At 72.6% G+C, this 222,698-nt stretch carries 172 protein-coding genes and 4 pseudogenes; 102 read left to right on the forward strand and 74 right to left on the reverse strand.

Going from position 1 to position 222,698, the window contains the following annotated elements; genetic code table 11:
* From PUR26_RS05850 to PUR26_RS05870, 5 genes and pseudogenes are all read left to right on the forward strand, one after another.
* A pseudogene (locus PUR26_RS05850) lies at window positions 1-405 on the forward strand (5,10-methylene tetrahydromethanopterin reductase); the annotation flags it as partial.
* Window positions 402-1,058 (forward strand): FMN reductase, encoded by a 657-nt coding sequence (locus PUR26_RS05855; RefSeq protein WP_329869854.1) that lies wholly within the window; start codon window positions 402-404, stop codon window positions 1,056-1,058. The pseudogene PUR26_RS05850 and the gene PUR26_RS05855, both read left to right, overlap by 4 nt.
* Window positions 1,059-1,173: 115 nt before the next feature.
* Window positions 1,174-1,488, forward strand: coding sequence for a GNAT family N-acetyltransferase (locus PUR26_RS05860; RefSeq protein WP_329869855.1), 315 nt, complete (start codon window positions 1,174-1,176; stop codon window positions 1,486-1,488).
* Window positions 1,489-1,655: 167 nt separating this feature from the next.
* Window positions 1,656-2,393 carry an alpha/beta fold hydrolase gene (locus tag PUR26_RS05865; protein WP_329869857.1) on the forward strand — a complete coding sequence of 246 codons (738 nt, stop codon included), beginning with the start codon at window positions 1,656-1,658 and terminating at the stop codon, window positions 2,391-2,393.
* Between the two features lie 183 nt (window positions 2,394-2,576).
* On the forward strand, window positions 2,577-3,593 hold the full coding sequence (locus PUR26_RS05870; protein WP_329869859.1) for an alpha/beta hydrolase: 1,017 nt from the start codon (window positions 2,577-2,579) through the stop codon (window positions 3,591-3,593).
* Window positions 3,594-3,654: 61 nt separating this feature from the next.
* On the opposite strand, the gene PUR26_RS05875 is transcribed toward PUR26_RS05870, so the two are convergent.
* From PUR26_RS05875 to PUR26_RS05955, 17 genes and pseudogenes are all read right to left on the reverse strand, one after another.
* Window positions 3,655-4,626, reverse strand: coding sequence for a helix-turn-helix domain-containing protein (locus tag PUR26_RS05875; protein WP_443076982.1), 972 nt, complete (start codon window positions 4,624-4,626; stop codon window positions 3,655-3,657).
* A gap of 856 nt (window positions 4,627-5,482) precedes the next feature.
* A complete protein-coding gene (locus tag PUR26_RS05880; RefSeq protein WP_329869863.1) occupies window positions 5,483-8,188 on the reverse strand; it encodes a helix-turn-helix transcriptional regulator in 2,706 nt (901 codons plus the stop codon).
* Window positions 8,189-8,530: 342 nt separating this feature from the next.
* Window positions 8,531-9,778: an NAD(P)/FAD-dependent oxidoreductase gene (locus PUR26_RS05885; RefSeq protein ID WP_329869864.1), complete on the reverse strand. Its 1,248-nt coding sequence runs from the start codon at window positions 9,776-9,778 to the stop codon at window positions 8,531-8,533.
* A 137-nt stretch (window positions 9,779-9,915) separates the two neighbouring features.
* Window positions 9,916-10,494 (reverse strand): Dps family protein, encoded by a 579-nt coding sequence (locus PUR26_RS05890; RefSeq protein WP_329869865.1) that lies wholly within the window; start codon window positions 10,492-10,494, stop codon window positions 9,916-9,918.
* Between the two features lie 192 nt (window positions 10,495-10,686).
* Complete coding sequence (locus PUR26_RS05895) at window positions 10,687-11,577, reverse strand: ABC transporter permease (RefSeq protein WP_329869866.1); 891 nt, start codon at window positions 11,575-11,577, stop codon at window positions 10,687-10,689.
* Window positions 11,574-12,365 carry an ABC transporter ATP-binding protein gene (locus PUR26_RS05900; RefSeq protein ID WP_329869868.1) on the reverse strand — a complete coding sequence of 264 codons (792 nt, stop codon included), beginning with the start codon at window positions 12,363-12,365 and terminating at the stop codon, window positions 11,574-11,576. Before PUR26_RS05900 ends, PUR26_RS05895 begins: the two co-directional genes overlap by 4 nt.
* The gene (locus PUR26_RS05905; protein WP_329869870.1) at window positions 12,359-13,141 is read right to left on the reverse strand and encodes a PIG-L deacetylase family protein; all 783 of its coding nucleotides are present in this window, start codon (window positions 13,139-13,141) and stop codon (window positions 12,359-12,361) included. The genes PUR26_RS05900 and PUR26_RS05905 overlap by 7 nt, the downstream gene beginning before the upstream one ends.
* A 52-nt stretch (window positions 13,142-13,193) precedes the next feature.
* Window positions 13,194-13,856 (reverse strand): papain-like cysteine peptidase, encoded by a 663-nt coding sequence (locus tag PUR26_RS05910; protein ID WP_329869872.1) that lies wholly within the window; start codon window positions 13,854-13,856, stop codon window positions 13,194-13,196.
* Between the two features lie 248 nt (window positions 13,857-14,104).
* Window positions 14,105-15,616 carry a glycoside hydrolase family 3 protein gene (locus tag PUR26_RS05915; RefSeq protein ID WP_329869873.1) on the reverse strand — a complete coding sequence of 504 codons (1,512 nt, stop codon included), beginning with the start codon at window positions 15,614-15,616 and terminating at the stop codon, window positions 14,105-14,107.
* 14 nt (window positions 15,617-15,630) lie between these two features.
* A complete protein-coding gene (locus PUR26_RS05920) occupies window positions 15,631-16,839 on the reverse strand; it encodes a hypothetical protein (protein ID WP_329869874.1) in 1,209 nt (402 codons plus the stop codon).
* A gap of 502 nt (window positions 16,840-17,341) precedes the next feature.
* Window positions 17,342-17,725 (reverse strand): annotated as a pseudogene (locus PUR26_RS05925) (glycoside hydrolase family 2); the annotation flags it as partial.
* A 287-nt stretch (window positions 17,726-18,012) separates the two neighbouring features.
* Window positions 18,013-18,768 (reverse strand): annotated as a pseudogene (locus PUR26_RS05930) (LacI family DNA-binding transcriptional regulator); the annotation flags it as partial.
* 140 nt (window positions 18,769-18,908) lie between these two features.
* A complete protein-coding gene (locus PUR26_RS05935) occupies window positions 18,909-20,363 on the reverse strand; it encodes a glyceraldehyde-3-phosphate dehydrogenase (RefSeq protein ID WP_329869875.1) in 1,455 nt (484 codons plus the stop codon).
* 295 nt (window positions 20,364-20,658) lie between these two features.
* Complete coding sequence (locus PUR26_RS05940) at window positions 20,659-21,108, reverse strand: hypothetical protein (protein WP_329869877.1); 450 nt, start codon at window positions 21,106-21,108, stop codon at window positions 20,659-20,661.
* 487 nt (window positions 21,109-21,595) lie between these two features.
* Window positions 21,596-22,831 carry a tetratricopeptide repeat protein gene (locus PUR26_RS05945; protein ID WP_329869878.1) on the reverse strand — a complete coding sequence of 412 codons (1,236 nt, stop codon included), beginning with the start codon at window positions 22,829-22,831 and terminating at the stop codon, window positions 21,596-21,598.
* 599 nt (window positions 22,832-23,430) lie between these two features.
* Complete coding sequence (gene glpK / locus PUR26_RS05950; RefSeq protein WP_329869880.1) at window positions 23,431-24,948, reverse strand: glycerol kinase GlpK; 1,518 nt, start codon at window positions 24,946-24,948, stop codon at window positions 23,431-23,433.
* An 84-nt stretch (window positions 24,949-25,032) separates the two neighbouring features.
* Window positions 25,033-25,878, reverse strand: a complete 846-nt coding sequence (locus PUR26_RS05955; RefSeq protein ID WP_329869883.1) for an MIP/aquaporin family protein — start codon at window positions 25,876-25,878, stop codon at window positions 25,033-25,035.
* Between the two features lie 395 nt (window positions 25,879-26,273).
* Here PUR26_RS05955 and PUR26_RS05960 point away from each other — a divergent pair, with 395 nt between their 5' ends.
* The 5 genes from PUR26_RS05960 (at window position 26,274) to PUR26_RS05980 (ending at window position 33,694) form a co-directional block, all read left to right on the forward strand.
* Window positions 26,274-26,624 (forward strand): hypothetical protein, encoded by a 351-nt coding sequence (locus tag PUR26_RS05960; RefSeq protein WP_329869885.1) that lies wholly within the window; start codon window positions 26,274-26,276, stop codon window positions 26,622-26,624.
* A gap of 323 nt (window positions 26,625-26,947) precedes the next feature.
* Entirely contained in the window at window positions 26,948-29,623 is a 2,676-nt protein-coding gene (gene lanKC / locus PUR26_RS05965) for a class III lanthionine synthetase LanKC (RefSeq protein ID WP_329869887.1), read from the forward strand.
* 16 nt (window positions 29,624-29,639) lie between these two features.
* A complete protein-coding gene (gene ramS / locus PUR26_RS05970) occupies window positions 29,640-29,768 on the forward strand; it encodes a mycelium formation morphogenetic lantipeptide SapB (RefSeq protein ID WP_058940762.1) in 129 nt (42 codons plus the stop codon).
* A 120-nt stretch (window positions 29,769-29,888) separates the two neighbouring features.
* Window positions 29,889-31,763 carry an ABC transporter ATP-binding protein gene (locus tag PUR26_RS05975; protein ID WP_329869895.1) on the forward strand — a complete coding sequence of 625 codons (1,875 nt, stop codon included), beginning with the start codon at window positions 29,889-29,891 and terminating at the stop codon, window positions 31,761-31,763.
* Window positions 31,760-33,694, forward strand: coding sequence for an ABC transporter ATP-binding protein (locus PUR26_RS05980; protein ID WP_329869897.1), 1,935 nt, complete (start codon window positions 31,760-31,762; stop codon window positions 33,692-33,694). The genes PUR26_RS05975 and PUR26_RS05980 overlap by 4 nt, the downstream gene beginning before the upstream one ends.
* 12 nt (window positions 33,695-33,706) lie before the next feature.
* Here the strand turns inward: PUR26_RS05980 and PUR26_RS05985 are convergent, their stop codons facing one another.
* Window positions 33,707-34,315 (reverse strand): response regulator transcription factor, encoded by a 609-nt coding sequence (locus PUR26_RS05985; RefSeq protein WP_329869899.1) that lies wholly within the window; start codon window positions 34,313-34,315, stop codon window positions 33,707-33,709.
* 399 nt (window positions 34,316-34,714) lie between these two features.
* Between PUR26_RS05985 and PUR26_RS05990 the strand changes: the two genes are divergently transcribed.
* Together PUR26_RS05990 and PUR26_RS05995 are read left to right on the forward strand one after the other, a co-directional pair.
* Window positions 34,715-36,907 (forward strand): FUSC family protein, encoded by a 2,193-nt coding sequence (locus PUR26_RS05990; RefSeq protein WP_329869900.1) that lies wholly within the window; start codon window positions 34,715-34,717, stop codon window positions 36,905-36,907.
* Window positions 36,908-37,048: 141 nt separating this feature from the next.
* A complete protein-coding gene (locus tag PUR26_RS05995) occupies window positions 37,049-38,041 on the forward strand; it encodes an arsenic resistance protein (protein WP_443076983.1) in 993 nt (330 codons plus the stop codon).
* A gap of 68 nt (window positions 38,042-38,109) precedes the next feature.
* On the opposite strand, the gene PUR26_RS06000 is transcribed toward PUR26_RS05995, so the two are convergent.
* Both PUR26_RS06000 and PUR26_RS06005 read right to left on the reverse strand, forming a co-directional pair.
* Window positions 38,110-38,670 (reverse strand): GNAT family N-acetyltransferase, encoded by a 561-nt coding sequence (locus PUR26_RS06000; protein WP_329869902.1) that lies wholly within the window; start codon window positions 38,668-38,670, stop codon window positions 38,110-38,112.
* An 80-nt stretch (window positions 38,671-38,750) separates the two neighbouring features.
* On the reverse strand, window positions 38,751-39,515 hold the full coding sequence (locus PUR26_RS06005; RefSeq protein WP_329869904.1) for a class I SAM-dependent methyltransferase: 765 nt from the start codon (window positions 39,513-39,515) through the stop codon (window positions 38,751-38,753).
* A 317-nt stretch (window positions 39,516-39,832) separates the two neighbouring features.
* Between PUR26_RS06005 and PUR26_RS06010 the strand changes: the two genes are divergently transcribed.
* Window positions 39,833-40,555, forward strand: coding sequence for a DJ-1/PfpI family protein (locus PUR26_RS06010; RefSeq protein ID WP_329869906.1), 723 nt, complete (start codon window positions 39,833-39,835; stop codon window positions 40,553-40,555).
* Here the strand turns inward: PUR26_RS06010 and PUR26_RS06015 are convergent.
* From PUR26_RS06015 to PUR26_RS06065, 11 genes are all read right to left on the reverse strand, one after another.
* Window positions 40,517-41,539, reverse strand: a complete 1,023-nt coding sequence (locus tag PUR26_RS06015) for a LacI family DNA-binding transcriptional regulator (RefSeq protein ID WP_329869908.1) — start codon at window positions 41,537-41,539, stop codon at window positions 40,517-40,519. The two genes, PUR26_RS06010 and PUR26_RS06015, sit on opposite strands and share 39 nt — an antisense overlap.
* 301 nt (window positions 41,540-41,840) lie before the next feature.
* Entirely contained in the window at window positions 41,841-42,683 is an 843-nt protein-coding gene (locus PUR26_RS06020; RefSeq protein ID WP_329869910.1) for a maleate cis-trans isomerase family protein, read from the reverse strand.
* A complete protein-coding gene (locus PUR26_RS06025; protein WP_329869912.1) occupies window positions 42,683-44,155 on the reverse strand; it encodes an MFS transporter in 1,473 nt (490 codons plus the stop codon). The genes PUR26_RS06020 and PUR26_RS06025 overlap by 1 nt, the downstream gene beginning before the upstream one ends.
* A 64-nt stretch (window positions 44,156-44,219) precedes the next feature.
* Window positions 44,220-44,960 carry an HAD family hydrolase gene (locus tag PUR26_RS06030; protein ID WP_329869914.1) on the reverse strand — a complete coding sequence of 247 codons (741 nt, stop codon included), beginning with the start codon at window positions 44,958-44,960 and terminating at the stop codon, window positions 44,220-44,222.
* On the reverse strand, window positions 44,957-45,913 hold the full coding sequence (locus PUR26_RS06035) for a pseudouridine-5'-phosphate glycosidase (RefSeq protein ID WP_329869916.1): 957 nt from the start codon (window positions 45,911-45,913) through the stop codon (window positions 44,957-44,959). The genes PUR26_RS06030 and PUR26_RS06035 overlap by 4 nt, the downstream gene beginning before the upstream one ends.
* A gap of 11 nt (window positions 45,914-45,924) precedes the next feature.
* On the reverse strand, window positions 45,925-46,632 hold the full coding sequence (locus PUR26_RS06040) for a transglutaminase-like domain-containing protein (protein WP_329869918.1): 708 nt from the start codon (window positions 46,630-46,632) through the stop codon (window positions 45,925-45,927).
* 34 nt (window positions 46,633-46,666) lie between these two features.
* Window positions 46,667-47,806 (reverse strand): acyl-CoA dehydrogenase family protein, encoded by a 1,140-nt coding sequence (locus PUR26_RS06045; RefSeq protein ID WP_329869920.1) that lies wholly within the window; start codon window positions 47,804-47,806, stop codon window positions 46,667-46,669.
* Between the two features lie 85 nt (window positions 47,807-47,891).
* Window positions 47,892-48,263, reverse strand: coding sequence for an ectoine synthase (locus PUR26_RS06050; protein WP_329869921.1), 372 nt, complete (start codon window positions 48,261-48,263; stop codon window positions 47,892-47,894).
* Window positions 48,264-48,314: 51 nt separating this feature from the next.
* Window positions 48,315-48,578, reverse strand: a complete 264-nt coding sequence (locus tag PUR26_RS06055; protein ID WP_329869923.1) for a phosphopantetheine-binding protein — start codon at window positions 48,576-48,578, stop codon at window positions 48,315-48,317.
* Window positions 48,579-48,582: 4 nt separating this feature from the next.
* A complete protein-coding gene (locus tag PUR26_RS06060) occupies window positions 48,583-50,103 on the reverse strand; it encodes an AMP-binding protein (protein ID WP_329869925.1) in 1,521 nt (506 codons plus the stop codon).
* A 1,031-nt stretch (window positions 50,104-51,134) separates the two neighbouring features.
* On the reverse strand, window positions 51,135-52,493 hold the full coding sequence (locus PUR26_RS06065) for a radical SAM protein (protein ID WP_329869927.1): 1,359 nt from the start codon (window positions 52,491-52,493) through the stop codon (window positions 51,135-51,137).
* A gap of 266 nt (window positions 52,494-52,759) precedes the next feature.
* On the opposite strand from PUR26_RS06065, the gene PUR26_RS06070 reads away from it, so the two are divergent.
* Entirely contained in the window at window positions 52,760-53,215 is a 456-nt protein-coding gene (locus PUR26_RS06070; protein WP_329869929.1) for a VOC family protein, read from the forward strand.
* A 111-nt stretch (window positions 53,216-53,326) separates the two neighbouring features.
* Here the strand turns inward: PUR26_RS06070 and PUR26_RS06075 are convergent, their stop codons facing one another.
* Window positions 53,327-54,385 carry a threonine aldolase family protein gene (locus PUR26_RS06075; protein ID WP_329869930.1) on the reverse strand — a complete coding sequence of 353 codons (1,059 nt, stop codon included), beginning with the start codon at window positions 54,383-54,385 and terminating at the stop codon, window positions 53,327-53,329.
* A gap of 802 nt (window positions 54,386-55,187) precedes the next feature.
* Between PUR26_RS06075 and PUR26_RS06080 the strand changes: the two genes are divergently transcribed.
* Window positions 55,188-56,204: an NAD(P)/FAD-dependent oxidoreductase gene (locus PUR26_RS06080; RefSeq protein WP_329869932.1), complete on the forward strand. Its 1,017-nt coding sequence runs from the start codon at window positions 55,188-55,190 to the stop codon at window positions 56,202-56,204.
* 117 nt (window positions 56,205-56,321) lie between these two features.
* Here PUR26_RS06080 and PUR26_RS06085 read toward each other — a convergent pair whose 3' ends face one another.
* From PUR26_RS06085 to PUR26_RS06100, 4 genes are read right to left on the reverse strand one after another with little or no spacing between them, the layout of a single operon-like run.
* Entirely contained in the window at window positions 56,322-57,695 is a 1,374-nt protein-coding gene (locus tag PUR26_RS06085) for a GH1 family beta-glucosidase (protein WP_329869934.1), read from the reverse strand.
* Window positions 57,696-57,739: 44 nt separating this feature from the next.
* Complete coding sequence (locus PUR26_RS06090) at window positions 57,740-58,579, reverse strand: carbohydrate ABC transporter permease (RefSeq protein ID WP_329870155.1); 840 nt, start codon at window positions 58,577-58,579, stop codon at window positions 57,740-57,742.
* Window positions 58,580-58,619: 40 nt separating this feature from the next.
* Window positions 58,620-59,615, reverse strand: coding sequence for a carbohydrate ABC transporter permease (locus PUR26_RS06095; protein WP_329869936.1), 996 nt, complete (start codon window positions 59,613-59,615; stop codon window positions 58,620-58,622).
* Window positions 59,616-59,626: 11 nt separating this feature from the next.
* Window positions 59,627-60,946 carry an ABC transporter substrate-binding protein gene (locus PUR26_RS06100; protein WP_329869939.1) on the reverse strand — a complete coding sequence of 440 codons (1,320 nt, stop codon included), beginning with the start codon at window positions 60,944-60,946 and terminating at the stop codon, window positions 59,627-59,629.
* Window positions 60,947-61,132: 186 nt separating this feature from the next.
* Here PUR26_RS06100 and PUR26_RS06105 point away from each other — a divergent pair, with 186 nt between their 5' ends.
* Window positions 61,133-62,422 carry an ROK family transcriptional regulator gene (locus PUR26_RS06105; protein WP_329869941.1) on the forward strand — a complete coding sequence of 430 codons (1,290 nt, stop codon included), beginning with the start codon at window positions 61,133-61,135 and terminating at the stop codon, window positions 62,420-62,422.
* 138 nt (window positions 62,423-62,560) lie between these two features.
* Window positions 62,561-65,041, forward strand: a complete 2,481-nt coding sequence (locus PUR26_RS06110; protein WP_443076984.1) for a glycoside hydrolase family 3 C-terminal domain-containing protein — start codon at window positions 62,561-62,563, stop codon at window positions 65,039-65,041.
* Window positions 65,042-65,494: 453 nt separating this feature from the next.
* Here the strand turns inward: PUR26_RS06110 and PUR26_RS06115 are convergent, their stop codons facing one another.
* Together PUR26_RS06115 and PUR26_RS06120 are read right to left on the reverse strand one after the other, a co-directional pair.
* Window positions 65,495-67,666, reverse strand: coding sequence for a discoidin domain-containing protein (locus tag PUR26_RS06115; protein WP_443076985.1), 2,172 nt, complete (start codon window positions 67,664-67,666; stop codon window positions 65,495-65,497).
* A 396-nt stretch (window positions 67,667-68,062) separates the two neighbouring features.
* The gene (locus tag PUR26_RS06120; protein ID WP_329869943.1) at window positions 68,063-70,264 is read right to left on the reverse strand and encodes a discoidin domain-containing protein; all 2,202 of its coding nucleotides are present in this window, start codon (window positions 70,262-70,264) and stop codon (window positions 68,063-68,065) included.
* Between the two features lie 990 nt (window positions 70,265-71,254).
* Between PUR26_RS06120 and PUR26_RS06125 the strand changes: the two genes are divergently transcribed.
* The 6 genes from PUR26_RS06125 (at window position 71,255) to PUR26_RS06150 (ending at window position 79,051) form a co-directional block, all read left to right on the forward strand.
* Entirely contained in the window at window positions 71,255-73,159 is a 1,905-nt protein-coding gene (locus PUR26_RS06125) for a methylmalonyl-CoA mutase family protein (protein WP_329869945.1), read from the forward strand.
* A gap of 149 nt (window positions 73,160-73,308) precedes the next feature.
* Window positions 73,309-75,459, forward strand: coding sequence for a methylmalonyl-CoA mutase (gene scpA / locus PUR26_RS06130; protein ID WP_329870161.1), 2,151 nt, complete (start codon window positions 73,309-73,311; stop codon window positions 75,457-75,459).
* 6 nt (window positions 75,460-75,465) lie between these two features.
* Window positions 75,466-76,461: a methylmalonyl Co-A mutase-associated GTPase MeaB gene (gene meaB, locus PUR26_RS06135; protein WP_329869947.1), complete on the forward strand. Its 996-nt coding sequence runs from the start codon at window positions 75,466-75,468 to the stop codon at window positions 76,459-76,461.
* 294 nt (window positions 76,462-76,755) lie between these two features.
* Entirely contained in the window at window positions 76,756-77,436 is a 681-nt protein-coding gene (locus PUR26_RS06140) for an ABC transporter permease (protein WP_329869949.1), read from the forward strand.
* Window positions 77,433-78,110 (forward strand): ABC transporter permease, encoded by a 678-nt coding sequence (locus PUR26_RS06145; protein WP_329869951.1) that lies wholly within the window; start codon window positions 77,433-77,435, stop codon window positions 78,108-78,110. Before PUR26_RS06140 ends, PUR26_RS06145 begins: the two co-directional genes overlap by 4 nt.
* Window positions 78,107-79,051 (forward strand): ABC transporter substrate-binding protein, encoded by a 945-nt coding sequence (locus tag PUR26_RS06150; RefSeq protein ID WP_329869953.1) that lies wholly within the window; start codon window positions 78,107-78,109, stop codon window positions 79,049-79,051. Before PUR26_RS06145 ends, PUR26_RS06150 begins: the two co-directional genes overlap by 4 nt.
* A gap of 236 nt (window positions 79,052-79,287) precedes the next feature.
* On the opposite strand, the gene PUR26_RS06155 is transcribed toward PUR26_RS06150, so the two are convergent.
* From PUR26_RS06155 to PUR26_RS06165, 3 genes are all read right to left on the reverse strand, one after another.
* Window positions 79,288-80,259, reverse strand: a complete 972-nt coding sequence (locus PUR26_RS06155; RefSeq protein ID WP_329869955.1) for an acetylxylan esterase — start codon at window positions 80,257-80,259, stop codon at window positions 79,288-79,290.
* Between the two features lie 159 nt (window positions 80,260-80,418).
* On the reverse strand, window positions 80,419-80,877 hold the full coding sequence (locus tag PUR26_RS06160; protein ID WP_329869957.1) for a protein-tyrosine phosphatase family protein: 459 nt from the start codon (window positions 80,875-80,877) through the stop codon (window positions 80,419-80,421).
* A gap of 142 nt (window positions 80,878-81,019) precedes the next feature.
* Window positions 81,020-82,183 (reverse strand): ABC transporter ATP-binding protein, encoded by a 1,164-nt coding sequence (locus PUR26_RS06165; protein ID WP_329869958.1) that lies wholly within the window; start codon window positions 82,181-82,183, stop codon window positions 81,020-81,022.
* Between the two features lie 304 nt (window positions 82,184-82,487).
* On the opposite strand from PUR26_RS06165, the gene PUR26_RS06170 reads away from it, so the two are divergent.
* The 3 genes from PUR26_RS06170 (at window position 82,488) to PUR26_RS06180 (ending at window position 86,290) form a co-directional block, all read left to right on the forward strand.
* Window positions 82,488-83,951 (forward strand): cellulase family glycosylhydrolase, encoded by a 1,464-nt coding sequence (locus PUR26_RS06170; RefSeq protein ID WP_329869959.1) that lies wholly within the window; start codon window positions 82,488-82,490, stop codon window positions 83,949-83,951.
* A gap of 268 nt (window positions 83,952-84,219) precedes the next feature.
* The gene (locus tag PUR26_RS06175; RefSeq protein ID WP_329869961.1) at window positions 84,220-85,515 is read left to right on the forward strand and encodes an alpha/beta fold hydrolase; all 1,296 of its coding nucleotides are present in this window, start codon (window positions 84,220-84,222) and stop codon (window positions 85,513-85,515) included.
* 31 nt (window positions 85,516-85,546) lie between these two features.
* Complete coding sequence (locus tag PUR26_RS06180; protein ID WP_329869963.1) at window positions 85,547-86,290, forward strand: PIG-L deacetylase family protein; 744 nt, start codon at window positions 85,547-85,549, stop codon at window positions 86,288-86,290.
* A 162-nt stretch (window positions 86,291-86,452) separates the two neighbouring features.
* Here the strand turns inward: PUR26_RS06180 and PUR26_RS06185 are convergent, their stop codons facing one another.
* Window positions 86,453-87,958, reverse strand: a complete 1,506-nt coding sequence (locus PUR26_RS06185) for an aminotransferase class I/II-fold pyridoxal phosphate-dependent enzyme (RefSeq protein ID WP_329869965.1) — start codon at window positions 87,956-87,958, stop codon at window positions 86,453-86,455.
* Between the two features lie 441 nt (window positions 87,959-88,399).
* Between PUR26_RS06185 and PUR26_RS06190 the strand changes: the two genes are divergently transcribed.
* From PUR26_RS06190 to PUR26_RS06240, 11 genes are all read left to right on the forward strand, one after another.
* Window positions 88,400-89,617 carry a S8 family peptidase gene (locus PUR26_RS06190; RefSeq protein ID WP_329869967.1) on the forward strand — a complete coding sequence of 406 codons (1,218 nt, stop codon included), beginning with the start codon at window positions 88,400-88,402 and terminating at the stop codon, window positions 89,615-89,617.
* Between the two features lie 221 nt (window positions 89,618-89,838).
* Entirely contained in the window at window positions 89,839-90,807 is a 969-nt protein-coding gene (locus PUR26_RS06195; protein ID WP_329869969.1) for an NADPH:quinone oxidoreductase family protein, read from the forward strand.
* A complete protein-coding gene (locus PUR26_RS06200; protein WP_329869971.1) occupies window positions 90,804-91,991 on the forward strand; it encodes an acyl-CoA dehydrogenase family protein in 1,188 nt (395 codons plus the stop codon). The genes PUR26_RS06195 and PUR26_RS06200 overlap by 4 nt, the downstream gene beginning before the upstream one ends.
* Complete coding sequence (locus tag PUR26_RS06205) at window positions 91,970-93,076, forward strand: acyl-CoA dehydrogenase family protein (RefSeq protein ID WP_329869973.1); 1,107 nt, start codon at window positions 91,970-91,972, stop codon at window positions 93,074-93,076. Before PUR26_RS06200 ends, PUR26_RS06205 begins: the two co-directional genes overlap by 22 nt.
* Window positions 93,077-93,165: 89 nt before the next feature.
* Window positions 93,166-94,764 carry an ABC transporter substrate-binding protein gene (locus PUR26_RS06210; RefSeq protein ID WP_329869975.1) on the forward strand — a complete coding sequence of 533 codons (1,599 nt, stop codon included), beginning with the start codon at window positions 93,166-93,168 and terminating at the stop codon, window positions 94,762-94,764.
* Window positions 94,765-94,787: 23 nt separating this feature from the next.
* On the forward strand, window positions 94,788-95,753 hold the full coding sequence (locus PUR26_RS06215) for an ABC transporter permease (RefSeq protein WP_329870163.1): 966 nt from the start codon (window positions 94,788-94,790) through the stop codon (window positions 95,751-95,753).
* Window positions 95,754-95,832: 79 nt separating this feature from the next.
* Window positions 95,833-96,729 (forward strand): ABC transporter permease, encoded by an 897-nt coding sequence (locus tag PUR26_RS06220; RefSeq protein ID WP_329869977.1) that lies wholly within the window; start codon window positions 95,833-95,835, stop codon window positions 96,727-96,729.
* A 44-nt stretch (window positions 96,730-96,773) separates the two neighbouring features.
* Window positions 96,774-97,772, forward strand: coding sequence for an ABC transporter ATP-binding protein (locus tag PUR26_RS06225; RefSeq protein ID WP_329870165.1), 999 nt, complete (start codon window positions 96,774-96,776; stop codon window positions 97,770-97,772).
* Complete coding sequence (locus PUR26_RS06230; protein WP_329869979.1) at window positions 97,765-98,469, forward strand: ABC transporter ATP-binding protein; 705 nt, start codon at window positions 97,765-97,767, stop codon at window positions 98,467-98,469. The genes PUR26_RS06225 and PUR26_RS06230 overlap by 8 nt, the downstream gene beginning before the upstream one ends.
* 195 nt (window positions 98,470-98,664) lie before the next feature.
* Window positions 98,665-99,531, forward strand: coding sequence for a phosphatidylinositol-specific phospholipase C/glycerophosphodiester phosphodiesterase family protein (locus PUR26_RS06235; protein WP_329869980.1), 867 nt, complete (start codon window positions 98,665-98,667; stop codon window positions 99,529-99,531).
* A 121-nt stretch (window positions 99,532-99,652) separates the two neighbouring features.
* The gene (locus PUR26_RS06240) at window positions 99,653-99,847 is read left to right on the forward strand and encodes a hypothetical protein (protein ID WP_329869982.1); all 195 of its coding nucleotides are present in this window, start codon (window positions 99,653-99,655) and stop codon (window positions 99,845-99,847) included.
* Here the strand turns inward: PUR26_RS06240 and PUR26_RS06245 are convergent.
* The 3 genes from PUR26_RS06245 to PUR26_RS06255 all read right to left on the reverse strand — a co-directional run bounded on the left by PUR26_RS06245 (window position 99,837) and on the right by PUR26_RS06255 (window position 102,463).
* Complete coding sequence (locus PUR26_RS06245) at window positions 99,837-101,081, reverse strand: phosphodiester glycosidase family protein (RefSeq protein WP_329869983.1); 1,245 nt, start codon at window positions 101,079-101,081, stop codon at window positions 99,837-99,839. The two genes, PUR26_RS06240 and PUR26_RS06245, sit on opposite strands and share 11 nt — an antisense overlap.
* Before the next feature lie 71 nt (window positions 101,082-101,152).
* Window positions 101,153-101,509 carry a DUF779 domain-containing protein gene (locus PUR26_RS06250; RefSeq protein ID WP_329869985.1) on the reverse strand — a complete coding sequence of 119 codons (357 nt, stop codon included), beginning with the start codon at window positions 101,507-101,509 and terminating at the stop codon, window positions 101,153-101,155.
* Window positions 101,510-101,647: 138 nt separating this feature from the next.
* Window positions 101,648-102,463: an aminoglycoside N(3)-acetyltransferase gene (locus tag PUR26_RS06255; RefSeq protein ID WP_329869987.1), complete on the reverse strand. Its 816-nt coding sequence runs from the start codon at window positions 102,461-102,463 to the stop codon at window positions 101,648-101,650.
* A 309-nt stretch (window positions 102,464-102,772) separates the two neighbouring features.
* On the opposite strand from PUR26_RS06255, the gene PUR26_RS06260 reads away from it, so the two are divergent.
* Entirely contained in the window at window positions 102,773-103,597 is an 825-nt protein-coding gene (locus PUR26_RS06260) for a restriction endonuclease (protein ID WP_329869988.1), read from the forward strand.
* A gap of 7 nt (window positions 103,598-103,604) precedes the next feature.
* On the opposite strand, the gene PUR26_RS06265 is transcribed toward PUR26_RS06260, so the two are convergent.
* Window positions 103,605-103,820 (reverse strand): hypothetical protein, encoded by a 216-nt coding sequence (locus PUR26_RS06265; protein ID WP_329869990.1) that lies wholly within the window; start codon window positions 103,818-103,820, stop codon window positions 103,605-103,607.
* Window positions 103,821-104,166: 346 nt separating this feature from the next.
* Between PUR26_RS06265 and PUR26_RS06270 the strand changes: the two genes are divergently transcribed.
* Complete coding sequence (locus tag PUR26_RS06270; protein WP_329869992.1) at window positions 104,167-105,021, forward strand: RNA polymerase sigma factor SigF; 855 nt, start codon at window positions 104,167-104,169, stop codon at window positions 105,019-105,021.
* 62 nt (window positions 105,022-105,083) lie between these two features.
* Here the strand turns inward: PUR26_RS06270 and PUR26_RS06275 are convergent, their stop codons facing one another.
* From PUR26_RS06275 to PUR26_RS06285, 3 genes are all read right to left on the reverse strand, one after another.
* Complete coding sequence (locus tag PUR26_RS06275; protein ID WP_329869993.1) at window positions 105,084-107,714, reverse strand: SpoIIE family protein phosphatase; 2,631 nt, start codon at window positions 107,712-107,714, stop codon at window positions 105,084-105,086.
* A gap of 59 nt (window positions 107,715-107,773) precedes the next feature.
* The gene (locus tag PUR26_RS06280) at window positions 107,774-112,096 is read right to left on the reverse strand and encodes a HAMP domain-containing protein (RefSeq protein ID WP_329869995.1); all 4,323 of its coding nucleotides are present in this window, start codon (window positions 112,094-112,096) and stop codon (window positions 107,774-107,776) included.
* Between the two features lie 938 nt (window positions 112,097-113,034).
* A complete protein-coding gene (locus tag PUR26_RS06285) occupies window positions 113,035-113,289 on the reverse strand; it encodes a WhiB family transcriptional regulator (protein WP_329869997.1) in 255 nt (84 codons plus the stop codon).
* 459 nt (window positions 113,290-113,748) lie between these two features.
* On the opposite strand from PUR26_RS06285, the gene PUR26_RS06290 reads away from it, so the two are divergent.
* The 16 genes from PUR26_RS06290 to PUR26_RS06360 all read left to right on the forward strand — a co-directional run bounded on the left by PUR26_RS06290 (window position 113,749) and on the right by PUR26_RS06360 (window position 130,326).
* Window positions 113,749-115,548 (forward strand): enoyl-CoA hydratase-related protein, encoded by a 1,800-nt coding sequence (locus PUR26_RS06290; protein ID WP_329870167.1) that lies wholly within the window; start codon window positions 113,749-113,751, stop codon window positions 115,546-115,548.
* Window positions 115,549-115,597: 49 nt separating this feature from the next.
* A complete protein-coding gene (locus PUR26_RS06295) occupies window positions 115,598-116,686 on the forward strand; it encodes a hydrogenase expression protein HypE (protein ID WP_329869999.1) in 1,089 nt (362 codons plus the stop codon).
* Window positions 116,687-116,950: 264 nt separating this feature from the next.
* Window positions 116,951-118,735, forward strand: coding sequence for a nickel-dependent hydrogenase large subunit (locus PUR26_RS06300; RefSeq protein ID WP_329870001.1), 1,785 nt, complete (start codon window positions 116,951-116,953; stop codon window positions 118,733-118,735).
* Window positions 118,732-119,319: a hypothetical protein gene (locus PUR26_RS06305; protein ID WP_329870003.1), complete on the forward strand. Its 588-nt coding sequence runs from the start codon at window positions 118,732-118,734 to the stop codon at window positions 119,317-119,319. The genes PUR26_RS06300 and PUR26_RS06305 overlap by 4 nt, the downstream gene beginning before the upstream one ends.
* The gene (locus PUR26_RS06310) at window positions 119,316-119,984 is read left to right on the forward strand and encodes a DUF5947 family protein (protein WP_329870005.1); all 669 of its coding nucleotides are present in this window, start codon (window positions 119,316-119,318) and stop codon (window positions 119,982-119,984) included. The genes PUR26_RS06305 and PUR26_RS06310 overlap by 4 nt, the downstream gene beginning before the upstream one ends.
* Window positions 119,981-120,682 carry a DUF6084 family protein gene (locus tag PUR26_RS06315; RefSeq protein WP_329870007.1) on the forward strand — a complete coding sequence of 234 codons (702 nt, stop codon included), beginning with the start codon at window positions 119,981-119,983 and terminating at the stop codon, window positions 120,680-120,682. Before PUR26_RS06310 ends, PUR26_RS06315 begins: the two co-directional genes overlap by 4 nt.
* On the forward strand, window positions 120,679-122,118 hold the full coding sequence (locus PUR26_RS06320) for a hypothetical protein (RefSeq protein ID WP_329870009.1): 1,440 nt from the start codon (window positions 120,679-120,681) through the stop codon (window positions 122,116-122,118). Before PUR26_RS06315 ends, PUR26_RS06320 begins: the two co-directional genes overlap by 4 nt.
* Window positions 122,115-122,663 (forward strand): hydrogenase maturation protease, encoded by a 549-nt coding sequence (locus PUR26_RS06325; protein ID WP_329870010.1) that lies wholly within the window; start codon window positions 122,115-122,117, stop codon window positions 122,661-122,663. Before PUR26_RS06320 ends, PUR26_RS06325 begins: the two co-directional genes overlap by 4 nt.
* 10 nt (window positions 122,664-122,673) lie before the next feature.
* Window positions 122,674-122,778 carry a DUF6893 family small protein gene (locus tag PUR26_RS34610; RefSeq protein WP_443076988.1) on the forward strand — a complete coding sequence of 35 codons (105 nt, stop codon included), beginning with the start codon at window positions 122,674-122,676 and terminating at the stop codon, window positions 122,776-122,778.
* 256 nt (window positions 122,779-123,034) lie between these two features.
* Window positions 123,035-123,433, forward strand: a complete 399-nt coding sequence (locus tag PUR26_RS06330; RefSeq protein ID WP_329870012.1) for a hydrogenase maturation nickel metallochaperone HypA/HybF — start codon at window positions 123,035-123,037, stop codon at window positions 123,431-123,433.
* A gap of 2 nt (window positions 123,434-123,435) precedes the next feature.
* The gene (gene hypB, locus PUR26_RS06335) at window positions 123,436-124,305 is read left to right on the forward strand and encodes a hydrogenase nickel incorporation protein HypB (protein WP_329870015.1); all 870 of its coding nucleotides are present in this window, start codon (window positions 123,436-123,438) and stop codon (window positions 124,303-124,305) included.
* Window positions 124,302-126,716, forward strand: coding sequence for a carbamoyltransferase HypF (gene hypF, locus PUR26_RS06340; protein WP_329870016.1), 2,415 nt, complete (start codon window positions 124,302-124,304; stop codon window positions 126,714-126,716). Before hypB ends, hypF begins: the two co-directional genes overlap by 4 nt.
* A 56-nt stretch (window positions 126,717-126,772) precedes the next feature.
* Window positions 126,773-127,129, forward strand: a complete 357-nt coding sequence (locus PUR26_RS06345; protein WP_329870018.1) for a HypC/HybG/HupF family hydrogenase formation chaperone — start codon at window positions 126,773-126,775, stop codon at window positions 127,127-127,129.
* Window positions 127,126-128,250 (forward strand): hydrogenase formation protein HypD, encoded by a 1,125-nt coding sequence (gene hypD / locus PUR26_RS06350; protein ID WP_329870020.1) that lies wholly within the window; start codon window positions 127,126-127,128, stop codon window positions 128,248-128,250. Before PUR26_RS06345 ends, hypD begins: the two co-directional genes overlap by 4 nt.
* Window positions 128,243-129,322: a hydrogenase expression/formation protein HypE gene (gene hypE / locus PUR26_RS06355; RefSeq protein ID WP_329870022.1), complete on the forward strand. Its 1,080-nt coding sequence runs from the start codon at window positions 128,243-128,245 to the stop codon at window positions 129,320-129,322. Before hypD ends, hypE begins: the two co-directional genes overlap by 8 nt.
* 221 nt (window positions 129,323-129,543) lie before the next feature.
* Window positions 129,544-130,326, forward strand: a complete 783-nt coding sequence (locus PUR26_RS06360) for a polysaccharide deacetylase family protein (RefSeq protein WP_329870024.1) — start codon at window positions 129,544-129,546, stop codon at window positions 130,324-130,326.
* 42 nt (window positions 130,327-130,368) lie between these two features.
* Here PUR26_RS06360 and PUR26_RS06365 read toward each other — a convergent pair whose 3' ends face one another.
* Window positions 130,369-130,968: a helix-turn-helix domain-containing protein gene (locus PUR26_RS06365; RefSeq protein ID WP_329870026.1), complete on the reverse strand. Its 600-nt coding sequence runs from the start codon at window positions 130,966-130,968 to the stop codon at window positions 130,369-130,371.
* Between the two features lie 127 nt (window positions 130,969-131,095).
* Entirely contained in the window at window positions 131,096-131,482 is a 387-nt protein-coding gene (locus tag PUR26_RS06370) for a hypothetical protein (RefSeq protein ID WP_329870027.1), read from the reverse strand.
* Between the two features lie 301 nt (window positions 131,483-131,783).
* On the opposite strand from PUR26_RS06370, the gene PUR26_RS06375 reads away from it, so the two are divergent.
* From PUR26_RS06375 to helR, 3 genes are all read left to right on the forward strand, one after another.
* Window positions 131,784-132,179, forward strand: coding sequence for a DUF2267 domain-containing protein (locus tag PUR26_RS06375; RefSeq protein WP_329870029.1), 396 nt, complete (start codon window positions 131,784-131,786; stop codon window positions 132,177-132,179).
* Between the two features lie 77 nt (window positions 132,180-132,256).
* Entirely contained in the window at window positions 132,257-132,817 is a 561-nt protein-coding gene (locus PUR26_RS06380) for a VanZ family protein (RefSeq protein ID WP_329870031.1), read from the forward strand.
* A gap of 412 nt (window positions 132,818-133,229) precedes the next feature.
* A complete protein-coding gene (gene helR / locus PUR26_RS06385; protein ID WP_329870033.1) occupies window positions 133,230-135,377 on the forward strand; it encodes an RNA polymerase recycling motor ATPase HelR in 2,148 nt (715 codons plus the stop codon).
* A gap of 76 nt (window positions 135,378-135,453) precedes the next feature.
* Here helR and PUR26_RS06390 read toward each other — a convergent pair whose 3' ends face one another.
* On the reverse strand, window positions 135,454-136,308 hold the full coding sequence (locus PUR26_RS06390; RefSeq protein ID WP_329870035.1) for an RNA polymerase sigma factor SigF: 855 nt from the start codon (window positions 136,306-136,308) through the stop codon (window positions 135,454-135,456).
* 351 nt (window positions 136,309-136,659) lie between these two features.
* Between PUR26_RS06390 and PUR26_RS06395 the strand changes: the two genes are divergently transcribed.
* Window positions 136,660-137,073 carry an ATP-binding protein gene (locus tag PUR26_RS06395; protein ID WP_329870037.1) on the forward strand — a complete coding sequence of 138 codons (414 nt, stop codon included), beginning with the start codon at window positions 136,660-136,662 and terminating at the stop codon, window positions 137,071-137,073.
* Between the two features lie 42 nt (window positions 137,074-137,115).
* Here PUR26_RS06395 and PUR26_RS06400 read toward each other — a convergent pair whose 3' ends face one another.
* Window positions 137,116-137,442, reverse strand: coding sequence for a hypothetical protein (locus tag PUR26_RS06400; protein ID WP_329870039.1), 327 nt, complete (start codon window positions 137,440-137,442; stop codon window positions 137,116-137,118).
* Window positions 137,443-137,659: 217 nt separating this feature from the next.
* Between PUR26_RS06400 and PUR26_RS06405 the strand changes: the two genes are divergently transcribed.
* Window positions 137,660-138,952, forward strand: coding sequence for a wax ester/triacylglycerol synthase domain-containing protein (locus PUR26_RS06405; protein ID WP_329870040.1), 1,293 nt, complete (start codon window positions 137,660-137,662; stop codon window positions 138,950-138,952).
* A 47-nt stretch (window positions 138,953-138,999) separates the two neighbouring features.
* A complete protein-coding gene (locus tag PUR26_RS06410; protein ID WP_329870042.1) occupies window positions 139,000-139,929 on the forward strand; it encodes an SDR family NAD(P)-dependent oxidoreductase in 930 nt (309 codons plus the stop codon).
* On the opposite strand, the gene PUR26_RS06415 is transcribed toward PUR26_RS06410, so the two are convergent.
* Entirely contained in the window at window positions 139,858-141,075 is a 1,218-nt protein-coding gene (locus PUR26_RS06415; protein WP_329870043.1) for a beta-ketoacyl-[acyl-carrier-protein] synthase family protein, read from the reverse strand. The two genes, PUR26_RS06410 and PUR26_RS06415, sit on opposite strands and share 72 nt — an antisense overlap.
* 8 nt (window positions 141,076-141,083) lie before the next feature.
* Window positions 141,084-141,275, reverse strand: a complete 192-nt coding sequence (locus tag PUR26_RS06420; RefSeq protein ID WP_329870045.1) for an acyl carrier protein — start codon at window positions 141,273-141,275, stop codon at window positions 141,084-141,086.
* 200 nt (window positions 141,276-141,475) lie between these two features.
* Between PUR26_RS06420 and PUR26_RS06425 the strand changes: the two genes are divergently transcribed.
* Window positions 141,476-142,735: an aminotransferase class I/II-fold pyridoxal phosphate-dependent enzyme gene (locus PUR26_RS06425; RefSeq protein WP_329870047.1), complete on the forward strand. Its 1,260-nt coding sequence runs from the start codon at window positions 141,476-141,478 to the stop codon at window positions 142,733-142,735.
* A gap of 148 nt (window positions 142,736-142,883) precedes the next feature.
* On the opposite strand, the gene PUR26_RS06430 is transcribed toward PUR26_RS06425, so the two are convergent.
* Together PUR26_RS06430 and PUR26_RS06435 are read right to left on the reverse strand one after the other, a co-directional pair.
* Entirely contained in the window at window positions 142,884-146,084 is a 3,201-nt protein-coding gene (locus PUR26_RS06430; RefSeq protein ID WP_329870048.1) for a hypothetical protein, read from the reverse strand.
* A 177-nt stretch (window positions 146,085-146,261) separates the two neighbouring features.
* Window positions 146,262-146,411: a hypothetical protein gene (locus tag PUR26_RS06435; protein WP_329870050.1), complete on the reverse strand. Its 150-nt coding sequence runs from the start codon at window positions 146,409-146,411 to the stop codon at window positions 146,262-146,264.
* A 532-nt stretch (window positions 146,412-146,943) separates the two neighbouring features.
* On the opposite strand from PUR26_RS06435, the gene PUR26_RS06440 reads away from it, so the two are divergent.
* From PUR26_RS06440 to PUR26_RS06450, 3 genes are all read left to right on the forward strand, one after another.
* Entirely contained in the window at window positions 146,944-147,429 is a 486-nt protein-coding gene (locus PUR26_RS06440; protein WP_329870052.1) for a cation:proton antiporter regulatory subunit, read from the forward strand.
* Window positions 147,430-147,435: 6 nt separating this feature from the next.
* Window positions 147,436-148,653: a cation:proton antiporter gene (locus PUR26_RS06445; RefSeq protein WP_329870054.1), complete on the forward strand. Its 1,218-nt coding sequence runs from the start codon at window positions 147,436-147,438 to the stop codon at window positions 148,651-148,653.
* A 188-nt stretch (window positions 148,654-148,841) separates the two neighbouring features.
* Window positions 148,842-149,195 carry a hypothetical protein gene (locus PUR26_RS06450; protein WP_329870056.1) on the forward strand — a complete coding sequence of 118 codons (354 nt, stop codon included), beginning with the start codon at window positions 148,842-148,844 and terminating at the stop codon, window positions 149,193-149,195.
* Between the two features lie 248 nt (window positions 149,196-149,443).
* Here PUR26_RS06450 and PUR26_RS06455 read toward each other — a convergent pair whose 3' ends face one another.
* The 3 genes from PUR26_RS06455 to PUR26_RS06465 all read right to left on the reverse strand — a co-directional run bounded on the left by PUR26_RS06455 (window position 149,444) and on the right by PUR26_RS06465 (window position 152,202).
* Window positions 149,444-150,685: a DUF2993 domain-containing protein gene (locus PUR26_RS06455; RefSeq protein ID WP_329870058.1), complete on the reverse strand. Its 1,242-nt coding sequence runs from the start codon at window positions 150,683-150,685 to the stop codon at window positions 149,444-149,446.
* Between the two features lie 256 nt (window positions 150,686-150,941).
* The gene (locus PUR26_RS06460) at window positions 150,942-151,118 is read right to left on the reverse strand and encodes a hypothetical protein (protein ID WP_329870059.1); all 177 of its coding nucleotides are present in this window, start codon (window positions 151,116-151,118) and stop codon (window positions 150,942-150,944) included.
* 193 nt (window positions 151,119-151,311) lie between these two features.
* Window positions 151,312-152,202, reverse strand: a complete 891-nt coding sequence (locus PUR26_RS06465) for a hypothetical protein (RefSeq protein WP_329870062.1) — start codon at window positions 152,200-152,202, stop codon at window positions 151,312-151,314.
* Window positions 152,203-152,596: 394 nt separating this feature from the next.
* Between PUR26_RS06465 and PUR26_RS06470 the strand changes: the two genes are divergently transcribed.
* A complete protein-coding gene (locus tag PUR26_RS06470) occupies window positions 152,597-152,785 on the forward strand; it encodes a LapA family protein (protein WP_329870064.1) in 189 nt (62 codons plus the stop codon).
* A gap of 88 nt (window positions 152,786-152,873) precedes the next feature.
* Here the strand turns inward: PUR26_RS06470 and PUR26_RS06475 are convergent, their stop codons facing one another.
* Window positions 152,874-153,305, reverse strand: coding sequence for a DUF7144 family membrane protein (locus PUR26_RS06475; RefSeq protein WP_329870066.1), 432 nt, complete (start codon window positions 153,303-153,305; stop codon window positions 152,874-152,876).
* 538 nt (window positions 153,306-153,843) lie between these two features.
* On the opposite strand from PUR26_RS06475, the gene PUR26_RS06480 reads away from it, so the two are divergent.
* Window positions 153,844-154,407, forward strand: a complete 564-nt coding sequence (locus PUR26_RS06480) for a potassium channel family protein (protein ID WP_329870068.1) — start codon at window positions 153,844-153,846, stop codon at window positions 154,405-154,407.
* Window positions 154,408-154,432: 25 nt separating this feature from the next.
* Window positions 154,433-155,857, forward strand: a complete 1,425-nt coding sequence (locus PUR26_RS06485; protein WP_329870070.1) for a chloride channel protein — start codon at window positions 154,433-154,435, stop codon at window positions 155,855-155,857.
* Between the two features lie 34 nt (window positions 155,858-155,891).
* Here the strand turns inward: PUR26_RS06485 and PUR26_RS06490 are convergent, their stop codons facing one another.
* A complete protein-coding gene (locus tag PUR26_RS06490; RefSeq protein ID WP_329870072.1) occupies window positions 155,892-157,712 on the reverse strand; it encodes a glycoside hydrolase family 15 protein in 1,821 nt (606 codons plus the stop codon).
* Between the two features lie 586 nt (window positions 157,713-158,298).
* Here PUR26_RS06490 and PUR26_RS06495 point away from each other — a divergent pair.
* The gene (locus PUR26_RS06495; protein ID WP_329870074.1) at window positions 158,299-159,132 is read left to right on the forward strand and encodes a class II glutamine amidotransferase; all 834 of its coding nucleotides are present in this window, start codon (window positions 158,299-158,301) and stop codon (window positions 159,130-159,132) included.
* A 93-nt stretch (window positions 159,133-159,225) separates the two neighbouring features.
* On the opposite strand, the gene PUR26_RS06500 is transcribed toward PUR26_RS06495, so the two are convergent.
* The 4 genes from PUR26_RS06500 to PUR26_RS06515 all read right to left on the reverse strand — a co-directional run bounded on the left by PUR26_RS06500 (window position 159,226) and on the right by PUR26_RS06515 (window position 166,792).
* Window positions 159,226-161,511, reverse strand: a complete 2,286-nt coding sequence (locus PUR26_RS06500; RefSeq protein ID WP_329870168.1) for a discoidin domain-containing protein — start codon at window positions 161,509-161,511, stop codon at window positions 159,226-159,228.
* Window positions 161,512-161,756: 245 nt separating this feature from the next.
* A complete protein-coding gene (locus PUR26_RS06505; RefSeq protein WP_329870169.1) occupies window positions 161,757-163,550 on the reverse strand; it encodes a nickel transporter in 1,794 nt (597 codons plus the stop codon).
* 35 nt (window positions 163,551-163,585) lie between these two features.
* Complete coding sequence (locus PUR26_RS06510; protein WP_329870076.1) at window positions 163,586-164,908, reverse strand: tetratricopeptide repeat protein; 1,323 nt, start codon at window positions 164,906-164,908, stop codon at window positions 163,586-163,588.
* A gap of 336 nt (window positions 164,909-165,244) precedes the next feature.
* Window positions 165,245-166,792 carry a DUF4331 domain-containing protein gene (locus tag PUR26_RS06515; RefSeq protein WP_329870078.1) on the reverse strand — a complete coding sequence of 516 codons (1,548 nt, stop codon included), beginning with the start codon at window positions 166,790-166,792 and terminating at the stop codon, window positions 165,245-165,247.
* A 337-nt stretch (window positions 166,793-167,129) separates the two neighbouring features.
* Here PUR26_RS06515 and PUR26_RS06520 point away from each other — a divergent pair, with 337 nt between their 5' ends.
* The 20 genes from PUR26_RS06520 to PUR26_RS06615 all read left to right on the forward strand — a co-directional run bounded on the left by PUR26_RS06520 (window position 167,130) and on the right by PUR26_RS06615 (window position 191,139).
* Window positions 167,130-167,696, forward strand: coding sequence for an SMI1/KNR4 family protein (locus tag PUR26_RS06520; RefSeq protein WP_329870080.1), 567 nt, complete (start codon window positions 167,130-167,132; stop codon window positions 167,694-167,696).
* 676 nt (window positions 167,697-168,372) lie between these two features.
* The gene (locus tag PUR26_RS06525) at window positions 168,373-169,599 is read left to right on the forward strand and encodes a sedoheptulose 7-phosphate cyclase (RefSeq protein ID WP_329870083.1); all 1,227 of its coding nucleotides are present in this window, start codon (window positions 168,373-168,375) and stop codon (window positions 169,597-169,599) included.
* Window positions 169,600-169,669: 70 nt separating this feature from the next.
* Window positions 169,670-170,077: a cupin domain-containing protein gene (locus PUR26_RS06530; RefSeq protein ID WP_329870085.1), complete on the forward strand. Its 408-nt coding sequence runs from the start codon at window positions 169,670-169,672 to the stop codon at window positions 170,075-170,077.
* Window positions 170,074-171,375 (forward strand): aspartate aminotransferase family protein, encoded by a 1,302-nt coding sequence (locus PUR26_RS06535; RefSeq protein WP_329870087.1) that lies wholly within the window; start codon window positions 170,074-170,076, stop codon window positions 171,373-171,375. The genes PUR26_RS06530 and PUR26_RS06535 overlap by 4 nt, the downstream gene beginning before the upstream one ends.
* Window positions 171,372-172,388, forward strand: a complete 1,017-nt coding sequence (locus PUR26_RS06540; RefSeq protein ID WP_329870089.1) for an ABC transporter ATP-binding protein — start codon at window positions 171,372-171,374, stop codon at window positions 172,386-172,388. The genes PUR26_RS06535 and PUR26_RS06540 overlap by 4 nt, the downstream gene beginning before the upstream one ends.
* Entirely contained in the window at window positions 172,385-173,200 is an 816-nt protein-coding gene (locus tag PUR26_RS06545; protein WP_329870091.1) for an ABC transporter permease, read from the forward strand. Before PUR26_RS06540 ends, PUR26_RS06545 begins: the two co-directional genes overlap by 4 nt.
* Window positions 173,197-174,003: an ABC transporter permease gene (locus PUR26_RS06550; protein ID WP_329870093.1), complete on the forward strand. Its 807-nt coding sequence runs from the start codon at window positions 173,197-173,199 to the stop codon at window positions 174,001-174,003. The genes PUR26_RS06545 and PUR26_RS06550 overlap by 4 nt, the downstream gene beginning before the upstream one ends.
* Before the next feature lie 3 nt (window positions 174,004-174,006).
* Complete coding sequence (locus tag PUR26_RS06555; protein ID WP_329870096.1) at window positions 174,007-175,470, forward strand: phosphotransferase; 1,464 nt, start codon at window positions 174,007-174,009, stop codon at window positions 175,468-175,470.
* A gap of 5 nt (window positions 175,471-175,475) precedes the next feature.
* Window positions 175,476-177,581 (forward strand): glycogen/starch synthase, encoded by a 2,106-nt coding sequence (locus PUR26_RS06560; RefSeq protein WP_329870098.1) that lies wholly within the window; start codon window positions 175,476-175,478, stop codon window positions 177,579-177,581.
* Window positions 177,574-178,680 carry a sugar phosphate nucleotidyltransferase gene (locus PUR26_RS06565; RefSeq protein WP_329870099.1) on the forward strand — a complete coding sequence of 369 codons (1,107 nt, stop codon included), beginning with the start codon at window positions 177,574-177,576 and terminating at the stop codon, window positions 178,678-178,680. The genes PUR26_RS06560 and PUR26_RS06565 overlap by 8 nt, the downstream gene beginning before the upstream one ends.
* Window positions 178,673-179,701, forward strand: a complete 1,029-nt coding sequence (locus tag PUR26_RS06570) for an ROK family protein (protein WP_329870101.1) — start codon at window positions 178,673-178,675, stop codon at window positions 179,699-179,701. Before PUR26_RS06565 ends, PUR26_RS06570 begins: the two co-directional genes overlap by 8 nt.
* Window positions 179,698-180,585 (forward strand): sugar nucleotide-binding protein, encoded by an 888-nt coding sequence (locus PUR26_RS06575; protein WP_329870103.1) that lies wholly within the window; start codon window positions 179,698-179,700, stop codon window positions 180,583-180,585. The genes PUR26_RS06570 and PUR26_RS06575 overlap by 4 nt, the downstream gene beginning before the upstream one ends.
* Window positions 180,582-181,133 carry an NUDIX hydrolase gene (locus PUR26_RS06580; protein WP_329870105.1) on the forward strand — a complete coding sequence of 184 codons (552 nt, stop codon included), beginning with the start codon at window positions 180,582-180,584 and terminating at the stop codon, window positions 181,131-181,133. Before PUR26_RS06575 ends, PUR26_RS06580 begins: the two co-directional genes overlap by 4 nt.
* Entirely contained in the window at window positions 181,130-181,960 is an 831-nt protein-coding gene (locus PUR26_RS06585) for an HAD family hydrolase (RefSeq protein WP_329870107.1), read from the forward strand. The genes PUR26_RS06580 and PUR26_RS06585 overlap by 4 nt, the downstream gene beginning before the upstream one ends.
* 15 nt (window positions 181,961-181,975) lie before the next feature.
* Window positions 181,976-184,114, forward strand: coding sequence for a 4-alpha-glucanotransferase (gene malQ, locus PUR26_RS06590; protein ID WP_329870109.1), 2,139 nt, complete (start codon window positions 181,976-181,978; stop codon window positions 184,112-184,114).
* 500 nt (window positions 184,115-184,614) lie between these two features.
* Complete coding sequence (locus PUR26_RS06595) at window positions 184,615-185,583, forward strand: adenosine kinase (protein WP_329870111.1); 969 nt, start codon at window positions 184,615-184,617, stop codon at window positions 185,581-185,583.
* Window positions 185,580-187,076: a GMC family oxidoreductase gene (locus PUR26_RS06600; protein WP_329870113.1), complete on the forward strand. Its 1,497-nt coding sequence runs from the start codon at window positions 185,580-185,582 to the stop codon at window positions 187,074-187,076. Before PUR26_RS06595 ends, PUR26_RS06600 begins: the two co-directional genes overlap by 4 nt.
* A 238-nt stretch (window positions 187,077-187,314) precedes the next feature.
* Window positions 187,315-188,259 (forward strand): aldo/keto reductase, encoded by a 945-nt coding sequence (locus PUR26_RS06605; RefSeq protein ID WP_329870114.1) that lies wholly within the window; start codon window positions 187,315-187,317, stop codon window positions 188,257-188,259.
* A 288-nt stretch (window positions 188,260-188,547) separates the two neighbouring features.
* A complete protein-coding gene (locus PUR26_RS06610; protein ID WP_329870116.1) occupies window positions 188,548-190,626 on the forward strand; it encodes a radical SAM protein in 2,079 nt (692 codons plus the stop codon).
* Between the two features lie 63 nt (window positions 190,627-190,689).
* Window positions 190,690-191,139, forward strand: coding sequence for a MarR family winged helix-turn-helix transcriptional regulator (locus tag PUR26_RS06615; RefSeq protein ID WP_443076989.1), 450 nt, complete (start codon window positions 190,690-190,692; stop codon window positions 191,137-191,139).
* Between the two features lie 73 nt (window positions 191,140-191,212).
* Here the strand turns inward: PUR26_RS06615 and PUR26_RS06620 are convergent, their stop codons facing one another.
* Window positions 191,213-192,586 (reverse strand): endo-1,4-beta-xylanase, encoded by a 1,374-nt coding sequence (locus tag PUR26_RS06620; RefSeq protein ID WP_443076990.1) that lies wholly within the window; start codon window positions 192,584-192,586, stop codon window positions 191,213-191,215.
* Between the two features lie 621 nt (window positions 192,587-193,207).
* On the reverse strand, window positions 193,208-194,233 hold the full coding sequence (locus PUR26_RS06625; protein WP_329870118.1) for a LacI family DNA-binding transcriptional regulator: 1,026 nt from the start codon (window positions 194,231-194,233) through the stop codon (window positions 193,208-193,210).
* Between the two features lie 141 nt (window positions 194,234-194,374).
* On the opposite strand from PUR26_RS06625, the gene PUR26_RS06630 reads away from it, so the two are divergent.
* From PUR26_RS06630 to PUR26_RS06670, 9 genes are all read left to right on the forward strand, one after another.
* A complete protein-coding gene (locus PUR26_RS06630; protein WP_329870120.1) occupies window positions 194,375-195,679 on the forward strand; it encodes an ABC transporter substrate-binding protein in 1,305 nt (434 codons plus the stop codon).
* 6 nt (window positions 195,680-195,685) lie between these two features.
* A complete protein-coding gene (locus PUR26_RS06635) occupies window positions 195,686-196,645 on the forward strand; it encodes a carbohydrate ABC transporter permease (RefSeq protein WP_329870122.1) in 960 nt (319 codons plus the stop codon).
* A 19-nt stretch (window positions 196,646-196,664) separates the two neighbouring features.
* Window positions 196,665-197,486, forward strand: a complete 822-nt coding sequence (locus PUR26_RS06640; protein ID WP_329870124.1) for a carbohydrate ABC transporter permease — start codon at window positions 196,665-196,667, stop codon at window positions 197,484-197,486.
* On the forward strand, window positions 197,483-199,888 hold the full coding sequence (locus tag PUR26_RS06645) for a glycoside hydrolase family 3 N-terminal domain-containing protein (RefSeq protein ID WP_329870127.1): 2,406 nt from the start codon (window positions 197,483-197,485) through the stop codon (window positions 199,886-199,888). The genes PUR26_RS06640 and PUR26_RS06645 overlap by 4 nt, the downstream gene beginning before the upstream one ends.
* A 377-nt stretch (window positions 199,889-200,265) precedes the next feature.
* Window positions 200,266-202,668: a sensor histidine kinase gene (locus tag PUR26_RS06650; protein WP_329870129.1), complete on the forward strand. Its 2,403-nt coding sequence runs from the start codon at window positions 200,266-200,268 to the stop codon at window positions 202,666-202,668.
* Window positions 202,665-203,069, forward strand: a complete 405-nt coding sequence (locus PUR26_RS06655; protein WP_329870131.1) for a roadblock/LC7 domain-containing protein — start codon at window positions 202,665-202,667, stop codon at window positions 203,067-203,069. Before PUR26_RS06650 ends, PUR26_RS06655 begins: the two co-directional genes overlap by 4 nt.
* On the forward strand, window positions 203,069-203,434 hold the full coding sequence (locus PUR26_RS06660) for a DUF742 domain-containing protein (RefSeq protein WP_329870133.1): 366 nt from the start codon (window positions 203,069-203,071) through the stop codon (window positions 203,432-203,434). Before PUR26_RS06655 ends, PUR26_RS06660 begins: the two co-directional genes overlap by 1 nt.
* Window positions 203,421-204,011 (forward strand): GTP-binding protein, encoded by a 591-nt coding sequence (locus tag PUR26_RS06665; protein ID WP_329870135.1) that lies wholly within the window; start codon window positions 203,421-203,423, stop codon window positions 204,009-204,011. Before PUR26_RS06660 ends, PUR26_RS06665 begins: the two co-directional genes overlap by 14 nt.
* Window positions 204,012-204,222: 211 nt before the next feature.
* On the forward strand, window positions 204,223-204,990 hold the full coding sequence (locus tag PUR26_RS06670; RefSeq protein ID WP_329870137.1) for an NPP1 family protein: 768 nt from the start codon (window positions 204,223-204,225) through the stop codon (window positions 204,988-204,990).
* A gap of 57 nt (window positions 204,991-205,047) precedes the next feature.
* Here PUR26_RS06670 and PUR26_RS06675 read toward each other — a convergent pair whose 3' ends face one another.
* Both PUR26_RS06675 and PUR26_RS06680 read right to left on the reverse strand, forming a co-directional pair.
* The gene (locus tag PUR26_RS06675; protein WP_329870139.1) at window positions 205,048-206,040 is read right to left on the reverse strand and encodes an ArsR/SmtB family transcription factor; all 993 of its coding nucleotides are present in this window, start codon (window positions 206,038-206,040) and stop codon (window positions 205,048-205,050) included.
* A 163-nt stretch (window positions 206,041-206,203) separates the two neighbouring features.
* Window positions 206,204-207,025 carry a M23 family metallopeptidase gene (locus PUR26_RS06680; protein WP_329870141.1) on the reverse strand — a complete coding sequence of 274 codons (822 nt, stop codon included), beginning with the start codon at window positions 207,023-207,025 and terminating at the stop codon, window positions 206,204-206,206.
* A 239-nt stretch (window positions 207,026-207,264) separates the two neighbouring features.
* On the opposite strand from PUR26_RS06680, the gene PUR26_RS06685 reads away from it, so the two are divergent.
* Window positions 207,265-208,674 carry a hypothetical protein gene (locus PUR26_RS06685; RefSeq protein WP_329870143.1) on the forward strand — a complete coding sequence of 470 codons (1,410 nt, stop codon included), beginning with the start codon at window positions 207,265-207,267 and terminating at the stop codon, window positions 208,672-208,674.
* A gap of 168 nt (window positions 208,675-208,842) precedes the next feature.
* On the opposite strand, the gene PUR26_RS06690 is transcribed toward PUR26_RS06685, so the two are convergent.
* On the reverse strand, window positions 208,843-209,439 hold the full coding sequence (locus tag PUR26_RS06690; protein WP_329870145.1) for a DUF4232 domain-containing protein: 597 nt from the start codon (window positions 209,437-209,439) through the stop codon (window positions 208,843-208,845).
* A 140-nt stretch (window positions 209,440-209,579) separates the two neighbouring features.
* Entirely contained in the window at window positions 209,580-212,339 is a 2,760-nt protein-coding gene (locus PUR26_RS06695; RefSeq protein WP_329870147.1) for an AfsR/SARP family transcriptional regulator, read from the reverse strand.
* Window positions 212,340-212,784: 445 nt separating this feature from the next.
* On the opposite strand from PUR26_RS06695, the gene PUR26_RS06700 reads away from it, so the two are divergent.
* Window positions 212,785-218,193, forward strand: coding sequence for a sacsin N-terminal ATP-binding-like domain-containing protein (locus tag PUR26_RS06700; protein WP_329870149.1), 5,409 nt, complete (start codon window positions 212,785-212,787; stop codon window positions 218,191-218,193).
* Between the two features lie 287 nt (window positions 218,194-218,480).
* Here the strand turns inward: PUR26_RS06700 and PUR26_RS06705 are convergent, their stop codons facing one another.
* On the reverse strand, window positions 218,481-219,080 hold the full coding sequence (locus PUR26_RS06705) for a hypothetical protein (protein ID WP_329870172.1): 600 nt from the start codon (window positions 219,078-219,080) through the stop codon (window positions 218,481-218,483).
* Window positions 219,081-219,488: 408 nt separating this feature from the next.
* Window positions 219,489-219,731 (reverse strand): annotated as a pseudogene (locus PUR26_RS06710) (helix-turn-helix domain-containing protein); the annotation flags it as partial.
* 761 nt (window positions 219,732-220,492) lie between these two features.
* Between PUR26_RS06710 and PUR26_RS06715 the strand changes: the two are divergent.
* Both PUR26_RS06715 and PUR26_RS06720 read left to right on the forward strand, forming a co-directional pair.
* The gene (locus PUR26_RS06715) at window positions 220,493-221,701 is read left to right on the forward strand and encodes a DUF4185 domain-containing protein (RefSeq protein ID WP_329870151.1); all 1,209 of its coding nucleotides are present in this window, start codon (window positions 220,493-220,495) and stop codon (window positions 221,699-221,701) included.
* A gap of 391 nt (window positions 221,702-222,092) precedes the next feature.
* Window positions 222,093-222,698, forward strand: a 606-nt coding sequence (locus tag PUR26_RS06720) for an LGFP repeat-containing protein (RefSeq protein WP_443076991.1), incomplete at its 3' end; no start/stop codon positions are given.

Below are 222,698 nucleotides of genomic sequence, written 5' to 3' on the forward strand. Positions count from 1 at the left end.
ATGCGCCGCAACTCGCAGGACGCCGTACGGGAGTTCCGTCCGTACTTCGACAACGCGCCGGTCTACGGACACGGCCCGTCCCTGGAGGAGTTCACCGAGCAGACCCCGCTCACCGTCGGCTCCCCGCAGCAGGTCATCGAGAAGACGCTGACCTTCCGCGAGAGCTTCGGCGACTACCAGCGGCAGCTGTTCCTGATGGACCACGCGGGCCTGCCGCTCAGGACCGTCCTGGAGCAGCTCGACATCCTCGGCGAGGAGGTCGTGCCCGTCCTGCGCAAGGAGTTCGCCGCCCTGCGGCCGGCCGGTGTCCCGGCGGGACCGACCCACCAGGCCCTGGTCGCCCGGCAGGCCCCGGCAACGCCGCCGACCCCGGCCGTCCGCCACGGCGAGGAGCGGCAGCGGTGAGCCCGCTCAAGCTGGTGGTCGTCTCGGCCGGCCTGAGCGTCCCGTCCTCCACCCGGCTGCTCGCCGACCGGCTCGCCGAGGCGACCGGCAGGCGGCAGGCGGCCGGCGAGGCCGGTGAGCCGCTGGAGGACGCCTCGGCGCCCGTCGACGTCCAGGTGGTCGAACTGCGCGAACTGGCCGTCGACATCGCCCACAACCTGATCACCGGATTCCCCGCCCCCGCGCTGCGCGGCGCGGTGGAGGCCGTGTCGCGGGCGGACGGACTGATCGCCGTCACCCCGATCTTCGGCGCCTCCTACAGCGGTCTGTTCAAGTCCTTCATCGACGTGCTCGACCGCGATGCGCTCGTCGCCAAGCCGGTGCTGGTCGCCGCCACCGGCGGCACCGCACGCCACTCCCTCGCCCTGGAGTACGCGCTGCGGCCGCTCTTCGCCCACTTGAGGGCCACCGTGGTCCCGACCGCCGTCTTCGCGGCGCCGGAGGACTGGGGCTCGGCGGGTGACGCCCGGACGACGGGCCTGGCAGCGCGCATCGGGCGGGCGGCCGCCGAACTCGCCGGACTGATGGCCGGCCGCCCGTCCGCAACGGCCGCCGACGACGAGGTGGTGCCCTTCGCCCAGCAGCTGGCGGCGCTGAGGACCGTTCCGCGGTGAGCGCGCCCAGCGGCCCGGAGCACAGCGGCCCGGAGCCGGGGAACACCGGACCGTCCCGGCGCCGACGGCGGGCCGTCCACCCGCACGGCGTCACGACCACCGCACAGGAGGAAACATGGAAGCACAGGTGACGGACCGCCCGGAGAAGTCCCGGTACGAGATCCTCGCCGGCGAGGGCGGCACCGAGACGGCGGGCTTCGCCGAGTACTTCCTCTCGGACGGGGAGGTCGCCTTCATCCACACCGAGATCGATCCCCGGTTCACCGGCCAGGGCCTGGGCGGCCTCCTCGCCCGTGGCGCCCTCGACGACGCCCGGACACGCCGGCTGGACGTCCTGCCGTACTGCCCCTTCATCCGGGCGTGGATCCACAAGCACCCGGAGTACACCGGCCTGGTGCCCGAGGCGCGTCGCGCGCGGTTCGGTCTCTGAGCCTTCCCCGCCACGCGCGACCGCCGCGCCCGACCGCCACTGCGCCCCGTCCCACCGCCGCAACCGCCGGCCGTGCCCACCCGGTACGGGCGGCGGCGGTGGCGAGCGGCCGACCGTACATGCCGGTCCGCCGTTTCGACCCGTCCCACCGATCGAGGAGTTCTGCCATGTCCCTTCCCGCCAGCCCCACCGTCGTCCTGGTCCACGGTGCCTTCGCCGACGCCTCCGGTTACGCGCCGGTCATCCGTGAGCTGAAGGCCGCCGGGATCAGGGCGATCGCCCCGGCCGTGCCCAACCGCAGCCTGCTCGGCGACTCCGCGTACATCGCCTCGGTCGTCCGCGCGATCCCCGGCCCGGTGGTCCTCGTGGGTCACTCCTACGGAGGCGCCGTGATCACCGTCGCCGGTACGGAGGACAACGTCCAGGCGCTGGTCTACCTGGCGGGCTACGCCCTGGAGGAGGGCGAGAGCCTCGGCGAGCTCCAGGGACGCTTCCCCGACTCCGACCTCGCCGGCGCGCTCGTCTACACGCCGTTCCCCATCGAGGGTTCCACCGAGACCGGGACCGATGTGTCGGTGGAGGCCGAGAGGTTCGCGGAGGTCTTCGCCGCGGACGTCGATCCCGAGCTCGCCGCCGTCCTCGCCGTCTCCCAGCGCCCGCTGGCCGCGGCGGCCTTCGGCGAAGCGGCCCCGGCCGCGGCGTGGAGGACCAAGCCGTCCTGGGGCGTGGTCGCCACCTCCGACCGGACCATCAACCCCGAAGTGGAGCGCTACGGCTACGAACGGGCCGGCATGACCATCGTCGAGGTCGACTCCTCGCACCTGGTCATGCTCTCCCAGCCCCAGCGCGTCGCCGAGCTGATCCAGGAAGCGGTCCGGACCACCGCCGACGCCACCGCCCACTGATCCGACCCCGGGCCAGGGGACCCGCCGGTCACGCCGGTCACGCCGATCGCGCCGGATCGCGAGGGGCGCCCGCCGTCCCTCGGATCCGGTGCGGTCGGCCGGGTTGCCCGGCTTCGCAGGACTTCATCCGTACCGGCGCGGCACGGGCCGCGCCGGTCCAACCGCCCCACCGAGGAGCTGCCGATGTCCGATGTGACGCCATCCGCCGAGCCTGTGCTCGAACCCGAGGCTCGCACGCTCGCCGAGGCGACGGCACGTCCACCCTTCCTGTTCGATCTCGCCCTGGTGGACGGACGCAAGGCGGTCGAGGACTTCCAGAGGGGCGAAGCCGACCGACCCGTCATCGACGAGGAGTGGCTGACCGTCACCGGCGGTCCCACCGGCGGTGTCTACGTCCGACTCGTGCGGCCCGCGGGGATCCGGGGCCCGCTGCCCGTGATCCTCTTCATCCACGGCGGAGGATGGGTGTTCGGCAGTGCCGCGACCCATGACCGGCTGGTGCGCGAACTGGCCGTGGGGGCACGGGCCGCCGTGGTCTTCCCCGAGTACGACCTGTCGCCCGAGGTCTGCTACCCGGTCGCCATCGAGCAGAACTACGCCGTCGCGCAGTGGATCGTCACCGCGGGGGCGGACAGGGACCTGGACGGTACGCGCCTGGCCGTGGTCGGGGATTCGGTCGGCGGGAACATGAGCGCCGCGCTGACCCTGATGGCCAAGGCACGGGGTGACGTCCCGCTGCTCCAGCAGGTCCTGTTCTACCCCGTCACCGACGCGGGCTTCGACACCGACTCCTACCGTCGGTTCGCCACCGGATACGTCCAGCGTCGCGACGGCATGCAGTGGTTCTGGGACCAGTACACGACCAGCAGGGCCGAGCGCGCGCAGAGCACCGCTTCACCGCTGCGAGCCACCGCCGAAGAGCTCACCGGACTGCCCGCGGCCTTGGTCATCACCGGGGAGGCCGATGTCGTGCGCGACGAGGGCGAGGCGTACGCGGCAAGGCTGCGGGCCGCAGGGGTCCCCGTCTCGGCCGTCCGCGTCCAGGGCGCCGTCCACGACTTCGTGGTGCTCGACAGCCTCCGCTCGACGTGCGCGGCGCGGGCCGCCATCGCGCTGGCCACCCGGACGCTGCGCGACGCGCTGCACGCCCGGCGGCCGGACCCCGCCCCGCCCGCGCCGGGGAGGAGCGCCCCCTCGTGAGGCCGGCGGGGGCGATCGCGGACACCCGCACCCCACGGCACGGCGCGGCGGGAGCCGCTGTTCACCCGTCTGCGTTCATCGCTCCGACGCTCGACCGCCACTCCCGGGGCGACATTCCGTAGGCGGCGCGAAAGGCCCGACTGAAGTGGGAGGGGCTCACGAAACCCCAGCGCTGGGCGACGGCCGACACGGCCGGCGCCGACCGCCGGGACAGATCGCGCCGGCATCTCTCCAGGCGCTCGCGCTGGATCCAGCGGCCGACCGTGATCTGTTCCGGCTGGAAGAGCTTGTGCAGATACCGTACGGACACGTGGTGCGCGGTCGCGATCGTCTCCGGTGAGAGATCGGGGTCGACCAGCTCCCGGAGGATGTACTCCTTGACGCGCGCCAGCATGCCACGGGCGGCCTCCGAGGTGTGGGGGTTCAGCCGGCCCTGCCGCTCGCGCACCAGCACGGTCAGCAGATCCCCGGTGATCATGGCGAGTTGCTGTCCCGTGTACGGGTCGAACACGGAGGCCTGCTCGGCCAGCCGCTCCAGATATCCGGCGACCAGTCCGGACGTGCCGCGGTGGCTGCTGAAGACGGTGCCGGTGATCGCCCGCAGATCGGTGTCCGACATCCCCAGGATCTCCTTCGGCACACGGAACGCCGTGAAGCGGAAGTCGTCCGGCTGCTCTCTCCGGTAGGGCCGCCCCGCGTCCGAGCAGGTGAAGGTCCCGGGCCCGACGAGGGCCTCCCGTCCGTCCTGGGTGAGTCTCGCGGTGCCCCGGTGCTGCATGGTGACGGTGAGGTACTCCTCCCCGCCCCGGGAGATCAGTCGTCTGTCGCGTGAGACCGTCTGGGGACCGGCCTCGACCTCGGAGATCTGCAAGGGGCCGAGCTGCTGACTGCTGATCGTCCCCACCGACGACTCACGGGCGTGCAGCATGACGTCCAGCGGTATGAACGTGTGGGACACCAGACTGTGCCAGTACTCCGCTCGCGCGGAGGCCGACAACGGCGAGGGCGAGGTGGAAAGCGCGACGGACATCATGACTCCTTACAACGGTCATGCGGTCACTCCTCCCGTGGCAGCGCCGGAGGGGAGAAGAAGACAAAACGGCAGGCGGGGGCCCTGCGGCGGCAGACGGCAGAGCGCAGACGGCGAGTGGCAGGCGGCGGACGGCGCACTGCGGGCCGGCTGCGGCGGGCTGCGGGCGAAGGCCCGAGGAGCTCCGGCGGGTGCCGGACGGTGGTCGTGGGGCACGGGGGGCCGACTGCGGATCAGTGGCCGGGGGCGTGGGACCCCTCGGCCGCGGGGATCCGCGGGGGCGCCCAGGGCTCTGGCGGGCGCCGACGAGCGGTGCGAGGCGTGGCCGGGTGGCGGCTGCGCGCGGCCGGGCGGGTGCACGGCGGTGCGGGTTCACGGCCCGTGGGGCCGGCCGGGCCGGCTCAGAGCAGGCGGGGAGCCGTCGCGACCACGCGTGTGACGGGGACGCCGTCGGAGGACGGCGATACGACGGCGGTGCACCGTCCGCGAGCCGTGACCGCCCGCGGGGCTCCACCGCGACCGGCGTATGCGGGTCGCCGAAGGCAGGCGCGCACGAGTCCCTGCCGCCCAGGGTCCGCCCCGGCCTGGCGCGTGCGGTACAGCCGGGAACGGCCGGCGGTGCTGGGGAACAGGCTCATGCGGCCCTCCGGTGGGAAGTGATGTGCTCCTTCGTCCAGTCTCGGATCACCTGCCGACGGTGCCATCCGTCATGTGACTTACGTTGTGCCCGATGCTTCGGGGACCGGCCCGCGGCGGCCGGTCCCGCCGGGCGTGAGGAAGTGCCGGCCGGTCAGCCGGCGGCGCCGGTCGCCTCACGCGGGGCGCCCCCCGTACCGCGCCGCCGTCCCCGGCCGCCGCCTCAGTCCGCCGTGTCCTGTCCGACCACGTCGCGCAGCTGCCCGCGCGAGGTCACTCCCAGAACCGGGAAGGCCTGGTACAGATGCGTCCCCACGGTGCGGGGCGACAGGAAGAGGCGTTCGCCGATCTCCCGGTTGGTCAGACCCTGCGCGGCCAGCCGGACGATCCGCCGGCGCTGGGGGGTCAGATCCCCCAGCCCGCTGCGCGGGGCGCTCTCGACGGAGACCCCGGCGGCACGCAGCTCCGCCTGGGCGCGCTCGCTCCAGTGCACCGCTCCCAGGCCGTCGAAGATGTCGCGGGCCGTGGTCAGGGCACCCCGGGCCTCGGCGATCCGGCGCTGCCTGCGCAGCCATTCGCCGTACTCCAGCCAGCTCTGGGCCCGTTCGAAGGGCCACCGTTGCCCGGCCGGGTCCGCCAGCGCCGTGTGGAACAGCGAACCGGTCTCGGCCGGATCGGCGAGCAACGCGCGGGCCCGGCCCAGGATCTGCCGCATGCGCGGTGACGCGCCGTCGGCGACCTCGGCGGTGACGCGCCTCAGGGCCGCGGCGGCGTCCTCCGCATGGCCGGTGAGCACGGCGGCGGCGGCGTAGTCGGCGATGGCGTAGCACGACAGGTGGTAATGGACCGGGGCTCCCGACCGGTCGAACAGGCCCTGGAGGTGACGGAAGGCCGAGGCGTGGTCACCGAGCGCCATGGCGGCCAGGCCCGCGGCCCGGCGGGCGCGGACGACGGTGCCGAGCACACCGGCGGGCTCCGTCACCGCCAGCACGGCTGTCGCGTGACGGGCGGCCGTGTCGGGCTCTCCGGTGAGGGCGCCGAGAGTGGCCAGGACGGTGAGCGCCCGGGCGGCCCCGTGGGTGTGCTCACCGTCCAGGAAGCGCGCGGCGAGCCGCTCGACACCGAGCCGGGCATCGGCCCAGCGGCCGCTGTCGAGGTTCGCCCAGGCCAGATCGGCGGCGGTCATCCCGGCGTGGAAGGCGTCCGCGTCCTCCCACTGCGGGTTCGCCACCTCCGAGAGCAGGCTCACCGCCGTCTCCGTCTCGTCGAGCACCATGCAGAGCACCCCGAGCGTGTGGGTCTCGGTGGGAGCCCGGCCCGGCGCCGAGGTGGCGGCGGACAGATGGCCGCGAACGGTGTTCCCCTTGCCGAAGGGGTCCATGACGCCCGCGTCCCACAGGAGGAACGGGTGGGGCGTCGCGGTGTCCGGTTCGCGGAGACCCAGCAACCCCATGATCCGCTCACGCTGGGAGGGGATGCCCGAGTGGTAGGCGATCCCGGTCGCGATCGTGGACATGCCCCCGTCGACCGGCGGCGGGAAGGTCTGCGCATCGGGGATCACCAGGGAGAACGCGCGCTCCATGCGCATCATCAGCATCTCCACCAGCCCCGACAGGGCCGATATCCACAGCATCGCCGACGGGTCCTCGTTGAGCTCGGTGGCTCTCGCCGCCAGTACCTCCGCCTGGCCGATGTCCCCGACCAGGATGGCGGCGTAGGCCGCTGTCGACAGCAGGCGCGTCTGCTCCGCGGGGGACGAGTTCAGCTGCGCGGCCCGCTCCAGACCGGCCACGGCCTCCGCCATGGCGCCGCGCGCGACCGCGCGCATGGCGGTGGCCTCCAGCGCGGCGGAGACCGAGGCGTCCGGGGCGACCGTCGCCGCCGACAACTGCCACGCCCGGCGGTCGGGGTCGGCGTCGAGCACGGCTGCCAGCGCCAGGTGGGCCCGGCGCCGGCGGGCGAACGGGGCGGCACTGTAGATCGCCGAACGGATCAGGGGATGCCGGAAGCTGATGTGGTCCGCCTGGAGCCGGATCAGCCCCGCTCTCTCCGCGGGCAGCCAGACCTCCATGTCGCTGCCCGGCGGCAGCGCGGCCAGCACATCGGCCAGCCCGGCGCCTTCGGCCGCCGCCGCGACCAGCAGCGCCTCCTGGGTCGTGGCGGGCAGCTCGTCGACCTGGGCGGCGAAGGTCCGCTCCAGCAGATCGGTGACCGGCACGTGGCCGGCCGCGGGGAGCTCGCCGTCCCGCGCCGCCGAACGCGACAGCTCCACCAGGGCCAGCGGGTTGCCCGCGGCCGTGTCGAGCACGCGGCGACGGGTGGGACCGGTCGGCGGGTCGGGCTGGGTGCTGAGCAGCTCCTCCGCCTCGGGCGGCGACAGCGCCGGCACCATCAGCTCGGGGACCGACCGGTCCAGCCACTCGGGCCGGCGCGAGCCGCGCGACGCGACGAGCAGACCGATCGGCTCGCCCTCCAGGCGCCGGGCGAGGAACCCCAGGACCTGGCAGCTGCCGTGGTCGATCCACTGGGCGTCGTCGACGGCGAGCAGCAGTCGCTGGGTCGAGGCGACCTGCGAGGTGAGGGTCAGCACGGCCAGGCTCATCATCATGAGGTCGGGCGGTGTGGGGTCCTCCCCCAGTCCGAAGGCGCTGAGCAGGGCGCCGCGCTGACGGACCGGAAGGCCGTCCACCCGGTCCAGGACCGGAAGCAGGAGCTGGTGCAGGCCGGCGAAGGCCAGCTCGGTCTCGGCGGCGTTGCCCCGTACGCGGAGCACCCTCGCCCCGCCCTGGAGGGCCTCGTCCACCGCCATGTCCAGGAGCATGGTCTTGCCGACCCCGGGTTCGCCGAGCAGCAGCAGCGACGCCGTCGTGGCCTGCGGTGACAGCGCGGTGGCTATGGCCGCCCGTTCGTCCTGACGCCCGATCAACACGGTATTCCCGAACCTTCTCACCCGGTAGAGACGTCCACCGCTCGTACAAATCCGGCGGACAGCAGATTCCGGAGCATAGTCGCAGCGGGCTCGGCGGCGAATCCGGAGTATCGGCAGGTGGGAGCGGTGCCGCTCGGCACCGGACCGGAACGTCGGCACGGTCGGGACACCCGCGAGCCGCTGCGGGCGCCGCGTCGCGCGCCTGCGCATCCCGTCGATGCCGAGGCGGGCCCGGTGTACCGCGGCACCGGCCGGCCGCGCCGGACCCTTACGGAGCCGGCGGGTCCGCCGGGGCGACGGCGCCGACGAAGCGGGCCGCGGTGCCGGCGCGCCGCCGTACGGTCAACCGCGCACCAGGCCGGCCAGCACCTCGCGGGCGGCCCGGGCGCCCGACGCCAGCGCGCCCTGCACCGACCCGGTCGCCCGGTGGTCCCCGCACACGTACCGGCCCGGCGCGAAGCGAGTGGTCCGACTCAGCGGCCAGGGCGGCGGCATCGCCGGAAGCGCCCCTTCCACGGTGTACGTCCCGATGGGCCACCAGGCGCTCGTGTCGGTCCCGTACAGCTCGGCGAGGCGCCCGAGGACGGCGTGCCCGGTCCCGGGCGCCTCGCCGCCCAGCACGGAGGTGGAGACCAGGGAGGTGCCGGGCGGTGCGTAGGTGGCGGAGACCTCGGTGAGGACACAGGTGTTCAGGACCGCCCTGGTGCTGTCCACCACCAGGGTCGGCTCGGACAGCGGCGGCGTCGCGGTGGCGTGGTAGTACGTCGTGACCGTGCGGGTGTCGGGCACCGTCAGGCCCGGCAGCAGGCGGGCGGCGGTGGCGGCGTCCGTGGCCACCACGACCGCGGCGGCCGGCAGCTCACCTCCGTCCGCCGTCAGCACGCCGCCGCCGCTCACCTCCGTGACAGGCGTCTCCAACCGCAGAACGCCGTCGGGAAGCCGGTCCGCCAGCTGGGCCGGGACCGCGCCGATGCCCTCGGCGGGAAGGCACAGGGTGCCGCGCGCCATGCTGCGCCAGACCAGGTGGAAGAAGCGGGCCGATGTCTCCAGGCCGTCCTCCAGGAACACCCCTGAGAGGAAGGGCCGCAACAGTTCCTCGACAGCGCGCGGGGACAGTCCGGCGCGGGCGAGCGCCTGTGCGGTGGTGCGGTCCCGGCCGCGTTTGAGGGCGCTCGGCGGCAGCAGTGCGTCGCGTGCGGTCAGCGCGGCCAGGGCGGCGAGGTCGCGGGCCGAAAGGACGCGGCCGGGCAGCAGACTCCCGGCGGCACGCGGCCGCCGGGTGGGATCGGCGATCCGCAGGGGCCCGCGCGCGGTGTGGGCGACGACACCCGGGGTGAACGGCCGCAGCCGCAGCTCCCGAAAGCTGATGCGCCTCTTCACCTGCGGGTAGGCGACGTTGAACACCTGGAAGCCGCGGTCCAGCAGGAACCCGTCCCGCCGGTCCGTACGCATCCGGCCGCCCACGCCGTCTGACGCCTCCAGCAGAACCACGCGCCGGCCCGCCCGGCTCAGGTCCGAGGCACAGGCGAGGCCGGCCAGCCCGGCGCCGACGACGACGACATCGGCCGCCGCACGGCGCTGATCACTCATCATCCGTCTCCTTCACGGGCCGGCCGGCCACCGGGTCGGCAGCGGCACGGCGGACCACCTTCGACGGGGCCTCGACGGGCCGGCGGCGGGCCGGCCTTGCCCGCGGCCGGCCGGCGCGACGGACCACCGCGGTGCGTTCAGGGCTGGTTCTGCGCCTGCGTCGCCGCGGCGGAGGCCGCGTCCTTCTCGGTCTTCGCGCCGGCCGTGCTGAGCTTGCCCCCGCTCGACTCCAGGTGCGCCCGGACGAACCACTGGAACAGCTCCAGGCCGCGCAGCTGCTCGATCAGCATGTCCTGGGTGACCGGGTCGGACTCCTCGGTCGCCTGCATCGCCTCGCGGTGGGACGCGATGATGGAGGTGTACACGAGGTCCAGGGCGCCCAGGTGCTCGATGGCCTCGCTCCGGCCGATGGAGTAGTCGTTCCAGCCCCGGTCGGCGACGAGCGCCCCCGGAGTGCCCTTCGGCTCGCCGCCCAGCGTGGAGATGCGCTCGGCGAGGTCGTCGATCATGGAGCGCACCTGCTCGACCTGGGGGTCGAGCATCTCGTGCACCGCGATGAAGTGCGGGCCGACGACGTTCCAGTGGATGTGCTTGAGCGTCAGTGCCAGATCGTTGAGGGCGTGCAGGCGCATCTGCAGCATGGGGATGATCTCTGCACCGGTCTCCCGGCTCAGCCCCGGCACGGTGTACGAGAGGCCCGGTTGCTGTGATGACACGGAGTTCTCCTCGGTCAAGGTGTCTGCGGAGTTCAAGCAAGCACTCCGCGGGGCGTCCGCGCCCGTGGCACCGCGGTGTGGCGTCGAGTTTCACCGGTCCGGTCCTGGTGACCGGAGTCGAGGCCGTGCGGTCCCGTCCGCTCGGCGGCGCCCGCGCCCGTCCCCCGGCGGGCGCGCCGAGCCGGTGCCCGGTCAGGAGTAGCGGGTGACCAGACCCCTGCGGCGAAAGGTGCGCAGCATGCGGGAGAGCGCGAAGAGGCTCAGGGCGACGAGCACCGCTGTGCCGACGGCGGCGAGGCCGAGGCCGCGCCAGGGGACGCCGTTCCCGGCGGCCAGCTCCCTTCCGGCCGCGAAGACATGGGTGGTGGGCAGGACCTCGGCGACGGGCCTGAGCGCGACGGGCAGGGTGGAGACGGGGTAGAAGACGCCGGACAGCGGCATGACGACGGACAGCGCCCCCCAGACGAGTGCCTCGGCACCGCTGCCGTAGCGCAGGACCAGCCCGACGACCAGCAACGCCACCGACCAGCCGCAGATGAGCAGCAGAGCGGCCACGGGGATCAGCCCCAGGCCGAGGGTGGTGATGTCGAAGGCGTACGCGGCGAAGGCGAGCGCGGCGACGGCCAGGGCGCTGGCGGCGGTGCGCGCGAGGGCGAACAGTCCGACGCCCGCCAGGTACTCCCAGTCCCGCATCGGGGTGGCGAGCAGCCCCAGGATGTTGCGGGACCAGGTCTCCTCCAGGAACCCGGTGGCGAGGGAGATCTGCGTCTGGTGGACCAGGTGCCACAGGACCGTGCCGCTGAGCAGGTAGACGGTGACGGTGGCGGTCGTGCCCGGGGCGCCGCCCGCCGCTTCGGCCGCCTGGGCGGCGAACAGCCCGATGGAACCGTAGAGCAGGGTGTCGACCAGCGGCCAGACCAGGACGTCGAAGAAGCGGTGCGGGCTGCGCTTGAGGACCAGCCAGTGCCGGCGTGCCACGGCGAGGACGCGGTGGAGGGACGCCTGGACGGGAGGGCGCAGAGCAGGGCCCCCGGCCGGGAGGGGCGGCGGCGCGGGAGGGCCGGAGACGGTACGGGAGGTCATGAGGCGGCGCCCCATTCACGGTCGCGCTTCTCACGGTCCCGCTTCTCGGCGAGGTGCAGGAAGACGCCCTCCAGGTCCTGCCGGCCGAAGCGTTCGGCGACATCGGCCGGAGTGCCGTCGGCGGCGACGCGCCCGCCGTGCAGGAAGACCACCCGCTCGCACAGTCGTTCCACCTCGACCATGTCGTGGCTGGTGACGAGGAGGGCGGTGCCCTGTTCGGCGGAGAGGGCGAGCAGGGCGGTGCGCACCCGCAGGGCGATGTCCGGGTCGAGGGATGCGGTGGGCTCGTCCAGGATCATCAGCCGGGGCCGGTGCAGGGCGGCCTTGGCGATGCCGACCAGCGTCCTCTGCCCACTGGACAGCTCGGTGCCGATCGCCACGGCCAGATGCTCGATGCCGAACCGCGCGAGGGCCGCGTCGACGGCGCCCGAGGGGTCGCGCAGCCCGTACAGATCGGCGTACAGGCGAAGGTACTCGCGGACCCGCACCCGGTCGGGCAGGGGCAGATAGCCGGCGACGAAGCCGAGCCCCCGCATGGCCTCGGCACGGCGCTGGGGCAGCCTGCTGCCGAGGATCTCGACACTGCCCGCGTCGGGTTCCACGGCGCCCAGGCACATGAGCAGCGTCGTCGTCTTGCCGGCGCCGTTCGGGCCGAGGAGCCCCAGGCGTTCACCGGCGTGCACGGTGAGGTCCACGCCGTCCACGGCACGACCCCTCCGGTACTCCTTGACCAGCCCCCGGGCCGACAGGACGACGGGCGACGGGCGCGTGGCGCCGACGCTCAGCACGACGCACTCTCCAGAGGGACGGAGGACGCGGACACCGCGTCCCGTGGTTCGAGGGACCAGACGAGTTCGGCGCTCAACGGGCCCGTACGGGCGAGGAAGCCGCCGTGGTCGGCCGCCAGCGGGGCCAGCTGGGATCCGTGGCAGAGCACGGCGGCGCGTTTGACGGCCCACTGGGCGTCGTCGAGGGTCAGGGCGTACCGGACGTGGGTGCGGTGGGTGGTCAGCAGGTCCTGGTAGGCGAGTCCGCACATACGGCTGAGGGCGAGGGCGTCGCTCGCCCCGGGCCGGCCCCACTCGGGGAGATGGCCGGTGTAGGGCAGGTCGGCGTACACCCACGGCAAGGGCGCGCCCCGGTCGGCGAGCACACGCACGGCGAGCCGGCGCACCGCCTCGTGGTCGGGCTGGTTGCTCCCGAGGGGGACGAGCACCCGGGTGTCCGGCGGCAGGTCGCGCAGGAACGCTTCGAGCCCGTCGAGCGTCGCTCCCTCCGGGCGGTAGGGCCCGTCCGGGTGGTCGAGCACGATCTGAGCGGCGCCCAGAAGCGCGCAGGCCGCCGCGTCCTCGGCCCGGCGAGCACGGTGGGCCTCGGCGGCGGAGGAGAAGCCGCACTGGGTGTCCCACCATGAGACCGGGCTGCCGGGGGCGGGGGCGCCACCGTGGACGGTCACCACGTCGACGGGGCCGGGCAGGCCGGGCAGCAGCCCGGCCAGGGAGAGGGCGGCGTCGTCGAAGTGCGGGGAGATCACGACGGTACGGGAGGGTGCGGGGGAGTCCATGGCCGTGTGGTCCTTCCTCTGGGCCATAGGGGCGGGTGGGAGACCCGGTGGGTCAGCCGGTGTGCGTGGCGGGGAGCTCCGGTGGTGCGCCGGTCCGCCGCCGGGCGAGGGGCAGGCGGGTGAGGACCCGGTCCCAGGCGCCGTCGTCGCCCTGCCAGCGGTCCGGGACCAGTGGCGTGGTGGCCCAGGTGACGCCGTCCGGGAGGGAGCCTGCCTCCCGGGGTGAGGGCGGGGTGCGGCGCACCCACAGGATGCCGAAGCGGTGCCCCGGACGTTGGGCGGCGAGACTCGCGCGCAGTCGGCGCAGGTCGGCGGCGTCGGCCTCGTCGAAGGCGTCATGGTGGATGTAGAGCACATGGGCGTCGGAGGCGACCATGGCGCGCCACCGTGTCGCCAGATGGGCGAACTTCGCTTGTACGGAGGAGAGTTGACGTTCGACGTCGCTCCGGGTCAGGCGTCCGCCGTCGGCATGGGCGTGGAACTCGTGGAAGAAGCGGATGTCGGAGCCCCGGTCGAGCACACATGTGCCGTCGTCGAACGGCTCGCTCAGCCCCGGGCGCAGGACGTTGCGGAAGTCGGCGTCGACGGCCTCGATGACGGAGGCGAGTTCGAGGTCGAGCCAGTCGAAGAAGTGTGCTCGGTGGTCGCCGGTGAACCGGCGGATCTGATGGGTGGACTCGCAGTGGTATCCGAGTCCGACACAGAGGTCGTACACGTCACTCCAGGGGCCTGTGCGGTCGTACGGGACGACGGAATCCGAGCCCCCGACGGCGGGGCGAGGGCGCGGGGTTCCGCAACGGTTCGGGAAGCGGCCCGGGCGCCAGCCGTCCCCGGAGCGCCGGAGAGGCGGGGGCCGGGGTCCGGAGAGGCGGGGGCCGGAGGGGGGAGCGCCGGGGCCCGGAGGGGCGGGGTCCGGAGCGCCGGACTCCGGAGGGGTGGGGCGGGGAGCGCCGGAGTCCGGCCTCACCTCTCGCTCAGCGGGGCCGACCAGCCGCGGCCGGTGAGGAACTCGGCGGCGGCGATGGCGTTGGCCAGGCCGGCGCCGCGGGTGAGGAGCAGCGGCGACGTCAGCCGGCCGGGGGCGGGCGCCAGGCCCATGTCGACGGTGACGAGATCGGGGCGGCGGGCGCGCAGCGCCTCGACGGCCGCGTGCTGCCAGGGGTCGCCGGCGGCATCGCGGACGACGACGGCCAGGGGGCCCACCGCGGGCAGCGGGATCTCCGCCGGGTCGGTGCCGGGATCCACATCGACGGAGGAGGCGAGCCGGTCGAGCCCTTCGAGTGCCCGGGCGAGCCCCCAAGGGGCCACGCCCACGGCCATGTTGGCCGCACTCATCAGCCGTACGGTGTGCACGGGCGCGGCAGGTCCGAAGGGGTGCACACCGACGGAGGAGACGGCACGGCGTGCGGCGACGAGGCCGATGCCGGGGTGGCGGGAGACGCCCGGGGCGACGGGCAGGGCCCATGTGCGCAGCGCGTCGACCCGGGCGGCGGCCTCCTCCAGCCGGTCGATCGTCAACTCGCCCTTGCGCAGCGCTGCTTCCACCGCCTTGTACACCTCGGGCAACGTGTGTTCCACCCCGCTGGCGCCCAGCAGGACCAGGTCGACACCGGCGGACCAGGCGAGGACCGCGGCGCCGCCGAAGCCGTACCGGCCGAGGATCGGGGCCATCTCCAGGGCGTCGCTGATGATGACGCCTTCGTAGCCGAGCTCCCCGCGCAGCAGCCCGGTGACGATGCGGGGGCTCAGCGTGGCGGGCGGTTCGGCGAGGCGCGGCAGCCGGATGTGGCCGGTCATGACCGCCTTGGCGCCGGCGGCGATGCCCGCGACGAACGGCGGCAGGTCCAGTGCGCGCAGCGCGGGCAGGTCGCGGTCGACGTCCGGCAGGGCGGTGTGCGAGTCGATGCCGGTGTCGCCGTGCCCGGGGAAGTGCTTCAGCGTGGCGGCGGCGCCGCTGTCCTGGAGCCCTCGGACGAACGCCTCCGTGTGCCGGGCGACGAGCTCAGGATCGGCACCGAAGGACCGGACACCGATGATGGGGTTGTCCGGCTGGGAGTTGACGTCGGCGCACGGGCCGAGGCACAGGTTGATGCCCGCGTCCACCAGATCGGCACCGATGGCCGAGGCGACCCGGCGGGTGAGACCGGGGTCGTCGACGGCGCCGAGGGCGTGGTTCCCGGGATAGGGGCTGCCGCGGTGGTAGTCCAGGCGGGTCACGTCCCCGCCCTCCTCGTCGAGGGCGATCAGCACATCGGGGCGTACGGCGCGCAGCGGGGCGACGATGTCGTCGTGGAGAGTGCCGTACGGAACCGGGGCCGGAGTCCTCGCACCGGGTGCGGGCGCGGCGAGATTGGTGCCGAACACACCGACACCGGCGAGACCGTCCTCCACGGCGCGGCGGATCCAGGGAGGTGGGACCCGCCCTTCGTAGGAGGCCAGCAGGCAGGAGTTGACCAGGGAAACGACAGTGCTCACGGGGGATCGGGCTTTCAGTCGAGTGCGGAGCGGCGCCGCAGCAGGACGCCGGTGCTGCCGCGCTTGCGGAGATGGGCCCGGCCGCCGCAGACGGTCTCCAGGGCGGGGCGGACGAGGACGGTCTCGTCGATCTGCTCCCACTGCGGGGCGGTGGCGAGCCAGGGGCGCAACCGGGTGTCCAGGGCCTCCGGTTCCAGGGAGATCAGGAGCAGGTCGGTGGGGAGCGCGTCGAGCAGGTCCAGGTCCTGGCCGTAGTACAGCATCTCGATCAGCAGGTATGCCCCGCCGGCCAGGTGCCGGGTGCCGGCGAGCTCCGCGAGCCCGTCGGGGTGTACGCGGACCGCGCCGCCCGTGCCGGCCGCTTCCACGAGGCGGGACCGGAAGACCGGGTTGGGTTCGGTGGCCTCGACGCGGTGGCCCTTGTCGACGAGCCGTGCGGTCAGGGCGCCTTCGCAGGCACCGACCTCGATCAGGGCGCCGGCGTCCGGGGCGCAGTGCCGGGTGATCCAGGCCGTGGTGGCGTCCAGCCGTTCGGCCTCGTACGGGGAGGTCGCGAACTCCCACGGGTCGGGAACGGACGCCGCCTCCTCGTCCAGGCTGGCGAGCAGGGCGAACAGCCGGCGGCGCTCGTCGGGGCCGGCCGTGAAGTACCGCTCGACGGCCGGCACTCGGCCGGTGTAGAGGACGTGCTGCGGGGAGTCGGTGTCCAGAAGGTGCCGGGCGTGACGATTGACGAAGTCGAGCTTGTGGGCGACCAGTTCGCGGTCGAGCGGCCGGTCGAGGTCACTGACGAACTGGAGGAACGGCGAATAGCCGACGGCGTGCCGGACGGCGGTGCTCCCGGCGGTGGCCGGGGCGTCGAGGGCCTCGGCGACATCGTGCCCCAGCCGGCCGCGGCTGCGGCGGTTGTCGGCGGGGGAGTGGGTCCACACCCGTACGGAGCGGCCCTGCGCGATCCGGGCGAGCGCGGTGCCGAGTGCGGCGGGCCCGGGTGAGGCGGCGCTCTCGTCGGCCTCCCGCACCCGGCCGGCGAGCGCGTCGAGCCGTCCGGCCAGGGGAGTGGCGGGCGGCAGCACGAGGTGTTCACCGGAGTCGGCGAGCAGTACGTGCACTTCGGCGCCGTCGTCCGGCGCGTCGCCGGCTCCGGAGGCGGGCGGGGTGAGGACGGACAGGAAGTCGAGGACGGCGTCCTCGGCCCTGAGCACCACCACTATGTCGATCACAAGCAGGTCCCATCGGCAGGCAGGCAGGCAGGCAGGCAGGCAGGCAGGCGGGCGGGCGGGCATGGCACGGGGAGGTGGGAGGAGGTGACGTTCGGAAGGCTGGACGGAAGGGGCGCGGCCGTGCGGCGCGCGATCACCGGTCCGACGATAGGTGCTCGGTGGAGAATTGGTCTAGACCGCACGACCGGCCAGGTTCCCGGCCCGATTGCGCCAATCTCCACGGCTCGCGCAACCCCGGGCGGAAGGTTCGCATCGCCGGACGGGCGCGCCTTCCCGCGTCACACCCGACGGCTCGGCGCGCCCTCCCTGGTCGCCGTGGGCCGAGGCGGACCCTCCGCCCCGGACCTGTCCGGGCCCGGTCCCGCGCCAGTCCCGGAGTGTCAGGTTCGCCGTCCCGCGCTGCCCGGACCCTCGGCGCCCCGGCGCCCCCGGTCTCAGGGTGTCGCCGCACCCCGGAGGTGCGGGAACCGGAACTCGGTGCGGCCGCGCCCCGTCCTCCCGGCTTGTCGTTCTGGGTGACCGTGCGGTGGATGCCGGAGAGCGCGGCCTCGACGGGGAACGGCACGCGGATCTGCTCGGGGAACGCGGCCGGCTGACCGGCGTCGGCGGTGGTCACGGCGAAGTCCCAGACACCGTTGCGGTTCGGCCAGTCGGAGAGGGTGAGCTGGGGACGGGCATACTCCGGCAGCGGCTTGTCGACGGGGACGCGATCGGTCCACGGCGTGGTCATGGCCGACGGCTTCGGAGTCCAGGCCGCGGCCCGGGGTCCGGCGTGGGCGGTGCCGCCGATCGTCAGCAGACCGGCGCACACCAGGGCGTATGTGGTCAGCAGGGCCGCGAGGGCCTGCCACGGTCGTCTGAGCCGACGGGACGACGGAGGGCGCATGAATAGCTCCTCGGCGGGTGTGCGGGACGCGGCCGGGCGGGAGGCGCGGCGGTCGTGTGCACCAACCGGGGCGGCCGCACCCGGGACGACGACGTCGGCCGGACCGGTCGGCGGGTGCCCGGCCCGGACCCGGACGACCGGGCCCGCGCTGTGCCGACGCCTCCGCCAAGTGCCCTGCGCGCAGCGGTGGTTCAGGTCGGACGCGCGGGTGCGGGAGCGTGCCCCGGTGGTGGTCCGCCCGGGGCGCGGGGGCGGCGTGGGGGAGGGGCGGCGTTCGGCAGGGGACGTCAGCCGCGGCCGAGCGTGCTCTCCCGCCGTACGAGGGTGAACCCCGCTTCCACCCGTTCGGGCGCGTGCTCCCCGTCCTGGAGGCGGGAGAGGACCGCCTCCACCGAGAGCCGTGCGATGGCCGCTTTGTCGGGGGAGACGGAGGTCAGCGTCACGGCGCCGTACCGCCCCTCGACGATATCGTCGAACCCGACCACCGCGATGTCCTCGGGGATGCGCAGACCACGCTCGAACAGCACCCGCATGGCTCCGATGGCGATGAGGTCGTTATAGGCGAACACCGCGTCCGGGCGTCGGCCCGAGTCCAGCAGGCGGGCCATGGCGCGGGCCCCGTCCTCGTGCCCCCAGCCGTCGGCGGCGGCGACAAGTCCCTCGTCGGCGGAGAGTCCCGCGGCGGTCAGCTCCTCGCGCCATCCGCGCAACCGCAGCAGGGCGGGCCGGCTGGGCTCCCGGCGGGCACCCAGGAAGGCCACCTCCCCGCGCCCCAGATCGATCAGGTGGCGCACGGCGATGCGGGCGGCGGCCACGTTGTCGATCGCGATGTGGTCGTACGGCAGGTCGTAGGCGCGCTCGCCGAGCAGGACGAGCGGTACCGGTTCCGTGCGGTGGCGCAGGTCCTCCGTCTCCAGCTCTATCGGGCTCAGGATGAGGCCGTCGATCACCCGGACGCGGAAGCCCTGACTCACCAGGATCTCCTGCTCGCGCCGGCCACCCGTGTGATCCAGCAGCACCGTGTACCCCCGCTCGGCCGCCGCGACGGCCCGGTGAGCGGTGCGGTGCGGGGGCTGGGCGGAGCGGTGCGGGTGCTGGCGGTGAAAGGCCCCGTCACCGCATGCACGTCCGTCCGGCGGCCGGTCGACGACGCTGTCGACGGGCCGCCGGACGGACGGCGGGATCAGACCAGCGGGGCCGGGTAGGTCGGGTACTCCACCCCGGAGACGTGCTGGACGACCCGGATGACCTGGCAGGAGTAGCCGAACTCGTTGTCGTACCAGAGGTAGAGGATCGCGTTGTCGCCGTCGACCTTGGTGGCGCCGGCGTCGACGATCGAGGCGTGGCGCGAACCGACGAAGTCCATGGAGACGGCGTCGGGAGCGGTCGTGAAGTCGATCTGGCGCTTCAGCGGCGAGTGCAGCGAGACGTCGCGGAGGTACTCGAGGACCTCGTCGCGGTTGGTCTCGCGGCCGAGGCGCAGGCTCAGGATCGCTATCGAGACGTCCGGCACGGGGACGCGGATCGAACTGCCGGTGATCGGCGCCTTGAGCTCGGGGAGCGCCTTGGCGACGGCGGAGGCGGCGCCCGTCTCGGTGATCACCATGTTGAGCGGGGCCGAGCGGCCGCGGCGGTCGGAGCTGTGGTAATTGTCCAGCAGGTTCTGGTCGTTGGTGAACGAGTGGACGGTCTCCACGTGGCCGCGCAGGACGCCGTACTCGTCCGCCATCGCCTTCAGCGGCGGGACGATCGCGTTGGTGGTGCAGGAGGCGCAGGACAGGATCTGCTCGTCCGGCTTGATCGTGTCGTGGTTGACACCGTGCACGATGTTCGGGACGTCACCCTTGCCCGGCGCGGTCAGGACGACCTTGTCGATGCCGGGGCGCAGGTGCTGGGACAGGCCCTCGCGGTCGCGCCACTTGCCGGTGTTGTCGATGAGGATGGCGTCCTTGATGCCGTACGCCGTGTAGTCGACCTCGGACGGGTCACCCGCGTAGATCACCTTGATCGCGTTGCCGTTGGCGATGATCGTGCTGTTCGCCTCGTCGACCGTGATCGTGCCCTGGAACTGGCCGTGGATGGAGTCCCGGCGCAGCAGCGAGGCGCGCTTGACGAGATCCTCGGCGGCCCGGCCGCCCCCACCGCGGACGACGATGGCGCGCAGGCGCAGACCGTTGCCGGAGCCGGCCTTCTCGATGAGGAGGCGGGCGACGAGGCGGCCGATGCGGCCGAAGCCGTAGAGGACGACGTCGCGCGGCTCGCACCGGTCGATCTTGTTGGCGCCCGTCGCCCCGGAGACCGCCTCGGCGGTGAAGTCCGCGACCGAGAGGCCGCGGTCGTCGGCCTTGTACGTCGCGGCGAGCATGCCGATGTCGATCTGCGAAGGGCCGAGGTCGAGCGTGGTCAGAGCCTGCAGGAAGGGCAGCGTCTCGGTGACCGACAGCTCCTCGCCGGCGATCTGCCGGGCGAACCGGTGGGTCTTCAGGATGCTGACCACCGACTTGTTCACCAGGGAGCGGCTGTGGAGCAGGACCGTGACGTCCTGTTCCCGGTGCAGCTTCCCGATGATCGGGATCATCGACTCCGCGATCTCCTCGCGGTTCTTCCAGTTGGTGAACGAGTCGTCATTGACAGTCACAGGAATTTATCTTTCGAGCTAGGCGGCGCTCATATGCTAACCCCACGCTCCAATGGTTCCTCAGGCGGGCCGGTAGGCCGGGCGTCGCCCTCTGTCCGCCTTGCGGGTCTCTGCGGCGATCCGTCCCGGCGGGATGTCCGTTCGGGCGCGGTTCGGACGCGCTGCTCGTGCACCGGTGCCTCCCGGGCCGTCCGGGGGGACGTTCTTCTGGGGGGAGGCAGCGCCGACGGGGTGCGGCACCGGGGTGCGCGGACCGGCGGGCGGCACGAGGTGCCAGCCCGCCGGCCGGTACGCGTCAGTCCCAGAGCTCGTACGTCACTTCCCGCGGCACGCGCGGCGGCCTGTCGTCGGTGTACGTGAGCCGCAACTGCGTGAAGCGCTCCAGCTCGGGCTGCGCCTCCCAGGCTTCCGGGCGGTCGAGCCGTACGGTGACGGCGTAGGAGCGGAACGTTCCCGCGGCGCAGTAGGGCTCGCAGTCGTTCACGACGTCCAGCCCCTTCGCCACTGCGGCCGTGGGGCCCCAGCTGGACCATTCGAGCTGGGTGAGGCGGTTGTTGCCGTCTCCGCAGGCGAGCAGGAAATCGGTGGGGCGGGTCTGTGCTTCCGAGAAGCAGTCGACGGCCACCACCTGGGCCGGCGCGGGTGCGCCCGTGGAAGCGGAGGCCGGCACCACCACCGCGAAGGCGGCGGCAGCGCACAACACGACGGCTGTCCTGACCTTGTCCCTGAACTCTTCTCTGCGCATGTCGGCTCCCAGCGGCGTCTGCGACCACGTGTCCGTCCGTCGATGCCAGCGTTGTTCCTGCATCGACGCTACGACCGTGCCGGGAGATCCACCACCCGTACGGGTGAAGGCCGTGCGGCACGGGAGTCGTGGCCCGGCCGCTCCCCCCGGGCGGCGAGCGTCCTCTCCGCCCGGTGCGGGGCGGGCACGCGGACCGGTCGCCACCGTTTCCGTCGGCACGCGGACCGTCCGGAACGCGCGGCCCGGACGGGGCCTGCATGCGGGTAGGCCGGGACGGCGGCTCTCGCCGCCCTCTCCGGCCTACCGTGTGCTCCGCGCGATGCGGATCCGGCTCCCGGGCAGGAGGAGCGGTCGCCCAAAGGCGCCGCGCCTCCTGCCAGTCGACTCCGCAGTCGGTGGACACCGATGCGGGGATCATGAGGCTCTCGTGGCCGACGGGCCCTGGTCGGGACGCCCGCCGGATCGACCGGCGGCCGGAGAGCCGCCCTTACGTCGCCGGGTCGGGCGTCGGGAGCGGTGACGCGGCTTCTGCGACAGCGCTCTCCGGCTTCGAGGGCTTCTGCTGAGGCTTCTGCTGGGGCTGGGGCTGGGGCTGTGACGCCGACTGCGCCTGGGCCTGTGCCTGGGCGACCTGCGCAAGCGCCGGGGCCTGCGCCTGCGGCGTGGGCTGCTGCTGAGGCTTCTGAGGCTGCGCCTTCTGCGCCTTCTGCGGCTGCTGCTTCTGCTGCGAAGCCTGCTGTTGCTGCTGGGCCTTGCGGCTGCGCCACAGACCCCGCGGCCGCTCGGCTTCCCGTACCCGCTCGTTGCCCGGGCTGTTGTTGAGGGGACGGGCCTCGCTGTCCCCGAGTTCGGTGAAGAGGGCGGCGGCCCGCTGGTGCGCCTCCAACGCGTCGTCGAAGCGCCACACCTGCTGGAGGGCGGTGCCGAGGCTGTTGAGCGCCTGGCCCTGGCGGTGGGGGTCCTTGAGTTCGGTGAAGAGGGTCGCGGCCCGCTCGTGGGCGTCGATGGCTTCGTCGAAGCGGCGTACCTGCTGGAGGGCGGTGCCCAGGTTGTGCAGCGCCTGGCCCTCCCGGTGGCAGTCCCCGACCTCGGTGAAGAGGGCGGCGGCCCGCTCGTGGGCGTCGATGGCGTCGTCGAAGCGGCGAGCCTCCTGAAGGGCGGTGCCGAGGCTGTTGAGCGCCTGGCCCTCCCGGTGGCGGTCCTCGAGCTCGGTGAAGAGGGCGGCGGCCCGCTGGTGCGCCTCTATGGCGTCGTCGAAGCGGCGTACCTGCTGCAGTGCCGAGCCGAGGCTGTTGAGTGCCTGGCCTTCGCGGTGGGGGTCCTTGAGTTCGGTGAAGAGGGCGGCGGCCCGCTCGTGGGCGTCGATGGCTTCGTCGAACCGGCGTACCTGCTGGAGGGCGGTGCCCAGGTTGTGCAGGGCTTGGCCTTCGCGGTGGGGGTCCTTGAGTTCGGTGAAGAGCGCGGCAGCTCGTTCGTGGGCGTCGATGGCTTCGTCGAACCGGCGTACCTGCTGGAGGGCGGTACCGAGGTAACCGACGGCCTGGCCCTCGCCATGACGGTCGCCGAGCTCCCGGCAGACGGTGAGATCCTGCTGATGGGCGTCGATGGCCTCGTCGAACCGCCCCACCTGCTGCAAGGCAATGCCGAGGCCGCTCAGTGCCCGGCCTTCACCGGGCCCGTCGCCGAGCTCTAGGCAAATAGCGAGGTCCTGCTGGTGGCTCATGGTTTCTCCGGGGATGTCGCGGCCTTCCGCCCCACCCGGCCGTTCCTCGTAAGTGCGGGGTGACGACGGGGCCTGGGCGGTACAGCCGTTCTCGCTGACACCCCCAGTAACCGGGGAGATGCCGAGCGCGGCAACCGGCCCGGCATTCGAGTCCGCCATTCGGGTGGGGGATGCGGCTGTCCGGAGGACACGCGGTACACAGGGTGACCGGAACGAACCGGCCTTGCGGCAGAGGGACTTGGCGCTCGGCGGGGCGGGTCCCCCCGGTAGCCGCCCGGTCCGGCGCGGGGGTGACGCCCTCACCCTGACGCGCCGAGCGCTCAGCGATGGCCGGAGAGGGCGTGACGGAGGCCTGACGTGCCGGTGCCGGATCGCCGCACGTCCCACCCCTGTTCGTCCTGTGCGCCTCGGATGCCCCGGGGCACCCGTCCGACCGGGTCCCGCACACGTCCGTCCCGCGCCGGCCCTTCATCCGCCTCACCGCCGGCGCCGGGGACAGCCGTTCCGTCGCAGCGCGCGCCCCGCCCACCCGGCGGCCGGCCGGTGGACGCGGCAGCGCGTCACCGGCCGGCCCTCGCGGACACCGGACACCCCGGGGCCTACTCCACCTTGGTCCAGTCGAGCGTGCGCTCCACTGCCTTCTTCCAGCCCGCGTACCCTTCCTCGCGCTGCTCCTCGGACCACTGCGGCTCCCAGCGCCTGGACTCCTGCCAGTGGGTGCGCAGCTCGTCCGGGCTGCTCCAGAAACCGGTGGCCAGTCCCGCCGCGTAGGCGGCGCCCAGCGCGGTCGTCTCGGCGACGACGGGCCGGCTGACCGGAACGCCGAGGATGTCGGCCTGGATCTGCATGCACAGGTCGTTGGCCGTCACACCGCCGTCGACCTTCAGCACGTCCAGGTGCACCCCGGAGTCCTGCTCCATGGCGACCACCACGTCGCGGCTCTGGTAGCAGATGGCCTCCAGAGCGGCCCGCGCCAGATGGCCGCCGTCGTTGTACCGGGCGAGGCCGACGATCGCTCCCCTGGCGTCGGAGCGCCAGTAGGGGGCGAACAGGCCGGAGAACGCGGGGACGAAGTAGATGCCGCCGTTGTCCTCCACCGTGCGGGCCAGCGTCTCGCTCTCCTCGGCGGACTTGATGATCTTCAGCTGGTCGCGCAGCCACTGCACCGCGGAACCGGTGACCGCGATGGAGCCCTCCAGTGCGTAGATCGCCGGGCTGTCACCGAACTGATAGGCCACCGTGGTGAGCAGCCCGTGTTCCGAGCGGACCAGTTCGGTGCCTGTGTTCAGCACCAGGAAGTTGCCCGTGCCGTACGTGTTCTTGGCCTCGCCGGGCGCGTAGCAGACCTGCCCCACGGTGGCCGCCTGCTGGTCGCCGAGCACGCCGGTGATGGGGATGGCGGCCCGCAGCGGCCGGGAGGTACGGGTGTCGCCGTACGCGTCCGGGTGGGAGGACGGGTTGATGGTGGGCAGCATCTCCCGGGGGATGTCGAAGAACCCCAGCAGTTCGTCGTCCCAGTCGAGGGTCTCCAGGTTCATCAGCATGGTGCGGCTGGCGTTGGTCACGTCGGTGGCGTGGATCCCGCCCTCGGGGCCGCCCGTCAGGTTCCACAGGACCCAGCAGTCCGTGTTGCCGAAGAGGGCATGGCCCTGCCGGGCGGCCTCGCGGACGCCCTCGACGTTCTCCAGGATCCACTGGATCTTGCCGCCGGAGAAGTACGTCGCCGGTGGCAGCCCCGCCTTGCGGCGGATGACGTCGCCCTGCCCGGAGCGTTCCAGGGCGGCCGCGATGGAGTCCGTGCGGGTGTCCTGCCAGACGATCGCGTTGTAGTACGGGCGCCCGTTGCGCGGGTCCCACACCACGGTCGTCTCCCTCTGGTTGGTGATGCCGATCGCCGCCAGGTCGGTGGGTGACAGGTTCCGGTGCCGGAGGGCGTTCTGGATCACCGAGTTGGTGCGCTCCCAGATTTCCACCGGGTCGTGCTCGACCCACCCCGAGCGCGGGAGGATCTGCGCGTGTTCGAGCTGGTGCTTCGCCACCTCGTTGCCGGCGTGGTCGAAGATCATGAAACGGGTGCTGGTGGTTCCCTGGTCCACCGCGCCGACGAAGTCCGCCATGGCTTTCCGCCTCTCCTGTCGGGTGGGCTGGGGGCTGCCGGTGCGCGGGGCGGCCGGCAGCCCCTCAGTGGCCTGGACGCGTGGTCATCCCTCGGGGGCCGGTACGCGTCCGGGAGGCTCCGGCTCCGCGGTCGGCAGGAACCGGCCGATGAAGAACTTGTAGAGGAACGCGCCCACCAGTCCGCCGATCAGCGGGCCGATGATCGGCACCCAGAAGTAGAAGTTCCCGTACTGATCCCGCCACGCTCCGCCGTAGCCGGTGAGGAAGCTGGCCAGCCGGGGGCCGAAGTCGCGGGCCGGGTTGATCGCGTAGCCCGCGTTGGTGCCCCAGGCCATGCCGATCGCCACGACGATCAGGCCGATGACGAAGGGGGCCAGATTGGCGCCGGGGGGAGTGTTCAGCAGGTCGGTGATGGCCAGGATCAGCAGCAGCAGGATCGCCGTGCCGATGATCTGGTCGCGCAGTGCGCCCCATTCGCCGACCGGCAGGTTGGTATTGCCGTTGGCCGGAAGCGTGGAGAAGACGCCCTGCGTCTTGATGGTGTGGCCGGGGTCGGCCTTCGCCAGTGCCTCGGTGTAGTTCCAGCGCACCAGCAGGGCCGCCACGAAGGCGCCCGCCGTCTGGGCCAACGCGTACGGCGCCACCTTGCGCCAGGGGAACCCCTTGAACGCCGCCAGTGCGAGGGTCACCGCGGGATTGAGGTGAGCGCCGCTCAGCCTTGCCGCGACGTAGACGCCCAGGGTGACGCCCAGGCCCCACGCCCAGGCGATGCTGTCGTGATTGCCGAGGCCCCCTGGGGGATCGGTGAGCGCCCCGCCGGCGACCACCTGGGCCACCACGCCGCAACCGAAGAGGATGAGGATCATGGTGCCGGCGAATTCGGCCGACAGCTCGCCCACCAGCCCTGATCTCTTGAATCGCTCAGCCATGCGAGCCCGCTTCCCGCCGGCCCAGGACCGGCCGTCGACTGCCCGAGTCCCCCGGACATCATGGTAAGGCGCCCCCCGGCCATCCGCCCGCGAGGCGTGAGGCCCGCCTCCCGGCCGGGCGGATGGCCGGGGCGCGGGGCGGGGGAGGGGCGGGCGGAGCCCCCGCCGGCGCGGAGGGCCTGATCCCGTTGACCTCGTCGGCACCGTCCCCGTAGCGTGAGCGACGCAAAAGGCACAATCTACTCACCAGGTGCACTATGCGTCCTATTCTGCGTGTCCATCGCCGAGCCGCCCTCCTCGCCGGCTCGGCGCTCCTTCTCACGGGTGCCGCGTTCACCGTGCCTGCCTGGAGTCCCGGTGGGACCCCGTCGGCGCTGCCGCCCCGGGTGGCCTCCGTGGCGGATGCGGAGACCTCGTCCGCCGGCGGTCCCGCCGCACGGGCCGCGCGCACCGAGCCGGTGAAGGCGGCCGAACCGGTGGCCGCGCGGAAGGCGGCCCGGGCCACCGGGCCCTCCGCCGCCCCCGGTACGGAGAGGCCGTGCACGACCGACCCGGCCGACCGGGCCGCCTGCCGGAACCCGAGCGGGCGCATCGACCCCGACGGCGGGGACCTCGACGGCGACGGCGTGTTCGAGCGGCACGAGCCCGTCGGCCCCGGCTACAAGGACCCGCGCGCCTACGACGGGGGCAGGACCTCCGGCGAAGCGCAGTGCGCGTGGCTCCGCTCCCAAGGCGTCGCCTGCTGAACCTCGGGACGCCTCGACGCCGGTGCGCGTCGGTCCGTGTCCGCCGGCCGCCGGATCTTCGGGACGGTCCGGCGGCCCGCGGGCGGTGCGGCCCTCGCGGCTCCGGTTCCCCCGCGCAGGAGCCGCGACGGCCGGACCTTCCTGGACACAGGCGGGTCGAGGCCGGCGGAAGGGGCCTCCCGTACCCCTCGCCCCGTACTCCGGAAGGCCGACGGCCCTCTTCCTACTCATGAGTTCCGCATGCCTGAATGCTGACAGCTGTGACTGTCCGCGCCCCGGCCGCGATGACATCGTCATCTCCGTCGCCGACCGAGGGAGCAGGTGTGATCAAGGGGTACGCCACCTTCTGCGACGCGGACCGTCACTTCTACGACGCGCCGCACCGGCTGTCCGCGGACACCGGCAGTTCCAGGGGGGCCCTGTACGAGGCGGCGCTCGCGCCCGTACCGGAGGGATGGCAGCGGCACCGCAGCGGTGACTGGCTGGCTCTGCGCCCCATCGACCACACGCTGCCCGCCCAGGGCTGGAAGATCCATGTCTCGGCCTGCCTGGACAACGCCGAATCCGTTCTGTCCCGGGTGATGGACTACTGCCTGGCACGGCGGATCGCCTTCAAGTTCGTGCCGAGCCGGTATCTGCTCCACACCCGCAACGCGAAGTACGCGGACCGCGCCGCCAGCGGCAAGTTCCTCACCGTCTACCCCGCCGACGACGCGCAGTGCCACCGCATCGCGGAGGACCTCGACGCGCTGCTGGCCGGGGAGCGGGGGCCGTACATCCTCAGCGACCTGCGCTGGGGCGAGGGGCCCGTGTACGTCCGGTACGGCAGCTTCACCCAGCGCCACTGCTACGACGAGAAGGGCGAACTCTGCCCCGCCGTCGAGGACGCCGACGGCCGCCTCGTCCCCGACCTGCGGGGGCCGGCCTTCCACGTGCCGCCATGGGTGACGCCGCCCGCCTTCCTGCGGCCCCACCTCGACGCCCGGTCCGCCGTGACCGTCACCGACATCCCGTACACCATCGAGCGCGCCCTGCACTTCTCCAACGGCGGCGGCGTGTACGTCGGCCGGGACAGCCGTACGGGGGAGAAGGTCGTCCTCAAGGAGGCCAGGCCGCACGCGGGGCTGGCGGCGGACGGCGCCGACGCGGTCACCCGCCTGCGCCGGGAACAGGAAGCCCTGGAGCGGTTGTCGGGACTGCCGTACACCCCGGAGGTGCGGGGCACCTTCGTCCTCGGCGGGCACCACTTCCTCGCGATGGAGTACGTCGAGGGCAAGCCGCTCAACACCTTCTTCGCCCGCAGGCACCCCCTGATCGAAGCCGACCCCACCCCCGAGAGCCTCGCCGCCTACACCGAGTGGGCCCTGCGGATATACGGGCTCGTCGAGGAGGCCGTCGACGCGGTGCACGCCCGTGGCGTCGTCTTCAACGACCTGCACCTGTTCAACATCATGGTGTCCGAGGACGAGTCGTCCGTGGTGCTGCTCGACTTCGAGGCCGCCGCCCACATCGACGAGAACCGTCGGCAGACCGTCGCCAACCCGGCGTTCGTCGCCCCGGCCGACCGGCGCGGATTCGCCGTCGACCGCTATGCGCTGGCCTGTCTGCGGATCGCCCTCTTCATGCCGCTGACCAGCCTCCTCGCCCTGGACCCGGAGAAGGCGAGGCACCTGGCCGACATCGCCGCGGCGCATTTCCCCGTCCCCCGCTCCTTCTTCGACGAGGCGGTCGCGGAGATCCTCCCCGCCGGGCACCCGGCCTCGCCCGCGCCCCGCTCCGAGGGCTCCCCTCTCTCCCCGGCCTCCCCGCTCGCGGAGGGGGCCGAGGACACCGGCGCCGCTCGCCACGGGCGCTATCTGCCCGTGGAGCCCGGCGACTGGCCGCGCAGCCGTGAATCGATGGCCCGCGCCGTGCTCGCGTCGGCCACCCCCGAACGCGAGGACCGCTTCTTCCCCGGTGACATCGCCCAGTTCGCCAGCGCCGACGGCGGCCTGACGTTCGGGTACGGCGCCGCCGGCGTCCTGTACGCCCTCGCCGAGACGGGCGCCGAGCCCGCCCCCGCCGCCGAGGAATGGCTGCTGAGGCGGACCAAGGAGCCCTCGTCCGGCACTCCGATCGGCTTCTACGACGGCCTCGCCGGAGTCGCCTGGACCCTCGAACGGCTCGGCCACCCCGAACGCGCCCTGGAACTCGCCGAACAGACCCTGCGCCGGCCCTGGGAGGACATCGCTCCCGATCTGCACAGCGGACTGGCCGGTGTCGGCCTGGCACTCGACTCACTCGCCGCGTCCACCGGCGAGAGCGCACTGGGCGACGCGGCCCTGCGCTGCGCCGGACTCGTCGCCCGCGCCGCGCCCGGCATCACCCGCGCCGGACTGCTCCACGGATCGTCCGGCGCCGCCCTCCTCTTCCTGCGGCTCCACGAACGCACCGGCGACAGCGGCCTGCTGGACCTGGCCGCCGAAGCGCTCGGCCGTGACCTGGACCGCTGCGTCCAGAGCGCCGGGGGCACCCTCCAGGTCGACGAGGGCTGGCGGACCATGCCCTACCTCGGCGCCGGCAGCGTCGGCATCGGCATGGTGCTCGACGACTACCTCGCGCACCGCGGCGACGAACGGTTCGAGCAGGCGGCCCGCGAGATCGTACGCGCCGCCCAGGCGACCTTCTACGCCCAGCCCGGCCTCTTCCGGGGCGCGGCCGGCATGGTGCTCCACCTCAGCCGCACGACCGTACCCGGCCCGGGCACCCAAGAGGCCGACGTCCGTCGCCAGATCGACGCCCTCGCCCGGCACGGCGTCCCGTACCAGGGGCATCTCGCCTTCCCCGGTGAGCAGATGATGAGGCTCTCCATGGACCTCGCCACCGGCACCGCCGGCTGCCTGCTCGCCCTGGGCAGCGCCGCCACCGGCGGTCAGGCGCACCTGCCCTTCCTCCCGCCGCCCCGGCGGCCCCAGAGCCGGTCCCTGCCAGGGACCGTAACCAGCACATCGTCCCCATGAAGGAAAGGAATCGATCATGACACTTCTCGACCTGCAGTCGATGGAGACCCCGAAGGAAGAGGCCACGGGCGACGTCGCCACGGGCAGCCGCGCCAGCCTGCTCCTCTGCGGTGACAGCAGCCTGAGCGTCACCACCTGTAACTGACCCGGCCGGTCGCGCGGTGCCGACTACCGCGCGCCTGACGGATCAACCGGTCCCGGGCGGCTCTGCCGCCCGGGACCGTCCGCGACCCACGACCGCCGTACGAGGAGGACACCGGCCGAGATGACCTCCCCGACGCCGTCCGACCGCGAAGACGGACCGCCCGCACCGCCCGCAGGCCCGCCCGGCACCGCCGACCGTGTCCTGCTGAGGGCCGCCCGGCACAGCCGCGGGCGCGCGGCGGCGATCCTCGTCTGCTCCGTGGCCTCGGCGGCCGCCACCCTCGCCGAACCCGCCGTCCTCGGCCACGCCCTCGACCTGCTGCTCTCCGAAGCCCCCGCCGCGCCGCGCTGGATCGCCCTGTGTGCCGCGCTGATCGTCGCGGACATACTGCTGGACGCCGCCGCGGCCCTGCTGACGGGCACCACCAACGCCCGCTCCACCGCATGGCTGCGCCGGCACTCACTGGCCCGGCTCCTCGCCGCCGCCCCGCACCACGCCGCCCGCTTCGCGCCCGGCGACCTCGCGACCCGGCTGACCGCCAACGCCACCGAGGCGGGCACCGTGCCCGCCACCGCCGCCGGAGCCATCGCCTCCCTGCTCCCCCCGCTCGGCGCGCTGGCCGCGCTGCTCCTCATCGACCCGTGGACCGCCGCCGCCTTCCTGGCCGGGGTACCTCTGCTCCTGCTGCTCCTGCGGACCTTCGCGCGCAGCTCCTCCGACAGCGTCTCGCGCTACCAGAGCGTGCAGTCCGCCATCGCCGACCGGCTCGTCGAGGCCCTGACCGGGGCCCGGAGCATCGCCGCGGCGGGCACGGCCGACCGCGAGCGCCGGCGTGTCCTCGCCCCCCTGCCCGAACTCGCCGTCGAGGGGCGGCGGATGTGGCAGGTGTACGGCCGCGCGGTCGCGAGCAGCGGTGTCCTGATGCCCCTGCTCGTCTGTGTCGTCCTCGCCGTGGGCGGCCTGCGACTGGCGTCCGGCGCACTCGGCGTCGGCGAGCTGCTGGCGGCGTCCCGCTACGCCGCGCTCGCCGCCGGCGCCGGCGCGGTGGCCGGGCTGCTCGGCTCCCTCGTGCGCGGCCGGACGGCCGCCCGCCGTACCGGCGAGCTGATGGCGCTGCCGCCCCTCACCCACGGACGGCTCACCCTGCCCGACGGGCCGGGCAGGCTCGAACTGCGCGGCGTCACCGTCGTACGGGACGGGACGACCGTGCTGAACGGCGTCGACCTGGTGGTGCCGGGCGGATCCACCGCCGCCGTGGTCGGCAGGTCCGGCGCGGGCAAGTCCGTGCTCGCCGCGGTCGCCGGACGGCTCAGCGACCCGGACGACGGCCAGGTCCTGCTCGACGGCGTGCCCCTGGACCGCGTGGAGCGGCGCCGGCTGCGCCAGGAGATCTCCTACGCCTTCGCCCGGCCCGCTCTCTTCGGCGAGACCCTCCGCGACGTCATCGCGTTCGGCGACCGCGCCCCGGACGACCCCGCGCTGCGTTCGGCAGCCCGGGCGGCCGGAGCCGACGGCTTCATCCAGCGGCTTCCCGGCGGATACCGGACCGCGCTCCCCGACGCCCCGCTCTCCGGCGGCGAGTACCAACGCCTGGGACTGGCCCGCGCGTTCGCCCACGCCGGCCGGCTGCTGATCCTCGACGACGCCACCTCCAGCCTGGACACGGTCACCGAGCGGCAGGTGGAACGCGCCCTGACCCGGGACGTGCGCTCGGGCACCCGGCTCGTCGTCGCCCACCGGCTCTCGTCCGCGGCCCGCGCCGACCTGGTGGTCTGGCTGGACGAAGGGCGCGTCCGGGGCGTGGGACCGCACCGGACGCTGTGGCGGGACCCCGCCTACCGGGCGGTGTTCGCGGCCGCTGCCGTGCCACCCGCCTCCTCCCCGTCCCCGGAGCCGTCCCCGGATCCTTCCCCGCCCCCCGCCGTGGCCGATGTCCCGCCCCGGGGCGACGGCCCGGCAGCCGTCGTGGACCCGGTACGGGAGACCATCCGATGACCGCGCCGGCGGACCGGCGGGAGGCCCCCGTGGAAGCCCCGGAGCCGCACCGCACCGGAGAGGCGCCCGCCACGGGGCCCGTACAGGCCGAGCGAGGGGCACTGCGCCGGGTGCTTCCCCAGGGGCGGGCCTTCCTGGCGGGCCGGAAACGGGTCCTGTGGGCTCTGGGCGGCTGGTCCCTGCTGGAGTCCGCCCAGACGTTCCTGGGGGGCTACGGCGTCGCCCGCGCGCTGGACGACGGATTCCTCGCCGGGCGCACCGGGGTGGGCCTGCTGTGGCTCGCGGTGGCGGGGGCCGCCACCGTTCTCGGCGGCCTCGCCGTACGCGGTGTGTTCTCGGGCCTCGCCGGGCTCGTCGAGCCACTGCGCGACGGGCTGGTGCGCCGGGCCGTGTCCCGGGCGCTGGCGACGGCCGTCGCCGACCCGGCGCGCGCCGACAGCACGGCGGTCTCCCGTCTCACCCACCAGACCGAGATGGCCAGGGACAGCTTCGCCGGCCTCGTCCTCACCGCCCGGTCCTTCGTCTTCACGGCGCTGGGGGCACTGGTCGGCATGGCCTCCCTGGCGCCCGCCCTGCTGCTGGTCGTCCTGCCGCCCCTGCTGCTGGGGCTGGGCCTGTTCCTCGCCACGCTCGCCCCGATGGCCGCGGCGCAGCGGGCGTTCCTGGACGCCGACGAGGCGCTGTCCGGCCGGGTCGCCGCCGTCGGCGCCGGGCTGCGCGACGTGGCGGCGGCCGGCGGCGACCGGCGGATCACGGCCGACGTGGGGCGGCTCATCACCACCGAGTCGCTGCTCGCCCACCGCCTGGCCCGGTGGGCGGCCGTCCGCACGCTCGCCCTCGGCGCCGCGGGCAGACTGCCGGTCGTCGCCCTTCTGCTGGCGACTCCATGGCTGCTCGGGCAGGGAGTCACCGCGGGCACGCTGCTCGGCGCGCTCACCTATCTGATGCAGGCGCTGCTGCCGGCCCTCCACACCCTCATGGCCGCACTCGGTGCGGCGGGAACGCGTCTGCTGGTGGTACTGGACCGCTTCTCCGCCGAGGTCCCCTGGCCGCCCGAACCGCACGGGGCACGACCCCCGGGGCCCGGGACGCGCGGCAAGGGAAAGGCGCCGGGTACGCCCCCGGGACCACCGGCGGCAGAACCGCCCCCGGGACCACCGGCCGCAGAACCGCCCCCGGGACCACCGGCGGCCGGCCCGCGCCCCGCCTCCCGCGCCGCCGCCGAGCTGCGTGGCGTCACCTTCGCGTGGGGCCCGGCGGCGCGTCCGGTGCTCGAAGGGCTCGACCTGGTCGTGGCGGAGGGCGAGCACCTGGCCGTGGTGGGTCCGAGCGGCATCGGCAAGTCCACCCTCACCGCCGTGATCGCCGGGCTCCTCACCCCCGACCGGGGCACGGTCCTGCTCGACGGCGCCCCCGTGCGGCAGGCCGGCGCGCGGGATCCGGACCTCCGCCGCGCCCTGCTTCCCCAGCAGGCCCACGTCTTCACCGGCACGGTCCGGGACAACCTCCGCTACCTGTCTCCCGAGGCGCGTCCCGCCCAGGTGGCACAGGCGTTGGAGGCGCTCGGTCTGGATCCTCTCGTAGGACGGCTCGGCGGGCTGGACGCCATGGTCGCCCCGGACCGGCTGTCCCAGGGGGAGAGCCAACGACTGGCGCTCGCCCGCGCCTACCTCTCGCCGGCGCCCCTCCTGCTGCTGGACGAGGCGACCTGTCACCTGGACCCCGACACCGAGGAGCGGGCGGAGCGGCAGCTCGCCGCGCGGCCCGGCACGCTGATCGTGGTCGCCCACCGGCTCTCGTCGGCCGCCCGGGCCGATCGCGTCCTGGTGCTCGACGGGACACGGGCCGTGTGCGGGACCCACCAGGAGCTGCTCGCCCGATCGGAGCTGTACCGCGACCTGGTGGGTGTAGGGCACCCCGACGCGTACTGAGCGGACGGACGCTCAGACCCACCCCGCGCCCTGCGATATCCGGATCGCGTCTATGCGGTTGCGCGCGCCCACCTTGCGTGTGACCGCCGCCATGTAATTGCGTACCGTGCCGTTCGACAGATGCAGCCCGCGGGCTATCTCGGCGATCGACTCCCCTGCCGCCGCCCGCGCCAGCACACTCAACTCCCGCGCCGTCAGAGGCATACGGGACGCCTCCAGAAAGCCGAAGGCGAGCGATTCGTCGACGAACCGCTCGCCTTTCGCGACCTTACGGATGCCGCGCACCAGACGCACCGGGGAACCGTCCTTGTCGACGAATCCCAGCGCCCGCGCCTCGAACGCCTTGCGCAGCGCCCCCGGCCTGCCCGCCGTGGCCAGGACCAGCAGGGAACTGCGGGCCCCCAGGGGGCCTCTGCCGCTTTCCGGCCCGCCCTCCAGCAAAGCGGCGGCGCCCGGACAGTCGAGATCCACGACGCACACGTCCGGCTGTAACGACTCCGTGTTCGTGGTCGCGGCGCTCCAGCCGGCCGAGAACACGTCGAACGATTCCTCCGATCTCAGCAGAGCCGTCAGCGCGGACCTCAGCAGACCCACGCTGTGCAGCACCAATACCCTCGTCATGCCGTTCCCCCTCCGAAGCAGCCGCCCGATGAAACGCGGACGGTCGTATGTTCACCCATGCGGCTGCCCCGGGCCGCCGTATAAGAACATTTCCCTGGGTGGTGAGGGGGCGCGTTTTGACGCGCACAGGCGCCCGTCACGGCGCTCAATGTTCATCTGTGCGCCGGTGTACGCCTCCGGATGACCCGGATCCGTACGAGCCGGCCATGGCCGACCGCCACCGTCGCCCCCCGTGTCCCGCACCATGCCGAGCGGCCCGGGAGCCGCCCGCCTCGTGGCCGTCCGCCTCACCTGGGGCGAACCCCGGCACCCCCGGTCCGACGATCAGATGAACGGACCACTCCAGGGCGCGGAGCGGCTGCCGGGTCACGGCGCCGCGTTCCCCCTAGGCTCGGCCTCGTGACATGGTTGCGGGCACTCGGCGGGACCGCGCGCGCCGGGGTGACCATCGAGCGGACGCGGCTCGAACCCCTGGTCGCGCTGCGCGCGGCGGCCGGTGTGGCGACCGTCGTGGGTCTTGCGCTGTGGCTCGTCTCCCCGGCGTACGCCGCGTCCGCCGCCTTCGGCGCCTTCTCGGCCGGCACCGCCACGTTCCAGCGCAGCTGGCGCCCGCGAAAGCTGATCGCGCTCGGAGCGGGCGGCAGCCTGGCGCTGAGCACGTTCCTGGGCTACCTGGCCGCCGGCCGCACGGTGACCTTCGTCCTGCTGCTCGCCCTGTGGGCCTTCGTCGCCGGCATGTCCTGGGCCGTCGGCTCCACCGCGGGGATCGTGGCGGCCGGGACCGTCGCCATCATGCTGGTCACCGTCACGCTTCCGACCAGTGTGGAACAGGCCCTGGAACACGCCGCGGTGATCGCCTTCGGCGGCGTCGTGCAGGCGGCCCTGATCGTGGTGTTCCCGATCCGCCGATGGGGGGCGCACCGGGACGCCCTCGCCGACGCCTTCGCCGCCGTGGCCGACTACGCCCGGCGGCTCAGACACGACCCGACGGCCCCGTTCGACCCGGAAGCGATGATGCAGGCCCGCAAGGCCGCCACGCTCACACCCTCCCAGGCACGTCGGCGCCCCGGCTTCCTGCACGGCCCGCGCGGCCTCGCCGAGCGCGTCCGGCCCGCCGTCGCCGCCCTCGCCGACCCCCGGGTCGGCGCTCCGGCGGAAGGACCGCAACGGGACCGGGCGCGCGCACTCCTGAAAGCGACCGCCGACATCCTGGACGCCGCCGCGCGTTCCATCCGTCGCGGAACCCGCGCGCAGGTGCCCCCCGACGTCCTGGAGGTCCTCGGGACCGCCCCGGACGACGAGGTGCTCCGGGGGCCGGCGCGCCAGGCCGCGGTCCAGCTGACCCGGCTGCTCCACGAGGTACTGGCGACCGCCCACAGCGGCGACACCCACGCCCGGCCCGGCGCGGCGGGCGAGAAATCGGACCCCGGGCTCCTCGTGCGCCCGGCCATGCACAGACTGGCACCGGTCGTCCTGCGCACGATGCGCCGCGAACTGCACCGGGACTCTCCCGTCTTCCGGCACGCCGTACGTCTCGCCGCGGTGGCCTCCCTGGGCTGGCTGCTCGGTACCGTGCTGCCGCTCGGCCACGGCTACTGGGCGCCGATCGCCTCCGTCATGGTGATGCGCCCCGACTTCCACCAGACCTACGCCCGGGCCGTCGGCCGCTTCGCCGGCACCCTGGTGGGTGTCGCCCTGGCCACGGGCGTGGTGCAGCTGGCCCACCCGGACGCCGGTCTGTCGGGGGCACTCGCCGTGCTGTCGGCGGGACTGACGTATCTGCTGATGCGCACCGGCTACATGGCCTCGCAGTGCTTCACGGCGGCGTACGTCGTCTTCCTGCTCGGCATGGGCGGCGAGACGTGGCACCAGACCGTACGGGACAGGGTCACCCTCACCCTCGTCGGCGGGGCACTGGCGATGCTGGCCTATCTGCTCTTCCCGGCCTGGGAGACGCCGAGGCTGCGGGACCGGCTCGCCGACCATCTCGCCGCGAACGGCATGTACGCGGCGGCGGTGATCGAAGGCTTCGCCGACCCCGGGGGCGGGCACCGCGCGAACGTACGCAGGCAACTGCTCGCCAGCCGGGAGGCGAACGCCGCCTGGGACGAGTCCTTCGGACGGGCGAAGAAGGAGCCCGTACGCCACCGCGGCCTGACGCGCGGGGAGGCGGAGGACGCCGAGGAGGCGCTCAGGTCGGTGGGGCGGGCGGCGATGCTGCTGGAGACCCACCTGCCGGAAAGCGGCGCGCCACCCGTTCCCGGGGCCGCGAGGTTCGCCGAGGCGCTGACGGCGGACACGGCGAAAGCGGCGCGGGACGTGCGCGAACGGCGCAACCCCGACTGGCGCCGGGTCGAGGAGGCGCTGGAGGAGTGGGAACGGGCCGACGGCGGGGAGGACCCGGTGGTGCGGCGCGGTGCGGAGCTCCTGGTGTCGGCGTTGGAGGACCTGGCGACCGCCGTGAGCAGGACGCCGCTGGAACAGGACGTCGAGTCCTCCCGCCGGGAGCGCGAGGAACAGGCGGAATCGGAGGAGGCGGAACGGCGGGAGGAGGCCCGGAGGACGAAGGACCGGCCCCGGGACGCGGGCTGACCGGTCGGCCGTGAGGCGCGGCGCCCCCGCCGGGCCGCGTCCGGCCGCCGGGCCGGTGCGGCCCCGTGCCGAGGAGGCTGTGAGGATGGGCGGCGGAAGGCCCGCTCCCGGCGGGCCCGGCAGGGTGAAGGAGCAGCCGCAGTGCCGCAGGAACCCCACGGCCCCCTGGCGCTGTTGGAGCGGCATCAGGTCACGGTCTACCTGGCCGCGATGGCCGCGGGGGCACTGGCCGGTCTGCTCGCCCCGGCCGCGGGGCCGGTGCTGGAGCACGCCGTCAGTCCGGTGCTGGGCGCGTTGCTCTTCGTCACCTTCCTCCAGGTGCCGGCCGCCGAGCTGGTGCGCTCGTCGCGCGACGGCCGCTTCCTGACGGCGGCCCTCGTGGTGAACTTCGCCGTCGTGCCGCTGGTGGTCGCGGCCCTGTTCGTGTTCCTCCCCGAGGACCGGGCGGTGCGCCTGGGTGTCCTGCTGGTGCTGCTCTGCCCGTGCGTGGACTACGTCATCGTCTTCAGCGGCCTGGCGGGAGGCAGCAGCCGGCGGCTGCTCGCGGCCACGCCGGTGCTGCTGTTCGCCCAGATGCTTCTGCTGCCGTTGCTCCTCCCTCTGTTCATGGGTCCGCAGCTGGCCGGCACCGTGGCGACCGGCCCGTTCGTGCGGGCGTTCCTGTTCCTGATCGTCGTCCCCCTCGCGCTCGCCTGGGCCGTCCAGGCGTGGGCGGCCCGCCGCCCGGCGGGACAGCGGGCCGCCGACGGGGCGACCGCCACGATGGTGCCGCTGATGGCCGCCACACTGCTGGTCGTCGTCGCCTCGCAGCTCCCGCAACTCGGCGACAGTCTCTCCGACGTCGGTGCGGTCATCCCCTTCTATGTCGTCTTCCTGGTCGTCATGGCGTTCGCCGGGCGGGCCGTGGCCCGGCTCTTCCGCCTGGACACCGCGGCGAGCCGCGCGATCGTGTTCACCGGCGCGACCCGCAACTCCCTCGTCGTCCTGCCGCTGGCCCTCGCGCTCCCCGGCGGCCTGGCTGTCGCGGCCGTCGTCGTGGTCACACAGACCCTGGTCGAGGTCGCCGGGATGGTCGCCCTCGTCCGTCTCGTACCGCGGCTCGTGCCCGGTACGCCCGCCGCCACCCCGGAGTGACCCGCGCCCGGTGCCCATGCCAGGCGCGGTCCGGCGCCGCACCCCCGGCGCCGGACCGCGCCAGGGGCTCACCCCGGCCGCTTGTCCGCCCGCCACCGAGGGGCGAGCACGGACCAGATCTCCTCGTCGTGCCGCTCGCCCCGGTACAGGTGGCTCTCCCGCAGCACACCGTCCTTCGACATCCCGAGCCGCCGGGCCACGGCGATGCTGGGGCCGTTCTCCGGTGACACCCACCACTCCACGCGATGGATGCCCCGCTCCTCCACGGCCCAGTCGATGAGGGCGCGCGCGGCCCGGGTCACCAGGCCCTTTCCCACGGCCGCGGGCTCCAGCCAGCAGCCCACCTCGGCCACGCCCTGTCCGACGTCGAACCGGCGCAGGACGACGGCACCGACGAGTGTGCCGTCCCTCCTGATGCCCTGGATCCGCCCGGTGTCGGCCGCGGCCCTCTCCGCGTACGTCCGCAGGAACGCCCGGCTCGACTCCAGGTCCTTGACGACGTCGGGCAGCCCGTTGTGCTGCCCGATGAACTCCCGCCCCCGGTCGATGTGGGCCAGGAACTCCTCGGCCTGCCACGGTTCGAGCGGACTCGTCTCCGCACCGTCCTCACCCAGCGATATCGCGTACAACGTCACCCTCCACGCTCGTGACCCGGCCACCCGGTCGGCGGGATCCTTTCACGGGCGCACCGGCGGCGTCGGGCGATCGGCTACGGCCGGGCGTCACGACGGAACAGGGCCGTCCAGAGGAAGGCCTCGCCGAAGTGCGGTGAGGCCGCCGGTTCGTCGCGCATGCGGCGCAGTTCCACCTCCGTCAGGTCGGAGAAGATCCAGCGCAGGGACTCGGGCGTGTAGGCGAGGCCCCCGTGGAGGCGGGACTGGTGGTAGAAGTCCTCGTCGCCGAGTTCCGACCCCATCGCGCCGGCCGCGAAGCAGGTGAGGGCCAGATGGCCGCCGGGAGCGAGGCACCGGTCGAGGAGGCCGAGGTAACTGACGCGGCGGTGCGGCGGCAGATGGTGGAAGCAACCGGAGTCGTAGATCAGGTCGTACGGGCCCGTGAGCCCGGCCTCGACGAGGGCGAAGGCGTCACCGCGGTGGAAGCGGACTTCCGGCGCGGACTCCCCGGCCCGCTCCCGGGCGCGCTCCCCGGCCCGCTCCTCGGCCCAGGCGATCGCGGCGGGGGAGAGGTCCACACCGTCCACGTCGAAACCCATCGAGGCGAGATGCAGCGCGTTGCGGCCGGGCCCGCAGCCCAGGTCGAGGACGCGTCGTCCCGGACCCAGCAGACCGCGATCGAGGTACGAGACCAGGTTCTCGTCCGGCTTGTCCACGAAGAACGGCACCGGCCTGGACCGGTCCGCGTAGAAACCGTCCCACCACGAGCCGGCATCGGCCGTCCAGCGGTCGGCCTCGGGCGCGAACAGGCCGTCCAGGAGTTTGAGTACATCGTCGACGGTGCGGATGTTCCGGTCCATCCGGATCCCCCTTCCTCGTCCCGTGATCGTAGGCAGGGAAGGCGTGAAAGCCCAGATCAAAGGGGTTTCACGGAGGCCGTCGACGCCGGTGTGCGCGGCTGCGGCGGGCACGGGCGGGCTCCTTCCTCGCCGCCGGGCCGCGGAGCCCGCGAAGCCTTCGACGAGGGCCGTCAAGGGGCCGTTTCCGGTTACGCCGAGCCCTGTTTCTCCGATTCCCCGGTTCCGCTCAAGGGGAGGACGGGCAACGACGGTACATGGCAGGAAAGGTGGGTTCTTCGACATTGCGGACCCGGAGGGACGGGCGAAGAATCGACACCATGCAGATCGCGATACTCCTCTACGACCGTTTCACCGCCCTCGACGCGGTGGGCCCCTTCCAGACGCTGAACCCCCTGCCCGGTGCCGAGGTGGTGTTCGTCGCCGAGAAGGCGGGGCCCGTTCTGGACGACACCGGAAGCCTCACCGTCGTGGCCCAGAAGTCCCTCGCCGAGGTGACCCGGCCGGACATCGTGGTCGTCCCCGGAGGCCCGGCCCCCGACGTGGAGAACGAGGCGGTGCTCGACTGGCTGCGCACCGTCGACGCCACCACGACCTGGACGACCTCGGTGTGCACCGGCTCCCTGCTGCTGGCGGCGGCGGGTCTGCTCAACGGCCGCCGGGCGACCTCCCATTGGCTGTTCCTCGACCATCTCAAGGAGTTCGGCGTCGACCCGACAGGGCAGCGGGTCGTCTTCGACGGGAAGTACGTCACCGCCGCCGGGGTGTCGTCCGGCATCGACATGGGGCTCACCCTCGCCGGCCGGATCGCGGGTGACGAACACGCCCAGGCCGTACAGCTGATGATCGAGTACGACCCCCGGCCGCCGTACGACGCCGGTTCGCCGGAGAAGGCCCCCGCAGCCCTGGTGGAGATGTTCCGGGCGAACGGAGTGCCCGACCAGGGCGGGAGCGCGGCCTCCCGTGCGGGGTCGGCGTACGGAGAAGGGGCCGGTGCCCGGGGCTCAGCGGCAGCCGCAGGAGGCGCGGACCACCAGGCGTGAGGGGAACACCCGCACGTGCTCGCCGGGGCGCCCGGCGGCGCGCGGAGACTCTTCGAGGGCCAGGTCGACGGCTGCCCGGGCCATCGTCCGGCGGTCGGACGCGACCGTGGTCAGCGGGGGGTCGGTGAAGGCGGCTTCCCTGACGTCGTCGAAGCCGACGACCGCCAGTCGGTCCGGCACCTCGATGCGCAGCTCGCGCGCCGCCCGCAGCAGACCGATCGCCTGGTCGTCGGTCGAGCAGAACACGGCGGTCGGCCGGTCCGGACCGGAGAGCAGGGACAGCCCCAGCTGGTAGGCGCCGTAGCGGTCGAACGGAGCCGCGACGAGCCGGCCATCGGTGGACCGTCCGGCCGCGCGCATGGCGCGGCGCCAGCCTTCCACGTGGTCCGTGACGGGATCGCCGACCACCGGAGTGGACTCGGTGCCCCCGAGGCAGCAGACGGAGGCGTGTCCGTGGTCCAGCAGGTGCTGTGTGGCGAGTCGCGCTCCGCCGATGTCATCGATCACCACAGCGCGTTCGTCGATCGCCGCGGGGCGCTCGTGCATCAGCACGACTCTCGTGTCCCGGTTCTCGATCTCGGCGGCGGCTCGTTCGCCCAGCCCGATGCTGACCAGGATCAGTCCCGACACCCGCATGCCGAGGAAGGCGTCGATGTAGTAGGCCTCGCGGTCGCTCCGGTAGTCGGAATTCCCGACCAGGACCATCTTTCCGCGCTCGGCCGCCGCCTGTTCGAGGGCGTGGGTCATCTCGCCGAAGAACGGCTGGCGGGCGTCCGGGACGATGAGGCCCAGAAGATCGGTGCGGCGACTGGCCATCGCCTGGGCGACACGGTTGGGCCGGTAGCCGAGTTGTTCGATCACCTTCACGACGCGTTCGCGGGTGGCCCGGGAGACGGGCCGGGGGCCGTTGTTGATGACGTAGGAGACCACCGCCGTGGAGGTCCCCGCCATCCTGGCTACATCGTCACGCGTCACCTTGGGCACGCGGTGAGTCTACGGGGGTGAACTCACCGCTCACGTACGGTCCTTGGGCCGTGCTTGTGACGTGCCGTCTCCGAGCCCGGGTCGCCCGCCGCCCTGGTGCGAGCGGCCTTCCGGGCCGGGGCGGGGGACATGCCCCGGTACACCCCGCGGACGCCGTGCACCGGCCCGGTCGAGGGCCGGTGCACGGCGTCGGGGCAGGCCGGTGCCGGTCACCGGCCGCCGGAACAGGCCGGCCCCGAACAGGCCCAACAGGTGCAACAGGCCCGACAGGCCGGTACGGGCCGTACGGTCCGGTTGCCGGTCAGGGCCGGCCGGAGCCGTCCCCGGCGGTGTCGCGCGGTGCCGGCAGCAGCTCGAAGAGCCGGCCGGAGCCCGTCGGCATCCCCTGGCCCACCGGTGACGTGCGCAGCCCGAACCACAGGGCCGCCTGGTTGGCGGTGATCACCGGCACGTCGAGCTCGCGCTCCAGCGCCGCGACCGCTCCCTGCGCCCGCATACCGCTGCCCGGGATCAGCACCCCGTCGACGTCCCCGCCGAACGCGGCCAGTACCTGGGTCCGTACGTCGTCCGGCCGCACCACCCAGCGCGCGCCCTCGTCGAAGGCGTTGTACCGCTCCACACCGCTCCACTCGGGGCCGAGCTCGAACTGCACGATCCGGACGCCCTCGACACCTCCCTCGGCCAGGTACTTCTCGGTGGCGGCGAAGGTGGGCGGCGTGAACCAGGGCGGCATCACCACGAGCGGACGGCGCACACCGGTCGCCCGCAGCGCTTCCGCGATGGCCACGGCCGCGGTGAAGACCGGCACACCGCCGGAGTGCTCCCGCGCCCGGGCGACGAACTCGGCGTCGAACGCCGTCCCGCCGAAGAAACTGCTCGACCCGAAGCACAGACAGATGTTGTCCGCGCCGAGCTGCCCGAGGTGGTCCAGCCCCCGGCGGACATCGGGCGAGTCCGCCAGCGCCCGGGCGGCGCTGCCGACGTACTCCCCGTCCTGGGGACGCGGGCACTCGAAGCGCGCCGCGTGGACGGACGCCCGCTCCGCCTCCGGCGCCCCCCGCACCGCCATGTCCCGGATCTCGGTCTCCGGTACGGGGTCGTTGTGCACGACCAGAATGCCGAGCCGGGCGGGTCGCTCTCCCATCACGCCTCCCTGGGAACGTCGGTGGTACGGGAACCGCTGTGCGGCGCCGCCGGGTCGGCCACCGCCGCGGAGTCCTGGGCGGCCTCCCGCGAGCCGGTGGACGCGAAACCCGTCCAGGCCAGCAGGGCGCCGCCGAACGCCACCGCGCCGGCGATCAGGAAGGCCACCAGGAAACGGCCGTCGTCGGGGTTGGTGCCGAGCACCAGTACCAGGAACGCCACGCCCAGCGCGCCTCCGGCGTACTGGGTCGTGGTCATCAGCGCGCCCGCCACCCCCTGGTTGTGGTCGGCGACGTCCCGGGTGCCGCCGACGAACATGCTGGTGTAGATCATGCCGTGGCCGATGCCACTGACCACCAGCCCGGGCAGGATGCTGGTGAGGTATCCGTCGCCGTGGATCTGCAGGCCCAGCATGGCCAGACCGGCCGCGCCGATCAGGAAGGCCAGGGTCAGGGAGCGGCGCACGCCGATCGAGTTGACCAGCCGCCCGGCGATCATGTTGCCCAGCGTGATGCAGACCGCCAGCGGGAGGAAGGCGATGCCCGCCTCCAGCGGCTCGTAGCCACGCCCCTCCTGGAGGAGGAGCGTCACCAGGTAGAACTCCGAACCGGCGACGCTCGCCATGTAGAGCGCCGACGAGCCGCAGCCCGCCAGGAGCGTCCGGGTCCTGCGCAACGCGGGTTCGACCAGCGGCTGGGCACTGCTGCGCTCACGCGTCAGGAAGAGGACCAGCAGCACCACGGCGGCGGCGAAGGAGATCAGCGAGACGGGGTCCGTCCAGCCCTTGTCCGCGGCCAGGGTGAGACCGAGCACGGTGACCAGCACGGTCGCCGTGCACAGCACCGCGCTGAGGATGTTGAGCGGCACGCCGGTCCGCGCGTCCTTGGTCCGGCCCGGCAGCAGACGCGGCGCCGCGAGGGCGCAGATCAGCACCAGCGGCAGGTTGACGAAGAACGTCCAGCGCCAGGACAGCGCGGTCAGCGAACCGCCGATGACGACGCCGGCCGCGAGTCCACTGGCACCCACCGTGCCCCACACCGCCAGCGCCCGGGTGCGTGCCCGGCCCGCCTCGAACGTGGTGTTGACCAGGGAGAGGATCGAGGGCTGCAGGGTCGCCGCCGCCACGCCCTGGGCGGCTCGCGCCACCAGCAGCATCGACGCCTGGCCGGCGAAGCCGCCGATCAGCGAGGCCACGCCGAAGACGAGGAGCGCGGCGATGAACAGGTTGCGCGGGCCCAGCCGGTCGGCCGCGCGCCCGCCGAGGACCAGGAAGCCCGCGAAGAACACCGAGTAGGCGCTGACCACCCACTGCACGGCGCTGTCCGAGAGCGCCAGGTCGGCCCCCATGCTCGGGAGGGCCACGAAGATGACCGAGAAGTCCAATGCGATGAGGAACTGTGCTGCGGACAGCGTGGCCAGGCCACCCATGGCCTTGCCGCTGCGCGCGGTGTCGTCGGTGGTTGGTGTCGCCATGTCGGGGGAACCGCCTTTGTCGCGTTTTCTGTTCGTGGGGCGTTCGGCCTGTCGCAGGGTGCGATCAGGGGACGTGGAGCCGCTCTCCGGGGCGGCGGTCGCGCGGGACCGGGGTGGCGCGCAGGACGGACAGTTCTTCCGGCCCGGCCAGGCCGGACAGGATGCGGGACAGCCCGTCGACGGACCCCGTCACCCGGTGCGCCCCGTCGGCCGTGAGCTGCTCCTCGGTCGCCACCCCGTAGGTCACACCGAGCGCGGCCATACCCGCCGCGCGGGCCATGCGCATGTCGTCGACGGCGTCTCCCACCACGACGCAGGACGCCGGTTCGGTGCCGAGGTGGCCGGCGGCGAGGAGCGCCAGGTCGGGGTGCGGCTTGCCACGCGGCGCCATGCCGTGGCAGACCACCGCGTCGAAGCGGTCCAGCAGGCCCGCGTGGAGGAGGAGTTCCTCGGCACTGGGCCGGATCTTGCTGGTGACGATCGCGATCCGGTGGCCCCGCTCGCGCAGCAGCTCCAGCAGGGCGGGCACCCCGGGGAAGATCATCGACCGGGCGCCGGGCACCACGCTCGTCCGGAACACCTCCCGGAAGCGCTCGGTGGCCTGACCCACCTCCGGATGGTCCTCGGGCAGCCGCAGCAGCGCGGAGAAGCAGGCGGCCAGCGGCCGGCCCACGGTGGCCCGCAGCTCCGCCTCGGGCGGCAGCGGCCGGCCGGACCCGGTGACGACCTCGGCCAGCACCCTGACGATCGCGTTGGGCGTGTCGAGGAGCGTGCCGTCCAGGTCGAACAGGACCGCGGTGCTCATCGCGCCTCCCCTTCCCGGCGCAACGTCCGCGCCAGTTCTGCGGCGAACCGGCCGGCCAGTCGTGTGGTGGAGAGGAGGACGGCACGGTTCGCGGCGGAGGTGCGCCCCTCGGTCGTCTCGGCGATCGCCTTCAGCAGGTACGGGGTGACGGCGGGGCCCGTGACGCCGTCACGCTCCGCGAGCCGCGTGGCCGAGGCGAGGGCCTCCTCGATCTCCGCCGACGGAATGCCGTCGGACTCGGCGATCGGGTGCGTGACCAGGACGGAGGTGGGGCTGCCGGTGCGCCAGTGGGCGGCGGCCACGGTGGCGATCTGTCCGAGGTCGTCGAGCCGGTGCGGGTTGCGCACACCACTGGACACACTGAAGTAGGCGGGGAAGTCGTCGCAGCGGTATCCGATCACGGGGACGCCCGCGGTCTCCAGCCACTCCAGCGTCAGTGCGGGGTGCAACATCGACTTGGCGCCCGCGCACACGACGGCCGTACGGGCACGGGTGAACTGCACCAGGTCCGCCGAGATGTCGAAGCTCTGCGGCGCGTCCCGGTGCACACCCCCGATGCCGGCCACGGCGAACACCCGGATCCCGGCGCGTTCCGCGGCCACGAGCGACGAGGAGACCGTGGTCGCGCCGGCCCCGCCGAGGCCCAGGACGACCCCCAGGTCCCGGGTGCTGACCTTGGGGATGTCCGAGGCGGTGGCGAACCGCTCCAGGTGCTCCTGGCCCATGCCGACCAGCAGCCGGCCGTCCAGGACGCCCACGCGGGCGGGGACCGACCCGGACTCGCGGATGGCCTTGTCCATCTCCTGGGCGATCTCGATGTTCGCGGGGTACTTGGGCCCGTGCGCGAGGACGGACGATTCCAGGGCGACGACGGGGCGGCCCTCGTTCAGCGCGTCGGCGACCTCCTCGTCGATGTCCAGCAGGTCGTTCTCGGTGCGGCTCGCAGCTGACATGTGAGTACTCCCTACTTCTGGACGGTGGTCGTGGCGGGCGTGCCGGCTTCCAGCGCGAGGGATCCGCCGGCCACGGTCCCGGAACCGGACCCGGCCAGGAAGTTCGGGTGGGCCCGCCGGATGCTCTCCATGACGAAGTCGTACGGAAGGTCGTCGAACTCGCCGTGCTCCTTGAGGAACTCCATCTGCACACCGCCGCCGTTCGCATCGTCCTGATACGGGTGATGCATGCTGTCGGCCGTTCCGTCGAACTCCAGCGGCTTCATCCCGTACAGCCTGCAGAGCAGCTTGTTGAACACCGGGGTCGCCCTCGTCCAGCGGCCGTCGAGCTGTACGGAGGTCAGGGCGTGGAAGAAGACGTCGCCACCGATCAACTGCTTGAGCCGGTCGGACGCCAGGTGGTTGCGCACATCGGCGAAGACGATGCGGCTGGGCACGCCCACCGCGCGGACCGCCGTGGCGAACAGGATGGACTTGTGGATGCAGAAGCCCTGACCCGCGACGGCGATGGAGCTGGCACGCAGCCCCTGACGGGACAGGTCGGCTCCGTAGACCTCGTAGAACAGTCCGTCGCGCACCGCGTAGTACAGGTCGACGACCTGGCCGACCGGGTCGGCCGACGGGTCCTTGACGGACTTCTCGACGAACGCCCGGATCGTCGGGGACTCGTGGTCGAAGAACTCGGTGGGCCGGAGTGTGGTGGCTGTATCAGCACTCATGGATGTCCTTCGTGCGTATCGTGTTTCGCGGCTGTCAGAGACCGAGCATGGCGGCGATACGAGTGCGCTGAATCTCGGAGGTACCGGAGTAGATGGTCCCCGCCAGCGCGTTGCGGACCTCCTTCTCCAGCCCGTATTCGGTCATGTAGCCGTAGCCGCCGAAGATCTGGAGGGCGGCCAGTGCGCTGGCGACGTTGCCTTCACTGGTGACGATTTTCGCGATCGCGATGTCGGTGGTCACGTCCTCGTTCGCGGCCATCTTCTCGGCGGTGTCGTAGAGCCATTTGGCCGAGCTCTCCACCGTGATCTTCATCTCGACGATCCGGTTCGCCACGGACTGGTTCTTGCCGATGCTCCGGCCGAACTGCGTGCGCTCGTTGGCGTACTGGACGCAGCGGGCCAGACGGTGGCGCATCTCCCCGAGGTTGATGGCGAAGGAGCAGAGGATCTCCCACTTCATGACGTGGTCCAGGATGAGGAATCCCGCTCCGGGCGAGCCGATCATGTGGTCGGCCGGCACCCGGCAGTCGTCGAGGAACACCTCGCTCAGCGGAGAGCTCTTCAGCCCCATCTTGTCGATGGGCTCGCCCACGGTGAGGCCGGGTGTGCCGCGCTCGACCAGGAAGGTGCTCAGCCCGAACGGACTGCCGGCCGTCCCGGTCCTGGCGTAGATGACGAACAGGTCGGCGACCGGAGCGTTGCTGATGAAGATCTTGCTCCCGTCGAGGACGTACTCGTCGCCCTCCCGCACCGCCGAGGTCCGCATGTTCATCGCGTCGGAGCCGTGGTCCGGCTCGGTGATCGCATGGGCTCCGATGGTCGTCCCGTCACAGATGCCGGGGAGGTACCGGGCCTTCAGGTCCTTGTTGCCGAAGCGCTGCAACGGCACGCCCGCGCTCACCATGTGGGTGGACACGGAGAAGTTCAGCCCCGCGTCGCGGCAGCCCTCGCCGAGCCCTTCCAGCAGGTACATGGTGGTGGGCAGCGACTGGCCCAGCCCGCCCCACTCCTCCGCGAAGGGCACTCTGAGCAGGTCCGTCCGCCGGACGGCATCCCACTTCTCCCGGGGGAACTCCGCCTTCTTGTCCCATGCGATGTGATCGTCGCTCAGGACGTCGTACCAGGCACTCAGCCCCTTGCGGAGCTGCTGTTGCTCGTCGGTCCAGGCAATCACGGCACGGCCTCGCCATCTGTCGTCGTCGAAGAGCCACCGGGTGCGGGTGGTCGCGGCCCGCACCCGGAACCGGTACGGGCGGGGATCAGTAACGGGAGAAGCCGTCGCTGTCGAGCTTGTGCCTCTCGTCACCGCTCAGGGCGGGCGTGAAGACGCATATCAGACGCATGTCCTCGTCGGTGGCCGCCAGTTCGTGGGCGTCGTGCTTGTCCAGGGCGTACATCGTGCCCGGAGTGATCTCGTACTTCGTGCCGTCCGTGGAGACCACGTAGCCGCTGCCCGAGATGCAGTAGCAGGCCTCCAGGTGCCGCTCGTACTGCAGATTGGACGAAGTCCCCGCCCGCACGATGGTGTCGGTGAGGCTGTACCCCATACCGTCCGATGCGGTGAGGAAGCGACGGCTCAGGCCGTTGCCCCACTCGACGGTCTTCACGTCGTCCAGACTGCGGATGATCATCTCTTTCTCCACTTCGGGTGTTGTGGGCGTTGCGCGGGCATGCACGCGAAGTCAGGTGGTGGCCGGGTTCTTCGCGCTTTCCACAAAGGCGCGGATCGCCGCGACGGTGCGGAAGTTCTCGGGGGCGATGGGCACGTCGTCCAGGGGGATCCCGTAGTGCTCGCTCACCCAGGAGATGAGCCGGAGCAACCGGAGACTGTCGACCACTCCGCTCTCGATGAGGTCCAGGTCGTCGTCGATCTGATCGGGGGTGACGTCCGGTATGAAGTTCGCGATCAGCCAGGTCTTGATGGCCGTGGCAGAGGTCGTGGTCATCGGTTCATCCCTTCACGAGCTGGCGGTTCCTGATGAGCTGGCGGTCGGGCTTCCCGGTGGAGGTGCGGGGCACCGCCTCGTCGCCGATGACGAACGAACTGGGGATCGCCGTGCGCGGAAGCCGGGAGGAGCAGTGCCTGAGCAGTGTGAGGCTGTTGAGCCGGCTGCCGGGTGCGCGCTGCACGAGGGCGTGCAGACGTGAACCCGCCTCCGGGTCGGGAACGGGGACCACCACGGCCTCCCGCACCTCGGGGTGACGGGCCAGCACGCTCTCGACCTCCTGGATGTTGGTGCGGACTCCGCGCACCTTCACCTGGAAGTCGTTACGGCCCTGGAGGAACAGGGTTCCGTCCTCGGAGCGGGTGACCAGGTCGCCCGTCCGGTAGAAGGTCCGGCCGGGCGCGCCCGGGCGGCGGACGAAGCGCGCCGGGTTGAGCGCGGGATCGAGATAGCCCGCCGTCTGGTACGGGGTGCACACCAGCAGTTCTCCGGTGCCCGCCCCCTCGATGTCGTTGCCGTCGTCGTCGACGAGCACGGCCCGCACCCCGGGCAGCGGGACACCCAGGGGGAGCCCGCGCCAGCTCTCGCCCGCGGCGGCGGCGAGGAGGTCCTCACCGGTGATGTCGTACAGGAAGCTGTCGTTGGTCTCGGTGCAGCCGTACAGGTTGTGCAGTGCGGCGTTGGGGCACAGCAGACCGGTGCTCCTCAGCAGGTCGGGCGGGGTGCTGTCACCGGTGAGCACCACCCGGCGCACGGTGGGCAGTGTCCGGCCCAGGCTCCGGGCCGCCTCCGTCAGCAGCTTGAACAGCATGGGCACCGACTGGACCAGGTGCACCTCGTCGCCGCTGAGCACGTCCAGCAGGTACGCGGCGTCCGTCGCCCGGTCCGCCGGCACCAGTGTGACGGTTCCGCCGGCCCGCAGTGTGGTCCACACGTCGAGAAGGGAGAGGTCGAAGTTGAGCGGGGCGTACGACAGGACGCCGCTCCCCGGGCCGATCCCGAACCGCTCCGTCGCCCATGCCATGAACCTGTCCACTCCGGCACCGGGCAGCGGGACGACCTTCGGTGTCCCCGTGGAGCCGGAGGTCGTCAGGCAGAGCCGCGAGTCCTCGGGGATCGCGGCGTCGGCACTCGCCTCCGTGGACGTGTCCGTGGCGCGCGTCCACAGCAGTGACGTTCCTTCATCGCCTCCGCCGGACCGGAGGGCCACGATGTGCGAGCAGCCTGCCCGCCTGGCCAGTTCCTGGAGGACGTCCTCGCCCAGGCCGGCGGAGGGCAACAGCACCCGACGCTCCGTCAGGAAGGTCGCCAGTACGAGGGCGATGGCCTCCGGCGACTTGCCGACGCTCAGGCAGACGGGTCGCTCCCGGTCGGGCAGCAGCCGGTCCAGCTCCCGGGCCAGATCCGTCGCCAGGGCGTGCAGCTGCCCGTAGGACGTGCTCTCGCCGTTGAACCGGAGCGCCGTCGCCTGCGGGGAGGTCCGTACGACGTCGGCGAGATCCTGGCTGAATCCAGGCGTGGGCATACCGCTCCTCTCAAGGTCTTGACCGTGATTCCGGGCAGCGCGGACGGCTGCGCGGAGTGGTGCAGTGTGCGGACGAACAGAACATGCCGCGACCACCTGGTGACGTCGCGTCACCTGGACATGGGGGGACGCCCCCGGGCGTGGTCGAGCACCGTGGTCGTACGGGCAGCGCACATCCCCCGGGCGGACGCACCGACAGTGGTCCGCGCCGGAGGAGTCAGATCATGCGAGGGGACGCTCTGTACAGGAGGAACAGTCGAACGTGTCCGCCGTACCGGCACGAGGGCCGAGGGCGAGGGTGCGGGGAAGCGGCTGCAGGCGAGCCCGGGGGAACGGCTCCCCACTGGGAGCCCCACCGCGCAACGCGCATAGACCCACAGTCATCGCTTCCCCCCGATAATGCGGTCAGCATGGAAAAAGGATTGCTCGCCCGGATTTTTCCGACTATGACTCCGGCAAGGCAACGATCAGAAAACTACGTTCTCTAATGCGCCAAGGTCAACGGCAGTCAGGCGCAATGACCGAAAGCTCGTCCTGCCTTACCACGGCCGGGGTGAGCGGTCCAGATGATGAAACACGCCATGCCGCACCGCGAGGGGCAGGCACTCGCACATGCCGCTGGGTGACCATAAGCAGAGGCGGCGACGCGGCGCGGGTCGCGATCTTCCGCTTCTTTCGTATACAGGACTGGCGCATTCCTGGCGGCTGCTATTCGGCCGCCGAGGAGCGTCCGTCCACGGTGAACGGCCGATCCCTGTTCATGCCTGATCGCTTTTTGTTACGCGGCAATTAAGCGAGGTGAACGGGGGTTGTCCCGGCGATTGCCGCGTCGCGGGGACCGGAGGACACCCGGCTCGGGCGGCGAAGCCGGGCCGGACTCATTCGGACACACCGGCGGGCAGGGTGCCGGTATGACGACGAGCCGGCGGACGGGCATGATCCGCTCCGTCGCGCGGCCGGCCGTCCGCTGCCGCGGCCCTGCCCGGGCCCGGGCAGGGACCAGAGGGCGACCGGCCCGCGCCGGCCCCGCGTCAGCCGTCCACGCCGCTCGGCGCCAACTCGTCGCTCTCGTCGGCTTCCTGGGCCTCCTCGGCAGGGAGGCTGTCCATGAAGGAGCTCACGGAGAACACCGCGTTGCCCGGTCCGGGCGGCCCGTAGCCGGGCGGGGAGCTCAGCCCGTACTCCTCCAGAGTGGCCCGGTACACCTCCAGCAGCCTGATGTGGTACTCCAGCGGGGCACCCTGCGGATTGGCCTTGCCGAGCGGTGTCGTCGGCTCCGGGCACCATGTGGTGAACCGGGGCGTGATGCCGTGGGACATGAAGAACCGCAGGCCCTCCGCGGTGGAATCGATCGCTTCCCCGACCGAGCCGAAGCCGAATGGCGCCGCCATTTCCACGCCCGCCACGAAGTTCGGGATCACATTGCGGGCACCGAAGATCTCCGCTGAGTCCAGAATGCGCCGGTGCCATTCGTCACGGCCGACGTAACGCTCCTTCCCCGGGCAGTACAGCTCGAACAGACGGCGGTCCCACACCTCGAAGTTGGGGTGGTAGATCTGGACGCCGTAGTCGTGGAAACGCTGTACGTCGGCCTTCGGCAGGGCCTGGGCGACGACCTTGCCGATCCACCGGCCGGGGAAGCGCTCCTCGATGGCCTGGGCGTACTGCCCGTAGAAGTCCGCCTCGTCGCGCCCGGCGACCTTCGAGGTGATCGCCCCTCCGGTCAGGGTGTACGCGGTGGAGGTGCGGGCCGTGTCGTACCGGTCGATGATCTCCAGCGCTTCCAGCACCTCCTCCACCGGCTTCACGCCGGTGTAGGGCCGGCCGGCCGCCTTGTGCTGGCGCCAGTTGTGGTTGATGTCGCAGTACTGGCACTCCTCCTTGGCCCCGAAGTACTGGCAGACGCGGAACACCGTCAGATAGATGAGGTAACCCCACTGAATGGTCGGCGCGACCTCCATCACGGACTTGCCGTTCGCCAGGGTGTGCCGGTAGTAATCCGGCATGGGCGGCAGTCCGACATCCGCGATCCGGGTTCCGTCGAGATACAGCCCCAGCGCTCCGGAATCCCCGGGGCGGACCCGGTAAGGCGATTCGGGATTGACGCGTACCGAGACCACGGTACGGCGAAGTCCGTAAGGCCCGCCGGTGAGCACGATCTCCTCCGGCGGCCGGCGCAACGCGGCCGCGCCCAGTTCGGGCAGGGTGCGGTGGTCGAACGAGAAGATGAAGTACGACTTGGGCTTCACGTCGCCTTCCTCATTCCCGCTGAGGGCGGACTCGTCGAAGGCGATTCCCCCGCGGAGCAGGTCCTCCTTGAAGACCGCCTCCTTCGGTACGTGCGGGAAGCGACTCATCAAGTCCTCGACCAATGCGGTACGACTCTTCATACACCACTCTCCCTGGTGAAGGGCCCGTGCACCGGCGGAACCGGGTGAAGGGCGGCTGCTCCCAACCTATTGCGGGGCGAAGTGCCGTCCGACGCGGGGGATCAAGAACCGGCCGACGCGGCGCGCGCGGGAACCGGTCACCCTCCGCCCGGTGAAGTCACCGGGCCCCTCCGGGTACCCTCCGCGAGGACCGTGCCGCCGTGCACCCCCGCACCCGCCGGTGCACGGTGAACGGTCCTCGTGTTCCTGACTCGCGAGGAGACCGAGTGACGTCCGTCGTACGCCATATCACCATCGACTGCGCCGAACCGCACGAGCCCTACGACCTGGCCCGGTTCTGGAGCCGGGTGCTCGGCCATCCGCTCGGACCGGACGACGAACCGGGGGACGAGGAGGCGACGCTGGACGTGCCCGACGGCCGTCCCACCCTGCTCTTCGTGCGGGTGGGGGAGAAGAAGACGCTGAAGAACCGGGTGCACCTCGACCTGCAGCCGGACATCCCGCGCGACGAGGAGGTGGCACGGGTCTCGGCGCTCGGCGCCACCGTCGTCGACGACCGGCGCAGGCCGGACGGGCGGGGATGGGTGGTCCTCGCGGACCCGGCGGGCAACGAGTTCTGCATCGAGCTCAGCGCGGCGGAACGCGCGGAGATCGAGCGCGGGGAGAAGGCGGAGGCCGAGCGCGGGGAGAAGACGGCCGAGGCCGCCACCGGGGCCGGATGAGCCGGCGGTCCGGACGGCTCCGCGCCGACCGCCGGCGGCGGGGCCGCTGCACAGCGAGGGGGCAGGTACGGACGGATCGCCGTACCTGCCCCTCCCGTGTGGTGGCCGGGGTCAGCCGGCGGCGAGCTCCTCCGCGATGGCCGCCGCGAAGGCGTCCACGTCCGCCTCGGTGGTGTCGAAGGAGGTCATCCAGCGGACCTCGCCGATCTGCTCGTTCCAGACGTAGAAGCGGAACCGCTTCTGAAGGCGCTCGGTCACCTGGCGGGGCAGGATCGCGAAGATCTGGTTCGCCTGGACCGGGCGCGGGATCTCCAGGCCCGGCAGGTCGCGGACCGCCTCGTACAGGCGCCGCGTCATCGCGTTCGAGTGGCCGGCCGAGCGCAGCCACAGGTCGCCGCCGAGCAGGGCCTCGAACTGGGCGGAGATGAAGCGCATCTTCGACGCCAGCTGCATACCGGCCTTGCGTATGTGGTGCATGCCGCGCACGGCGTCCTCGTTGAGCACGACCACGGCCTCACCGAGCAGGAGGCCGTTCTTGGTGCCCCCGAGCGAGAGGACGTCCACGCCCGCGTCGGTGGTCATCGCGCGCAGCGGCACACCCAGGGTGGCGGCCGCGTTCGCCAGCCGCGCGCCGTCCAGGTAGACCAGCATGCCCAGGTCGTGGGCGTGGTCGCAGACGGCACGGATCTCATCCGGTGTGTAGCACGTGCCGAACTCGGTGGACTGGGTGATCGAGACGACCTTGGGCTGGGCCCGGTGCTGGTCGTCGAAGCCCCAGGCCTGACGGTCGATCAGCTCGGGGGTCAGCTTGCCGTCCCCGGCGGGGACGGTCAGCAGCTTGATGCCGCCCACCTTCTCCGGCGCCCCGCACTCGTCGACGTTGATGTGGGCCGACTCGGCGCAGACGACCGCCTGCCAGCGGTCGAGCATCGCCTGGAGGGCGACGACGTTGGCACCGGTGCCGTTGAGGACCGGGAAGGTGCGGGCGCCGGGGCCGAAGTGGCCGCGGAACACCTCCTGCAGGTGCTCGGTGTAGACGTCCTCGCCGTAGCTGACCTGGTGGCCGCCGTTGGCGACCGCGATCGCCTCCAGGATCTCGGGGTGGACCCCCGCGTAGTTGTCGCTGGCGAAGCCGCGCACATCGGGGTCGTGTCGTCGCTGTACGGTCATCGTGCTCGCTCGTTTCGGTCGTACGGTGGATCCGGGCGCGGCCCGGTTTTCAGGAGGGGCTCCGGGCGGGCACGGGCCTTCTCCGGACCGCGCACCAGCGGAGGCCCGGCCGGTCCCGGCAGCACGGACAGCGCCGCCAGGACGACCCGGCCGGTCACACCGGTGCCGACGGTCGGGGAGGTCAGCAGCCACGGGCCGGTGGACCGCCGGAGCCCCGCCCGAGGAGAGGACCGCCTGGACCCCCTGCCGGTCCGGTGGGGCCGCCCGAAGGAGAGCCTCCGGCCGGCGTCCGCCCGGTACGGCCCGCAGAGCACGGAACCAGCGTGCCGCCCAGCGGGACGGCGCCGTCGAGCAGCCCGCCGTGACCTCCGCCGAGGGCGAGGATCAGGCAGGAACCCCCAGTGCCCAGCCCGCCCAGCGCAGCATACGCGCCGCCCCCGCGGCGCTCTGCGCGCCCCTGCCGACCATCACCGGAAGCGGACGGCGCCGACGGCCGGACCGTGCTCACCGCCCTGACCGGAACACCGGCCCCGGCCGCCGGCGGTCCGGGGCGTCGCGCCGGCTCCGGACGTGACAGGGTGCTGAGGGAGATGCCGGTGGTCCCGCTCGGCTGGGCCAGGGTGTCGCCGCGCTGTCCACGCGGCGCCCGCAGCCGTGGGCCCACCGTGCTCAGCACCTCGGGGACCTCGTCGTCAGCCGTCCGGCCGTTTGCCAGTCCGGCAAGAATCTTTGTCAAGTCCGCACGGCCGGACGACGCTCTGCGCAGAGACGGACCTTCACCGCACACACGGAGGTACACGAGATGACCACGCGGAACCCGGCCGGTACCGAGGCCGCTGTCCCGAGCGCGGAAGAGCACTTCGAGGTCGTGGTGGTGGGCGGGGGTGCCGCCGGACTCAGCGGGGCCCTCACCCTCGCACGGGCACGTCGATCGGTCCTGGTGATCGACTCCGGACAGCCGCGCAACGCGCCGGCCGATGGCGTCCACGCCTACCTCGGCCGAGAGGGCACCCCGCCCGGCAGGCTCGTCGCGGACGGCCGCGACGAGGTGCGCGCCCACGGCGGGCGGATCACGGAGGGCACCGTCGTCGGCGCCGAGCGCGGCGACGACGGCGGGTTCCGTGTGCTGCTGGCCGGCGGCGGCGCCGTACGCGCCGACCGTCTGCTGGTCACCACCGGCCTGATCGACCAGCTGCCGCAGGTGGACGGCGTGCGCGAGCTGTGGGGCAAGGACGTGCTGCACTGCCCGTACTGCCACGGATGGGAGGTCCGGGACCAGGCCATCGGCATCCTGGCGACCGGACCTCTCGCCGTTCACCAGGCGCTGATGTGGCGGCAGTGGAGCGGTGACATCACGCTCTTCCAGCACACCGCTGCCCGGCCCGGCCACGAGGAGGCGGAGCAGCTCGCCGCCCTCGGCGTCACCGTGGTGGAGGGCGAGGTGAGCGGCCTGGTGACGACGGACGGACGCCTCACCGCGATCCGGCTGGCCGACGGCCGCGAGGTCGCCCGGCAGGCGCTCGTGGTCGCCCCGCGCATGACGGCCCGCGCCGGCTTCCTCACCTCGCTGGGGCTGGAGACCGCCGATCTGGAACGGGGCGGACAGGTGGTCGGCCACCATGTCCCGGCCGACCCGACGGGCGCCACCGCGCTCGCCGGAGTATGGGTGGCAGGCAACGTCGCCGACCTGAACGAGCAGGTCATCGGTGCCGCCGCCGGGGGTGTGCGGGCCGCTGTGGCGATCAACGCCGATCTCATCGCGGAGGCGACCCGCCGGGCGGTGGCGGCCCGCCGCTCGCCCGTCCCGCCGGAGCTGTGAGCCGGATCCCGCACCGGGACGGGCGGCCACGGACGAGCGCCGCCGGCGTCGGGGAAGGACGTGCCGGCGGGCGCGGAACGATGGTGTTCCGCGCCCGCCGGCCCGGCCGGTGCGGGGTCAGGCCGCCCGGTCCGAGCCGCCGAGGCTGCCACCGTGCGCGCGGATGATGTCCGCGTAACGGTGACCACTGCCCTTGATCGTGCGCTGCTGCGTCTTGTAGTCGACGTGGACGAGCCCGAACCGCTTGTCGTAGCCGTACGCCCACTCGAAGTTGTCCAGCAGCGACCACGCGAAGTAACCCGCCAGCGGCGCGCCCTTGCGGGTGGCGCTCGCGCAGGCCGCGAGATGCTGCTCCAGGTACCGGGTGCGCTCGGTGTCGTCGATGGTGCCGTCGTCGAGCACCACGTCGGGGTAGGCGGAGCCGTTCTCGGTGACGTAGATGCTGCGGGCGCCGTACTCCTCGGTGAGGCGCAGCAGGAGCGTCTCGATGCCGGACGCGTCGATCTCCCAGTCCATGCCGGTGTGCGGGAACCCGGGGCGGGGCACCTGGCGGGCGAACGGCGCCGGGCCCGTCGGGTCGTCGGCCACCACGGCGGGGAAGTAGTAGTTGAGGCCGAGCCAGTCCAGCGGAGCGGCGATGGTGTCGAGGTCGCCGGGCCGCTCGGGCAGCTCGACGCCGTAGACCTCCAGCATGTCGGCCGGGAAGCCACGGCCGTGGACCGGGTCGAGCCACCAGCGGTTGGTGTGGCCGTCCATGCGCCGCGCCGCGGCGACGTCCTCCGGACGGTCGCCGGCCGGCGCCACGGTGGACAGGTTGTTGACGATGCCGATCCGGGCGTCCGGCACCGCCGCCCGGATCGCCTGGGTGGCCAGACCGTGGCCGAGCAGCAGGTGGTAGGAGGCCCGGACCGCGGCGGTCAGGTCGGTCAGGCCCGGAGCCATGCGGCCTTCGAGGTGGCCGATCCACGCCGAGCACAGGGGCTCGTTCAGGGTGGCCCAGTGGGTGACGCGGTCACCGAGCCGTTCGGCGACGGCCGACGCGTAGGCCGCGAGGTGCTCGGCGGTGTCCCGCTCGGGCCAGCCGCCGCGGTCCTGCAGGGCCTGCGGGAGGTCCCAGTGGTAGACGGTCACGGACGGGGTGATCCCCGCCTCCAGCAGGCCGTCGACCACCTGGTCGTAGAAGTCCAGGCCGCGGGCGTTGACCTCGCCGTCGCCGCCCGGCACGACACGGGGCCAGGCGACGGACAGCCGGTACGCGTTGGTGCCCAGCCGCTTCATCAGCGCGATGTCCTCGCGCCAGCGGTGGTAGTGGTCGCAGGCGACATCGCCGTGGTCGTCGTTGTCGATCCGGCCGGGGGTGTGCGCGAAGGTGTCCCAGATCGACGGGGCGCGGCCGTCCTCGGCGACGGCCCCCTCGATCTGGTACGCCGAGGTGGCGGTGCCCCAGGCGAAGTCCCGCGGGAGGGCGGCGAGGTCGATGAACTCGGTCACGAACGTCCTTTCTAGGTGGAGCGCGGTAAGGGGGCGCGGACCGGTCACTTGACGGCGCCGGCGGTGAGCCCGGTGACCAGATAGCGCTGCAGCAGCAGGAATCCGGCGACCACGGGCACGCTCACGACGAGCGAGGCCGCCATGACCTGGTTCCAGTACACGTCGTTCTGGGTGGAGTAGCCCTGGAGGCCGACGGCGAGCGTGCGCGTCGTCTCGTTCGTCATCACCGACGCGAAGAGGACTTCGCCCCAGGCCGTCATGAAGGCGTAGACGGCCACGGCGACGATGCCGGGCACCGAGGCCGGGACGACGACGCGGAAGAGCGCGCCGAGCGGTCCGCAGCCGTCGACCATCGCGGCCTCGTCGAGATCCCGGGGGACCGACTCGAAGTACCCGATGAGCATCCAGATGGAGAACGGGAGCGAGAACGTCAGATACGTGAGGATCAGACCGCCGCGCGAACCGAACAGGGCGACACCGGTGGCGTTGCCGATGTTGACGTACATCAGGAAGAGCGGCAGCAGGAAGAGGATGCCGGGGAACATCTGCGTGGACAGCACCGTGACGGTGAAGACGCGCTTGCCGCGGAACCGGTAGCGGCTGACGGCGTACGCGGCGAACACCGCGATGGTCACCGAGCAGACGGTCGCGGCGCCCGCCACGATCAGGGAGTTCACGAAGTAGTCCGCGAGCGGGACCGTGCCCCAGATGTCGATGTAGGGACGGATGGTCAGTCCGCTGGGAATCCACCTGAACTCGCCCGACACGTCCTCCAGCGGTTTCAGCGAGCTGGAGACCATGACGTACACGGGCAGCAGGACGAACGCCGCCAGCAGCGCCAGGAAGATCCGCCGGAACCACACGAAGGACAGGGGGGCCGCCATGGGGGACCTGCGGACGGGAGCGCCGGGCGCGGGAGAGGGACTAGACATCGGAGTGCTTCCTCCCACGGGAGGTGAACAGGAGGTAGAGGGCCGTCACCAGCAGCAGGAACAGCAGCAGCAGGACGGACATGGCGGATCCGGTGCCGAAGTTCCAGGTGGCGAACGACGACTGGTAGATGTGGACGGACACGAGGTTCGCCGCCTCCGGTGCCGCTTTGCCGAGCAGCACGAACGGCGTGTTGAAGTCGTTGAACGTCCACAGGAACAGCACGAGCAGCAGCACCTGGTTGACGGAGCTCAGGGACGGCAGGGTGATCCGGCGGATCTGCTGCCACACGCCGGCGCCGTCCAGGGCCGCGGCCTCGTAGAGCTCCTTCGGGATGTTCTGCAGACCCGCCATGATGATCAGGAAGGCGAACGGCCAGCCCTTCCAGACCGAGACGGTGAGCAGGGCGTAGAAGCTGTTGTCGCCGATCAGCCAGAACGACGGGCTGTCGGTGAGACCGAGCTGGTCGTGCAGGACGTGATTGATCAACCCGTTGTCCCGCTGGAACATGAAGGCCCAGGTGATGACGGCGGCGTAGACCGGCAGGGCGTAGGGAACCAGGAACAGTGCCCGCAGCACACCGCGGCCCCTGAACGTCTCCTGCATGGAGATGGCGGCGGCCGTCCCGATCAGCCAGCACAGTCCGACGGACAGGAAGGTGAACAGGCACGTGGTCACGAACGACTTCAGGAGGGCCTGGCCGATGGGCGCGTCGAAGTCGATCGAGACCCGGTAGTTCTCCAGCCCGAGCCAGGGAGCGGTGCTCCAGTCACGGAGATGGAACTGGGTGAGCTCCTTGAAGCTCATGAGGACGCCGAAGACGATCGGCAGCAGGTGGACGAGGAGCTCCAGGAGGAGCGCGGGCAGAAGCAGCAGGTAGGGCAGCGCGATGCGGCGGATCCGCCCGGGGCGGCGCGGGGGCCGCGCCGTCCCGGGGGAGCGCTTGCGCACGTCCCGCTCCCGGACGTCCTGGACAGCGGTCGTGGTCATGGTCGTGTCACTCACTGCTGGGGCATCTGCTGCTGGGCCTTGGTGAGCTCGGCCTTCACCGACTCGGTGGTCACGGGACGGCCCGCGGCGGCGGCCGCGAACAGGTTCTTGACGGCGGTGCCGACGACGGTCTCGAACTGGGACTCGTTGGGGACCTGCGGGAGCGCGGCGGCGCTCGTGGCGAGCGTGTCGCGCAGGACCTTCAGTTCGGGGCGGTCGAAGCCGGGGTCGCTCTGGGCGGCCTTGACCGGCGGGACCGATCCGTAGGTCTTGCACAGGAGCTTCTGCTCCTCGTCGCTGGTCATGAACTTCACGAACTCCAGCGCGCCGTCGATGTTCTTGGTGTTCTTGAACACCGCCAAGTTGATGCCCGCGACCATCGAGTTGGTCGCCTTGCCCTGCCCGGGCGCGCCGGACCGGACCGGAACGGGAGCGACGCCCCACTCGTCGTCGTTCATGCCCTGGGACTTGAAGGTGGAGGCGGCTGCCTGCCAGAGCACCATCGCCGTCTTGTCCTTGGCGAAGTCGCTCAGCGACTGGTTCTGCGCGTACTCGGCGTTGCCCGGGGCGATGATCTTCTCCTGCGCCATCAGGTCGACGTACTGCTTGACCGCGGCCACGGCCCCGTCGGACGTGAAGTCGGGCTTGCCCTCGGCGTCGAAGAAGTCGACGCCGTGCTGCTTGCCGAGGACGAACACCTGGTGGATGTTGTTGGACAGGTTGGAACCCTCGGCGCCCAGTGCCCACTTGCCGTCCTTGGACAGCTTCTTGCCGGTGGCGACCAGTTCGTCCCAGGTGGCCGGCGGCTTGGTGACGCCCGCCTCCTGGAACATCTTCTTGTTGTAGTAGAGGGCGTACGCCATCGAGTACAGCGGCACCGCCGCCGGGTCCGAGCCGGGCTTGCCGGTCGACCCCAGCGCCGACTCGACGAACCGGTCCTTGCCGCCGATCTTCGAGAAGTTCTTCTCGTCCCACGGCAGCAGGGCGCCCGTGGACTGCAGGGACGCCGTCCAGGTGTTGCCGATGTTCAGGACGTCCGGTCCCTGTCCGGACGTGGTGGCGGTCAGGATCCTGGTGAGCAGGTCGGACCAGGGGACGACTTCGAGCTTGACCTTGATCCCGGTCCGCTGCTCGAACTTCTTGAGCTCCGGCTCAAGGATCTTCTTGTCGGCCTCAAGGTTCGGGCCCTGGTTGGAAGCCCAGTAGGTGAGCGTCTTCGGCGATTCGTTGGAACCGCTGCCGCCGGTCGCCGATCCCCCGCCGCATGCGGTCGCGGTGGCGAGCAGGGAGACGGCGACGGCACTACTGGCTACTGCTCGGAATCTGCGCATGGCTCCAGGTGTCCCTTTCCGGAGGAGCGTCAAGGCCGGAGGGCGGCGGGGCCGGCGGAACGCGGCTTCAACTCCTGAATGCCCTCAAGGCTTAATTTAGGACGTGAGTTAAGCTCTTGGTGGCTGTAACGTCAAGGGGTCGCGCAAGGTCGTCTCGCGAGGTAACGCACACCGAAGGGGAGCCGCATGGCTGGATGGAACGGACGTACGGTGAGTGACCTGCGGCGCGGCAACCGCGCCGCCGTACTGCAACGGCTGTACTTCGACGGGCCGATGAGCCGCCACGCGCTCGGCCCCGCCACCGGGCTCAGCTCCGGCTCCATCAGCAACGTCGTCGGCGAACTGGCCGCCGACGGACTGGTCGAGGAGGCGGGCAGCATCGGCTCCGACGGCGGACGCCCGCGCATCCTGCTGCGCGTCGTCCCCACGAGCGGATACCTCATCGGCGTCGACGTGGGCGAGACCCGGGTCAGGGTCGAGCTCTTCGACCTCACGCTCACCGAACTCGCCCGGGTGGAGAGACCCCTGACCGGCGACGGCTACGACGTCGACGTGATCGTGGAGCACATCCGCCACGGCATCGCCAAGGTGCTCGCCGACGCGGACGTCGCACCCGAGCGGCTCATCGGTGTCGGAGTGGGCGTGCCCGGCATCGTGGCCCCCACACCCCACCGGGGGGCGGTCGTCCACGGCCAGACGATGGGCTGGGACGCCGTCCCGCTGGAGCAGCTGCTGCGCGCGTCCTGCCGGCTCCCCGACTCCGTTCCGTACTTCATCGACAACGGCGCCAGGACCCTCGGGCAGGCGGAGATGTGGTTCGGCGCCGGACGCGGCGCGCAGAGCGTGGCCGTGATCCTTTTCGGGTCCGGTGTCGGGGCCTGCCTGGTCACGGACGTGGTGGACCAGGGAAGGGCCCTCGAATGGGGCCACGTCACCGTGAGCGTGGGGGGCCGGCGCTGCCGGTGCGGCGCGCTGGGCTGCCTGGAGGCGTACACCGGGGCGGAGGCGCTGCTGGCGAGATGGCGGGAGGCGGGCGGACGCTCCCCGGAGGGTGCCGACGAGGAGACCGCCCTGACGGCGCTGCTCGCCGCCGCCTATCCGGCGGGCGACGAGGAGCCCGACGCCGTGGCCCAGGCCGTCCTCCAGGAGACGGCCGAGTACCTGGGGGCCGGCCTGTCCGGCCTGATCAACCTCTTCCAGCCCGAGCGCATCCTCATCGGCGGCTGGGCCGGACTCCAGCTCGGCTCCCGCTTCCTCGCCTCGGTGCGCACCCACGCCACCGCGTACTCCCTCAGCTATCCGGCCGGCCGGGTCGTCATCGACCTCGGCAGGCTGGGCCCGGACGCGGTCACGGTCGGCGCCGCCACGCTGCCGCTCGCCGGCTTCTTCGCCCGGGGCGGGCGGAGCGCCGAACCGGTACGGGAGTCCGAAGCCCCGGCCTGGCGAACCGCGTTGCGGGAGCGCGTACAGAAGTGACCGGCCCGGACCCTGATGCGCGGTGGGACGCCGGCGCGGCCCGCCGGGCCGCCGCGGCCGCCTCGTTGACACTCTCGGGGCCCCTTGGCCATGCTCCACGGAGAGCGCTCTCCCGTGGGGTGCCGAGGAGGCGGACAGGTGAACGAACAGGTGACCGAGGAAGAGCTGGACCGGCTGCTGGAGAAGCTGGATCTGAGACAGAAGGTGCGGCTGCTCACCGGAGCGACCACCTGGCGCACACACGGCGAACCGGCCGTCGCCCTCGGGTGGATGGCGACGTCCGACGGACCCGCCGGCGTACGGGGCGAGGCCTGGGACGAGCGCGACACCTCCGTCCTGCTGCCCTCCGCCTCCGCGTTGGGCGCGATGTGGGACGAGGGCCTGGTCGCCCGGCTGGGGGGACTGCTCGCGTCCGAGGCCCGGCGCAAGGGGGTGCACATCGTCCTGGCCCCCACCCTCAACCTGCACCGCTCGCCGCTGGGAGGCCGCCACTTCGAGTGCTTCTCCGAGGATCCCGAGCTCACGGGCCGTACCGGCGCCGCGCTCATCCGGGGCATCCAGGCCCACGGCACCGCGGCCACCGCCAAGCACTACGTGGCCAACGACTCCGAGACCGAACGGCTCACCGTCGACGTCCGCGTCGACGAGCGGGTCCTGCGCGAGGTCTACCTCGCCCCCTTCGAAGCCGCGGTCGAGGCCGGCGTCTGGCTCGTCATGGCCGGGTACAACGGGGTCAACGGCGCCACCATGACGGAGAGTCCACTGCTGCACGAGCCGCTCAAGAGCGAGTGGGGCTTCGACGGCGTCGTCGTCTCCGACTGGGGCGCCGTGCGGTCCACCGTGGCCTCCGCCCTCGCCGGTCAGGACCTCGTGATGCCGGGCCCCGGCAGTGCCTGGGACGAGGCCCTGGTGCGAGCGGTCCTCGACGGGGAGGTGCCCACGGGGGCCGTCGACGACAAGGTCCGCCGGCTGCTCCGCCTCGCCGGCCGGGTCGGGGTGCTCGGGAGCCCGGACGAGGTGGCCTCCTCCGTCCGTCCGGCGGCCCCCGCCGCGGCGCACTCCCGCGAGGTGCCGTCACTGCTGAGGCGCGCCGTCGCGGCGGGATCGGTCCTGCTGCACAACCGCGGCCTGCTGCCGCTCGACCCCGCCGCCCTGCGTACGGTCGCGGTGATCGGCGCACACGCCACCGACCCCAGGGTCCAGGGCGGCGGCAGCGCCGGCGTCTTCCCGGAGAACGTGATCACGCCGCTGGACGCCGTCCGCGCCGCCCTCGGCGGCGGGTCGCGTGTCCTCCACGTGCCCGGTCCGGCGCTGACCGTTCCCCCACCGCTCAGGGCGGCGCAGTGCCGCAATCCGCGCGACGGGCTCGCCGGCGTGCTGCTGCGTGTGCTGGACGCGGCCGGCGAGGAGCTCTACGCGGGTCACCGCCTGTCCGGCTGCCAGCTGGAGCCGCCGCGACCGCCGGGCGCGCACGTGGTGGAGGTCAGCGCCAGGCTTCTGCCCACGGTCGGGGGCGAGTGGACCTTCGGCATCGGCGGTTTCGGCCGCATGACCCTGACGGTGGACGGGCACGCCCTGATCGACGGTGAGTTCCCGTGCGAGACGGACGACCCGGCCGTGGTCCATGTGAGCCCGCCCGTCCAGTACGCGCGCCTCCCCCTCATGGCCGCGCACGCGGTGCGCGTCGTGGCACGGCGCGAACTCTCCGAGGGCACCGGTCGCGCCGTCGTGGTGACCGCCGGACCGCCGCCCGTGGAGAGCGGGCCGGCCATCGCCCGGGCGGCCGACGCCGCCCGGCACGCGGACGCCGCTGTCGTCTTCGTCGGCACCACACAGGACAGCGAGAGGGAAGGGCACGACCGGACCTCGCTCGCGCTCCCGGGCGACCAGGACGAGCTGGTACGGGCGGTGACGGCCGCCAACCCCCGCACCGTGGTCGTCCTCAACACCGGCGGCCCGGTGGAGACGCCGTGGCGCGCGGACGCCGGGGCGCTGCTCCTGACCTGGTTCCCGGGCCAGGAGGCGGGGCACGGCATCGCCGACGTCCTGTTCGGCCGCGCCGAGCCGGGCGGACGGCTGCCCACCACGTGGGGCGCCGCCCTCGCCGACGCACCCGTCACCGGAACCCGGCCGGAGGGCGGCGTCCTGCCCTACATCGAAGGGCTGCACATCGGTCACCGGGCCTGGCTCCGCGAGGGCCGCGAGCCCGCCTACTGGTTCGGCCACGGTCTGGGGTACACCACCTGGGCGTACGAGGAAGTGACCGCCCCCGCGGTACTGCCGGCGGACGCGGACTCCTTCACGGTCCGCGCCCGCGTCCTCAACACGGGGGAGCGGCGGGGCCGGGAGGTCGTCCAGGTCTATCTGGCGCGGCCGGATTCGGCGGTGGAGCGCCCGCCGCGGTGGCTCGCCGGGTACGCGGCGGTCGAAGCGGACCCCGGGGAGGCGGCCACCGCGGCGATCACCGTTCCGGCACGCGCGCTGCGGCACTGGTCGCGGACCGACGGCGGATGGCGCGTGGAGCCGGGTACCTACCAGGTGATCGTGGGGCCGTCGGCCGGAGCGTCGCCCCTGCGTGCCGCCGTGGTGGTGGGCGACGCCGGGCGGTCCGGGCGCTGACCGAACGGATCGAGGCGGGCGCCGCCGCGCCCGCCTCGGCGTTCGGCGCGCGGACATCATCGGCCCGCCCGTACGGGATCCGCCGGTTCGCCGGGCTCGGCGTTCGGCGCGCGGACCCCACCGGCTCCGCCGCCCCGGACCGGTGACGTCGTGAAGCCCGGTCCGTCCCGCCCCCGGCGAGGGGCGGGACGGGCCGGGCGGCCGGTACCGTCGCCGATCAGGGCGGCCGGTGGTCCGCGTCGCGGGCGGCACTCGCCACGGGGCGCGTCCGGTCCTGGGGGTGTCGCACTGCGGACCGCCCACGATGCGGGGCCGGCCATGGCCTTCGCCCTTCAGGGTCGGAGACCGGCCTTGTCGTGGATGAGCTGCGGGACCGACAGGAGATTCTTCCCGGGGTGAGGAGTGGGGACCCGGCAGGGGGCTGAGCGCCACCCCCTGCCGGGGCGTGGTGCGTCAGCTGTAGACGCCGAACTCGTGGAGCGAGTAGCCCCAGCCCGTCCCGCGGGCCGTCAGGTGGAGACGGACGTGACGGGCGGTCGCCGCGACATCGATGGTGTCGATGTCGCCGTTGCCGGTGGTGGTGGTGTGGACCGTGCGCCAGGTGGTGCCGTCGTCGGACACCTGGACCTCGTAGGACTTGGCGTAGGCCGGGTCCCACACGAGCTGGAGGGCGCGGACCGGTACGCGTGACCCCAGGTCGACCGAGATCCACTGCGGGTCGCTCCAGTCGCTGGCCCAGCGAGTGTCGGCCTTCCCGTCGGTGGCGTTCGAGGCGGGGCACGGGCAGTCGCCGTAGGACGCCTGCGCGCTGGACGCGGTGGTGGGTTTGTTCAGGGCCACGTTCACGCCGGTCATCGGCGGGGCGACGACCTTCACGGACTTCGTCTCGATGCCGGCGTTGCCGCGGCCGTCCTCGGACTGGATGTAGACCTTCCACACGCCGAGCTTCTCGGGTGCGGTGACCGCGAAGGTGCCGGCGCCGGTCGACCTGAACTGCGCCGGGACGAGCCGCTTGTCGCCGTTGGCGTAGTTGCCGCTGAGGAAGATCTTGTTCGTGACCGGGTCGCCCTCAGGGTCGCGGATGTCGGCGCGGACGGTGAACTCCTTGCCCGCGGGGGCGGACCCGGCGGGCGTGACGGTCATGCCGCTGACGACCGGCGGCAGGTTGTCACTCGCGTTGGTGCCGGTGAACGCCTTCTTGACCGAGTAGTACGACAGCCGCTTGAGGCCGTCGGGGATCAGGTTGAACCAGATCCCGCCGAAGTCGTGCTCCAGGCCGTAGTGGAAGAGGGTCGCACCCAACGCCACGCCGCGGTGGCCGGTCGTGCACTCCCACGCCTTGGTGTAGCCGTCGCGCTTCTGCATGTCGGTGGGCTCGTCCGGGACGCCGTTGGCGTCGTCGGGCACCTCCCACTCACCCGCCGGGCCGGTCTCGGTGATGATGTAGGGCTTGGTGTAGCCGCCCTCCACCCAGTCCTGCTGGACGCCGCAGATGTCGCCGTAGGCGTTCATCGAGTACAGGTCGAGGTCGGGCGCGTTGCGCTTGTAGTACGGCCAGGCGCCGGTCCACGCGTCGGTCGAGGTGACCGGGTGGTCGGCGTCGATGGTGTGGATCCTCTTGGCGACGTCGTTGACGAAGGTCGTGTAGGCGTTGCGCTGGGCCTCCAGCTCGGTGCCGCTGTAGCAGTTCTGGAGGCCGAGGACGGACTCGTTGCCGACGTTCCACATGAGGGTCGCCGGGTGGCTCTTGTAGGTCTCGACCCACTTGGCGATCTCGGTGAGCATGGTCGACTTGTACGCGGTGTCGGTCACGTAGTCGGCGCATCCCCCGCTGCCGGGACCGCCGCCGGGCTGGAGCCAGAAGCCGTTCAGCACGCGCAGGCCGTTCGCGGCGGCCGCGTCGAGCAGTGGCTTGGAGCTCGCGTCCGTGCCCCAGGTGCGGACGGTGTTGACGCCCATCGACTTCAGGTCGGGCAGGTACTTCGGGGCGTCCGCCATCGAGGGGCCCCAGGTCAGGCCCTTGACGGTGTAGGGCTGGCCGCCGACGGTGAGCTGCCACGCGCCCTGTGCGCCGGTGACCTTGACCGCGCCGCCGGGCGGGGGCTGGGTCGTGCCCTCGGAGCCGTAGACCTGGAACTCCCACAGGGAGTAGCCGTAGCCGCCGGGGCGGGCGGTACCGAGCATCCGGACGTAGCGGCCGGAGCCGGTGAGGGCGAGGTCGTCGGTGCCGCCGTCTCCGTCGGTCACCTTCTTCAGGGTGGTCCAGTCGGTGCCGTTGTCCGACGCCTGGATCTCGTACCCCTTGCCGTAGGCGCCCTCCCAGGTGAGCACGGCCCGGCTGAGGTTCGCCTTCTTCCCCAGGTCGACCTGGATCCACTGCGGGTCGGACCACTGGCTGGACCAGCGAGTGCCTGTGAGGTTGCCGTCGACGGCCGCCGACGCGGCGTACGCGGCTCCTTCCTGGGACGAGGCGGTAGCGGTCTTGCCCTGGGACAACAGGGTGTCGGCGGCCATGGCCCTCGGTGCTGCGGTGAGGGTGAGCGACGACGCCAGCAGAGCGCCGAGGGAGAGGATCAGCACGCCCGCTGCGGGGCGGGCGGGGACAAGTGCGGGGGGTCTGAACACATTGGCTCCCGGCGGAGGCGAGAAGGGGAGGGAGGGGAAAGGTGCAGGAGAAGCGGGGGAAGCGGCGGAAGGCGGGGAACGCGGCCCGACGAGGGCGGCGGGAGTGGTGAGCCGGCGCGTGGCGACAGCTGGAGAGCGCTCTCCGAGAGTGTCGCGAGGACGTACGACTGTCAACGTGTCGCGCACGCTTCCGCACTCGGCAGGCTCCCCGTCCCGCGGAGCCCGTACCCGGGGCCCGCTGGGCATGGCGGGGCGCGACGGCCGCGGCGGACCGCTCCTCGTCGGGGTGCCGCGCGGAGGCCCGGGCCTCCCGAAGGAGGGGCCCGGGCCCGGGCGGCGTGCTCTTCGCCTCACTCACGGCCCGTCAGGCCGGCCGGAGTGCCATGGCGTCACCGCTCAGGGGAAGGAGACCACCGTCGAGGGGACGGTCGAGGTTCCCGCCGGCACGGTGGAGGCGCCGGTGTTGTTGATGACGTGGTTGTAGTGGCCCATTCCGCCGAGGGACACCACCAGCAGGCTGTGGAACTTCACTCCGGGCTTGACGGGTGCCTTGAACCCGTGGTCCTGGCGGATGGTCGGGTCGACGTTGTAGTTGCAGTAGCTGCCCAGGCCCCACGCCTCGTGGGTGTTCACCGCATCGTCCACGCGATAGGCGGCGTACCCCTTGGTGTCGCCGTTCTGGATGGCGGCCTGGTTTGGGGCGTCGTACGCCTTCTCGTTCTGGTAGAAGATCGTCCGTCCGCGCTCGCCGTACCACTCGACGTCGTACTTGTTGAAGTGCTCGACGAACAGACCGGTGGCGAGCACGTCGTCGCCGTGGACGCGGACGCCGTAGTCGGCGCGGTTGGTCTCCCAGCCCCAGCCTTCGCCGTGGTCGGCGCGCCACACCCAGGTGTGGTCGACGATCGCGTCGTCGCTGTTCACGACCATGCTGGTGGTGGCCTTGCCCGCACCGGCGCCGCCGATGCGGATGTACACGTCCTGGACCGTGGTCGGGTTGGCCGCGTGGTCCGCGGATGCGCCCTGGGGCCCGATCTCCAGCAGGGTCGGGGAGTTGACCGGTCCGGCGTCGATCAGGAAGCCGGCGAGCTTGACGCCGTCCACGTCGGCCACCTTCATCGCCGTCACGCCGTTGTCGGGGATGATCGTGGCCAGGCCGAGGCCCAGCACGACCGTGTTGGCGCGGTTGACCTCGATGGTGCGGTCGACGTGGTAGACGCCCGGGGTGAACAGCAGGTGCAGGCCCTGCGCCAGCGCCTGGTTGATCGTGGCGGCGGTGGCTCCCGGCTTGACCACGTAGAAGCGGTTCAGCGGGATCGACTCGCCCTGCGGGGTGCCGTTCGCCCAGGTGGTGCCGCGCGCGTTGATCCGCTTGGCGGGGACGAACACCTTGTACTCGCTGCCGTCCAGGTAGAGGTACGGCTTCTCGCGCGAGACCGGCGTGGTGTCGAGCGTGGTGTAGCGGGGCTCGGGGAACGAGGTGGCCGGAGCGCCCTCGACGCCCGAGAAGGTCTGGTTCCACACGGAGTTGGACCAGCCGCCGATGGAGCTGTCACGGGTGTACCACTGCTGCTGCGAGTAGTTGCCGATCTGGCCGTCGACCTTGCTGTCGGCGATGTACCCGCCGGAGGCCCAGCCGTAGCCGTTCGGCGCCAGGTTCAGGCCGCCCTTGACGTGCATACGCCGGAACGAGGACGCCTGGGAGACCGCCCACCGGTTGGTGCCGCTGACCGGGTTGAGGGTCAGGCCCTCCGCGCCGCGCCAGAAGTTCTGGGTGGCGTTGCCGTTGAACCAGCCGGCGTCGACCGTCACGTCACCGTTGATGGTGGTGTCGCCCGGGCGCAGGCCCAGACCCGCGATCTGGGTGTAGAAGCCGATCTGGGCGTTCAGGCCGTTGTACGTGCCGGGCTTGAACAGGAAGGCATGCCGGCCGCTGCCGAACTGGGCCGACTCCTGCTCCTTGAAGACCTGGTCCAGCTTGGCCTGGATGCCCGGCGTGGAGGGGTCGAAGACGTGCACGTTGGGGCCCAGGTCGCCGCCGCCCGGGATGGTCGGGCCGCCGCCGTCACCCGCGGTGCCGTACACCTGGAACTCCCAGAGCGAGTAGCCGTATCCGGTGGCGCGGGTCGTCCCGTACATCCGCACATAGCGGGCCGAGCCGGAGACGTTCAGGGTCTCCGTGCCGCCCGTGCCCGCCGAGGTCGAGTACGCCGTCGACCAGTTCGTGCCGTCCCCGGAGAACTCGATGCGGTACGCCTTCGCGTACGCGGCCTCCCAGCGCAGCACGATCTGGTTCACGGTCGACTGCGAGCCGAGGTCGACGCGGATCCACTGCGGGTCGGACGCCGCGCTCGACCAGCGGCTTCCGTTGTCCCCGTCGACCGCCGCGGTCGCGGGGGTTCCGATGTGCTCCTGGCTGGACGCCGTCACCGACTTGCCCTGGGAAAGGAGCACGGGCGCGGCCTGTGCCTTGTCCGCCGGGGCGAACAGCAGAAGCGTGGCGACGAGCGCGGTCACGACGGCCCCCGCGACGCCTTGACGAGCGGTCACGAAGGGGCGCGGTGGTGGTACCGCCAGGATGAGGCCGGCTCTGGCCATGGGTTGTTCTCCTCAAGTTGGGGGGAGATGGTGCGGGAGAGCGCTCTCCGAGGCCAGATGTTGGCCTGTTCGTGTTGTCGGGGTCAAGAAGCGTGCACCGCTTTTCCGGCCGGATTTCCGCCGGGCGAACGGCCGTTCGGCACTTCGGGGCCCTCCGGGACGGGCCGCCGTCCGAGCGTGCACAGGGCGGAAACGTGTCGGTGTCGGCAGGTGGAGGGGGCGGCGGTGACGTCCGTGTCCACGGCCACGCCCGGCGACTCACCTGCGGCTGTGGTCGTCCGATGCCCGACGTCCAGGGCCGTCCGCCCGGTGCCCCATGCCGACGTCCAGGGCCTTCCGCCCGGTTCCCGTCGCCCGGTGCGGGCCGTGTCACCCGTGCCGTCCGTGTCGTCCGTGTCGTCCGAGTCGTCCGGGAAGGGTGCGGGCCGTGGGCGGCGCCGGCCTCGCGGGTCGGTGTCCTGTCCCGCGGCCCCGAACCCCGACCACTCGAAGCCCGGCCCCCGAGCCCGCCCCCCCCCCCCCGAGCCCGCCCCCCCCGGGGCCCGGCCCCGCCCAGGCCCCCCCGAACCCCGGCCCCACCCCAGACCGCCGGTCGGGGCCGTTGGCGGAGCGCTCGGACAGGAGCGGGCCCAGGGCTGCGCCGCCGGGTGGCCGGGTCGCCGGGTGGCCGGGTCGCTGGGCGACCGCGCCGCAGCGTGGACGGGGTCGTGCCCGCGGCCCGGTCGTGGGCGCCGGCGGCGGCACCCCGCGTCGGCCTCCTCCCCGGGCGCGGCCGGTGCCGGGTGATGGGCCCGTAAGGGGGTTCGCGGGCATCGCCGGGCATCGCCGGGCAAGCGGGGCAAGCGGGGCTACCGGGACAACCCGTCCGTCCCCCCATCCCCGGCGCCGGGATGCCCGCTCCCATCCCGGAGACCGACGCCCCGGAAGCGAGGGAAAGGTCACATCGGTTGGCCCTGCTGCTGGTCCCGGGCGCTGGCCTAGCATCCGACCATGACGGTTCTGCCTGATGACGGGCTTTCGCTCGCTGCCGAGTTCCCCGACGCCACTCACGACCAGTGGCAGAGTCTCGTAGCAGCGGTGCTGCGCAAGTCGGGCAAGGACGTGCCCGAAACCGCGGCCGACGACGCCCTCGCGACGACGCTGGAGGACGGGCTCTCGGTGCGCCCCCTCTACACCGCGCGGGACACCGGGGGCGGCGCCGGTACGGACGCCGCCGACCCGGCACGCGGCGCCGGGCGGGGCCCGCTTCCCGGCCCCGGCTACCCCGGCTTTCCCCCGTTCGTCCGCGGCAGCAGGCCTGTCGGCGGCTGGGACGTACGGCAGCAGCACCGGCTGCCCGAGCCCGGGCGTGCCAACGAGGCGGTGCTCGCGGATCTGGAGAACGGCGTCACCTCGCTGTGGCTGGCCGTGGGCGGAGCCGGTGTGCCCGTGAGCGGTCTGGCCCAGGCCCTCGAAGGGGTCTACCTCGACCTGGCGCCGGTGGTGCTCGACGCGGGCCGCGAGAGCGATGCCGCCGCTCGGGAGCTGCTGCGGCTGTACGAGGAGCGGGGCGTGGCCCGTGAGGCGGCGCGCGGCAACCTCGGAGCGGACCCGCTGGGCCTCGCCGCCCGTACCGGCGGGCCGGTGGACCCGGCCGACGCCGTGGAACTCGCCCGGCTCTGTCACGAGAGCCATCCGGGCCTGCGGGCGCTGACCGTCGACGCACTGCCCTACCACGAGGCGGGGGCTTCCGCCGCGCAGGAGTTGGGCGCCTCGCTGGCCACCGGAGTGGCCTACCTGCGGTACCTCACCGGTGCCGGGCTGTCCGTCGAAGCGGCCTGCCGGCAGCTGGAGTTCCGCTACGCCGCCACCGCCGACCAGTTCCTGACCGTCGCCAAGCTGCGGGTGGCGCGCCGGCTGTGGGCCAGGGTGGCTGAGGCGTGCGGCGCCGGGGACGCGGGAGGGCAGCTCCAGCACGTCGTGACCTCTCCGGTGATGATGACCCGTCGTGATCCGTACGTGAACATGCTGCGGGTCACGATCGCCTGCCTCGGCGCGGGCGTGGGCGGGGCCGACGCGGTGACGGTGCTGCCCTTCGACCATGAGCTCGGCCTGCCGGACGCCTTCGCCCGCCGCATCGCCCGCAACACCTCCACCATCCTGCTGGAGGAGTCCCACCTGGGCCGGGTCGCGGACCCGGCGGGCGGCTCCTGGTACGTGGAGCGCCTGACCGACGAACTGGCCCACGCGGCCTGGGAGTTCTTCCAGGAACTGGAACGGGCCGGCGGTCAGGAGGCGGCCCTCGGCTCCGGGCTGGTCGGCGAACGGCTCGCCGCCACCTGGGAGAAGCGCCGACGCGGCCTCGCCCGCCGCCGCGAACCGGTCACGGGTGTCAGCGAGTTCCCGAACCTCGGCGAGAAGCCCGTCCACCGCGAGCCCTCCGCCCAGCCCCCGAGGAACGAGGGCGGCCTGCCCCGGGTGCGCCGTGACGAGGAGTACGAGGCGCTGCGCGCCCGCTCCGACGCCCACCTCGCCGCCACCGGTGCCCGCCCGCGCGTCTTCCTCGCCGCGCTCGGTCCTGCCTCCGCGCACACCGCTCGCCTCACGTTCGCCTCCAACCTCTTCCAGGCCGGCGGCGTCGAACCCGTCCACGATCCCGTACCGGTGGACGCCGCCACGGTCGCCGAGGCGTTCGCCCGGAGCGGGGCGGACATCGCCTGCCTCTGCTCCGGCGACGCGCTCTACGAGGAGCAGGCCGAGGCGGTGGCGGCGGCGCTGAAGGAGGCCGGCGCGAGCCGCGTGTTCCTCGCGGGCAGGCCCGCGGAGCACGCCGGGGTCGACGAGTACGTATTCGCGGGCTGTGACGCTGTGGCCGTCCTGTCTTCCACCCTCGACCGCATGGGAGTTGCGGCGTGACGCACATTCCGGACTTCTCGCAGGTCCCCCTCGCCCCGGAGGCCCCCGACGGGGCCGCCCGGCCCGACACGACCGACCAGGGCCTCCCGACCGCGGACGGCACCGGTGCCGGTCCCGGTGCCGGCCGGCCGGCGGACGCCGCCCCGGAGATCACCGAGGAGCAGTGGCGGACGGCGGTCAAGGAGTCGACCGGCTCCAGCGTCGGCGATCTGGTCTGGGAGACGCCGGAGGGCATCGCGGTCAAGCCGCTGTACACCGGCCGGGACCTGGAGGGGCTGGACTTCCTGGACACCCGGCCCGGTATCGCGCCGTTCCTGCGCGGCCCGTACCCGACGATGTACGTCAACCAGCCGTGGACCATCCGTCAGTACGCCGGTTTCTCCACCGCCGAGGAGTCCAACGCCTTCTACCGGCGCAACCTGGCCGCGGGCCAGAAGGGCCTGTCGGTCGCCTTCGACCTGCCCACCCACCGGGGGTACGACAGCGACCACCCGCGTGTGACGGGTGACGTCGGCATGGCGGGCGTGGCGATCGACTCGATCTACGACATGCGCCAGCTCTTCGACGGCATCCCGCTCGACAGGATGACCGTGTCGATGACGATGAACGGTGCCGTGCTCCCCGTGCTCGCCCTGTACATCGTCGCCGCCGAGGAACAGGGCGTGCCGCCCGAGAAGCTGGCCGGGACCATCCAGAACGACATCCTCAAGGAGTTCATGGTCCGCAACACCTACATCTATCCGCCGCGGCCCTCCATGCGGATCATCTCCGACATCTTCGCCTACACCTCGCAGAAGATGCCGCGCTACAACTCGATCTCCATCTCGGGCTACCACATCCAGGAGGCCGGGGCGACGGCCGACCTGGAGCTGGCCTACACCCTCGCCGACGGCGTGGAGTACCTGCGGGCCGGGCAGGAGGCCGGACTGGACGTGGACGCCTTCGCGCCCCGGCTGTCGTTCTTCTGGGCGATCGGCATGAACTTCTTCATGGAGATCGCCAAGCTCCGCGCGGCGCGCCTGCTGTGGGCGAAGCTGGTCAAGCAGTTCGACCCCAAGAACAGCAAGTCGCTCTCGCTGCGCACCCATTCCCAGACGTCGGGCTGGTCGCTCACCGCGCAGGACGTGTTCAACAACGTCACCCGTACGTGTGTGGAGGCCATGGCCGCCACCCAGGGACACACGCAGTCGCTCCACACCAACGCTCTCGACGAGGCGCTGGCCCTGCCCACCGACTTCTCGGCGCGGATCGCCCGCAACACCCAGCTGCTGCTCCAGCAGGAGTCGGGCACGACCCGGGTGATCGACCCCTGGGGCGGCAGCGCGTACGTCGAGCGGCTGACGTACGACCTGGCACGGAAGGCCTGGCAGCACATCCAGGAGGTCGAGGCGGCCGGCGGCATGGCCCGGGCCATCGACGCGGGCATCCCCAAGCTGCGGGTGGAGGAGGCGGCCGCCCGTACCCAGGCACGCATCGACTCCGGGCGGCAGCCCGTGATCGGCGTGAACAAGTACCGGGTGGAGACCGACGAGCGGATCGACGTCCGAGCGGTCGACAACTCCTCCGTACGCGCCCAGCAGATCGCCAAGCTGCGGCGGCTGCGGGAGGAGCGCGACGAGACGGCCTGTCAGGACGCGCTGCGGGCGCTGACCGAGGCGGCCGGGCGGGAACCCGGCCCGGGCCTGGACGGCAACCTGCTGGCGCTGGCCGTGAACGCCGCCCGTGCGATGGCCACGGTCGGTGAGATCTCCGACGCGCTGGAGCAGGTCTACGGCCGCCACGCCGGCCAGATCCGTACCATCTCCGGTGTGTACCGGAACGAGGCGGGGGAGTCGCCTTCCGTGGATCGCACCCGGACCCTGGTCGACCGGTTCGAGGAGGCGGAGGGCCGCCGTCCGCGCATCCTCGTCGCCAAGATGGGCCAGGACGGCCACGACCGTGGCCAGAAGGTGATCGCCACCGCCTTCGCCGACCTGGGCTTCGACGTCGACGTCGGCCCCCTGTTCCAGACCCCCGCCGAGGTGGCCCGCCAGGCCGTCGAGGCGGACGTCCACATCGTCGGCGTGTCCTCCCTGGCGGCAGGCCACCTCACCCTCGTCCCCGCGCTGCGCGAGGAGCTGGCCGCCGAGGGGCGCGAGGACATCATGATCGTCGTGGGCGGGGTGATCCCCCCGCAGGACGTGCCGACGCTGCTGGAGATGGGCGCCGCGGCGGTCTTCCCGCCCGGCACGGTCATCCCGGACGCGGCGTACGACCTGGTGGAGCGCCTCGGCGCCGCACTCGGCCACGACGGGCTGTAGCGGCGCATGCCCATCGACCTCGACAGCTACGTCAAGGGTGTACTCGACGGGAAGCGGGCCTGGATCGCCCGGGCCATCACCCTCGTCGAGTCCACCCGGCCCGACCACCGCGGTCTCGCCCAGCGACTGCTGACCGAACTGCTGCCGCACAGCGGCAACGCACGGAGGATCGGCATCAGCGGGGTGCCGGGCGTGGGCAAGTCCACCTTCATCGACGCGTTCGGGACGCTGCTCACCGGCCTCGGTCACCGGGTGGCGGTACTCGCCGTCGATCCCTCCTCCACGCGCACCGGTGGGTCCATCCTCGGCGACAAGACCCGTATGGAACGGCTGGCGGTCGACCCGGCCGCCTTCGTACGGCCGTCACCGAGCGCGGGAACCCTGGGTGGGGTGGCCAAGGCCACCCGTGAGTCCATGGTGGTGATGGAGGCGGCGGGCTACGACGTGGTGCTGGTGGAGACCGTCGGCGTGGGCCAGTCCGAGACCACCGTCGCCAACATGGTCGACACCTTCCTGCTCCTCACGCTGGCCCGCACCGGCGATCAGCTCCAGGGCATCAAGAAGGGCGTCCTGGAACTGGCCGACGTCATCGCCGTCAACAAGGCCGACGGCCCGCATGAGCGGGACGCCCGCGCCGCCGCCCGCGAACTCGCCGGCGCGCTGCGGCTGATGCATCCCGCCGACGCAGCCTGGACCCCGCCGGTGCTCAGCTGCAGCGCCCGCGAGTCCTCCGGGCTGGACGGCGTCTGGGACAGGCTGGAACAGCACCGCGCGCTCCTGGAGGCGGGCGGCCGGCTGGCGGCGAAGCGGAGCGCCCAGCAGGTGGACTGGGCCTGGGCCATGGTCCACGACGAACTCCTCGGCCGCCTGCGTGCCCATCCGGCCGTACGGACCCTCACGCCCGCCCTGGAACAGCAGGTCAGGAACGGTGAGCTGACACCCACGCTCGCCGCCGAGCGCATCCTGTCCGCCTTCGGGGGCACAGGCGCGGACTGCGGGTGAGCGGGCGGGCGCGCTGTTGCGGACGCGGCGCGTGAGCCGGAGGGGTGAGCGGGTGCGGACGCGGCGCGTGAGCCGGAGGGGTGAGCGGGTGCGGACGCGGCGCGCGTCACGGGCCGCCCCACGTCGCACGGGTGCGCCCGTGGCCCGGGACGGCCGGACCCGCCCCCCTCAGGCCCCCGCCACCGGCACGCCACCCGCCCGAGCAGGACGCACGACCCGCCCGGCTCCGGCACGGGGAGCCCGAACAGCCCAGCATGACGGGCGGCCACCCGCCTCCCGGGCTCCAATGGACGGGTGACCGCGCCCCCCGACGACTGCCTCGCGCGCAACGAGTGGCTCTGCGGCGCCTACCTCACCAGCCGCGCCGAGATCCTCCGGGACGCCGTCCTCCAGCACCTCCAGCTGACGTTCCTGTCCGTCCTCATCGGGCTCCTGCTCGCCCTCCCGCTGGCCGTCGCCGCCCGACGCTGGCGAGGGGCGGCCGCGCCGGTGCTCGGACTGACGACCGTCCTGTACACGATTCCGTCACTCGCGATGTTCTCGCTGCTCCTGCCGGTGTACGGACTGTCCGCCGCCCTCGTCGTCTGCGGCCTCGTGCTCTACTCGCTCACCCTGCTGGTCCGCAACATCCTCGCGGGACTGCGGGCCGTGCCCGAGGAGACGCGGCGGGCCGCGCGCGGCATGGGCTACGGGCCGATCCGGCTCCTCCTCGCCGTCGAACTCCCGCTGGCGCTGCCCGCGGCCATGGCCGGACTGCGGATCGCGACCGTCTCGGCCGTCTCCCTCGTGACCATCGGCGCGATCGTCGGCTACGGGGGCCTCGGGAACCTCATCTACTCCGGGATGAACACCTACTTCAAGGCCCAGGTACTCACCGCCTCCGTCCTGTGCGTCGTCATCGCCGTCGTCGCGGACCTGCTGCTCCTCCTCGCGCAGCGGTTGCTCACCCCCTGGACCCGGGAACGGACCCCGTGAACACCGTCGTCTCCGCCTGGGACTGGCTGACCAGCGCGGCCAACTGGTCCGGTGACAGCGGCATCGCACGCCGCCTCGCCGAGCACCTCTACCTCACGGTCGTGTGCCTCGCGCTCAGCTGTGCCATCGCCCTGCCCGTCGCCCTCGTCCTCGGTCACCTCGGCAAGGGCGGTGCGCTCGCGGTGAACGTCTCCAACGCCGGCCGTGCCGTTCCCACCTTCGCCGTGCTCGTCCTGCTGCTGCTCAGCCCGATCGGGAGGTACGGCGCATGGCCCACCGTCATCGCGCTCGTGCTGTTCGCCGTACCGCCCCTGCTCACCAACGCCTACGCCGGGATGCGGGGCGTCGATCCCGACGTGGTACGCGCCGCCAGGGGCATGGGCATGACGGGGTCACAGCTGGTGTTCCGGGTGGAACTGCCCCTCGCCATGCCGTTGGTCCTCACCGGGGTACGGATCGCCGCGGTCCAACTCGTCGCCACCGCCACGGTCGCGGCGCTCGCCGGCGGCGGTGGTCTCGGACGGATCATCACGGCCGGATTCAACCTCGCCTCCACGCCCCAGGTCGTCGCCGGAGCCGTCCTCGTCGCCGCCTTCGCTCTCCTGGTGGAGGGGATCTTCGAAGCCGTGCGGCGACTCGCGCCCGACCGGACCGAGGGAGGGGCCACCGGATGAGCGCACGCACCGCCCCGGTGTCGGCCGCGCTCCTGCTGGCCGTCACCGCCTGCACCACCGGGCCCTCACTGGAGACCGAGGGCGAGATCACCGCGCCGCCGGGCGACAGCAGGCACCTGACGGTCGGTTCGGCCGGCTTCACCGAGAGCGACCTGCTGGCGCGGATGTACGCCCTGCTCCTGGAACGAGCGGGCTACCGGGCCCGGATCCTGTCCGTCACCAACCGGGAGCTGTACGAACCAGCCCTGGAGAACGGCCGGATCGACGTCGTCCCCGAGTACGCCGCGACCTTCGCCGACTGGCTGAACGCCAAGGTCAACGGGCCGGACGCGGCGCCCGTCGGCTCACCCGACCTGACCACCACGATGACCGGGCTGCGCCGGCTCGCCACGCCGCGCGGCCTCACCGTCCTCGACCCCGGCAGGGCGGCCGACCAGAACGCGTTCGCCGTGACGCGGTCCTACGCGAGGCGGCACCGGCTGAGGACCCTCAGCGACCTCGGAGCCGCGGGGCTGCCGGTCCGGCTCGCGGCCGGCGACGAATGCGTCCAGCGGCCCTACTGCGCACCAGGGCTCAGAAAGACGTACGGCATCGACATCACCGCGGTCGACCCCAAGGGGGTCGGCACCACCCAGGCCAAGCAGGCCGTCCAGAGTGGTCAGGACCAGATGGTCCTGACCACCACCACCGATGCCACGCTGGACGATTTCGGACTGGTGCTGCTCGCCGACGACAAGCACCTCCAGAACGCCGACCACATCGTGCCCGTCGTCAACCGTTCCCGGGCCGGCGCACCCGGGGTCGTGCAGGCCCTGGGCAAACTGAACGCCGTCCTCACCACGGGTGATCTGGCCGTGTTGAACGAGCAGGTCGACAGCTGGCGGCGGCTGCCCGAGGACGTCGCCAGGAACTACCTGGTGGCGAGGAAGCTGCTGCGCTGAGCCGTCCGGGGCCCACGCGGCCCTGTGCGGTCCGGGCCCATCCGTCCGCCGTTCCCTGCCCCGATGTCCGATGTCCGATGTCCGATGTCCGATGCCCGAGCCCGATGTCCGACGCGCGCCCAGCCCCCGCCCCCGCCCGGTGACGACGCCTGGCGCCCGACTCCCGGACCGTCACCTCTCGTGGACGTCCGGCCCGGCCGCCGTTCCCGTCGGCCGCGGCTCCCTCCCGGCCCTCGTCACGCCGTGAGCCTCGCCGGCAGCCAGCGCAGCTGGGCCGCCTGCTGGAACGCCTCGCCCCCCTCGTGGTCGTTGTGGTGGTAGACCTCGATCTCCTTGTCGGCGTGGGCGTACGCGTTGAACGCCGCGAACACCGTGGACGGCGGACACGTCAGGTCCTCCAGCGCCGCCGAGAAGAGCGCGGGCGCCGTGGCGCGCGCCGCGAAGTGCACGCCGTCGAAGTACGCGAGGGTCCCCATCACCTGGTCCCTGCGCCCGCGGTGCGTCTTCAGGTAGCTGCCCACCTCCCGGTACGGCTGGCGGTCGGTGATCGTCGTCGCCCGGGGGAAGTCGCACAGGAAGGGCACGTCCGGTGCGACGGCCAGCAGATCCGGCACCAGCCCGCTGACGGCCAGGGTGATCCCGCCTCCCTGGCTGACCCCGACGGCAGCCGTGCGGGCGGCGTCGGCCAGCGGGTGCGAGCGCGCGGCCTCCACCGCCCGTACCGCGTCCGTGAACAGCCGCCGGTAGTAGTACGCGTAGGGGTCCTCGACGCCCCGGGTCATAAAGCCCGGGAACGCGGGCCCGCTGCCCACCGGGTCGGGGGTGTCGCCACCGGCCCAGCCGCTGCCCTGGCCGCGGGTGTCCATCACGAAGTGGGCGAACCCGGCCGAGGCCCACAGCAGATGCGTGTGCGGCAGGCCGCGCCCGCCGCCGTAGCCGATGAACTCCACCACCACGGGCAGTGGTCCGCCCGCCCCGGCCGGTACCACGAACCAGCCCTTCACGGGGTGGCCGCCGAAGCCGGAGAACGTCACGTCGTACACCTGGACCGTCGACAGACCCGTCTCGACCGGCTCGAAACGCGCGTCCAGGTCGTATGTGCGGGCCTCGTCGAGCGTCTTGGCCCAGAAGTCGTCGAAGTCCTCCGGCTCGATGGACGAACTCCGGTAGGCGCGGAGCTGGTCGAGGGGCAGATCGAAAAGGGACATGCGGCACCGCCTTGATCACACGGACAGGGTCAGCACACCGTAAGCGTGCGGGTTCTGCCGGTAGAAGAGGGCGACCGGGCAGTGAGACGCGGCGTACGGCGACGAGGCCGGATTCCCCAGTGAGTGGTCGGGCGGTGGCCGACGACCGGGCGGCAGGAGTCAGGCGGTGGCGGTGAAATCCCGGACGTAGCGGCGTTGCCAGGGAGTCTCGACCGCGCGGCGGTCGTAGTGCCGGCGGACGTACTCCACCGCTTCGTCCGCCGGGACCCCGTCGAGAACGGCCAGGCAGGCCAGGGCCGTGCCGGTGCGGCCGCGGCCGCCGCCGCAGGCGAACTCGACGCGCTCGCGCGCGGCGCGGTCCCACGCCTCTTCGAACACCTCACGGGCCTGTGCGCGGCTGCTGGGCAGACGGAAATCCGGCCAGCGCAGCCAGCGCGATGCCCAGGGGACCTCGGGCGGCGTCCCGCCGAGGAGGTACACGCCCCACTCGGGCAGCACCGGTACTCCGTCGGTTCCCGGTTCCGCGGCCAGGGGCCGTCGTAGACCGCGCCCGCGCACCAGCCGCCCGGAGGGCAGCCGCAGAAGTCCCGGAGTGTTCGAAGGCCAGGTATCGCTCACCCGTCCAGCCTAGGCGGCCGTATCCCTGAAGTCCCGCCCGGCCCGCGGAGCCCCGTACGCTCCCCCATGGCCCTCCGGGCACGGGGGAGACCCCACCGCGTCGCCTCCCTCCTCCGGAGACAGGGGGCGCCGTTGAGCGCGCTCAGACGTCCGCCACCGAGTCGAACCCGACCTCCGCGCGCCCCACCCCGTGCGCATCCGCGTCGACCGAGCGGCGCAGCGCCTCGTGCAGCTTGGACGGGGTCAGCACACCGAGGAAGCGGTGGCCTTCCAGGACCGCGACCCACCCCGCGTCGTGCTGGAGCATCTCGCTGAACGCCTGCTTCAACGGCGCCCCCACCGGTACCCAGGCGTCCATGCGCCGCGCCAGGTCGCCCACGGTGCCCTGCTCGCCCGCGAGGGAGAGGGCCTCCGACGACACCCAGCCGTGCAGTTCACCCGCCGCGTTCAGGACGACCGCCCAGCGGGCCCCCTCGGCGCGCATCCGGGCCGCCGCCACCGCGGCCGTCTCGTCCAGCCGGGCGACCGGCGGTTCCTCCAGGTCGTCCGGCTGGATCTCGGTGACCGACAGCCGTTTCAGGCCCCGGTCGGCGCCCACGAAACGGGCCACACAGGAGTTGGCGGGCGTGCCCAGCACCGCGGCCGGGGTGTCGAACTGCTCGATGCGCCCCTGTCCGTACACCGCGATCCGGTCACCCATCCGCACGGCCTCCTCGATGTCGTGGGTGACCAGCAGGACCGTTCTGCGCATGCTCGCCTGGAGGCGCAGGAACTCGTTCTGCAGATGCTCGCGCACCACCGGGTCGACCGCGCCGAACGGCTCGTCCATGAGCAGGACGGGAGGGTCGGCGGCCAGGGCCCGGGCCACGCCGACGCGCTGGCGCTGCCCTCCGGACAGCTGTGCCGGATACCGCGCGCCGTACGTCGCCGGGTCCAGGCCGACCAGGTCGAGGAGTTCCGCCGCCCGGGCCCGGGCCCTCGCCTTCTTCCAGCCGAGCAGGGCCGGGACGGTGGCGGTGTTGTCGAGGACCGTGCGGTGCGGGAAGAGGCCGACCTGCTGGATGACGTACCCCATGCGCCTGCGCAGCTCGACGGGGTCGACCGCGGAGACGTCCTCGCCGGCGACCAGGACGCGGCCCGATGTGGGTTCGACGAGCCGGTTGACCATCATCATCGTGGTCGTCTTGCCGCAGCCGGACGGGCCGACCAGAGTGACCAGTTCGCCCTCCGCGACCTCGAAGGACAGGTCGTCCACGGCGGTCGTTCCGTCCGGATAGACCTTGCTGACCTGCTCGAACCGGATCATGCGACCACGCTAGGAGCGGTCCGGGGCGTGCGCACACGGGCCGGGACCGTACGAGTCGGGTCGTACGAGTTGGGGCCGTACGGGTCGGGACCGTACGGGTCGGGCCACGAGTGCCCCCGAACGCCCTCGCCGGCCGCCCCGGAGAGGCGGCCGGCGGACGCAGTCTCGTCATGCACCTTGCAAGCTCAGGCGAGGGCTGCTATTCATCCTGAAGGTAGGTTAGGAAAGTTTCCTTCCAGTCTTGTGCGTCCGTCAACGCCACGTCCGGCAATGCCATGTCCCTCGATGCCAAGGGAGCCCCCACATGAGACCGGCACGGATCTGGACACGCTCGGCCGGCGCCGCCGGCACCCTCGTCGCCGCCCTGCTCATCGGCCTCACCACCGCGCCCCCCGCCCCGGCCGCCCCCCTCACCCGACAGGCCGCCCCCGTCACCCATGAGGCCGAGAACGCGACGGTCTCCCGGGGAGCCGTCGAGTCCGACCACACGGGCTTCACCGGAACCGGCTTCGTGGACTACGACAACGCCACCGGCGGATACATCGAGTGGAAGGTGGACGCGACCCGGGCCGGCACCGCCACCCTGACCCTGCGCTACGCCAACGGCACCGCCACGAACCGGCCCATGGACGTCACCGTCAACGGCAGCGCCGCCGCCCCGGCCAGGGCCTTCCCGGGCACCGGAGCCTGGAACTCCTGGAGCACGGCCGCCGTCACCGCCGCTCTCAAGGCGGGCACCAACACCGTCCGGGCCACGGCCACCACCACGGCCGGCGGACCCAACGTGGATCATTTGAGGGTGGACACCTCAACCGCCCCCGGTGGCACGACGCCGGTCGACATCAACGGACAGCTCACGGTCTGCGGCACCAAGCTGTGCAACCAGTACGGCAAGCCCGTCCAACTGCGCGGCATGTCCACGCACGGCCTCCAGTGGTACGGCCAGTGCGTCACGTCCGGCTCGCTGAACGCCCTCGCCGACGACTGGAAGGCCGACGTCCTGCGCGTCTCCATGTACATCCAGGAGGGCGGTTACGAGACCGACCCCCGCAAGTACACGGACCTGGTGCACTCCGCCATCGAACAGGCCACCGCCCGCGGCATGTACGCGATCGTCGACTGGCACATGCTGACCCCCGGCGACCCGCATCACAACCTCGCCCGCGCCAAGACCTTCTTCACCGAGATCGCCCGGCGCCACGGCGACAAGAGGAACCTGCTGTATGAGATCGCCAACGAGCCCAGCGGCGTCAGCTGGTCCCGCGTCAAGAGCTACGCCGAGGAGCTCATCCCGGTCATCCGCGCCAAGGACCCCGACACCCCCGTCCTCGTCGGCACCCGGGCCTGGTCCTCCTTCGGCGTCTCCGAGGGGGCCGACGAGACCGAGGTGGTCGCCAACCCGGTGAACGCCGCCAACATCATGTACACCTTCCACTTCTACGCCGCCTCCCATCGGGACGAGTACCTGAACACCCTCTCCCGCGCGGCCGACAGGCTGCCCGTCTTCGTCACCGAGTTCGGCACCCAGGACCACGCGGGCGAGGGTGCGGACGACTTCGCGATGGCACAGCGCTACCTGGACCTGATGGCGAGCAAGAAGATCAGCTGGGTCAACTGGAACTTCTCCGACGACAACCGCAGCGGCGCCGTCTTCAAGAGCGGCACCTGCGCGGCCGGCGGGCCGTGGGCCGGAACCGGCTCACTCAAGCCCGCGGGCGTCTGGGTGAGGGAGCGGATCCGCAGTGCGGACTCCTTCCCCACCTCCTGAGAACGGCCGTGACATCCCGAGCCGGTGACCGGGATACCCCGTGACCGGCACGTCCAGGGACGCCGAGGCGTCCGTCCCCACGGGCGCCGCGGCCCCGTCCGCGCAATCGCCCGACAGAGGGATCCCCCGAACTGCGGGCACACGGCCGCCGGAGGGCCGTGCGCCCGTGTGCCCAGCCCGGTGGTCAGGCCCGGCCGGGCCCACCCCACCACGTCCCGGCCCGGTGTGTTCCACTGTCCGGGCGGGGGCGTGTCGAACAGGAGCAGCGTTGATCAGTTACCGCCAGCCGGGCGTCGTCCTCACCGACCGTCGTTTCACCGTCCCGCTCGACCACGATGACCCCTCGGGCGAGCACATCGAGCTCTACGCGCGCGAGGTCGTGGCCTCCGGACAGGCCGGCGCGGACCTGCCCTGGCTCGTGTACCTGGAAGGCGGGCCGGGCTTCGGCGCCCGCCGCTTCGTCGGCACGCAGGCCTGGCTGGGCCGCGCCGTACAGGAGTTCCGGGTCCTGCTCCTCGACCAGCGCGGCACCGGCCTCTCCACCCCCGCCAACCGCCAGACGCTCCCGGCACGCGGCGACGCACGGGCCCAGGCCGACTACCTCGCCCACTTCCGGGCCGACGCCATCGTGAGGGACTGCGAACTGATCCGCCGACGGCTCGCGGGGGGCGCCCCCTGGACCGTGCTCGGCCAGAGCTTCGGCGGCTTCTGCGCCACCCACTACCTCTCCGCCGCCCCCGAGGGCCTGCGCACCGTGCTCATCACGGGCGGCCTGCCCTCGCTCACCGCCACCGCCGACGACGTCTACCGCGCCGCCTACCCGCGCGTCCGGCGCAAGGCCGAGGCCCACTACGCGCGATACCCGCAGGACGTCGAACGCGCCCGCCGTATCGCCGCACACCTCGTGGAACACCGCACGGTCCTGCCGAACGGCCAGGTGCTGACGCCGGAAGCCTTCCAGTCCCTCGGCATCCTGCTCGGCACCGGTGACGGCAGCCACCAGCTGCACTACCTCCTGGAGAACGCCTTCGTCCGCACACTCGCCGGCCCCGCGCTCTCGGACACCTTCCTCGAGGCCGTGCAGACCAACCTCTCGTACGCCGGCCACCCGTTGTACGCCCTTCTCCACGAGGCGATCTACGCGCAGGGCCAAGGCCCCACGGGCTGGGCGGCCGAGCGGGTCCGCGCGGAGTTCCCCCGGTTCGACGCGGCCAAGACCCTCACGGGCGACGAGCCGCTGCTCTTCACCGGCGAGAGCATCCACCCCTGGCACTTCGAGACCGACCCCGCCCTGCGCCCCCTGCGCGAGACCGCCGAGCTGCTCGCCGCCCGGGCGCACTGGCCGTCGCTGTACGACCCGCGGCGCCTCGCCGCCAACCGGGTGCCCGTCGCCGCCGCCGTCTACCACGACGACATGTACGTCGACACCGCGCACTCCCTCGACACCGCCCGCTCCATCGGCGGTCTGCGCACCTGGGTGACCGACGAGTACGAGCACGACGGCGTCCGGGCGAGCGGCCCCCGCGTGCTGGACCGCCTGTTGACGCTGGTCCGCGACGCCTGACCGGCGGCGGCACCGCCCGTATCATGCGCCCATGACCGACCGAGTCACCGATCAACTGAGCCCCATGCCCGATGACTGGCAGCGGGCCCTCGCCGTCGTCGCCCACCCGGACGACCTCGAATACGGCTGCTCCGCCGCCGTCGCGTCCTGGACCGACGGCGGACGGGAGGTCGCCTATGTGCTCGCCACGCGCGGGGAGGCGGGCATCGACACCCTCGACCCGGCCACCTGCGGCCCGCTGCGCGAGCGGGAGCAGCGCGCGAGTGCGGCGGTCGTCGGTGTCTCGGCCGTGGAGTTCCTGGACCACCGGGACGGAGTCGTCGAGTACGGCCTCGGGCTGCGCCGCGACATCGCGGCCGCGATCCGCCGCCACCGGCCCGAACTGGTCATCACGCTCAACCACCGCGACACCTGGGGCGGCGTCGCCTGGAACACCCCGGACCACGTCGCCGTCGGCCGGGCGACGCTCGACGCAGCGGGCGACGCCGGCAACCGCTGGATCTTCCCCGAACTCGTCGAAGAGGGCCTCGAACCCTGGGACGGCGTCCGCTGGGTGGCCGTGGCGGGCTCGTCGAGCCCCACGCACGCGGTCGACGCGACGGCCGGTCTGGAGCGCGCCGTCCGCTCACTCCTGGAACACCGCACGTATATCGAGGTGCTGACGGCGGAGGACCCGGAAGCCTACTGCCGCGCCTTCCTGACGGGGTCCGCGCAGGCCGCGGCCGAGCGGTTCGGCGGCCGCCCGGCTGTGACGTTCGAACTCTTCAGCCGCTGATCCGCCGCTGATCCGCCGCCGGTCCGCTGCCGGCCGGCAACGGACCGGGCGGGGGCCGGCGCGGGTCGGACCGGGCCGCCCGGTGGCGTGTCCGGTCCAGGTGCCGGCGGCCGGGCCGGTCAGCCCCCGGGCGTCGTCGTACGTCGTCCTCGGAGACAGGCTCTACGCCCCCGAGACGAGCCGGTCCACGGCGGCGGTGCCGGAGGTGTACCCCCTGGCCATCGCCATGGGGCCCGTTGCCGGCGCGGTGGAGGCCGCGGTCGCCGACGGGGCCGTCGCGGCGGAGGCTCTCGGGACGCGCGTGGCCATCGGTGCGGGCATCGACGGGGACACGGCCGAAGACGGTGGCATGGAGGGGGGCATGACCATCGCCGGTGGCATGGCGCCGGGCATGACCATCGCCGGGGCGGCCGACGCCGGGGGCATGGAGCCGGGCAGGACCATCGACGGGGGCAGTGGAGCGGCCGCCATCGGCGAGGGCACGTACTGGAGCCCCTGCGGCAGCATCGGCGAGGGCGGGGCGGCGGCCGGGAGGGGAGCCGGCCGGGCCGGGCCTCCGTACAGCACCTGCTCCATCGCGGAGATCAGCTGCCGCACCTCCTCCTGCTCCCGCACGACCAGCCGCAGGAACCGGCTGGAGCTGCCCACCTTGTTGCCGCACTCGCGCACCAGCACGCCGTGCTCGGACAGCAGCCGGTCCCGCAGTACCGTTCCGTCCACGCCCACGGGCAGCCGTACGTACGCGAAGTTGCCCTGGGAGGGGTAGACGGTCAGGCCCGGCAACTGGGCCAGACGGGCGATCATTTCCTGCCGGTCGACCCGCGCCCTGCGCAGGCTCTCCGCGTACTCCCCCCGGTACTCCTTCAGCATGAACACCACGGCCTCCGCGAAGGAGTTGATGTTCCACTTGGGCAGCATGGAGCGGACCCGCCCTGCCAGCGCGGGGTTGGCGACCAGGTAGCCGAACCGGATGCCGTGCAGTCCGAAGTTCTTGCCGAGGCTGCGCAGCACGATCACATTGGGGCGCAGGACCGCCTCGTCGACGACGCTCGCCTCGCCCGGCGCGTCCGCGAACTCCATGAACGACTCGTCGACCACGACCAGGTCCAGGTCGTGGAGCGTGTCGCACAGCGACAGCACCTCCGCCTTGGACAGCAGTCCGCCGTCGGGGTTGTTGGGGTTGCAGATCACCGCCGTGCGCGAGCGCCTGGTGCGGATGAACCGTACGAAGGCGTCGGTGTCGAGCTGGAAGCCGCGGGCCTCGGGCAGCAGGAACATGTCGACGCGCTTGCCCGTCTCCATCGGCTGGTCGGTCCACCGGCCGAAGGTCGGCACCGGTACGGCCAGCGATTCGCGGACCAGCAGATGGTCGATCCAGGTGATGAGCTCGGTGGAGCCGTTGCCCATCGCGACGGTCCCGGGATGGAGGCCGAGGACCTGGCACAGCTCGCCGGTGATGGTGTCCGCGCCGCTCGGGTAGTAGGTGAGGATCTCCCGCAGCCGTGCGCCGAGCCGCTCGAACATCGCGGGCGTGGGGAAGTGGGCGTTGCAGGGGATGCAGAAGTCGATGATCCGGCCGGTCCCCCCGCCGCCGGCCCGGTCGAGCATGGCGATCGACGGGCTGTGTGCGGTGGACGCACGGAATAGCGCGGTGACATCGCCGGCCATGGAACTGCCCTCCCTGCCCGTGGACGGCCCGCCGGACGGTGCGGGCCGCCGGTCTATACGGGCTTGGGCGGTGCTGTGTTCAACGGGTGGGGCCGATGGGGTTGTGCCGGGCCGGACCCGTCCATGGGCGGCGGGTCCGGCCCGGGGGAACCGCCGACCGTGACGGGCCGTCGGGGCACGCCCCGAGCCGGTCATCAAATTGCCATGTGTAAAACGGAGTTGAGGTGTTTCGCGGTGGGTCTGACGGCCCGTCGATTACAGGGTCATGTCAAGAACGTGACATCACGGGGAACCTCTTGTCCGACGCCCGCGGCGGGATCAGTGTTCTGTACAGCCGGGAGCGGAACGACCCCCTCCCGGCCGTGCGCGTCAACGCGTGCACCTGCCCCCACAGACGCGCCCGGACCCGGGCGCGCTGCCTATGAGGAGGACTCCCTCGTAATGGCGACTCCCCGTATCACCAGGTCCCGTCTGACCGCGGCCATCACCACGGCCGCGGCGGCCGCACTGCTCGGCACGGTCACCGCCCTGCCCGCCGAAGCCGCCCCCGCCGCCCCGGAGGGCGTGGTCGTGGGCGCGAACGCGCCGGGCGCGGTCAAGGACAGCTACATCGTCACGCTCAAGAAGACCGCCGGCTTCACGTCCGCTTCCGCCAAGGGCCGCACGCTCATAGCGGGTTACGGCGGTGCGGTGAAGCAGACGTACCGGGCGGCCCTCAACGGGTTCGCCGCCGAGCTCTCGGCCGAGGAGGCGCGCAGACTCGCCGCCGACCCGGCGGTCGAGCAGGTCATCCAGGACACCGAGGTGACCGTCGACGCCACGCAGACCAATCCGCCGTCCTGGGGTCTGGACCGCATCGACCAGAGCGCTCTGCCGCTCGACAAGAGGTACACCTACCCGGACACCGCCGGGGGCGGCGCGACGATCTTCATCGTCGACACCGGTGTACGGATCAGCCACTCCGACTTCGGCGGCCGTGCCGTGAACGGCTACGACGCCGTGGACGGCGACAACGTCGCCCAGGACGGCCACGGCCACGGCACGCACGTCGCGTCCACCGCCGCGGGCACCGCCTACGGCGTCGCCAAGAAGGCGAAGATCGTGGCGGTCCGTGTCCTCGACAACAACGGCTCGGGCACCACGGCCGGTGTCGTCGCGGGCATCGACTGGGTGACGCGGAACCACAGCGGCCCGTCCGTCGCCAACCTGTCGCTCGGCGGCGGCGCCAGCACCGCCATCGACACCGCCGTCCGCAACTCCATCGCCAGCGGCGTCACCTACGCGGTGGCGGCGGGCAACGAGAACGTGAACGCCAGTACCAGGTCCCCCGCGCGGGTCACCGAGGCGATCACGGTCGGCGCGACGACGAGCACGGATGCCCGGGCCTCCTACTCCAACTTCGGTTCCGTGGTGGACCTGTTCGCGCCCGGTTCCGGCATCACGGCGGCGTGGGGGACCGGCGACACCGCCACCAACACCATTTCCGGCACCTCGATGGCCACCCCGCACGTCGCGGGAGCGGCCGCCGTGTATCTGACGGGCCACACCGGTGCCACCCCGGCCCAGGTCGCCTCCGCCCTGGTCGCGGGAGCGACCTCCGGCGTCGTGACCGGCCCGGGCACGGGCTCGCCCAACAAGCTCCTGAAGATCGTTCCGTAACCGTTCGCGGTCGCGCCCGCCGGCCGGCCCCGGGGTCCATGACCCCGGGGCCGGCCGGTCGTTCCAGGGGTGGGCCGCCATGGCGGCCCACCCCGTGGCCCGGTGCGGCGGGCGCGCCGGAAGAAGTCCCGGCGCGCTGTTCCCTGACGGGCAAGCGACCGCTTAGTATGCGAGCGAGCATGGTTCAGCGCGGTACTGCCCGAGTCTTGTGGAGGCCCCCAATGCAGGCATGGCGAGTGCACCGGAACGGCGAGCCGGGCGAGGTGATGCGGCTCGAAGAGGTGGAGCGGCCCACGCCGGGACCGGGGCAGGTGCTGCTGAAGGTCAGGGCCACCAACATCAACTTCCCGGACGCGCTGCTCTGCCGGGGCCAGTACCAGGTGCGCCCGCCGCTGCCCTTCACCCCGGGGGTGGAGATCTGCGGCGAGACCGAGGACGGCCGCCGGGTGATCGCCACGCCGGCCCTGCCGTACGGCGGCTTCGCCGAGTACGTCGTCGCCGACGAGGCCGCGCTGCTGCCCGCGCCCGACGCGCTCGACGACGCCGAGGCCGCCGCCCTGCACATCGGCTACCAGACGGGCGTCTTCGGACTGCACCGCCGGGCCGCCCTCCAGGAGGGCGAGACCCTTCTCGTCCATGCCGCGGCGGGTGGCGTCGGCAGCGCGGCCGTCCAGCTCGGCAAGGCCGCAGGCGCACGCGTCATCGGCGTCGTCGGCGGTGCGGGGAAGGCGGCCGTGGCGCGCGAACTGGGTTGTGACCTGGTCATCGACCGGCACGAGGACGACATCGTCGCGGCGGTCAAGGACGCCACCGGCGGCCGCGGCGCCGACGTGGTCTTCGACCCGGTGGGCGGCGACGCGTACACCAAGTCCGCCAAGTGCGTCGCCTTCGAGGGCCGGATCGTGATCGTGGGATTCGCCGGCGGCGACATCCCGGCACCCGCGCTCAACCACGCCCTGGTCAAGAACTACTCGATCATGGGCCTGCACTGGGGCCTGTACAACCAGAAGGACCCGGCAGCGGTCCTGCGCTGCCACGAGACCCTCACCGCGTACGCCGCCAAGGGCCTGATCAAGCCGCTGATCAGCGACCGGGTCGCCTTCGGGGACGCGGCGGCCGCCGTGCAGCGCGTCGCCGACGGCACGACCACCGGACGCCTGGTCGTCCTCCCGGAAGGAGCCGTCCGATGACGGACGCCGCCGAACTGCGCCGCAGGACCAGCGAACTGCTCGCCGCGCACCCGCCCGCCACGACCGGCCGGACCGACTTCCTCACCGCACGCTTCGACGCCGGGCTGGCCTGGGTGCACTACCCCGTCGGCCTCGGCGGCCTCGACGCCCCGCGCTCCCTCCAGGCGGTCGTCGACGCCGAACTGGAAGCGGCCGGGGCCCCCGACAACGACCCCCGCCGGATCGGCATCGGACTCGGCATGGCCGCTCCGACGATCCTGGAGTACGGCTCCGAGGAACTGAAGCAGCGCTTCCTGCGCCCCCTGTGGGTCGGCGAGGAGGTCTGGTGCCAGCTGTTCAGCGAGCCGGGCGCCGGGTCCGACCTGGCAGCCCTCGGCACCCGCGCCGTGCGCGACCCGGACTCGGGCGACTGGATCGTCAACGGCCAGAAGGTCTGGACGTCCAGCGCCCATGTGGCCCGCTGGGCGATCCTCATCGCCCGTACCGACCCCGACCTCCCCAAGCACCGCGGCATCACGTACTTCCTCTGCGACATGACCGACCCGGGCGTCGAGGTGCGGCCGCTGCGCCAGATCACCGGCGAGGCCGAGTTCAACGAGGTCTTCCTCACCGATGTGCGCATCCCCGACACCCACCGCCTCGGGGCGGTCGGCGAGGGCTGGAAGGTCGCCCAGACCACCCTCATGAACGAGCGCGTATCGATCGGCGGCATGCGCGTCCCGCGCGAGGGCGGCATGATCGGGCCCCTCGCGAGGACCTGGCGCGCCCGGCCCGACCTGCGCACCCACGACGTCCACCAGCGCCTCCTGGACCTCTGGGTGGACGCCGAGGTGGCGCGGCTCACCGGTGAACGGCTGCGCCAGCAGCTCGCGGCGGGCCGGCCGGGACCGGAGGGCAGCGGCATGAAGCTCGCCTTCGCCCGGCTCAACCAGCAGATCAGCGGCCTGGAGGTGGAACTCCTCGGGACCGAGGGCCTGCTGTACGAGGACTGGACCATGCGCCGGCCCGAGCTCGTCGACTTCACCGGCCGCGACGCCGGCTACCGGTACCTGCGCGCCAAGGGCAACTCCATCGAGGGCGGCACGAGCGAAGTGCTGCTGAACATCGTCGCCGAGCGCGTCCTCGGACTGCCCGCCGAGCCGCGCAACGACAAGGACGTCGCATGGAAGGACCTCGCGCGATGACGGACCTGCTGTACTCGGAGGCCGAGAGCGACCTGCGCGCCGCGGTGCGCTCCCTGCTCGCCGACCGCGCCGACCCGGCCGCCCTGCCCGGTCGCGTGGAGGCCGGCAGCCCCTACGACCCCGCCGTGTGGCGGTCCCTCGCCGTCGACATGGGCGCCGCCGGACTGCTGGTCCCCGAGAAGCTCGGCGGCCAGGGGGCGAGCCACCGTGAGGCCGCCGTGGTGCTGGAGGAACTGGGCCGCGCGGTGACCCCCGCCCCGTATCTCACGAGCTCCGTCGTCGCGACCGAGACCCTGCTCGCCCTGGACCCCGCCGAGGGCGGCCCGGCCGCCGAGCTGCTGACGGCGCTCGCCACCGGGAGCCGGGTCGCGGTCCTCGCCGTGCCCTTCTCGACCGGGCCCGGCGCGGCGCTCCCCGAGGGCGCCGCGGGGATCGACGGCGTGGCCGACGCCGCCTTCGCCGATGTCCTGCTGGTGCCTCGTGCCGACGGGCTGTACGCCGTGGACGCCACGGACGTCACCCTCACCCCGAGGACCCCGTTCGATCTGACCCGCCCGCCGGCCACCGTCACCGCCGAGCGGGAGGGTGTCCGCGTCGCGGACGCCGGGGCCTCCCGGGAGGCGGTGCGCCGGGGGCTGCTCGCCGGGACGGGCCTGCTCGCGTCGGAACAGCTGGGCCTGGCGGAGTGGTGCCTGGAGGAGACCGTCCGGCACACCCGTGAGCGGCACCAGTTCAACCGTCCGGTCGGCTCGTTCCAGGCGCTCAAGCACCGGATGGCGCAGCTCTGGCTGGAGGTGGTGAACGCCCGGGCGGCCGCCCGGGCCGCCGCCGACGCCCTGGCCACCGGCAGCCCCGATGCGCCCCTCACCGTGGCGGTCGCGCAGGTGTACTGCTCGCGCGTCGCCGTCCACGCCGCCGAGGAGTGCGTCCAGCTGCACGGAGGTGTCGGCATGACCTGGGAGCACCCCGCGCATCTCTATCTGAAGCGGGCGAAGGCGGACCAGGTCGCGCTCGGCTCGACGGGCCGGCACAAGGACACCCTGGCCGAGCTTCTGGACCTGCCCGCTCCCGCGCCCGGAAGGTAAGGGGCGGGTGCTGCCCCCACCCCTTGACATGCTGTTTAATTGCGAAGCGTTCGCAACTACAGCTGATCTTCAATGAGGGGTGTGGCACCATGACCGCCCGAACCATACGCGGCATGGCCGCCGCGGCACTGGCCGGAACCCTGGCCCTCACCGCGGCGGCCTGCTCGAACCCGGGCGGCTCCGGCTCGGGCAACGCCGACGCGAAGTCCGGCGCGGTGGTGGGCATCGCCTACGAGCCCGAATCACTCAGCCCACTCCTCGGGTACGGCAAGGACGGCAACTCCAAGATCTTCGACGGGCTGCTCGCCTTCGACGGGGCGATGAGGCTGAAGCCCGCGCTCGCCGTCGCCCTGCCCCAGGTGAGCGCCGACGGTCTGACGTACACGTACAAGCTCCGCAAGGGCGTCACGTTCAGCGACGGCAAGCCCTTCGGCGCCAAGGACGTCGTCTTCACCTACCGCACGATCCTCGACAAGAAGACGAACAACGCCTCCAAGTCCGAGCTGGACGCCCTCAAGGACGTCAAGGCGGTCGGCGACGACACGGTCGTCTTCACGCTGAAGTACCCCTACGCCCCGTTCGCCGAGCGCACCGTCCTCGGTATCGCCCCCGAGCACATCGCGGCCGGGCAGGACGTCAACTCCGGCCCCTTCACCACCAGGCCGATCGGCACCGGCCCGTACGTCCTCACCGACTGGTCGAAGGGCGAGAAGATCAGCTTCAAGGCCAACCCGGGCTACTGGGGCGGCGAGCCCGCGGTGAAGAAGTTCACCATGGCGATCATCAAGGACGACGACGTACGCGCCACCCGGCTGCGCGCCGGCGACCTCGACGGCGCGATCCTGCCGCCGAACCTCGCCAAGGGCTTCAAGAACGACTCCGCGCGCAAGACGTACGCCGCCACGACGTACGACTACCGCACGGTGACCCTGCCGACCCACAACAAGGTCGCGGGCGACACCGCGATCCGGCAGGCCCTCGATGTCGCCGTCGACCGCCAGGCCATGGTCGACAAGATCCTCGACGGGGCCGGGAAGCCCGCCTACGGCCCCGTCCCCACCGGCAGCGAATGGTTCGCCCGGGGCACCGAACGCGTCCACGACCTGGCCAGGGCCGGGAAGATCCTCGACGACGCCGGCTGGAAGCCCGGCGCCGACGGCGTCCGCGAGAAGGACGGCGTCCGTGCCTCCTTCCCGCTCTGGTACCTCTCCGGCGACAAGCTCCGCCAGGACCACGCCCTCGCCTACGCCTCCGACGCCAAGAAGGCCGGCATCGAGATCAAGACCCAGGCCGGCACCTGGGAGGTCATCGAGCCGCGCATGAAGGACGACGCGGTCCTCGCGGGCGGCGGATCGCCCGGTGACCCCGACTTCGACCAGTACCTGCTGCTCAAGTCCACGCTCGGCGGCGACGGCTTCAACAACATGGCCCGGTACGACAACCCGGCCGTCGACAAGGCCCTCGACGAGGGGCGCATGACCGACGACAAGGCCAAGCGCAAGGCGGCCTACGACACCGTCCAGCGCGAACTGATGAAGAACCCGGGCTACACCTTCCTCACCCACATCGACCACCTGTACGTCGTGAACGACTCGTGGGACGGCCTCACCACCCAGATCGAGCCCCACGACCACGGCCTCGCCTCCGGCCCGTGGTGGAACGTGGAGGACTGGAAGCCCAAGAAGTGATCGCCCGCCTTCCCTGGGGGGCGATGGCCCGGATGACGGGGCGGCGGGCGCTGTTCGCCGTCCCCGTCCTCCTGCTGGTGACGTTCGGGGTCTTCGCCGTCGCCGCCGCCTCCCCCTTCGATCCCGTCAAGGCGTACGCCGGCACCGCGGGGCTCACCGCCTCGCAGGAGAACCTGGACCAGCTGCGCCTCAACCTCGGCGTCGACCAGCCCCTGGTCTCCCGCTGGTGGCACTGGCTCACCTCCGCGCTCACCGGTGACCTCGGTGACTCCAGCGTCATGCGCCAGCCCGTGGCCGACGTCATCGCCGAACGCATCGGCTGGTCGGTGCTCCTGGCCGCCACCGCGTTCGCCGTCGCCATCGTGCTCGGCACCGCCCTCGGCGTACTGGCCGCCCGCCGCCGGGGCGGCTGGCTCGACCGCGGCGTCAGCTCCGCCGCGTACACCCTGGAAGCCGCCCCGGCCTTCTGGCTCGGTCTGCTCGCCATCTGGTTCTTCGCCCTGAGGCTCGGTGCGCTGCCGGCCGGCGGGCTCACCGACACCGCGAGCGACACCGTCACCTTCGGCCAGGTCCTCTCCCACCTGGTGCTGCCCGCCGCCGTCCTCGGCATCTCCCAACTGCCCTGGTTCTTCCTGTACGTCAGACAGGGCGTCGCCGACGCGCTGGACGAGGACCCCGTCAGGGGGGCACGCGCGCGCGGCCTCGACGAACGCACCGTGCTCCTGGGGCACGCCCTCAGGTCCGGCATGCTGCCGATGCTCACGCTCATCGGCTCGCGGGTCCCCGAACTCATCACCGGCGCGCTGCTCGTGGAGACCGTCTTCAGCTGGCCGGGCATCGCGGCCGCGACCGTCCAGGCCGCCACCTCGGTGGACTTCCCGCTGCTCGCCGCGCTCACCGTCCTCGCCACCGCGGCGGTACTGCTCGGCAACCTCGTCTCCGACCTGCTGTACGGACTGGCCGATCCGAGGGTGGGCTTCGATGGCTGACAACCCGAACAAGGCACATGACACGCGAATCGCAGACAGCGCAGACAGCGCAGACAGCGCAGTCAACGCAGTCAACGCAGTGAAGGCAGGCGGCACGGACCTCGCTGGCACCGCGGGGAGGCCGTGGCGCTCCCACGGCCGTACCCGCCGCTCCACCCGCACCGTCCGGCTCCGCACCTCCGCCGTCATCGTCGTGGCCGTGGTGCTCGCCGTCCTGCTGGTCCCGCCGCTGGTCCAGCTCGACGAGCAGGCCGTCGACCTGTCGCTGAAGCTCCTTCCGCCCTCCTGGGGGCACCCCTTCGGCACCGACGACGTCGGGCGCGACCTGCTGCTGCGCTGCGTCTACGGACTGCGGGTCTCGCTCCTCGTCGGCCTTGTCGCGGCCCTCGTCGCCACCGTCATCGGAACGATGGTGGGCGCGGCCGCCGCGGCCTTCGGCGGCTGGACCGACCGGCTCCTCATGCGGCTCGTCGACACCTTCTCGTCGGTGCCGCACCTGCTGCTCGGCATCTTCGTCGTGGCCATGTTCCGCCCGGGCGTCTGGCCGGTCATCGTGTCCGTCGCGCTCACCCACTGGCTCTCCACGGCCCGGATCGTCCGCTCGGAGGTGCTGTCGCTGCGCTCCCGCCCCTACATCGACGCGGCGATCTCCGGCGGAGCCTCCCGGTGGCGCGTGACCGTCCGGCACCTGCTGCCCGGCGTACTGCCGCAGGCGGGGCTCGCGGCCGTGCTGATGGTGCCGCACGCGATGTGGCACGAGTCGGCGCTGTCCTTCCTGGGCCTCGGCCTGCCCGCGCACCAGGCCAGCCTGGGCAACCTGGTGCAGACGGCCCGCGGTTCGCTGCTGGCGGGCGACTGGTGGCCGACGCTCTTCCCCGGCCTGTTCCTGATCATCCCGACGCTCGCCATCGCCGGCCTGGCCGGGGCCTGGCGGGAACGGATCAACCCGCGCCGCCGATCGGAGCTGATGCTGTGAGCACCCCCGTCCTGTCGGTACGGGACCTGTCCGTGCGCTTCCGGATGCGCGGCGGCCGGCACATCGCCGCCGTCGAGGGGGCGAGCTTCGACCTCGCGGCGGGGGAGTGCCTGGTCCTCGTCGGCGAGAGCGGCTGCGGCAAGTCCGTCCTCGCCTCCGCGCTGCTCGGGCTGCTGCCCGGCAACGCCCGGACCGCGGGCACGGCCGTGCTCGACGGCATCGACCTTCTCGCGGCCGACGAACGCACCCTGGCCCGCACGGTACGCGGACGGCGCGTCGGACTCGTACCGCAGTCGCCCGCCGCACACCTCACCCCCGTCCGGACCGTACGCGCGCAACTGGAGGAGACCCTGCGCCGGCTCACCGCGACACCCAGGGCCGAGGTGCGCCGGGCCGCGGTCACGGCAGCCGAACGGGCCTCGTTCCCGGCCGGCCACCTCGACCGCTACCCGCACGAGCTGTCCGGCGGCCTCGCCCAGCGCGCCGCGACCGCCCTCGCATTGGTCGGTGACGCGCCGCTGCTGCTCGCCGACGAGCCCACCACCGGCCTCGACCGCGAACTGGTCGACCGTACGGTCGACGAACTCCGGCGCCACACGGAGGACGGCCGCGCCCTGCTCATGATCACCCACGACCTGGCGGCGGCCGCGCGCATCGCCGACCGGGTCGCCGTGATGTACGCGGGGCGGATCGTCGAGCTCTCCCGCGCCGACGCCTTCTTCGGCACCCGGGGGCCACGCCACCCCTACGCCCGGGGACTGCTCGCCGCCCTGCCGGAGCGCGACTTCGCCCCCGTACCGGGGATGCCCCCGGAGCTCGGCGCGCTGCCTTCGGGCTGCGCGTTCGCCGCGCGGTGCGGCCGGGCGACGGACCTGTGCGACACGGTGCCACCGTTCGCCGACGGGGTCGCCTGCCACCACACGGAACCCACGGAAACAACGCAACCCACGGAACCCACGGAACCCACGGAACCCACGGAAGCCTGGGACACCGCGGACGCCACCGACACCGCCGACACCGCCAAGGAGGCCCGGCGTGCTTGAACTGGACGCCATCACCGCCGGCTACGACCGCCGGGTCCCCGTCTTCCGGGCCGCGTCGCTGACGGTCGAACCCGGTGAGGCCGTCGGACTGCTCGGCCCCAGCGGCTGCGGCAAGTCCACGCTCGCCCGGGTCGCCGCGCTGCTCCACCGGCCCGACGACGGCCGGGTCGTCGTCGACGGGGACGAGGTCCGCGGCTGGCGGCACCGCGCCCCGCGCGCGCTGCGCACCGCGGTCGGGGTCGTCTTCCAGCAGCCACGGATGTCCGCGGACCCCCGGCTGCGGCTGCGCGACCTGATCGCCGAACCGTTGCGGGCCACCGGCCGCCGTGACGAGGTGCCCGGCCGGACGGCGGAGCTGGCCCGGACCGTCGGCCTCACCGACGATCTGCTCGGCCGTCGCCCGCACGAGGTCAGCGACGGCCAGCTGCAACGCGCCTGCCTCGCCCGGGCACTGGTGCTGCGCCCGCGGTGGCTGGTCTGCGACGAGATGACGGCGATGCTCGACGCGTCCACCACCGCGGCCCTGGTGGCCGTGGTCGAGGAGTACCGGAGCGAGCACCGCGCCGGACTGCTCGCCGTCGGTCACGACCGGGTGCTGCTGGAACGCTGGTGCGACCGCACGGTGGAATGGGCCGAGTGCCTGAGGCGCGTCCCAGGATCCCGTGCCGAGCAAGCGCCGGCCGGCGGCCGCGCGTAAGGCGGCGGCGTGCGACGGGGCACCGGCCCCGCTGCCCTTCCCGCCGCGCGCCCGGACCGGTCCCGACGTGAGCGAACACCGGCGGACCGGCCGGTGAAGGATCGGCCAACTCCCTTGGCGCACAACGCCCTTCGGCGTCCCGGAACCGCATACTCGGTGCCGTCCCTCCACCACCCGAGTCCCCGGGAGGACCGCATGACGTCACCGACCCGCCGTACAGCCCTCGTCGCGCTTGTCGCCACCGCCACAGCGGCCACCACAGCCTCCGCCACCACAGCCTCCGCCACGGCGGCCGACCGGGCGCGAAGCGCCGTCCCGCCCCTGCGCCGGGCCCACGCGCACAACGACTACCTCCACCAACGGCCCCTGCGTGACGCCCTGTCGCACGGCTTCACCAGCCTGGAGGCCGATGTCTTCCTGGTCGACGGCGAACTGCTCGTCGCCCATGAACCGGACCAACTGGACCCGGCGCGTACGCTTCGCTCGCTTTACCTGGACCCGCTGGCGGCCCGGGTGAGGGCCAACGGGGGCTCGGTGTACCGGGGGCACCACCGGCCCGTCCAGCTGCTCATCGACATCAAGAGCGACGGCGTCGCCGCCTACCACGAACTCCACCGCCAACTGGCCGCCCACCGCGGCATCCTGAGCGTCTACGCCCACGGCCGGGTGAGGCCCGGCGCCGTCACCCCCGTGGTCTCGGGCGACCGCGCCGCCCGCGTTCCCATGGCCGCACAGGACCTCCGGTACGCCTTCTACGACAGCCGGTTCGAGGACCTCGGCACCACCACGGCCCCCTTCGCGCCGCTGATCAGCGGCAACTGGACGCAGAACTTCACCTGGCAGGGCATCGGCGCCTTCCCCGCCGCCGAACGGCAGCGGCTGCGCACCCTCGTCTCCACCGCCCACCGGGCGGGTCAGCGCATACGGTTCTGGGCCACACCCGACCTGCCGGGCCCCGCCCGCGAGGCCGTCTGGACCGAGCTGCTGGCCGCCGGCGTGGACCACCTCAACACCGACGACCTGGCCGGCCTCGCCGCGTTCCTGCGGCGGCACGACGCGTAACGGCCCGCTCCCGGGCAATACCCGTTCGGCGGACACGGCGGTCGGCCGAACGAGCCGCCGGCTCCGCCAGACTGGCCGCCGAATGCCGCACATCCGGTGCGGCCGCCGAGGAGGCTGACACATGGCCGTATCCGTCTCAGTGGTGCTGCTTCTGCTGGTCCTGGCGGTGATCTTCCTGCGCAACGGCGGGCTGAAGGTCTCCCACGCACTGGTCTGCGCCCTGCTCGGGTTCTTCATGGCGAGCACGAGCCTGGCGCCGACCATCTACGACGGGGTCTCCGCCACGGCGGAGGTGGTGAGCGGGCTCAAGCCCTGACGAAGACCCCGATGCCGTTCGGGACGGGACGCTGGAAACCGCCGCTGGGATGATTGAGCACGCTCACCCGCTGGGCCTCGCCCACCCGGGCGACCAGCGTGGAGGAACCCCCGCCGTCCAGGTTGACCGCGTCCGAGGCGCCGAGACCGCGCATCACCTCCGCCAGTTCGACCACACTGAGCCCGGACCGGAAGTCCGCCCCGCCGTCCAGGGCGAGCAGCAGCAGCCGGGTGCCGCCGTCGGCGATGCCCGCCGCCGTACGCACCGCCGCCGTCACCCCGTCCATCCCGGGGAGGGCCACACCGTCGCGCAGCACCGGGTAGCCGCCCACCGCGAAGCGGAACGCGGCCCCCGGCTCCGGCCCGGCGCTCACCAGCTCATGACGTACGCCCACCGCGTCCCCGACGGCCAGCTTCCGCAGCTCCCGGGCGCCGGCCTCGCGGCCCACCAGCACCTCCGTGCCGGACGCGATCGCACCGCCGCCCGGCGTGTCCGCGACCGAGACGACCTTGCCCCCGCGCACGGTCACCTCATAGGTCTCGGTGCTGCACGGCGCCCCGCGCTGGGTGTCCGTGCCGCACGTGGCCCGCACCCGTGAGGGGCTGCCCCAGTCCTTGTCGAACACCCCCACCGAACCCACCGGCAGGGCGTACTGGTTGTGCCCCTTCAGCGGCAGCTCGCCCGTCGGCGTCGACACCGCCCCCTCCAGGACCAGCTCGCCCAGCCGGGCCCGTCCCGTCCCGTCGACGCCGATCACCTGCCGGGTGTTGGTGCCCGGTGGCAGAGCCGGCCCGAAACGCTGACCGTTCGGCACCGCCGCCTTCAGGTCCCGACCGTCCGCGACCACGGGCCCGACCGCCGCGCCGGTCGCCTCGACCCCGGGGTGCTGACTTTCCGTCATATGGAAGAAGTCGCCGTTGACGCCGCCCGTCGCCCCCGCGGCGTCCGCCAGCGTCGAGAGCGGGGACCGCGCGGCGACCGCCCCCGGGTACAGCAGCCCCACCGACACCCCGGCGACACTCAGATCCGCCGCGAGCAGATGGGCCCGCGCGACACCCCGGCCCGAGGTGATGTCGTACGTCCGGTACTCCACCCCCTCGGCGACCCGTGTCCAGGCCCGGGCGGGCGCGGCGGGCGGAGCACCGGACGCCGCACCCGACAGGGCGCACACCACCAGTGCGACGAGCACGGTCGTACGAGTCCGCGCACCACGGAACGAGGTGCGGCGCGGCATGACGGTCACGGTCCCCCCAGGCGTCGAGGCAACTCACCGAACTGGAGGAAGGATTGCCCGCGATCGGCCGCCTACGAACCGGCCATACGGGAACGGATCAGGAAACGTACGCCATCCGGGGCCTCCAGCGAGAAGCCGCTGCCCCGGCCCGCCACCACGTCCACGATCAACCGGGTGTGGCTCCACACCTCGTACTGCGCCCTGGACATCCAGAACCCCACCGGCTCCGCCACCCCCTCGACGACCAGCGACTCCAGGAGCACATCGGAATCACCCGTCCGGAACTCGCCCTTGGGGAAGCACATGGGCGCGCTGCCGTCGCAGCACCCGCCCGACTGATGGAACATCAACGGGCCGTGCAGTGCCCGCAGCCGCCGCAGCAGAGCTGCCGCGGCGGGTGTGACCTCCACGTGCGGAGCCGGACTCATCGTCACCGTCCCTCCGGGTCGCCGTCCCTCCGACGGGATCGCCACGGGCGATCCCCCGGAAGGAACCACACCGGACGTTGCGGCGGGGTTGCGCCGTCAGCCGTCAGCCGTCAGCCGTCAGCCGTCAGCCGTCAGCCGTCAGCCGGCGGCGGCCGGAGCCCGGTGCCGGCACAGCCACCGCCGCGCGTGGTCCACGGCCACGGCGAGGTCCACCAGGGCGCAGCGCGCCGACCCCACCACACCCCGGCGCACGTTCCCGCCCGCACCCTCCAGATCGGCCCCGAGCGCACCGAAGTCGCCGTCGTCGAGGGCCACGTCCTCGTAGGACCACCAGCGCCGCACCCCTCGGTCCAGGACCACGCAGCGGTACGTACGGCGTGGCGGATGCGGCACCCGGTACTCACCCAGATGAAAGGCGCTGCAGCGGTCGAACCCCGTGCCCAGCAGCAGGATCCGCGCGCGCAGGTCGTACAGCCGCCCCAGCGGCGACTCCTCGCCCAGGTGGCAGTCGGGACGGTGCCCGCCCACGATCCGAGCCGCGTGCGGGCCCAGCGCGGCGAAGGACGTCTGGGGATGGGCACTGCGCATCGCGCCGGGCGACAGCCGTACGATCTCCGCGAGCGCCCCCATCCCGTCCGACGCCATCCCGTCCGGGTCGTACGGAGGCATCGCCGCCCGTACTGCCGCCCGCTGCGCCTCGTCGAGTCCACGCACCCGTGCCAGGTACGCCGGCGAGGTGTCCGAGTTGTGCGCGGTGAACGTCGGCACCACCAGCGTGCCGTCGGGGCCCAGCGCGCCGCGCAGCGCACGCAGTACCGTCCCGCCTCCGCCCGTCACCCGCCCCACGGCCCGCAACGAGGAGTGCACCAGCAGGCATCCGCCCGGCTCGACCCCCAAGGCGGCCAGCTGCGCGGTGAGTCGGCGCTCGTCGTGGTCCCCGGTCACCGTCGCCACCGCCCGCTCCTTCCGCCGTGCACCGGCGCGGGCGACGTGCGGTGCCGCCCGCCCTGGTCCCCGCCGGCACATCGTAGAGGCGTGAGGGCGCGGTTCGGCACCCACAAGGAGCCACGCTTCCCCGGCCGTCCGGCCGGGAGCGCCCACGAGGCCGGGCATCGCGGTGACGGGCCGGCCGGACGGCGCGATACGTGGAGGCCGGGGACCGCTGTCGCGGGGGGCTCCGGCACTGGATCTCTCCGGCCGGGGCATACGGCAGGAACGAACGATCCACACGCGACCGTGTGAGAAGAAGGGGGAACGCCGCACATGACGATACCCATGCGCCGACCTCGTCCGCAGGGCGGTCCGCTCCGCCCGCGGACACGCCGTCCGGCCCTCAGGCTCCGGGAGGTCGCGCTCGGCTTCGGGCTCGTGGCCATCCTCGTCTGCGGCATCACGACCACTGCCAGGGCCGCCGTGGGGGACGCCTCCGACCTCCCGGCCGCCCTTGTGGCGGCCGTGGGAATCACGGGAGTGGCGGTGGCTCTGGTGCGTCTGGGACGACGCCGTCCTCGTACCTACGGCTCGCCGGTGCCGACCGAGCTCGTCGGACCGCCCGCCCCCCACGGGGCCGTGGACCCGGCCGGCGCGGGTGACCCGGTCGATGCCGCCCGGCCGGTCGGCGCCGTCGAGCCGGCCGGGGCGGTCGAGACGGTCGAGACGGTCGAGCACATCCTGGTGCCCGACTACGAGGCCATGGACGCGGACGCCTTCGAGCGGGCGGTGGCCGAACTCTGCGAGCGTGACGGTTGCGTGGACGTCGAGGTCGTCGGAGGGGCCGGGGACCTCGGGGCCGACGTGCTGGCCACCGCCCCCGACGGCCGGCGGATCGTGATCCAGTGCAAGTTCTACGGCCCCGGGCACAAGGTGGGATCCCAGGACGTCCAGCGTTTCGGCGGAACGTGCTTCGTCGTCCACGGCGCGCACGTCGCCGCGGTGGTCACCACCAGCGAGTACACCGAGCCCGCCCTCGACTACGCCGCACAGTGCGGAATCCTCTGCCTCGACCGGGAGGCCCTCGACGCCTGGACGGAGGGCACCGGCCCGGCCGTCTGGCTCATGGCCCCCGACCACGACGACACCCGCTGCTGACACGGGGTCACCGGTCCGTCCACCTCTTGGGCCGCACCCCGTTGACCAGGCTGACCACGAAGACGATCCCCGCCAGCGCGGCCGCCGTCCAGGTCCACGCGCCGGGCGACCCCGGCCACACGAGCAACCCCGCGACGGTGATCACGGAGATCGCCGCGAGCGCCAGCAGTCCGGCGGACGTCGCCCGGTCGTCACTGTTCCTCCGGCCCCTGCGCAGCACCATGACCCTCACCCTTCCGCCGTCCTGTGACGCATCCGTCTACCCGCGCCGGCCCCGGCCATGGCCCCGGACGTCCGCGAGGGGGCCCGACGGCTCAGCGCGGCCGGATCACCCGGACGGGCCGGACTGCTCCCGTCCGCCCCGGGCAGTCGCCGGATGCCGGGACGTCGTCCTCCAGGTGCGGCCCGGCGGGCGGGGCACCGCGGCCGGTCGTCGGACCGGCCGCGGGCCCTTCCTCCGAACGCGCCCAAGGTCTGGCCGAATCAACAGGTATAAGGGGCAAGAGTGAGGGTAGGCGCCGCATCACGGGGGCGAAGGAAATTTGCGAACAGCACGGGAGGGAACAAGCATGACGACGGCGACGGCCCCTCAGACGGCCACCACGAAGAGCGATGCCGCGGCACTGCCGGAGGTACCCGACCCCCGGAAGGTAGCGCCCAAGGACGCCCGAGCGCTGTCGAAGCTGTTCTTCGAGCAACTGGCCGTGCTCGAGGAGGGGACGCACGAGTACCAGTACGCGCGCAACACCCTCATCGAGATGAACATGTCCCTCGTCCGCTACGCCGCGGGCCGCTTCCGCAGCCGCGGGGACGAGATGGAGGACATCGTCCAGGTCGGGATGATCGGCCTGATCAAGGCGATCGACCGGTTCGAGCTCTCCAGGGAGGTCGAGTTCACCAGCTTCGCCGTCCCGTACATCGTGGGGGAGATCAAGCGCTTCTTCCGCGACACGTCGTGGGCGGTGCACGTTCCCCGGCGTCTCCAGGAGGCCCGGGTGGAACTCGCCCGCGCCACCGAGGAACTGCGCACCCGGCTCGGCCGCACCCCCACGGTGGCCGAACTGTCGGCACTGATGAACCTCTCGGAGGACGAGGTCGTCGAGGCCCGGCTGGCCTCCAACGGCTACCGCTCCACCTCACTGGACGCCGCCGTCAACAACGACAGCGAGGACGGCGAGGCGGCGCTGATGAACTTCATCGGTGTCGAGGACACGGCGATGGAGCTCGTCGAGGACTTCCACGCCCTCGCCCCGCTGCTCGCCGAACTGGACGAGCGCGACCGTCAGATCATCCATATGCGTTTCGTCGAGGAGCTGACCCAGTCGCAGATCGGCGAGCGCCTCGGCTGCTCCCAGATGCACGTCTCCCGGCTGCTCTCGCGCACGCTGAAGCGGCTGCGTGAAGGGATGCTCGCCACCGGCTGACCTCCCCCTCCGTTTCCCTCCCGCTCCCGGGTCCGGCCGCGCGCCGGACCCGGGAGCGGTTCTCACTCCACTTCGAGACCGACGACGCACGTGTCGTCGTCGGTGTCGGCCTTGCTGTGCGTGAGAAGCCGGTCCAGGCGCTGTTCCAGCGAGGAAGTGGACGCCTTGGCCGTCCCGATCAGCAGCTCCAGCGACTCCTGGATCGAGGCGCCCTTCCGCTCGATCAGCCCGTCGGTGTACATCAGCAGCGTGTCACCCGGTTCGAGCTGCACCTCACCCTCCTGGTACTCCGCCTGGGCCACCGCGCCGAGCAGTATCCCGCCGATCACCGGCAGTGTGGTGGTGCGCCGGCCCCGCACCAGCACGGGCGGAAGGTGCCCCGCCCGGGCCCAGCGCAGCACCCGGCTGCTCGGGTCGAACAGCCCGCAGACCGCCGTGGCGGTCACCTGGTCGGTGAGGTGGTGGGCCACGATGTTCAGCCAGGTGAGCAACTGCGCCGGCCCCGCCCCCGTCACCGCCAGACCGCGCAGCGCGTTACGCAGGACGATCATGCTGGTCGCGGCCTCGATGCCATGGCCCGCGACATCGCCGACGCACACGAGGATCTGCTTGGACGGCAGGACGAACGTGTCGTACCAGTCACCGCCCACCAGCTGCTCGGTCTCCGCCGGCCGGTAACGGACGCCGATGCGCAGCCCCGGGGCGTCCAGCGGCCCCCGGGCCGGCGGCATGATCGCGTGCTGGAGCTGAAGGGCCAGCCGACTGCGCTCGGCCGACTCCTGCTCCGTGTGGGCGAGCTGGTCCCGTGTCGCCGCGAGGGCGACCTCGGTCCAGTGCTGGGCGGAGATGTCCTGATAGGCACCGCGGACGGCGAGCAGCCCGGCCTGCGTGTCGAGCACCGGCTCGGCGATGACCCGCACATGCCGGGTGACGCCGTCCGGCCGTTGCAGCCGGAAGGCGGTCGACGCGGGCCGCTGATGCCGCAGCAGGGTGCGCAGGAACCGCACGATGGCGACTCCGTCGTCCGGATGGGCGTGGGCGGGCAGCTGCTCCAGCGGGATCGGCGCGGCGGTGAGGGGCAGACCGTGCAGATGATGCATTTGCTGGTTCCAGATGATCTCGCCCGTGAGGATGTTCTCCTCGAAACCGCCGACCCGGCCCAGACGCTGGGCGTGCTGGAGCAGGCTCGCGAGCCGCGCCGCCTCGTTCTCGGTCCGCCAGATCAGCAGGACCGCTCCGCCGTGCCGGCTCACGCTGATGTCCGCGACCGCCTCCAGCGGTACCTGGTCGACCAGCGCGGTCAGCGTCATCCTCTCGGTGCGGAACGGTTCACCGGTCGCGTACGTCCGCTCGATCGTCTCGAACAGCTCGCTCTCGCCGGCGGCCATGGGGTAGACCTCCAGCAGCAGCGCTCCGTCCACCGCGCTGCGCGGGCGCCCTGCCGGGTCGATGAAGTGCCGGTTGACGTGGCGGACGCGGAAGTCCGTGAGGCGCCCGGTCGGGTCGAGATGGGGCACCAGGACGAGGGCGGGGTCGTAGAGGCTGTCGACCAGGTCCACCAGCTCGGTGACGTCGCGCCGCAGCGCGGTGGAGGCGTCGGAGGCACTGGCGACGTACTCCGAGTGCGTCTCCAGGGTGTGCGCGCACAGCTCGGCCAGCGCCTCCACCTGGCGCTCTATCTGCGGGGGCTGCGGAGCCAGGGGGTGGGGCCAGCAGATCTCCAGCACGCCGACGATCCGGCCTCCGGTGCCCGCGGGCACCGCGACCCGCCCTCCGCCGGCCCGCCCCTCGCGGCTGCCGATGGACGGCAGTCCCCCCTCCAGGGAGTCGAACCACACCGTGCGGCGTTCCCTCAGCGCCTCGCGGGCGACCGTGGCGACGCCCGGCGGTACGTAACGCCAGCGCCTGGCCTCCTCGGCGGGGAAGCCGGCATGGCCCGCCAGGGTGAAGGAGGCGTCATGCCCCGCGGCCCAGACGGCGACCGCGGTCGCACCGAGCGGAGCCAGGGCGTGTTCGAGCAGGGACTCGGCGGCGGCCTGGGTGTCGTCGGCGGCCAGCGCCCCGCTCTCCGCCGTCCGCATCCGGGCCGCCACGGACGGGGGCCCCGCCTGCGCGCCGTCCGTCGGACCGGCCTCGTGCGGCGCATCGCCGCCGTCGGCCGGCCTCCGGCCCGTACCGTCGGACGTACCGGCGAGGGAGACGAAGTCGCTCGCCGCTTCGGAGAAGCGGTCCAGGGCCGTCCGGTTGATGACGTCGGTGGCCAGCTCCAGCAGCGGCACACCCGCCTGTTCGGCGAGGGCCCCCAGCTGGCGCGCGGCCTCGGCCGGGCCGCACTGGAGCCGTTCGACGAGGATGCCCTTGGCCAGTTCGATCAGCGCCCGTCCGTCGGCGGCGGCGTGGGCCGCCTGCACCTCCTGACGGAGCCGCTCGACGGTGGCGGCCAGCCTGCCGATCGACGCGGGCGACACCCGGTCGACCTCCTGGCCGTCCCGGGACGGCGACGGCGACGGCGGACGCGGGGCGCCGAGCGGGCCGGGGCGGCCGGCGACCACCGCCCCGGCGTCCCCCGGGCTGCCGGCCGGGTCCCCGTCGACAAGCGTGGGGGCGTGGTCGTGCGGGCCGCCCGCAGCCGGGGCAGGCGCGGGCAGCCCGTCGTCCCGGACGGGCTCCCCGGGCGGCTGAGGACTGTTCACCGTTGCTGCTCCTTGAGCGGGTCGGGACGTGCGCGAGCGGGGACGGGCGGGACCGGCGGTCAGGGGGCCGCCACCCACCGGCGGACGCAGGCGATCAGATCGTCCGCGTCCAGCGGCTTGGTGACGTAGTCGCTCGCCCCGGCCGCCAGGCACTTCTCACGGTCCCCCGGCATCGCCTTGGCGGTGACGGCGATGATGGGCAGGGAGGCGTGCTCGGGCATGCGCCGGATCTCGGCCGTGGCGGCGTATCCGTCCATCTCCGGCATCATCACGTCCATCAGGATCAGGTCGATGCCCGGATGCTCGACGAGCGCCTCGATGCCCTGGCGCCCGTTCTCGGCGTGCAGGACGTGGACGCCGTGGAGCTCCAGGATGCCGCTGAGCGCGTAGAGGTTGCGGGCGTCGTCGTCGACGACGAGGACGGTCCGGCCCGCCAGGGCCGCGTCGGCGTCCTGCGGCGGGGCGGGCTCCGTCTCGCCGGGCCGGATCAGCGGCAGTACGTCGCCGGGCTCGTCGGCGGAGAGGTGCAGCGCGATGCGCTCCCGCAGTTCGTCGAGGCTGGACAGCAGCTCCAGCGGCCGGGTCCGGGCACGCGACTGGAGGGCCCGCTCGTACTCCACGCCCATGCGGCGGCTGTTGTGGGCGAGGACGGGGACGTTGTGCAGTCCGGCGTCACCTTCCATGGCGTCCAGGAACCGCAGCGTCTCCTCGTCCGAGATGTCCAGGTCGAGTACGACGCAGTGGCACGGGTCGGCGGCCAGCGCGGCCGCCGCCTCCTGGGCCCCCACGGCGCCGATGACATCCACGGCGGCCCGGCCGTCGGCGGAGAAACCGCCGCGGCTGCGGCTGTCGGTCAACTCGGCCACGGCCTTCTCCGCCACCAGGGACATCAGGCCGCGGGGACGGTCCTCGATCACCAGCAGACGCCGCTTGCGGGCCGCCGGTTCGGGGCTGGGTGCCAGGGCGCGCGGTGGGGCCGGCTCATGCTCGGGCTCGTCCCCCGCGGTGATCTCCATGGTGGGAGACGCGGACGCGACCAGGGTGCGGTCCTCGAATTCGGACCGCTGGACGGGCAGGAAGAGGGTGAAGGTGCTTCCCTGCCCCGGGGTGCTTTCGGCGGTCACCGCGCCGCCGAGGAGATAGGCGATCTCCCGGCTGATGGACAGGCCCAGCCCCGTGCCGCCGTACTTGCGACTGGTGGTGCCGTCCGCCTGCTGGAAGGCACCGAAGATCGCCTCCAGCTGCTGCTCGGCGATCCCGATCCCGGAGTCCTCGACGCGGAACGCCACCGAAGGGCCGACGCCGCGCATGACCCGCGGCAGCTCGGCGTCCGAAGCGGGCTCGATGCGCAGGTGGACCCGGCCCCGCTCGGTGAACTTCACCGCGTTGGACAGCAGGTTCCGCAGTACCTGGCGCAGCCGTGCGTCGTCGGTCAGCAGGTCGTTGGGCGCCCCGGGGGCGGTGGTGATGGTGAAGTCCAGGCTCTTCTGCGTCGTCAGCGGACGGAAGGTGGCCTCGACGTACTCCAGGAGCTGACGCAGCGACACCCGCTCCGGGTTGACGTCCATCTTGCCCGCCTCGACCTTCGACAGATCGAGGATGTCGTTGATCAGCTGGAGCAGGTCGGAGCCCGCGGAATGGATGATCCCGGCGTACTCGACCTGCTTGGGCGTGAGGTTGCGGGTCGGGTTCTGGGCCAGCAGCTGGGCGAGGATGAGCAGGCTGTTCAGCGGGGTGCGCAGCTCGTGGCTCATGTTGGCCAGGAACTCCGACTTGTACTTCGAGGCGAGGGACAGCTGCTGCGCGCGGGCCTCCAGCTCCCCTCTGGCCTGCTCGATCTCCAGGTTCTTGGCCTCGATGTCGCTGTTCTGCGCCGCCAGCAGCGCGGCCTTCTCCTCCAGCTCGGCGTTCGACCTCTGCAGCTCCTCCTGCTGCACCTGGAGCTCCTCGGAGCGGGCCTGGAGCTCGGCGGCGAGCCGCTGCGACTCACCGAGCAGCTCATCGGTGCGGGCGTTGGCCATGATGGTGCTGACGTTGACGCCCACGGTCCCCATGAGCCGCTCCAGGAAGTCCCGGTGGACGGCCGTGAAGGGGGTGAAGGACGCCAGCTCGATGACGCCGAGAACCTGGTCCTCCACGAGGATCGGGAGCAGCAGCAGACTGCCGGGCTCGGCCTGGCCCAGACCGGAGGAGAGGGTGACGTAGCCGTCGGGGACGGCCGACACGGCGATGATGCGCCGGCTGCGCGCCGCCTGCCCGACGAGGGACTCGCCCAGCTTGAAGCGGACGTCCAGGGGGGAACCCGCGGGCCGTCCGTAGGAGCCGACGAGGGTCAGTTCGATGGACCGCTCGCCGTCCACGGCCAGGTAGAACGCCCCGTACTGGGCGTTCACCAGGGGAGTGAGCTCGTCCATGATGGTCTCGGCCACGACGGACAGGTCGCGGTGGCCCTGCATGAGACCGGAGATGCGCGCCAGGTTCGTCTTGAGCCAGTCCTGCTCCTGGTTGGCCCGGGTGGTCTCCCGCAAGGACCCCACCATGGAGTTGATGTTGTCCTTGAGTTCGGCGACCTCACCCGAGGCGTCCACGGTGATGGATCTGGTCAGGTCGCCCTCGGCGACCGCGCTCGTCACCTCGGCGATGGCCCGCACCTGGCGGGTCAGGTTGCCGGCCAGCTCGTTGACGTTCTCCGTCAGGCGCTTCCAGGTGCCCGAGACGCCCTCGACCTCCGCCTGGCCCCCCAGCCGGCCCTCGCTGCCCACCTCGCGGGCGACCCGGGTCACCTCGGCGGCGAAGGCGGAGAGCTGGTCGACCATCGTGTTGATCGTCGTCTTCAGTTCGAGGATCTCGCCGCGCGCGTCGACGTCGATCTTCTTGGACAGGTCACCGTTGGCGACCGCGGTCGTCACCAGAGCGATGTTGCGGACCTGGCCGGTGAGGTTGTTCGCCATCGAGTTGACGTTCTCGGTCAGGTCCTTCCACGTGCCCGCCACATTGGGCACATGGGCCTGACCGCCCAGCCGTCCTTCGGTGCCCACCTCGCGCGCCACGCGGGTGACCTCGTCCGCGAACGCGGACAGGGTGTCCACCATCGTGTTGATCACTTCGGCGAGCGCGGCCACCTCGCCCTTCGCCTCGACGGTGATCTTCTGCGAGAGGTCACCGCGCGCCACCGCCGTCGCCACCTGGGCGATCGAGCGGACCTGGCCCGTCAGGTTGGAGGCCATCACGTTGACGTTGTCGGTGAGGTCCTTCCAGGTTCCCGACACGCCCCGTACGGTCGCCTGACCGCCCAGATTGCCCTCGGTGCCCACCTCGCGGGCCACGCGGGTGACCTCGTCGGCGAAGGCGGAGAGCTGGTCGACCATCGTGTTGATGGTGTTCTTGAGCTCCGAGATCTCACCGCGCGCCTGCACGTTGATCTTCTGGGACAGGTCGCCCTTGGCGACCGCGGTGGCCACCTGGGCGATCGAGCGGACCTGGTTGGTCAGGTTCCCGGCCATCGAGTTCACGGAGTCGGTCAGGTCCCGCCAGGTGCCGGAGACCCCCTTGACATCGGCCTGGCCGCCGAGGATCCCCTCGGTGCCGACCTCGCGCGCCATGCGGGTGACCTCGTCGGCGAAGGCGGAGAGCTGGTCGACCATCGTGTTGATGGTGTTCTTGAGCTCCAGGATCTCCCCGCGCGCGTCGACGGTGATCTTCTGTGAGAGGTCGCCCTTGGCGACGGCCGTCGTCACCTGGGCGATGTTGCGGACCTGGTTGGTGAGGTTGCCGGCCATGAAGTTCACGGAGTCGGTCAGGTCCCGCCACACGCCACCGACGCCGGGCACCTCCGCCTGACCGCCCAGCCGGCCCTCGCTGCCGACCTCGCGCGCCATGCGGGTGACCTCGTCGGCGAAGGCGGAGAGCTGGTCGACCATCGTGTTGACGGTCTCCTTGAGCTCCAGGATCTCCCCGCGCGCGTCGACGTCGATCTTCTGTGAGAGGTCGCCCTTGGCGACGGCCGTCGCCACCTGGGCGATGTCCCGCACCTGAGTGGTGAGGTTGCCGGCCATGGCGTTCACGGAGTCGGTGAGGTCGGCCCAGGTGCCGGACACACCGGGCACCTCCGCCTGGCCGCCCAGCGTCCCCTCGGTGCCGACCTCGCGCGCCACGCGGGTCACCTCGGAGGTGAACAGGGACAGCTGGTCCACCATGCCGTTGAAGACAGTGGCGATCTCGCCCAGCAGACCGTCGGCATCGTCGGGCAGGCGCGTACCGAAGTCTCCGTCGCGCACGGCTGTGAGGCCGGCCAGCAGCTGGCGCAGCTCGGGTTCACCGACCTTGCCGACTGCCCGCACCGCCTCGTCGACCGCAGGTCGAGTACCGGTCGTGTCAGCCATTGTCAACCTCACTGGCGCTCGGGGAACCACAAGGGCGGACGGGTGCGGGCCCGGGAGCGCATGCGGACATCTCCGTCACGATTCCTTCACCCTTCACCCTCTTGGACGGCAAATCTGGCAAAGGCTAGCCCAGCTGCGGCGACGGCGACAAAGGGGGGCCCGGTGTGGGAACCGCGCGGTAACATGAATCGGCTGACCAGCGGGTGGCGTGGTCCGGCACCGGACCCCGCCGGGCCCCGGCGGCCCTCGCCGCGCTAGGGCCCCACCGCAGGTCGCACGCCGCCGACCGACCCGCGCACGCGCGTGCGCGGGGCTCCGAGAGGGCGACGCCCGCCGGGGCGGCCGGCGACCGTCGTGTACGGGCACGCACGCGAACCGACTGCGTCAGTGCTGCGGGCGGGACGGGCTTGCCGCGCCCGCGCGCGAGCGGGCGTAGAACATGCCCGACGAGACGGCGGCGGCGGTGGCCGCGTACGCGCGCGAGACCCGGCCTTGGGGGCGCCGTCGGCGAGCGACTCGGCGCGGACCCGCGCGAGACCCCCGACGACGGCCCGTACACCTGGGAACCCCGTCCGCGTCCGCGCACGCGCGCGGCCGGCCTCGAAGCCGCGCGGGCCAGGCCGACGCCCGCGGCGCAACGCACGCGCGACCCCCTTCGCCTCCCGGGTCCGGACGGTCAGGTGCCCGCACACACACGCGTGTGCGCGGGGACGCGGCCGGGCGGGTCGGCGGGTGCCTCGCCCGGATGCCCGCCGGAGGCAAGGCAGGCGGACGGCGACGGTGGACGGGCGTCGGGTGACGGCCGGTGCGCGCGGCGCGCGGGGACCCGCGCGCAAGCGCCGATCGGTTCCCGGACACGCCGAAGCCCCGCTCTCCTGGAGCGGGGCTTCGGCGACCGGCTTCGGGGGCTGGGGTTCATCTCGGACACCGTTCGTGGTTCAGCCGCTGCCCACGGCGCGCTTGCGGGTGCGGCGGCGCAGTGCCCGGCGCTCGTTCTCTCCGAGGCCGCCCCAGACGCCGATGTCCTGGTTGTTCTCCAGTGCCCATTGGAGGCACTGCTCCCTGACGGGGCAGCGGCGACAGACCGCCTTGGCCTCCTCGGCCTGGAGCAGGGCCGGGCCACCCGTCCCGATGGGGAAGAAAAGGTCCGGGTCCTCGGTCCGGCATGCCGCGGCTTCACGCCAGTTCTCCATCTCGGTCTCCTTCCCCGCGCTTGATCGCGGTCTTTGACGTTCCGGTTCCGGTCTCTCTTCGGGTGACCGTCATGGACGCGCTGAAACAGGGCCGTCGAAGGGAATCGCCCATCCGGTGCGACGTGTTCCGCGTTGTCCTGCGTCGGTTCTGCGTCGGTCTGCGCTGTTCTGTGTTGTTCCGCGTGCTCGCGGCCGACTTGGGCCACCCACGCGCCTCGGCCGCCGTTGCCGTGCCGGACGCCGTGAGCCGCACGCGGCCCGGCGCCGCACGAGCCGTACCGCCGACTGCCGGGCGCCCCCGGGGGCTTGGAAGGGGACCGCCCCGCCGGGTGGCCGTCGGGACGGCCGCTTTCGGGTGACGGCCGGGCCTGTCGGCCGCGCCGCCCGGCCGGCGTGGACGACGATCGCAGCCGGCCGGGGGAGTCCCAGCCCTGCGACGAGGACCGCCGGGAGGTCGCCTTGCACATCCTGCTCGTGGCCAGTGCGTTCAACAGCCTGACGCAGCGCGTGCACGCCGAACTGAGGGACCGGGGCCACACCGTGGCGGTGGAGCTCGCCCGGCACGGGACGTCCGTGCCGGACGCCGTGCGCCGCCACGAGCCGGAGCTGATCGTGGCGCCGATGCTGAAGACGGCGATCCCCCGGGAGGTGTGGTCCGAGCACACCTGTCTCATCGTCCACCCCGGCCCCGTCGGTGACCGTGGCCCTTCCTCGCTCGACTGGGCGATCCACGAGGGCGCCGACGAGTGGGGCGTGACGGTCCTTCAGGCCGACGAGGAGATGGACGCGGGCGACGTGTGGGCGTCGGTCGCCTGCCCCGTACCGCCGGTGTCCAAGAGCGATCTCTACCGCAACGAGGTGTCCGATGCCGCGCTGACGGCGGTCCTGCTGGCAGTGGAACGATTCTCCGCCGGGACCTACGTCCCTCTTGCCCAGTCCGGGGGCGGCCCGGACGGCGCCGCCGGTCGCACGCGTCCGTACCTGTCCCAGGCCGTTCGCCGCATCGACTGGGCGTCGGAGTCCACGGAGTCGGTGCTCCGCAAGCTCCGCGCCGCCGACTCGCAGCCCGGGGTACTGGACGAGCTGCTCGGCGGCCAGTGGTACCTCCACGGCGGCCACGCCGAGGACGGGCTGCGGGGCCGCCCGGGCGAACTGCTGGCCACCCGCGCCGGTGCGATCTGTCGGGCGACCACGGACGGCGCCGTGTGGATCCCCGAGCTGCGGCCCCGTGGCGGGCCCGGCCGCCCCGCCACGTTCCGGCTGCCCGCCGTGCAGGCCCTCGCCGACCGGCTGCCGCTCCTGCGGGAGCATTCCGCTCCGGTGTTCGAGGCTCCCGGCCACCGCACTTGGAGCGACATCCGGTACCGGGAGGAAGGCCCGGTGGGCTTCCTGTCGTTCTCCTTCCCCGGCGGCGCCATGAGCACCACCCAGTGCCGGCGACTGCTGCACGCCTACCGGCAGGCGTGCTCGCGCCCCACGTCGGTGCTGGTGCTGGGCGGTGGCCGCGACTTCTTCTCCAACGGCATCCACCTGAACGTCATCGAGGCGGCGGACGACCCCGGTGCGGAGTCCTGGGCCAACATCAACGCCATCGACGACCTGGTCGAGGCCGTGCTGACGACCACCGACCGCCTGGTCGTGTCCGCCGTCGGCGGCAACGCGGCCGCCGGAGGGGTCATGCTCGCCCTCGCGGCGGACGAGGTGTGGTGCAGGGCCGGGGCCGTACTGAACCCGCACTACCGACTCATGGGCCTGTACGGATCGGAGTACTGGACCTGCACGCTGCCCCGCAGGGTGGGCCACGCGACGGCCGCCCGGCTGATGGACGAGGCCCTTCCGGTGAGCGCCGCGACCGGGCGGCGGCTCGGGCTCGTCGACCGGATCGTCGAGTGCGCCCCCCAGGCGTTCACCGCGGAAGCCGCCCGGCTGGCCGCGCTGCTGGCCTCGTCCTCCACGGTCCAGGCGCGCGTCTCCGCGAAGAAGGCCGAGCTGGACCGGCAGGAGAGCGTCAAGCCGCTCGCCGCCTTCCGGGAGGAGGAGCTGGCCCGCATGCTGCGCACCTTCACCGACCCGGACGCCCCCTACCACGCACTGCGTCGCGCCTTCGTGCGCAAGGAGAGGCCATCGCGGACCCCGCCGCACCTCGACGTTCCCACGCGTCACCCGGACGGCGTAACGGGCCGCGGGGAGCCGCACATCACCGGATCGGCCCACGACGGCATCGCATCCGCCCCGCGTCCCTGCTACCAAGAGAGCTGATGACCGGAATGCCGGTTTTCATCTCGTACCTCCCTTGGAGGCGCTCCCTATGAACGCAGCAACGCCGAACACAGCCGAGGCCGCGGACGCCGCCGGTGCGCCCGCCGACGACGCACCTCCGATCCACATTCTCTGGATCAACGCCGGACTGAGCTGCGACGGCGACTCGGTCGCCCTGACAGCCGCGATGCAGCCGAGTATCGAGGAGATCGTGCTCGGCGTGCTGCCCGGCCTGCCCAAGATCGCGGTGCACTGGCCCCTGATCGACTTCGAGTGCGGACCGGTCGGCGGAGCCGACACGTTCATCGAGTGGTTCTTCAAGGGGGAGCGCGGCGAGATCGACCCCTTCGTGCTGGTCATCGAGGGGTCCATCCCCAATGAGTCGATCAAGCCGGAAGGGTACTGGTGCGGCTTCGGGGACAATCCGGAGACCGGCCAGCCCATCACCACCAGTGAGTGGATCGACCGGCTCGCGCCGAAGGCGCTGGCGGTCGTCGCCATCGGGACCTGCGCCACCTACGGCGGTATCCACGCCATGGCGGGCAACCCGACCGGGGCGATGGGCGTGCCCGACTACCTCGGCTGGGACTGGAAGTCCAAGGCCGGCATCCCCATCGTCTGCGTGCCCGGCTGTCCGATCCAGCCCGACAACTTCTCCGAGACGCTGACCTACCTGCTCTACCAGGCGGCCGGCGCGGCTCCGATGATCCCCCTGGACGACAAGCTCCGCCCCACCTGGCTCTTCGGCGCCACCGTGCACGAGGGATGCGACCGCGCGGGCTACTACGAGCAGGGGCAGTTCGCCCTCGCCTACGACTCGCCCAAGTGCCTGGTGAAGATCGGCTGCTGGGGCCCTGTCGTCAAGTGCAACGTGCCCAAACGGGGCTGGATGAACGGCATCGGCGGCTGCCCCAACGTCGGCGGCATCTGCATCGCCTGCACCATGCCCGGATTCCCGGACAAGTTCATGCCGTTCATGGACGAGCCTCCCGGAGCGAAGGTGTCCACCACCGCCAGCGGCGCGTACGGCGCGGTGGTCCGCAAGCTGCGCACCGTCACGGCCCGCACGGTGGACAAGGAGCCCAAGTGGCGTCGCCGCGGCACCCGGCTGACCACCGGGTACCGCCCGCCCTGGTGAGCCCCTGGGAGGCGGGACCACCGGTCCCGCCTCCCCCACCGGCGCGGCGGACCCCGACGGGCGCCGCCCTCCCGCCCCGTGAGACTCCGGGCCCGACGAGCGGCCGCCCCCGGGCGCGCCCCAGCCGCCCGGGCCCGTGCGCACGCCGGGTCCGGGCCGCCCGCACACCCCTGGGCGCGACCAGACCTCCTGCGCACCCGACCTCCTGCGCACCCGAACCCCCCTCGAACCCTCGACCCCTCGAAGAAGGGCACGGCAGACACGATGGCACCGACGACGAAGGCGGCCGGCGACGGCAGTGGCCTGGTGGAAATGGCCTGGGACCCGATCACCCGAATCGTGGGCAGCCTCGGTATCCACACCAAGATCGACTTCAAGCAGAAGCGGGTCGCCGAGTGCTACAGCACCTCGTCGGTCTTCCGGGGCTACAGCGTCTTCATGCGCGGAAAGGACCCCCGGGACGCGCATTTCATCACCAGCCGCATCTGCGGCATCTGCGGCGACAATCACGCGACGTGTTCGGTGTACGCGCAGAACATGGCGTACGGCGTGAAGCCCCCGCACCTGGGTGAATGGATCATCAACCTCGGCGAGTCCGCCGAGTACATGTTCGACCACAACATCTTCCAGGAGAACCTGGTGGGGGTCGACTACTGCGAGAAGATGGTCCGCGAGACCAACCCGGGCGTCCTGGAACTGGCCGAACGCACCGAGGCGCCGCACGCGGGGGACCACGGCTACCGCACGATCGCCGACATCATGCGGTCGCTGAACCCCATCGAGGGCGAGTTCTACCGCGAGGCCCTCCAGGTGAGCCGGTACACCCGCGAGATGTTCTGCCTCATGGAGGGCCGCCATGTGCACCCCTCCACGCTCTACCCGGGCGGCGTCGGCACCATCGCCTCCGTCCAGCTCTTCACGGACTACCTGAGCCGGCTGATGCGCTACGTCGAGTTCATGAAACGTGTCGTCCCCCTCCACGACGACCTCTTCGACTTCTTCTACGAGGCCCTGCCCGGCTACGAGGAGGTGGGCAGGCGCCGCGTGCTGCTGGGCTGCTGGGGCGCGCTCAACGACCCCGAGTACTGCGACTTCACGTACGCCAACATGACGGACTGGGGGCGGCGGATGTTCGTCACGCCCGGTGTCATCGTCGACGGCAAACTCGTCACCAACGACCTCACCGAGATCAACCTCGGCATCCGGATCCTGCTCGGCAGCTCGTACTACGAGGACTGGCAGGGCCAGGAACAGTTCGTCACCCACGACCCGCTCGGCAATCCGGTCGACCCCCGCCACCCGTGGAACCAGCACACCATCCCCGCCCCCCAGAAGCGGGACTTCAACGGCAACTACAGCTGGGTGATGTCCCCGCGCTGGTTCGACGGCAAGGACTACCTCGCCCTCGACACCGGCGGCGGCCCCATCGCCCGCCTGTGGTCCACCGCCCTGTCCGGGCTCGTCGACACCGGCTACGTCAAGGCCACCGGCCAGAGCGTGGTCATCAACCTGCCCCGCACGATGACCAAGCCCGAGACGACCTTCGAATGGAAGATCCCGCGCTGGAGCAACGCGCTGGAGCGCAACCGCGCCCGCACCTACTTCCAGGCCTACACCGCGGCCATCGCACTGCACTTCGCGGAGAAGGGGCTGGAGGAGGTACGGGCCGGACGTACCCAGACCTGGGAGAAGTTCGAGGTCCCGGACGAGTCCATCGGCGTCGGCTTCACCGAGGCCGTACGCGGCGTCCTCTCGCACCACCTGGTGATCAGGGACGGCAAGATCGCCAACTACCACCCGTACCCGCCCACGCCGTGGAACGCCAGCACCCGGGACACCTACGGCACCCCCGGCCCCTACGAGGACGCCGTTCAGAACACACCGATCTTCGAGGAGAACACGCCGGAGAACTTCAAGGGGATCGACATCATGCGCGCCGTACGCAGCTTCGACCCCTGCCTGCCCTGCGGTGTCCACATGTACGTCGGCGAGGGCAGGACCGTGCAGAAGATGCACGTGCCCACGGGGCTGAGCGGCCTGGCCGGATGAGCGCGGTCGACGCCGAGCAGGCCGGACGGCGGGTCGAGGAGGTTCTCGACCGGCTGGCCGCCACGGGCGACGAGGCGGTGTGCGAGGCCGCCGAGGAACTGGTGCGCGGCCTCATGGACTTCTACGGCGCCGGGCTCGCCCGCATCGTCGGCCATCTGGACGGCGGCTCCGCCGGGAAGAAGCCGCCGGGCGGGTCCCTGGCCGCGCTGCTCGGCGACGAACTGGTCGCGAGCCTGCTGGTCCTGCACGACCTGCACCCCGAGGACAGCGCCACCCGCATCGTCCGCGCGGTCGACTCCCTGCCCCAGTACGCGCTGCGGATCGTGGAGTTCGACGACACCACGGCGACGCTCCGGCTGCGGACCTCCGCCGGCCCGGGCTGCGGTTGCGCGAGCACCGGCGAGGAAGCCCGGCAGGCCGTCGAGGACGCCCTCGCCTGTTTCGCTCCGGAGGTGAGGTCCGTGGAGCTCCTGCCGCCCGAACCGGACCGGGAGCCGGCCCTCCTGCAGATCGGAAGAGCCCCCGGCACCAGAGCCCCCGGGGCCGGCACGGCCACCGGACCCGCACCGGCGCAGGCACCGTGAGCGCGCCCACGACGCGGACGCGTTCCGCCGGACCGGCCGCGGGCGCCCGCGGCCTGCGCAGGTTCCTGACGGAGCGGCCGCCCCGGCAGGAACGGTGCGAACTGTGCGGGGTGGCGGTGGCCGAAGGCGGCCACCGCCACCTGGTGGACACCGAGAAGCGCGCGCTCGCCTGCGCCTGCGTCCCCTGCACCCTCCTGTTCGACCGGCCGGGGGCAGCGGCAGGCCGCTTCCGCGCGGTGCCCGACCGCTTCCTGACCGATCCGGACCACCACCTGGACGACAGTGCGTGGGAACTCCTCCAGATCCCGGTGAGCGTCGCCTTCTTCTTCCGCAACGCGGCGCTCGACCGGCTGGTCGCGCTCTACCCGAGCCCCGCCGGTGCGACCGAGAGCGAACTGGAGCCGTCGGCCTGGTCGGCGGTGCTCGACGGCAGCCGGCTGGCCGGTCTGCTCGAACCCGACACGGAGGCGCTGCTCCTGCGCCGCTCCCAGGGCCGGTCCGAGTGCTACCTCGTGCCGATCGACATCTGCTACGAGCTGGTCGGCCGCATGCGCCTGCGGTGGCAGGGATTCGACGGAGGCGCCGAGGCACGGGCCGATCTGGACGCGTTCTTCGAACACGTCCGCGAACGCGTCCGTACGGTCCCCGAGGAGGACCGGCCGTGACGGAGCTCGCCTTCACCTGCACCGGTGTACGCGCCGACCGGTACGCCGCCGGACCGACCCTGGTCTTCCGGCTGCGCGTCACCGCCGCCGGCAACGCCCGGGTGCACGCCCTCGCGCTGCGCTGCCAGATCCGGATCGAGCCGTCCGGACGCGGCTACGAACCCGAGGAGGCTCAGGCCCTGACCGACCTGTTCGGCGAGCGCTCGCGCTGGGGCAGGACGCTCCAGCCGCTCCAGTTCGCCCAGGTCCCCCTCATGGTCCCCGGCTTCACCGGAGAGACCGAGACCGACCTGGTCGTGCCCTGCACCTACGACATGGACGTCGCCGCCGGCCGGTACTTCGACGCGCTCGCCGGCGGCGAGGTGCCGCTGCTGATGCTCTTCTCCGGGACCGCCTTCACCGGAACGGGCGGCTTCCGCGTCGAGCCGGTGCCGTGGGACCGCGAAGCGGCCTTCCGGATGCCGGTGGCCGTATGGCGCGAGATGGTCGAGCAGCACTTTCCCGGCTGCGGCTGGATCAGGCTGTCCCGCGACACGATGGACGACCTGCTCGCCTTCCGGTCGCGGCGGGCCCTCGCCTCCTGGGAGGCCACGCTCGGCGCCCTCCTCGCCGCCGCGGAACCGCCCCGGCCGCCACGACCCGACCGGGTCCTGACCCGTACGGTGCCTCCCGGCGCCGCCGGAAGGAAGGCGCCGTGAGCGCGACCACGTTCGCCCCGCGGACCGAGGCGCGGTTCGCCGTCGCGCGGCAGGTGGCCGACGCCGTCCTCTTCGAGGGCTACGTGCTGTACCCGTACCGGGCCTCGGCGGCCAAGAACAGGCTGCGCTGGCAGTTCGGCGTGCTCGTGCCGCCCGCCTGGGGCGCGGAGTGCGAGGAACACGACTTCCAGCACACCGAGTGCCTGATGGAACCCAGGGGGAACGCGACCCTCGCGGTGGAGCTGCGGTTCCTGCACGCCCGGCGGCGGACCGTGCAGCGGGCCCGGCCGGAAGGCGGCTTCGAGACCGTTCCCGAACTGCGCCTGGCGGACCGGGTCCTGATGCCCTGGGACGAGGGTGCCGAGGAGCACGTCGAGGTGGTCGCCACGATGGCCGAACTGGCGGAGGACGGTCTCACGGTCCCCTTCACCCGGCCCGCCCGCGAGGAGACCGAGCCCGTCCTCGACGAGGCAGGACGCACGGTCGGCCGCCTGGTCCGCCGGTGCGAGGAGATCAGCGGCGCCGTACGGCTCTCCGCCCGCGAACTCGACGGCCCCTACCGCGTGATGCGGCTGACCGCCGTCGTGGAGAACACCAGCACCTGGACGCCCCCCGAGGGCAGGTCGGCCGACCGCGACGCGGCGCTGCCGCGGTCCCTGGTCGCCGCGCACCTCCTGCTGGCCCTCGACGCCGGATCGTTCCTCTCGATGACCGACCCGCCCGAATGGGCCAAGGGAGCCGTCGCGGCCTGCCGCAACCTGCACACCTGGCCGGTGCTCGCCGGTGAACCCGGCCGCGCGGACCTGGTGCTGTCCTCGCCGATCATCCTGGAGGACCACCCGGCCATCGCCCCCGAGAGCCCCGGAGCGCTCTACGACGCCACGGAGATCGACGAGATCCTCGCGCTGCGCACCGCGGCGCTGACCGACGAGGAGAAACGCGAGGCGCGCGGCACGGACGACCGGGCGGCCGCGGTGATCGATCTGGCCGACTCCCTGCCCCCCGAGGTGCTGGAGCGACTGCACGGCGCGGTGCGGGGGCTGCGGGAGGTCACCGGAGCCGGCGCCCCGCCCGCCCCCCTCCAGGCCGCCCCGGGGATGGCGGACGAGTCCGCAGTGGTGCCCCCCGACACCCCGTGGTGGGACCCGGCCGGCGACGCCGGCTTCGACCCCGCCCGCGACCGGGTGGTGGTGGACGGCCGGTCGCTGGGCGCCGGCAGCCGCGTGCTGCTGCGCCCGGGCCATCGCCGTACCGACGCGCAGGACCTCTTCCTCCAGGGCCGCAGCGCCAAGGTGGAGGCGGTGCTGCACGACGTGGACGGCCAGGTGCACCTGGCGGTCACCGTCGAGGACGACCCGGGCGCCGACATCCGCCGGGAACAGGGCCGGTTCCTGTACTTCCAGCCCGACGAGGTCAGCCCCCTGGAGGACGCGTGACCCGGCCCGCGCAGGACGCGGCCCGGGTGCTCGTGGCGGGCGTCGGCAACATCTTCCTCGGCGACGACGGGTTCGGCGTCGACACGGTACGCGCGCTCGCCGGGCGCCCGCTGCCCGAAGGGGTGGAGGTCGTGGACATCGGAGTGCGCGGAGTCCACCTCGCGTACCGGCTCCTCGACGGCTACGACACGCTCGTCCTGGTGGACGCGACGGCACGCGGCGGCGACCCGGGCACGGTCTATCTGATCGAGCCCGCAAGCCCGGCGGCGGGCGGGCCGCCGAGCGCTCTGCTCGACGGACACCGGATGTCCCCGGACGCGGTCCTGGCCCTGCTGGAGACCCTCTGCGCCGGAACCGGCGCGCGTCCGCCGCGGCGCGTCCTCGTGGTGGGCTGCGAGCCGGCGTCCGTGGAGGAGGGCATCGGGCTCAGCGCGCCGGTGGCCGACGCGGTGCCCGAGGCCGTACGGCTGATCGAGGACATCCTGCGGGACGGCGAGCGCGGAGCGCCCGCGCCGTCGGCCACGGCCGGCGAGGCCGCGACATGAGGAGAAGAGCATGAAGAAGAACATCATCTGCGGCGCGATCACCGTCGCCCTGCTGGCCGCCCTCGTGCAGGTGCTGCCCGACATCAAGCGCTACCTGCGCATCAGCCGGATGTGACGCGCCGGCAACCCCGTCCGGGCACCGCTCCGCCCGGTGCCCGGTGCCCGGTGCCCGGTGCCCGCGGGCGCCGCACTGCACCGAACGGTGTACGTGCGTGCCCGGCCCCGGCGTGCCGGTACGGCCGCCCGCGGGACGCCGCCTCTAATGGGAGCCGGGCGGGCGGCCCACCGCACCCCGTGTCCACAGGAGCGCGACCGCGCCGCCCGCCCCACGGCGGTCGAACAGGACCTGCCTCGGCCCAGGACGGAGTCCGATGCACGAGATGTCCATCGCGATGGCCGTCGTCGACCAGGTGGAGCAGGCGGCGGCACGGGCCGGCGGCGTGACCGCCGTGCGTTCGGTACGGCTCCGGGTCGGTGAGCTGGCCGGTGTGGTCCCGGACGCCCTCGCGTTCTGCTTCGAACTGGCCTGCGCCGGAACCCTCCTCGAAGGTGCCGAGCTGGTCACGGAGTCGGTACCCGGCCGAGCCCGCTGCGCGCCGTGCGCCGGCGAGTGGGCGGTCGGTATGCCGCCCCTGCTGTGCTGCCCGGTGTGCGGCGAGGCGACGGCCGGACTCCTCTCGGGACGCGAACTGCGGATCGCCCGGGTGCACTGGGAGGACGGCCGGACGCACGAGGACGACCCCCGCGAACCGATCTCCGAGGAGTGCTGAACATGTGCCGTGTCGTCGATCTGCAGCAGGCCGTACTCGCCAAGAACGACGCGACCGCGCAGACCGTGCGCGCCGCACTCGCCGCCCGGGGCACCACGGTCGTCAACCTGCTCTCCAGCCCCGGCAGCGGCAAGACCGCGCTGCTGGAACGCGAACTGCTGCTGGCGCGGGAGAGGTCGGTGCCCGTCGCGGCGCTCACCGCCGACCTGGCCACGGAGAACGACGCCGTACGGCTCGCCCGTTCGGGCGTCCCGGTCAAGCAGGTCCTCACCGACGGGCTCTGCCACCTGGAGGCCGGGATGCTCACCCGGCACCTGGAGGGATGGCTGCCCGACGACACCCGCCTGCTGTTCGTGGAGAACGTCGGCAACCTCGTCTGTCCGGCCTCCTACGACCTGGGCGAGTCCCTCCGGGTCGTCCTCGCCTCCGTGACGGAGGGCGAGGACAAACCGCTGAAGTACCCGACGGCCTTCGGACTGGCGCACCTGGTGGTGGTCACCAAGACCGACATCGCGGACGCCGTCGAGTTCGACGAGGAGGCGTTCCGCGCCCACGTCCAGCAGGTCAACCCCGGGGTCGACGTGCTCCTGACCTCGGCGCGCCGGGGCGACGGCGCCGGGGCGCTGCTCGACCGCGCCCTGGCCGTCGCGCGGGGTGAGCCCGTCCACGCTCCCGTCATGGCCCTGCGGCAGGAGCCCCACCGGCACGACGACGCCCACGGCCACACCCACCCGGCCGGACACCTCCACGAGGCCGCGCAGGTCCACGACACGTCGTACGGGCGCGACCACGGCCACGCCCACCCGAACTCCGCCGGCCACGCCGACCCCCGCGCCGGCGGTCCGGCCGGCGCGGCACGGTCGAGGCCGTGAGCGATCGGCAGCCCGTCACCGCCGTCGTCGGCGACGCCGTGCAACGCCGACGGGTGACGGTGCGGGGCGTGGTGCAGGGCGTCGGCTTCCGGCCCTTCCTCCACGCCCTCGCCACCGGGCTGGAACTCTCCGGACACGTGACCAACACGGGGGAGGGGGTCGTCACCGAGGTGGAGGGGACCCCCGCCGCCCTGGCGCAGTTCTGCGAGCGGATCAGCGCGCAGGCCCCGCCGCTGGCCAGGGTCGAGTCCGTCGACCACCACCCGGTCCCCGCCACCGGCGGCGCCGGGTTCACCATCATCCCCTCACGGACGGACGGCCCGGCCCGCACCCTGGTCTCCCCCGACACGGCCACCTGCGCCGACTGCCTCGCCGAACTGGCCGATCCGGCGAACCGCCGCCATCGCCACCCCTTCATCAACTGCACCCACTGCGGCCCCCGCTTCACCATCGTCACCGGCCTGCCCTACGACCGCGCCAGGACGACGATGGCCGCCTTCCCGATGTGCCGCGACTGCGCCCACGAGTACGCCGATCCGTCCGACCGCCGTTTCCACGCCCAGCCGGTCGCCTGCCACGCCTGCGGCCCCCGGCTGCGCCTGCTCGTACGGGACGACCACGCCCCGCAGCCGCGTCCCCTCGCCGGGGCCGACCCGATCGCCGGGGCCCGCGCGCTGCTCTCCCGGGGCGCGGTGCTCGCCGTCAAGGGCCTCGGCGGATACCACCTCGCCTGCGATGCCACGAACCCGCGGGCCGTCGCCCTGCTGCGCCGCCGCAAGGCCCGCGGCGACAAGCCGTTCGCCGTGATGGCCGCGAGCCTCACCGACGTCGCGCACCTGGTGCGGCCCGGCCCCCGGGAACGCGAGCTGCTCACCGGTGGCGCGCGCCCCATCGTGCTCCTGCGCCGCCGCCTCGGCGCCACGCCGGGTCCCGCGGCCCCCCGCCTCGCGGACGCGGTCGCTCCGGGCAGCCCGGACCTCGGGGTCATGCTCCCGTACACACCGCTGCACCACCTGCTGCTGGGCCTGCCCGGTGACGCCGACGGACCCCGCCTCCTCGTCATGACCAGCGGGAACGTGGCCGGCGAGCCGATCGTCACGGACGACGCCGAGGCACTCGACAGGCTGGCCCCGCTGGCGGACGCCTGGCTGACCCACGACCGGCCGATCCACGTACCGTGCGACGACTCGGTGGTGCGTGTCTGCGACGGCGAACCGCTGTTGGTCCGCCGGGCCCGCGGCCACGTCCCCCTGCCCCTGCGCCTTCCGGTACCCGTACGGCCGGCCCTCGCGGTGGGAGGGGACCTCAAGAACACGTTCTGTCTCGGGGAGGGGCGCAGCGCCTGGCTGTCCGCCCACATCGGTGACATGGACGACCTCGCCACCCAGCGGGCGTTCGGGCGGGCCGAAGGACTGCTGGAGTCCATCACCGGGGTGGCGCCCGGACTCCTGGCGGCCGACCGGCATCCCGCCTACCGCTCCGGCCGGTGGGCGGGCGTGAACGCCGGCGGACGGCCCGTCGTCCGCGTGCAGCACCACCACGCCCACATCGCCGCCGCGATGGCCGAGCACGGACTGGACGGCACCCGTCCTGTGATCGGCGTCGCGTTCGACGGCACCGGCTACGGCGACGACGGCGCGGTGTGGGGCGGGGAGATCCTGCTGGCGGACTACGACGGCGCCACCCGGTTCGGGCACCTCGCCTACGTACCGCTGCCGGGCGGCGACGCCGCCGTCCACCGGCCGTACCGCATGGCGCTCGCCCATCTGTGGGCGGCGGGAATCCCCTGGTCGCCCGAGCTGCCCTGCGTGGCCGCCTGCCCGCCCGACGAACGACGCGTGCTCGAACGCCAGCTGGAGCGGGGGCTGAACTGTGTCCCCACCTCCAGCATGGGCCGGCTCTTCGACGCCGTGTCCTCCCTCGCGGGCGTCTGCCACCGGGCCGGCTACGAGGCCCAGGCCGCCGTCGAACTGGAGGCGGCCGCGCTGGCCGCGGAGGGCGGGGCCGGCACCGGGTACGCCTTCGCCGTGCCGCTTCCGGGCCCGGACGGCGGGAGTCCCGGGGACGGTGTGGTGAGGGCCGACGCCGCACCCGTCCTCGCGGCGGTCGTCGAGGACCTACGAGCGGGGACGGCGCCCGGCGTCATCGCCGCACGGTTCCACCGCGCGGTGGCCGGCCTCGTCCACCGCGCCTGCGTCATGGCGCGGCAGCGGCACGGCACCAACACCGTCGCCCTGACCGGCGGCGTGTTCGCCAACTCCCTGCTCTCCTCGGCCTGCGCAGGGGCGCTGCGCGAGAGCGGCTTCACCGTCCTGCGCCACCACCGCGTCCCGCCCAACGACGGGGGACTGGCGCTCGGCCAGCTGATGGTGGCGGCCCGTGCCACCGCCCGCCCGCCGGCGGCCGGCTGACGGCCCGTACCGGCGGGACCGGGCGGCAACACATCATCCACAACGAGGAGAAGGCCATGTGCCTGGCGGTACCCGGCAGAGTGCTGGACATCGAGGAACGGGACGGGACCCGGATGGCCACCGTCGACTTCGGCGGCGTGGTCAAGGAGGTGTGCCTGGAGTACCTGCCCGACCTCCGGGTCGGCGAGTACGCCATCGTCCACGTCGGGTTCGCCCTGCAGCGGCTGGACGAGGAGTCGGCCAAGCACACGCTCGAACTGTTCGCCACCCTCGGCCTGCTCCAGGAGGAGTTCGGCGACCCCTGGGAGATGGCGGCGGAGGCCGGCGGGCCTCCGTTCCCCGCCGGTGACGGTCTCCCCGCCGGTGACGGTCTCCCCGGCTGTGACGACGTACCTCAGGAGGTGCGGAAGTGAAGTACATCGACGAATTCCAGGACCCGGAGCTGGCACGGCGCCTGCTGGACGACATCCACTCCACCGTGACCAGGCCGTGGGCGCTGATGGAGGTGTGCGGAGGTCAGACGCACACCATCATCCGCCACGGCATCGACCAGCTCCTGCCCGACCAGGTGGAACTGATCCACGGGCCGGGCTGCCCGGTGTGCGTCACCCCGCTGGAGGTCATCGACAAGGCGCTGGAGATCGCCTCCCGGCCGGACGTCGTCTTCTGCTCGTTCGGGGACATGCTGCGCGTGCCCGGCACGGGCCGCGACCTGTTCCAGGTCCGCGGCGAGGGCGGCGACGTGCGAGTGGTCTACTCACCGCTCGACGCCCTGCGGGTCGCCCAGCAGAACCCGGACCGGGAGGTGGTCTTCTTCGGCATCGGCTTCGAGACGACCGCACCGCCCAACGCCATGACGGTGTACCAGGCTCGCAAGCTCGGCATCCGCAACTTCAGCCTGCTGGTGTCCCACGTCCGGGTGCCGCCCGCCATCGAGGCGATCATGCGCTCTCCCAGCTGCCGGGTGCAGGCCTTCCTCGCGGCCGGACACGTGTGCAGCGTGATGGGCACCGGGGAGTACCCGGACCTGGCAGAACGATTCCGGGTCCCCATCGTGGTGACCGGCTTCGAGCCGCTGGACATCCTGGAGGGCGTGCGCCGGACCGTCCGGCAGCTGGAGCGCGGCGAACACACCGTCGACAACGCCTACGCGCGTGCCGTACGGCCGGAGGGCAACCCCGCCGCCCAGGCCATGCTCGCGGATGTCTTCGAGGTCACCGACCGCGCCTGGCGCGGCATCGGCGTGATCCCCGACAGCGGCTGGCGGCTGTCGGAGCGCTACCGGGAGTACGACGCCGAGCACCGCTTCTCGGTCAGCGGCATCCGGACGCGCGAGCCGGCCGAGTGCCGCAGCGGCGAAGTGCTCCAGGGCCTGCTGAAACCGCATGAGTGCGAGGCCTTCGGCACCCTCTGCACGCCCCGCACCCCGCTCGGCGCCACCATGGTCTCCAGCGAGGGCGCCTGCGCCGCGTACTACCTCTACCGGCGGCTGGACATCACGACCGCAGCCCGGGAGGCGAGCCCCGTTGTCTGAGACCACCAAGCTCCCCGCACCGGCGGCGGACCTCGCCGCGTGGACGTGCCCGGCCCCCCTTCGCGACCAGCGACGCGTGGTCATGGGCCACGGCGGAGGCGGCGCCCTCTCCGCCGAACTGGTCCAGCACGTCTTCGCGCCCGCCTTCGGCGGAGAGGTGCTCGCGCAGCTCGGCGACGCCGCGGCGATCTCCCTCGGCGGTGCCCGGCTGGCGTTCTCCACCGACTCCTTCGTGGTGCGGCCCCTGTTCTTCCCCGGCGGCAGCATCGGCGATCTCGCCGTCAACGGCACCGTCAACGACCTCGCCATGAGCGGCGCCCGGGCCGCCTACCTGTCCTGCGGGTTCATCCTGGAGGAGGGCGTCGAGCTGTCGGTGGTGGCACGGGTGGCCGAGGACCTCGGCGCGGCCGCGCGCGTCGCCGGGGTCGAAGTGGCCACCGGTGACACCAAGGTGGTGGAGGCCGGACACGGCGACGGGATCTTCGTCAACACCGCGGGCATCGGACTCATCCCGCCGGGCGTCGATCTGCGCCCGCAGCGCGTGGTCCCCGGGGACGTGGTGATCGTCAGCGGTGCCATCGGCGCCCACGGTGTGGCCATCATGAGCGTCCGCGAGGGTCTGGAGTTCGGGGTGGAGATCGAGAGCGACTGCGCCGCGCTCGGGGGCCTGGTCGACAGCATGCTCGCCGTCACGCCCGACCTGCACGTCCTGCGCGACCCCACCCGAGGAGGTCTGGCCGCGGCGCTGAACGAGATCGCGGCGGCCTCGGGCACCGGCGTCGTCATCCACGAGCGCAGTGTCCCGGTCCCGCCGCCGGTCGCCAACGCCTGCGCCGTTCTCGGCCTGGACCCGATGTACGTCGCCAACGAGGGCAAGCTGGTGGCGTTCGTCCCCCGCGACCACGCCGACGCGGTCCTGGACGCGATGCGCGCGCATCCGCTGGGAACCGAGGCCCGGGTGATCGGGGAAGCGGTGGAGGCCCACCCCGGGATGGTGGTGGCCCGAACCGGCCTCGGCGCCACGCGCGTGGTCGACCTGCCGCTGGGGGAGCAGCTGCCGCGCATCTGCTGACGGCCCCGTGAGGCAGGGGGGGCCTGCCGCCGCCGCACCACGTGTCCACCTCCGGGGGCAGCCCCGGGGGGCAGCCCGCCGGATGCCCCCGTTTCCCCACGGAATCGTCCGCAATCCGTAACGGAGCGATCCCGCCGCGGCCCTGAGCCGTCCTCATGAGCACGGGCGACGCGACGGCGTCGTCTGTCGGGACAGCGGATGCGGACAAGGGGTGGGGCGGGATGCGGGACACGAACAGCCGTGTACTGGTGGCGGCGCTCGGCGTGGCGGGAGCGACCGTCCTGGCCGCGGCGTGGGTCGCCCAGGCGGGCCCCAGCGAGGCCGTGCCCGCCCCGGCGCGCAAGCCCGCCCCGATCGTCGGGCAGACCTCCGTCCCGGACCCGAAGTTGCCTCCGCCGCTGGTCAGCATGGACATCGCCCACGCGTCGGACCAGGGCCCCAAGGGCGTCAACATCACGATCGACGACGGCCCGGACCCCGTCTGGACCCCGAAGGTCCTCCAGGTTCTGGAGGCGAACGGCGTCAGGGCGACCTTCTGCATGGTCGGCACGCAGGCCCAGGCGCACCCGGACCTCGTCAAGGCGGTGGTCGCGGCCGGCCACGCGCTCTGCGACCACTCCGTGTCCCACGACACGACGATGGACAAGAAGTCGCGCGAGCTCCAGGCCAAGGAGATCACCGAGGCCGAGCGGATGATCACGAACGCCTCCGGGGGAGTGGAGCCGCTCTACTACCGTGCCCCGGGCGGCGCGTTCACCCCCTACAGCCGTCAGCTCGCCGCCTCCCGCGGCATGCGGCCGCTGGGCTGGAACGTCGACTCCAAGGACTTCGAGAAGCCGGGCGCCGACGCGATGGTCGAGACCGTCAAGAACCAGATCTCCCAGGGCCCGACGGTCCTCTTCCACGACGCCGGCGGCGACCGGGGCCAGACGGTCGAGGCGCTGCGCCGGATCCTGCCGTGGCTGAAGGAGCAGGGGTACGGCTTCGGCTTCCCCGTCCGCTGAGCCACCCCGCGGACGGAGAGCCCTGCCCCGGCCGGGGGATCGTCAGTCCGGCCCCGTGGCGTCGTCGGCGCCACGGGGCCGGGCGCGGACGTGTACGCGCTCCCCCTGGGGCCCGAACATGCTGAGGATCTCGACCGGAGCCTCCCCGGTGCTGCCGAACCAGTGCGGCAGCCGGGTGTCGAACTCCGCGGCCTCCCCGGGCTTGAGGACGATGTCATGGTCGGCCAGCACCAGGCGCAGCCGGCCGGCGAGTACGTAGAGCCATTCGTAGCCTTCATGGCTGCGAGGCCGGGGAGTGGCGCGGTCGGTGCCCATGACCATCTTGAACGCCTGCAGTCCGCCGGGGTGCTGGGTCAGCGGCACGATCGTGGCCCCGGCGTGCTCGATCGGCTTCAGACGGACCCGGGGGTCCCCGACCTGTGGCGCGCCCACCAGGTCGTCCAGGGGCACCTGATAGGCCCTGGCCAGCGGCAGGAGCAGTTCGAGGTGGGGCTTTCGGTCGCCCGATTCGAGGCGGGACAGCGTGCTGGTGGAGATCCCTGTGGTCCGCGACAGCTCGGTGAGGGTGATCCCGCGCCCCTTGCGCAACGAGCGCAGCCGGGCCCCCACCGCCGCCAGGACGGCCCCGTCGTCCTTTGCCATACGGGCAAGGGTACTTTGCGGAAGCGCGGGTGGCGGCGCCACGCCGCGGGCGCCGGGATCCGGGTGCCTGGGGAGGCCCCAGGCACCGGACCCCGCTCACCCCTCCGGCCCGGTCCGGACGAAAGCCCTAGCCGGACCGGCGCCCGTGCGGCGGGTCCTGGGGGTCCACGCCGGTGAACGCGGAAGCGTCCTTGGTTCCGCCGGGGCGCCGGGAACGTCCCTTGCGGCCGGTGTCGCGCATGCCCTCCTCGGACTTCTCGGAATACTCCTCCCCACGCGTCGTGTCGCTCTTCACCGCGTCGCCGGGGACCGGCTTCCGCTCCTCCTTGGCGGACGTCCTGCCCCGTCCGCGGCCCGGGGCGTACTCGTCCGGGTGAAAGGAGCGGTGGGCGCTGGGGTTGTCCTGCTGACGGGTCTCGTCCACGTCGGGTGCCCAGCCGTGCTGCTCGGTCCCGCGGTGACGGCTCGGCCCCTCGCCGTGCGAGGGCTCGGAAGGCTTCGATTTCTTGGGCATGAGCCGACCTGCCTCCGGTGCGTGTGGGAGGCGGCGCTCGGCTGCGTACCTCCCTGTCTAGTCGAATACTCCCACTACGTCACTGTATGGGCATATTTCTGATCGGAGTCCGGACCCACGTCCCCGCGGATGTCCGGCCGGCCCCGCCTTCGCGCCCGGACGGTTCCGCCGGGCGGGTGAGCCCCGCTGTCACTTTGCGCGGTCGAGCGGTTCCACCCGGTTTACCGGGGTAAGCGCGCTCTCACGGTGGCCGCCGGGCCCCCCGGAGGCGGTTCGGCGGCCGGAACGATGGGAGCCGATCATGGATGACGCGTCTGCGGAACCGCTGCTCGAACGGGTCCGGCAACGCGGAGGGTACGCCGCGCGGGACGAGGCGGCCCGGGCGGTGCGGGGCGTCCTCGAAGTGCTGGGAGCACACCTCGTGGGCGACGACCGCACCGATCTCGCGCGACTGCTGCCACGGCAGTGCGGGCCCTTCCTCGTCGACGCCCCGCCGGCGAGTGAGCCCCTGACGCCCGCGGGGTTCATCGACGCGGTGGCCGCACGTGACGACGTCGCAGTCCGGGACGCCCGGCGCGCCGTCACCGCCGTGCTCGCGACGGTGGCGGAGGTGGCCGACGACGCGCTGCTGCGTCGCATCCTCACCCAACTGCCGCCCGGACACGCCGGGTTGTTCGGCCGTACCGATCCGGTGTGAGGCGCCGACGGGCGCGTGCCGGTCCGTATCGCGGGTATCGGAAAGTGCAGCATCCTCACCCTGACTGGGGGTTCGTGATGACACGGGCAGTCCCGTACGACAAAGGCGCGAGGGAATCGGGAGGGCGGACGACCCGAGGCAGACCCCTGCTGTCGCCCTGGGTGCGCGCCGTGGTCATGCTGGTGGCCTTCGCCGGGACCGTGGCCTTCGCGGTTCTGCTGGCCAGACTCACGCTGGAGCCCTCGGTGGCGTCGGAGTCGCTGACGCACAGCAATCTGCGCCCCGGCGACTCCATCCGCGACTACCTCGCGCAGCCCGCTTTCCGTGACACCGTCAAGCAGCTCGGCGGCAACATCGTGATGGGCATCCCGTTCGGTCTGCTCCTGCCGGTGCTGGTGCCCCGCGCGCGAGGGCTGCTGCGGGTCCTGGTGGCCACCGCGCTGGTGATGACGCTGGTGGAACTGGTGCAGGGAGCCCTCATCACCGGGCGGGCGTTCGACATCGACGACGTCCTGCTCAACACGACGGGCGCCGTGCTGGGGTACCTGCTGATGGGCCGCCGGCTGGGACGCGCCGTCCATCCCCGGCGCCACCACTGGTGGCACCGCCGCCCCCGACGCGAGGACGCCGTCGACTGACCTCCCCGCCCCGGGGCCGTACGGCCGCGTACGAGCATGCGACTGCCCGGGGGACACGACGAACTCGTCGTGTCCCCCGGGCAGTCGGCCGAGCGGCCTCACATCAGGGGCTTGCCCGTTCGCGCCGGGCGGGGAGGACAGGAGGAACACTCACTCCTTGCCATGTACAACTTATAGCGCACAGGGGGGCTTGCGGCAAGGCCCCGGTCATGCCGCAAAATCGCAGGCCGAAGCCAGGACCTGCGGAAAGAGGAGATTCACAAGGTGCGTGTGCTGTTGTCGGTCCATGGATCGCACGGTAGGCCGAACCGGTGGCGGGACTCGCGCCCCGGGCGCGGGCACGTTGCGCAGAGGCACGGTGCGTCCACGCCGCCGGCCGTCGCGGGTTCTGCCACGGATCGGAGCTGATGCCATGAATCCCCTGATCACCAGCGCGTTCGACCTTCCCGACCGCCTCTCCGCCAAGGCGGACCCGGCGCTGATCGCCGACGACGAGCGGCACTTCGCCGCCATCGCGGAGAGCCTTGAGCAGGCGATCGCCGAACTGTCCGACCGCCTCGACGCCGCCCTCAGGGCGCCCGGCGGTATCGGCCGGGAGGCGATGGAGCGCGACCAGGAGGTCCACCGGCTGACCGGGCGCCTGCGCGCCTTGCGCCGCTTCGGTCTGGACCTGTGCCTCGGGCACATCGTCACGGCGGACGATCCCGAGCCCCTGTACGTCGGCCGGCTCGGCCTCACCGACAGTACGGGCCGCCGGCTGCTGCTCGACTGGCGCTCCCCCGCGGCCGAGCCGTTCTTCGCGGCCACCCACGCCAGCCCGATGGGCCTGACGAGCCGTCGCCGCTACCGCTGGACCCGCGGCAGGATCAGTGACTACTGGGACGAGGTGTTCACCGCCGACGGACTCGAACAGCACGCCGCGCTGGACGACCAGTCCGCCTTCATCGCCAGTCTGGGCGGCACGCGGTCCCCCCGGATGCGCGATGTGCTCGCCACCATCCAGAGCGACCAGGACGCCATCATCCGGGCGGGGTCCCGCGGCGCCCTCGTCGTCGACGGCGGCCCGGGTACGGGGAAGACCGTCGTCGCCCTGCACCGCTCCGCCTACCTCCTCTACTCCGACCCCCGCGTCGGTCACCGCCGGGGAGGTGTGCTGTTCGTCGGTCCGCACCAGCCCTACCTGGGCTACGTCGCCGACGTCCTGCCCAGCCTCGGCGAGGAGGGCGTGCAGACCTGCACCCTGCGCGACCTCGTCGCCGAAGGGCCCTCGGCGGCGATCGAGACCGACCCGGACGTGGCCCGCCTGAAGGCGTCCGTGGACATGGTGAAGGCGATCGAGACGGCCGTCAGGTTCTACGAGGCGCCGCCCACCGAGGGGATGACGGTCTCGACCCCCTGGTCCGACGTCTGGCTGAGCGCCGACGACTGGGCCGAGGCGTTCGAGGCGGCGGGGCCGGGCACGGCGCACAACGAGGCGCGCGAGCAGATCTGGGAGGAGCTGCTCACGATCCTGCTGGACAAGCACGACGGCGACGTCCCGCCCGACCAGTTCCGAAGGGCGTTGCTGCACGACAAGGAGCTGGCCGGGGCCCTCAACAGCGCGTGGCCGCTGCTCGAAGCGGCCGATGTCGTCGGGGACCTGTGGTCGGTGCCCGCCTATTTGCGGATGTGCGCGCCCTGGCTCAGCCCCGACGAGGTGCGGACGCTGCGGCGCGAGGACGCCCAGGCGTGGACGGTGTCCGACCTGCCGCTCCTGGACGCGGCACGGCAGCGGCTCGGCGACCCGGAGGCGTCACGACGCGCGCGCCGGAACAAGGCATCGGTCGCCGCCGAACGCGAGCGCATGGCCGGTGTCATCGACAACATCATCGAAGCCGACGCCGACGGTGAGGGGGCGGTGACGATGCTGCGCGGACGGGACCTCCAGGACAGCCTGGTCGACGAGTCCGCACTGCCGGGCACCGAACCGGACCTGCTCGCCGGGCCGTTCGCGCACGTCGTCGTGGACGAGGCCCAGGAACTGACCGACGCGGAGTGGCAGATGCTGCTGCTGCGCTGCCCCTCCCGGAGCTTCACCATCGTCGGGGACCGCGCGCAGGCCAGGCACGGGTTCACGGAGCCGTGGCGGGAGCGGCTGGAACGGATCGGCTTCGACCGGATCGACGTCGCCTCCCTGAGCGTCAACTACCGGACGCCGACGGAGGTCATGGCGGAGGCCGAGCCGGCGATCCGGGCCGTGCTCCCCGACGCCAACGTGCCGACCTCCATCCGCAGCAACGGCGTCCCCGTCGTGCACGGCTCCGTCGCGGATCTGGACTCCGTCCTCGACACCTGGCTCGCCTCGCACGCCGAAGGGACCGCCTGTGTGATCGGCGATCCCGCGTTCCCGGCGACGTCCCGGGTCCGGTCGCTGACGCCGGAGCTGTCGAAGGGGCTCGAATTCGACCTGGTCGTCCTCGTCGACCCGGAGGAGTTCGGCGAGGGCGTCGAGGGGGCGGTCGACCGCTATGTCGCGATGACCCGGGCGACCCGGCAACTCGTGATCCTCACGAGTCCCTGAACGTCCGGGCGACGGACACGCCCCGGTGACGGCCGCTGAAAGGGGCTCAGCGGCCGCCACCGGGGCGGCCCGGGGCTCAGTGGGTGCTGAGCATCCCTTCACGCAGCCGTGCCAGCGTGCGGGAGAGCAGCCGGGAGACGTGCATCTGGGAGACTCCGAGGCGTTCACCGATCTGCGACTGGGTAAGTTCCTCGACGAACCGCAGGTGAAGGATGTGCCGGTCGCGCTCGTCGAGTTCGGCGATGAGGGGGGCGAGGGCATGGAAGTTCTCGACCAGTTCCATGGCGGGGTCCTCCTCGCCGATGAAATCGGCGAGGGCCGCCTCGCCCTCTTCGTTCTCGCCGTGGATGGCGGCGTCGAGGGAGGTCGAGTTGTAGCCGTTGGACGCCAGCCGGGCCTCGATGACCTCCTCCTCGGTGAGGTTCATCAGAGCGGCCAGTTCGCCGACCTTCGGAGCCCGCCCGAGCCGGGTGCTGAGCTCTTCGGTGGCCTTGGCCAGTTCCACCCGGGCCTCCTGCAGCCTGCGCGGCACGTGTACGGCCCAGGAGGTGTCGCGGAAGAACCGCTTGATCTCGCCGACGATGTACGGCACGGCGAACGTCACGAACTGGATCTCGCGGGAGAGCTCGAAGCGGTCGATGGCCTTGATCAGGCCGATCATGCCGACCTGGACGATGTCCTCCATGTCGTCACCGCGGTTGCGGAACCGGCCGGCGGCGTAGCGGACCAGCGACATGTTCATCTCGACCAGGGTGTTGCGCGCGTACTGGTACTCGGGCGTTCCCTCTTCCAGTACGGCCAGCTGGTCGAAGAAGAGCCTCGACAAGTCGCGGGCGTCCTTCGGTGCCACCTTCTGCGGGTCGGCGATCTGCGGAAGCGCTCCCGTACCGGTGCTCGTCCTCGTGCCGGTAACCGTCTTCGTCGCCGTCATGCTGTCCCTCCTCGTTGACCTGCCGCCCTGCTCCCCGACAGGTTGCTTCGGCGCGCTTACCCCCCTCCCGGCACCTCATGCGTCCTCTTCGCGTCACGGGATGTGATCCCCGTCACTCTCGTGAGGGTGGGGCGCGGGTGGTGCATGCGGTGTGCCGGAGGAGGCCGGGGCGTGCAGGGATCCCGGCGGGGAGCGGTGTCCAGGGTCCGGGCTGTCGTCGCCGACGGGCGGGGCACGCGCGGCAAGTTGACACAAAGGCGCTCAAGTCGCCGCCGTGAGGGCGTTAGACCATCCGCTTCGCGGGCATGTGTTCCTCTCGGACAGAGACCGCAGTACACGGAGGAGGGGCTCATGCGGACACACGACCCGCGACAGGAGGCCGAACCGTCGGACCGCGCGGTCTTCGACAGCCGACCCGAGATCGTCGCGCACGCACGGGATCTCGCGCGCGCATTCCTCGACCGGCTCAGGCCCTCCATGGACGCCCAGTCCGCGGCGAGCGTCGAACTCGTCGTGTCCGAACTCGTCACCAACGTCGTGCGTCACGCACGGAGCGCCTCCTGCGCGCTGCAGCTGCGTGCCCGGCCGGACGCGATCACGGTGGGCGTGGCGGACACGGATCCGCGACTGCCCCGGCAGCGTGTCCCCGACCTCGCGGGCGGCACCGGCGGTTTCGGCTGGCCCATGGTCCAGAACCTGGCCAGGGCCGTCACCGTGACCGTGGGGCCCCAGGGCAAGACGATCCTGGCCGACATGCCCCGATAGCCCCGCACGGCCCCGGGCGGATGCCCCGGCTCCACGGCCGTGTCATCGCCGCCGGACGATCGCGGTGATCGCCGACGCGAGGAGCGCGGGCACCACGCAGACCGCGAGCGAGGTGAAGAACAGGGCATCGACCCACCCGGCGTTCCCTCCGGTGACCGTCCCGTTCGCGGACACGCAGGCCACCTCCGGCGGAAAGCTCCCCCTGACCACCCGGCCGCAGAAGTTGGGCAGATCGTCATTGACGACGTACGCCTTCACCCAGGCCGCCGCCCACGTCAGGAGGAAGATCGCCAGTGAGGCGGCGGAGACGCCCCACAGCAGAGCCGGACGAGCGGGTGACGTATCCGTGTGCGGTGCGATCTCGGCCATGGGACGGAAGGGTACTGCTTCCCGATCGCTGCTCTCCCTGGCCCGATGCCCGGGGAACCCCTCGGCCACGGGCGCCGAATCCGGGGCTGAGCGTGACCTTCTCGCCGTACTTCCCGTTGGTCACGCCACACGCAGCCGATCTGCGGACTCCTCCTGAGTACTCATCTGCCCGCGCGGGGCGCCGTCGTGCGGCCCCGCCCTGTCCCTGGTGATCGCGATGACCCACTGCCCGAATCCGGTCGACGGCTGTTTCCTCACCTACGAACAGGAGCATTCCGGCGTCCACCCCTACATCGGCGCGGTGCTGCACGCGACCGGTACGGCCCCGAAGCTGAGCGACGTGCGGGAGCAGATCGCCGGCCGCATCGACCGGATGCCGAGCCTGGTCTGCAGGGTCTCCAAGCAGGGGCGGCGCACCGTCTGGGACGTCGATCCGGACTTCGATCCAGGGCGCCATGTGCACGAGATCCTCCTCCCGGACGGTGTCACCTCCCCCGACCAAACCGTGGAAGCGCTGCTGTGCGAACCGATGGCGGAGGACGCGCCGCGCTGGGGCGTCTGGCTCATCCACGGCTACTCCGGCGGTGAGTACGTGCTCTTCTACCGCGCCCACCACGCGGCGCAGGACGGGCAGGCCCTGCTCGACGCGGTGACGACACTCTTCGGCGCGGGCCCGCCGGTCGCGCCGCGCCGGGCCGTCGTCACGCCGCCCGTCCGCCGCCCTTGGAGGAGCCGGATCCCGGCGCGCGCGATCGGCCGGAACATGGTCGATCTCGCTCGCGGACTCAGGTCCACGATGACCTGGTCGAAGGGCCGGCCACTGACGGGGCAGGCGCGGATCGTCTCGGCGTCGGTGCCCCTGCCCTGGCTGCGCGAGACCGCGCGGGTGCTCGGAGCCACACCCAACGACATCTGCCTGGCGGCTCTGGCGGAGGCCCTGCGGACCTGGCTCCCCGAGGACCGGCCGGCCGGCCGGGGGCGCAGGGACCTGCACGTGGGCATGCCCGTCACCCTCCGCTACCCGGAGGAGCGGTACTCGGTGGGCAACAGGGTCTCGGCCGTGCGCATCCCGCTCTCCTTCTGGGCCGACTCCTCCACGGAACGCGTGGCGGCCATCGCGCGCGCCACCCGGCGCATCAGGACCGACGGGATGCGCCGGGTACTGCGGGCGCAGACGCGTCTTCCGGAGTGGCTCCTCTACCGCTTCGCCCTGCAGGCCGCGAACGTGCGCAGCGGGCTGGACACTTCCGGACTCGTCCGTGTGCCCGGACGGCTGGCGATGGGCGACGACCCGATCGAGGTCGTGGTACCCACCCTGTTCCTGCACGGAGAGCAGCCCTTCGCCGTCTCCTTCCTCTCCTACCGGGGGCAGGCCCTCGTGAGCTTGACCATCGACCGTGCGCTGGCCGACGCCGATGGGCTCGCCACGCTGTGGGCGGCGGCCGTCGAGCGGCTGTGGCGGGAGGCAACCACCGCCGCGGAGACACCCCCACGCGTGCCCACGGGATGAGGCAGGGGCAGCAGCGAGCCGTCGGCCACCGTACGAAGGAGACAGAGATGGGAACCGCCCTGGTCACCGGCGCCAGTTACGGCATCGGCGCCGACATCGCACGCGCCCTCGCCGCACGCGGTCACGACCTGATCCTCGTGGCGCGCGGCGCCGAATCCCTGGACCGGCTCGCAGCCGATCTCGCCGCCGTCCGGGGGGTCCGGGCGCGTACGCTGCCGGCCGACCTGACGGACGGCGCCGATCTGGAGCGGGTGGCCTCGGCCGCGTACGGGGCCGACATCCTGGTCAACAACGCCGGAGCGGGTCTGGGCAGATCGTTCGAGCGTACGCGATGGGCGGACGAGCAGCGCATGCTCGACCTCAACGTCGTCGCACCGGCCCGGCTCATCCATGCCGCGCTTCCCGCGATGCTCCGGCGCGGCGACGGCCGCATCCTCAACGTGTCCTCGGTGGCCGCCGCGGGGCCCGTGTGGCAGGGCACCTCCTACGGGGCCGCGAAGGCGTTCGGTCTGGCGCTGACCGAGTCGCTCGCCTACACGCGTCTCCTCCGCGCCTCCCCGGTCGCCCTGACCGCCCTGGTGCTGGGCCACACCACCTCGCAGTTCCACGAGCGCGCGGGGATCCCCCCGTCGCCGCCCCTGCTCACGCTCGCTTCGCCGTACGTCGCCGAGCGGGCGGTACGGGCCATCCACCGCCGCCGTCCGCCCGTCACCTGCGTACCGAGTCTCCGCTACAAGCTCCTGGCGGGTCTGCTGCGGCACACCCCCCGAAGGCTTCTGGCGCTGCCCGGCCTGGCCGACGACTTCACCACCGCCGGCCCCGGGGCGGACCGCCCCGCCGCCGCGGACACGGAGGCCGGGGCCGCGCAGCCGGTGGGCGCCCGGACGGGGCCGGGGGAGGGGCGGTCAGTCGGGGCTGATGGCGAGTACGGCGTTCTGCCCGCCGAAACCCGTGGACATGGAGAGCGCCAGCCCTAGTCTCCCCGGCCGGCACTCGGTCGGGATGTGGAGGTCGACCGCCGGGTCGAGCTCCTCCAGGTTGGCGGTGGGCGGGACGAGGCCCTGCTCCACCGTGAGTACGGTCAGCGCCGCTTCCACGGCGCCCGCCGCGCCCAGCAGATGACCGGTCACCGGCTTGGTTGCGGTCACCGGCGGGTGGTGCGGGAACAGCGAGGCCAGGGCGGCGGCCTCGGCCCGGTCGCCGACGGGGGTGCCGGTGCCATGGGCGTTGATGTGCGAGACGTCCCGCACGGAGGCACCGGCTTGCGCGAGTGCCTCCCGGACGGCCGCCTTGAGTCCCGAACCGTCCGGGCGGGGCTTCACCACGTGGTGGGCGTCCGACGAGGCCCCGTACCCCCTGATCCGGGCGCGCGCCCGGGCTCCTCGGGCACGCGCGTCGGCGGCGCGTTCCAGGACCAGCATCCCGGCCCCCTCCCCGAGCACGAAGCCGTCCCGCTGCCGGTCGAACGGGCGCAGCGCCCCGGCCGGGTCGGCGAAGCGGTGCGACAGTGCGCCGATCCGGTCGTATCCCGCGACGTAGAACGGAGTGATGGCGGCGTCGGCGCCGCCGGCCAGGGCGATGTCGCAGCGGTCCAGGGCCAGCAGATCCATCGCCGTGCCGATGGCCGTCGCGCCCGACGCGCAGGCGGTGTTGACCGTGTGGCTGGGGCCCGTGGCGCCGAACTCGATGGTCAGCTGGGCGGCCATGGAGTTGCTCAGCGAGGTCGGTACGGCGAACGGCGACATGTCCTGCGGCCCGGAGGCCAGCATGGCCCGGTGCTCGGTCTCCAGCGTGCCGGACCCGCCGCTTCCGCAGCCCACGACCACCGCGACCCGGGCTCCGTCCCAGCGTGACGGTTCCAGGCCGGCGTCGACCAGGGCGTCGCGGGCGGCGAGCAGCGCCAGCTGCGCGCACCGGTCGGGCTTGCGCGCCCGTGCCTGGCCGAGCCGGGACGGATCGAAGGGGGCCACCCGGCAGGCCAGATGGGCCGGAGTGGGGGGCATCTCCTGTTCGAATACCGCCGTCGGCAGCGCCTTGCACACACGTTCCCAGCCGGCGGCCCATCCGTCGCCGGCCGGGGTCATCATGCCGATGCCCGTGACACACACGTCGCGGCCGGTCATGTGGAGGGTCACCGGGACGCGACGAGAGCGGCGACGTCCGCGACGGTGGCCGCGGCGCCGATCTCCTCCTCCGTCACCGCCAGCCCCTTCTCGCGGCGGAGGACCAGCGCCAGTTCGACGACCGCGATGGAGTCCAGACCGGCTTCCTCGCGTGTCGCGTCCGGACTGATGTCGTCCTCCGGAATTCCAAGAGAAATCATGACGCTTTTCAGTTCATCATATGACACTGTTTCTCCATGGGTCGTCGGGTGCGGAAGGCGCCAAAGTACCATCCATCGGGGAGAGACCGATTCCCCGGGTGAGCTGTCCCCGGGTGCTCCGTGATGACATATTGGGCGGCTCTTGAAAGCGGCCGATCGGGGCATCGGCCGGGGTGCGAGCGAACCTGGAGAACGTGCGCATGGACATTCTGGAAAGGTGCCGGTCGTGGACCGCGGAGCATCTGCGGCAGACCGGGCGGGACTGCTACTACCGGGCGATCGGGGACACGTTCGACGGCACCGAGGTCGAGTTCGGCGGCAGGCGGGTGATCATGGCCGCCACCCACGACTACCTGGGGCTTTCGGCGGATCCCAGGGTGCGGGCGGCCGCTGCGGAGGCGGTGGGCCGTTTCGGCACCTCGCTGGGCGGATCGCGTGCCGTGAGCGGTTCCCTGGAGCTGCACGAGGAGCTGGAGAGCGCACTGGCGGTGTTCCTGGGGCAGGAGGCGGCTGTCGTACTCCCGTCCGGATTCCAGGCGAATTTGATGCTGGCCCCGCTGCTGGGGCCGGATGATCTCGTCTTCGGTGACTTTTCCAATCATGTCTCGTTGGATGAGGCCGTCAATCTCGGTCAGGCGGAGCAGCGCAAGTTCCTGCACGGGAATGTCGAACATCTGGGGGAATTGCTTCACGCCGCTGACGGGAGCGCGGGGAAAGTCATCCTCACGGACGGAATCTTCTCGGTGGACGGCGACATCTGCGACCTGCCGGGAATCATGGAACTGGCGTCCGCCCACGGCGCACGGGTCGTCGTGGACAGCTCCCACGACCTGGGTGTGCTCGGACCGACCGGGGCGGGGGTGGGGGAGCACTTCGGGCTGCGCCCCGACATCGTCACCAGCGCCCTGTCCAAGAGTCTGGCCTCGGTGGGCGGAGTGATCGCCGGACCCGCCGAAGTGATCCACTACCTGCGCTTCCACTCGCGCACGGCCCTGTTCACCGCGGCGGCGTCCCCGGCCAACGTCGCCGCCGCGCTCGCCGCCCTGAGGATCCTGCAGGCCGAGCCGCAGCGGCGCGCCCGGGTCCTGGATCTCGCCGAACGGCTCCACAACGGCCTGCGGGCGCTCGGCTACACCACCGGCGCGTCCGTCACCCCGGTGGTGCCGGTCCTGGTCAGGGGACGCGAGCGGTGCCTGCGCATGTGGCGGCAGCTGGAGGCGGCGGGGGTGTTCACCGCGCCCATGACGTACCCCGGCGTCAGGGCCGGCCAGGAGGTGTTGCGTGTGACGCTGACGGCCGGGCACACCGATGGGCAACTGGAGCGGGTCCTGGCCGCGTTCGAGTGGGCCGGGCGGAAGGAGGGGGTCATCGCGCCGTCCGCGTCGCAGGGGTACGCCCCGGTGCGGATCGTACGGCCGGCCGCGTCGGCGGATGCCGCCGCCGTCGCCTCCGGCGGCTGAGGGCGCGGGGGCAGTGACGTCCCCGCGCGGCACGTGGCCCGCGGTGCCGTACCGGCCGGGTGCCGGGGTGCGTGCCGGACGCCGGTGAACGCCCTCCGCGTACCCCGGCCGCACGGCCGGGTGCCGGGTCCGCGGGCGCCGGCCCGCGTCACCGTCCGGCGCAGCGGGCGGCCGCGTGGGCGAGCTGGCCCTCAAGGGTCAGGGCGGCGGCCCCCGGGCCGTCCCGCTGCTGCCGCAGTTGCCGGTCCAGGTCGGCCTGGGCGCTGAGCGACATCACCCACCCGAGGGGCGCCTGGGCCCCCGGACCGCGCACGTTGGCGAAGCGGAGGTAGTTCTCGCAGCCGAAGGCGCCGAACGCGCGTTGCCGGGCGGTCGCGTCCTTCGTGCCCGACACCCCGCTCAACCCCTGCACGGGGACGAGGAGTTCACTGGGCCGTCCCGGTGACGACCGGGTGGCCACGCTGTTGTAGCCGTTGTCGATCTGCACGAGGACCGGCCGGATCCGGCGGCGCCCGGCGGCGTTCCCCGGGACGCAGCGGCCGGCGGTGAACGTGCCGCCCGCGTTGTGGCAGTCCACGAGCGGGCGGAGCAGGCCGTGGAGGTCGAAGGCGGTCAGACTGCCGGTGGCTTCCACGTATCCGCCGTCGACCACGGACAGGTGGCCTCCCCTGTTGCCCTCGTCCGGGCAGCGGGAGCCGCTGAGCCTTCCGGAGGGCGTGATGTACGGGAAGCGCGCCGACAGCAGCGCGGCGGTGGACCGCTTCACGTCCTGGTCGCCGCAGAGGAAGGAACCGCGCAGGTCGATGAGGGTCGGGGCGCCCGGGCCGTCCTGGCTCCCGAGGGCGTCCTCCGGACGCCGGGTGCAGGAGAGCGCCCCGGCCGGCCGGTCGAAGGCGCCGGCCTGGACCGGGGAGGTCAGCACCCGGCAGCCGCTTTCGACCGCGGTGCCGTTGAGCAGGGCGAGCGGTGTCCAGCTCCTGGCTGCGGGAGGGGGCTGCGGGGTGGCGAGCCACGAAGCGTAGAAGGGGTCCTTGAGAGCTTCCTGCCTGTTCTCCCAGGACTGTTCCAGCACGGCCGCCCGGTCCTTCCCGGGGAACCCGATGAAGGCGCGGGGCAGGTCGACGAAGACCATCCACGCCACCGCCGGGGAGAGGTGGTCGGCCCCGAAGACCGACTTGTGGTCGTCGCGCGGTCCCTTCGGCACCCCGGACGGCGGCCCCGTACGCGAGAGCCATGACACGGCGCCCAGGCTGCCGCCCGAGATGCCGCTCACGGCGAACACCGGCGCACGCCTGTCCGGCGGGCAGCCGGAAGCACCGGCCGTCCCGGCCGGCCCCGGGGGGAACAGCCTGTCCAGTACCCCGCCCGTCCAGTAGGCGGCGCGGATGCCACCGCCCGAAGCCGCCACGATCACCAGGGGGACGGGCTCCTCGTCCCGCGCGCCGCCGGCCGCGTCGACGCCGGACCCCGCGATGGCGCAGTTGGCGGCGGCCCACCGCTCGAACCGATCGGCCAGGAAGTCCCCGTCCCCGTCCGCCAGCGGCCTTCCGCCGCTGTCGACCCGGACGGCGTGGTGCCCGCCGGTGTCGAAGGCCGACGCGGCGAGGAACCAGACGAGGATCAGGGCGAACACCGGGGTCCGGGAGAGGCGCAGCACCCGGAAACCCGCGACCGGGGTGGCCCGCTCCGACCAGCGCTGCGCCTCGTTCAGAAGTACCAGGACGAGACCGAGGAAGATGGCCGCGACGGCCACCGGGCCCATCAGGGCGGCGACGCTGCCGGGGTCGTCGTCCGTCAGGGACGTGACCGTCACGAAGGCGAGGAACAGACAGACAGCCGTGAGCGCGGCATAGAGACCGTGTCCGCCGCCGTCCGCCGGAGACAGCGCCCACCAGCGGTTCCTGCGCTCCGCCCGGCGCAGTGCGTAGGGGACCGCCACCGAGGACAGGGCGACGGCCGTTCCGGCGAGGACGACCGCGAGCGCCCAGCGGCGACCGGGACCGGCCACCGCCGTCGCGGTCGCGGAGCGGACCGCGAACACCCCCAGGACCAGCAACGGCAGGGCGGCGAGCAGCCGGGCGGCGGCCCCGAGCCGGTACAGGCGGGGAGCCCCGATCAGCCGGGCCCGCTCGTCCGCCGCCGCCCTGGCCGCGCCCCGCCCGAGCTCGTCCCTCCGGTGGACGAACGCCGCCGGCGCACCGGCGATCCACGACAGGACGGCCACGGCGACGAGCACCGCCCCCAGCCCCAGGAGGTTGCGCCAGAAGAACGCCCCGAACCCGAGACACACGACGCCCGGGGCCGCGATCCACAGAACGGGGACCGGATCGAGCCCCGCGTCGTCCGTCAGGGCGGTCCGGTGGACACTGCGCCACAGCAGCAGCGCCAGGACCGCGACCGCCGCCAGTGTCCCGACCGCGGTGTGCCAGTGGTCCAGCACCCCCAGGAGGGCGTCCTGCATCTGGTCCGTACCCACGCCGGTGAGCACCAGCAGCAGGAGGACCGAGACGGCGATCTGCAACCGCAGGATCTTGACGTCCTCCCACCAGTTCACCGGGGGCCTCCAGGTCTGGACCACCAGCAGCACCAGGAACAGCGCGATGACGGACGCCAGGATCCACTCGGCCACCGCGGCCAGGCCCGCGACCCGGTTGAGGACGTCGATGGAGCGCGGGGCCGGAGCGCCGAGGGACAGCGAGAACCGGCACGCGCCCTCGACGACTCCGGCGACGACCAGAGGTCCGATCAGGGCCCACCGCAGGCGTCTGCCGACGGACCAGCGCAGCGCGGCTTCCGAGGGACTCTCCTCGACCGGCGCGTCCACCGGGATCCGGGCGGCGAGGACGGTCAGCGCGCGGTGGAGCAGGAAGGCGCAACCGAGGACGAACAGGATGTCGAGCCCGGCCAGCCAGCGCAGCAGCAGCCGTGGCTGCGCCGCGCCGGATCGCATGACGAACTCCCGGTCCGGGGCGACGCCGAAGGCCTCGACACACGAGGTCACCCGTTCGTCGGGTCCCGGATCCGACGCCGTGCCCTGGGGGAGGCGCTGTTCCTCCGCGTCGGGCAGGGCCTGGAACCAGACGCACCAGGCCGTGCGCGCGTCGTCGCGCGCGTCCGAGGACCAGGCGGCGAGGGTGAACAGGCCGCTCGGCGTCGCGGACGGATGACCGGGGGCCTCGATCCTGCCGAGGCCCCCGTCCAGCTGGCGCACCCCGATGGACAGCAGCGCCACCAGGACGAGCAGACACGCCACGGGCGGGCGCAGCCCCCATGGCCGCGCGGGGGCTGTGCTCGGGTGCCGCGATGTCTGCTGTTGCCGGTCCATCGGTACCTCGCGCTCGGTCGACATCCCATATTGATCAACGACGCGGACCGACAAGAAGCCGCTGAACGGGTACAGGGGGACGAGAGGCGCTCAGAGGCCCGCTGCGCCGACGTGCGCGGCGAACCGTGCGGCCCGTGCACCGGGCCGGGAGCGCGCCTTCGCCGACCGGCGCGGGCACCGCTCCGAACGGGCGGGCCGCCATCACGCCGCGCGGAGGCCGGCGACGGCGTCGAACGGGCGGGCCGCCGGCGCACGATCGCGCACCGGCTCGTCCCGATCGGTGGTGAGTGAACTCGTCCCCGGAATCCGGACGTCGCTTTGCGCTGATTGGCATGACTGTTCATCAATCATGACTATTGTCCTGCGCTAAGATTCTTTACCGAGCCATTACGCTTCATCGAGCAGACAGCGCTCATTCGTGGCCTCGCGGCCGACGGCCATCACCCCAGGGAGGACGGGACATGGATCGACACGTCCACGCCCGGCTCCCGCGCGTCGCCGGCGCCGTGTGCCGTCGCGCGGCATCGCCGGCCTCCCGGGCCGTACGGGTCGACAACGCCGCGCGCGACAGCGTGCCTGATACCGACGGCACCCCCCTCAGGGGTCAACGCGTCTGACACGTCCGGGGTGTCCCGGGTGCCTTGCCTCCTGCCGACCGCCGACCGCCGACCGCCGACCGCCGACCGCCGACCGCCGTCCACCGACCGCCGGCCCCGACCGGCATAGGCCCGGTGACCGGCAACCGCGCGCAAAGGTTGCGCGGGGCCGATCGGTTGACGGCGGGACCGCGGATGAGGGACCGGTGCGCGTCCGGCCGTGGCCGCGTCACGAACGCCGACACTGGTACCCGCACGTCCGCACCCGCGTTCCTTTGGAGCACACCATGGAGCCCACGGCTCACACCCGCAAGACCGCCCTGCCCGGCGTCGGCACCCGCTACGACCTGGAGACGGAGGCCGGCCGGCACCTCTCCGTCGTCGTCCACCAGGACGGCCGGCGCATCCTCGCCTTCCACGACCCGGACGACGACGACAACTGCCGGGAATCGGCGGCGCTCGAACCGCACGAGTCGACCGCACTGGCCGAACTGCTGACCCCCGACCCCGTGGCGCACCTGCACCAGCACATCGAGATCGACCTGGTCACCGAGCACATCCCGGTCACCAAGAGGTCGCCGTACGCAGGCCGCACCCTCGGCTCGACGCGGGCGCGGACCCGCACCGGAGCCTCCGTCGTCGCCGTGCTGCGCCGCACCGCCGCGGTCCCGTCCCCCACACCCGACTTCCGCTTCGCCATCGGCGACACCCTCGTCGTCGTCGGTACCCGAGAAGGCGTCGACGCCGTCGCCGAACTGATCACCGGAGGATAGACGCCCGTGCACGACACGACTGCCATGCTCATCGAACTCGGGTCGATCATTCTCGCCCTGGGCCTCCTGGGCCGCCTCGCCGGACGGGTGGGCTTCTCGCCCATACCCCTCTACCTGCTCGCCGGGCTCGCCTTCGGACACGGGGGCATCATTCCGCTCCAGGCCAGTGAGGACTTCGTGGCGACCGGCGCGGAGATCGGCGTCATCCTGCTGCTCCTCCTCCTCGGCCTGGAGTACAGCGCCTCCGAACTCGTCACCAACCTCAAGACCCAGTACCCCTCCGGGGCCGTCGACTTCGTCCTCAACGCCGTACCGGGCGCGGCCGCGGCCCTGGTCCTCGGCTGGGGTCCGGTGGCCGCCGTCGCCCTGGCGGGCGTCACCTGGATCTCCTCCTCCGGCGTCATCGCCAAGGTCCTCGGAGACCTCGGCCGCCTGGGCAACCGCGAGACCCCGGTCGTCCTCGGTGTGCTGGTGATCGAGGACCTGGCCATGGCGGTGTACCTGCCGATCCTCACCGCGCTGCTCGCCGGGGTGAGCCTGGCCGGCGGCACGATCACCCTGCTGATCTCGCTCGGGACCGTCGGCGGCGTCCTCTATCTCGCCCTGCGGCACGGCCGGCTGATCAGCAAGGCGGTCTCCTCCGACAACGCCGAGATGCTGCTCCTCGTCGTCCTCGGTCTCACGCTCCTCGTCGCCGGGATCGCCCAGGAACTCCAGGTGTCCGCCGCTGTCGGCGCGTTCCTCGTCGGCATCGCCCTGTCCGGAGAGGTCGCGGAGGGGGCCAGCAGCCTTCTGACACCCCTGCGCGACCTGTTCGCCGCCGTCTTCTTCGTCTTCTTCGGACTGTCCACGGACCCCGCGGACATCCCGCCCGTCCTGGTCCCCGCGCTGCTCCTCGCCTTCGTCACCACTCTGACGAAGGTGGCCACCGGCTGGTACGCGGCTCGCCGCGCGGGCATCAAGCCCGCAGGCCGCTGGCGCGCGGGCGGAACCCTCGTCGCCCGCGGCGAGTTCTCCATCGTCATCGCCGGCCTCGCGGTCGGCGTCGAGCCCCGGATCGGGCCGCTGGCCACGGCGTACGTCCTGATCCTGGTCATCACCGGGCCGCTAGCCGCCCGCTGGACCGAGCCCATCGTCAGTCGGTTCACCCGCCGTCCCGCCGGCCCGGTACCGACCGCCGTACCCGAGGCCGAGCGTGCGGACGTCGCGCCGACCGGCAGCTGAGAGGTCCGTGTTCCGAGGTGACGCGGTGGAGTGCGGACGGCCGGCGCCGGGCGCGGAAGGAGCAGGGCGCCGCTGAGGCGAAGGGCTTGCCTGCACACGGGGTCCCTCCCGCGCGCCGGGGGAGGGAGGCGGTCGAGTGGCGGATGCTGAGTGCCGGTGCCAGACCCGTCTCCGCTCCGGTGCCGGCCATGGTGACCTGGGCCGCCGCCTTCATGACGGCCGCGGTCCTGGTCGGCGTGCTCAACACGGTCGCCGCCCGGGCCGAGCCGCCGGCCGGCCTCGCCGCCATGACCGTCCTGGCGGCACTGCTGGGGATACGCGCGCGCTTCGCCGCCGCCCCCGGCACCGCCATGGTCTGCTGGCTGTTCCTCAACGGGTTCGCCACCCCTGCGGCGGGTGAGCTGTCCTGGGCGGCCGACCACGATCCCGGCCGGCTCGTCTGCCTGTTGCTCGGAGCCCTCGCCGGGACGGTGGCAGCCCGAGCCGCCCGCGCCCGCGCGGCCTACCGGCGTGTCACGCCCGCCGGGCCGCGGGGCATGTGAAGGGGCGGACCCGGGACGGTGGCCCGTCGCCGGGTCCGGAACGGCGGAGCAGCCGGGTGCCCCGAAGACCGGCCGCGGTGTGATCCGCCGCCTTCTCCCGGGGGGCGCCCCCCGGGCCTCCCCGCTGATAGGCCTCGTCACCGTCCGCGGCCTCGTCACCGTCCGCGGACGGTACGGAGAGCCGTGGGACGCCGGCGGCCGCCGGGCCCGCGGGGACGCTGTGGCTCCGCGGGCCGGCGCGGGCGGGCCTACCGGCCCCCGGCCACCTGGCCGAAGGTGAGGCCGGTGCCCGTCAGATCGGCACGGATCCCGGAGGGCTCGACCACGACGTCGCGCAGCCGTACGTCCCCGGCGGTGCTGGGCAGACGGAAGGAGAGGGCCAGCCGGTCGGACAGCTCCGGGGGCCTCAGCTTCAGCAGGGCGCCGACCGTCTCCGGGTCGATGCCCGCCTTCTCCAGCAGCCACGGGTGGTCGATGACGAGGTCGACCAGGTTGACCTTCATCAGCTGGCGCAGGAAGAGCGGCGAGCCCGTGAGCCGGCTCAACTCCTCCTCGCTCCGCAGGGCGAGGTCGATCCGGGAGGCGGGCAGACCCAGGCGCTGTGCGATCGAGGGCAGCGAGAGGAGTGCCTTGGCGCGGGCCGCTTCCCGGCTGATGCGCTGCGCGGCCTCGGGGTGCAGATGCAGCCCGGAGTGGGCGGGGTCGGCCCCCGGCCGGTAGGTGAAGAGGCCCGGCACATCCAGGACCATGTCCTCCACGGTGGTCGACACGGCCCGGTCGCCGTCCCGCTCCACCTGCGCCTCGGCCCGCACGCTCACTTCATGGCCCGCCACCGGAAGGGAACCGGCGATGTGGACGCTGCCGCGCCCGGAATCGGTGAACCGGACCTGGGAGGCGCCGAGTTCACGGTTGAGGTCGTCGAAGGAGAGCAGGACCTCGCCGTCCATGCGGTCCACGACGGCGCCCTGGATCGCGGTCGGCAGATCCCCGACGATCCGTATGTCGGTGGCCGTGGCGTGTACTTCGGCCAGGGACACCTTGTCGGCGGCGACGTCGGGAACGGTGACGTCCGCCGCGCGGATCCGTTTGCCGAGGACCTGGGTGAGGAAGGGGAACCCGGCGATCTCGACCTCGGGCCTGGCCGCGAGGTGCAGGGACTCCTGGATCCTGTCCTCGGCCCTCTCCTCCACGTAGGCGACGGCCAGCCGGTCCGCAGCACCGAGGAGGGCGGCACCGACCGCGGCCGTGACGGCCAGCTTCAGCACCACAGGGGTGGCCGCGAACCGGCTCCGGCCGCGGTGGTCGGGCGGTGACCACTCCTCGGCATCGTCGTCCGAGGGGATGCCCGGTCCGAGATCCCCCGAGCGGTTCCGGGTGGGGGAGCCCCCGGTCGTGCGGCCGGCGCCTGGCGAGTTCCGGTCTTCGAAGTCGGGCTCGGGGTCGGCCAGTCGTGCCAACTCGTCGTACGGATTGCGGGGCTGAGGGGACATGCGTGTGGGGGGTCGCATCGACTCATCCCATCACGGTGACCACCATCGAAGGCAAGTTCGACCGGCCGGAAACGGCGAGATCTCGAACACATGGGGGGTGCCGACGCGCTCGAACCTTCGATCTCCAGGGGGCGTTGAGCCGCGGCGCGCGGTCGCCGGACCCGCCGAGCGACGTGGCTGCGCCTGCACGGTGGCATCCGCCGTCATCCGGCGTCGGATGCCACCGCGCCGCTCCCGTTGCGTCGTTCACCGGGAGTCAGTTGTGGCCGAACCTCCGCTGCTGCCTGTGGGCGACCTGCTCCGCGGCCGGGTGCACCGTGCCGGCGGCGGCCGATGACTTCGCCTGCTCCTTCGCCTCCGCGGCGGCACTGCGTTCATGGCCGCCGGTACGGGCTCCCCGGTTCTGTCGAGTCTGCTTCTTGCCCACGATCATGCCTCCTGGCCTGGCTACCGGACGATGGGCTGGTTCCAGGCTTGCACGAGCGCCCGAACCGTGCACTTCGGTCACGCGCTGTGCGGCGGTGGTCGACCCCCGGTGCGGGGAGGGCCACCGCGTACGGCGTACGCGCACACCTTCCCGAGGGCGTCGCTCGCCGGACGGCCGCACCCGGTGCCGGCTACCACTGCTACCACTGGTAGAGGTACTGGTCCCAGTTCGGGTACCAGCCGGTCCCGTAGTACCTCCAGGAGTCGGAGTCGAGCAGCGCCACATGGCCGCCCCAGTAGACTGCCTCCTTGAGCTGGAAGACCGCCCACCAGCCGGTGCCCGCGGTCGGCGCGTGACTCGTCGTCGTCGCCTTGGACCGGAACCAGGACCACATGTCGCGGGCCCGTATCGGGCGCAGGGCGCTGGTGCCGCACCGGGCGTTGATGTGCGCGTTGGGCGGATACAGCTCCAGGTATCCCGCCCGCATGAAGGCATCCGACAAATAGTGGGCGCAATTGTTCGCGTAGGTGTCGCCGCCCATGCACGAGGCCGCCCAGTGACTGCCCACCGCGGAGAGCGGCGGTGCCAGCGTGAACCAGGCGGGCGGCAGGGTGGTGGGCAGGGGGAAGGTCGTGGGAAGGGGCATGGGCTGGATGCTCGCGCGACCGCTTTCCGGCATTCCCGGGAGGTCGGGCGGAGCGGGCGGGGCGAGGTGTTCCATCTGCTCCACCGTCGTGAATCCGTTCGCCCGTCTCGGCATTCCGGGAAGGTCGGGAGCGGTCGGAGGAGCGATGTTCTCCATCGCGACGGTGAAGGAGGAGGACTGTGGTTCCCCTGCGGACATACGGCTCATGCGGAACGCGTTGGATCCCGCGCGCACCCACACCCTGATCCGGTCCTCGCCGATCTGCTCCTTCTCCATGATGTCGGAATTGGCGAACGAGTAGACGGTGGTGGCTGATTCAACAATCAGAAGATTTCCTGGAACGTTTCTGTCCTCCTTTCCGTAGCCCTCGAACGGAATGGTCGAGCTGCGCTTGGATGCCCGCTCCAGTAGCGTGCTCAGATCGGTTTCTTGACCTTTCATCATGTTCTCGACCATTTCCATCGTCTCCCGTATGCGCTATGGCAGTGGTGATGGTCGTCGCGAACCGTGCCCCTTGATTTCATCGTCCGCCGGAGAGTGGGCTTGCGCCACCCGGGTGAATGTGGTTGTGCCCACCACGCCGCGCCGACCAGGCCGTACCGGCCCGCCCGGCGGCAAGGGTGCCGCGCTGATGGTGGTTTCCGGCTCAACCTTCTCGCGCCTGTTCCCCCGTTCCGGCCCGTTTCTCGCGGGTCCCCGGTCGAACAGTCCGAAATGCGGCGTGATGGTACTCAACCGGTGCTCGTCGCCTGGAACACCTGATACTGGAACCATGAAGCAGAGAACGTCTCGACCGCACGACCCCTCGACCGTTACCGTCAGGGGCCGGAGCGTGCGGATGCGTACGATCGGGATCGCCGTGCTCGCCGTGCTGGCGGTCTGGTTCATCGCGGCCAACACCGCTTCGGTGGCCGTCAAACTCTGGATCCCCACCCTCACACTGCCCCTCTGGGCGGTGCTGACCGTGACCCTGGTGGTGGGGCTGGTCATCGGCTGGTTGCTCGCCCGGCGCCGCACCGGAAACTGATCCGAGCGCCTCATGCCACGGCCCCCGCCGTCGCGGCGGGGGCCGTGAGGCCGTGGGTGTCGTGCAACGCGTTCAGGCGTCGGGGACGTCAAGCCTCGGAACGGCGTGGTGTGCACAGGGCCCAGATGATGAAGGCGTCTATCGCGATCAGCGTGAGCGCCCAGAAGGGGGCGTACGGCAGCCACAGGAAGTTCGCGAACATGCCCATGCCGGCCAACGCGACACCGGTGATCCTCGCCCACATGGCTCCCTGCAGCAGGGCGAATCCCGCGACGAGGATCACGATGCCCAGCAGCAGGTGGATCCAGCCCCAACCCGTGAGGTTGAAGCGGAAGATGTAGCTGGGCGTACGGACGAACACGTCGTCCTGGGCAATGGCGGCGATGCCCGCGAAGATCGCCATGAGTCCGCCGAAGATCATCATGACGGCGGCGAACATGGTCCAACCGCCGACGAAACCGCTCGCCTCGGTACCGCGCGCAGCGGTGTGCGGGCGGGCTCCGCTCACATGACTCGTCATGGTGCGCTCCTTCGATGGGGCCGATCCGCCGGACGGGGTCCCCTGGGCCGATCGGGCTAATTCCAATCTGTGCGCCCCAGGGGCCGTTCGCATCTCGGGGCGCGGGCGTCCGGCTCGTCGCGCGGTGACCGCCGTGGCCCCGCCCCGCGTGCACCACCGCGCGGCCCCGTACCCGAGCGCGCCACCGGACCCGTACCACCACCGGGTGTCATCCGCGGCCGCTGGACGGGTGGACGGAGCGGCCCGCCGGCTCCGCTCCGGTCGCGCGAACGGGGCGGGGCGATTCTCCTGGATGGGCGGGGGACTTCCCGCCCCCCACGGACCAGACGCAGGAGCGCTTCATGGCATCCCACCGATCCGAGCCGCGGTCACCGGGGCCCGGCCACGGGCAGGGTGACGCCGTTTCGGGCACGGCACGGCCCGTGGGCGGCCGAGCCGTACGGACGGCGGTCCCGGGACCCGGCACCACCCTGCCGGAAGTCGGTGGCACGGACGGGGCCGACCCGACCGGCCACGACGGCCTGCGACTCCGAGGGCCGTGACCCGGGACGACGGCGGAGCCCTCGGTCCCGCCACACCGCGCCGTCTGCTGGTCCTTCCCCTGTTGCGATCGACAGGGGCAGCCGTCCTGCTCACCGTCCTGTACTACGTGGCGCCGCTGGACCGTCAGGGCGGCGTCGGTACCACGCTCCTGCTGATCGGGGGGCTGCTCGCGTTCGGCGCCCTGGTCACCTGGCAGGCGGTCGCCATCACCGCCTCGCCGCACCCCCGGCTGCGTGCCGTCGAGGCCCTGAGCACAGCCGTGCCCCTGTTCCTGATCACGTTCTCCGCCGTGTACTACCTGATGGCCTCGGAGCCGGCCCTGCCCTTCTCCGAGCCCCTGAACCGCACCGACGCGCTGTACTTCACCGTCACCGTGTTCGCCACGGTCGGCTTCGGCGACATCGCGCCCACGTCGGAGGCCGCGCGGGCGGTGACCACCGTGCAGATGGTGGCCGACCTGATCCTCGTCGGCCTGATCGCCAAGGTCTTCTTCGGCGCGGTACGGATCGGGCTGGAACGGCGACGGGACCCCGCGCGGCCCCCCGGGCGTGAACCATGACCGGCCCCCGGGAGGGAACGATTCCATGACGGAGCCGAACGACCGGCGGGACGCGTCCCCCGGAGTGGCACAGCCGGCGGAGGCCGAGCTGCTGCGCGACCTCCTGCGCAGCCCCTCCTACCTCCGGGCGCTGCTGTTCTGCGCGCTGATCGGCATCCCCGTCTCGCTCGCGGCCTTCTGGTTCCTCGCCGGCCTCCACGCGCTCCAGAACGTGCTGTGGGACGACCTGCCGCACACTTTGGGCTGGGACTCCCCGCCTTGGTGGTGGCCGCTTCCTCTGCTCCCGATGGCCGGGCTCGTCGTCGGACTGGTCGTCAGCCGCCTCACCGGAGCGGGCGGCCACATCCCGGCGTCCGGCCTCCACGCCGGAGGGGTCGGCCCGAGCGCCCTGCCCGGCGTGGTGATCGCCGCGGTGGCGAGCCTCCCGCTGGGCGCGGTCCTCGGACCGGAAGCACCGCTGATCGCCTTCGGCGGAGGCCTGGCCCTGCTCTTCCGGAAGGTCGCCCGCCGGCCCGGGACGCCGCAGAGCGACGCCCTGCTGGGGGCGGCAGGCGCCGCCGCCGCGATCGCGGTGATCTTCGGCAATCCGCTCGTCGCCGCGGTACTCCTCATCGAGGTCGCCGGAGTCGGGGGTCCCCGGCTGGTCGCGGTGATGCTCCCCGCGCTGCTGTCGAGCGGCGTGGGCTCCCTCGTGTTCACCGGATTCGTGCGCTGGACGGGACTCAGGACCGGAGGTCTCGCGCTGAGGTTCCCCGGACCTCCCACGCTGCTCGACATCGGCGATGTGGGCTGGTCCGTCGTGGTGGCGGCGTTCCTCGGAGTACTGCTGCGGCTGGTGTTCGCAGGAGGGCGGCTGACCGCGGCGTATGTGTCCGGGCGCCCGCTGCCCAGGACGGTCCTGTGCGCGCTGGGCGCCGGATGCTGCGCCTCCCTGTACGCGGTCGTCACCGGCCGGTCGCCGGCGGAGGTGGCGTCCTCCGGTCAGGCCACGCTGGCGGACCTGGTCGCCGATCCTCATGCGTGGGGAACCGGAGCCCTGGTGGCCGTGCTGCTCTTCAAGGCCGTCGGCTACGCCCTCTGTCTGGGCAGCCTGCGAGGAGGGCCGGTGTTCCCCGCCCTGTTCCTCGGGGCGGCGTTCGGGTTGCTGCTGTCCCCCCTGCCGGGGCTGGGCGTGGTACCGGGGGTCGCCGCCGGGATGGCGGCGGCCGTGGCCGGGGCCCTGCGTCTGCCCGTCAGCAGCGCGGTACTCGTGGTCCTGCTGCTCCGGGACGCCGAGACGATCCCCGTGGTGGTCCTCTCGGTCGTCGTCGCCTTCGTCACCGGCGAGCTGGTGCCTGCCGGGCCGAAGGTCGTGCCGGTCCCGGCGCGCCCGCCCCGACGACGCGAGGCGGCCGGGGGGCGCGGGGGAGCCAGGGGCGGCGAGGAACAGGGCGCGTCCGAGCGGGGGTGAGGCCCCGGCGGCCGGCCGGGGCCGGCGGGAGGCGTCAGCGCTCCTGCTGCCGGTCGAGGGCGTCGTTGAGCGTGCGGGCGGCCATGATGAGCGAGAGATGGGTGAACGCCTGCGGGAAGTTGCCGAGCTGCTCGCCGCTCGGCCCGATCTCCTCCGCGAACAGCCCGACGTGGTTGGCGTACGTCTGCATCTTCTCGAACGCGTAGCGCGCCTGGAACAACCGGCCCGCCCGGACGAGGGCGTCGACGTGGAGGAAGGTGCACAGACTGAAGGTGCCTTCCGAACCGCGCAGGCCGTCGGGGGAGACCGCGGGGTCGTAGCGGTAGACCAGGCTGTCCGAGACGAGTGCCCGGTCCATCGCGTCGAGAGTGGAGAGCCATCCGGGGCTCTTGGGGGCCATGAAGCGAACACGCGGAACGAGCAGCAGGGAGGCGTCCATGACGTCGGAGCCGTAGTGCTGGACGAGTGCCTGCTCCTTCTCGCTCCACCCCCGCTCCATCACCTGTTCCAGAATGGTGTCACGGGCCGCCGTCCAGCGGACGGTGTCGGCCGGGCGGCTGAACTCCTGGGCCAGCCGCAGCCCCCGGTCGAAGGCGACCCAGCACATCACCCTGCTGTACGTGAAGTCCTTGCGACCGCCACGGGTCTCCCAGATGCCCTCGTCGGGCCGGTCCCAGGAGTCGGCCAGCCAGTCGAGCGTCGAGGCCAGCCCCTTCCAGCCGTGGTATCCGGTCTGGGCCGCCAACTCGTGCCCCTCGGCCAGGGCGTAGAGCGCCTCGCCGTAGATGTCGAGCTGGAGCTGGTCCACCGCGGCGTTGCCGGCCCGTACGGGGTAGGAGCCGCGGTAGCCCTCCAGGTGGCCGAGGATCTCCTCCGGTATGTCGGGGTCGCCGTCGACCCGGTACATGATCTGCAGACGCTCGCCGGACGCGCCCTGGCGGTCGCGCATCCGGTCGCCGAGCCAGCGGGTGAAACCGGCCGCCTCGTCGACGAACCCGAGGTCCAGCAGGGCGCGCACCGAAAGCGAGCCGTCACGGATCCAGGTGTACCGGTAGTCCCAGTTGCGCTCGCCGCCCAGCTGCTCCGGGAGCCCCGTGGTCGCCGCGGCGACGGGGGCGCCGGTCGGGGCGTAGGTGAGCAGCTTCAGTGTGATGGCCGACCGGTTGACCATGTCCGACCACCGGCCGCGGTACCGGCAGGTGCGCAGCCAGTCCTGCCAGAAGGCGCCCACGGCGAAGACCTGCTCGGTGAGCCCCTCCAGCGTGACGGGAGCGGGCTCCTCGCCGGCCGGGTCGCAGACGGTGAAGACGGCCGCCGCCGTCTCGCCCGCCCTGAGCGTGACCTCCCCCCGGACGTCCTTCCCGTCGCGTTCGAGCGGGAAGGTGGCCTGGAGGTGGCCGGTCTGCGACGGAGCCCGGAACGTCGCGATCCGCGGGCGCACGTCGAGTTCGTGCTCCGCCCGTGCGTAGTCGAACCGGGGCCGGCACTCCAGGGAGAACCGTACGGTTCCGCGTACGGACCGTACGAAACGCAGCAGCGAGTGCCGGTCCGTGGGGGTCGGCGACACATTGGGCGGCATGCAGTCGATGACCTCGCCGACACCCTCGGGCGACATGAACCGGGTCACCAGGATCGCCGTGTCCGGGAAGTAGAGCTGCTTGCACGTCGAGTCCGCGTCGTGCGGAGCGAGGCCGAAGCATCCGCCGCGCGCATGGTCGAGGAGAGAGGCGAAGACACTGGGGGAGTCGAACCGGGGGGCGGCGAACCAGTTGATGACCCCCTTGGAGGAGACCAGCGCCGCGGTCTGGAGATCGCCGATCAGACCGTGGTCGGCGATGGCGGGATAGGGGTCCATGGTGACTCCGATCGGGAAGCCCCTCCATGACGTCGGCGGCGGCCGCGGCTCCTCGCGGGGTTCGGGGAGACGGGGCCGCCGGCTTCTTCGCGGGGGAGACCCGTCCGGGCCGTTCGACGGTTCGCACACCGGTTTCGACGGTTGTCACACCAGTGAGGCCCATTGCATCACCCCCGGGGACTCCCCGCACTTCGGTTCCGGGGCGAGCCGCAGGGCCGGTGTGCGGAGCCCTTCGGCAGTGCGCCGGCGGGGCGTCCGGGCGGGCCGGCCGGGACCTCGGGCCTCCCGCGTGGCGATCACCCGGGTGGAGGAGCGAGACTGGGAGAACCGGCTCGACGGGGGCGGCGCGGTCGGCGAGCGCGTGAGGCCGCCGGCGGCGGTGGGACCCGCACGACCGACGGCGGAGGTCACCGGTGGTGCCGAGGCCACCGGGCGGGGCGGACGCTTCGGAGAGGCCGCGGGCGCACGTCCAGGCCGTACGGGAGGAACGGACGCCGGTCGACGGCCCGGTTCCCGGACCGGAGGGGTGTCGGGCAGCCGGGTTCCCGGAGAGCCGGGCGACAGAGAAGAAGGAACGTGAGTGCCCATGTGCCGTTGGCTCGCCTATTCGGGATCACCCTTGCTGCTCGACACCATCCTCTACAAGCCGGCCCACTCCCTGATCGATCAGAGCCTGCACTCCCGGATGGGCGTGGAGACGACCAACGGTGACGGGTTCGGGATCGGCTGGTACACGGAGGACACCGACACTCCGGCGATCCTCCGGGAGATCGGCCCGGCCTGGAACAACCGCAATCTCAGGGAGATCGCCGACCACGTCACATCACCCTTGTTCTTCGCCCACATCCGGGCGTCCACCGGTACGGCGGTGCAGCAGACGAACTGTCACCCCTTCCGGCACGGACGCTGGATGTGGATGCACAACGGGGCCATCGCCGATTTCCACCTGATGCGCAGGGACCTCACTCTGCTCGTGGATCCGCAGCTGTTCTCCTCCATCGAGGGCACGACGGACTCCGAGGTGATGTTCTATCTGGCGCTCACCTTCGGTCTCGACGAGGACCCGCCCGGAGCCGTGGCGCGGATGGCCGGCGCGGTGGAGCGCTGTGGCCGCGAACACGGAGTGGAGTCCCCGCTCCAGATGACGGTCGCGGTGACCGAGGGCAGGCGGGTGTGGGCCTTCCGCTACTCCAGCCAGGGCGCCTCGCGGTCGCTGTTCTACAGCAGCCGGGTGGACGCGCTGCGCAGACTGCACCCGGACATGCGGTTCCTTCAGGAGGTGTCCGAGGAGACCCGCCTCATCGTGTCCGAGCCGCTGGGCGACCTTCCCGGGGCGTGGAACGAGGTACCGGAGAGCAGTTACGGCGTCGTGCAGCCCGGCGCGGACGAGATGCGCCCCTTCACGCCGCAGCCCGTGTGACACACCGCCGGGCCATCACCGGGCGGGGCGGGCGGATTCCGCGCCGCGGCAGCTCCGCCCGGGCGGAGGCGGCCCGCGACGCGGACCCGGGGGTCAGCCGGTGTAGGCCTCCAGCTCGGAGAGCTGGCCGGCCGGCCAGCCGGTGTTGGCGGTGAAGGTGAGCCGCAGGTGGCGCACCGGGGTCCCGCCGAGGTCGATGTTCACGGTGTTCCCGCTCGCCGGATCGAAGGTGTGGGCGGCCGCCGCCTTGAGCGTGCTCCAGGAGGTGTTGTCGGTGCTGCCGGTCACACTCAGGGTCTGGGCGCGTTTCGCCCAGGCCGCCGAGGGCGGCAGCTTGAGGGTCAGGCGCCGGACCGCCTTCGCGGCTCCCAGATCGACGGTGAGGGACTGCGGGAAGGCGTTGTTCGTGCTCTCCCAGTACGTGCCGGGGTTGCCGTCGGTCGCGTTCGCACCGCCGTACACGTCCGCGTGACCCGACACGGTCACCGGGCGGCCCCTGGCGACGTTGCCCTCGTCCGTGGGCGGGTCGGTGGGCGGGTCGGTGGGGCCGCCGCCCGGTACGCCGCCGTTGGTCCACACCGGGTCCGGCCAGGTGCCGGTGCAGGCCGGCGGATCGGCGTACCAGCCGGAGTTGCCCGTGCCCTGGGTGATCCGGAAGCCACCGCCGACGCAGTTGTGGACCGGGTTGGACTGGGCGATGTGCGTGGCCTTCACGTTGGTGAAGGAAGCCGTTCCCGGTGCCTGGATCTGGAGGGCGTACGTGCCGGCCCCGTCGATACGGATGTTGTCGAAGCGCAGCCCGTTGGTGGCGCCCTCGATCAGGTGGATCGCCGCGTAGGAGCTGTCGAGGACTTCGCTGTCGGTGATGTCGATCGTGGCGTTGATCGGTTCGTTGAGCCCGCTGAACCAGATGGCGCCCACGCCGAAGCGCCAGTTGTAGTCGTTGTTCCCGGTGCGGATCAGGGTGTTGCGGGCGGCGGTGGTGACGCCGGAGACCGCGGTGCCCCGACCGGAGTTCACTCCTGGGTAGCGGTTGGCGATGTGCAGCCCGCCGCCGTTGGTGAGGGTGTCCGACATGACGTTGTCGGAGATGGTGATGTCCCTGCCGCCGTAGGTGACGATGTTGTTCGCCAGGATCGGCAGGACCACGGTGTTGAACGTGAACTTGTTCCTCACGTTCGGTACGTTCTCCGCCCACATGGCCAGGCCGTCGTCACCGGTGTTGCGGACGAACGTGTGGGTGACCGTGGAGTTCGTGACCCCGTAGTGGAAGTTCACGCCGTCGGCCGTCTGGTCCAGGATGCGGCTGTTCCTGATGGTGAAGTTGTTCATGGGGCCGTCCATCCAGGCGCCGCACTTGGTGTGCTGCATCCAGACGTTGTCGACCACGGAGTCGGACATCGCGCCGCCGATGGCGTTGACCTGGTCGTTGTCCACCCGCTCGCGGATGTCACCGATGATGGCGAAGTCCCTGAGCGTGACGTTGCTGCTGCCGCCCTGCGCGGCGTACTTGCCGTACACGCCGACCGCCTTGCCGCGGTCGACCGGGTCGCGTCCGGTGAGCACGCTGTACCAGGGCCCCGCCCCGCGCAGGGTGACCTTGTCGACGACGATGTGGTCGCGGACCTGGAACGTACCCCGGGGCAGGTAGACCTCCCTGCCCTGCACCCGGCCGGCCTCGACCGCCGCTCTGATGCCGGCCGTCGAGTCGGTGGCGCCGGAGGGGTCGGCGCCGAAGTCGCTCACGACGTCGAGTGCCCCGGCCGGCTTCGCGATCGGCGCGCCGACCTGCTCGAAGTCGGCGAGGTCGATCGTGAAGGCTGGGGAGGCGGCCGTGGAGGAGACCTGGAGCCTGACCTTGCTGCCCGCGGGCAGGGTCGACCCGAACATCGTCCGGGTCTCGTCGTAGAAGTGGTGGGGATCGGTGTCACCCGGGTTGTTGTTGAACGGATAACCGCCGTAGTACCAGCCGTACTTGGAGGTCACGGGCACGTTCTTCAGCGCGCTGCCGTTGACGCGCAGGTCGATGGCGGCATCGCGCCCGGTGCCCGACTGGTTGTCGGGGAGCGAGTAACGGAAGGTCATGGCGTTCGCGGGGGCGGTCAAGGTGAACTCGACGTACTCGCCGACCGCGTCGAGGGTGACCGCCTGGCGGCCCGAGGCCTCCGAGGGGAGCGTGCCGTAGAGCCGGTCGGGGCCGATCAGGGTGCCGTTGGTGACCGCGTACTCGGCCTCCTGCTCCTTGAAGGGGACGGTGGCGCCGCGTCCCGGCACGTTGAGCGGTGAGGGCGCCGGGACCGCCGCGGCCTGGGCCGGGGGTGCGACGGAGACGACGAGGGCGGCGGTGAGCGACGCGACGGCGGCCACGGCGAGCGCCATGGAGGCGGATATGCCGCGCCGTAACGTGTGACGCCTGAGGGGGATTGTCACAAGCACACGTCCTTACGGATACCAGGTGGTGCTGACGCGCAAAGACTAGGAGTCGACGTGCAAAGAGTCTATGAATATGCGCAACTTTCAGATGAAAGACCGAGAGCCGCACATGAGGCGAGCATGCCGACGGCCCCCGCCCTTCCGGGGGGGGCGGGGGCCGGACGGTCGACTGCCGCTTGCCGTCGTGGGATTCAGCCCAGGGCGGTCATCGTTCCCCTGAGCAGCAGTCCACAGCCGATCAGGAGTACGACGGAGGCGGTGACGAGAGGCGCCGTCCGCCGGGCCAGCGACAACAGGCGGCCCTGCGGCCGCAGGGCCAGCCGCCGGGTCGTGGTCTCCCGCAGACGGATCACCGCGAACCCCGCTGCCGTGAGCGTGAGCGCCAGCCCGGCTCCGTACGCCAGGACCAGCAGGAAGCCGAACCACGCCTGGCCGAGGGCCGCGGCGCCGACCAGGACGACGACGGCGGACGGGCTCGGGACCAGTCCACCGGCGAAGCCGAGGAGGATGACCCCGCGCAGCCCGGGGACGGGAGCGATGTGGCTGTGCGCATGGCCGTGATGGTGGCCGGGGGCATGACCGGCTCGGCGGGTGGGGGAATGGGCGGCGTGGTGGTCGTGCGCCTGGGCGGGGCCGGGCTCGTCGTGGGAGTGGGAGTGGGAGTGGGAATGGGAGTGGGAATGGGAACGGACGAGGTCGTCGTGGACGCGCCCGGCCGCTCCGTGGGAGTGGGTGTTCCCGGCCTTCTCGTGGACGTGACCGGAGGTGGTTCGGGCCGGCGCGTCTTCGCCCTGCTCGTCGCGGTGCGCGCCGGCGAGGACGGGCACCCGCTCCTCGCCGTGAGGGCGGTCCGCCTCCTCCTCGGCGTGGGAACGGGCGCGGGCATGCTCATGGGCATGCCCGTGGGAGTGTCCATGGGCATGGCCGTGACTGTGGCCGTGGCCATGGCCGTGGGGGCTGTGGCGCCGGCGCCACGCCCTGCGCAGCAGCAGTCCGCCCGCCAGCGCGACCAGGGTGCCGCTCGCGATGCCCAGCCAGGACACGACGGTGGGAGCCGCCGCCGAACCGGCGGTGATCAGGGCCCCCAGCGCGAAGACGCCCAGGGTGTGGGTGAGGGTGACGGAGGCACCGAGGGCGAGCATGTCGCGCAGCGAACCGCGGCCGCCCGCCGCGGCGGCGGCCGCCATCATCGTCTTGCCGTGCCCCGGAGCCATCGCGTGCAGGGCGCCCAGCAGCAGGGAGGCCCCGAGTGCGAGCGCCGCGAAGCCCGCCGTCAGCTCGTGCCGGGCCACCAGCCCGGTCAGCGCCTGCGCCCAGCGGTCCGCCCCGCGCGGCAGTACGCCCGGCACGGCCGAACCGTTCGTCCCGTCCTCGCCGGCGTCCAGCGCCGGCCCGCCGGGACGGACGGTGAACGAGGCCGACCGGGCGTCGGCGGGGGAGGAGAGCAGATCGTCGGGGTAGGCGGTCAGCCGTCGGGAGGCCGACTCACCGGGTACGTCCGACCCCGAGAGCGTCATCCGGTCCCCCCGCGCGGTGATCTCGCGCCACCCGGGCCCGGCGGACGTCTCCCCGGGACGGTACGAGATCCGCGTCTGTTCCCCGGCCGGGAGCGAGGCGGTCATCCCGCAGGTGACACGCAGCGTCTCCAGCCCGGCCTGCCCCGGCAGTACCTCGGCCTTCGCGCTGCCCACCGAGAGGGGGGCCGTGTCCTGCCCGCCGGTCGTGAGCCGCGCGTCCCCCGCCGCGGCGGCGCACCGGCTCCGGGCCCATGCCGCCAGTTCGGCGGGTGCCAGCCGGTCGTTCCCGTCCCCGTCGATACGGGTGCGTTCCTGGGCGGCCGGGATCTCCGCGAGGTCCTCCACGTGGTCCACGCTCAGCTTGCCCGGGGCGAGCACGAGACCGTCGTACTGGTTGACGGTGAAGTTGCCCAGGGGGTGTGCCTGCGCCGTCCCGGCCGGCAGCAGGGCCAGGGCGGCTCCCGTCATCAGCGTGGCGAGAACGCGAGCGGCGGAACGACGCCTCACGACGCACCCCCGGCCCCGGAAGGCGCGGACAGCGCGGAGCGGGCCTCGCGGGCTCCCGTGGGCGAGAAGCCCGGGTTCAGGGCGAGCGTGGCGCGCAGGGTGCCGTTCGCCGCCTTGTCGCCGAGGGCGTGCTCGATCATGCCCCGGTGGAACAGGAACGACGCGTTGCGGTAGCCGGGGGACGTGGCGGTCGCCGTCCTGGCGTACGTCAGCGCCTCCTGGTCCTTGCCGTTCACATGGAGCGCCCAGGCCAGCGCGTCCGCCGTGTGGACGCTCCGGCGGCGGGCCCACTCGGCGCGCGCCGACGTCAGCGCCTGGGCGGGCTCGCCGTGGTCGGCCTCGACGAGAGCGGACTCCAGATCCGTGGCGACACCGTTCGCGCGGGCCAGCCGGGTCCAGGTGCGGACGAGCGCGTACAGCTCCTCCGCCCGCTCGCGCCGTCCGTCCGCCTCGTGCAGCTCGGCGAGGGCGACGAGCTGCCCCGGCAGCGGGGAGCGCCGTACGACCTCTTCGAGGTCGACGACCGCGCGCCTGGTGTCGCCCAGCGCGGTGTGGGTCCGTCCTCGGCCCTCCAGTGCCGGCACGTACTCCGGCTCGGCGCGCAGCGCGGTGGCGTAATGCTCCAGGGCCTGCCGGAAGTCACCTCGGCTCCACGCCAACTGGCCCAGTGACGTGGCGACGTAGGCCATGTCGGCCGTGCCGGCCGCGGAGTCCAGTGCCCGCAGCAGCACCCGCCGGGCCCCTTCCACGTCGCCGCGCAGCTCCAGCACGTACGCGTACCGGGTGAAGACGGGGATACCGGGGCGCCGCCGGTCGGCGAGCTCCACCGCGCTCCGCGCCTCGTCGTAACGGCCCAGTTCGACGAGTGCGTCGACCCGGACGCACAGCGCCTGCTCGCTGTACGGGTTCACCCGCAGCGCCCGGTCCGCCAGGCCCAGTGCCGACGCGAAGTCGTGGCGTGCGGCGGCGAGCGCCGCCTGCCCGGCGAGCGCGGCGTCGTTGGCGTCGGCGGGGCGCAGCGTCAGCGAGAGCCCGAAGGCCTTCTCGGCCTGCGGATAGCGCGTCGGGTCACCGCTGGTGCGGGCCTGTTCCACATACGCCGCCCCCAGCGTCGCCCAGCCGCCGGCGTCCTTGGGCTGGGCCTTGAGGTGCTTCTGCAGATCCGCGATCCCGCGGGCGAGGTCGTCCGTGGCCAGCCGCTCGACGGGAACGCCCGCCGCGAGCGCGGGCGCGGACCGGGCGGCCCGGTCCTGAGCACCGCCGCTGCCGGACGCCACCGAGGTGGCGGTCAACGCCACGGCCACGGCCGCGACCGCCACGAACCGCCACCGCCTCGGCTGATGCCCTCGCTCACGCTCTCGCGCGAACTGCGGTTTCCATACGAGCATCGGTGTCGCCTCTCTGGGACGTGCGGGTCGGACGGCCCGGCGGCGGGGGGAATCGGTTGACACCGCCGGGCCGTGTCTGAGGGGTGCGCCGGCCGTACGGCCGGTCGCTGGACGGGCCGGAGGCCCGAGGGCCTGGCCACCGGACGCTGTCGGTATCGCCCGATCCGGAGGCCGGCCCAGGGCCGGGTCCGCGAAGTTCCGTCCGGGACGCGGCGCCCACCGCCCCGTGGGCGGTCGGCGCCGCTGCGCGGACCCTTTCCGGGTGGCTCAGCCGAGCCAGGACCCGCTGTCGGACCTGCGACGGGCGCGGAGCCACGCCGTTCCCAGGCCGACCAGCAGCACGCACCCGGCGCCGGACGCGGCCGAGACGAGCATCACCGTGTCGTCGTCCCAGGCGGCGGTGATCGAGGAGAGCCCGCCGTTCAGCCCGGTGGCACCCGACTTGGTCGCGGCGGCGGCCGCCTTGGTGTCGGAGCCGGCGGTGGGCAGGGCGACATACGGGAAGGTGCCGCCGAACTCCTTGTCGTTGGCGTCGACCGCGTCACCCAGGTCGTTCTTGGTGCCGACGAGCTCGCCCTCGACGGCCTGCAGCGCGATGTCGAGCACGTCGTCCGTCAGCCGTCGGCCGTTGGGGAAACCGGCGTTGTCGCCGTCCAGCACGCCCAGCCGCTTCGGTTCCGCCGTCGGCTTGATGGAGGTGTTCAGGCGCAGCATCTCCGACGGCTTGCCGCCCGGGGGCTGGTTGAGGTCCTTGACCCCGGTCAGGAACACCGAGACGAGGTCGTCGCGCGGCTCGGCCGGAGCCTTGATCTTGTAGATCCCCTCGATGAGCTTGGGCAGCTCCGGTTCGGTGACGTTCTTCAGGAAGTCCCCGTCGTTCTCGGGCGAGGACGCGTTGAACTTGTCCTTGTCCCCGACCGGATTGACGACCTCGTTGACCAGTGGCATACCGAGCCGTGACACCCGCGTCCACTCGCCCTGGGCGTTCTTGCGCTCCGTCGTCGCGTAGACCCCGACGACCGGCTGCTTCTCGGACTCGCGGAGGTACGAGCTCGGTACCTGCAAGGCGATCGTGTTGACGTTGTAGCCCTTGAGCGTGTCGTTGCCGACCTCCGACAGGTCCCCGCCGTAGAGGAGGTCGAAGACGCGCAGGTCCAGGAAGAAGGGGTCGTCGGCCTGGCCGGCGAACGCCTTGAGGCCGCCGGAGACCTCCCGTACCGCCTGGTCCCGCAGCTTCTGGTAGTCGGGCATCGACGCCTTGCCGACGTTCGACGGAGCCACCGGCAGATCACTGGCGAGTTCGTGGCGCGAGGCGACCTTGCCGTGCTTCAGCCGCAGCAGCTCGATGTCGTAGGACTGGGTGAAGTTGAGGTCCGGATCGTCCAGGCTCTCCACGGCGCCCGTGTTGTAGAGGAAGGTGCGGTCGTTCTTGCGGTGGTCCTTGAACGTGAACCGGTACAGCAGGTCGTCCTGGGCGTCACCGTCGCTGTCGATGTGGATGTCGTAGCGCGCGTCCTCGGCGAACGCGTAGAAGTTCGGTCCGCCGCCGGGCTCCTGGAACGGCAGCCAGTTCGCCACCAGGGTCGTCGAGTCGGGGTGATCGGGGCTGACGAACGCGTACACGTCCGTGTTGTCGAACTGGGGCTGCCCCGAGATCAGGGGTGCTTCCCGGTGGCTCGCGGCGGCCGCCGTCCGCGGCTGGAGCATGCCCGCGCCGGCCGCCGCGAGCCCCCCGGCGGCCAGCGCACCGCAGGCGAGCAGAGCGACACTCCCACGCCTCCGCCGAGTCCGCCCGCTGCTGGTGTGTGCTGTCATCTGGTCCGTCCTTCGTCCGTCATCGCGTCCGTTCCGGCTTGCTTGTACGTCCAGTACGTGCGCGGCCGCCGTCTTGTTCGGAACCGATCACGACGAGATCGACGGCATGGCTCGCGCCGGGCTCCGGCGGGGCGGCCCGGGAAGGGAGCTTTCCGGGCCGCGCGGATGAGGTCTCCGCGCAGGTCGGAGCCCGATCACAAGGTCCGTCCGGTGGCCGGGTGCGCCTGCGGAAAACGGGAGGTATCGCTCCCCCCGGGCGGACGGGAACGCGTCGAGGATCCGTACGCCCGGTACGCGGCGCGGGCGTTGTCACAGCCGGCTGGTATCCGTTGGCGGTGTGAAGACCGAACATGCTTGCCCTGATGACCTCGCCGCACTGCGCGCGGCCTTCGACGGGGACGATCGCGGCGGCGCCTCGCCGGCGGGCTGGGACGCCGTGCGCGCGTACGAGGCGCACCACGGGATCGTCCTCCCCGAGCCGTACCGGACGTTCGTCGCCGAGGTGGCCGACGGCTGCGCCGCCGGACCACCGGTCCACGGCCTCGTACCGCTGGCCGAACCGCCGTCGGACCGGGGGGACGGCGGACCGGTGCGTGACCTCGGGCGGCCCTTCCCGCTGACGGAGGCATGGCTGTGGGAGGAGGACGATGACGAGCCGTCCGGGGAGACCCGTGCCGTCCTCGACCAGGTCTTCGGCCACGGGTCCATCGTGCTGGGGACGGACGGGTGCGGGATGGACTGGCACCTGATCGTGACCGGGGCCCACCGTGGGCACGTGTGGAACATCAGCGGTGAGGGCGCGATGCCGTTCGGTGCGGAGTTCGGGTTCACCACCGGCGCCCCCGGGTTCGCCGGATGGGTCGGGCACTGGGCCGCCGACACACCGTGGTTCGACGCGGAATGAGGCGCCGGGGGTGCGGGGCGCAGGGGGTGCGGGGCGTCGTCCCCCTCCGTCCGCGCGGCTCCGGGACGCCCGGCCTCTGATGGCGGAGACCGCCCGGCCCCGGAGACCGCCCGGCCCCGGAGTCCGCGCGCCGGAGGCCCCCCGGGCGAGCCCCCCGGCCCGCCGAACCCGGCGGCCGGCCACCGGAGCCCGCCGGGAGCCCCTTTCCTCCTCGCTCCCGCGAGCCCCGCGCCGGATCCCGCGGCCGGCTCCCGGGGGCCCCCGATGGTCCCGTCGGATCGACGTCCGGCCTCCAAGGGGCGGGCGGTGTCCGGTTCGTGTGGCGATCATGACTGGTTCGCGCCGGCGTATGGCGCACGCGCGGGCCGCGGGTGCATGGTGGGCCGTGGCCGTGGCCGTGGCCGTGGCCGTGGCCGGGACGGGGTCGGTCGGCGCCCGCTCGGGGATCCTCTCCCTCCCTCGGGAGACGCCGCGGTGGCCAGGTCGAGGTGCCCGGCCGGGCGTGCGCCGGTCGGGCATATGCCCGATGGTTTCACCGTGTTCGCACGCGCTGCAAGTGCTTGCAGAAACTTTCTCGAACTCCTTGCCGCCTGGCTCGATCAGCTGTTTGACTCTGCTCCCGTTACCGCGGTTGACGGTCAGTCCGGTGCAGAAACCGGCCGATCCGAGGAGTGACGTGACGGCGCATGCAGCAGTGGTCGAGCCCGGTGTCCGAGGCGACGACGGGGGTTTCACGCTCCTTGCCCCCGAGGGGACTTCGTACCGCGTCGACATCGCGAGCGAGGTGCTCGCCCCGGACAACCCACTGCTGGCCGAGTACTGCGAGGGGCGCAAGGTGGTCGCCTTCCTCGGGCCGACCGTCGACCGGCTCCACGGGGAGCGGCTGCGCCGCTACCTCACCGCCCGGCTCGCCCCGGGCAGCTGGGACATGGTGGTGATCGGCGGCGGCGAGGAACACAAGACCATGGAGTCGGTCGAGGAGATCTGCGCCCGGGCCAAGGCCGCCGGGCTGGACCGGCGCGGGGTGATGCTGGCCGTCGGGGGCGGCGTCACCTGCGATCTCGTGGGCTTCGCGGCGGCGATCTACTGCCGGGGCGTCCGCTACATCAAGGTCAACACCACGCTCGTCGGCCAGGTCGATGTCGGCGTCGGCGTCAAGACCGGCGTCAACGCCCTCGGCACCAAGAACATGCTCGGGTCGTACCACCCGGCGCACGCCTCGATCAACGACCCCTCGTTCCTGCGGACCCTGCCGGAACGTCAGATCAGGTGCGGGCTCGGCGAGATAGCCAAAATGGCGGTCATCAAGGACGCCCGGCTCTTCGGCGCGCTGGAGGAGTGCCCCGACGTCTTCCGCCGGCCCTGCCCCGACCCGTCCTGGCTGCCCACCGCGGAGCACGGCGGTCGCGGCCTGGAGGACTATGTGCTGCGCACGTCCATGGAGCTCATGATGGAGGAGCTGTGCCCGAACCTCCGCGAGCACGACCTGGCCCGGCTGGTCGACTTCGGGCACACCTTCGGCCCGGTGATCGAGACGGCCAGCGACTACCGGATCGCACACGGCGAATCGGTCGCCATAGACATGGCCATCTCCACCCAACTCGCCCGCGTGCTCGGTCTGATCGGTGCCGAGGACTGCGAGCGCGTCGTCCGCCTGATCACCGCCCTCGGCCTTCCGGTGCACGACGCTACGACCTGCACCCCCGAACTGATGCTCCAGGCGCTGCGGGCCGCCTGGGAGCGGCGCGGACGCCGGCTGCACCTGGTGGTGCCCGACGGGATCGGCTCGGCGGTCTTCGTGGACGACCTGGAGGACATCCCGGCCGGCGCCCTGGCGGAGGCGCTGGGCGCGCTCGCCGCCCGTTCCGGCGGCCTCCCGGGCCCGCTCGCCGTCGCCCACTGACCCCTGACGCCGACCGCCGAGGCCGACCGCCGACGCCGACCGCCCCGCCCCAGACAGGAGCCGCACCGAGATGAGCCACGCCGAACCGCCGGTGGACCGGCGCCCGACGCGTCCCCGGATCTCCAACCTGCACGAAGGGCTGTTCCGGGAGGTGATCGCCGACCACGGTGGAGAGGGCGCGATCCTGGCGCACCGGGCCTACCGCCGCGAGGACGGGCCGGCCGGTATCGCCTTCATCGACCTGGTGGTGCTGCCCCCGGGCACCTCCATCGGCCGCCACCGCCACGCCGACGACCAGGAGACCTACGTCATCCTCTCGGGGCGGGGGCGGATGACCCTGGACGGCGAGGAGTTCGAGGTCCGCGCCGGGGACGTGATCCCCAACCGCCCGTACGGCGAACACGGCCTGGCCAACGATTCCGAGGGCGAGCTCCAGCTGCTGGTCTTCGAGGCCGGACCGCTGGGCGGCAGCCGGTGACCGGCCCCCGCCAGCTCGCCCGGCTGGAGCAGGAGGCCGCCCACCTGGCCCCGGGCGCCTCGGAGGAGTCCGCGCTGGGCCGCCGGGTGTTCGTGGAGGGCCGCGGCGCGGTCCTCACCGACCTGGACGGCAACCAGTACATCGACCTCGCGGCCGGCACGCTCACCCAGTCACTCGGCCACTGCCACCCCGAGGTCGTCGACGCGCTCACCCGGCAGGCCACCCGGCTCTGGAACGTCCACGACTTCGCCACCGCCGACCGGGCCGCGCTGTGCGAGCTGCTCGCGCGGCTGCTCCCGGAGGAGCTCGACACCTACGGCTTCTTCTCCACCGGCGCCGAGGTCGTCGAGGCCGCCCTGCGCACCGTCCAGGCCGTCGCCGAACCCGGACGCAACCGGATCGGCGCCCTGCGCCACGGCTTCCACGGCAAGACCCAGGGCGCGAGGATGCTCGTGCACTGGGACATCGGCAACCAGGCCTTCGCCGGGAACAGCATCCTCGGCTACTCGCCGTACTGCTACCGCTGCCCGCTCGACCTGGAGTACCCCTCCTGCGGGGTGCGCTGCGCGACGCTGGTCCGGCGGCACATCGCGGAGAAGCCCCATGTGTCGGCGCTGGTCTTCGAACCGGTGCTGGGCGCGGCCGGGGTCATCGTGCCGCCTCCCGGCTACTGGGAGCAGATCGCCGACACCTGCCGCGAGAACGGCGTGCTGCTGGTCGCCGACGAGGTGCTCACCGGCGGCGGGCGCACCGGGACCTTCCTGGCCGGCGAGCAGTTCGGCATCGAGCCGGACCTGGTGGCGCTCTCCAAGGGCATGGCCAACGGCTTCCCGTTCGCGGTGCTGGCAGGCCGCTCCTCCGTGCTGCGCCACCCCCGTGCCGCGCAGGCCGGCTCGACCGCGTCGACCTATGCCAACAACCCGCTGGGCATCGCCGCGGCGCGGGCCACCCTGGAGGTGGTGGCCCGCGACACCCTGATCGAACAGGTCCGCACCCTCGGCGAGCTGCTGGACGAACGGCTGGCCGAACTGCGAGCCCGCTTCGACGTGCTGGGCGACGTCCGGGGACTGGGCATGCTGCACGGCCTGGAGTTCGTCCGCAGCCGGAGCACCCGCGAGCCCGCCCCCGAGATCGCCCGCGCGGTGTACCTCGCCGCCCTCGATCTCGGCCTGCGGACCTCGATCGGCGGCCACATCATCCGGCTCGCCCCGCCGTTCACCATCGACCGGGCCCTCCTGGAGGAGGGCGTCGGTCTGCTCGGCCGCGCCCTGGAACGCGTCACGGAGGCCGCGCGGTGATCGTCGCCGAGAACCTGGTGAAGGAGTTCAAGGTCTACCGGCGCCGGCCCGGCCTGCTCGGCAGTCTTGGCACGCTGTTCAGCCGCGAGCACCGCCTCGTCCGCGCCGTCTCCGGTGTGTCCTTCGAGATCCCGGCCGGGGGCAAGGCCGCCTACATCGGCGCCAACGGCGCCGGGAAGTCCACCACCGTCAAGATGCTCACGGGCATCATGCGCCCGACCTCCGGCCGCTGCCTGGTGTCGGGGCTGGAGCCGTACCGGGAGCGGCGGCGCAACGCGGCCAACATCGGTGTGGTCTTCGGCCAGCGCAGCCAGCTCTGGTGGGACCTGCCGGTGCCCGACTCCTTCCGTATCCTGCGGCGCATCCACGAGGTCCCCGACCCGGTGTACCGGCGCAACATGGCGCTGTACCGCGAGCTGCTCGACCTCGACGCCCTCGGCACCACCCCGGTACGGCAGCTGAGCCTGGGCCAGCGGATGCGCGCCGAGGTGGCGGCCAGCCTGCTGCACGACCCGGCGGTGGTGTTCCTGGACGAGCCGACCGTCGGACTCGACCTGGTGCTGAAGGAGGCCGTCCGCGAACTGATCAACCACGTCAACGCGGAGCTCGGCACCACCATCATGCTCACCAGCCATGACATCGGCGACATCACGGCCATCTGCGACCAGGTCCTCGTGGTCAACCGGGGCGAGGTCGTGCACCAGGGCACCATGCGCGAGCTCCTGCGGACCGCCGACACCCGTGCCGTCGTCTTCGAGTACCAGGGCGAGCCGTCCCCGGAGCAGGCGATCACCCTGATCGAAGGACACCTCGAAGGGGCATCGGCCCGGCCCGTCGAGGGCGGGCGGATCACGGTGGACTACCCGGCACGGCGCTGGTCCGCCCGGCAGGTGATGGGCTTCCTCCTGGAGCACTTCGAACTCACCGACTGCGTCGCCCCGGAGCCGGACCTGGAGACGGTGCTGCGCCGGATCTACACCGGCCCGGACCGGACGCCGGAGGCGCTGGTATGACACCCGTCGCCGCCCTGCGCCGGTACACCCCGTTCGCCGTGGGCAGCCTGCAGAGCCTGCTCCAGTACCGCTCGACGTTCCTGATCAACGCCGTCACCGCGGCCACCGCCGTCGGCCTGCAGATCTTCCTGTGGCGCGCGGTGTACGCGGGCCGCACCGGCGGTCCGCCCGGTGGCTACGAGCTGCCCGAGCTGACCACGTACGTGCTGCTGGCCCAGGTGCTCGCGCTGCTCCAGGCCAACCGGGTGGACGAGGAGGTGGCGGGGGAGGTCCAGCGGGGGGACATCGCCGTCTCGCTCCTGCGCCCCGTCAACTACCCGCTCTCCCGGTTCGCCGCCGGGCTGCCGGTCTCGCTCGTGAACGCCGTGCTGGTCGCCCTGCCGGTGCTGCTGCTGTACGCGCTGCTGCTGCCGCTCACCGTGCCGAGCGGGGCGGGCGCCGCGCTGTTCGCGCTCTCCGCCGGGTTCTCCCTGGTCATCGGCTTCGGAGTGAATCTGCTGGTCGGCCTGGCCGGATTCCTCACCACCAACATCTGGGGCATCCGGATCGTCAAGGACAGCGTCGTCGCGTTCTTCTCGGGCCAGGTCGTCCCACTCGCCCTCATGCCGGGCCCGCTGGCCGCCATCGCGAACGCCCTGCCCTTCCAGGGACTGATCGACGGCCCGCTGCGGCTCCTGCTCGGCCACTACGACGGCCCGGCCGACGCCCTCGGGATCCTGGCCCGCCAAGCCGCCTGGGCCGGTGTCCTGGCCGCCCTGGCCGCCCTCGCCTGGCGTCGCGCCGTCCGGCACGTGGAGGTGCTCGGCGGATGAGACCCTTCACCACCGCGGCCCGCTACACCCGGCTCACCTGGCACCTGAGCGCCGTCAGCCTGCACCGGCTGACGGAGTACCGGATGGACTTCGTCCTCGGCGCCGGCGGACTGCTGCTGAGAGTCGTCTGCCAGGTCGCCGTCATCGGCATGGTCTTCCAGCAGGTCCCCGTCATCGCGGGCTGGAACTACCACCAAGTGCTGTTCCTGCTCGGCTTCTCGCTGCTCCCGCGCGGTCTGGACCGGCTCTTCACCGACCAGCTGTGGATCCTCGCCAGGAAACTGGTCCAGTCCGGCGAGTTCTTCCGGTACCTGATCCGCCCGGTCCACCCGCTGTTCTCCCTGCTCTCCGAGCGCTTCCTGTACCCGGACGGCTTCGGCGAACTGATCACCGGAATCGCCCTCACCTGGTACGCGGCGGAGAGCCTGGACCTCGATCCCACCGCCGGCCAACTGCTCCTCGCCCCGCTGCTCGTGCTCTGCGGGGCCCTGATCCTCGCCGCGATCAAGACCGTGTTCGCCGCACTCGCCTTCTGGACCACCAGCAGCTTCCCGGCGCTCTATGCGGCCAACCAGCTCGGCGACTTCTCCGGCTACCCCCTCGACCTGTACCACCCGTCCCTGCGGTGGCTGCTGACCTGGCTGCTGCCGTACGCCTTCACCGCCTACGTCCCCGCGTCCTACCTGCTCTTCGGGCACACCCACATGCTGCCCTGGCTGCTGCTGGTGACCGCCGCGCTGGTGACGCTCGCCCTGGTGGTCTGGCACCGGGGCGTCGACCGCTACGAGATGACCGGGAGCTGAACCTTGGAAACCCTGCTGCTCGGCAGCCCCCCGCCGGCCACGGTCGAACTGCTCCGTCAGGCCCCCTGGATGGACGAGACCGGCCGACGGGCCGCCCACTTCGAACTCCTCGACCAGGCCACCCTGGGATCCGTCCGCCTGCTCGTCGTCGCCTCCGCCGGGGAGACGGCCGGCCGCTGGTTCGTCCCCGTCCTCGACGCCGACCCCGGCCGGTCCGCCGACCGCACCGCCGCGTACGACCGGCTCGTCGTACGGGCGCTGCGGGACGGACTGCGCCTGCCCACCCGGGGCGGCAACGTGATCGAGTTCCGGGGTGACCCCGCCGCCTACCGGGCCCAGCTGCCCTTCGAGCCCGGCTGGTCCTCCAACGCCCTGTCGCTGCTCGACCTGGGCGGCGCCCCGCACGCCCACAAGACGTACCGGCGGATCGGCGCCGACGCCCGGGAACCCGAACTCCTGCGGCTCATGGCCGGCTCCGGCCACACCCAGGAGCCGGTCGGCGACTACACCTACGTGGACACCGCCACCGGCCGCCGGGAGCCCCTCGGCGTGCTCTACCGCTACGCCGACGGCGAGGGCCTCAACGTCCCGCTGCGCGTCGGCATACGGGCCCTGTGGCCGCTGCTGCACGCCGGAGCCGACCCGCGGGCCGCGGTCACCGAGTCCCAGCGAACCCTCACGGCACCGCTCGCCGAGGCGGGACGGTTCCTGCGCGACTTCCACCGCGAGCTGGCCGAACGGCTGGGCCCGCACCCCGACTTCCCCGCCGACGGCTTCCTCGCCGAGGCGGCCGAAGGGGTCGCCGCGCTGCGCCCGTCGATCCTGGACGACTGCCGCTTCCCCGCGCCCGTCCGGCACGCCGCCGTCGGCGGACTGGAACGTGAGCTGGCGCTCATCGCGGCCCTGCCGCCCGAGCCCTGGCCGACCGGCCCCTGCCACGGCGACCTGCACCTGTCCCACCTGCTGCGCCACGAGAACACCGACGGCAGCTGGAAGCTGTGCGTCATCGACCTCTCCACCCCGCCCTCGGACCCGGCCGACCCCTCCACCGCCCAGTCCCCGTGGCAGGACCTGGCGGCCCTGCGGCGCGGCCTGGAGATCTTCACCGCCGACGAGTTCGCCGACGAGGCGGCGGGGTTCCTCGGCATGGACCCCGACGACACCTGCCGCGCGGCGCTGCTCCAGGCCGCCGGCGCGGCGCCCGACACCCCCGGCTGGACACCCCGCCGCCTGGCCGCGCTGTCCCGGCTGCGGTCCGCCGCCGGGCTCTGGGCGGCCCGCACCGGAGAGCTGCTCACCGGTGGCCGGCAACTGACCGGCCACCCCGCCTGGCGGCTGTTCCGGCTGCGCCGGCTCCTCCACGAGCTCGACTACGCCTACGCCCACGACCGCGCCTACCACGCGGCGATCAACCTGCGGCACGCCGTGGAGGCCGACGGCCTGCCGGCCACCACGGCGAAGGACTGACGCCCGTGCACATCATCGAGACGTACTTCGAATGCGGCGGCTTCGACCACCGCTTCCTGCAGGGCGGCATATCCGTCTACCTCTGGAACCTCTCCAAGGCGCTGGCCGACCAGGGTCACCGCGTCTCCGTCGTCACCCCGGCCCACGGCCGCCTCGACGACCTGCGCGGGGACTACGACCTGGAGACGCTCGACTACCACGACACATACGAGCTCCCGCTCGTCCTGGACCCGGGGACCTGGGGCGAACGCTTCCCGGCCGAGGTGCGGATCCCGCTGACCACCACCGCACACCGCCTGCGGCTGGACGGCGTCGACCTCTACTTCCTGTCCAACCAGCTGCTCGACGAGCTGCCGGACCGGTTCTACCCGCCGTACGGGAGCAAGGGCCACGACCTCGTCTTCTTCAAGCCGCTGGCCTACCAGGTCGACACCATCCGTTTCGTCCGGCACCGGTTCGCCGACGACAAGGCCGTGATCCACGCCCACGAGCCGTACTACCACTACCTGATGCCGGCGGCCTTCCGGAACGACCCCCGCAAGACGGTCGTGGGCACCGTGCAGAGCAACATGCCGATCACGAAGAAGGTCTACCGCCCCAAGGTGGAACGGCTGCTGACCTTCCTCGACGCCGGCGTGACACTCCCCGCCGAGGACGCGGACCACCCCCTCACCGAGCACGAGGCGGTGATGAGCGGCTACCAGCAGCTCACCCATCTGCACTACGAGTACGGCCCCGGACACGTCCGCGTGTACGACCTGGTGGCCGACCACGCCGACCTGGTCGACTTCCTCTCGCCCGGCCACCAGGACTTCTACACCGCCTTCGCCGACACCCCCTTCGAACAGCTCTTCACCCGGCTCCCGGTCCACGACACCGTGCGGCGCAACGCGCACAAGAACTTCGTGGGCGGCTGCGCCGTCGGCGACACCTGGACCGCCGGTGGACCGCCGTCCGCCGACCGGGCGTCCGTCCTCGGCGGGCTCGGCCTCGACCACCGGCTGCCGACCTTCTTCCACAACGCCCGCTACGCCGTGAACCACAAGGGGCAGACCGAACTGTTCCGCGCCGTCGACCGGGTCCTGGACGAAGGACTCGCCGCCAACTTCGTGCTGCGCTGCATCAGCGACGACGGGATCGACGACCCGTACGCCCACGAGGTGGCCGAACGGCACAAGGGCCGCGTCCACCTGGAATGGCGGCGGGTCGAGGAGCAGCGGATCGTCGCGTACGCCGCCTCCTCCGACTTCTGCCTCTTCCCGTCCAAGTTCGAGATGGACACCTTCCTCATCGCCCAGGGCGAGGCCATGGCCGTGGGCGCGGTACCGATCGCCACCGCCCAGCTCGGCATGGCCCACTTCGGGCACACGGCCGATCCGCTGGACGGCCCCGACGCCGCCGGAGCCACCGGCTTCGCCGTCAACCGCTCCTTCGCCGAGGACGACCCGCTGCTCGTCGACGCCCTCGCCCGGCGCATCCACCAGGCGGCGGCCCTGCTGAACGAGCAGCCCGAGCAGTACCGCAGACTGCGGGCCAACGCCATGGCGAACGCCAGGCGGTTCACCTGGGACCGGGCAGCGCGGCTGCACCTGGACGCCTTCACCCCGCTCTGGGAGGGACGGCGGCCCCAACCCGACGTCGCGACGATGCTGCGCCACGGCTGGTTCGACCTGTTGCCCCCGGAGGCGTACGACACCCATCGGGAGGAAATCGCGGAGGCCGCCGCCCGCCTGGGAGACGCCGACGCCTACCGGCGCTGCCGGGAGCTGGACGGCCCGGCCGCCCGCGCGCTGTTCGAAGCCGCCTGGGAGCGCGCCGACTTCGCCCGCTGCGAGCGGACCGCCGACAGCGATCCGGCCCTGCGGGCCCGGCTGCGGGGCCGCTGCACCGTCCGGGGCGGCCGGATCGTCTACCGCCTCCCGCACGCGGAGCGGGTCGAACTGGTCGAACCCGCCCCGGACGGTCCGGGCAGGCAGCCGGTGACGGTGCGACGGCTGACCCGCGACGGGACGGAGTTCACCGGTGCGCCGCCCGCCACCGGCCGGGAGCTGCACCTGTTGATCACGCTGTCCACCGGCCGCACCGTGTGGGACGTGGTCCGCCATGGCTGAGGGAGTGCGCGCCGTCCTCCTGGCCGGCGGCGAAGGACGCAGGATGGGCAGGCTGGGCCACGGCAGGCTCAAGCCGCTGGTGCCCTACGGCGGCGCCTGCCGGCTGATCGACTTCTCTCTCGCCAACGCCGACGCCTCCGGTCTGGAAGAGGTGCTGCTGCTCTCCCAGTACGAGGAGCGGCAGTTGATGGACGACCTCTACGGGACCTGGTGGCGCCCCGGCTTCCGGGTGCACTTCGGCCCCTACGACCAGGGGTACCGGGAGGGCGCCGGGCACCGGCCGGCGGGCCCGGCCGGGCCGCCCGAACGGGGCACCGCCGACGCCCTGATCCGCAAGGCCCCGTACATCTTCGGCCCGGACACCTCCGACGTCCTGGTGCTGCACGCCGACCACGTGTACCGCTTCGACTACGGCCCGCTGATCGAGCGGCACCGCCGTACCGGCGCCGCCCTCACCCTCGCCTACCAGCGGATCGAGCGCCGCTACGTGCACCTCTTCGGGATGGTCGAGTTCGACCCCTCCGGACAGCTCACCGGATTCGTGGAGAAGCCCGCCGAGCCGACCAGCGACCTGGTGTTCGCCGCGTTCTGCGTCTTCGACGCGGCGGTGCTGCACCGGTACCTGGAGAAGCTCGACGGCTCCCGCTGGCAGCACGACATCAGCCGGGACGTCATCCCCGCGATGCTGGCCGGCGGCGAGCGGATCCTCGGCCACGAAGTGCCCGGCCACTGGGAGGACATCGGAACCGTCGACCGCTACCACCGCTCCCACCTGGCCCTGGTGGACAGCCGTCCCTCGCTGCCGCTCGACCGGCTGCCCCGCACCGTGCGGCCCGGCGTGGCGCGCGGCCTCGTCGTGAGCGCACCCGGCATCGCACGCAGCGTGGTCCCCGCCGACCTCGCCAACCGGGGCCGGATCGAGCGGAGCGTCGCCTTCCCCGGCGTCCGCGTCGGCGCCGGCGCGATCGTCCGCCGCAGCGTCCTGCTGCCCGGCGCCACCGTCCCCGCCGGAGCCGAGATCGACTCCGCGATCGTCCTGGAGGACGGATCCGTGCAGCAGCTGGAGACCCCGTACACCCATGGAGGGGCCAGTGTCTGAACACGCCTGTACCGTCGTCGACCTCGGCGGCACCACCCTGCGGATCGCCCGTTACGACGCGGACACCGGCGCCGTCACCGACATCCGGCGCACCCCCACCGACGGGATGGCCCGCCACCCCGGCGCCCCGGTGCCCGAACTGCAGAACAGGGTGGCCGAGCAGCTCGCGTCCCTCGCCGCCGAGGCGGTCCGACGACACCGCAGCGGCGCCCTGGCCGTGGCCTTCGCCGGCCCCGTCACCGCCGACGGCCGGATCGTCACCGCCCCGACGGTCTGGGGAGCCCGCGGCGAACCGCTTCCCCTGCGGCTCCTGCTGGAGGAACGCCTCGGCGTGCCGGTGGTCGTGGTCAACGACCTGACGGCGGCCGTCTGGAGATATGTCGACACCCACGGGGACCAGGCGTTCTGCCTGATCACCGTCAGCTCCGGCATCGGAACCAAGATCTACCGTGCGGGAGAGGTCCTGCTCGACCCCGAGGGTCACGGCGGCGAACTCGGACACTGGACCTGCGACCCGTCCCCGCAGGCCCCGCTGTGCGACTGCGGCGGACGCGGCCACCTCGGCGGCATCGCCTCCGGCCGCGGCACGCTGGCGGCCGCCCGCCGTGCCGCCCAGGCCGACCCGGCCGGCTACGCCCGCTCGTACCTGGGCCTCGCCGCACCCGACGCCGAGCTGCTCGACAACCGGGTCCTGGTCGCCGCCGTCCGCGCGGCGGACACGTTCGCGACCGCCGTCCTGCGCGAGGGCATCGCCCATCTGGCCTCCGCGATCAACTCGGTCTTCACCTCCATCGGCGTGCGCCGCTACGTCCTCATGGGCGGCTTCGCGCTGGCCGTCGGACCCCGATACGCCGAGCTGCTCACCGAGGAGCTGGAACGCCTCGGCTGCTTCGGCCTGAGCCCACAGGACATCCGCCGGATGATCGTGCTCGGCGAGCCCGACGACGACCACGGTCTGATCGGCGCGGGCCGGCTGCTCACCGCCCGCGCCGCGGCCCGGCAGGCGGTGACGGTGACGTGACGCGCACCCTGATCGTCGGCAGCGGCTTCGTCGGCCGGGCCGTCGCCGCCCGGCTCACCGACTCGGGCGAGAACGCCGTACTGGCCTCCCGTCGCCCGCCGGAGGCCGCCACGGCCCCCTGGATCCCCCTGGACGCGGCCGACGCCGCGTCCTGCGCCCGCGCGGTCGACCGGGTCCGGCCCGACCGCCTCGTCCTGGTGCACGGCCCCTCCGACGTGACCTGGTGCGAGGCCCACCCCGAGCGGGCCGCCGCACTGCACACCGCTGCCACCGCCCACCTCACGGCCGCCGCACCCGGCTGCCGCACGGTGCTCATCTCCACCGACAACGTCTTCGACGGCAGCTCGCCCGAGAACGACGAATCCACTCCCACGGCCCCCGCCAACGCCTACGGCCGGGCCAAACTGCGCGCCGAGCGGATCGTCAGGGAGACGGCCGACGGCACCGTGCTGCGGGTCTCCCTCGTGTACGGCTGGGAGCCGCCGCACACCACCAAGTGGCTCAACTACTTCTCCGCCTGCGCCCACCGCCTCCGCCGGGGCGAACCGGTCGAGGCCCCCGACGACCAGTGGACGACCCCCGTCCTGGCCGCCGACGTCGCCGCGGTGACCGCCGCCGTCCTGGCCGCCGGAGCGCCTTCGCTGCTCCACCTCGGCGGCCCCGACCGGATCTCGCGCGCCGCCTGGGCCGAGGCCGTCGCCGACGGCCTCGGCGTCCCCCGCTCCCTGGTCGTACGGGTGCCGAAGGCCCTCGGCCGGTACGCCAGCAGACCGGTGAACACCTGCCTGACCAGCGACCGGCTGGAGGACTTCCTGGCCGCCCGGGGCCTGCGGGTGCGCGGTGTCGCCGAGGGCGTCCGGACGCTGCTGGAGGACGCCCCGTGATCCGCACCATCCGCTCCCGAGAGGTCTACCGCAACGCCTGGATGAGCGTCCGCGAGGACGACATCCGGCACCCGGACGGCAGCCCCGGCCGCTACGGCGTGGTCGACAAGCCCGACTACGCCCTGGTGATCCCGCGCCAGGACGGCCGGGTGCATCTGGTCGAGCAGTACCGCTACCCCGTCGGCGGCCGGTACTGGGAGTTCCCCCAGGGCTCCTGGCCGCAAGGACACCAGGAGGAGAGCCCCCTCGAACTCGCCCGCGCCGAACTGCGCGAGGAGACCGGCCTGCGGGCAGGCCGGATGACCCCTCTGGGACGGCTCCACGTCGCGTACGGCTACGCCAGCCAGGGCTGTCACGTCTTCCTCGCCGAGGACCTGATCCAGGGGGAGCCGCAGCGCGAGGCCACCGAGGCCGACATGCGCCAGCGCTGGGCCGGCCCCGACGAATGGCGCCACCTCGTCCTCGCCGGACACATCACCGACGCCGCCACCCTGGCCGCACACACCCTGCTCACCCTGCACACCCCGCATCCGGAGGACGGGCGATGACCGCACCCGGCCGCCCCGGTCCGACCGGTTTCACCGTCGTCGCGACCGACCTCGACGGCACGCTGCTCCGCGGCGACCTCAGCGTCTCGGCCCGCACCCGCAAGGCGCTGGCCGGCGCCGTCGCCTCCGGCGCCCGGCACCTGGTGGTCACCGGCAGGCCCGCACCCGGCTGCCGCAGCCTGCTGAAGCCGCTCGGCTACCGGGGCCTGGCCGTCTGCGGCCAGGGCGCCCAGCTCTACGACGTGGGCGCCGACCGGTTGCTCTCCTCGGCCACGCTGGACCGACCCACCGTCCGGAGACTGATCGGACGGATCGCCGAGGAGGCGGGACCGCTGGAACTCGGCGTCGTGACCGCGGGCATGTCCGGGGAGTTCCTGGTCACCCCGGGCTTCGCCGAGCGGGTCCGGCACGGCTGGCGCCTCGTCGAGGAGCCCGCCGAACTCTGGGCGCGGCCGCTGGAGAAGGTCCTGATCCGCAGCCGGGAACGGGACGACGACGCCCTGGCCGCCCTGGCCCTGCGGGTCTGCGAGCGGCGGATCAACGTCACCCACTCCGGCGAGGGCCTGGTCGAACTGCTTCCGGCCGGCGTCAGCAAGGCGAGCGGCCTCGCCGCGGCGGCCCGCAGGCTCGGCTTCACCCCGGCCGAGACCATCGCCTTCGGCGACATGCCCAACGACATCCCGATGTTCGAGTGGGCCGGCCACGGCGTCGCCATGGGCAACGCCCACGCCGAACTGCGGCGGCGCGCCGACGAGATCGCCCCGACCAACGAGGAGGACGGCGTCGCGGCGGTACTCGAACGCCTCTTCCCGACCGCCCCCCACTGACCGGAGAGCCGCGCGATGCCGCCCACCCCCGAACTGGCCGAACTCGCCCGCCTGCACGGCGTGGACACGCACTACACCACCGATCTCGGCCACCGGGTCGACACCGGCCCCGACACCCTGCGCGCGGTGCTCGCCGCCCTCGGTGTCGACGCCGCCACCCCCGCCGGCGTCCGGGCCGCCCTCGCCGAACGCCGGCACGCCCTGACGGCCCGCCTCCTGCCGCCCGTCGTCGTGCTCCGCTCCGGCCGGCCCCGGCCCGGCCTCTCCGTCCCGCCCGGCACCGCGATCCGGGTCCGGACCGAGGACGGCCGCACCCACCGGGTCGGCTCACTCGGCAAGGAGCTGGCCGACTTCCCCGTCGGCCGCCACACCCTGCACGCGACGCGCGGGGGGCGGTCCGAGGCCGTTCCGCTGCTCATCGCGCCCGAGCGGCTGCCCGGCCCCGCACACCGGGGCTGGGGCTTCCTCGTCCAGCTGTACTCGCTCCTCTCCCGCCGCTCCTGGGGCATGGGCGACCTCGGGGACCTCGCCGGTCTGGCCCGCTGGGCGGGCGGCCTCGGAGCCGACTTCATCCAGCTCAACCCCCTCCACGCCTATGTGCCCGGGCCGATGCCCGACCCCTCCCCGTACCGGCCCGGCAGCCGGCGCTACGCCGACCCGATGAACCTGCGGATCGAGACCGTCCCCGAGTACGCCGCCCTGGCGCCCGGCGACCGGGAGACCGCCGCCCGGCTGACCGCGGGCGCCGCCCGGCTGCGCGACGACGTGCTCGACGGGGACCTGATCGACCGCGCCGCCGTCCGTGACCTGAAGCTGCGTGCCCTGGAACTCCTGCACCGGGTACCGCTCGGCCCCGGACGGAGCGCCGCCTACCGGCAGTACGTCGCCGGCGAGGGGCCGGGACTGGACGACTACGCGACCTGGTGCGCCCTCGCCGAGGTCCACGGCCCCCGCTGGCGCTCCTGGCCCGCCGGGCTGCGCAGCCCCGGGGGGACGGGTATCGCCGCCGCGCGTCGGGACCTGGCGGACCGCATCGAGTTCCACCGCCGTGTCGCCTGGCTGGTCGACGACCAGCTCGCCGAGGCCCAGCGGGCCGCCACCGGAGCGGGCATGGCCATCGGACTGATGCACGACCTCGCCGTCGGCGTCGACCCCGAGGGCGCCGACGCCTGGAGCTTCCAGAGCTGTCTGGCGCAGGGCATGACGGTCGGCTGCCCACCCGACGACTTCAACCCGCACGGACAGGACTGGGGCCAGCCGCCCTGGCGGCCGGACGCCCTCGCCGAGGCCGGATACGGCCCCTTCGCCGAAGTGCTGCGCGGCACCCTGCGACGCTCCGGCGCACTGCGCCTGGACCACATCATGGGCCTCTTCCGGCTCTGGTGGATCCCGGACGGGGCCGGCCCCGGCCAGGGCACCTACGTACGCTACGACCACGAGGCTCTGCTGGGGGTGCTGGCCCTGGAGGCGCACCGGGCGGGCAGCCTGGTGATCGGCGAGGACCTCGGCACCGTCGAGCGGGGCGTCCGTGAGGAGCTCGCGGACCGGGGAATCCTCGGCACCTCCGTGCTGCGCTTCGAGTACCTCGGCGGACCGGAGCAACGTTCCGGCCCGCTGCCGCCCGAGCGGTGGCGCGGCGACTGCCTGGCCACCCTCACCACCCACGACCTGCCGAGCACCGCGGCCTGGCTGGAGGGCGCGCACGTCCGGCTGCACGAGCGCCTCGGCCTGCTCGGCGAGCCGTTGGAACAGGCCGCCGTGTCGGCCGCGTCCGAACGGGCCGCCTGGCTGGCCGAGCTGGACCGGCTCGGGGCGCTGGGGCCGGGGAGCGGGACGGTCCCCGGACGGGAGGCGCTCGGCCTGCACCGGTTCCTGGCGCTCACCCCGGCGAAGCTGCTCGGCGTCTGGCTCCCGGACACCGTGGGGGACCGCCGCCCGCAGAACCTGCCCGGGACGGCCGACGAGTACCCCAACTGGCGGCTGCCCGTGGCCGACCCGGACGGCCGGCCGCTCACCCTGGAGGACCTCGCCGGGCATGAGGGCCCCCGGGCCGTCGCCGAGCTCTACCGTGACCTGTCCGGCGCCCCGGACGGCCCCGGGGCGTGCCGGCCGGGGGCGGCGCCCGACGACGGGCTCTCCGACGAGCCCCGGTGACGGGCCCGGGTGCGGGGCCACGCGCCGGATTCCGGCGGACCCCCGCCCCTCGGGCCGGCCGATCCGCCGTTCGCCGTCCACGCCGCGGCCGACGGTCTTCCTGGCTGCCGTCCTACCCCGTCGCTCCGAGGTCCGCAGCATGTTTCGCAAGACTTGCGGGAAGATTCTGCAACTTCTTGCCACGATGCGGGCGGCCTGCTTGACTCACGTGCCGACAGGCACAGTTGACGGACGGACGGACGGACGGACGGACGGACGGACGGCTTGGTCGGTCGGCGCCGTCGGCGCGGTCGGCGTGGTCGGTCGGTGCGGTGCGGTGCGGTGGGTCGGTCGGTGTGGTGGGTCGGGCGGGCGGCGTGGCCGGTCGTGGAGATCCGGGCCGGGAGGCGCCGTCACGGATCCGGGGTGAACGCCGAGGATCGTCCGGAGTGGTCGAGCTGTCGTGTGCTGGTCGCCGAGTGGCCCGCCGCGGTCACACCTTTGGCCCGAGAGGAGCACCCATGAGCACCGAGACCGATGTCCTCGTCCTGGGAGGCGCAGGAGTGGACACGATCGTGCACGTTCCCGAACTGCCGTTGCCGTACGCCGACAGCTACATGATCCGGCCCGGGATCGAGACGCGGGCGGGACAGAGCGGCGACTTCGTCGCGCTGGGAGTCAACGCGCTGGGGCTGCGCACCCGCCACCTCGACATGATCGGTGACGACCACGAGGGCGAGCTGATCCGCGCGCTCCACCGCGACCGCGGTATCGCGCTCACCACGGTCCCGCTGCCCGGTGGCACCAAGCGTGCGGTCAACCTCGTGGACCCCGACGGACGGCGGCTGTCCCTGTACGACGACAGCCGCTCACGGGAGGCGGACCGGCTGCCCCCGGAGACGGTCCGGTCCCTGGCGGCGGTGAGCCGCCACGCCCACGTGTCCATCACCTACCCGTGCGCGTTCGCCCTCCCCGCCCTGCGGGAGGCCGGTCTGACCATCTCGACCGACCTGCACAACTGGGACGGCCTCAACGCGTACCACGAACCCTTCGCCCACGAGGCGGACCTCGTCTTCGTCTCCACCACCGCCCTGGCGGACCCCGAGCGCACCATGCGCCAGGTCGTGGAGCGCGGCCGGGCCGAGGTGGTCGTCGCCACCGCCGGAGCCGACGGCGCGTATCTCCTGGCCGACGGCGAACTGACCCATGTCCCGGCCGTCGAGCCCCCCGTCCCGGTGGTCGATTCCAACGGGGCCGGCGACGCCTTCGCGTCCGGCTTCCTCCTCGGCTGGCTGGCGGGCGAGCCGCCGTGGCGGTGCGGCCTGTACGGGGCCGTCGCCGGGGCCTACGCCTGCACCGTTCCGGCGACCAGGGTCGACCCGATCGGACGCGACCGGCTTCTCGCGCGGGCCGCCGAGCTGGAGTCCCGGATGTCCGCGCGGCCCGTCCGCGGCGGCTCGGTCGCTCCCGTCGCCGGGGGGCTCGCGTGACGGCCGTGCCGCGAGGGGCCGGATTCGACGTCGTGATCCTCGGCGGGGGAGTGGCCGGCTGTGTGCTGGCCGCCCGCCTCAGCGAGGACCCCGGACGGACGGTCTGCCTGGTGGAGGCGGGCCCCGATCACGGCGCGGACCGGCGGGCCTGGCCCCCGAAGGTGCTGAACGCCCGCGCCCTGCCCCGTGACGACGTGTGGGAGCGCCACACCGAGGTGCACCGCATCAGGGCGCGCATCCTGGGCGGCTCGTCGTGCGTCAACGGCTGCTGGAACACCTGGGGCTCGGACGCCGACCACGAGGAATGGGCGCGCGCGGGCGGTCCGCTGTGGTCCGCCGCGGCGATGGAGCCCTACCGCCGCCGGGCGGTGGAGCACATGGGCCTGCGGGAGGTCCCGGACAACGAGTTCTCGCCCTGGAGCCGCGCCGCGCTGGCCGCGGCCGCCGAACTGGGCTACGACCGGGTGGACATGGGTGCTCCGGGTCGCCCCGGGTACGGAACACCGCTGATCAACGCCGTCGACGGGATCCGCTGGAACGCGGCCCTCGCCTACCTCGACGCGGAGGTACGGTCCCGGCCGAACCTCTCGATCGTCGCGGAGGCCGTGGTGGCACGCATGGCGGTGCGCGGCGGCCGGGTCCACAGTGTCGACCTGGACGTCGAGGGAGGGCTCAGGACCGTCGTCGCCGGCGAGTTCCTGGTCGCCTGCGGCACCTTCGGCTCTGCCGCACTGCTCATGCGCAGCGGTATCGGGCCGGCGGACCATGTGCGGGAGGCCGGCATCCGCCCCGAGGTCGACCTGCCCGGGGTCGGGGCGAACCTCGTCGACCAGCCCGGTGTCTTCGTGCCGCTGGAGCCGACGGACGACCTGAACGCGGCCCTGGCCGCCAAGGAGGCCGCCGGAGACCTGTACGTCAGCCGGATGCTGATCAGGGCGGCCGGCGAGGGGTCCCCGGACGGCGGCTGGAACCTGCACATCCTGCCGTCCGCGGGCGATCCGCTGTTCGGCAGGCTGCCGCCAGGGCGGTACGAGGCCGGAATCTCCGCGTTCCTCATGAAGCCGGCCTCGCGCGGCCGGGTACGGCTGAGGTCCGCCGACCACACCGCACCTCCGGAGATCGACCCCGCGTTCCTCTCGGATCCGGAGGGCAGGGACGTCGCCGCCCTCCGGTCGGGCCTGCGGATCGTCGAACGCCTGGCCACTTCGGCCGCGTTCGGGCCGCTGGCGGGACCGGCGCGGGGAACGCCCGCACAGGACCTGCCGGATGAGGAACTGCGTGCCCGGCTGGGCACGTACTGGCACCCCGTCGGCACGTGTGCGATGGGGCCCGTGAGCGACCCGTCGGCCGTGGTCGACGGGGAGGGCCGCGTCCGGGGCGTGGCGAACCTGAGGGTCGTCGACGCCTCGATCCTGCCGACGGTCCCGGCGGCGAACACCCAGCTTCCGGTGCTCGCCGTCGCCGAGATGCTGGCGGACGCCATGACACGGTGACGCGATGACACGGTGACGCGATGACACGGTGACGCGATGACACGGTGCCGGGATGACGCGCACGACACGGATGAAGCGGAAGCACCGACGGACCGACCTGCGACAAGCACCGGCTTCGTCGGAAGGGACGTCAGGGCAGGCGTCGGAAGGGACGTCAGGGCAGGCGTCGGGAAAGACGTCGGGACAGGCGTCAGAAGAGACGTCGGGAGAGACGTCGCGAGACAGGGAAGGGACCGCGATGACACGACGGACCGGCACGGAGCACGGCCGGCTGCTGTACGGCTGCATGGGGCTCGGGGGCGGCTGGGACCGCACGCCGTACGCCGCGGCGGACATCGCCCACGCGCAGGCGGCGGTCGAGGCCGCCCTGGCCGCCGGGATCACTGCCTTCGACCACGCGGACATCTACCGGCACGGCAAGTCCGAGGCGGTCTTCGGCGAAGTGCTGTCCAGGGCGCCGGGGCTGCGGGAGGACATCGTCCTGCAGACCAAGTGCGCCATCCGGCTTCCCGACGGCGACCGGCCGGGCCTCTACGACCTGCGGGCGTCGAGCATCGTCCGGAGGGTCGAGGAGAGCCTCACCCGGCTGCGCACGGACGTGATCGACGTGCTCCTGCTGCACCGGCCCGACCCGCTCGCGGACCCGGAGGAGATCGCGGAGGCGGTCGCGTCCCTGCACGGGCAGGGGCTGGTGCGACGGTTCGGCGTGTCGAACATGGGCGCCGCGCAGATCGCCCACCTCCAGAGCCACCTGGACGTGCCCCTCGTCGTCAACCAGCTGGAGATGAGCCTGGAGCGGCGCGACTGGGTCGAGGCAGGCGTCCTGGTCAACACGCCCGCGGCGGCCGCGAACGGATTCCCGCTGGGCACGATCGAGTACTGTCGCGCCAACGGTGTGAGCCTCCAGGCGTGGGGCGCCCTCGCCCGGGGACGCTTCACCGGACCGGAGTCCACGCCGGCCGGTGAGCTGGTCAGGAAGCTCGCCGCGCGCAAGGACACGACACCGGAGACGATCCTCCTGTGGTGGCTGCGCAGGCACCCGGCCGGCATCGTCCCGGTCATCGGCACCTCCCGGCCGGAACGCATCCTCGCCTGCCGTGACGCGGTGGAGCGCGATCCCCTGCTCTCCCACGAGGAGTGGTACGAGCTGTGGGTCGCTGCCCGGGGCGCCCCGCTGCCCTGACCCGGGCCGGCGTGGTGAACGGGCCTGGCCGGCCCGGATCGTACGTCCGGCCCGCCGGCCCGGCCTGCCACCGGGGCTGCAACTCCTCTGCCCGGCAATCGCGTTGCGCGTACCGTTCCCTTCGCAAGAGCTTGCAGAATATTTCCGAACGATATTGCAGCGGCTGTGGGCGGATGGAAACATCAAGCCCGCCCCACCCGAACGCGTCCACGCCGGCCTTCCCGCACGACGACGAGGAACCGGATCCCGGCCCCCCGCTCGACCATGCCGCATGGATGGAGAGACAGCGTGACAGCCACCACGGAACTCACGACCACCGCCCCGCCCGGGCGCCTGCAGTCGGCCCGCTTCTACATCACCTTCCGCTGCAACTCGCTCTGCGGCTACTGCAACGTCTGGCAGGACGACAAGTTCAAGGGCTACCAGGAGCTCACCCCCGACCGGGCCCGCCAGATCCTGGACGAGCTCCACGCGCTGGGCGTGCGCTATGTCGACTTCACCGGCGGCGAGCCCGTACTGCACCCGCACATCGACGAGATAGTCCAGTACGCCAAATCCCTCGGCATGGCGGTGGAGATCACCAGCAACGGCATCCGGTTCGCCAAGCACATCGACGCGATCGTGCCGTACGTCGACACCATGAACGTCTCCCTCGACACCCTGCGGCCCGATCGCTACCGCGAGATCCGCGGCGTACCCACGCTGGACCGGGCCCTCGACGTCATCCGGCGCATCGCCGCCACCGGCTCCGACAACCTCAAACTCATCTGCGTGGTCACCCGCGAGAACGTGGACGAGGTGCCGGACCTGCTGCGCTTCGCGCACGACAACAAGGTCTCCATCTACTTCTCCGGCATGTTCGAGTACTTCGACGAGCAGGACACCGTCCGCGACGTCAACCGGACGGCGCGCAAGCTCAAGCTCATCGAGCAGAACGGCAAGCCGCTCGCAGGCCAGGCGCCGCGAGCGCACCGGATGGACGAGTCGGAGCCGACGGGCGGGGCCATCGCCGCCGAACTGCTGCGTCTGCTCTACCAGCCCTACGCACTGATCAACCTCCACTTCCGCAAGTACATGGAGACCCTGGACCCGACCGCGCCCACCGACTGCTACGCCAACAAGCGCATTCTCACGGTCGGTCCCGACGGGCGCCTGGTGCTGCCCTGCTACCACGCCTTCGACAACTCGCTGGAATGGGACCGCAGTCTCACGGAGCTGGTCCAGGACGAGGAGTTCCTCCGCGTCCGCGACGAGGAGGTGGGGCACCGGTCGGAGTGCCGGGGCTGCACGGTCTTCCCGTACATCGGGCTCTCCTTCAGCTACCGCTTCGACAAGATCTTCCTCTACCAGGCCCTGTCGGAGGAGATCTCCAAGATCAAGACGCGCTTCGCCAACCCCCTCCACCCCCGGCTCGACCTGCCCTTCGACGAGCTGCACCGGAGCTACGCGGAGCTGGAACGGATCATCGACGAGGAGCTGCCCGCACCCCGCCCGCCCGCGTCCTCCGACCACTTCTACCGCTTCGACGTCACCGGCTCGGGCATCGGCACCGACCTCGTCGCCGGCGAGATGGGCCTGGCGGAGCTGCTGAGCGATCACCTCAGCGAGTACTGCTGGGGCATCCAGCGCTCTCCGCACACCTGGATGCGCCTGGTCTACCGCGACCTCGTGCCCGCCCTCCGCGGCCTCGCGGACGACGGTCTGCTCGCCGCAGCCGCCTACGAAGACACGGTGGCGGACCTTTACGAGGTGCACCTGTCCTGGTGGAAGGCGTACATGGGCCGCTACTTCCGTGGCGGGGAGAAGATCGACACGACCGCGTCCACCGCGGTCCTCGCCCGGTTCCTGGAGCGGACCGCCACTCTGCTGCCCGACGGTCCCCGGGGCGCGCGCATCAGGCAGGTACTGCTGCACGCCGGCTGCGTGCTCGGCCTCCCGCCCCGGTCCCTCGCCCCGCTGGCGGTCGGCGAGCCGTTCCCCGAGGCCGCGTTGACCGCCAAGCACCTGCTGCTCATCGCCGCCGACGCCGACCTGTCCGCGTACGCCGCTCTGCTCCCCGCCGAGGCGGCCGAGCCGCTGCTCGCGGTCGCCCGGTCCCACGAGCCCGGCCCCGCCGCTCCCGCCACCGGCGACCATGGCGACCACGGCGACCCCGAGGTGGCCCGGCTCCTCCTGCACGAGGGCGACCTCGACCGGACCACCGCCGAACGGCTCGTCGACTCCGTGCGGACCTCCGTCCCCGAGCAGCGCCGCGCCGAACTGACCGAGCGGCTGCTCGCGAGCGAACTGCGCGCCCCGCACCTCCTCCGCCGGCGCGGGGAGGCCCTGCGTGTCCGCGCCGGCGTCAGCGAGCCGACGGCGCTGTGAACCGCGGCGGCTGAACGCGGGCGCGGGCCCGGGCGGTCCTCCGCCCCGGCCCGCGTCAGGCGGGTGCCAGGCCCCGGCCGGGGACGCCCCGGCCGGGGCCGCGTTCGCCGGATGGCCCAGGCGGGAGTGCCCCTGGACCGCGCGGCGGTGGCGCTCCTCCGGCAGATCGACGAATCGGAGCCGATGCGGCCCGGCGAGCCGGCGTCCCGGCCGACGGTGGAGGCCTCGCACGTCACCCGGCAGGTGCAGCAGCTGCGGAAGACCGGCCACGTGACCCGCGTGCCGGACCCCGAGGACCGCCGCGCGCAGCGCATTCGGCTCACGCCGTCCGGCCGGGAGGCGATCGACCGCGTGCGCGAGGCGAGTCGCCGGGCGATGGAACGGGCCCTGGAAGGCTGGTCGCCGCAGGGGCTCCAGCAGCTGGCCACGCTGTTCCACCGGATGGTCGACGACTTCCTCGCCTACGCCGCCGACGAGGAGGACGCCGGCGACCGGACGTCCGGCGGGCAGTGAAGCGGCGAGCGTCGAGGGCGTGACACCGGAGCGCCGGCGCCACGCCCTCCTCAGGGCCGTACGAGCCGTGCGCTCAGGAAGCGCTGCACGAGCCGAGTGCCGGGGCCGCGTTGTTGCCGTTCTTCATGACGGTGAAGCCGAAGCTCGTCGAGGCCCCGGGTGCCAGAGCGCCGTTCCCGTTCGGCCTCATGGTCATGACGTTGCCACTGCCGTCCCAGCTGGGCGTTCCGTTCCAGGTGGCGGACACCTTCTGGGGCGCGGTGACCGTGACCGCGACGGACCACCCGGTGATCGCGGTGCTGCCCGCCGTCACCGTCACACTGCCGTTGAAGCGGTCACTCCAGTCATTGGTCCTGCTGTAGGACACCGTGCAGGAGGCGGTGCCGCCTCCGCCGCCCGAGCCGCCGAGAGCGGACAGTACGGCGCTGTAGGCGGGCTTCTTGGTGTAGTTCCCGTCGAACAGCAGGGGAGTGCCGGAGGCGCGCCACGAGTACTTGTCCGTCACGCCCCAGACGGTGATGCCGGTGCAGCGGGACACGCCCAGACAGGCGTTGACCACGTTGGCGTAGCTGGTCGCCTGGGAGGCGCCGGAGCCCTCGATGTCCAGCTCGGTGATCTGTACGTCGACGCCGAGGTCGGCGAAGCGCTGGAGGTTCGCCCGGTAGTCGCCCGGCACGGGGGAGGCGCTGTTGAAGTGGGACTGGAAGCCCACGCAGTCGATCGGCACCCCACGTGACCTGAAGTCCCGCACCATGGCGTAGACGGCGTTGCTCTTCGCGTTGACGCCGTCGGTGTTGTAGTCGTTGTAGCAGAGCTTGGCCGCGGGATCGGCGGCGCGGGCCGTGCGGAACGCCTCCTCGATGAAGCCGTTGCCGAGCTTGTCCTGGAACGGGGAGCTGCGCCGTGCGCCGCTGCTGCCGTCCTGGAAGGCCTCGTTGACCACGTCCCAGGCGGCGATCTTGCCCTTGTAGTGCTGCATGACCTGGGTGATGTGGTTGTTCATCGCCGACCTCAGGTCCGAGGCGCCCAGACCGCCGACCCAGCCGGGCAGCTGGGAGTGCCATACGAGGGTGTGCCCCCGGACCTGCATGCCACGGCCACGGGCGCGGTCGACGATCTGGTCCGCCGCGCCGTAGGAGAACGAGCCCCTGTTGCTTTCCAGGGCGTCCCACTTCATCTCGTTCTCGGGCGTCACCGAGTTGAACTCGGCGTCGAGCGTGGCGGCGTACGGCGCTTCGCCCAGGTGGTGGGCAGCGACGGCGGTGCCGAAGTAGCGGCCTTTGTCGGCCGCCGCCGCGCCGAGCGTGGTTCCGGCGGCCTGCGCGGAACCGGAGAGGGCGGTCGCACCCGCCCCGGCGAGCAGGCCCGCCATCGCCAGGACCAGTGCGCCGCGGGCCCGAAAACGCCGATTCGGGCGCGTGCGCCCGGGTTCCATCGAAGTGCTCATCACGGTGTCGTCCTCTTCTGCGGGTGCCGGACGGCGTGCCGGCCGCCGGGCCGGTCGCGCGTCCGGGCAGATCGGTGTGCGGACCGTTCTGTCCTTCGCCGTGGCACGCCTCCGCGCCTCGCGCGGCATGGCGCGCCCGGAGGAAGGCGCATGTGCGTGCGGTGCGTGCGGATCCGAGTGGCCGGCCGGCCGTGCGACCGCCGGACGCGGGGCGGCCGGTGGCCAGGTGCCCGGCTCGGGCACTCGGGCATTCCGGCCGCCGCGGAGGTGGGGCCGTCATGCCTATGGAGCGATCGAAAGTTTCGGAGAATTCTCCGATTTGCTGCCGAGACAGTACGGCGGCCGTCCAGGCGGGTCAACCACTTCGGCGGCCTGTTCGCGTACACCCGGTCGCCCAGGGCGGCGCGCCCGGCCTTCCCGCGGGGAGGCGCTCCGGTGGCCGGACGCGGTGTCACCAGGGGAAGCCGGTTCTGGGTCGTGTCGTGGCGCGGGGCGGCGGACACCGGCCGGGAAGCAAGGATTTCGGGTGCGTGCCGCTCGGGGTCCGGGAGCCCGCGGCCAGCGCCGGCCGGCCTTCGGGGCGCCGCCCCGAAGGCCGGCCGGCGTCCGCGGTCGCGCCGCTCAGGCGTCGCCGGGCGGCGGTGCCGTGCTCTGGCGTACCACCAGTTCGGTGGCCAGCTCGATGCGGAGTGCGGCCTTGCCCGGGTCGCGCGGGCGCAGCAGCATCCGCGCGGCCTCCTCGGCCATGCCGCGCAGCGGCTGATGGACCGTCGTCAGCGCCGGACTCGACCACTGGGCGAGCGGTACGTCGTCGTAGCCCACCACCGACAGGTCCTCGGGGACGCTGAGTCCGCGCAGCCGGGCCGCCTCCAGGGCGCCGAGGGCCTGGAGGTCGCTGCCGGCGAAGATGGCGGTGGGGCGGTCCGGGCCTTCCAGGAGCTCCATGGCGTGGGAGAAGCCGCCCTGTACGTGGAAGTCGCCGAAGCGGACGAAGCGCGGGTCGGCCGTCAGGCCGGCCATCGCCATCGCGGAGCGGTAGCCGTCGAGCCGGGCCAGCGAGCACATCATGTCCTCGGGTCCCGTGATGATGGCGATGCGCTCATGGCCGCGCTCGATCAGATGGCGGGTCGCCGCCATGCCGCCGGACCAGTTGGCCGAGCCCACGGACGGCACGTCGGGTTCCGGGTCGCCGGCCGGGTCGATGATGACGAAGGGGATGGCCCGTGACCTGAGTTGCTTCTTCACGTTGTCGGGCAGCGTGGAGAAGACGAGGACCACACCCAGCGGGCGGCGCCTGAGCACCCCTTCCACCCAGTCGGGGCCGGGTGCGTGGCGGGTGCCGCTCTCGGTGAGGACGACGCCGGCGTTGTTCTCCTTGGCGACGTTCTCGACCCCCCGGATCAGCTCCATCGCCCAGACGCTCTCCAGTTCGTGGAAGACGATCTCGATGAGGGGTGCCAGGGGCGCCGCGTGCGTGCGACGGCGGTAGCCGTGTGTCTCCAGCAGGCGCTCGACCTTGCTGCGGGTGGGGCGCGAGACATCCGAGCGGCCGTTGAGGACCTTCGAAACTGTCGAGAGCGATACACCGGCCTGGGAAGCCACCTCGGCCAAGGTCACCCGGCCGTCCACATCGTCGTCTTCACGCATGTTCGAAGGATAGGTCACGCCCCGGCGGTAACGGTTCGGTCGCGCCGCCGCACGCCCGTTGACCCGCCATGGGAGCTCCTTTACTGTCCGGAGCTGACACCAGGTTTCGGTGTCAACCTCGAAACTTTCGAGAGGCAGACGATGAAGATACGTGCGCGCAAGCCCCGACTGCTGGCCGTCGGCGTGACGCTGGCCCTGGCCCTGGGTCTTTCGGCCTGCGGGGACGGCGAGGGGGGCGCCTCGTCCGGGGACGGGCGCATCCACGTCCTCGTCTACGGAGACGCCACCAACAAGGTGGAGAAGAAGCTGGTCGAGACCTTCAACAGGACGTCCGACGTCAAGGTCGTCCTGGACACCATCCCCGGCGCCGACTACCAGCAGAAGCTGCAGACGATCATGACCACCCCGCAGGCCCCGGACGTCTTCTTCAACTGGGGCGGAGGCAGCATCCGGCCGTACGTCCGGGCGGACCTGCTGATGCCGCTGGACGACTTCATCAAGAAGGAGCCCGGCCTGAAGGGCAACTTCCTGCCCTCGGTCTTCGACACCGCCGTCGTCGACGGCAGGTCCTACGGGGTCCCGATGCGCGGAACCCAGCCGGTCCTGCTGTTCCACAACAAGCAGGTCCTCGAAAAGGCGGGCGTGACACCGCCCACGACCTGGGAGGAGCTCCTCGGCGCGGTGAAGACCCTCAAGTCCGAGGGCATCACCCCGATCGCCCTCGGCGGAGGCGACAGATGGCCGACGCTGATGTGGTTCGAGTACCTCTACGACCGCGTCGCCGGCCCGGGCCTGTTCCGGAAGGCCCTTGAAGGCGACAAGGAGGCCTGGGCGGGCGCGGACAGCAGGAAGGCCCTGAGCATGATCAGGGAGCTGGTCGACGCCGGAGCCTTCGGCACCACCTTCGACTCGGTGAAGTTCACCGACGGCGGTTCCCCCGCGCTCCTCGCCACCGGCAAGGCGGGCTTCGAACTGATGGGCTCATGGGCCTACGCGACCCAGCAGGACGCCGACAAGGAGTTCGCCGAGAAGGACCTCGGCTACACCGCCTTCCCCGCCGTCACGGGTGGCAAGGGAGACCGGGCCAACCTCGTCGGCAACACCAACAACTTCTACTCGGTGTCCAGGAAGACCAAACACCCCGAGGCCGTGGCCGAGTTCCTGAAACTCATGTACTCGGACGGTTTCGTCCGGGAACAGCTGGCGGTCGGCAACCTGCCCACCACGACCAACACCGAGAAGTTCCTCGCCACCGCGGCCAACCCGGCGTACTCGGCCTACCAGTTCGACCTCGTCAAGAAGGCCCCGTCCTTCCAGCTGTCGTGGGACCAGGCGTACCCGCCGGCCGCCATCACCCCCATCCACCAGGCCGTCCAGCAGTTCTTCAACGGACAGACCGACGAGGGCGGCTTCATCCGGGCCATGCAGGCCCTCCCCACCGTGTGATCCCGCATGACCACACAGACCACACAGACCGCACGCGTCCGCCCCGCCGCCGTGACGGTCGGGCCCGGCGGCAGGCCGTCACGCACCCGCGTTCCCGAGGCGGGCCGACCGGGTGTCGCCTGGGCGCTCCCGGCCACGGTGTTCTTCGCCCTCTTCGCGATCGTTCCACTGATCATGGTCGCGGTGCTGTCCTTCACCAGCTGGAACGGACTGGGCACACCCAGGTTCGTCGGAACGGACAACTGGTCCGCCGTCTTCGGCGACCCCGTCATGATCAAAAGCATCTGGCTGAGTCTTCTGCTCACCGTGCTCGGTGTGGTGATCCAGACACCGCTGAGCATCCTGCTCGGCGTCTGGGCCGCCGGGCGGCAGCGCAACCGCGCCGTGCTGTCGGCGATCTACTTCGTCCCGCTGCTGCTCTCCGCCACCGCGGTCTCCGTACTGTGGCGGGCCCTGCTCGACCCGAACTTCGGGGTGCCCTCCCAAGCCCCCTGGCTGTTCGGCGACGGCAACCTCTTCGGTGACCAGGCGACGGCGATCGGCGTGCTGGCCTTCGTGAGCACCTGGCAGTTCACACCGTTCCACACCCTCATATACCAGGGCGCCGCACGAGCCGTCCCCAAGGTGCTCTACCAGGCGGCGGAGATCGACGGCGCCGGACGCTACCGGCAGTTCTTCCACATCACACTGCCGCAGCTGCGCAACGCGGTCATCACCTCGACCATCCTCATGGTGGTCGGCGGCCTCACCACCTTCGAGACGGTCCTCATCCTCACCCAGGGCGGGCCCGGCACCGACACCACGATCACCCCCTACCACATGTATCAAAAGGCCTTCAAGGGCTTCGACTTCGGGGCCGGCTCGGCCATCGCGCTCGTGCTGGTCGTCGCCGCGTCGGTCATCTCTCTGGTCATGGTGAAGCTCTCCGGCTACGACAAGATGCGCAGCTCCCTGGAGGGCCTGTGACCACGTCCCTGGAGGACCTGTGACGAAGCGACGCCCCCACTACCTCGCAGGTGCCGGCTCGCTGATCTGGCTTGGTCTCGTCGGCCTGCCGCTGTACGTGATGCTCGCCGCGACCGTGCGGTCCCGGTCCGAGTACGCGCGGGGCGGCCCGCTGTCCTTCCCCGATCACCTCACCTTCGACAACTACAGCGGGGCCTTCGACAGCGGCTTCGGCCAGTACTTCCTCAACACCGTGATCGTCACCGTCAGCGTGGTCGCGATCGTCCTGCTGCTCGTGCCCCCGCTCGCCTTCGCGATCGTGCGCAGCCGGGGAAGGTTCACCTCAGGAGTGTTCCGGCTCTTCCTCCTCGGCCTCGCCATTCCCGCCCAGGCCGTGATCGTGCCGATGTTCTACCTGATCAGCAAGGCCGGCCTGTACGACAACCTGATCGGCGTCATCCTGCCCACCGCCGCCTTCTGCCTGCCGGTCTCCGCACTGATCCTCAGCGGCGCCATGCGCGACATCTCCCCCGAACTCCATGAAGCCATGGCCATCGACGGCGCCCCGCCCCGGCAGATCTTCTTCCGGCTGGTGCTCCCGCTGTCCAGGGGCGGACTCTCCACGATCGTGGTGTTCTCCGCGCTCCAGGCCTGGAACGGCTTCCTGTTCCCCCTCGTTCTGACCCAGTCCGACTCGGCCAAGCTGATCACGCTGGGTCTGTACGACTTCCGAACCGCGTACGGCATCGACATCCCCGGGCTGCTCGCCGCCGTGGTGCTCTCGATGCTGCCCGTCCTGCTCGTCTACCTGTTCGCCCGTCGCGCCCTGGTCCAGGGCCTCATGGGCGTCGGAGGAAAGTGACCGCCAACGTGGCAGTTGAGACAACCCCCGTCACCCCCGCCGTTCCCGTCTGGAACGACCCCGCCCACGACACCGGCACCCGGGTCTCCGCCCTGATCGCCGCCATGACCGTCGAGGAGAAGGTCGCGCAGCTCTTCGGCGTCTGGGTCGGTGCCTCGGACGAGGGCGGCGAGGTCGCCCCCTACCAACACGACATGGAGGAGCCGGTCGACCTGGAGGCCCTGCTTCCCCATGGCCTCGGCCAACTGACCCGGCCCTTCGGCACGGCCCCCGTCGATCCCGCACTGGGCGCGCTGTCCCTGATGCGCACACAGGCCCGCGTCACCGCCGCCAACCGCTTCGGCATCCCCGCGGTGGCCCACGAGGAGTGCCTGGCCGGCTTCGCCGCCTGGAAGGCGACCGCGTACCCCGTACCGCTGTCCTGGGGCGCCACCTTCGACCCGGAGCTCGTACGCCGCATGGCGGCCGCCATCGGCCGGGACATGCGATCGGTCGGTGTCCACCAGGGCCTCGCCCCCGTACTCGACGTCGTACGCGACGCCCGCTGGGGCCGCGTCGAGGAGACCATCGGTGAGGACCCCTACCTCGTCGGCACCGTCGCCACGGCCTACGTCCAGGGCCTCGAATCCGCCGGGATCGTCGCCACCCTCAAGCACTTCGCCGGATACTCCGCCTCCCGCGCCGGACGCAACCTCGCGCCCGTCGGCATGGGGCCCCGCGAGCGCGCCGACGTGCTGCTGGCCCCCTTCGAGATGGCCGTCCGTGAAAGCGGCGCCCGGTCCGTCATGCACGCCTACACCGACACCGACGGCGTTCCCTCCGCCGCGGACGAACAGCTGCTGACCGGTCTGCTCCGCGACACCTGGGGCTTCGACGGCACGGTCGTGGCCGACTACTTCGGCATCGCCTTCCTCAAGACCCTGCACGGCGTCGCGGGCGACTGGGCCGAGGCCGCGGGCGCCGCGCTGCGCGCCGGCGTCGATGTGGAACTCCCCACCGTCAAGACCTTCGGCGCCCCGCTCCTGGACGCCGTCTCCGCCGGGCTGATTCCCGAAGACCTCGTGGACCGGGCACTGCGCCGCGTCCTCACCCAGAAGGCGCAGCTCGGACTGCTCGACGCCGGCTGGAGCCCCGTACCGCCGGCACTGGAGGGCGCCGCCCTCGCCGACCCCGCCGCGCTGCGCGGCACGGTCGACCTGGACGGCGACGCCAACCGGCGGCTCGCACGGGAGGTCGCCGAGCAGGCGATCGTGCTGCTCCGCAACGACGGCACCCTGCCGCTCGTCCGGCCCCGCAGGATCGCCCTCGTGGGCCCCGGCGCCGATGAGCCGACCGCCGTGCTCGGCTGCTACTCCTTCCCCGTCCACGTCGGCGTCCGGCATCCGCGGACTCCCGTCGGCATCGCCCTGCCGACCCTGCGGGAGGCGCTGCGGCGGGAGTTCCCCGGTACCGAGATCGTCACCGTGCGGGGCGCCGGCATCGACGGCGACGACAGGTCGGGCTTCGCCGAGGCGGTCCGCACCGCACGGGGGGCGGACGTGGTCGTCGCGGCACTCGGCGACCGGGCCGGGCTCTTCGGCCGCGGGACCAGCGGCGAGGGGTGCGACGCCGACACCCTCGCCCTGCCCGGCGTCCAGCAGCAACTCCTCGACGCGCTCCTGGACACCGGCACACCCGTCGTGGCGACCCTGCTCGCCGGGCGGCCCTACGCACTGGGCCGCGCCGTCGACGAGGCGGCCGCGATCGTGCAGTCCTTCTTCCCCGGCGTCGAGGGGACCGGAGCCCTGGCGGGCGTGCTCAGCGGGCGCGTCAACCCCTCCGGACGGCTGCCCGTGAGCGTTCCGCGCGGCCCCGGCGCACAGCCCGCCACCTATCTGGCGGCCCGTCTCGCACAGGCCACCGAGGTGTCCAGCATCGACCCGACCCCTGCCTTCGCCTTCGGACACGGGCTGTCCTACACCGCCTTCGCCTGGAGCCGGCTCACGGTCGGGAACGGCGAGAGCGGCACCGACGGGGAGTTCACCCTCGGCTGCTCGGTCCGCAACACGGGGGACCGGGCCGGTACGGAGGTCGTGCAGCTGTACGTCCACGACCCGGTGGCCTCCGTCGTCCAGCCCGTGCAGCGGCTCATCGGATACGTGCGGGTGCCGCTCGCGCCGGGCGGGTCGAGCCGCGTGACCGTGACCGTCCCGGCCGACCTCGCGTCCTTCACCGGCCGCGACGGCCGCCGCGTCGTCGAACCGGGAGCGCTGGAGCTGCGGCTCGCGGCGTCCAGCACCGACATCCGCCTGGTCGCGAAGGTCGAGCTCACCGGCGCACCGCGCTTCGTGGACCACACCCGGCGGCTCCACGCCCGGTTCACGGTCACCGCGGACACGGGTGGTTCGCAGCCGGGCGCCTGAGCACAGGCGGCGACGGTCCGGCCCCGGGGGGCCGGACCGTCGCCGCGTGCTCCCCGGGGAGGCGGCGGGCCGGTGTCCCTGTGTCCCGCCGCCTCATGGCACGTGCGGCGGGCCGTGGCGCCGGAGGCCCGGGCGCGTACCGCGACTATCACGTGCTGAACATTGCGGCAACTACTCCATTTTCCGGCATGGCTGGTTATGATCTGCATCCCTCACGTCAGATCACCACCGGACCGGCCGTCCCCCCAGCCCATCCTCGGGCTTGCGCCGGGCCCGGCCCCAGCTCATCCCCGCGCCCGCCCCGCTCCCGAGGACCGATGTCACCCATAGAACCCGAAGGCCCACGAGCCCCGTCGAGGAGTCGACGGTGGCCGACCGTGCGCCTGCGTACCCTGCTCATCTGGCTGGCGGTGGTCCCCACCCTGGCCATGAGTGCCCAAGTGGCGGTGACGGCGGACCGGTTGCTGGCGCAGTCCGGTCATCTGCGTGCCGACGTGGCGTCCGGTGAGCGCATCGGCGTCCCCCTGTACAAGCTCATGGTCGATCTCCAGGCCGAGCGGGCGACGACCGCGGAGCGGTGGGCGGGTTCTCCCGTGCCGGAGTTCGAGCTGCTGAACCGGCGTGCCGCGACGGACAGGGCCGTGGCCGAATTCCTTCGCTCGTCGGCCACCGGTCCTGCCGGGGAGGAGACGAACCGGCATCTCCTCGGGGTGCGGAACGGTCTTGAGGACCTGGACGCCCACCGCGAACGCGCGGACGCCCGGGCCGGTGGCGCCGACCGCACCACCGCCTACTACACGGGCCTGATCGGCCAGATGATCCGCGTCTACCAGGAGGAGTTCAGTCACACCGAGGACGCCGAGGTCACCGAGGACAGCCGGCTGGTCGTCTCCCTGTTCTCGGCGTCCGAGATGCTGGCGCGCGAGGACACGATCCTCGCGTCCGCCGGGCCGTCCGGGGAACTGCCGGCCCACGCGGTCACGGAGTTCGTCGACGCCGTCGGAGCCCACCGCTACCTGTACGACGCGTGGGTCACGCCGTACCTCTCCGCCGAGGACGCGAGGTACTACGCGCGGATCACCGGCTCGGACGCCTGGAAGACCAAGACCCGCATCGAGAACGCCGTGGTGTCCGACCACGAGGACGGCGACTCCGGGGTGAAGCTGCCCGAGGAGGTCACCGACTGGCGCACGGCGCAGTCCACGTTCGCGGCGCGGCTCGGCACGCTCAACGAGGACCGGGCGCGGGCGCTGCTCGCACGCGGCGACGCCAAGGCCTCGGAGATCGAGGCGGAAGTCACCTGGCTGGTGGCGGGGAGCAGCGGCGCCCTGCTGCTCGTCGCCCTCGTGGTCGCCCTCACCACGCGCTCGGTCCTGCGCCGCCTGCGTGTGCTGCACGAGCGGACCGTGACCATCGCCGAGCGGACCGTGCCCGACGTGGTGGCCCGGCTCCAGCGCGGACAGACCGTCGACGCCGACGCCCTGCCCCGCCCCACCGGGGCCCAGGACGAGGTCGGCCGGATCAGCGACGCCTTCGCCCGGGTCGTCGCCGTGTCCGTCGAAGGGCACCGGCAGCTGGCGGACGAACGCCACGGCTTCGGCATGTTCGCCACGGGCATCGCCTCACGCACCGGGAACCTCGTCAGCCGTCAGCTAAGCCTCACCGAGGACCTCCAGGACACCTTCGGCCACGACGAGGCCCTCCTCGCCCAGCTGATGCGCTCCGACCAGCTCACCGTGGGCATGCGGCGGCAGGTCGAGAACCTGCTCATCCTGGCGGGCGGCGAGATCCCGGACCCGCACACCGAGCCCATGCGCGTGGCCGACCTGCTGCGCGAGGCGGCCGCGGAAGTGGAGGACTTCCGGCGGATCGAGCGGCAGGCCCTGGACGAGATCAGCGTGGAACCGCGTGTGATCAGCCAGATCAGCCACCTCCTGGCCGAACTGCTGGACAACGCCACCCGGTTCTCCCCGCCGAGGGCCAAGGTCGTCATCCGGGCGGAACTGGTGTCCGACGGGCTGTCGGTCGAGATCGAGGACCGTGGCCCCCGGGTCATGCCCGCGAGCTACGAGGAGATGAACCGGCGCCTGCACTCCGCGCCGCCGTACGCCGTCCTCGCGGAGAACGCGCACCGCCTGGGCCTCTTCGTGGTCGGCCACCTGGCCGACCAGCTCGGCGCCACGGTCACACTGCGCCGCTCTGTGTACGGCGGGACATCCGCCGTCGTGATCATTCCGAAGGAGCTGCTCGTGCCGACCGGGCGGGAGCTGCTGCGTCCCCCGGCGCCGGCCGTGCCCGAAGCGCGCGTGGCACCGCGGGCCGTCACCGGGCCGCTCGCCCACGCAGGGTCCGGGCCCGAGCCGGCCGCCCTCGCGCCGCCGGTGCTCGAACCGGCCGCCGTCGAGCGGGATGTGCTCGAACCGGCCGCCCCGGCGCCGTCCCTCCCCGATCTGCCCGCCGCCGCGGCCGATCGCGTCGACGGGGGACGGCCGGCCCTGGCGGTGCGCGTGCGGCCCGAGCTGCCGAGCCGCCGGACGCCGGAACCGTCCCGGGAGGGCCTGCCCCCGGCCCCGGCCGTCGTGCGGGGCACGAAGGAGCGGCCGGCTCTCCCCGAGCGCGTCCCGCAGACCCACATCGCCGAACAACTCCGCGAGCCACGCGCACCGGAGACTCCGGTCGTCCAGGACACGGCGACACCCGAAGAGGTGGCCGACGCCTGGGCGGACTACGAGGACGGGACCCAGAAAGTGGAACAAGAGCTCCGACAGGATCAGCCATGACGACGACCTCCAACGACATGATCTACAGCATTCTGGACAACAACCTGAGCAGGATCGCGGGCATCCAGGGAGCCGTGCTCCTCTCCAACGACGGGATCAAGCTCAGCGCCTATCTGCTGGAACGCCCCCAGGCCGAGCGCATCGCCGCGGCCTCCTCCGGGATCGCGGCCACGATGAAGGCGATATCCAGGGAGATCGACGGCGGCCGGGTGATCCGTCAGCTGGTCGAGATGGAAGACACGTACCTCTGCGTCGTGGGGTGCGGCGAGGGCAGCACGCTCATCGTCGTGACCTCCCGCAAGGCCCGGCTCGGAGAGCTGGGCGGCGAGGCGGTGCGCACCGCGCAGGCACTCGGCGAATGGTTGGGCACGCCCGGGCGCACCCCGATGCCGCCGTCCTGATGCCCGTCGATCCGAAGGACGCCGGCCGCCGCCGGACCCGGCTGTACGCCCTCACCGATGGCCGTACAGCCGCTCCGCCCTCCGTCCTGACCATGGACACCATGATCACGTCGGCGGCCGCCGAGGACGACCGGGGCGGTCTGCCCACCGAGTGGCAGGCCATCCTCGCCATGTGCCCGTTCCCGGACGGGCGGGCCGTCGCCGAGATCGCCGCCCGGCTGGGCATGCGCCTCACCCCGGTGACGGTCCTCCTCGGCGAGCTCGCCGAGCGCGGGCTGATCCACCATCGGCCGCCTCTGGAGGAGGCCGAGACCAGCAACGTCCACCTGCTCATGAGAATCAGGGACAGCCTTGCCCAGCTATGACCGCTCCGCCGGGGAAACGGCCCCCGTCAAGATCCTCATCGCCGGGGGGTTCGGCGTCGGCAAGACGACGCTGGTCGAGACGGTGTCCGAGATCGAACCCCTGCGTACGGAGGAACGGCTGACCGCCGCAGGGATCGGCGTCGACGACCTCGACGGCATCGAGTCCAAGGCGGTGACCACCGTCGCGATGGACTTCGGCCGGCTGACCCTCACCGATGCCGGAGTCGTCCTCTACCTGTTCGGCACACCGGGCCAGGAACGCTTCTGGTTCATGTGGGAGGACCTGCTGAACGGGGCGCTCGGCGCCGTCGTACTGGTCGACACCCGGCGACTGGACCGCAGTTTCCCGGCCGTCGACTTCTTCGAGAGCCGTGGGCTCCCGTTCGTGGTCGCCGCGAACTGCTTCCACGGTGAACAGCACTACACCGCCGAGGAGATCGGGGCGGCGCTGCATCTGCGTGACCCGGACACACCGATCCTCATGCTGGACGCCCGGACCCGTGGGGACGTGCGCGACGCCCTGCTCGCCCTCCTCGACCTGCTCATCGCCAAGGCGGGGGTCGCGGCGACCGTCTGAGGAGGCCGCCGCGCGCCGGCCGGCGGCCGGTCCGGCCGTGGCGCGCGGACGGCCACCGGCCGGCCGGTCGAACGGGGAGCATCGCCGGTTGGCCGTCCCTTCACCGTCCTGCCGCTCGTCGGCACCCCCTGGGCAACGCGGTTCCCCGATGGTGAGATGGGCATGTCAATCAGGTCGTGTGCCCCACACCACGGTCGATCAGGAGGACGCAGTGAAGACGAGCTCGCGGATCCGCAGGGTGCCACTCGTGCTCGGCAGCGCCATCGCGCTGGTCATCGCCTTTCCGGGCAGCGCGCTCGCCGAGCCGCCCAGAGCGCTGCCCGCCGACGCGGACGGGCTGGAGCAGACGTTCCAGCCCGCGTACGACTACGACACGGACGGCTGCTACCCGACCCCCGCCATCGGCCCCGACGGGACCGTGAACGGCGGCCTCAACCCCTCCGGCGCCCTCAACGGCCAGTGCCGGGACTCCTGGGACCTGGACAACACCAACGGATACGCGCGCTCCAAGTGCAACAACGGCTGGTGCGCCGTCCTGTACGGCCTCTACTTCGAGAAGGACCAGGCCGTGGCCGGCAGCGGGCTCGGCGGGCACCGCCACGACTGGGAGCACGTGGTGGTGTGGGTCCAGAACGACGAGCCCCGGTACGTCTCCACCTCCGCCCACGGGAACTTCGACATCCACGGCCGTGACCGGATCCGGTGGGACGGGACGCACCCCAAGATCGTCTACCACAAGGACGGCGTGAGCACGCACTGCTTCCGCCCCGCCAACTCCAACGACGAACCGCCGGAGAACCACTACCACGGCTGGCGGTTCCCGGCCCTGGTCGGCTGGAACGGCTACCCGGCCGGCCTGCGCGACAAGTTGAGCCGGGCCGACTTCGGAAGCGCCGTCTTCGGTCTCAAGGACGGCAACTTCAACCGCCATCTGGAGAAGGCCAAGCCGGCCGGCATCCCGTTCGACCCCCACGCCTGAGGGGTGCCACGTCCCGGCCGTGACGTCCCTCCTCCGGCGTCCGGCCGAGCGGGGCTCTCAGCGCACGGCTCCCGTCAGCACCGCCTCGCCCAGAGGGGTGCGGCGGTGCATCACCCGTACGCCCCGGCGGTGTGAGGCCAGCAGCCCCGCCTCGCGCAGGACCGAGACATGACGGCTGGCGGTGGACGAGGCGAGGCCCAGGGCCGCCGCGATCCCGGTCGTCGTCATGGGGCTGTCGAGGAGCCGTAGGAGCCGCGCCCGGGAGGAGCCGATCAGCTGGGCGGTGGACGGGACGGCGTCGCCGCGGCGCGGAAGGGACGGCGGGCCGGGAGCGGGGGAGAGCGGATGGACGAGTACCGGGGGCAGCGCGTCGTCGACCAGCGCCAGCGGGGCGTGAACACAGAAGAAGGACGGTACGAACGTCAACGGCCGTCCCTCCAGGCGCAGCTCGCGGTCGAGCGGGTACGGGGCCCGCAGGCTCCGGCCGTCCGAGGACCAGCCGGGCATCGCCCCGTACCCGGCGAGCAGCCCTTCGGCTCCGCCCGCCAACGCGGCTTCCGCCCGCCCCGCGCGGTCGGCGGCGGCCTGCGCGCGCATCGCCGGCAGATACGGCTCCACCGCCACCTCGTAGTAGCGGCGCATCGCCCAGCCCAGCCGGCGCAGCGCCTCCGGGCGGCCCTCGGCGAGCGAGCGCACGCCCGACGGGACGGGGCCGGGGGTGCGCGCGTGGAGCCGGGAGAGTTCGGCGGCCAGCCGGCGCCGGGGAGTGGACAGCACCTGGTCGAGCACGGTGTCGAAGTCCGTTCCGCCGCGGCCGGGCGTGAGGAAGTCGGGGAAGTAGTCGGTGGCAGGGCACAGGCGCATCAACGCCCTGGTCGCCGGAGCGAGTCCGGCGCGGTCCAGAGCCGTACGGACCTCGCGGCGCCATGTGCCGAAGGCGGGCGCGGCCTGGCGGTTCTGCAGCAGATGCAGACTGAGCGCGGTCTCCCACAGGGGATCGAGGCCGGCGGCGACGCGCAGCCGGGACAGTTCGCCGCCGCTGAAGTCCACCCGTAGCACTGCGCACCCCCGGTGGTACCGGGCCCCGGCGGAGCCGACCGGGGGGAGTCTACGCGGGTCGTGGAATGGACACATCCATGCCAGGACGCGCTCCGTGGGAGGCGGAGCACGTCCGGCATGGACACGGAGGGGCGCGACCCGGTCCGCCGGAGGATCAGCAGTTCGGGACGCCGGGCAGTTGGGCGTCAGGGTGGTCGATGTAGATGTTGCTGATGAACCCGTTCTGGTCGCGGAGCCTGCTCCACCAGTTGTTGCTGTGGCCCTCGGCGTTCACCGTGTCGCCCTGCTTCTGGCAGAGCACCCGCACGGCGGTCGGCCCGGAGAGCGTGGTGACGACCGCGGCGCCCAGGCGGGCGTCGGCACGGACGTTGACACCGCTGCCCCAGGTGTTGAACGGGGTGCCCGAACCGCCCCCGCAGCCGTTGTCGCTGGTCAGATAGGCCTGGTGGTAGCTGCCCGGGTAGGAGAGGCCGGCGCCGTTGATGACGATGTTCTGGCCGGCGCCGTTGTAGAGCTGCTCGTAGTGGATGTGGGCGCCGGAGGAGTTCCCGGTGCTGCCCGTGACGCCGATCTGCTGTCCCTGGGCGACCTGGGCGCCACTGGCCACCGAGTACGACGAGAGGTGGAAGTAGTACGTCGTCCAGCCGCCCCCGTGGTCCACGACGATGTAGTTGCCGGCCCCGGTGGGCTGGGAGTGCCTGGTGGCGGTCCCCGCGGCCGAGGCGAGCACGGGAGTGCCCGCCGTCGTACCGCCGTCGCCGCGCACGAAGTCGAGAGCCCGGCGGACCTCCGCGGAGTGATGGCTGTACGTCCACCGCTGGCCGCAGGGGTACGGGGCCTTGAAGACGGGCGCGGCGGCCGCCGCCGTGGGGGCCGCGGAGTCGAGGCCCTTCGCCCCCGTGGGAACGGTCTGGAGCCCGACCAGTGCCAGGAGTGCGGCGGAGAGGGCGACCGGAAGGCGTCTGAGGAACCTCACTGTTGCTCCTTCGTGGGGGAGGCGGCCCGGCGGTCCGCCGGGGCCGTGGGCGCGGTGGGAACGTAACCGAGGTGTTCTGAGCCTGACAAGAACGCGCGGCGGGCTTTCGACGAGGAACGAATCCCTTGCGTACGGCGAGTCCACGACGCGACGCTGACGGGCGGCCACCGCGGCTGCGAAGGTGCCTCATGACCTCGTTCCGTGCCTCATCCCCCACCACTTCGAGGAGCCGGTGCCCGATGCGTATGTCCTCCGCGGTGCAGCGCGCCACCGCCGGGTCCGCCACCGCCGGGTCCGCCACCGCCGGGTCCGCCACCGCCCCCCGGCCCCCGTCCCGCCCCGGAGCCCGCGCAGGGCGCGGACGGGGAGCCCTCCTCGTACTGGCCTGTTCCCTGCTTCTGGGGCCGCTCGGCGCGCTTCCCGCCGCACCGGCGGGGGCGGCCCCGGCACCCGCCCCGGCGGCCGCCGGTGTCCGGTCGGCCGCCGACGGTCCCGCCGCCGGCCGCCGGGACACGGCCGCCGGACCGGCCGCCCCGGGGACGCGGGCCGTGCCGGGCGACGTCGGGAGGAACCCCATGGCCGAGATCCCGGCCGGAGTCACCGCGGGCATCGCCGTCTACGACCGTGAGACCGGCCGCTTCACCGAACAGGTCGACGTGGACCGCCCCTTCCGGTCCGCCTCCGTCGTCAAGCTCCTGATCGCCCTGGACGTGCTGTGGGACCGGGGCCCGGGATCCGGCATCCCGGAGCAGGAGCGCCCCCGTCTGGAGGCCATGCTCCGCAGCAGCGACGACGCGCAGGCCAGCCACTACTGGGCCCAGCGCGGCGGCGCCGCCCTCGTCGGGCGGATGGTCCCCCGGCTCGGGCTCACCGGCACCCTGCCGCCCCCGGCCGGCTACCCGGCCTACTGGGGCTACACCGCGATCACCGCGGCCGACACGGTCCGGGTCTACCGCCATGTGCTCGATGTCGCGCCCGCCGTGGTGCGGGAGTTCGTGATGGACAACCTGCACCGGTCGACGCGGTGCGCGAACGACGGCTTCGACCAGTACTTCGGCATCCCCTCGGCCTTCGAGGGGCCCTGGGCGGTCAAGCAGGGCTGGTCGGGCTTCAGCTCGGGCGGCTGCACCGCCGACGGCGGAACGCCCGTACCGGCCACCCGCCCGCAGGAGCCGGCCACGGTCCACGCGGACGGCGACGGCGGCGCACGGGGCGCCCGCGCCCTCGACCTGGTCTCCGAGGCCCTGCACACGACGGGCACCGTGGGCCCCGGCGACCGGACCATCGTCGCCGTCCTCACCCTGCACCCGGACAAGACCTCCTACGGCGCGGCGTCCTCCGGCGTCACGCGGCTGACCGACTCGCTCGACGTGCCCGGCGCCCGGCGTCCGGCCGGAAGCCGGTTCGGCACCTGGGGCTCGGGGGTCCGCGTCCGCGAGGCGACGACGACCGCCTCGGCCGCGATCACCACCCTGCCCGCCGGCATCGAGGTGCTGGTCGGATGCCAGAAGCGCGGCCAGACCGTCTCGGTGCCGCCCTACGTCAACGACTGGTGGGCCTATCTCCCGCAGTACGACGGCTACGTGACCAACATCTACCTCGACTCGCCCGACAACAAGCTGCCGGGAGTGCGCGACTGCGCCGAGTGACCTGGTCCGGAGATCCTGTCGCAGTAGCACACACGACCAAGGTCAGCGCCGGCCCGTCGACCGCTCACACCTGTTCCTCTGCGTGACCGTTCTGCGGTGGGGCGACGACGGGCAGGCACGGCCCTGCCCGCCCGGCGGGACCTCGACGGTCATGCCTCGCCGGCGCGTTCAAAAGTCGTACGGCCTGACGGTGCTCCAGTCCGTGACGTCGGCGTCCGACCAGGTGAACTCCGACGGCACGCCCTTGCCGTCGAGGGCCTCGTGCTCGGTGCCGGGGCCGGTGTCCCCGGTCTGGTCGCGCAGGGCGAGGGAGAGGGACACCGACGTGCGGGTCCCCGCGCTGCCGGCCAGGAGGTTCACCGCGGAGTGCACCGTGGCGCCCGGGCGGACCGTGATCCGGGTGCCGCCGCCCGTGGTCTCCTTGGCCGAACGGCCCAGCACGTCCGCGGTGTCCCCGAGCATGACGGACGGGTACGAGGTGACCCAGCAGGGGTCGGCGTCGGCGTTGCGCGCGGTGATCAGCAGGTGCTCGCCCCGTTGCTGCGGGAAGCGGTGCACCACGGAGTACGACAGCTCGTCGCCGCCGCACGGACGGATGTCGGCGGAGCCGACGGTGGTGACCTCGCCGGAACGGGAACCGGAGCCGGAACCGGCACCCGGGGCGGAGCCCGCCGCGTTGCCCGGGCCGCCGCAGGCGCTCAGGGGCAGGGACAGGACCAGCGCGGCGGCGGCCAGGGCGGTCGTGCGGGCGCGTGAGGCAGGCATGATGAGGTCCCCCGGACGGTGCTGCGGAATGCGGGCGGAGTCGTCTCCGCCGTGGGGACACCACACTGGCCCGCCCCGCTGGCGTCGCGCTCACGCGCCGCTGACGTCCCGCTGACGCCGGCCCCCGTGGACCCCCGGGCTCAGGTCCGGTCCATGAGCCGCACCATCGCCGTGTCGTACCGTGCCCGCAGCCCCACGTCCGCCGACACCCGCAGCAGCGCGGCGAGTGCCCGGACGGCCCCCTCGTCGTAGCCGAACGACTCCGCCTCGCCCGCCGCCTCCTCAAGGCGCCGGATCCCCTCGGCCTCCTCACCCATACCCAACAGGGCCTCACCGGCCGCCGTGAGCAGCAACACGCGGGACGCCGACGGCGCGTCCGAGCCGTCGAGGGCGAGCGCGGCGGCAGCGGTGTCGAAGGCCGACCGCCATCTCCTGGCGTCCAGCTGGTGCCGGGCGAGGTGGTGCAGGGCCAGCCGCTCGGTATGGGCGTCGCCGACGCCGCGGGCCAGTTCCGCGGCGCGCGTACAGCCTTCGGCCGCCTCCTCCGTACCGCCGAGCGCCGCCTGCACCAACGAGAGGTTGACCAGCGCGGTCGCCTCACCGCGCGGATCGCCGGCCTTTGCGGCGAGCGCGGGCGCCGCCTCCAGGTGGACCAGCGCCTCATCTGTGCGGCCCTCCTCGGTCAGTACCCATCCGAGCAGGGCGAGCACGCGCGACTCGGCACGGGTGTCGGCATCGGCCCGTGCGGCCTCCAACGCCGCCTCCAGCACCGGAACCCAGCCGTCCCGCACACGCCAGACCATCTGCGGCCACATCGCGAGGACGATCCGCCACGTCCTGCTGTGCAGACCGGCGTCGCGCGCGGCGACCGCGGCCAGGGCCAGGTCGTCTCGTTCGGCCGCGTACCACGCCATGGCCTGCTCACGGTCGGCGAACTCCCGGACCGCGCGCGGCGGCCGGAAGTCCGCGGGCAGCGCGAAACACGACTCGTCGCCGGGTTCGGCGGCGCCCGCCGCGGCCAGCGCGGTCGCCACGGTCTGGTCCAGGACCCGGACGAGCGCCTCGGGCTCGGAGTCCAGGCCCCGTGCGTACAGCCGGACGAGATCGTGGAGCGTCCAGCGCCCCGGCGCGGTCCGCGTCAGCAGATGCGCCGCTGTCAGCTTGTCCAGCGTCGCCTCGGCCGTGGCCGGGTCCGTGCCGGCCAGGGCCGCCGCCGTGAACCGGTCGATGGACGTGCCCGGGTGGCGGCCGAGGTGCGCGAAGTGCCGGGCCACGTCGTCGGGCAGCCGGCGCACGGTGAGCCTGAGGGCCGCCCGCACCCCCGTGTCCTCCACGTCCAGGAGGGCCAGCCGGCGCGACTCGTCGGACAGTTCTACGCTCATCGCGCTCAGGGACCAGTCCGGCTGGTCCGCCAGCCGGGCGGCGGCCACCCGCAGGGCCAGGGGGAGCCCGCCGCACAGCTCCGCGAGGCGCCGGGCGGCCACCGCCTCGGCGAGCACCCGCTCCTCGCCGAGCACGGCGGCGAGCAGGGCCGTGCCGTCCTTGGCGCCGAGCACGTCCACGGGGACGGGACGGGCCGCGTCGGAGGCGATCAGCCCGCGCAGCCGGTACCGGCTGGTGACCACGGTGACGCACCGGGCGCCACCCGGCAGCAGCTCCCTGACCTGATCGGAACCGCGGGCGTTGTCGAGGACGACGAGCAGCTGACGGCCGGCGGCCAGGGTCCGGAACAGCGCGGACGCGCCGTTCGCCGACTCCGGGATCCGGCGGGGCGCGACACCCAGCGCCAACAGGAACTCGCGCAGCACCTCGATATGGGTCGGCTCGCCCGTATCGCTGAAGCCGCGCAGGTCGGCGTAGAGCAGGCCACCCGGAAACGCGGCGCGGTTGCGGTGTGCCCAGTGCACGACCAGCGCCGTCTTGCCCACCCCCGCCGGACCGGTGACCAGGCACACGGGCGACTCGCCGGCCGCGGCCCGGGACAGCGCGGTCAGTTCGGCGGCGCGCCCGTGGAACCCCCGCGGCATACGCGGCAGCAGATCGACGACGTCCGGCGCCGGAACGGCCGGCGGCCCCGAGGGGGCGGCCGGAGCGGGGGCCGGAGCCGTTGCCGGCGCTTCGGCGGGGTCCGCCGCTTCCGCCGCTTCCGCCGCTTCCTCGTGCGCTCCGCGCAGCGCCACGGCGTAGGCGTCCGCCAGCTCACGGCCCGGGTCCACCCCCAGTTCGTCGGCGAGCAGCCGCCGTGTCCGGTGGAACCGGTCGAGCGCCTCCGAACGGCGCCCCGCGCGCTGCAATGCCCTCATCAGCGCGGCGGACAGCGATTCGCGCAGCGGATGCGCGTCGGCCTCCGCGCCCAGCACCGCCGCCGCCCGGGTGTGGTCGCCCATCCGCGTGTACGCCGCGGCCAGCGACTCCACGGTGGCCAGCCGGAGCTCCTCCAGGGTGAGCGCGGCGGCCTGCATCGGCGGACTCGGATACGCCCCGGTCAGCGCGGGCCCCTGCCACAGGGACAGCGCCTCCTGGTACATCGCAGCGGCGTCCCCCGGCGCGCGCTGGCAGCGGGCCAGCGTCACCAGCTCCTCGAAACGGTGGGCGTCCAGCAGGGTCTCCGGCATGCGCAGCATGTACGACGTGCCCTGGGTGACCAGTTCGACACCGAACATCTCGGCGTGCGCGTCGGCGAACAGGACCCGCAGGCGTGAGACATGCCCCTGGATGACGCTGCGGGCCCGCAGGGGCGGCTCGTCGTCCCACAGCGCCTCCGTCAGCCGCTCCACCGGCACGGGGCGGTTCGGCTTCAGCAGCAGGGCAGCGAGCAGGCTGCGCCTCTTGGCGGGGCCGAGGGGCGGTTCGCCGGCCTCGGTGGCGACGGAAACCGCTCCGAGCAGCCGGAACTCCACTGGTACAACTCCTCCGAAAGGGGAGAGCCAGGTTATCGGAGGCGGGGGCGCGCACGGTGGCCCCCAGCCGTGCGTCAGCCAGGGTCCGGCCGAGGATCGACGGTCGAGCGCTGTGTGGCTGAGCAGGCGTGATGCGGGGGCACACGGGTCCCGGGGCCGCGGGCCCGGGGGTGCGCGCGGGGGCCCCGGTGAAGCGGTCGCCCGCGAGGGCGGTGGCGCGGGACGGGCGGCCGGCGGGAGAACGGCTCGTTCCCGGCAGCGACATCGCAGCGACATCGCAGCGACATGGCAGCGGCGGGACGGCTCACCACGGTGCGAGGCCCTGAGCTGCGTGCGTACCGGCTCCCGGGGTGCGACGGGGCGCCGTTGTCAGTGGGCCGGGCTATCTTCACCGGAGATCCCTCGCACGGGGATCGACGGGGGAGTGCGACCGGAGGGGGCCGTCGTGACGGTGGGGCGCGTCGAGGACGGATCGGCGGACGCGTACGCGCGTGAGGTACGCGCGTACGCGGACGCGGTGCTGGAGGAGTGGCAGAGACCGTCCCGGTGGCAGCCGGGCCCGCAACTGCGCGCGGTCTCCTGGATGAATGCCAGGGACTACGCCGGCCGGTTCCTGCTGGAGCTCCTGCAGAACGGGCACGACGCCCACCCCCGGGACCGCGGGGACGGACACGTCCACGTGCTGCTGGACGAGGGGGAGGGGCCCCACGGCACGCTGTACGTGGCCAACGGCGGGACCCCCTTCCTGTGGGAGAAGGTCGAGCGGGTGTGCAAGCTCGCGCAGAGCGACAAACGGGTGGGCGAGGGGATCGGCAACAAGGGGCTCGGCTTCCGCAGTGTCCTGGAGATCACGGAGTCGCCCGAGATCTACAGCGACGACCCCGCCGCCCCGGGCACCGGAAGGCTGGACGGCTACCGGTTCCGCTTCGCGGGGAAGGACGATCTCCGGGTCCTGCTGGGAGGCGACGACGCACTGGTCGACATGGTGGTCAGGGAGTATCCGCCCCTGCAGGTTCCCTTTCCGGTCGACGAACTGCCCGTCACCTGCGCGGAGCTGGGGGCGGCCGGCCATGTGACCGTGGTCCGGCTGCCGCTGCGCAGCGAGGCGGCCGGACGGGAGACGGCCAGACGCCTGAAGGAGCTGGCCAGGGCCAGGACCCCCGTCATGCTGTTCCTCGACCGTCTGGACCGCCTGGTGCTGGAGCGCCGCAAGGCGGACGGTTCGGTCGACCGCACGGACCTGGTGCGTGAGGAGAAGCCCGCGGGCTCGGCACGGACCCGGGACGAGCGGGGGCGGGATCCGCGGTCCGCGCCCGTGGTCTCGGTGTCCCGCGTCGGCCTCGGCGAGCTGGGGGAGTTCCTCGTGGCCCGCGGCGCCGTGCCGGACCAGCGGCTGCGCGACACGGTCGCGGACGCGGTGGAGACCGGCGCCCTCGACGAATCCTGGCTGCGGTGGGAAGAGGCCGCGGTGGTGGAGGTCGCGCTGCCGGCCGGGGGCGAGGCCGACCGGCGCGGGCAGCTGTACACGTTCCTCCCGCTCGGTGACGACATGGCCGCGCCCCTGCGAGGGCATGTGAACGCTCCGTTCTTCACGAAGATGGACCGGACCGATCTCGACCGCGAGCACCCGCTCAACACGATGCTGTACGACGCCCTGGCCGAGACCTGCCTGCTGGCCGCCGAGGAGTGGCGGGCCCTGCCGGGCGACGTTCATCGCGCCGCCGCCGTGGACGTCCTCGGATGGGAGACGGGAGCGCAGTACGCGGGCCTCCTGGCCACGGCCGCCCGGCGGGCGCACGGCCGCGCCTTCGAGGACGTGCCGCTCGTACCGGTCCTGGACCCTGCCGGGCCGGGCGGCTGGACCACCCCCCGGGAGGCGGTGCTGTGGCCGGCCGGCGACCTCACCACCCTGACGGCACGGTCCGCCGGGGCCGTCGGCATCCCGGTGGCCGATCCCCGGGTGGGAGGGGGCCGGATGAGGCGCCTGGCCAGGGTGTGCGCCTACCTCAAGTGTCCGCTGGAGCCGTCGACGCCCGACCGGGCGGGCTATGTGGAGCGCATCGTCGCGGTCCTGCCTCCGCCCGCTCCCGGGGAGCCCGTCGGCGCCTGGGACGGCGTCTACACCGACCTCACGCAGCTCTTCGCCGGTGACGGCGCGGCGCTGCGGGGCCGGAAGCTGCTGCTGGCGGACGACGGCACGCTCGGACGGTGCAACGCGGGCCATTGGCGCGAACCGGGGACATCGGGACGGACGGCACGCAGAGAGGCGTTCTTCCAGCCGGTGCGCGGCGAGGCGGGACACCGGGGCGAGCCGGCCGTGCCCGACGTGCTGGGAAAGCGGCTCTTCTACCTCCACTCGGGCCTGCTGGGGACGGAGGAGGGCGGCGCCCGGCACGAAGAGGCGAGATTCTTCCTCGAACTGCATGGTCTGGTCAGGAAGTTCGACGTCGACGGGCTGCTCGAACACGTCCGTCTGGCCCTCGGCGAGAGCAGTGCGCGCAGACTGCGTGAACAGGCCCTGAAGTTCGTGTTCCGGCTGTACCGGTCCCGCGGACCCGCCCGCCCCCTGGCCGTCAAGCAGTTGGGCCTGTACGTGCCCTCCGCCGCCGGATCGACGATCCTGGCGGGTACCGCGGCGTTCGGGGCGGGCTGGCGCGGTACGCACGGGGACGACCTGGCCGCCGTCGTCGACGAGGGCAGGGACGCCTCCAGCGACCTCAGGGGATTGGAGGCCCGTCTCGTCGCGCCGCCGACGGCGTTCGTCGGACGGGGGGAGACCCTGGAGGAGTGGCGGGACTTCCTGCGCGCGCTCGGAGTCACCGACGGTCTCATTCCGGTGTCCAGCGGCGGGGTGGACGCGACCGCCCACGGGAGCCGGCTCCACACCGGCTCGCTCGTCCGCATGGCCCGGGCCCCGAGGGGCGTCGTCGAGCAATGGGAGCCGTTCGTCGGTCGTGGCCGCGGCACGGTGCGGTACCCCAACACGCCCTACCGGGGCACCCCCTTCCACCGACTTCCCGGACAGGAGGTCGTCGGCGGCTTCAGCGAGCCGGGCCGCCTCGCCTACGCACGACTGGTCCTGCACGGCCTGTCGCACTGGAACGACAGACGTTTCACGAGTCTGTGGACCCGTGCAAGGTCGGGGGACAAGGACCCGCGCAAAGTGCTGACGCCGCTGCGCGCGTTCGTGGAGGAGCAGCCGTGGCTGCCCGTGCGCGGCCGGGACCGTGCCATCGCCTTCGTACGACCGGCGGACGCGTGGCATCACCCGGGAGCCCCGGAGGAGGAGCCGGCCTTCGCCCCCACCGTCGCCCGGCGCTTCCGCGGCCTGCTGGACGCGGGGAACACCCTCTCCCGGCTCCGCGAGCTGGGCCTGCCCACCTGGGACGAACCGCGCGACAGCGCGCGACTCGTCGCGTACCTGGGCCGGGCGGTCGGCGCCGGCCTGATCGGCCCCGAGGACCGGCCCGCCGTGCAGCGCGCCAACCAGAGGGCCTGGAAGGACCTGACGGCGCTCCCCGACGCCCGCCTCCGTCCCTGGAACGTGACCGAGCCGCTGGCGGAGGCCTCGCTGCTCGTCGAAGAGGGGGAACGGCTGGTCACCCTCGACGTCGAGACGCTGGGCGAAGGAGGCCGGACGCTCTACGTCAGCGGTGAGCGCGACACCCTGGCCGCGCGCCTCATCCGGGAGACGAGCAACCCCCTGCTGGTGGTGCCGGGGGCGGGAAAGGCGGCGGCCGGCCTGCTCAGGCACCTCTGCCCCGACGCGATCCGGCTGGTCGACGAGGCGGAGCTGTCCGTGGAGGTCGACGGGGGAGGGGAAGGCGACGACGGACACGCCGACCTGTCCGCTCTCGGCGACCCCCTGACCGACCGTCTGCCCTGGCTGCCGCTCGCCGTGGGGGCGCTGGCCGACCACGCCACCGACGGGATCAGGCCCACCGACACGACCCTGACCCGGCTGGTGGCGACCGTCCGGGGGCTGCGCCTGTACGGCTACGAGAGCCTGCGCATCTCGTTCGACGGGACACCGATCCGACTGCCGGAGCGCCTGTCCGGAATCCTCCCCCTGCCGGGCGTCCGCAGGCCCCTGATCCTCGCCCCCCGGGAAGCGGCCCGAGCGCTCGACTGGGAGGCGGTGGGACGGCTCGCCGAGGCGGCGGCCCAGCTGGCGGGGCAGCCTTCCGCGGCGCTGCGCCTGCGGCTCGCCGCCCATGAACTGCGCACCGCCTACAGCGACATCGCCACGCCGTCCGAGGACGTGCTCGCCCGGGCCCTCGGGATCTCCGCCGCGCAACTGGAGGAGACGGCCCGACGCCTCGACGGGTCGGTCGCCGGGGTACTGGAGCGCTGCCTGCCCGTGCTGGCGCACATACTGGGCGAGCCGCGGGCCCGGGACCTCCTGGACCCGCCGCCCACCGACAGCCGGGAGCTCGTCACGCTGCTCGTCCCCCACCGCGACGCACTCCCGCTGGAGCCGAAGGACCTGGTGGCTGCCGCACGGATCGCGCGGGACGTCGATGAACTGCGTGCCGCGGCGGGCATCGACTTCGCGGAGTTCAACCGGACACTGACGGGGCTGGGGCCGCCGTACCGGCCGATCAGCCGGTCCGAATCGCACGAGGAGGCGGTCCGTCTCCATGTCGACCTGCACCGGAGCCGGCTCGTGGACCGGCTCCGGTGGGCGGTTCTGGACCGCTTCGACGGACGCCGGCCGACGGCCGACGACTGGCCCGGACTGCGTTCCCTGACATGGATCGGGGCCCCCGACTCCTGGGCGCTGACGAAGGAGCACGCCGATGTGGCCTCGCTGCGGTCCCACATCGAGGACGAGCTCACCCGCCGGCTCGGTCGCAGCGCGCCCCTCCAGGGGGAGCGTCTGCCCGCCCTGGAACCGGTGCGCAGCCGCAACGGTGCGCTGGTGCGCGGCCTGACGGGCGAAGCCGTGGCCCTGGTGAACGCCGCCCGCAAGCGCCTGCCGCCGGCGTTGGCCGCGCCCGACCCGGCCGTGGAGATCACGACGCTGCTGGACAGGGCCGGCGCCCTGGACTTCCGCGATCTCACCGCCGATGACGTCCTGGCCTGGCTGGAGGCCCTGGGGCAGTGGCCCGCCGGGATGCCGCCGACCCTGGACGCAACGGCCCATGGGCTCACCGCCGAGGACCTCGATCGTGTCCGGGACGACGCCGAACGGGCACGTGAGGAGCGTGTACGTCGCAGGAGCGTCATCTCCTTCGGGGGCACCGAGATGGACGTCGCCGCTGGTGACTTCACCGAGCTGGCGAGCGAACTCCAGCGCGTGCTGGAGGCCGGCCCGGGCATCGTCCAGGGGCGCAGGGGCTTCGCGGCCCTTCAGGAACCAAGGGCCCGCACAGGCGGGCCGACGGGCTCCCCGCGGCCGGGCCGTCACCCGGCCGTGGACCGGGGGCTGTCCGCGGCCCAACGCCGGGCGATCGGGTTCATCGGGGAGTGGTTCGCCTACCGGTGGCTGCGTGAGCAGCATGAGGCGGTGAACGAGACCAGCTGGGTGTCGTCCAACCGGCGGAGCGTGTTCCCCGGCTCGCCGGGCGACGACACCCTGGGCTTCGACTTCAGGGTCGGCTCGGGCAGGCACCCGCTGATGTACGAGGTGAAGGCGACACAGGGAGAGGGCGGCCAGATCGAACTGGGGGAGAGCGAGGTGAGGGCGGCGCAGCGGTTCGCGGGCAGTGAGAGGTGGCGCATACTCGCGATCACTTCGGTGCTCGACCCGGAAGGACTGGGGGTCCATGTGCTTCCCAACCCGTTCAGCGCACGTGGCCGCGGCGTCTACCGGGAGGAGGGAGGCGCCTTGCGCTTCTCGTACCGCATGTGAAACCGGCACGGCGACCGCATCGTGCCCACCGGGGTCTCAGCGGTTTCGCTCCGCGGTCGTCCCCGTGCCGGAGCCCGGAAGGCGGTGCGGCCCCTGCGGCCCGGGCGGTCCGGGCGGGCGCCGGGCGACACCGGGCGGGGTGCCCCGGCGGCCCGACGTGCGGGCCGTCGTCGGCGGGTGCCCCCCGGGGGCGTACGGACCGGCGACGCCCGCCCGGGGTGCCCCTCACGGCCGGACGGCCTCCCGGCCCGTGCGGCCTCCGGCGCGCATGGCGCCCGGTGGGCCGCTCACGCCGGATCCGGCGACGGGCTGTAGCGCAGGACGTTGGCGCGGACCCGGTTCAGGTAGGGCTGGACGCGTCGGAGTTCTGGGCCCTGCTGCTGCACGATCCAGGTGGCGGTGCGGTAGGCGGCGGCCAGGTTGAGGCCGGGGTCACCGGGGACGCCTTCGAGATCGGGAGCGACGGCGCAGAGCATCCTGCCCAGAGCGGCGATGGAGTCCTCGGGGCTGAACGGCGGTCGGGGAACCGTGTGCTGCCGGTCGGGCGGCAGGTAGTACCGGAGCACGCGCGGGGTCCAACGGGCGATGCCGTATTCGTCCTTCGCCGGGTCGCTGAGCGCGGCGTCGAACCCGCTCTCGGCCTCGAGTATGCCGGCCACCAGGGCAGGGCTGATCTCCGGGAGGCCGCACAGGGTGCCGGCCTGGATGATCAGGGGGCGGTAGCGCCGGGGGATGTCGGCGTCCGTCCGCAGCCACCGGGCGTCCTCGCGCGTACGGGCCTGCGCGGCGGAGCCGGCCGTGTCCTGCTTCCGGTCCGGACGCGGAGCGGTCTTCGGCGACGCCGAGTCACCGGGTAAGGACGCGCAGAGCAGTGCCACGGCGGCCATGACGGCGGTCGTTCCGGCGGAACGGCGCGACGCCGGCCGGCGCGGTATGCCGAGGAAGCCGCGTCCTTGCGTCCGGGTTCCACCCGCTCCGGTCGGTTCCTCCCTCCCGGATGCCTCCGCCACGGCGGCCGGCTCCGCCACGGCAGATGCATCCGCCCCGGACTCCGCCCTCCCGGACTCCGCCCTCCCGGACTCCGCCCTCCCGGACTCCGCCCTCCCGGACTCCGCCCTCCCGGACGTCTCCGTGGCGGGCCGCTCCGCACCGGGTGGTGCCGCCGGGCTGGACGCCTCGGTCGGGCCGGGCGGCACTCCGGGTTCGCGGGTGTCCGGGGCCCCCTCGGCCGAAGGCGCCTGGCCCGGTCCGGTGATGAGGCTGTGCGTAAGGATCCTGCGCTGCTCCCACTCGTCCGGGTCGCCACCGCAGGCGCTCACGAACGCGGCCAGCACGGCGGGGCTCGGCAGGCGTTGGCCGGCGGCGGCAGCGGCGAGGGTGGACGCGGAGAAATGGGTGCGGGTGGCGAGCCGGCGATAGGGCGGGCTGCCGGCCCGGCGCCTCAGCTCCCGTAAGTCGTAGGCGAATCGGGCCAGTGGACCCTCCAAAGGGTCCAGCGGCTGTTCCTGGCGTCCCACCTCTCGTTCCTCCCTGTCCATGGACGGTCTGGTTCACCTGGAGCCCGGTGCGCCGGACGGTGCGAGGGAGCCGCGATGTCCGGAGATTGTCCGGCGTCTGTCCGACGAGGCCATCGTGCCGGGACACGGCGTCCACCACCGGATTCAATGGGCCTCGCACACGACGGGCGACGGGTCCGGCGGTATTCGCGTGGGCCGTCGCCCCCTCCCGCGCACTCGCCCTCCCGCGCCGGCCGAACCGAGGAAGACCCCCGTACGGACCGGCGTGAACGTGACAGCCCGGGTCGGCCCGAGCCGCTGAACGGAAGGAAGTACGTGCCCGGATGCCCGGATGGTCACGCCCGCGGCGGAGTGACGGCGACTGCGCCGGTACGGCCGAACGCTGCCGTCGTCGTGGCCGCTGTACTGGATGCGGCAGGCGCCGGACGCGGCGTCGGCCCCGCACCGGGGGGCGTCGTGCCGGACAGGCGCGAGGCCCGCCACAGAAGTGGTGGACCGGACGCGGCGGCCGGAACGCTCCATGCCGACGCGTCCGGACGCGGGTCCGGTCCGAAGGGGCCCGGCACGGTTCGCCGGCAGGGCCTGAGCGGGTGCTTGGGCCGTGACAACCATGAGGACATCCAACCGTTCCGCGTGCGAAGCGAGGCCGGTTTCGGACTCATCACCCCTGTGCGGTACTTCACAGGCGCCACGGGACGTGCGCGGCCCGGCAGCCGCGCGCCCGCCGGGCCGCGCCCCTCACCGCACACCCGATATCCCGACACATCCCGGAGGTCTGATCGATGTCCATCCCTTCACAGCCGGACCGCCCCCCGGTGTCCCGCAGGTCGTTGCTCAGGGCCGGGGCGGGCGTCGCCCTGGGCGCGGGCGTGGCCGGGGCGACGGCCTCCCACGCCGCCGCCGCTCCCCGAGCCGGCGTCGGGGCCCTGGCGCAGCGCGGTACGCCGTTGTGCGAACAGCCCGGTGACTCGGCCGCCGCGCAGGGGCTCGGCTCGGGGGACCTCGCCATCCCCTACTACCGGGAGCACGACAACAGCTGGGGCTATGTCTTCGGTGACGCCTGGGCCGGACCGGGACTCAGCGGTGAGTACCTCGGCTCCCCGCTGATGCTGAACCAGGCGCGGTTCGACGCCTCCGGCGCGACACCGATCTCGTTCACCTGGGCCATGCCCACCGGCGGCCGTGCGCGGCAGCTGTTCGACTACCGGCACGACCAGGACAACGGGCACGGCATGGAGGTCAGCCGGATCCCGAACGACTGCATCGAGTTCGGCGGGCGCACCTACATCCAGTACACGTCCGTCGCCGTGTGGAAGCCGCCCGCCGGGTACGACGGTTCACTGATGTCGGGCGTGGCCTACTCGGACGACCACGGCGTGACGTGGCATGACTACCCGTACCACTGGGCGGGCGACACCCAGGGCGTGAACCAGTCCATGTACGGCATGTGGTCGTTCGCGGGCATCGACCCCGACGGGTGGCTGTACATCTTCTCCAAGCGCTGGAACGGCAGCCACATGAACACGGCCGACGGCGGGGCCATCCAGTTGTTCCGCATCTGGCCGGACGACTTCCGTGCCGGGAACTTCGGTGCCCAGCAGAACTGGGCACACCACGAGGGCCGCTGGCAGTGGACCACCGCCGCCCCGCCCACCGCCATCCTCACCGGCAACAACATCGGCGAGTTCTCGGTGAAGCGGATCGGCGGCACCTACTGCATGAGCTACTTCGACGTGGCCGACTACTCGATCAGCACCCGCACCGCCCCCCGGCCCGACGCCGTGTGGAGCGCCCCCAAGCCGCAGATCGTCGGCGACGCGGCCTGGCCGCCCAGTCACTGGGGGAAGCCGCAACTCCCCTTCCTGTACGGCGGTTACATCCATCCGGGCAGCGCCAGTGCGACATCGCTCACGCTGATCGTGTCGCAGTGGAACGGACAACTCGGACAGTCGCCGTACCGGGTGCTCCAGTACGACGGCATCAACCCGTAGCCGCGTACCCGGCGCGGGCCCTTCGCCACAACGGCCGCAGGGCCCGCGCCCACTCACCGACCACCCTTCCCTCAGGAGGAGGCGCATGAACAGCGCCGTTGCACGACGAGCGATACCGAGACCTGCGACGAGAACGAGAACGGGAACGGAAACGGGAACAGGAACAGGAACGAGATCGGAATCGGGACCCGGATCGGGATCGGGATCGGGGCGGAGGAGGAGACCGGGACCGCGAGCGGGCGCACTGATCACGCTCCTGCTGGCCCTCGCCGCCACGACCGCCCTGGCTGGCCCGGCACGGGCGCAGGACCCGACGGACATCCCCGGCCCCCTGAACCACGCCGCGCCCGCCGAGGCGTACTGCTCCATCCCGTCCGACCGGGACATCGCGGTGACCCGAAAGGTCTACGAGGTCGGCCAGCGTCTGAACGTGTCCGCCAAGGTGATGCTCGCCGGTTTCGAGACGGGCTGGGTCGAGTCCCGTATGAACAACCTGGCCTGCGGCGACCGTGATTCGCTCGGGGTCTTCCAGCAGCGCCCCTCACAGGGCTGGGGCACGCCCGAGCAGGTGATGGACGTCGACTACGCGGCGAACAAGTTCTTCGAAGTGGCCCTCCGGATGGAGCCCGGCATGGAGGGCAGCACCCCGGGGCAGCTCGCCCAGGCCGTGCAGCGCTCTGCGTACCCGGAGCGGTACGACCAGGCAGAGGGCATCGCCCGCGCGATGCGGGACGAGGCGTTCCAGCCGTACGGCACGATCGGGGCGAAGTACGGCGCCATGGGCGGTCCGGGCGGTGTGCTCGGCGGTCCGGTCCGGGCCGAGGAGGCAGCCTCCCTCGGCGGGCGTTTCCAGCTGTTCCAGAACGGGATCATTCTGTGGCGTCCGGATGTGGCGTTCGCGATCCATGGGGACATCCTGGGGAAGTTCTGGGCGACGGATGCGGAGCGGCGTTGGGGTTTCCCGACGATGGATGAGGCGGACGCGTCGCGTGCTCCG

Origin of the sequence: Streptomyces sp. SP18CS02 (assembly GCF_036322365.1) — a bacterium.
GTDB lineage: Bacteria > Actinomycetota > Actinomycetes > Streptomycetales > Streptomycetaceae > Streptomyces.

Coding starts and splice junctions, on each gene's coding strand:
- PUR26_RS05860 (WP_329869855.1), top strand. CDS start 1,174: ATGGAAGCACAGGTGACGGACCGCCCGGAGAAGTCCCGGTACGAGATC.
- PUR26_RS05865 (WP_329869857.1), top strand. CDS start 1,656: ATGTCCCTTCCCGCCAGCCCCACCGTCGTCCTGGTCCACGGTGCCTTC.
- PUR26_RS05870 (WP_329869859.1), top strand. CDS start 2,577: ATGTCCGATGTGACGCCATCCGCCGAGCCTGTGCTCGAACCCGAGGCT.
- PUR26_RS05875 (WP_443076982.1), bottom strand. CDS start 4,626: ATGATGTCCGTCGCGCTTTCCACCTCGCCCTCGCCGTTGTCGGCCTCC.
- PUR26_RS05885 (WP_329869864.1), bottom strand. CDS start 9,778: ATGAGTGATCAGCGCCGTGCGGCGGCCGATGTCGTCGTCGTCGGCGCC.
- PUR26_RS05895 (WP_329869866.1), bottom strand. CDS start 11,577: ATGACCTCCCGTACCGTCTCCGGCCCTCCCGCGCCGCCGCCCCTCCCG.
- PUR26_RS05905 (WP_329869870.1), bottom strand. CDS start 13,141: ATGGACTCCCCCGCACCCTCCCGTACCGTCGTGATCTCCCCGCACTTC.
- PUR26_RS05940 (WP_329869877.1), bottom strand. CDS start 21,108: ATGCGCAGAGAAGAGTTCAGGGACAAGGTCAGGACAGCCGTCGTGTTG.
- PUR26_RS05945 (WP_329869878.1), bottom strand. CDS start 22,831: ATGAGCCACCAGCAGGACCTCGCTATTTGCCTAGAGCTCGGCGACGGG.
- glpK (WP_329869880.1), bottom strand. CDS start 24,948: ATGGCGGACTTCGTCGGCGCGGTGGACCAGGGAACCACCAGCACCCGT.
- PUR26_RS05955 (WP_329869883.1), bottom strand. CDS start 25,878: ATGGCTGAGCGATTCAAGAGATCAGGGCTGGTGGGCGAGCTGTCGGCC.
- ramS (WP_058940762.1), top strand. CDS start 29,640: ATGACACTTCTCGACCTGCAGTCGATGGAGACCCCGAAGGAAGAGGCC.
- PUR26_RS05975 (WP_329869895.1), top strand. CDS start 29,889: ATGACCTCCCCGACGCCGTCCGACCGCGAAGACGGACCGCCCGCACCG.
- PUR26_RS05980 (WP_329869897.1), top strand. CDS start 31,760: ATGACCGCGCCGGCGGACCGGCGGGAGGCCCCCGTGGAAGCCCCGGAG.
- PUR26_RS05985 (WP_329869899.1), bottom strand. CDS start 34,315: ATGACGAGGGTATTGGTGCTGCACAGCGTGGGTCTGCTGAGGTCCGCG.
- PUR26_RS06005 (WP_329869904.1), bottom strand. CDS start 39,515: ATGGACCGGAACATCCGCACCGTCGACGATGTACTCAAACTCCTGGAC.
- PUR26_RS06010 (WP_329869906.1), top strand. CDS start 39,833: ATGCAGATCGCGATACTCCTCTACGACCGTTTCACCGCCCTCGACGCG.
- PUR26_RS06020 (WP_329869910.1), bottom strand. CDS start 42,683: ATGGGAGAGCGACCCGCCCGGCTCGGCATTCTGGTCGTGCACAACGAC.
- PUR26_RS06025 (WP_329869912.1), bottom strand. CDS start 44,155: ATGGCGACACCAACCACCGACGACACCGCGCGCAGCGGCAAGGCCATG.
- PUR26_RS06030 (WP_329869914.1), bottom strand. CDS start 44,960: ATGAGCACCGCGGTCCTGTTCGACCTGGACGGCACGCTCCTCGACACG.
- PUR26_RS06035 (WP_329869916.1), bottom strand. CDS start 45,913: ATGTCAGCTGCGAGCCGCACCGAGAACGACCTGCTGGACATCGACGAG.
- PUR26_RS06040 (WP_329869918.1), bottom strand. CDS start 46,632: ATGAGTGCTGATACAGCCACCACACTCCGGCCCACCGAGTTCTTCGAC.
- PUR26_RS06050 (WP_329869921.1), bottom strand. CDS start 48,263: ATGATCATCCGCAGTCTGGACGACGTGAAGACCGTCGAGTGGGGCAAC.
- PUR26_RS06055 (WP_329869923.1), bottom strand. CDS start 48,578: ATGACCACGACCTCTGCCACGGCCATCAAGACCTGGCTGATCGCGAAC.
- PUR26_RS06060 (WP_329869925.1), bottom strand. CDS start 50,103: ATGCCCACGCCTGGATTCAGCCAGGATCTCGCCGACGTCGTACGGACC.
- PUR26_RS06065 (WP_329869927.1), bottom strand. CDS start 52,493: ATGAAGAGTCGTACCGCATTGGTCGAGGACTTGATGAGTCGCTTCCCG.
- PUR26_RS06075 (WP_329869930.1), bottom strand. CDS start 54,385: ATGACCGTACAGCGACGACACGACCCCGATGTGCGCGGCTTCGCCAGC.
- PUR26_RS06080 (WP_329869932.1), top strand. CDS start 55,188: ATGACCACGCGGAACCCGGCCGGTACCGAGGCCGCTGTCCCGAGCGCG.
- PUR26_RS06090 (WP_329870155.1), bottom strand. CDS start 58,579: ATGGCGGCCCCCCTGTCCTTCGTGTGGTTCCGGCGGATCTTCCTGGCG.
- PUR26_RS06095 (WP_329869936.1), bottom strand. CDS start 59,615: ATGACCACGACCGCTGTCCAGGACGTCCGGGAGCGGGACGTGCGCAAG.
- PUR26_RS06100 (WP_329869939.1), bottom strand. CDS start 60,946: ATGCGCAGATTCCGAGCAGTAGCCAGTAGTGCCGTCGCCGTCTCCCTG.
- PUR26_RS06105 (WP_329869941.1), top strand. CDS start 61,133: ATGGCTGGATGGAACGGACGTACGGTGAGTGACCTGCGGCGCGGCAAC.
- PUR26_RS06120 (WP_329869943.1), bottom strand. CDS start 70,264: ATGGCCAGAGCCGGCCTCATCCTGGCGGTACCACCACCGCGCCCCTTC.
- PUR26_RS06125 (WP_329869945.1), top strand. CDS start 71,255: ATGACGGTTCTGCCTGATGACGGGCTTTCGCTCGCTGCCGAGTTCCCC.
- meaB (WP_329869947.1), top strand. CDS start 75,466: ATGCCCATCGACCTCGACAGCTACGTCAAGGGTGTACTCGACGGGAAG.
- PUR26_RS06150 (WP_329869953.1), top strand. CDS start 78,107: ATGAGCGCACGCACCGCCCCGGTGTCGGCCGCGCTCCTGCTGGCCGTC.
- PUR26_RS06155 (WP_329869955.1), bottom strand. CDS start 80,259: ATGTCCCTTTTCGATCTGCCCCTCGACCAGCTCCGCGCCTACCGGAGT.
- PUR26_RS06165 (WP_329869958.1), bottom strand. CDS start 82,183: ATGATCCGGTTCGAGCAGGTCAGCAAGGTCTATCCGGACGGAACGACC.
- PUR26_RS06170 (WP_329869959.1), top strand. CDS start 82,488: ATGAGACCGGCACGGATCTGGACACGCTCGGCCGGCGCCGCCGGCACC.
- PUR26_RS06180 (WP_329869963.1), top strand. CDS start 85,547: ATGACCGACCGAGTCACCGATCAACTGAGCCCCATGCCCGATGACTGG.
- PUR26_RS06185 (WP_329869965.1), bottom strand. CDS start 87,958: ATGGCCGGCGATGTCACCGCGCTATTCCGTGCGTCCACCGCACACAGC.
- PUR26_RS06190 (WP_329869967.1), top strand. CDS start 88,400: ATGGCGACTCCCCGTATCACCAGGTCCCGTCTGACCGCGGCCATCACC.
- PUR26_RS06195 (WP_329869969.1), top strand. CDS start 89,839: ATGCAGGCATGGCGAGTGCACCGGAACGGCGAGCCGGGCGAGGTGATG.
- PUR26_RS06200 (WP_329869971.1), top strand. CDS start 90,804: ATGACGGACGCCGCCGAACTGCGCCGCAGGACCAGCGAACTGCTCGCC.
- PUR26_RS06205 (WP_329869973.1), top strand. CDS start 91,970: ATGGAAGGACCTCGCGCGATGACGGACCTGCTGTACTCGGAGGCCGAG.
- PUR26_RS06210 (WP_329869975.1), top strand. CDS start 93,166: ATGACCGCCCGAACCATACGCGGCATGGCCGCCGCGGCACTGGCCGGA.
- PUR26_RS06215 (WP_329870163.1), top strand. CDS start 94,788: ATGGCCCGGATGACGGGGCGGCGGGCGCTGTTCGCCGTCCCCGTCCTC.
- PUR26_RS06225 (WP_329870165.1), top strand. CDS start 96,774: ATGCGCGGCGGCCGGCACATCGCCGCCGTCGAGGGGGCGAGCTTCGAC.
- PUR26_RS06235 (WP_329869980.1), top strand. CDS start 98,665: ATGACGTCACCGACCCGCCGTACAGCCCTCGTCGCGCTTGTCGCCACC.
- PUR26_RS06240 (WP_329869982.1), top strand. CDS start 99,653: ATGGCCGTATCCGTCTCAGTGGTGCTGCTTCTGCTGGTCCTGGCGGTG.
- PUR26_RS06245 (WP_329869983.1), bottom strand. CDS start 101,081: ATGCCGCGCCGCACCTCGTTCCGTGGTGCGCGGACTCGTACGACCGTG.
- PUR26_RS06250 (WP_329869985.1), bottom strand. CDS start 101,509: ATGAGTCCGGCTCCGCACGTGGAGGTCACACCCGCCGCGGCAGCTCTG.
- PUR26_RS06260 (WP_329869988.1), top strand. CDS start 102,773: ATGACGATACCCATGCGCCGACCTCGTCCGCAGGGCGGTCCGCTCCGC.
- PUR26_RS06265 (WP_329869990.1), bottom strand. CDS start 103,820: ATGGTGCTGCGCAGGGGCCGGAGGAACAGTGACGACCGGGCGACGTCC.
- PUR26_RS06270 (WP_329869992.1), top strand. CDS start 104,167: ATGACGACGGCGACGGCCCCTCAGACGGCCACCACGAAGAGCGATGCC.
- PUR26_RS06280 (WP_329869995.1), bottom strand. CDS start 112,096: ATGGCTGACACGACCGGTACTCGACCTGCGGTCGACGAGGCGGTGCGG.
- PUR26_RS06285 (WP_329869997.1), bottom strand. CDS start 113,289: ATGGAGAACTGGCGTGAAGCCGCGGCATGCCGGACCGAGGACCCGGAC.
- PUR26_RS06295 (WP_329869999.1), top strand. CDS start 115,598: ATGAACGCAGCAACGCCGAACACAGCCGAGGCCGCGGACGCCGCCGGT.
- PUR26_RS06300 (WP_329870001.1), top strand. CDS start 116,951: ATGGCACCGACGACGAAGGCGGCCGGCGACGGCAGTGGCCTGGTGGAA.
- PUR26_RS06305 (WP_329870003.1), top strand. CDS start 118,732: ATGAGCGCGGTCGACGCCGAGCAGGCCGGACGGCGGGTCGAGGAGGTT.
- PUR26_RS34610 (WP_443076988.1), top strand. CDS start 122,674: ATGAAGAAGAACATCATCTGCGGCGCGATCACCGTCGCCCTGCTGGCC.
- PUR26_RS06330 (WP_329870012.1), top strand. CDS start 123,035: ATGCACGAGATGTCCATCGCGATGGCCGTCGTCGACCAGGTGGAGCAG.
- hypB (WP_329870015.1), top strand. CDS start 123,436: ATGTGCCGTGTCGTCGATCTGCAGCAGGCCGTACTCGCCAAGAACGAC.
- PUR26_RS06345 (WP_329870018.1), top strand. CDS start 126,773: ATGTGCCTGGCGGTACCCGGCAGAGTGCTGGACATCGAGGAACGGGAC.
- PUR26_RS06360 (WP_329870024.1), top strand. CDS start 129,544: ATGCGGGACACGAACAGCCGTGTACTGGTGGCGGCGCTCGGCGTGGCG.
- PUR26_RS06365 (WP_329870026.1), bottom strand. CDS start 130,968: ATGGCAAAGGACGACGGGGCCGTCCTGGCGGCGGTGGGGGCCCGGCTG.
- PUR26_RS06370 (WP_329870027.1), bottom strand. CDS start 131,482: ATGCCCAAGAAATCGAAGCCTTCCGAGCCCTCGCACGGCGAGGGGCCG.
- PUR26_RS06375 (WP_329870029.1), top strand. CDS start 131,784: ATGGATGACGCGTCTGCGGAACCGCTGCTCGAACGGGTCCGGCAACGC.
- PUR26_RS06380 (WP_329870031.1), top strand. CDS start 132,257: ATGACACGGGCAGTCCCGTACGACAAAGGCGCGAGGGAATCGGGAGGG.
- helR (WP_329870033.1), top strand. CDS start 133,230: ATGAATCCCCTGATCACCAGCGCGTTCGACCTTCCCGACCGCCTCTCC.
- PUR26_RS06390 (WP_329870035.1), bottom strand. CDS start 136,308: ATGACGGCGACGAAGACGGTTACCGGCACGAGGACGAGCACCGGTACG.
- PUR26_RS06395 (WP_329870037.1), top strand. CDS start 136,660: ATGCGGACACACGACCCGCGACAGGAGGCCGAACCGTCGGACCGCGCG.
- PUR26_RS06400 (WP_329870039.1), bottom strand. CDS start 137,442: ATGGCCGAGATCGCACCGCACACGGATACGTCACCCGCTCGTCCGGCT.
- PUR26_RS06405 (WP_329870040.1), top strand. CDS start 137,660: ATGACCCACTGCCCGAATCCGGTCGACGGCTGTTTCCTCACCTACGAA.
- PUR26_RS06410 (WP_329870042.1), top strand. CDS start 139,000: ATGGGAACCGCCCTGGTCACCGGCGCCAGTTACGGCATCGGCGCCGAC.
- PUR26_RS06415 (WP_329870043.1), bottom strand. CDS start 141,075: ATGACCGGCCGCGACGTGTGTGTCACGGGCATCGGCATGATGACCCCG.
- PUR26_RS06420 (WP_329870045.1), bottom strand. CDS start 141,275: ATGATTTCTCTTGGAATTCCGGAGGACGACATCAGTCCGGACGCGACA.
- PUR26_RS06425 (WP_329870047.1), top strand. CDS start 141,476: ATGGACATTCTGGAAAGGTGCCGGTCGTGGACCGCGGAGCATCTGCGG.
- PUR26_RS06430 (WP_329870048.1), bottom strand. CDS start 146,084: ATGTCGACCGAGCGCGAGGTACCGATGGACCGGCAACAGCAGACATCG.
- PUR26_RS06435 (WP_329870050.1), bottom strand. CDS start 146,411: ATGATTGATGAACAGTCATGCCAATCAGCGCAAAGCGACGTCCGGATT.
- PUR26_RS06440 (WP_329870052.1), top strand. CDS start 146,944: ATGGAGCCCACGGCTCACACCCGCAAGACCGCCCTGCCCGGCGTCGGC.
- PUR26_RS06450 (WP_329870056.1), top strand. CDS start 148,842: ATGGTGACCTGGGCCGCCGCCTTCATGACGGCCGCGGTCCTGGTCGGC.
- PUR26_RS06455 (WP_329870058.1), bottom strand. CDS start 150,685: ATGTCCCCTCAGCCCCGCAATCCGTACGACGAGTTGGCACGACTGGCC.
- PUR26_RS06460 (WP_329870059.1), bottom strand. CDS start 151,118: ATGATCGTGGGCAAGAAGCAGACTCGACAGAACCGGGGAGCCCGTACC.
- PUR26_RS06465 (WP_329870062.1), bottom strand. CDS start 152,202: ATGATGAAAGGTCAAGAAACCGATCTGAGCACGCTACTGGAGCGGGCA.
- PUR26_RS06470 (WP_329870064.1), top strand. CDS start 152,597: ATGCGTACGATCGGGATCGCCGTGCTCGCCGTGCTGGCGGTCTGGTTC.
- PUR26_RS06475 (WP_329870066.1), bottom strand. CDS start 153,305: ATGACGAGTCATGTGAGCGGAGCCCGCCCGCACACCGCTGCGCGCGGT.
- PUR26_RS06485 (WP_329870070.1), top strand. CDS start 154,433: ATGACGGAGCCGAACGACCGGCGGGACGCGTCCCCCGGAGTGGCACAG.
- PUR26_RS06490 (WP_329870072.1), bottom strand. CDS start 157,712: ATGGACCCCTATCCCGCCATCGCCGACCACGGTCTGATCGGCGATCTC.
- PUR26_RS06495 (WP_329870074.1), top strand. CDS start 158,299: ATGTGCCGTTGGCTCGCCTATTCGGGATCACCCTTGCTGCTCGACACC.
- PUR26_RS06500 (WP_329870168.1), bottom strand. CDS start 161,511: ATGGCGCTCGCCGTGGCCGCCGTCGCGTCGCTCACCGCCGCCCTCGTC.
- PUR26_RS06505 (WP_329870169.1), bottom strand. CDS start 163,550: ATGACGGGAGCCGCCCTGGCCCTGCTGCCGGCCGGGACGGCGCAGGCA.
- PUR26_RS06515 (WP_329870078.1), bottom strand. CDS start 166,792: ATGACAGCACACACCAGCAGCGGGCGGACTCGGCGGAGGCGTGGGAGT.
- PUR26_RS06530 (WP_329870085.1), top strand. CDS start 169,670: ATGAGCCACGCCGAACCGCCGGTGGACCGGCGCCCGACGCGTCCCCGG.
- PUR26_RS06545 (WP_329870091.1), top strand. CDS start 172,385: ATGACACCCGTCGCCGCCCTGCGCCGGTACACCCCGTTCGCCGTGGGC.
- PUR26_RS06550 (WP_329870093.1), top strand. CDS start 173,197: ATGAGACCCTTCACCACCGCGGCCCGCTACACCCGGCTCACCTGGCAC.
- PUR26_RS06565 (WP_329870099.1), top strand. CDS start 177,574: ATGGCTGAGGGAGTGCGCGCCGTCCTCCTGGCCGGCGGCGAAGGACGC.
- PUR26_RS06585 (WP_329870107.1), top strand. CDS start 181,130: ATGACCGCACCCGGCCGCCCCGGTCCGACCGGTTTCACCGTCGTCGCG.
- malQ (WP_329870109.1), top strand. CDS start 181,976: ATGCCGCCCACCCCCGAACTGGCCGAACTCGCCCGCCTGCACGGCGTG.
- PUR26_RS06595 (WP_329870111.1), top strand. CDS start 184,615: ATGAGCACCGAGACCGATGTCCTCGTCCTGGGAGGCGCAGGAGTGGAC.
- PUR26_RS06605 (WP_329870114.1), top strand. CDS start 187,315: ATGACACGACGGACCGGCACGGAGCACGGCCGGCTGCTGTACGGCTGC.
- PUR26_RS06620 (WP_443076990.1), bottom strand. CDS start 192,586: ATGAGCACTTCGATGGAACCCGGGCGCACGCGCCCGAATCGGCGTTTT.
- PUR26_RS06625 (WP_329870118.1), bottom strand. CDS start 194,233: ATGCGTGAAGACGACGATGTGGACGGCCGGGTGACCTTGGCCGAGGTG.
- PUR26_RS06630 (WP_329870120.1), top strand. CDS start 194,375: ATGAAGATACGTGCGCGCAAGCCCCGACTGCTGGCCGTCGGCGTGACG.
- PUR26_RS06635 (WP_329870122.1), top strand. CDS start 195,686: ATGACCACACAGACCACACAGACCGCACGCGTCCGCCCCGCCGCCGTG.
- PUR26_RS06655 (WP_329870131.1), top strand. CDS start 202,665: ATGACGACGACCTCCAACGACATGATCTACAGCATTCTGGACAACAAC.
- PUR26_RS06660 (WP_329870133.1), top strand. CDS start 203,069: ATGCCCGTCGATCCGAAGGACGCCGGCCGCCGCCGGACCCGGCTGTAC.
- PUR26_RS06685 (WP_329870143.1), top strand. CDS start 207,265: ATGCGTATGTCCTCCGCGGTGCAGCGCGCCACCGCCGGGTCCGCCACC.
- PUR26_RS06690 (WP_329870145.1), bottom strand. CDS start 209,439: ATGCCTGCCTCACGCGCCCGCACGACCGCCCTGGCCGCCGCCGCGCTG.
- PUR26_RS06705 (WP_329870172.1), bottom strand. CDS start 219,080: ATGGCCGCCGTGGCACTGCTCTGCGCGTCCTTACCCGGTGACTCGGCG.
- PUR26_RS06715 (WP_329870151.1), top strand. CDS start 220,493: ATGTCCATCCCTTCACAGCCGGACCGCCCCCCGGTGTCCCGCAGGTCG.